Source organism: Amycolatopsis nalaikhensis, assembly GCF_030264295.1.
Classification (GTDB): domain Bacteria; phylum Actinomycetota; class Actinomycetes; order Mycobacteriales; family Pseudonocardiaceae; genus Amycolatopsis; species Amycolatopsis nalaikhensis.
This window is the reverse complement of the sequence record NZ_CP127173.1, coordinates 3,791,022-4,021,707: the sequence shown is the minus strand read 5'-3', so window position 1 is coordinate 4,021,707 and position 230,686 is coordinate 3,791,022. Positions and strand designations below refer to the sequence as shown.

Annotated in this window: 219 protein-coding genes and 2 pseudogenes (2 of these 221 only partly in view); 124 read left to right on the top strand and 97 right to left on the bottom strand. The window is 69.3% G+C overall.

Annotated elements, in window-relative coordinates; all coding sequences use genetic code 11:
* Together QP939_RS19950 and imuA' are read right to left on the bottom strand one after the other, a co-directional pair.
* Nucleotides 1-70, bottom strand: the 5' portion of a protein-coding gene (locus QP939_RS19950) for a DNA polymerase Y family protein (RefSeq protein ID WP_285458330.1). It extends 1,517 nt beyond the left edge of the window; the window shows 70 of its 1,587 coding nt (coding positions 1-70); it begins with the start codon at nt 68-70; its stop codon lies beyond the left edge, outside the window.
* On the bottom strand, nt 67-774 hold the full coding sequence (gene imuA', locus QP939_RS19945; protein WP_285458329.1) for a DnaE2-dependent mutagenesis accessory factor ImuA': 708 nt from the start codon (nt 772-774) through the stop codon (nt 67-69). The genes QP939_RS19950 and imuA' overlap by 4 nt, the downstream gene beginning before the upstream one ends.
* Before the next feature lie 289 nt (nt 775-1,063).
* Between imuA' and ligD (QP939_RS19940) the strand changes: the two genes are divergently transcribed.
* Nucleotides 1,064-3,004, top strand: coding sequence for a non-homologous end-joining DNA ligase (ligD, locus tag QP939_RS19940; protein ID WP_285458328.1), 1,941 nt, complete (start codon nt 1,064-1,066; stop codon nt 3,002-3,004).
* Here ligD (QP939_RS19940) and QP939_RS19935 read toward each other — a convergent pair.
* Nucleotides 2,923-6,813, bottom strand: coding sequence for an alpha/beta hydrolase (locus QP939_RS19935; protein ID WP_285458327.1), 3,891 nt, complete (start codon nt 6,811-6,813; stop codon nt 2,923-2,925). The genes ligD (QP939_RS19940) and QP939_RS19935 overlap by 82 nt on opposite strands.
* A 236-nt stretch (nt 6,814-7,049) precedes the next feature.
* On the opposite strand from QP939_RS19935, the pseudogene ligD (QP939_RS19930) reads away from it, so the two are divergent.
* Nucleotides 7,050-7,418, top strand: a pseudogene (ligD, locus tag QP939_RS19930) (non-homologous end-joining DNA ligase LigD); the annotation flags it as partial.
* A gap of 269 nt (nt 7,419-7,687) precedes the next feature.
* On the opposite strand, the gene QP939_RS19925 reads toward ligD (QP939_RS19930), so the two are convergent.
* Complete coding sequence (locus QP939_RS19925) at nt 7,688-9,205, bottom strand: peptide deformylase (protein ID WP_285458326.1); 1,518 nt, start codon at nt 9,203-9,205, stop codon at nt 7,688-7,690.
* Nucleotides 9,206-9,360: 155 nt separating this feature from the next.
* Between QP939_RS19925 and QP939_RS19920 the strand changes: the two genes are divergently transcribed.
* From QP939_RS19920 to QP939_RS19885, 8 genes are read left to right on the top strand one after another with little or no spacing between them, the layout of a single operon-like run.
* On the top strand, nt 9,361-10,431 hold the full coding sequence (locus tag QP939_RS19920) for a Gfo/Idh/MocA family protein (RefSeq protein WP_285458325.1): 1,071 nt from the start codon (nt 9,361-9,363) through the stop codon (nt 10,429-10,431).
* A complete protein-coding gene (locus QP939_RS19915; protein ID WP_285458324.1) occupies nt 10,428-11,708 on the top strand; it encodes a hypothetical protein in 1,281 nt (426 codons plus the stop codon). The genes QP939_RS19920 and QP939_RS19915 overlap by 4 nt, the downstream gene beginning before the upstream one ends.
* Entirely contained in the window at nt 11,705-12,607 is a 903-nt protein-coding gene (locus QP939_RS19910) for an LLM class flavin-dependent oxidoreductase (protein ID WP_285458323.1), read from the top strand. The genes QP939_RS19915 and QP939_RS19910 overlap by 4 nt, the downstream gene beginning before the upstream one ends.
* Nucleotides 12,604-13,398 (top strand): NTP transferase domain-containing protein, encoded by a 795-nt coding sequence (locus QP939_RS19905; protein ID WP_285458322.1) that lies wholly within the window; start codon nt 12,604-12,606, stop codon nt 13,396-13,398. The genes QP939_RS19910 and QP939_RS19905 overlap by 4 nt, the downstream gene beginning before the upstream one ends.
* Nucleotides 13,311-13,907: a P-loop nucleotide/nucleoside kinase family protein gene (locus QP939_RS19900; protein WP_285458321.1), complete on the top strand. Its 597-nt coding sequence runs from the start codon at nt 13,311-13,313 to the stop codon at nt 13,905-13,907. Before QP939_RS19905 ends, QP939_RS19900 begins: the two co-directional genes overlap by 88 nt.
* Before the next feature lie 50 nt (nt 13,908-13,957).
* Nucleotides 13,958-14,914 (top strand): zinc-dependent alcohol dehydrogenase, encoded by a 957-nt coding sequence (locus tag QP939_RS19895; RefSeq protein WP_285458320.1) that lies wholly within the window; start codon nt 13,958-13,960, stop codon nt 14,912-14,914.
* Nucleotides 14,911-15,492 carry a histidine phosphatase family protein gene (locus QP939_RS19890; protein ID WP_285458319.1) on the top strand — a complete coding sequence of 194 codons (582 nt, stop codon included), beginning with the start codon at nt 14,911-14,913 and terminating at the stop codon, nt 15,490-15,492. Before QP939_RS19895 ends, QP939_RS19890 begins: the two co-directional genes overlap by 4 nt.
* Nucleotides 15,479-16,183 (top strand): HAD family hydrolase, encoded by a 705-nt coding sequence (locus tag QP939_RS19885; RefSeq protein ID WP_285458318.1) that lies wholly within the window; start codon nt 15,479-15,481, stop codon nt 16,181-16,183. The genes QP939_RS19890 and QP939_RS19885 overlap by 14 nt, the downstream gene beginning before the upstream one ends.
* 14 nt (nt 16,184-16,197) lie before the next feature.
* Here the strand turns inward: QP939_RS19885 and QP939_RS19880 are convergent, their stop codons facing one another.
* Both QP939_RS19880 and QP939_RS19875 read right to left on the bottom strand, forming a co-directional pair.
* Nucleotides 16,198-16,644: an HIT family protein gene (locus tag QP939_RS19880; protein ID WP_285458317.1), complete on the bottom strand. Its 447-nt coding sequence runs from the start codon at nt 16,642-16,644 to the stop codon at nt 16,198-16,200.
* A gap of 244 nt (nt 16,645-16,888) precedes the next feature.
* Complete coding sequence (locus QP939_RS19875; RefSeq protein ID WP_285458316.1) at nt 16,889-17,149, bottom strand: helix-turn-helix domain-containing protein; 261 nt, start codon at nt 17,147-17,149, stop codon at nt 16,889-16,891.
* 89 nt (nt 17,150-17,238) lie between these two features.
* Here QP939_RS19875 and QP939_RS19870 point away from each other — a divergent pair, with 89 nt between their 5' ends.
* Genes QP939_RS19870 through QP939_RS19855 form a run of 4 tightly spaced genes read left to right on the top strand, consistent with a single transcriptional unit; the run spans nt 17,239 to nt 20,163 of the window.
* Nucleotides 17,239-17,607, top strand: coding sequence for a hypothetical protein (locus tag QP939_RS19870; protein ID WP_285458315.1), 369 nt, complete (start codon nt 17,239-17,241; stop codon nt 17,605-17,607).
* Entirely contained in the window at nt 17,604-18,788 is a 1,185-nt protein-coding gene (locus QP939_RS19865) for an MFS transporter (protein ID WP_285458314.1), read from the top strand. The genes QP939_RS19870 and QP939_RS19865 overlap by 4 nt, the downstream gene beginning before the upstream one ends.
* Nucleotides 18,788-19,126, top strand: a complete 339-nt coding sequence (locus tag QP939_RS19860; RefSeq protein WP_285458313.1) for a hypothetical protein — start codon at nt 18,788-18,790, stop codon at nt 19,124-19,126. The genes QP939_RS19865 and QP939_RS19860 overlap by 1 nt, the downstream gene beginning before the upstream one ends.
* A 44-nt stretch (nt 19,127-19,170) precedes the next feature.
* Entirely contained in the window at nt 19,171-20,163 is a 993-nt protein-coding gene (locus tag QP939_RS19855) for an ABC transporter substrate-binding protein (RefSeq protein ID WP_285458312.1), read from the top strand.
* Nucleotides 20,164-20,864: 701 nt separating this feature from the next.
* Here QP939_RS19855 and QP939_RS19850 read toward each other — a convergent pair.
* The 6 genes from QP939_RS19850 to QP939_RS19825 all read right to left on the bottom strand — a co-directional run bounded on the left by QP939_RS19850 (nt 20,865) and on the right by QP939_RS19825 (nt 24,151).
* On the bottom strand, nt 20,865-21,272 hold the full coding sequence (locus tag QP939_RS19850) for an Imm1 family immunity protein (protein WP_285458311.1): 408 nt from the start codon (nt 21,270-21,272) through the stop codon (nt 20,865-20,867).
* A complete protein-coding gene (locus tag QP939_RS19845) occupies nt 21,260-21,994 on the bottom strand; it encodes a DddA-like double-stranded DNA deaminase toxin (RefSeq protein ID WP_285458310.1) in 735 nt (244 codons plus the stop codon). The genes QP939_RS19850 and QP939_RS19845 overlap by 13 nt, the downstream gene beginning before the upstream one ends.
* Before the next feature lie 190 nt (nt 21,995-22,184).
* Nucleotides 22,185-22,514 (bottom strand): hypothetical protein, encoded by a 330-nt coding sequence (locus QP939_RS19840; RefSeq protein WP_285458309.1) that lies wholly within the window; start codon nt 22,512-22,514, stop codon nt 22,185-22,187.
* Nucleotides 22,507-22,803: a hypothetical protein gene (locus QP939_RS19835; RefSeq protein WP_285458308.1), complete on the bottom strand. Its 297-nt coding sequence runs from the start codon at nt 22,801-22,803 to the stop codon at nt 22,507-22,509. Before QP939_RS19835 ends, QP939_RS19840 begins: the two co-directional genes overlap by 8 nt.
* Nucleotides 22,800-23,708 (bottom strand): DUF6624 domain-containing protein, encoded by a 909-nt coding sequence (locus QP939_RS19830; RefSeq protein ID WP_285458307.1) that lies wholly within the window; start codon nt 23,706-23,708, stop codon nt 22,800-22,802. Before QP939_RS19830 ends, QP939_RS19835 begins: the two co-directional genes overlap by 4 nt.
* On the bottom strand, nt 23,708-24,151 hold the full coding sequence (locus QP939_RS19825) for a hypothetical protein (protein ID WP_285458306.1): 444 nt from the start codon (nt 24,149-24,151) through the stop codon (nt 23,708-23,710). The genes QP939_RS19830 and QP939_RS19825 overlap by 1 nt, the downstream gene beginning before the upstream one ends.
* 227 nt (nt 24,152-24,378) lie before the next feature.
* Here QP939_RS19825 and QP939_RS19820 point away from each other — a divergent pair, with 227 nt between their 5' ends.
* The 3 genes from QP939_RS19820 to QP939_RS19810 all read left to right on the top strand — a co-directional run bounded on the left by QP939_RS19820 (nt 24,379) and on the right by QP939_RS19810 (nt 27,613).
* Nucleotides 24,379-25,245 carry a helix-turn-helix domain-containing protein gene (locus tag QP939_RS19820; protein WP_285458303.1) on the top strand — a complete coding sequence of 289 codons (867 nt, stop codon included), beginning with the start codon at nt 24,379-24,381 and terminating at the stop codon, nt 25,243-25,245.
* Nucleotides 25,242-25,613, top strand: a complete 372-nt coding sequence (locus tag QP939_RS19815; protein ID WP_285458302.1) for a DUF397 domain-containing protein — start codon at nt 25,242-25,244, stop codon at nt 25,611-25,613. The genes QP939_RS19820 and QP939_RS19815 overlap by 4 nt, the downstream gene beginning before the upstream one ends.
* A 584-nt stretch (nt 25,614-26,197) precedes the next feature.
* Nucleotides 26,198-27,613 (top strand): NsdA family TPR-like regulatory protein, encoded by a 1,416-nt coding sequence (locus QP939_RS19810; protein ID WP_491624970.1) that lies wholly within the window; start codon nt 26,198-26,200, stop codon nt 27,611-27,613.
* Here QP939_RS19810 and QP939_RS19805 read toward each other — a convergent pair whose 3' ends face one another.
* On the bottom strand, nt 27,614-28,276 hold the full coding sequence (locus QP939_RS19805) for an HAD family hydrolase (protein WP_285458299.1): 663 nt from the start codon (nt 28,274-28,276) through the stop codon (nt 27,614-27,616).
* 242 nt (nt 28,277-28,518) lie between these two features.
* On the opposite strand from QP939_RS19805, the gene QP939_RS19800 reads away from it, so the two are divergent.
* Nucleotides 28,519-29,808, top strand: a complete 1,290-nt coding sequence (locus QP939_RS19800; protein WP_285458298.1) for an IS256 family transposase — start codon at nt 28,519-28,521, stop codon at nt 29,806-29,808.
* Nucleotides 29,809-30,063: 255 nt separating this feature from the next.
* Here the strand turns inward: QP939_RS19800 and QP939_RS19795 are convergent, their stop codons facing one another.
* A complete protein-coding gene (locus QP939_RS19795; protein ID WP_285458297.1) occupies nt 30,064-30,765 on the bottom strand; it encodes a helix-turn-helix domain-containing protein in 702 nt (233 codons plus the stop codon).
* 326 nt (nt 30,766-31,091) lie between these two features.
* On the opposite strand from QP939_RS19795, the gene QP939_RS19790 reads away from it, so the two are divergent.
* The 20 genes from QP939_RS19790 (at nt 31,092) to QP939_RS19695 (ending at nt 44,120) form a co-directional block, all read left to right on the top strand.
* Nucleotides 31,092-31,280, top strand: coding sequence for a hypothetical protein (locus tag QP939_RS19790; RefSeq protein WP_285458295.1), 189 nt, complete (start codon nt 31,092-31,094; stop codon nt 31,278-31,280).
* Nucleotides 31,277-31,633, top strand: coding sequence for a hypothetical protein (locus tag QP939_RS19785; protein ID WP_285458293.1), 357 nt, complete (start codon nt 31,277-31,279; stop codon nt 31,631-31,633). Before QP939_RS19790 ends, QP939_RS19785 begins: the two co-directional genes overlap by 4 nt.
* Nucleotides 31,630-32,022, top strand: coding sequence for a hypothetical protein (locus QP939_RS19780; RefSeq protein WP_285458292.1), 393 nt, complete (start codon nt 31,630-31,632; stop codon nt 32,020-32,022). The genes QP939_RS19785 and QP939_RS19780 overlap by 4 nt, the downstream gene beginning before the upstream one ends.
* A 332-nt stretch (nt 32,023-32,354) precedes the next feature.
* Nucleotides 32,355-32,849 carry a hypothetical protein gene (locus tag QP939_RS19775; protein ID WP_285458290.1) on the top strand — a complete coding sequence of 165 codons (495 nt, stop codon included), beginning with the start codon at nt 32,355-32,357 and terminating at the stop codon, nt 32,847-32,849.
* A gap of 641 nt (nt 32,850-33,490) precedes the next feature.
* Nucleotides 33,491-33,955, top strand: a complete 465-nt coding sequence (locus tag QP939_RS19770; RefSeq protein ID WP_285458288.1) for a helix-turn-helix domain-containing protein — start codon at nt 33,491-33,493, stop codon at nt 33,953-33,955.
* A complete protein-coding gene (locus tag QP939_RS19765; protein WP_285458287.1) occupies nt 33,952-34,965 on the top strand; it encodes an SAM-dependent methyltransferase in 1,014 nt (337 codons plus the stop codon). Before QP939_RS19770 ends, QP939_RS19765 begins: the two co-directional genes overlap by 4 nt.
* 152 nt (nt 34,966-35,117) lie before the next feature.
* A complete protein-coding gene (locus tag QP939_RS19760) occupies nt 35,118-35,333 on the top strand; it encodes a hypothetical protein (protein ID WP_285458286.1) in 216 nt (71 codons plus the stop codon).
* A 7-nt stretch (nt 35,334-35,340) separates the two neighbouring features.
* On the top strand, nt 35,341-35,922 hold the full coding sequence (locus tag QP939_RS19755; RefSeq protein ID WP_285458285.1) for a hypothetical protein: 582 nt from the start codon (nt 35,341-35,343) through the stop codon (nt 35,920-35,922).
* A gap of 196 nt (nt 35,923-36,118) precedes the next feature.
* Complete coding sequence (locus QP939_RS19750) at nt 36,119-37,108, top strand: S1 family peptidase (protein WP_285458283.1); 990 nt, start codon at nt 36,119-36,121, stop codon at nt 37,106-37,108.
* A 120-nt stretch (nt 37,109-37,228) separates the two neighbouring features.
* Complete coding sequence (locus QP939_RS19745) at nt 37,229-38,149, top strand: SAM-dependent methyltransferase (protein ID WP_285458281.1); 921 nt, start codon at nt 37,229-37,231, stop codon at nt 38,147-38,149.
* Nucleotides 38,146-38,574 carry a hypothetical protein gene (locus QP939_RS19740; RefSeq protein WP_285458279.1) on the top strand — a complete coding sequence of 143 codons (429 nt, stop codon included), beginning with the start codon at nt 38,146-38,148 and terminating at the stop codon, nt 38,572-38,574. The genes QP939_RS19745 and QP939_RS19740 overlap by 4 nt, the downstream gene beginning before the upstream one ends.
* Nucleotides 38,571-38,732 carry a hypothetical protein gene (locus tag QP939_RS19735; protein WP_285458278.1) on the top strand — a complete coding sequence of 54 codons (162 nt, stop codon included), beginning with the start codon at nt 38,571-38,573 and terminating at the stop codon, nt 38,730-38,732. The genes QP939_RS19740 and QP939_RS19735 overlap by 4 nt, the downstream gene beginning before the upstream one ends.
* 7 nt (nt 38,733-38,739) lie before the next feature.
* Complete coding sequence (locus QP939_RS19730; RefSeq protein WP_285458277.1) at nt 38,740-39,399, top strand: helix-turn-helix domain-containing protein; 660 nt, start codon at nt 38,740-38,742, stop codon at nt 39,397-39,399.
* A gap of 434 nt (nt 39,400-39,833) precedes the next feature.
* The gene (locus QP939_RS19725; protein WP_285458275.1) at nt 39,834-41,075 is read left to right on the top strand and encodes a tetratricopeptide repeat protein; all 1,242 of its coding nucleotides are present in this window, start codon (nt 39,834-39,836) and stop codon (nt 41,073-41,075) included.
* A gap of 24 nt (nt 41,076-41,099) precedes the next feature.
* A complete protein-coding gene (locus tag QP939_RS19720) occupies nt 41,100-41,735 on the top strand; it encodes a 2'-5' RNA ligase family protein (RefSeq protein ID WP_285458274.1) in 636 nt (211 codons plus the stop codon).
* A complete protein-coding gene (locus tag QP939_RS19715; RefSeq protein ID WP_285458273.1) occupies nt 41,732-42,346 on the top strand; it encodes a helix-turn-helix domain-containing protein in 615 nt (204 codons plus the stop codon). Before QP939_RS19720 ends, QP939_RS19715 begins: the two co-directional genes overlap by 4 nt.
* Nucleotides 42,347-42,359: 13 nt before the next feature.
* Entirely contained in the window at nt 42,360-43,136 is a 777-nt protein-coding gene (locus QP939_RS19710) for a tetratricopeptide repeat protein (RefSeq protein ID WP_285458272.1), read from the top strand.
* The gene (locus tag QP939_RS19705; RefSeq protein WP_285458271.1) at nt 43,133-43,570 is read left to right on the top strand and encodes a hypothetical protein; all 438 of its coding nucleotides are present in this window, start codon (nt 43,133-43,135) and stop codon (nt 43,568-43,570) included. Before QP939_RS19710 ends, QP939_RS19705 begins: the two co-directional genes overlap by 4 nt.
* Nucleotides 43,571-43,603: 33 nt before the next feature.
* Nucleotides 43,604-43,855: a hypothetical protein gene (locus tag QP939_RS19700; protein ID WP_285458270.1), complete on the top strand. Its 252-nt coding sequence runs from the start codon at nt 43,604-43,606 to the stop codon at nt 43,853-43,855.
* Nucleotides 43,856-43,916: 61 nt separating this feature from the next.
* Nucleotides 43,917-44,120 carry a helix-turn-helix domain-containing protein gene (locus tag QP939_RS19695; protein ID WP_285458268.1) on the top strand — a complete coding sequence of 68 codons (204 nt, stop codon included), beginning with the start codon at nt 43,917-43,919 and terminating at the stop codon, nt 44,118-44,120.
* A gap of 155 nt (nt 44,121-44,275) precedes the next feature.
* Here QP939_RS19695 and QP939_RS19690 read toward each other — a convergent pair whose 3' ends face one another.
* A complete protein-coding gene (locus QP939_RS19690) occupies nt 44,276-44,800 on the bottom strand; it encodes a hypothetical protein (RefSeq protein WP_285458267.1) in 525 nt (174 codons plus the stop codon).
* A gap of 611 nt (nt 44,801-45,411) precedes the next feature.
* On the opposite strand from QP939_RS19690, the gene QP939_RS19685 reads away from it, so the two are divergent.
* From QP939_RS19685 to QP939_RS19585, 21 genes are all read left to right on the top strand, one after another.
* The gene (locus QP939_RS19685) at nt 45,412-45,810 is read left to right on the top strand and encodes a DUF7715 family protein (RefSeq protein ID WP_285458265.1); all 399 of its coding nucleotides are present in this window, start codon (nt 45,412-45,414) and stop codon (nt 45,808-45,810) included.
* Between the two features lie 41 nt (nt 45,811-45,851).
* Nucleotides 45,852-46,829 (top strand): DNA-processing protein DprA, encoded by a 978-nt coding sequence (dprA, locus tag QP939_RS19680; protein ID WP_285458263.1) that lies wholly within the window; start codon nt 45,852-45,854, stop codon nt 46,827-46,829.
* A 167-nt stretch (nt 46,830-46,996) separates the two neighbouring features.
* Entirely contained in the window at nt 46,997-47,977 is a 981-nt protein-coding gene (locus QP939_RS19675) for a DUF4192 family protein (RefSeq protein ID WP_285458262.1), read from the top strand.
* Between the two features lie 470 nt (nt 47,978-48,447).
* Nucleotides 48,448-48,786 (top strand): response regulator transcription factor, encoded by a 339-nt coding sequence (locus tag QP939_RS19670; RefSeq protein ID WP_285458261.1) that lies wholly within the window; start codon nt 48,448-48,450, stop codon nt 48,784-48,786.
* Complete coding sequence (locus QP939_RS19665) at nt 48,783-49,019, top strand: hypothetical protein (RefSeq protein ID WP_285458259.1); 237 nt, start codon at nt 48,783-48,785, stop codon at nt 49,017-49,019. The genes QP939_RS19670 and QP939_RS19665 overlap by 4 nt, the downstream gene beginning before the upstream one ends.
* Nucleotides 49,020-49,129: 110 nt before the next feature.
* Nucleotides 49,130-49,891, top strand: coding sequence for a GP88 family protein (locus QP939_RS19660; protein WP_285458257.1), 762 nt, complete (start codon nt 49,130-49,132; stop codon nt 49,889-49,891).
* A 181-nt stretch (nt 49,892-50,072) separates the two neighbouring features.
* Nucleotides 50,073-50,696, top strand: coding sequence for a hypothetical protein (locus QP939_RS19655; RefSeq protein WP_285458256.1), 624 nt, complete (start codon nt 50,073-50,075; stop codon nt 50,694-50,696).
* A 93-nt stretch (nt 50,697-50,789) separates the two neighbouring features.
* Entirely contained in the window at nt 50,790-52,289 is a 1,500-nt protein-coding gene (locus tag QP939_RS19650; RefSeq protein ID WP_285458254.1) for an ATP-binding protein, read from the top strand.
* A 379-nt stretch (nt 52,290-52,668) separates the two neighbouring features.
* The gene (locus QP939_RS19645; RefSeq protein WP_285458253.1) at nt 52,669-54,597 is read left to right on the top strand and encodes a ParB N-terminal domain-containing protein; all 1,929 of its coding nucleotides are present in this window, start codon (nt 52,669-52,671) and stop codon (nt 54,595-54,597) included.
* Nucleotides 54,598-54,839: 242 nt separating this feature from the next.
* Entirely contained in the window at nt 54,840-55,919 is a 1,080-nt protein-coding gene (locus QP939_RS19640; RefSeq protein ID WP_285458252.1) for a bifunctional DNA primase/polymerase, read from the top strand.
* Between the two features lie 19 nt (nt 55,920-55,938).
* Nucleotides 55,939-56,529 (top strand): hypothetical protein, encoded by a 591-nt coding sequence (locus QP939_RS19635; protein WP_285458251.1) that lies wholly within the window; start codon nt 55,939-55,941, stop codon nt 56,527-56,529.
* Nucleotides 56,526-56,750, top strand: coding sequence for a hypothetical protein (locus QP939_RS19630; protein ID WP_285458250.1), 225 nt, complete (start codon nt 56,526-56,528; stop codon nt 56,748-56,750). Before QP939_RS19635 ends, QP939_RS19630 begins: the two co-directional genes overlap by 4 nt.
* A gap of 169 nt (nt 56,751-56,919) precedes the next feature.
* Complete coding sequence (locus tag QP939_RS19625; RefSeq protein WP_285458249.1) at nt 56,920-58,272, top strand: DUF4192 domain-containing protein; 1,353 nt, start codon at nt 56,920-56,922, stop codon at nt 58,270-58,272.
* A 60-nt stretch (nt 58,273-58,332) separates the two neighbouring features.
* The gene (locus tag QP939_RS19620; RefSeq protein ID WP_285458248.1) at nt 58,333-58,512 is read left to right on the top strand and encodes a hypothetical protein; all 180 of its coding nucleotides are present in this window, start codon (nt 58,333-58,335) and stop codon (nt 58,510-58,512) included.
* 580 nt (nt 58,513-59,092) lie between these two features.
* Nucleotides 59,093-60,388, top strand: coding sequence for a hypothetical protein (locus QP939_RS19615; RefSeq protein WP_285458247.1), 1,296 nt, complete (start codon nt 59,093-59,095; stop codon nt 60,386-60,388).
* Nucleotides 60,382-61,182, top strand: coding sequence for a class II glutamine amidotransferase domain-containing protein (locus tag QP939_RS19610; protein WP_285458246.1), 801 nt, complete (start codon nt 60,382-60,384; stop codon nt 61,180-61,182). The genes QP939_RS19615 and QP939_RS19610 overlap by 7 nt, the downstream gene beginning before the upstream one ends.
* 162 nt (nt 61,183-61,344) lie before the next feature.
* The gene (locus QP939_RS19605) at nt 61,345-61,794 is read left to right on the top strand and encodes a hypothetical protein (protein WP_285458245.1); all 450 of its coding nucleotides are present in this window, start codon (nt 61,345-61,347) and stop codon (nt 61,792-61,794) included.
* Nucleotides 61,795-61,824: 30 nt separating this feature from the next.
* Entirely contained in the window at nt 61,825-62,115 is a 291-nt protein-coding gene (locus QP939_RS19600) for a hypothetical protein (RefSeq protein WP_285458244.1), read from the top strand.
* Between the two features lie 202 nt (nt 62,116-62,317).
* A complete protein-coding gene (locus QP939_RS19595) occupies nt 62,318-62,503 on the top strand; it encodes a hypothetical protein (protein WP_285458243.1) in 186 nt (61 codons plus the stop codon).
* A 3-nt stretch (nt 62,504-62,506) separates the two neighbouring features.
* Complete coding sequence (locus QP939_RS19590) at nt 62,507-62,944, top strand: hypothetical protein (protein WP_285458242.1); 438 nt, start codon at nt 62,507-62,509, stop codon at nt 62,942-62,944.
* A 61-nt stretch (nt 62,945-63,005) separates the two neighbouring features.
* Nucleotides 63,006-64,049: a DUF4192 domain-containing protein gene (locus QP939_RS19585; protein ID WP_285458241.1), complete on the top strand. Its 1,044-nt coding sequence runs from the start codon at nt 63,006-63,008 to the stop codon at nt 64,047-64,049.
* Between the two features lie 208 nt (nt 64,050-64,257).
* Here QP939_RS19585 and QP939_RS19580 read toward each other — a convergent pair whose 3' ends face one another.
* Nucleotides 64,258-64,470 carry a hypothetical protein gene (locus QP939_RS19580; RefSeq protein WP_285458240.1) on the bottom strand — a complete coding sequence of 71 codons (213 nt, stop codon included), beginning with the start codon at nt 64,468-64,470 and terminating at the stop codon, nt 64,258-64,260.
* Nucleotides 64,471-65,257: 787 nt separating this feature from the next.
* Here QP939_RS19580 and QP939_RS19575 point away from each other — a divergent pair.
* Both QP939_RS19575 and QP939_RS19570 read left to right on the top strand, forming a co-directional pair.
* Entirely contained in the window at nt 65,258-65,734 is a 477-nt protein-coding gene (locus QP939_RS19575; RefSeq protein ID WP_285458239.1) for a single-stranded DNA-binding protein, read from the top strand.
* 262 nt (nt 65,735-65,996) lie between these two features.
* Nucleotides 65,997-66,455 (top strand): hypothetical protein, encoded by a 459-nt coding sequence (locus QP939_RS19570; protein ID WP_285458238.1) that lies wholly within the window; start codon nt 65,997-65,999, stop codon nt 66,453-66,455.
* A 77-nt stretch (nt 66,456-66,532) separates the two neighbouring features.
* Here QP939_RS19570 and QP939_RS19565 read toward each other — a convergent pair whose 3' ends face one another.
* Nucleotides 66,533-67,147, bottom strand: a complete 615-nt coding sequence (locus QP939_RS19565) for a hypothetical protein (protein ID WP_285458237.1) — start codon at nt 67,145-67,147, stop codon at nt 66,533-66,535.
* A gap of 804 nt (nt 67,148-67,951) precedes the next feature.
* Here QP939_RS19565 and QP939_RS19560 point away from each other — a divergent pair.
* The 3 genes from QP939_RS19560 to mobF all read left to right on the top strand — a co-directional run bounded on the left by QP939_RS19560 (nt 67,952) and on the right by mobF (nt 75,055).
* Nucleotides 67,952-69,211 carry a hypothetical protein gene (locus QP939_RS19560; protein WP_285458236.1) on the top strand — a complete coding sequence of 420 codons (1,260 nt, stop codon included), beginning with the start codon at nt 67,952-67,954 and terminating at the stop codon, nt 69,209-69,211.
* A 65-nt stretch (nt 69,212-69,276) separates the two neighbouring features.
* Nucleotides 69,277-69,573: a hypothetical protein gene (locus QP939_RS19555; RefSeq protein ID WP_285458234.1), complete on the top strand. Its 297-nt coding sequence runs from the start codon at nt 69,277-69,279 to the stop codon at nt 69,571-69,573.
* Nucleotides 69,574-69,934: 361 nt separating this feature from the next.
* Nucleotides 69,935-75,055: a MobF family relaxase gene (mobF, locus tag QP939_RS19550; protein WP_285458232.1), complete on the top strand. Its 5,121-nt coding sequence runs from the start codon at nt 69,935-69,937 to the stop codon at nt 75,053-75,055.
* Nucleotides 75,056-75,178: 123 nt separating this feature from the next.
* Here the strand turns inward: mobF and QP939_RS19545 are convergent, their stop codons facing one another.
* From QP939_RS19545 to QP939_RS19520, 6 genes are all read right to left on the bottom strand, one after another.
* Nucleotides 75,179-75,613 (bottom strand): histone-like nucleoid-structuring protein Lsr2, encoded by a 435-nt coding sequence (locus tag QP939_RS19545; protein WP_285458231.1) that lies wholly within the window; start codon nt 75,611-75,613, stop codon nt 75,179-75,181.
* Between the two features lie 76 nt (nt 75,614-75,689).
* Nucleotides 75,690-76,463: a deazapurine DNA modification protein DpdA family protein gene (locus QP939_RS19540; protein WP_285458230.1), complete on the bottom strand. Its 774-nt coding sequence runs from the start codon at nt 76,461-76,463 to the stop codon at nt 75,690-75,692.
* On the bottom strand, nt 76,460-76,993 hold the full coding sequence (locus QP939_RS19535) for a VUT family protein (protein WP_285458228.1): 534 nt from the start codon (nt 76,991-76,993) through the stop codon (nt 76,460-76,462). Before QP939_RS19535 ends, QP939_RS19540 begins: the two co-directional genes overlap by 4 nt.
* Nucleotides 76,990-77,625 carry a hypothetical protein gene (locus tag QP939_RS19530; protein WP_285458227.1) on the bottom strand — a complete coding sequence of 212 codons (636 nt, stop codon included), beginning with the start codon at nt 77,623-77,625 and terminating at the stop codon, nt 76,990-76,992. Before QP939_RS19530 ends, QP939_RS19535 begins: the two co-directional genes overlap by 4 nt.
* On the bottom strand, nt 77,622-79,478 hold the full coding sequence (locus tag QP939_RS19525; protein ID WP_285458225.1) for a type IV secretory system conjugative DNA transfer family protein: 1,857 nt from the start codon (nt 79,476-79,478) through the stop codon (nt 77,622-77,624). Before QP939_RS19525 ends, QP939_RS19530 begins: the two co-directional genes overlap by 4 nt.
* A 45-nt stretch (nt 79,479-79,523) precedes the next feature.
* On the bottom strand, nt 79,524-80,624 hold the full coding sequence (locus tag QP939_RS19520; RefSeq protein ID WP_285458223.1) for a C40 family peptidase: 1,101 nt from the start codon (nt 80,622-80,624) through the stop codon (nt 79,524-79,526).
* Nucleotides 80,625-80,863: 239 nt separating this feature from the next.
* Here QP939_RS19520 and QP939_RS19515 point away from each other — a divergent pair, with 239 nt between their 5' ends.
* The 3 genes from QP939_RS19515 to QP939_RS19505 all read left to right on the top strand — a co-directional run bounded on the left by QP939_RS19515 (nt 80,864) and on the right by QP939_RS19505 (nt 83,986).
* The gene (locus QP939_RS19515; protein WP_285458222.1) at nt 80,864-81,949 is read left to right on the top strand and encodes a tyrosine-type recombinase/integrase; all 1,086 of its coding nucleotides are present in this window, start codon (nt 80,864-80,866) and stop codon (nt 81,947-81,949) included.
* A gap of 22 nt (nt 81,950-81,971) precedes the next feature.
* A complete protein-coding gene (locus tag QP939_RS19510; RefSeq protein ID WP_434219657.1) occupies nt 81,972-82,271 on the top strand; it encodes a helix-turn-helix domain-containing protein in 300 nt (99 codons plus the stop codon).
* A 392-nt stretch (nt 82,272-82,663) separates the two neighbouring features.
* Nucleotides 82,664-83,986 (top strand): site-specific integrase, encoded by a 1,323-nt coding sequence (locus QP939_RS19505; protein WP_285458220.1) that lies wholly within the window; start codon nt 82,664-82,666, stop codon nt 83,984-83,986.
* Nucleotides 83,987-84,024: 38 nt separating this feature from the next.
* Here QP939_RS19505 and QP939_RS19500 read toward each other — a convergent pair whose 3' ends face one another.
* The 6 genes from QP939_RS19500 to QP939_RS19475 all read right to left on the bottom strand — a co-directional run bounded on the left by QP939_RS19500 (nt 84,025) and on the right by QP939_RS19475 (nt 90,560).
* On the bottom strand, nt 84,025-85,584 hold the full coding sequence (locus QP939_RS19500; RefSeq protein ID WP_285458219.1) for an ATP-binding protein: 1,560 nt from the start codon (nt 85,582-85,584) through the stop codon (nt 84,025-84,027).
* Nucleotides 85,581-87,089: an SCO6880 family protein gene (locus QP939_RS19495; protein WP_285458218.1), complete on the bottom strand. Its 1,509-nt coding sequence runs from the start codon at nt 87,087-87,089 to the stop codon at nt 85,581-85,583. The genes QP939_RS19500 and QP939_RS19495 overlap by 4 nt, the downstream gene beginning before the upstream one ends.
* On the bottom strand, nt 87,086-88,486 hold the full coding sequence (locus QP939_RS19490) for an ICP22 family protein (protein ID WP_285458217.1): 1,401 nt from the start codon (nt 88,484-88,486) through the stop codon (nt 87,086-87,088). Before QP939_RS19490 ends, QP939_RS19495 begins: the two co-directional genes overlap by 4 nt.
* Nucleotides 88,483-89,298 carry a hypothetical protein gene (locus QP939_RS19485; RefSeq protein WP_285458216.1) on the bottom strand — a complete coding sequence of 272 codons (816 nt, stop codon included), beginning with the start codon at nt 89,296-89,298 and terminating at the stop codon, nt 88,483-88,485. The genes QP939_RS19490 and QP939_RS19485 overlap by 4 nt, the downstream gene beginning before the upstream one ends.
* Before the next feature lie 3 nt (nt 89,299-89,301).
* Complete coding sequence (locus QP939_RS19480; protein WP_285458215.1) at nt 89,302-89,592, bottom strand: hypothetical protein; 291 nt, start codon at nt 89,590-89,592, stop codon at nt 89,302-89,304.
* Between the two features lie 89 nt (nt 89,593-89,681).
* Nucleotides 89,682-90,560, bottom strand: coding sequence for a P-loop NTPase family protein (locus QP939_RS19475; protein WP_285458214.1), 879 nt, complete (start codon nt 90,558-90,560; stop codon nt 89,682-89,684).
* A 389-nt stretch (nt 90,561-90,949) separates the two neighbouring features.
* On the opposite strand from QP939_RS19475, the gene QP939_RS19470 reads away from it, so the two are divergent.
* Nucleotides 90,950-91,489 carry a hypothetical protein gene (locus QP939_RS19470; protein WP_285458213.1) on the top strand — a complete coding sequence of 180 codons (540 nt, stop codon included), beginning with the start codon at nt 90,950-90,952 and terminating at the stop codon, nt 91,487-91,489.
* Nucleotides 91,490-91,519: 30 nt separating this feature from the next.
* On the opposite strand, the gene QP939_RS19465 is transcribed toward QP939_RS19470, so the two are convergent.
* A complete protein-coding gene (locus QP939_RS19465) occupies nt 91,520-92,722 on the bottom strand; it encodes a hypothetical protein (protein ID WP_285458212.1) in 1,203 nt (400 codons plus the stop codon).
* Nucleotides 92,715-93,194, bottom strand: a complete 480-nt coding sequence (locus tag QP939_RS19460) for an ImmA/IrrE family metallo-endopeptidase (RefSeq protein WP_285458211.1) — start codon at nt 93,192-93,194, stop codon at nt 92,715-92,717. Before QP939_RS19460 ends, QP939_RS19465 begins: the two co-directional genes overlap by 8 nt.
* 297 nt (nt 93,195-93,491) lie before the next feature.
* Here QP939_RS19460 and QP939_RS19455 point away from each other — a divergent pair, with 297 nt between their 5' ends.
* Entirely contained in the window at nt 93,492-94,727 is a 1,236-nt protein-coding gene (locus tag QP939_RS19455) for a cytochrome P450 (protein ID WP_285458210.1), read from the top strand.
* On the opposite strand, the gene QP939_RS19450 is transcribed toward QP939_RS19455, so the two are convergent.
* Complete coding sequence (locus QP939_RS19450) at nt 94,646-97,045, bottom strand: ATP-binding protein (RefSeq protein WP_285458209.1); 2,400 nt, start codon at nt 97,043-97,045, stop codon at nt 94,646-94,648. The genes QP939_RS19455 and QP939_RS19450 overlap by 82 nt on opposite strands.
* Before the next feature lie 791 nt (nt 97,046-97,836).
* Between QP939_RS19450 and QP939_RS19445 the strand changes: the two genes are divergently transcribed.
* The 6 genes from QP939_RS19445 (at nt 97,837) to QP939_RS19420 (ending at nt 103,540) form a co-directional block, all read left to right on the top strand.
* A complete protein-coding gene (locus QP939_RS19445) occupies nt 97,837-99,753 on the top strand; it encodes a S53 family peptidase (RefSeq protein ID WP_285458208.1) in 1,917 nt (638 codons plus the stop codon).
* Between the two features lie 82 nt (nt 99,754-99,835).
* Nucleotides 99,836-100,705: a L,D-transpeptidase family protein gene (locus QP939_RS19440; RefSeq protein ID WP_285458206.1), complete on the top strand. Its 870-nt coding sequence runs from the start codon at nt 99,836-99,838 to the stop codon at nt 100,703-100,705.
* A 35-nt stretch (nt 100,706-100,740) separates the two neighbouring features.
* Nucleotides 100,741-101,490: a hypothetical protein gene (locus QP939_RS19435; protein ID WP_285458205.1), complete on the top strand. Its 750-nt coding sequence runs from the start codon at nt 100,741-100,743 to the stop codon at nt 101,488-101,490.
* Between the two features lie 148 nt (nt 101,491-101,638).
* Nucleotides 101,639-102,745 carry a hypothetical protein gene (locus tag QP939_RS19430; protein ID WP_285458203.1) on the top strand — a complete coding sequence of 369 codons (1,107 nt, stop codon included), beginning with the start codon at nt 101,639-101,641 and terminating at the stop codon, nt 102,743-102,745.
* A 23-nt stretch (nt 102,746-102,768) separates the two neighbouring features.
* Nucleotides 102,769-103,242 (top strand): cupin domain-containing protein, encoded by a 474-nt coding sequence (locus tag QP939_RS19425; RefSeq protein WP_285458202.1) that lies wholly within the window; start codon nt 102,769-102,771, stop codon nt 103,240-103,242.
* Between the two features lie 109 nt (nt 103,243-103,351).
* Entirely contained in the window at nt 103,352-103,540 is a 189-nt protein-coding gene (locus tag QP939_RS19420) for a hypothetical protein (RefSeq protein WP_285458201.1), read from the top strand.
* Nucleotides 103,541-103,617: 77 nt separating this feature from the next.
* On the opposite strand, the gene QP939_RS19415 is transcribed toward QP939_RS19420, so the two are convergent.
* On the bottom strand, nt 103,618-104,253 hold the full coding sequence (locus tag QP939_RS19415; protein WP_285458200.1) for a hypothetical protein: 636 nt from the start codon (nt 104,251-104,253) through the stop codon (nt 103,618-103,620).
* Nucleotides 104,254-104,323: 70 nt separating this feature from the next.
* On the opposite strand from QP939_RS19415, the gene QP939_RS19410 reads away from it, so the two are divergent.
* Both QP939_RS19410 and QP939_RS52210 read left to right on the top strand, forming a co-directional pair.
* Nucleotides 104,324-104,641 carry a 3-oxoacyl-[acyl-carrier-protein] synthase III C-terminal domain-containing protein gene (locus QP939_RS19410; RefSeq protein ID WP_285458198.1) on the top strand — a complete coding sequence of 106 codons (318 nt, stop codon included), beginning with the start codon at nt 104,324-104,326 and terminating at the stop codon, nt 104,639-104,641.
* 41 nt (nt 104,642-104,682) lie between these two features.
* A complete protein-coding gene (locus tag QP939_RS52210) occupies nt 104,683-106,578 on the top strand; it encodes a hypothetical protein (protein ID WP_434219656.1) in 1,896 nt (631 codons plus the stop codon).
* Between the two features lie 667 nt (nt 106,579-107,245).
* On the opposite strand, the gene QP939_RS19400 is transcribed toward QP939_RS52210, so the two are convergent.
* The 9 genes from QP939_RS19400 to QP939_RS19360 form a co-directional block, all read right to left on the bottom strand.
* The gene (locus tag QP939_RS19400; RefSeq protein ID WP_285458196.1) at nt 107,246-108,889 is read right to left on the bottom strand and encodes a caspase family protein; all 1,644 of its coding nucleotides are present in this window, start codon (nt 108,887-108,889) and stop codon (nt 107,246-107,248) included.
* Between the two features lie 3 nt (nt 108,890-108,892).
* Entirely contained in the window at nt 108,893-110,014 is a 1,122-nt protein-coding gene (locus tag QP939_RS19395; protein ID WP_285458195.1) for an effector-associated constant component EACC1, read from the bottom strand.
* Nucleotides 110,011-110,433: a hypothetical protein gene (locus QP939_RS19390; protein ID WP_285458193.1), complete on the bottom strand. Its 423-nt coding sequence runs from the start codon at nt 110,431-110,433 to the stop codon at nt 110,011-110,013. Before QP939_RS19390 ends, QP939_RS19395 begins: the two co-directional genes overlap by 4 nt.
* A gap of 144 nt (nt 110,434-110,577) precedes the next feature.
* On the bottom strand, nt 110,578-110,757 hold the full coding sequence (locus QP939_RS19385; RefSeq protein ID WP_285458191.1) for a hypothetical protein: 180 nt from the start codon (nt 110,755-110,757) through the stop codon (nt 110,578-110,580).
* 1,316 nt (nt 110,758-112,073) lie between these two features.
* Entirely contained in the window at nt 112,074-113,909 is a 1,836-nt protein-coding gene (gene drmB / locus QP939_RS19380) for a DUF1998 domain-containing protein (RefSeq protein ID WP_285458190.1), read from the bottom strand.
* Between the two features lie 10 nt (nt 113,910-113,919).
* On the bottom strand, nt 113,920-117,147 hold the full coding sequence (locus tag QP939_RS19375; protein WP_285458189.1) for a helicase-related protein: 3,228 nt from the start codon (nt 117,145-117,147) through the stop codon (nt 113,920-113,922).
* The gene (locus tag QP939_RS19370; RefSeq protein WP_285458188.1) at nt 117,144-119,030 is read right to left on the bottom strand and encodes a UvrD-helicase domain-containing protein; all 1,887 of its coding nucleotides are present in this window, start codon (nt 119,028-119,030) and stop codon (nt 117,144-117,146) included. Before QP939_RS19370 ends, QP939_RS19375 begins: the two co-directional genes overlap by 4 nt.
* Complete coding sequence (locus QP939_RS19365) at nt 119,030-122,692, bottom strand: DEAD/DEAH box helicase (RefSeq protein ID WP_285458187.1); 3,663 nt, start codon at nt 122,690-122,692, stop codon at nt 119,030-119,032. The genes QP939_RS19370 and QP939_RS19365 overlap by 1 nt, the downstream gene beginning before the upstream one ends.
* Nucleotides 122,662-123,843: a sacsin N-terminal ATP-binding-like domain-containing protein gene (locus tag QP939_RS19360; RefSeq protein ID WP_285458186.1), complete on the bottom strand. Its 1,182-nt coding sequence runs from the start codon at nt 123,841-123,843 to the stop codon at nt 122,662-122,664. Before QP939_RS19360 ends, QP939_RS19365 begins: the two co-directional genes overlap by 31 nt.
* Nucleotides 123,844-124,262: 419 nt before the next feature.
* Between QP939_RS19360 and QP939_RS19355 the strand changes: the two genes are divergently transcribed.
* Genes QP939_RS19355 through QP939_RS19345 form a run of 3 tightly spaced genes read left to right on the top strand, consistent with a single transcriptional unit; the run spans nt 124,263 to nt 128,217 of the window.
* Nucleotides 124,263-126,359, top strand: a complete 2,097-nt coding sequence (locus QP939_RS19355; protein ID WP_285458185.1) for a helix-turn-helix transcriptional regulator — start codon at nt 124,263-124,265, stop codon at nt 126,357-126,359.
* Nucleotides 126,356-127,336 (top strand): hypothetical protein, encoded by a 981-nt coding sequence (locus tag QP939_RS19350; protein ID WP_285458184.1) that lies wholly within the window; start codon nt 126,356-126,358, stop codon nt 127,334-127,336. Before QP939_RS19355 ends, QP939_RS19350 begins: the two co-directional genes overlap by 4 nt.
* Nucleotides 127,333-128,217 carry a DUF6339 family protein gene (locus tag QP939_RS19345; protein ID WP_285458183.1) on the top strand — a complete coding sequence of 295 codons (885 nt, stop codon included), beginning with the start codon at nt 127,333-127,335 and terminating at the stop codon, nt 128,215-128,217. Before QP939_RS19350 ends, QP939_RS19345 begins: the two co-directional genes overlap by 4 nt.
* 96 nt (nt 128,218-128,313) lie before the next feature.
* Here the strand turns inward: QP939_RS19345 and QP939_RS19340 are convergent, their stop codons facing one another.
* The 4 genes from QP939_RS19340 to QP939_RS19325 form a co-directional block, all read right to left on the bottom strand.
* A complete protein-coding gene (locus tag QP939_RS19340) occupies nt 128,314-129,417 on the bottom strand; it encodes a DNA cytosine methyltransferase (RefSeq protein WP_285458182.1) in 1,104 nt (367 codons plus the stop codon).
* A gap of 49 nt (nt 129,418-129,466) precedes the next feature.
* Nucleotides 129,467-130,477 (bottom strand): DNA cytosine methyltransferase, encoded by a 1,011-nt coding sequence (locus tag QP939_RS19335; RefSeq protein ID WP_285458181.1) that lies wholly within the window; start codon nt 130,475-130,477, stop codon nt 129,467-129,469.
* Nucleotides 130,478-130,579: 102 nt separating this feature from the next.
* Entirely contained in the window at nt 130,580-131,509 is a 930-nt protein-coding gene (locus QP939_RS19330) for a hypothetical protein (RefSeq protein ID WP_285458180.1), read from the bottom strand.
* Nucleotides 131,510-131,550: 41 nt separating this feature from the next.
* Entirely contained in the window at nt 131,551-132,150 is a 600-nt protein-coding gene (locus QP939_RS19325; protein WP_285458178.1) for a vWA domain-containing protein, read from the bottom strand.
* Between the two features lie 148 nt (nt 132,151-132,298).
* On the opposite strand from QP939_RS19325, the gene QP939_RS19320 reads away from it, so the two are divergent.
* Nucleotides 132,299-135,199, top strand: coding sequence for an AfsR/SARP family transcriptional regulator (locus QP939_RS19320; RefSeq protein WP_285458177.1), 2,901 nt, complete (start codon nt 132,299-132,301; stop codon nt 135,197-135,199).
* Between the two features lie 2 nt (nt 135,200-135,201).
* Here the strand turns inward: QP939_RS19320 and QP939_RS19315 are convergent, their stop codons facing one another.
* The 3 genes from QP939_RS19315 to QP939_RS19305 form a co-directional block, all read right to left on the bottom strand.
* Nucleotides 135,202-136,398 carry a helix-turn-helix domain-containing protein gene (locus tag QP939_RS19315; RefSeq protein WP_285458176.1) on the bottom strand — a complete coding sequence of 399 codons (1,197 nt, stop codon included), beginning with the start codon at nt 136,396-136,398 and terminating at the stop codon, nt 135,202-135,204.
* A 109-nt stretch (nt 136,399-136,507) separates the two neighbouring features.
* Complete coding sequence (locus tag QP939_RS19310; protein WP_285458175.1) at nt 136,508-136,687, bottom strand: hypothetical protein; 180 nt, start codon at nt 136,685-136,687, stop codon at nt 136,508-136,510.
* 87 nt (nt 136,688-136,774) lie between these two features.
* Nucleotides 136,775-138,037, bottom strand: a complete 1,263-nt coding sequence (locus QP939_RS19305) for an MFS transporter (protein ID WP_285458174.1) — start codon at nt 138,035-138,037, stop codon at nt 136,775-136,777.
* Nucleotides 138,038-138,120: 83 nt separating this feature from the next.
* On the opposite strand from QP939_RS19305, the gene QP939_RS19300 reads away from it, so the two are divergent.
* Nucleotides 138,121-138,963: a LysR family transcriptional regulator gene (locus QP939_RS19300; protein WP_285458173.1), complete on the top strand. Its 843-nt coding sequence runs from the start codon at nt 138,121-138,123 to the stop codon at nt 138,961-138,963.
* Here QP939_RS19300 and QP939_RS19295 read toward each other — a convergent pair.
* Together QP939_RS19295 and QP939_RS19290 are read right to left on the bottom strand one after the other, a co-directional pair.
* On the bottom strand, nt 138,953-140,155 hold the full coding sequence (locus tag QP939_RS19295) for an amidohydrolase family protein (protein WP_434219677.1): 1,203 nt from the start codon (nt 140,153-140,155) through the stop codon (nt 138,953-138,955). The genes QP939_RS19300 and QP939_RS19295 overlap by 11 nt on opposite strands.
* Nucleotides 140,156-140,178: 23 nt before the next feature.
* A complete protein-coding gene (locus tag QP939_RS19290) occupies nt 140,179-140,688 on the bottom strand; it encodes a GlcG/HbpS family heme-binding protein (protein ID WP_285458171.1) in 510 nt (169 codons plus the stop codon).
* A gap of 158 nt (nt 140,689-140,846) precedes the next feature.
* Between QP939_RS19290 and QP939_RS19285 the strand changes: the two genes are divergently transcribed.
* Both QP939_RS19285 and QP939_RS19280 read left to right on the top strand, forming a co-directional pair.
* A complete protein-coding gene (locus tag QP939_RS19285; RefSeq protein ID WP_285458170.1) occupies nt 140,847-141,944 on the top strand; it encodes a sensor histidine kinase in 1,098 nt (365 codons plus the stop codon).
* Entirely contained in the window at nt 141,941-142,564 is a 624-nt protein-coding gene (locus QP939_RS19280) for a response regulator (protein ID WP_285458169.1), read from the top strand. Before QP939_RS19285 ends, QP939_RS19280 begins: the two co-directional genes overlap by 4 nt.
* Here the strand turns inward: QP939_RS19280 and QP939_RS19275 are convergent, their stop codons facing one another.
* A complete protein-coding gene (locus tag QP939_RS19275; protein WP_285458168.1) occupies nt 142,565-143,560 on the bottom strand; it encodes an aldo/keto reductase in 996 nt (331 codons plus the stop codon).
* A 47-nt stretch (nt 143,561-143,607) separates the two neighbouring features.
* Between QP939_RS19275 and pdxR the strand changes: the two genes are divergently transcribed.
* From pdxR to QP939_RS19260, 3 genes are all read left to right on the top strand, one after another.
* Nucleotides 143,608-144,930 carry a MocR-like pyridoxine biosynthesis transcription factor PdxR gene (pdxR, locus tag QP939_RS19270; RefSeq protein ID WP_285458167.1) on the top strand — a complete coding sequence of 441 codons (1,323 nt, stop codon included), beginning with the start codon at nt 143,608-143,610 and terminating at the stop codon, nt 144,928-144,930.
* Between the two features lie 103 nt (nt 144,931-145,033).
* Complete coding sequence (locus QP939_RS19265; protein ID WP_285458166.1) at nt 145,034-148,270, top strand: GH92 family glycosyl hydrolase; 3,237 nt, start codon at nt 145,034-145,036, stop codon at nt 148,268-148,270.
* Between the two features lie 171 nt (nt 148,271-148,441).
* Nucleotides 148,442-150,115, top strand: a complete 1,674-nt coding sequence (locus QP939_RS19260) for an ATP-binding protein (RefSeq protein WP_285458165.1) — start codon at nt 148,442-148,444, stop codon at nt 150,113-150,115.
* A gap of 2 nt (nt 150,116-150,117) precedes the next feature.
* Here the strand turns inward: QP939_RS19260 and QP939_RS19255 are convergent, their stop codons facing one another.
* From QP939_RS19255 to QP939_RS19235, 5 genes are all read right to left on the bottom strand, one after another.
* Entirely contained in the window at nt 150,118-151,014 is an 897-nt protein-coding gene (locus QP939_RS19255) for an RNA polymerase subunit sigma-70 (RefSeq protein ID WP_285458164.1), read from the bottom strand.
* Between the two features lie 43 nt (nt 151,015-151,057).
* On the bottom strand, nt 151,058-151,597 hold the full coding sequence (locus tag QP939_RS19250) for a DUF4231 domain-containing protein (RefSeq protein WP_285458163.1): 540 nt from the start codon (nt 151,595-151,597) through the stop codon (nt 151,058-151,060).
* A gap of 38 nt (nt 151,598-151,635) precedes the next feature.
* Nucleotides 151,636-152,694, bottom strand: a complete 1,059-nt coding sequence (locus tag QP939_RS19245; RefSeq protein ID WP_285459794.1) for a glycosyltransferase family 4 protein — start codon at nt 152,692-152,694, stop codon at nt 151,636-151,638.
* An 86-nt stretch (nt 152,695-152,780) separates the two neighbouring features.
* Nucleotides 152,781-154,247, bottom strand: coding sequence for a serine/threonine-protein kinase (locus tag QP939_RS19240; protein ID WP_285458162.1), 1,467 nt, complete (start codon nt 154,245-154,247; stop codon nt 152,781-152,783).
* Nucleotides 154,248-154,385: 138 nt separating this feature from the next.
* A complete protein-coding gene (locus QP939_RS19235; protein WP_285458161.1) occupies nt 154,386-155,186 on the bottom strand; it encodes an inositol monophosphatase family protein in 801 nt (266 codons plus the stop codon).
* A 30-nt stretch (nt 155,187-155,216) separates the two neighbouring features.
* Here QP939_RS19235 and QP939_RS19230 point away from each other — a divergent pair, with 30 nt between their 5' ends.
* Entirely contained in the window at nt 155,217-155,912 is a 696-nt protein-coding gene (locus tag QP939_RS19230; RefSeq protein ID WP_285458159.1) for a creatininase family protein, read from the top strand.
* Between the two features lie 69 nt (nt 155,913-155,981).
* Here the strand turns inward: QP939_RS19230 and ribA are convergent, their stop codons facing one another.
* The 6 genes from ribA to QP939_RS19200 are packed head-to-tail and all read right to left on the bottom strand — an operon-like array spanning nt 155,982 to nt 160,906.
* Nucleotides 155,982-156,632 (bottom strand): GTP cyclohydrolase II, encoded by a 651-nt coding sequence (gene ribA / locus QP939_RS19225; RefSeq protein ID WP_331660779.1) that lies wholly within the window; start codon nt 156,630-156,632, stop codon nt 155,982-155,984.
* Nucleotides 156,633-156,645: 13 nt separating this feature from the next.
* Entirely contained in the window at nt 156,646-157,632 is a 987-nt protein-coding gene (locus QP939_RS19220; protein WP_285458158.1) for a lysylphosphatidylglycerol synthase transmembrane domain-containing protein, read from the bottom strand.
* Nucleotides 157,629-158,453, bottom strand: a complete 825-nt coding sequence (locus tag QP939_RS19215; RefSeq protein WP_285458157.1) for a class I SAM-dependent methyltransferase — start codon at nt 158,451-158,453, stop codon at nt 157,629-157,631. The genes QP939_RS19220 and QP939_RS19215 overlap by 4 nt, the downstream gene beginning before the upstream one ends.
* Nucleotides 158,450-159,517, bottom strand: a complete 1,068-nt coding sequence (locus QP939_RS19210; protein ID WP_285458156.1) for a glycosyltransferase family 4 protein — start codon at nt 159,515-159,517, stop codon at nt 158,450-158,452. Before QP939_RS19210 ends, QP939_RS19215 begins: the two co-directional genes overlap by 4 nt.
* Nucleotides 159,514-159,912 (bottom strand): 6-pyruvoyl trahydropterin synthase family protein, encoded by a 399-nt coding sequence (locus QP939_RS19205; RefSeq protein WP_285458155.1) that lies wholly within the window; start codon nt 159,910-159,912, stop codon nt 159,514-159,516. The genes QP939_RS19210 and QP939_RS19205 overlap by 4 nt, the downstream gene beginning before the upstream one ends.
* A gap of 31 nt (nt 159,913-159,943) precedes the next feature.
* On the bottom strand, nt 159,944-160,906 hold the full coding sequence (locus tag QP939_RS19200) for a zinc-dependent alcohol dehydrogenase (protein ID WP_285458154.1): 963 nt from the start codon (nt 160,904-160,906) through the stop codon (nt 159,944-159,946).
* A 67-nt stretch (nt 160,907-160,973) separates the two neighbouring features.
* On the opposite strand from QP939_RS19200, the gene QP939_RS19195 reads away from it, so the two are divergent.
* Nucleotides 160,974-161,723: a CDP-alcohol phosphatidyltransferase family protein gene (locus tag QP939_RS19195; RefSeq protein ID WP_285458153.1), complete on the top strand. Its 750-nt coding sequence runs from the start codon at nt 160,974-160,976 to the stop codon at nt 161,721-161,723.
* Nucleotides 161,724-161,800: 77 nt separating this feature from the next.
* Here the strand turns inward: QP939_RS19195 and ligD (QP939_RS19190) are convergent, their stop codons facing one another.
* Genes ligD (QP939_RS19190) through QP939_RS19175 form a run of 4 tightly spaced genes read right to left on the bottom strand, consistent with a single transcriptional unit; the run spans nt 161,801 to nt 166,153 of the window.
* The gene (gene ligD / locus QP939_RS19190; RefSeq protein ID WP_285458152.1) at nt 161,801-162,757 is read right to left on the bottom strand and encodes a non-homologous end-joining DNA ligase; all 957 of its coding nucleotides are present in this window, start codon (nt 162,755-162,757) and stop codon (nt 161,801-161,803) included.
* A 38-nt stretch (nt 162,758-162,795) separates the two neighbouring features.
* Nucleotides 162,796-164,370, bottom strand: a complete 1,575-nt coding sequence (locus tag QP939_RS19185; RefSeq protein ID WP_285458150.1) for a DUF8728 domain-containing protein — start codon at nt 164,368-164,370, stop codon at nt 162,796-162,798.
* Between the two features lie 48 nt (nt 164,371-164,418).
* Entirely contained in the window at nt 164,419-165,216 is a 798-nt protein-coding gene (locus QP939_RS19180) for an oxygenase MpaB family protein (protein WP_285458149.1), read from the bottom strand.
* A 25-nt stretch (nt 165,217-165,241) separates the two neighbouring features.
* Nucleotides 165,242-166,153: a LysR family transcriptional regulator gene (locus QP939_RS19175; protein ID WP_285458148.1), complete on the bottom strand. Its 912-nt coding sequence runs from the start codon at nt 166,151-166,153 to the stop codon at nt 165,242-165,244.
* A gap of 92 nt (nt 166,154-166,245) precedes the next feature.
* Between QP939_RS19175 and QP939_RS19170 the strand changes: the two genes are divergently transcribed.
* On the top strand, nt 166,246-167,550 hold the full coding sequence (locus QP939_RS19170) for an FAD-binding oxidoreductase (protein ID WP_285458147.1): 1,305 nt from the start codon (nt 166,246-166,248) through the stop codon (nt 167,548-167,550).
* A 59-nt stretch (nt 167,551-167,609) separates the two neighbouring features.
* Complete coding sequence (locus QP939_RS19165) at nt 167,610-168,767, top strand: acyltransferase family protein (RefSeq protein ID WP_285458146.1); 1,158 nt, start codon at nt 167,610-167,612, stop codon at nt 168,765-168,767.
* Here the strand turns inward: QP939_RS19165 and QP939_RS19160 are convergent.
* The gene (locus QP939_RS19160) at nt 168,764-169,186 is read right to left on the bottom strand and encodes a nitroreductase family deazaflavin-dependent oxidoreductase (protein WP_285458145.1); all 423 of its coding nucleotides are present in this window, start codon (nt 169,184-169,186) and stop codon (nt 168,764-168,766) included. The genes QP939_RS19165 and QP939_RS19160 overlap by 4 nt on opposite strands.
* Nucleotides 169,187-169,286: 100 nt before the next feature.
* On the opposite strand from QP939_RS19160, the gene QP939_RS19155 reads away from it, so the two are divergent.
* Nucleotides 169,287-169,751, top strand: a complete 465-nt coding sequence (locus QP939_RS19155) for a MarR family winged helix-turn-helix transcriptional regulator (RefSeq protein WP_285458144.1) — start codon at nt 169,287-169,289, stop codon at nt 169,749-169,751.
* Nucleotides 169,752-169,870: 119 nt separating this feature from the next.
* Here QP939_RS19155 and QP939_RS19150 read toward each other — a convergent pair whose 3' ends face one another.
* From QP939_RS19150 to QP939_RS19140, 3 genes are read right to left on the bottom strand one after another with little or no spacing between them, the layout of a single operon-like run.
* The gene (locus QP939_RS19150) at nt 169,871-170,233 is read right to left on the bottom strand and encodes a PLDc N-terminal domain-containing protein (RefSeq protein ID WP_285458143.1); all 363 of its coding nucleotides are present in this window, start codon (nt 170,231-170,233) and stop codon (nt 169,871-169,873) included.
* Nucleotides 170,234-170,270: 37 nt separating this feature from the next.
* Complete coding sequence (locus tag QP939_RS19145; RefSeq protein ID WP_285458142.1) at nt 170,271-171,029, bottom strand: cytochrome P450 family protein; 759 nt, start codon at nt 171,027-171,029, stop codon at nt 170,271-170,273.
* Between the two features lie 43 nt (nt 171,030-171,072).
* Complete coding sequence (locus tag QP939_RS19140) at nt 171,073-171,747, bottom strand: GNAT family N-acetyltransferase (RefSeq protein ID WP_285458141.1); 675 nt, start codon at nt 171,745-171,747, stop codon at nt 171,073-171,075.
* Between the two features lie 52 nt (nt 171,748-171,799).
* Here QP939_RS19140 and QP939_RS19135 point away from each other — a divergent pair, with 52 nt between their 5' ends.
* Nucleotides 171,800-172,654, top strand: a complete 855-nt coding sequence (locus tag QP939_RS19135) for a PaaX family transcriptional regulator (protein ID WP_285458139.1) — start codon at nt 171,800-171,802, stop codon at nt 172,652-172,654.
* An 81-nt stretch (nt 172,655-172,735) separates the two neighbouring features.
* Here the strand turns inward: QP939_RS19135 and QP939_RS19130 are convergent, their stop codons facing one another.
* Both QP939_RS19130 and QP939_RS19125 read right to left on the bottom strand, forming a co-directional pair.
* Complete coding sequence (locus QP939_RS19130) at nt 172,736-173,887, bottom strand: IS481 family transposase (protein ID WP_285457824.1); 1,152 nt, start codon at nt 173,885-173,887, stop codon at nt 172,736-172,738.
* 141 nt (nt 173,888-174,028) lie between these two features.
* The gene (locus QP939_RS19125) at nt 174,029-174,421 is read right to left on the bottom strand and encodes a RidA family protein (RefSeq protein WP_285458137.1); all 393 of its coding nucleotides are present in this window, start codon (nt 174,419-174,421) and stop codon (nt 174,029-174,031) included.
* Nucleotides 174,422-174,488: 67 nt separating this feature from the next.
* On the opposite strand from QP939_RS19125, the gene QP939_RS19120 reads away from it, so the two are divergent.
* Nucleotides 174,489-176,831: a bifunctional salicylyl-CoA 5-hydroxylase/oxidoreductase gene (locus tag QP939_RS19120; RefSeq protein WP_285458136.1), complete on the top strand. Its 2,343-nt coding sequence runs from the start codon at nt 174,489-174,491 to the stop codon at nt 176,829-176,831.
* Complete coding sequence (locus QP939_RS19115) at nt 176,828-177,982, top strand: acyl-CoA dehydrogenase family protein (RefSeq protein ID WP_285458135.1); 1,155 nt, start codon at nt 176,828-176,830, stop codon at nt 177,980-177,982. Before QP939_RS19120 ends, QP939_RS19115 begins: the two co-directional genes overlap by 4 nt.
* Here QP939_RS19115 and QP939_RS19110 read toward each other — a convergent pair.
* The 9 genes from QP939_RS19110 to QP939_RS19070 all read right to left on the bottom strand — a co-directional run bounded on the left by QP939_RS19110 (nt 177,939) and on the right by QP939_RS19070 (nt 188,874).
* Nucleotides 177,939-178,553, bottom strand: coding sequence for a DUF2306 domain-containing protein (locus QP939_RS19110; RefSeq protein ID WP_285459793.1), 615 nt, complete (start codon nt 178,551-178,553; stop codon nt 177,939-177,941). The genes QP939_RS19115 and QP939_RS19110 overlap by 44 nt on opposite strands.
* Before the next feature lie 172 nt (nt 178,554-178,725).
* Nucleotides 178,726-180,273, bottom strand: a complete 1,548-nt coding sequence (locus QP939_RS19105; protein WP_285458134.1) for a phytoene desaturase family protein — start codon at nt 180,271-180,273, stop codon at nt 178,726-178,728.
* Between the two features lie 69 nt (nt 180,274-180,342).
* The gene (locus QP939_RS19100) at nt 180,343-181,746 is read right to left on the bottom strand and encodes a GH1 family beta-glucosidase (protein WP_285458133.1); all 1,404 of its coding nucleotides are present in this window, start codon (nt 181,744-181,746) and stop codon (nt 180,343-180,345) included.
* Nucleotides 181,747-181,777: 31 nt separating this feature from the next.
* On the bottom strand, nt 181,778-182,767 hold the full coding sequence (locus tag QP939_RS19095; protein WP_285458132.1) for an ABC transporter ATP-binding protein: 990 nt from the start codon (nt 182,765-182,767) through the stop codon (nt 181,778-181,780).
* Entirely contained in the window at nt 182,764-183,747 is a 984-nt protein-coding gene (locus QP939_RS19090; RefSeq protein ID WP_285458131.1) for an ABC transporter permease, read from the bottom strand. The genes QP939_RS19095 and QP939_RS19090 overlap by 4 nt, the downstream gene beginning before the upstream one ends.
* A 1-nt stretch (nt 183,748) precedes the next feature.
* The gene (locus QP939_RS19085; RefSeq protein ID WP_285458130.1) at nt 183,749-184,729 is read right to left on the bottom strand and encodes an ABC transporter permease; all 981 of its coding nucleotides are present in this window, start codon (nt 184,727-184,729) and stop codon (nt 183,749-183,751) included.
* Nucleotides 184,726-185,793, bottom strand: coding sequence for an ABC transporter ATP-binding protein (locus tag QP939_RS19080; protein WP_285458129.1), 1,068 nt, complete (start codon nt 185,791-185,793; stop codon nt 184,726-184,728). The genes QP939_RS19085 and QP939_RS19080 overlap by 4 nt, the downstream gene beginning before the upstream one ends.
* A gap of 17 nt (nt 185,794-185,810) precedes the next feature.
* On the bottom strand, nt 185,811-187,481 hold the full coding sequence (locus QP939_RS19075; RefSeq protein WP_285458128.1) for an ABC transporter substrate-binding protein: 1,671 nt from the start codon (nt 187,479-187,481) through the stop codon (nt 185,811-185,813).
* Between the two features lie 205 nt (nt 187,482-187,686).
* Nucleotides 187,687-188,874, bottom strand: a complete 1,188-nt coding sequence (locus QP939_RS19070; RefSeq protein WP_285458127.1) for an ROK family transcriptional regulator — start codon at nt 188,872-188,874, stop codon at nt 187,687-187,689.
* Nucleotides 188,875-188,993: 119 nt separating this feature from the next.
* Here QP939_RS19070 and QP939_RS19065 point away from each other — a divergent pair, with 119 nt between their 5' ends.
* The 5 genes from QP939_RS19065 to QP939_RS19045 all read left to right on the top strand — a co-directional run bounded on the left by QP939_RS19065 (nt 188,994) and on the right by QP939_RS19045 (nt 196,581).
* Nucleotides 188,994-190,229, top strand: coding sequence for an ROK family transcriptional regulator (locus QP939_RS19065; protein WP_285458126.1), 1,236 nt, complete (start codon nt 188,994-188,996; stop codon nt 190,227-190,229).
* A 782-nt stretch (nt 190,230-191,011) separates the two neighbouring features.
* The gene (locus QP939_RS19060; RefSeq protein ID WP_285458125.1) at nt 191,012-192,226 is read left to right on the top strand and encodes a family 16 glycosylhydrolase; all 1,215 of its coding nucleotides are present in this window, start codon (nt 191,012-191,014) and stop codon (nt 192,224-192,226) included.
* A gap of 79 nt (nt 192,227-192,305) precedes the next feature.
* Entirely contained in the window at nt 192,306-193,373 is a 1,068-nt protein-coding gene (locus tag QP939_RS19055; protein WP_285458124.1) for an RICIN domain-containing protein, read from the top strand.
* Entirely contained in the window at nt 193,370-195,223 is a 1,854-nt protein-coding gene (locus QP939_RS19050; protein WP_285458123.1) for a ricin-type beta-trefoil lectin domain protein, read from the top strand. The genes QP939_RS19055 and QP939_RS19050 overlap by 4 nt, the downstream gene beginning before the upstream one ends.
* Nucleotides 195,220-196,581, top strand: coding sequence for a ricin-type beta-trefoil lectin domain protein (locus tag QP939_RS19045; protein WP_285458122.1), 1,362 nt, complete (start codon nt 195,220-195,222; stop codon nt 196,579-196,581). Before QP939_RS19050 ends, QP939_RS19045 begins: the two co-directional genes overlap by 4 nt.
* A 230-nt stretch (nt 196,582-196,811) precedes the next feature.
* Here QP939_RS19045 and QP939_RS19040 read toward each other — a convergent pair whose 3' ends face one another.
* On the bottom strand, nt 196,812-197,534 hold the full coding sequence (locus QP939_RS19040; RefSeq protein ID WP_285459792.1) for a GntR family transcriptional regulator: 723 nt from the start codon (nt 197,532-197,534) through the stop codon (nt 196,812-196,814).
* A gap of 116 nt (nt 197,535-197,650) precedes the next feature.
* On the opposite strand from QP939_RS19040, the gene QP939_RS19035 reads away from it, so the two are divergent.
* From QP939_RS19035 to QP939_RS19015, 5 genes are read left to right on the top strand one after another with little or no spacing between them, the layout of a single operon-like run.
* Nucleotides 197,651-198,895, top strand: a complete 1,245-nt coding sequence (locus QP939_RS19035; protein ID WP_285458121.1) for an MFS transporter — start codon at nt 197,651-197,653, stop codon at nt 198,893-198,895.
* 14 nt (nt 198,896-198,909) lie between these two features.
* Nucleotides 198,910-199,704 (top strand): putative hydro-lyase, encoded by a 795-nt coding sequence (locus tag QP939_RS19030; protein ID WP_285458120.1) that lies wholly within the window; start codon nt 198,910-198,912, stop codon nt 199,702-199,704.
* A 1-nt stretch (nt 199,705) separates the two neighbouring features.
* Complete coding sequence (locus tag QP939_RS19025) at nt 199,706-200,458, top strand: LamB/YcsF family protein (protein WP_285458119.1); 753 nt, start codon at nt 199,706-199,708, stop codon at nt 200,456-200,458.
* Entirely contained in the window at nt 200,455-201,066 is a 612-nt protein-coding gene (locus QP939_RS19020; protein WP_285458118.1) for a 5-oxoprolinase subunit B family protein, read from the top strand. The genes QP939_RS19025 and QP939_RS19020 overlap by 4 nt, the downstream gene beginning before the upstream one ends.
* Nucleotides 201,063-201,899, top strand: a complete 837-nt coding sequence (locus tag QP939_RS19015; RefSeq protein ID WP_285458117.1) for a 5-oxoprolinase subunit C family protein — start codon at nt 201,063-201,065, stop codon at nt 201,897-201,899. The genes QP939_RS19020 and QP939_RS19015 overlap by 4 nt, the downstream gene beginning before the upstream one ends.
* A gap of 21 nt (nt 201,900-201,920) precedes the next feature.
* Here QP939_RS19015 and QP939_RS19010 read toward each other — a convergent pair whose 3' ends face one another.
* Together QP939_RS19010 and QP939_RS19005 are read right to left on the bottom strand one after the other, a co-directional pair.
* The gene (locus tag QP939_RS19010; RefSeq protein WP_285458116.1) at nt 201,921-202,091 is read right to left on the bottom strand and encodes a hypothetical protein; all 171 of its coding nucleotides are present in this window, start codon (nt 202,089-202,091) and stop codon (nt 201,921-201,923) included.
* Entirely contained in the window at nt 202,084-202,434 is a 351-nt protein-coding gene (locus tag QP939_RS19005; protein ID WP_285458115.1) for a hypothetical protein, read from the bottom strand. The genes QP939_RS19010 and QP939_RS19005 overlap by 8 nt, the downstream gene beginning before the upstream one ends.
* Nucleotides 202,435-202,512: 78 nt before the next feature.
* On the opposite strand from QP939_RS19005, the gene QP939_RS19000 reads away from it, so the two are divergent.
* The gene (locus QP939_RS19000; RefSeq protein WP_285458114.1) at nt 202,513-203,088 is read left to right on the top strand and encodes a winged helix-turn-helix domain-containing protein; all 576 of its coding nucleotides are present in this window, start codon (nt 202,513-202,515) and stop codon (nt 203,086-203,088) included.
* Here the strand turns inward: QP939_RS19000 and QP939_RS18995 are convergent.
* The 6 genes and pseudogenes from QP939_RS18995 to QP939_RS18970 all read right to left on the bottom strand — a co-directional run bounded on the left by QP939_RS18995 (nt 203,085) and on the right by QP939_RS18970 (nt 207,640).
* A complete protein-coding gene (locus QP939_RS18995) occupies nt 203,085-203,711 on the bottom strand; it encodes an alpha-ketoglutarate-dependent dioxygenase AlkB family protein (RefSeq protein WP_285458113.1) in 627 nt (208 codons plus the stop codon). The two genes, QP939_RS19000 and QP939_RS18995, sit on opposite strands and share 4 nt — an antisense overlap.
* Before the next feature lie 248 nt (nt 203,712-203,959).
* Nucleotides 203,960-205,018, bottom strand: a complete 1,059-nt coding sequence (locus tag QP939_RS18990) for a zinc-binding dehydrogenase (protein ID WP_285458112.1) — start codon at nt 205,016-205,018, stop codon at nt 203,960-203,962.
* A 48-nt stretch (nt 205,019-205,066) separates the two neighbouring features.
* Nucleotides 205,067-205,411: a transcriptional regulator gene (locus tag QP939_RS18985; protein ID WP_285458111.1), complete on the bottom strand. Its 345-nt coding sequence runs from the start codon at nt 205,409-205,411 to the stop codon at nt 205,067-205,069.
* 72 nt (nt 205,412-205,483) lie between these two features.
* Nucleotides 205,484-206,302, bottom strand: a complete 819-nt coding sequence (locus QP939_RS18980) for an LLM class flavin-dependent oxidoreductase (protein ID WP_285458110.1) — start codon at nt 206,300-206,302, stop codon at nt 205,484-205,486.
* A gap of 172 nt (nt 206,303-206,474) precedes the next feature.
* Nucleotides 206,475-207,159: pseudogene (locus QP939_RS18975) on the bottom strand (metal-dependent transcriptional regulator).
* Between the two features lie 40 nt (nt 207,160-207,199).
* A complete protein-coding gene (locus QP939_RS18970; RefSeq protein WP_285458109.1) occupies nt 207,200-207,640 on the bottom strand; it encodes a GNAT family N-acetyltransferase in 441 nt (146 codons plus the stop codon).
* Nucleotides 207,641-207,695: 55 nt separating this feature from the next.
* On the opposite strand from QP939_RS18970, the gene QP939_RS18965 reads away from it, so the two are divergent.
* The gene (locus QP939_RS18965; protein ID WP_285458108.1) at nt 207,696-208,016 is read left to right on the top strand and encodes a hypothetical protein; all 321 of its coding nucleotides are present in this window, start codon (nt 207,696-207,698) and stop codon (nt 208,014-208,016) included.
* A 4-nt stretch (nt 208,017-208,020) separates the two neighbouring features.
* Here QP939_RS18965 and QP939_RS18960 read toward each other — a convergent pair whose 3' ends face one another.
* Complete coding sequence (locus QP939_RS18960; protein ID WP_285458107.1) at nt 208,021-209,607, bottom strand: amidohydrolase; 1,587 nt, start codon at nt 209,605-209,607, stop codon at nt 208,021-208,023.
* A 46-nt stretch (nt 209,608-209,653) separates the two neighbouring features.
* On the opposite strand from QP939_RS18960, the gene QP939_RS18955 reads away from it, so the two are divergent.
* From QP939_RS18955 to QP939_RS18940, 4 genes are read left to right on the top strand one after another with little or no spacing between them, the layout of a single operon-like run.
* A complete protein-coding gene (locus tag QP939_RS18955; protein WP_285458106.1) occupies nt 209,654-210,391 on the top strand; it encodes an enoyl-CoA hydratase/isomerase family protein in 738 nt (245 codons plus the stop codon).
* Nucleotides 210,388-211,938 carry an ATP-dependent acyl-CoA ligase gene (locus QP939_RS18950; protein WP_285458105.1) on the top strand — a complete coding sequence of 517 codons (1,551 nt, stop codon included), beginning with the start codon at nt 210,388-210,390 and terminating at the stop codon, nt 211,936-211,938. The genes QP939_RS18955 and QP939_RS18950 overlap by 4 nt, the downstream gene beginning before the upstream one ends.
* Nucleotides 211,929-212,570 (top strand): TetR/AcrR family transcriptional regulator, encoded by a 642-nt coding sequence (locus QP939_RS18945; protein WP_434219655.1) that lies wholly within the window; start codon nt 211,929-211,931, stop codon nt 212,568-212,570. Before QP939_RS18950 ends, QP939_RS18945 begins: the two co-directional genes overlap by 10 nt.
* A 58-nt stretch (nt 212,571-212,628) precedes the next feature.
* A complete protein-coding gene (locus QP939_RS18940; protein WP_206785157.1) occupies nt 212,629-212,949 on the top strand; it encodes a hypothetical protein in 321 nt (106 codons plus the stop codon).
* Between the two features lie 69 nt (nt 212,950-213,018).
* Here QP939_RS18940 and QP939_RS18935 read toward each other — a convergent pair whose 3' ends face one another.
* Nucleotides 213,019-214,188 (bottom strand): acyl-CoA dehydrogenase family protein, encoded by a 1,170-nt coding sequence (locus tag QP939_RS18935; RefSeq protein WP_285458104.1) that lies wholly within the window; start codon nt 214,186-214,188, stop codon nt 213,019-213,021.
* Nucleotides 214,189-214,319: 131 nt separating this feature from the next.
* Between QP939_RS18935 and QP939_RS18930 the strand changes: the two genes are divergently transcribed.
* Nucleotides 214,320-215,006: a 4'-phosphopantetheinyl transferase family protein gene (locus QP939_RS18930; RefSeq protein ID WP_414641737.1), complete on the top strand. Its 687-nt coding sequence runs from the start codon at nt 214,320-214,322 to the stop codon at nt 215,004-215,006.
* Nucleotides 215,007-215,112: 106 nt separating this feature from the next.
* Here the strand turns inward: QP939_RS18930 and QP939_RS18925 are convergent, their stop codons facing one another.
* Nucleotides 215,113-216,270 carry an isochorismate synthase gene (locus QP939_RS18925; RefSeq protein ID WP_434219654.1) on the bottom strand — a complete coding sequence of 386 codons (1,158 nt, stop codon included), beginning with the start codon at nt 216,268-216,270 and terminating at the stop codon, nt 215,113-215,115.
* An 84-nt stretch (nt 216,271-216,354) separates the two neighbouring features.
* Nucleotides 216,355-216,666, bottom strand: a complete 312-nt coding sequence (gene mihF, locus QP939_RS18920) for an integration host factor, actinobacterial type (protein ID WP_051767699.1) — start codon at nt 216,664-216,666, stop codon at nt 216,355-216,357.
* A gap of 445 nt (nt 216,667-217,111) precedes the next feature.
* On the opposite strand from mihF, the gene QP939_RS18915 reads away from it, so the two are divergent.
* The 8 genes from QP939_RS18915 to QP939_RS18880 all read left to right on the top strand — a co-directional run bounded on the left by QP939_RS18915 (nt 217,112) and on the right by QP939_RS18880 (nt 226,014).
* Nucleotides 217,112-218,740 (top strand): long-chain fatty acid--CoA ligase, encoded by a 1,629-nt coding sequence (locus tag QP939_RS18915; protein ID WP_285458102.1) that lies wholly within the window; start codon nt 217,112-217,114, stop codon nt 218,738-218,740.
* Nucleotides 218,741-218,840: 100 nt separating this feature from the next.
* The gene (locus tag QP939_RS18910; protein ID WP_285458101.1) at nt 218,841-220,127 is read left to right on the top strand and encodes an ABC transporter substrate-binding protein; all 1,287 of its coding nucleotides are present in this window, start codon (nt 218,841-218,843) and stop codon (nt 220,125-220,127) included.
* Nucleotides 220,124-221,020, top strand: coding sequence for a carbohydrate ABC transporter permease (locus QP939_RS18905; protein ID WP_285458100.1), 897 nt, complete (start codon nt 220,124-220,126; stop codon nt 221,018-221,020). The genes QP939_RS18910 and QP939_RS18905 overlap by 4 nt, the downstream gene beginning before the upstream one ends.
* Before the next feature lie 29 nt (nt 221,021-221,049).
* Nucleotides 221,050-221,832: a carbohydrate ABC transporter permease gene (locus tag QP939_RS18900; RefSeq protein WP_285459789.1), complete on the top strand. Its 783-nt coding sequence runs from the start codon at nt 221,050-221,052 to the stop codon at nt 221,830-221,832.
* A 56-nt stretch (nt 221,833-221,888) separates the two neighbouring features.
* Nucleotides 221,889-222,338 carry a DUF4190 domain-containing protein gene (locus tag QP939_RS18895; protein ID WP_285458099.1) on the top strand — a complete coding sequence of 150 codons (450 nt, stop codon included), beginning with the start codon at nt 221,889-221,891 and terminating at the stop codon, nt 222,336-222,338.
* 129 nt (nt 222,339-222,467) lie between these two features.
* On the top strand, nt 222,468-224,189 hold the full coding sequence (locus QP939_RS18890) for a TIGR03767 family metallophosphoesterase (RefSeq protein ID WP_285458098.1): 1,722 nt from the start codon (nt 222,468-222,470) through the stop codon (nt 224,187-224,189).
* A gap of 98 nt (nt 224,190-224,287) precedes the next feature.
* Nucleotides 224,288-224,689: a PaaI family thioesterase gene (locus QP939_RS18885; RefSeq protein ID WP_072476116.1), complete on the top strand. Its 402-nt coding sequence runs from the start codon at nt 224,288-224,290 to the stop codon at nt 224,687-224,689.
* 71 nt (nt 224,690-224,760) lie between these two features.
* Nucleotides 224,761-226,014 carry a C39 family peptidase gene (locus tag QP939_RS18880; protein ID WP_285458097.1) on the top strand — a complete coding sequence of 418 codons (1,254 nt, stop codon included), beginning with the start codon at nt 224,761-224,763 and terminating at the stop codon, nt 226,012-226,014.
* A gap of 38 nt (nt 226,015-226,052) precedes the next feature.
* Here QP939_RS18880 and QP939_RS18875 read toward each other — a convergent pair whose 3' ends face one another.
* Nucleotides 226,053-226,502 (bottom strand): carboxymuconolactone decarboxylase family protein, encoded by a 450-nt coding sequence (locus tag QP939_RS18875; protein ID WP_285458096.1) that lies wholly within the window; start codon nt 226,500-226,502, stop codon nt 226,053-226,055.
* 76 nt (nt 226,503-226,578) lie between these two features.
* Between QP939_RS18875 and QP939_RS18870 the strand changes: the two genes are divergently transcribed.
* The 4 genes from QP939_RS18870 (at nt 226,579) to QP939_RS18855 (ending at nt 229,865) form a co-directional block, all read left to right on the top strand.
* Nucleotides 226,579-227,439: a sigma-70 family RNA polymerase sigma factor gene (locus QP939_RS18870; RefSeq protein WP_285458095.1), complete on the top strand. Its 861-nt coding sequence runs from the start codon at nt 226,579-226,581 to the stop codon at nt 227,437-227,439.
* Nucleotides 227,440-227,488: 49 nt separating this feature from the next.
* Nucleotides 227,489-227,962 (top strand): HAD domain-containing protein, encoded by a 474-nt coding sequence (locus QP939_RS18865; RefSeq protein ID WP_285458094.1) that lies wholly within the window; start codon nt 227,489-227,491, stop codon nt 227,960-227,962.
* Nucleotides 227,963-228,078: 116 nt separating this feature from the next.
* Nucleotides 228,079-229,176, top strand: coding sequence for an S-(hydroxymethyl)mycothiol dehydrogenase (locus QP939_RS18860; RefSeq protein WP_285458093.1), 1,098 nt, complete (start codon nt 228,079-228,081; stop codon nt 229,174-229,176).
* A 134-nt stretch (nt 229,177-229,310) separates the two neighbouring features.
* On the top strand, nt 229,311-229,865 hold the full coding sequence (locus QP939_RS18855; protein ID WP_285459788.1) for a gamma-glutamylcyclotransferase family protein: 555 nt from the start codon (nt 229,311-229,313) through the stop codon (nt 229,863-229,865).
* On the opposite strand, the gene QP939_RS18850 is transcribed toward QP939_RS18855, so the two are convergent.
* Nucleotides 229,843-230,686: the 3' portion of an FAD-binding oxidoreductase gene (locus tag QP939_RS18850; RefSeq protein ID WP_434219653.1), read on the bottom strand. The gene runs 776 nt beyond the window's last position; 844 of the gene's 1,620 nt are visible here — the last part of the coding sequence; the start codon falls outside the window, past its right edge; its stop codon occupies nt 229,843-229,845. The genes QP939_RS18855 and QP939_RS18850 overlap by 23 nt on opposite strands.

Below are 230,686 nucleotides of genomic sequence, written 5' to 3'. Positions count from 1 at the left end.
CACCGGCAGCGACAACCGGCCAGTCCGGGCACCACAGCACCAGCAGCCGCGGCGCGTCGTGCACGCTCATCCCGCCACCTCGATCAGCGGCCGCCGGGCTTGTCGCTCGCCGGCAGCAACGGCGCCGTCGGGGCCGGGCAGCTGCAGTGGGATCGACTGCGGGCGTGTGGCGGCGCCGCGGCCGCGGCTGGTGGCCACGACGTCGCAGGCTTGGAGATGGCCGTAACCGTCGGAGGTGGCGCCGCGCCAGGTGTGGCCGGACAGGCGCAGTTCGACATCCGCGCCCGACCAGGGGCCGGCGGCGAGCAGCACAGCACCGCGGGTGCGCAGCCAGCCGGCGAGCCGCTGTGCCAGCTGCGGCGTAGCGCTGCGGCATACCGCCGGGCTCAGCACGACCAGATCGAAGCCGTCGACCAGCGCCGAGAGCACCGCCACCAGATCCGCACCCGGATCCGGGACCAGCGCGATCCGGTCCAGGTCGACGCCAAGCTCGGCGGCCGCGGCCAGCCCGAGGTCGGGCATACCGGCGATCGCGGCCCACGACCCCGTCTTGGTCGCTTCCGCCAGCAACGCCAGGACCAGCGACGTCGACCCGGACACCGACACCGTGCCCCCGCGCCGCAGCCCACCGCCGGGCAGCAGACCAGCCACGGTCGGCAGAACCGGAAGGGCCTCGGCCGGACCGGTCACGTCCGGGCTGGGTTGCCGTAGCTGCGAGGCCGTGCGGACACCGGCGATCGCGGTCAGCTCCGCAAGCGCATCCGGTACTGCCACTGCCGCTCACCTCCAGCACCACGAGCCCGCACCGGAGACACCCGCGCACCACGGCACGGGCGAACCCGACCATTCCCCTCGAACACCTGTTCGGAGGATGCGAGAGTGACGCCGGTCTGTCAAGTCACGCCGCCCGACGTCACTCACTCAGGCGAGAAAGATCGGCGCAGTGCAGTCGAGACGACACCGACGGTCGCCGATCAGGTCATTGACCAGCGGAAACACGGCAAGACTGGGCTGATCGGGTTACCGTCGGAGCACACCGTTGGCGTCGGGACGGAGGCTCCGTATGGCCGGTCAGGACGGCGCATCGCGGGTCCCGGCGTGGGTGGAGCCGATGCTGGCCAAGGCCGACGGCGGTCGCCTCCGCAGCGGACACGAGTGGGCGTATGAGTACAAGCTCGACGGCTACCGCGCCGCCATGCGCATCGGCGCCGACGGCACCACCGTGCTCACCAGCCGCAACAACATCGACTTCACCGCCGAGTTCGCCGACCTCGCCGGCGTCCTCGCCCCGGCGCTCGACGGGCAGACCGTCTATCTGGACGGCGAAATCGTCGTCTATGGCGAGGACGGCCGGATCGACTTCGAGCTCATGCAGGAACGCCGTGGCCGCTACGTCACACACCGCAGCTCCCTGCGCCGCGACGAGCCCTTCGACGACATCGCCGTGCGTTTCCTGGCCTTCGACCTGCTCCGGCTCGGCGACCGCGACCTGCTCAAACAGCCCTACGACGAACGCCGCCTACTGCTGGCGAGCCTGCCGATGCCCGACCCCTACCGCGTCTCCGTCGTCCGCGCCGTCACGTTCGACGAACTGGCCGCCGACCGCCGCACCCCGGCCGACTTCCTGGCCCACGCCGCGTCAGCCGGTTACGAAGGCGTCGTTGCGAAGCTGCGCAACTCCACCTACATTCCCGGCCGCCGCCCGGACTCCTGGCTCAAACACCCGTTCATCCAGACCCAGGAAGTGATCATCTGCGGGTGGCGGCCCGGGCAGCGCAGCTTCGCCGGCACTCTCGGCGGGCTCCTGCTCGGCGCGCACGACCCTGAGTCTGGCGCGCTCGTCTACATCGGCGACGTCGGCACCGGCTTCAGCCAGGCCGTCCGCGCCGACCTCCTCACCCAGTTGCAGCCCCTCGAACGTCGCACGCCTCCCTTCGTCGTGGCGCCGCCGCGCGAGGACGTGCGCGGCGCCCACTGGGTTCAGCCTGAGTTGGTCGGTGAGATCGTCTACCGGCAGTTCACCCGCGCCGGGCGCGTCCGCCACACCGCTTGGCGCGGCCTGCGCACTGACAAGAGACCCGCCGACGTCCTCGCCCCGCGCTCCCTCCCCACGCCTGCGGCGGCGCCGGCGCCGGCCGCTGCCCCGTCCGAGCCTGCACCGGCGGTACCACTCGGCGAGCGCATCACCGTCCAGGCCGGCCCGCGGCGCCTGTCCCTGTCCAACCTGGGCAAGCCGCTGTATCCCGACGGGTTCACCAAAGGCGAGGTGATCAACTACTACTCCCGGGTCGCTGAGGTGCTGCTGCCGCATCTGGCCGGGCGGCCGGTGACGTTCATCCGCTTCCCCGACGGTGTCGGCGGCCAGCAGTTCTTCGAGAAGAACGTCCCCCGCGGCGCTCCTGACTGGCTGCCCACGATCCGGCTGTCCAGCACAGGCAGCCGATCCGGGCGCGGAGAAGGCGAGATCGAGTACGCCCTGCTCGACGAACTCGCCGCCCTAGTTTGGGCGGCGAACATGGCCGCCCTCGAACTGCACGTCCCACAGTGGAAGGTCAACTCCGACGGCGTCCGGCAGACGCCGGATCTGCTGGTGTTCGACCTTGATCCCGGGCCAGGCACTTCCATTGTGCAGTGCTGCGGGGTCGCCGAACGTCTGCGCGACGTTCTGCTCGAGGACGGCCTGACGCCGTTCGCGAAGACCTCCGGCTCTAAGGGATCTGTTGACCGGACTAACCGAGGACAGGCCCGCAAGCTGCGCTTCATATGCCGGGCTCTCCGGTATCTCACTTCCGTCGCGATAATGCAGGCGAGCGGATCGACGAACGAACCGCATCGCTTGGTGTGCAGTGAGCCGTTCGGCTCGGGCGTTGGGTTTGTCATCGGAAATCAGGGTTCTTCTAGGCTCTTTGCCGACACAGAATGTCAATGCCAGGTGACGGTCGCAATGTCGCCATCTGCTGAGATCGCGACGAAACGACGAAGTCCGATACGAGGCAGGATATGAGCGACAGCGCCGCGGAACAACTTACCACGATACAAAGCACGTTCAGACCATGCCAAAACAAGGCCGTTCGCAAATCCGACGAGAAGGGTGTCTGCTTCGAACGCGATCGCTGTCACAGGAACCCCCCGGCGGAGAAGACCGTACTCCGGCATGCGGACATCCCCGTTAGTTCTTCCAACAACCATCTCATTAGGGGAAACGAAGGCGGCCACCGTGACAACCCGCTCCATGCTCCATCGATGCAGAGTCTCCGCGTCCACCCAGTTGGGTTTCCAATCTCGGTGATGCGGATTCCATTCGGCGACTGCACGAATTCCGTCAGCATCGAACGCGTACTGCGTAACCACGCTCTTCTCGTCCGTTAGCGCGAACGCGCGCCCATAGGAATGTGCTGTGAGAATTCGCGCACCGGGGCTCCCTGTATCTGCGGTAGCCTCCGTCGTCCCATCATTCCGCAGCCGGGTCAGAATTCCTTGCGAATCAAGACACAGGAAGCCGCCATCGCTCAAGCCAACCGCTGAAACTATGGGCGACTGTAGGTCATGCGTCGCCATGCGGTCAAGATCGACCCCAACGATGGCGACATTAGTCAGCAGGGAGCCATCCGCCGGGGAAACCGCTAGCGTATCCGCAGAATTGCCCACACGACTGACCCACAGATCCTCGGAGCGCAGGTCGATAACTTGTCCGTCGCCCAACACCAGGCGATCAACTCCAGATTGTCGAACAGAAACAGCTTGGGTTACAGGCCGACTCAGCGACTTGGAATGCACGGTCACGCAAAGCTCAGGCCGGGGGATACGCCATTCGAATGTGAAATCCGGCCACGACCAGCAGTGGATTGATTCTCTGTCGATCATGAAAATGTGGTCGCCCGTTAAGCTGAAACACATATCGGTCACGGACTGCCAAGTGTGACCCGTCCCTAGTCCGTTACCTTTTTCCTCCTCCTCGCCCTCGTCCTCGCCCACGTAGGGGGCTCCGTTAGGATGAAGGATGCGTGCCCTTACGACGCGATCACCCTTGCCTAAATTGTTGCTTTCAGGACCTACCGGCCGAGATTCTTCAAGGGTGGACACACCCGGGTCCGAGACATTCCAAATATCGTCCAGTCTGACGACTGCGATCCAGCCGTGATCCAAATGCTTGGTAGTCTCCATCGAGATTACCAAGTGTTCGCCGGCAGGATCGATGACCGGAGCCGCCTCAACTGTTCGCCTGCTATACCAGCCAGGATCGACGAAAGCATCTGGGTACCCGTCCCTCACGACACGGAAATCATCGAATTCCCATATTAAACTAAATGTTCCACCCTTAGGGAGGTGTACAGTGTACTCGTTTCCGCGCTCGCCTGAGCCGGAAGAAAACGGTCCAGGAGGATCACTGAGGCGACATACCCGGCTTTCGTCGACACCATTCCGTACTGCAGTGGTGTTACCAAGGATGCCATCAGTCCCCTTTTCAAGGTTGCGCGAATCCAGATTCCACGCCACGGCGTGATCCAAAAAATTCGCCCGTACGACTGCAGTGTCCACATCAATCGATCGCGGGATATCGGGTGCACCGTAGGGCATTTTTAGCTCGACACTGACGCCCGGCCGACGGGCCATGCTCATCAGCAGACGCGCCGACCCGCGCTCCAGGCAAACAATCACTTCCCCCTCCGGGGAGATCAAGTACTCCCACCCGAAGCCGCCTTGTCTAACAAGCCGTACAGCGATCTCTACATACTCACGCCGCCGCTCTTGCGCAATAGCACGACATAAGTGTTGGATCACTCTGTGAACGCTGAAGAAAGTCGTACCATCGTCCGACATATCCACTGACTCGATGAGACCAAATCCTTCAAGTGCAGCAAGTGAATCTCGGACGACTAGTTCGTCGCCGAAGTTAAGAAGTTCTTCGTTGCTGGCAGCAGGGGGAAGAAATAGGAGATTACTGATACGTGTCGCCGGCAGATACGCGCAAATGTGCAATATTTCAGCAGCCAGGGACCCTTCCTGCACCGCTTGCGCTAGCGAAGTTTCCAAAACTGCTCGAACTGTGAAGTCGACGTCCGGCGTAATTCCTCGCTGAATGCGCGCGGGATTGCGAGCGTATATCTCCTTGGCATTATCGTGTAGGATTCTGTTGTATTCACTGAAGCTAATGCGTTGCTGAAGGCAATACGCGCCAGCTTGCCGTAAGGCCAGGGATAATCCACCCAGATGGCGAGCAACCTCCTCTGCGCCAGCGCGGTCATTGCTGCCAGTAACCTTGACAAGCAGGTCAGTCGAATCTTCGAGAGAAAGGCTACCCAGCGCAATCGTCTGTATACCCTGGGATCTCCAGCCGTTGTAGCGGGAGGTAATGATGACGGAGATCGGTCCTTCAGATGGCAGTAGCGGCTCTAGCCAACCGGGCTGATCAACGTTGTCGAATACAAGCAACGCCCGCGTAGCATGAGCAGCAATGCAGCGATAGGTCGTTTGTACCACGTCCCCTAGTGCGACCCCCACTTTAGGAATTCCCAGCAACGCGGCAAGGGATAGAAGGTTCTCCAATGCAGCATCGGCGGAATGTGATGGTATCCATCGAACAATGTCGAATTCAGAGCAACTTCTGTGGCAGAACTCGGCCACAGTTGCGGTCTTGCCGATACCTCCTAGCCCATGGACGACCTGCGAAATGACCGCAGCTCGGCTAGCCTCCAAGGCTAGCTTAAGTTGCTCCAACTCGTCTTCGCGTCCGACGAACTGCGACGGCCGAGCGGGCACTCCAGAGAACCGTGGGACTGACGAAATGGCTGCAGACCACGAGTCTGATTTGAAATAGCCTTCATGCGCATCGATTCCGTATTTGGGAATAGCTCGCAGGCCGACATGCGCGGCTTCGGTCGCCCCAGTGTGCGGCGGGGCGCCACCCACCTGATCGAAGTCCACCCCCACCGTCGGCCCCGAACCAGAATCACCCGACACACCCTCGGTGATGGTCACGCCCCGGCCCAAGGAATTGGGGCCGGCCTGGCAGATTGTCGGTTGGCGGCCAGACTCAGACGAGCCGAACTTCTGGGCTTCAACGATTCCGGCGATAAAGCGCCTGATCTGTCCATAGACCACGTTCCCGCGATCAGCGGGTTTGCAGATGTCAATGTGGTTTGCATCCACCGGGATAGGTGTCTGGCCCGGAATCGCAGGGTCTGCCGAGCCCGCGTCCACCACGTGAACACCCTTAGTCGCCTGGGTCTCATAGAAAATTTTGTGCCTGATGTCCACTGTGGGTGCCACAACCCAGTTTCGGTATCTGGTGTTGAGCTGGCGAAGATGCGCGGCGTTGCGGGCAAGAGCATCGATCGCCGACGTTTTTCGGTAGACATGGCCCAACGCTTTCACAACGGCATTGGTGACGACTTCGGAACCAGTGTGGGGAGTAGCCAGGAACACCACCCCTCGAGCGGCGGTGGCAAACTCGGCGTAGTCAGCACGGCCCTCGGCCGCGTGCAGCAACATCTCCTTCACGACTAGCCCGCCCATGCTATGGGTGACAAAACACAGTGGACGCTGCCCGATTCCGTGACTCTCTAATTGGGCGAGGAGATTGATCGCCCGATCCTGGATCGGCATCGCGTGCCCCAGCCAGCGACTCGACGCCGCGTCATACCCCAACGACCAGACAGACATAAGGTCGACATCCTCGGCCAGCCACTCCGGCCAGAACGAGCCGCGCCGCTTCGCCGACCAGCTCTTACGAGCGTCGCCATCAAGGCCATGCACGAACACCACGTCCAGCAACGTGTTCTCGCACTCGCCCACCTTTACGAGTTCGGTCATTACACACCCCCAGCGACCCTGCCTGAAGCACCACGGCCCCTTGCTCGATGAACTGTCGCTCCGAATCCTACAAGCGTTACAGGCACGGTCACCGTGCATAAAGGCGCTCCCTGCCGGTTGTGCGTTCGAGTTTGAACTATCCGCCGAGCTGGGACGGTGTCAACTCGAGGAGAACGGCTGTTCTCGAGGCACAGCTGCTGAGCGAGATGGGGCGTCGATCGCTAGTCCGGTGAAGCATGCAGCTCTACACCGCAATCGACACCAACGATCCTGCCGCTCCGTCCGCCTACGCCAAAAAGCTGGCGCAACAGCTTGCCCGCGAGACGCCCGAGCAGGTGACTGCGGTGATGGCGAAGAATCAGCGCACCAACCGGGTGCTTATCGACTGGTCCCAGAACAACCCGGCCAAAACCACAGTCGCGCCCTACTCCCTGCGCGGCCGCGACCACCCGACCGTGTCCACCCCCATCACCTGGGAAGAAGTCGAAGCCTGCCGCCACGTTGCTCAGTTGACGTTCACCGCCGACGATGTCCTCGACCGCGTCGATCGCCACGGCGACCTGCTCGTCGGCCTAGGTGACACCCGCACCAAGCTGCCCGACTAACAAGCCCCAGCCCACGGCAGCCGTTGAGGTGCGGACGAGCGCTCGTAGAAGCCCGCGGACTGTCCACAGATTGCCCACACCTCAAACCGCCTGTGGATAAGTCGACTTGATCCCATCGTCGTCAAGAACTCCACCGAGACGATTGCTCTCTTCCGTCGAACTATCAGATGCGCAAACAGCACCCCGATCTCGCCTGCCACCGTTCACCTTGCGCTGCCTTCGACCTCCCCTTTGGCTTTCACGGTGTTTAGGCCAAGCGCCATGGGCGGTCAGTACTTCCAGGCCGAGCCGGTGCCGCGATACTGCTCGACCGGGATCGGGTTGACGCCGTCACGCATCTGGTCGATGTAGAGCGTGCCGTGCAGGTGGTCGACCTCATGGGCGACGAGACGCGCGACGCCGCGCTCGAACACGGTGATCTTCGTCTGGCCGTCGATGGTGGTGTGCTCAACCTGGATCACGTGCGCGCGTGGGACCTGCCCGCGAACGTCGAAGAAGGACAGGCAACCCTCGTACTGCTCGTCGATATCGCCAGCGGACTCGATGATCGTGGGGTTGAACAAGGTGATCGTCTCGCCATCCGACGTGCGCACGATCGCCGCGGCCCGGTCGATCCCGATTTGTGGCGCGGCAATTCCCATTCCTTTGCCGAACGTGTGGGCTTGGGCGACGCGTTCGCACGCCGAGTTCAGCTCGGTCACCACCCGGCGGGCATCCTCGGCCTCGGCCGGGAGGTCGAAGCGGCGGGCGACGCGGCGCAGGGCCGGGTCGGTGTCCTGCACGATGCCGAGCGACGCCATCACGTCGCTCGGCGCGGGCGGCGGCCCGTCGAGGGCTGCGGCACGGCCGCGGAAGTCCCATTCGAGGCGGTAGCGGGCGTGCAGCGGCGGGTCTTCGCAGGACCAGGAGAACACGTGCCGGTCGCCGGTGGCGTCACGAGCGATGGCGGTGGCGAACGGCATGGCTTGCGCGGTCATCGAGGTGTGCAGTCCCCACACAGCCGCTGAGAGGTCCGCGGGGAAGTCCAGGCACACCGACAGAGTGCGGGTCGGCAGCCGGACCGCGCGCTGGAACCAGTTGCCCCAGTGGACTTCGCTGACGGTGTACTCGTACTCGATCCAGCAGGATTCTCCGGGATAAAGGGGAAAGTGTCCGCGTTCGCCTGCGAAGAGCAGCCAGACTTCTTTGAAGGCGTCGCGGTCGTGATGGGGAGTCCAGTCCATCGCGTCGGCCCGGTTCGGGCCGTGCCAGGCGTGCAGGTTGATTTCGTCCCAGGCGAGCGGGTTTTCGCTGTAGAGCTGGTTTGAGCGTTCCGGGTCGCCGGGGTAGCGGTCGACGGAGATGCGGATCAGGTAGCGGGTGATCGGTTCGGTGCCTTCGTTGACGAGGTGGCGCCGCTGGGTGAGCCGGTAGACGCCGTCGTCGTAGCGCAGGGTGGCGTCGTCGTGATCGACAACGAGGCTTCGGGCTCCGGTCGTGGTGTCGGGCATCGGCGGAACGGCAGAGCGGACCTTCGGCGTGCGGTGGGCTTCAAAGTCGCGGAACGCGGTGTGCAGGGCACCGCCGGCGCGCAGAGCGATTTCGGCGTGCCCAGCAAAGGCCTCCGAGGGGCGCTCGGTGCCGGAGAGCACCTTGGACACGTAGGAACGGTCGTAGCCCATCGCCTTGGCCAGGGCGGCGCGGGAAAAGCCGCGTACGTCGCGCCAGCGCTCCAACTCGACGGCGAACACGTTCACCTCCGGGTCGGCTCCGCCGGCGTCGGTGGTGCTGGTCGAGCCCGTCGTCATCGTCGTCTCCGCTTTTCTGGCAACCGTGAGTGTGCGTGAACGCACCGTGAGTCGCTTCTCAGTCTAGTTGCCCTTCCTCGCTTCGCGGTGTCCTTGATCTCGCAGCGCCACCGCCGCACCCAATCCGCCGAAGGAGACGGTCGAGGGCGCCGGTCGTGAGCTGGCAGGTGGTCGAGCAACGCGAGGAGGGGCAAGTGGACACCCAGATCGGGATTGACGACTCGACGCGTCCGGTGCGGGTCGGGGTGGTGGGGCTGCGGCACGGCATGCGTCACGTGGCCGGCTTTCACGCCGTCGCCCGGACGGAGGTCGCCGCGGTGTGCGACCTGGATCCGGAGAGGACACGGGCAGCACTGCGGACTGCGTCGCCGGGATGCCGAGCGGTGAGCTGGGCGGAAATGCTTGAAGACGACGTCGTGGACGCGGTGGTGGTATCGCTGCCCAACGATATGCACGCCGCCTACGCGCGTGAGGCGCTGCAGGCGGGTCTGCACGTGGCGGTGGAGAAACCGCTGTGCGTGACCGGAGCCGAGGCGCGCGAACTCGTGGAGCTGGCCGAGTCGAACGAGCTGGTTGTGGCGGCGCTGCATGACTTCCGGGTCGATCGCGCGCACTGGGCGGCCCGCGAACTTGTCCGCACCGGCGCGCTGGGGCACGTCTACGCCGCCCGAACCCGGTGGTTACGCCGGGACAACGCTCCCGGTTCGTGGTACCGGGATCGGGCCCGCGCCGGTGGCGGGGTGCTGCTGGACCTGGGCACTCACCGCCTGGATCTCGCGTTGTGGATGCTGGACTTCCCGCAGGTGCTCGATGTCCGCGCGGTGACCAGCCGGGCTCTGCTGCGGCGCTGCGAGGACGACGGCGACGTCGAGGACAGCGTCGCGGCGTGGCTGGAGCTGGACGGCGGAGCGACAGTGCACGCGGAGATGTCGTTCCTGGGGCACCTGCCACGTGCGGAAGACGTGCTGCTTGAACTGCGCGGTACCGAGGCGAGTCTGCGCGTGAGCAACGTCGGTGACTCCTACCGCGACTACGACCTCACGGTGTTCCGCGGCCGTCCGGGTGCCCACGAACAGGTGAGCTACCCGGTGCTTCCCGACCCGCCCTCGCTCTACGCCGACTTCGTGGCAGCAGTCGCCACCGGCACCGCCGCGCTCTGCCCCGGAGACCAGGCCGCCGCGGTCGCCGAGTTGATCGACCGGCTCTACACCGCCGCCGGTCGATGAGCGCCGCCCTGGGCGCTCCGGGACATGAGCGCGTCCTCGACATCGACCTCGACACGCTGCTTGCTCCGACCGGCGGCGTGAGCGGGCTACGAGCCCGGGTGGAGGACGCGCTGTGTCGGCACGACCTGCGGGTGCACTTGATCCTGCTGTGCCACGGCACCGACCCACAGCGGTTCACCACCACGGCACGGCTGTGCCGGGCATTGGGCCCGGTGTTGCGAACCGACCGGGTCGAACTGGTCGTCTCCTACCAGGGCGGCCCGGTGCCACGCGAGCTGACCGACCTGCTCGAGCCCGGCGATCCCGTGTGGTCCGAGCATCCCACGCTGGCCGGCTCGGACGGCGCCCTGCTACCGCAGGTGGGCAAGACGGAGCACTTGCTGTCCTGCCTGGCGATGCTGCGGTCGCGGTCGTGGAATCCCGACCGGCAGTTTGTGGTGTTCCTCGACAGCGACTACCTCGTCTACGACCCGGTTGACGCGCTGGTGCTCTACGCCCCCTGGGCGCTGGGCTTCTCTTCCCCGGACGGCGGCGCTCCCGCCGACACCCGGTTTACCGGTCTGGAGTTCGCCAAAGGCGGCGGGCTGCGGCTGGTGGCGGACGCGGAGCTGACGATGAAGGCGAGCACGGATCGGACGCTAAGCTTCCTGGATCTGCTCGACGCAGCGATGGCGCGCGCCGTGCCGCATGCCCCCACGGTCAGCGCGACGCTGCCACCGGGTGCACTCCCGACGCGGCAGGTGCTGGAGCGCACGCTGACCCCCGCGCTGCTGGACGAGCTGACCACGGCGATGGGCCGCTACACCCAGGCCGGTGGCCGATCGTCGCGCGGGCTGTCGCAGTACCTGGCCAGCCGTAACGCTCACCCGATGGAAGAGGCCCTGACCCGCTTCCCCTTCCTGCTGCACGGCGACCAAGGTGCCACGCTGGCGGCCTGGTCGGTGATACCGCTGGCCCCCGGCTACGGGCTGGAGCTGTCGTTTTTGGCCGCTGCCCTGCGCTCTGGCCGCGGTCGGGTGACCTCCGCTGTGGCGTTGCCGCACGCGCACCTGCCGAAGAACGACGGGAGCAACTTCGCGCTCGGCGTCGAGATGTTCGCACTTCTGCAGCAGCTGATCGGGGCCGACGAGCCCGTCGCGGCACGCGGGCGGCCCATGCGGCGCGCCTCGGCCACCCCGCTGGGCTACCAGCTGGTCAACCTCGACCCGCCCTCGCCGGTGCCCGCGCGCTACCCGCCCCTGACCGAGTGGACGACCGTCGAGGAGAACCAGCGATGACACCCAGCCTGCGCATCGGCGTGCAGTACACCCCCCACGCCGACCAGAACATCAGCAGCATCGTGCGCGCCGCCGTCGAGATCGAGGCGATGGGCTACGACACGATCTCGCTGCCGGACCACCTCACCCGCGCCGACGGCGGGCGACCGGTCGCGCTGCCCGACCCGGTCGCGCTGCTGGCGCGGCTGGCCGCCGACACCCGCACGATCGGTCTGGGCACGATGACCCTGCTCGACGCGCTGCGCCACCCTGCCCAGATCGTGCGCTCCGCGGCCACGCTGCAGCGGATCACCTCCGGGCGGTTCGAGCTGGGCCTGGGCGCCGGGTGGCTCGGCAGTGATCTGGCCGTGCTCGGCGAGACCGCCCAGGCTCGCATGAGCACCCTCATCCGCACGCTCACCCTGCTCCGTCACGCCTGGCCCGGTCCCGGCTCACCGGACACGGGAGAGGACGCCGACGACGTCGAGGCCCGCGCGGCGGTGGCAGCGAACGCCGCCGGTGTCCCGGCGCCGGCACTGGTCGTGGCTGCCGGCGGCCCGCGGATGCTGCGTCTCGCGGCGGCGACGGCCGACGTCGTCGCGCTCACCGTGCCCACGTGGGATCGCGCGACCGGCCGTCCGACCGCCGCATCCGTCGCAGCCCAGATGGACCTCGTACGCCGCGCCAGCCCGCCGGAGTGGCCCGCACCCGTGTTCCATCTGCAGATCCGGGACATGCCCACGGCCGCGCCCACCGACCCGGAGGCCGATTGGTGGCTTCTGGGCGGCAGTCCTGCTGAGGCCGCCGAGGCCTTGCGCGGCCGGATCGAGGCCGGTGTCGGCTACCTGAGCGTGTGCACGAACGACCTGCACGCCCTGCGCCGGTTCGCCGACACCGTGCTTCCGCTGGTCATGTCATGACCTCGGTCATCGTGCTGTGCGGCGGACCCGGCACCCGCATGGGCGCGACGTCGCGAGACCGGCAGAAGTGCTTGACGCCGCTGTGGGGAGCCCCGCTGCTGCAGCTGCTCCTCGCTCGGCTGTGTCCCGCCGTGTCCGGCCCCGACGTCCCGATCGTGCTGCTGACCGGCCACCACGGCCACCAAGTCGCCAACCTGGCCCGACAGTGGCGTGCCCGGATCGACCCGCGGATCCAGGCCGTGGCCGAGCACGGCGCCGGCTGGGTGGGTGTCGAGCACGCCGCACGCGACCTGCCCGACCCGGTGCTGATCGTCGCGGGCAACGTCCTGCTCGACTACGAGACCCTCATTCCCCGGATGCTCGAGGAGCATCGGCGCAGCGGCCGGCCCGTCGTGGCCGCGAGCGAGCAGTGGCGCACGAGCGGGCACTACACCCTCACCGCGACCCACGACACCGTCACCTCCTGGCACCGCACCGCCGACACACCCGCCCACGGTCGCCCCGGCCGGTACGAGGTGGTCGACACCTACCTGCTCACCGCCGAGGTCCTGGCGCTGATGCGCGCTCGGCGGATCAGCCACACCCGCGCCCTCGGCTTCTTCGTCGCGGACGCGGCGCTAGGTTTCTGCGCGGTCCCCGGCGACTGGCTGCACGTCGAGACGCCGGCCGACCTCATCGTCGCCCCCGACCGAAAGGCCAGCCTGTGCCCAGCAGTCCCACCGTCATCGCGATCTCCGGTCCGCCCGCCGTCGGCAAGAGCACCCTCGCCCGCGGACTCGCCACCCGGCTGACGCTGCCGCTGCTCTCGCGCGACGCGATCAAGGAAGCCCTGTTCGACACCCTGGGCTACGACGACCGGCTGCAGTCCAAGCGATTCGGAGCCGCCGCCGCAGCCGTGCTGTTCACCCAGCTCACCGACATCCTCGGCGCCGGAACATCCTGCCTGACCGAATCGAACTTCCGCCGAACCCACTCCAGCGACGACTTCCGGCGGCTGGTGAAGGACACCGGCGCCCGCGTCGTCCAGGTCCAGCTCACTGCAGACGGCCCGACCCTGCTGAAGCGGTTCGCCGAGCGCTCGGCCACCGCCGAACGCCACCCCGGGCACGGCGACCAGAACAACCTCGACGAATTCTCCGCCGAGCTGCTCGCCGGCGCCTACGAGCCGCTGGACGTGCCCGGCGATGTCCTGACCATCGACGCGACCGACCCGGCCGCGGTGTCCCTCGACGACCTCGCGGCGCAGCTGGCCACCCTGCTCGACCATCCGACACATCCACCCACTTCGCCGCCGGCCTGAGCACCACCCTCAGGCGCCGCGGCCTCGTCACGAGTGAGGAGCCGACCACCATGCACGCCCTGCAGCTGAAAGGTCCCTTCGACTTCGATCACCGAACCGATGCACCCGCTCCGCACCCCGGCCCCGGCCAGATCAGCGTCCGGCTGGCCACCGCCGCGATCTGCGGCAGCGACATGCCCAAAGTCCGCTCCACCGCCGACCGCCGCAGCGGCACCACCGGATTCCCGATCCACGAATGCGTCGGCTACGTCGTCGATGCCGACCCGGCCACCGGGATGCAGGCCGGCCGCCGTGTCCTGGCGATGCCCGTGCAGGAACAGGGCCTCGCCGAGGTCTACCTCGCCGAGCTCGCCGCCACCCACGCGGTAGCCGCCGATCACCTCACCGATGCCCAGGCCACGCTGATCCAGCCGATCGCCACCGTCCTCTACGCCGCCGGCAAGCTCGCCGCCGACCTGTCCGGGCGGCGCGTGACCGTGCTGGGGCTCGGGCCGATCGGACTGCTCACCGCCCACGTCCTGTCCCGCCGCGGCGCCGTGGTCACCGGCGTCGACCCCGTCATCCGCGACCCCGCCCTCACCGCCGCGTTCGGCCTCACCCGGCACGTTCGCGACACCGCCGCAGCCTGGGTCCGTCGCGACCCCGAGCCGGCCGAGATCTGTGTGGAAGCGGTCGGGCACCAGCAGCACACCCTCCGCGACGCGATCACCCTGACCGGGCACAGCGGCACCGTCCTGGCGATGGGCGTGCCCGACGAACCCGACTACGTCGTCCCCTTCGAGACCCTGCTCCGCCGCAACCAGACCCTGATCGGCAGCATCACCCCGACCTGGCAGGAGTGGTTCGGATCGGCCGAGGCCTACCTGTGCCGTCACCTCGACGAACTGGGTCTGCTGCTGACCCACCACGTCGCGATCACCGACGCCGCGTCGGCCTACCGGCTCTACGACCGCCCCGCCGCAGATCGGCTCAAGGTCATCCTCACCGCGGATTGGAGCCGGTCATGACCGCCCGCCTGATGCTCATCCGGCACGGAAAGACCCACGCCAACGCCGCCGGCCTGCTCATGGGCCGCACCGACTCCCGTCTGCTGCCCGAATCCTTGCACCACGCCACCGCCCTCGGCGAAGCCTTGACCATGGCCGGGCCGTTCGCGGTCTACAGCAGCGACCAGCCCCGCGCCCTCACCACCGCCCACCGCATCACCCACCCGCACGGCCGCCGTCCGATCCAGGATCCGGCCCTGCGCGAACGCGACTTCGGCAGCTACACCCTCACCGCGTTCGCCGACCTCGCCCGCGACCCCGCCTGGGCATGCGTCGACACCCACTACAGCGCTCGCCCGCCCGGCGGTGAAACCCTCCTCGACGTCGAGAAACGGATCTTCGGCCGGCTGCTGCACCTGCACGACACGCTGCCCCCAGAGACCACCCTGGTCGCCGTCGGCCACAGCACCTGCTGGCGCCTGGTCGAATCCGTCCTCTGCGGACGCCGACACGACCCACTCGACGAACCGATCCCGCCACCGCTGACCGTGCTGGAGCACCCCCGCGAAGCCCTGGAGGCGTTACGTGATCGTCTCTGAGCGCGAACCCGTGCGGGCAGTGGTCTTCGACCTGTTCGGCACGCTCGTCGCCGCACCCTCCCACCGGGACCGCGCCGACGCAGCCACCGAACTCGCCGACGCCTTCGGCGTTGCCCCTGACGCGGTGCGTGCCGCTCTCGGCCTGTCATGGCGCGAACGGCACCTCGGCCAGTGGGCCACCGTCAGCGCGATCGCGGCAGGACTGGCGGAGAAATCCGGCGCGCGCAACCCGAATCTGGTGGCCGCCGAGCAGCGGATCAGGCACCGGGCGCGGCAACGCCTGCGCTGGGATCGGGCGATTCTGGCCATGCTCGACCGCCTCGCCAAAGACGACGTGGCCGTGGCGGTGCTGTCGGATGCCTCGGCCGACATCGCCGACGCCTGGCCTCGCTGCGCACCGCCGCTACCAGCGCTGTTCAGCTGCCGGGAACACGCCGTCAAACCCGACCCGGTGCTGTACGAGCGCGTCCTCGACCGGCTCGGCATGCCGGCCACGGCGGTGTTGTACTGCGGCGACGGAGGCGGCGACGAACTCGCCGGCGCGCAGAGAGCCGGGATGACCGCAGTCGGCGTCCCGGTACGTGGCGGCCCCACCGCGGTCGCGCACCACCGCGCAGCCTGGGACGGCTTGCGCGTCGACGGCGCCGAGCACATCCCGCGTCTGCTCAGCATGCTGACCACGACGCGCTGACGGTCTGACGCGCCTTACGCGACGGGGACGTCGTCCCCGTCGCGACGCGCGGCCAGAAACGTCGCCAGGTCCGCTGCACAGCGTGCCAGCAGCGCCTCATCCTGCCGACCGTGATCGAGATACCGGTGCGGCAGGGGCCGGCCAGGCCGGGGATCACCGTCCGCGTAGCGCGGGATCAGGTGCGCATGCAGGTGCGGTAATCCGTTGCCCAGCACCGAGATGTTCACCGTCACCGGTCGGCATACCGCCTGCACGGCACGCGCGGCGTCCACCACGTCCAGCCAGAAACCCGCAGCCTCCGGTGCGCTCAGCTGCGTGACCTCGGCGACGTGGCGGCCCCGCCAGATGACGTGGCTGTAGCCGCGCACTTGCCCTGATCGTTGCAGGTAGGCGTCGGCGTTTCGCCCGACCAAGTACCGGACACCGAAACCGGTGTCCGGTGATCCTTGGTCGGCGCACATGCCGCAACCGTCGCCGTCACGAGCCGCGAACCACGCTGATGGCCACTCCACATCGCACAGTCAACCCGCTGGCAAAACGTGCTCCGATATCGGCTGTGCCACCGTCAGTTGGCCGGCTTCATGCGTCGCCGCAGGGGCCCGTCGGCGCCTCCTGTGAGGGTCGCGGACGCTGGGACCGTTCACTGCATCGGGAGCTGGCTGACGGGCCAGCCGAGACACTGCACCCCGTCGGCGACCAGCCGAACTAGGCGTTGCCGGGCAGGCGGTCATCCAGGAGATCAGCGGCGTGCAGGTTCAGCGCGATGGCGAGGCGCCACAGGGTCTCCAGGGAGATGTTGCCCCCGTGCTCCGCCCTGCTGATGTTGCCTCGATCCACCCCGCTGAGCGCGGCGAGCTCGGTCTGGGTCAGATCCGCTCGTCGGCGGGCGGCACGCAGACGTAAGCCCGTCGCCGCGAGGTGCTGCTCGAGCTTGTGATCGGGCGGGCCGTCGTCGCGCTGGTTCATCGCCCGGGGACCTTACCGGGGCAGACGATCATCCCCGGCTTTGTCGAATATCTTGCACAAAATGTCGAAGATAACCTACATTCGATCAGGTGACGCCTTCACCACCTGCAACCGCACCCGCGTTGCTGAGTCACTGGCGCGACCTCAGCGTCCGGGCCGAGCGCCGCGGCCCGCTGGCCGTGGCCACGGACTCCACGCACGCCGGCATCGAGCTGCGGCCCGGCGTCCGCCTTATCGGTCACGGTCGCCTTGTCGCAGTCCTCGACGGACGCGACCTCGTCGACCTCCTTGTCGAAGGTCCTCGGACCCTGCGAACCCTCATCGACGCCCTCTCCGCCGAATGGAACGCGCACTCGCCGATGGGTGGCTGGTGCCGCGAGTGCGCCAGGCCCGTGCCGTGCCCGACCCGGACACGGCTGGCCAACCTGCTGGTGGACGACCCGGGCGGTGTGGCGTGACCACCGCTCACGTCCCGCGCGCCGCGATCTTCAGCCCGGTCGCCGCCGGCGTCACGGTCGCCGTCCTCGCGCTCAACCTGAGGCCCGCGGTCACCAGCATGGGAGCGCTGCTGACCCGCATCGAGACTGCGGCCGGCCTGTCGCCACCCCTGGCCGCCACGCTGGTCGCGCTGCCGACCTGGGCGTTCGCGGTCGGTGGAGTGACGGCGTGGCGGCTGCGGGCCCGGTTCGGGATCCGCGCCGTGGTGTCCAGCGCGCTCGGCGTCCTCGCCGTCTCGCTGATCGCCCGGACCCTGCCCGGCGACGTCACGATCCTCGTCGGCACCACCGCGGCGTGCCTGGCGATCGCGGTCCTCGGCGCGCTGCTGCCGGTCATCGTCCACACCGCGACCCCCGGCTCCGCGGCCTGCTACACCGCCTGCCTCGGCGCCGGATCCGCGGTCGGCGCGCTGCTCACGCCGACCGGGGTGGCGTGGCAGATCGGGCTCGGCTGCTGGGCGCTGCTCGCCGCGATCGGCCTTCTCGTCTGGCAGGGCAGCAGCCGCCACCTCGTGGCCCCGGCCGGGGCCGCCCCAGCGGTGCGCGTCAGCCCGAGGACGCTCACCCCACGCGGCACCATCGCCACCCTGACTGTCCACTTCGGATTGTTATCGGCGGTGACGTTCCTGCTGATGGGAAGACTTCCAGCGATACTGCACGCCGCCGGCCTCACCCAAGCCGAGGCCGGACACCACTTCGCCGCGGTCATGGTGCTGGGCGTCCCGGTGTCCCTCGCGGTCCCGTACCTCGCCCGCCGCGTCCGGCACACCCCGCTCGCCGCGGGATTCGCTGGATCCAGCATCGCCGGCGTCACCGGCCTGCTGATCAGCCCCGCCACCGTCACCTGGCTCTGGACCGGGCTGCTCGGCATCGGCCTCGGCGCCCTCGCGCTCGCCCTGGTCGACCTCAACCACCGCACCGCAGGCGACCCGGACACCACCGCCGCGCTGTCGTCGATCGTCCAGGGGCTCGGCTACACCCTCGCCGGCGTCCTGGCCCTCGGCATCGGCCTGCTCGAAACCGCCACCGGCACCTGGACCTGGCCCCTGTATGTGCTCGTCGTCGCCCTCGTCGGCCAGGTCCTCACCGGAACCACCATCGGCGACGTCCGCGCCGCCCCGACCTCACCGGAGGTCCCCTGATGCCCGCAATCGAGCTCTACCGGGTCGTCCGCGCGGACGACACCCACGGCCTCAAGGCCGGGCAGATGGTCGAGGCCGTCCGCAACACCGGCCCGGAGACGCTGGACGACGTCATCCGCGGCTGGGTCGAGCAGCTCACCGCTCAAGCCGTCCTCAGCGCCGGAACCACGATCGCCGTCCACGGCGATACCGCGACCATCCGCCAGCCCCGACAGCCCGAGCCCGACCTGACGCTGGGCGCCGGGGACTGGCTCGTCCACGCTCGTACCCGCTTGCTCGTCGTCACCGACGACGCCTTCCACGAGGGCTTCAGCAGCCGGTGGCTCAGCCGCGCCTGAACACGTCGTTCGCCCCTCCCCACCACCCTCGAAGGAGCACACGCGTGCGCACCGCGAAACGCACCGCCCTCACCACGGCCCTCGCGGCCGCACTGGCCCTGACCTCCAGCTGCAGCGCCCTCGGCGGGGACAAGCCCGCCGCCGTCGCGGGCAGCCAGCTGGAGACCTCCGGACTCACGGTGTCGATCATCAGCACGGTCGACCTCGCCCCACTCTGGGCCGCCCAGGACGCCGGCTACTTCACCGCCGAAGGCCTCAACGTCAAGATCGACGTCGCGCAGTCCGGCGACAAGACGATGACGAAGGTCATCGCCGGCGAAGCCAACATCGCCCTGACCACCTGGACGCTGCTGTTCAAGGCCCAGAGCGAAGGCGTCGCCGACTTCCGGCTGGTCGCCGACGCCACCACGGCCACGCCGAAGAGCAACAAGATCGTCACCGTCCCCACCTCGCCGGTGAAGCACGTCGAAGACCTGCCCGGCAAGAAGATCGGGATCACCAGCAAGAACGCCGCCTCGGACGTCCTGACGCAGTCGGTGATGCTGGACCGCGGCCTCGACAGGTCCAAGGTCGAGTGGGTGCCGGTGCCGCTGCCGAACATGGCCGACGCGCTGCAGAAGGGCCGGGTCGACGCCGCGTACATGCCGGAGCCGTTCGTCACCGAGTCCGCCCACAGCGTCGGCGCCATCCCGATCGTCGACGTCGGCGGCACCGGAAGCACCCAGAACTTCCCGCTCACCGGCTACGCCACCACCGCCCAGTGGGCGCAGGCCAACCCCAAGACGATCGCGGCGTTCCAGCGGGCGATCGCCAAGGGCACTCGCAACGCGCTCAACGACCGCGGCCTCGTCGAACGCCTCGTCGTGAAATACGCCAAGGTCACCGAGGCCACCGCGGCCCTGATGGAGCTCCCCGGCTACGGCGCCACGCTCGACGCCCGCCGCCTCCAGCGCGTTCCGGACACCCTGCTCCAGCTCGGCATCATCCCATCCGCCATCGACGCCAGCCGCATGATCGTCCGCCAGCCCACCAGCTGACCAGCGCCGCCAGGTCAACGGCCCACGATGCCATCCCCGTCGTGGGCCGTTCTTGCCTCCCCGGCCCACGCCGGATCACCGACCGTATCCGTCGTGGTTGCGGCTCCTCAGGGACCATCTCGGGTACGGTTAGCGCGACGATTCTGTGTCCCGCCCGGCCGGCACTCGACGCTTCGTGGACGTGATCTGCCGACGTCCCAGCTCGGCATGTCACGAGCCTCGACGACCGCTGTGAAGCACGAGGGCGACGTCCCGCCGTCGGCGAACAAGGCCTCCAGAAAAACCCTCTGCGCCGCAGGGTCATGCCGCGCACGCGATGCCCGGCACATCGCGTCCCGTAAGTCCGCAAGACGAGCTTCGACGTCGTCGACGTCCACCTCGCGGTGTCCAGAGTGGAATCGGAACAGGCTCATACCCAGAAGACGATCCAGCCCCTCTCCATGCGCGCCGGCGGTCGTTCTTCACCCTCTTGGATTAACGGCCTTCCTCAGCCGACGACGCGGGCCCACGTCGGCTGGACGAGGGCGTCGGTGTGACGCGGCGACCCGAATCGGCGTTGTCACAGAGGAAATCTGGAAACGATCGCGGTTAACGACGCGTTCTTGGGCCTGTCGCGCCGGATCCGCGGCGGTTCGCGCTGGCCCGCTGTCGCGGGCGGGTGGCGTCCTCGTCGGGATCATTACCGCGCCGAGCCGCTTCAATCACATGTTCTGCCAGGTCACTCCGGCGGGCCGGGCGCCGTCCGAGGACACGAAGTCGTGCAGGGCCTGGCGAACTGCTGCCAGGGACACTTCGGCGGTGCTCGGGATTTCACGTTCGTGATTCTGATAGTCGTAGGCCACCGGTTCCGGTGACGTCGCCCCGCTGGCGCTGATCACGCTTCCCTGCGGGCTTGCGTAGCCGACGAACCCGCACGCCGAGGAGCGCACGCCGATCTGCAGAATTGCCCAACGGTCGTCGCCGCGGCGAGCGACTTCGGCGATCACGCCGAGCTCGGCCTCGGTCGACTCGGACACCATGCGGTCCACCAGCTCATCGACCTGCGATGGCTCGCGTAACGGCAGTGGCTCGGCCTGGCCAGGGTCGTACCAGGCTTCTATCTCCACCACGGTGTGGCGCCTCCCTTGTAGACCTTCTTGAAGCCGTCAGTCCCGTACACCGTCAGTGTGCTGCCCGGCGGCAGCACCACTCCCAGCAGTCCATCACAGCTTGTCGGACCGGTGCACGGCTGGTTGTTGATCACCACGGTCGCGTCCGTGATGCCGGCGTCGCGCATCTCCGCAGCGATCTGCAGCTCGACGTCGCGGCTGGCGGTCACCGGAAGCCGGGGACATCCCGCCTCCTTGAGAACCTCGTTGACGCGATCGGCGTAGCCACCCCTGCTGCTGGCCAGCGCAGCGGCAGCTCTACCTGGAGCTGTCCATACGCCGTGGGTCTTCTGCTCCCGCCGGGTGACTGGCGGCGGCAGCTGCCGCCGCAGCTCCTCGACCGGATCGTCCGTCGTGGTGGCCGGAGGTGTCGCTGCAGGCGGGCCCGACGATCGGCCTGCCCGCTGATTTTCGGTCGTCTGCCCGCCGAGGGATGTGGCGTAGGCGGACAGGTCACCGGCCACCGTCCTCACGGCGTTGCTCAGGTCGGTTGTGCCCTTGATCGCCTCGGCCAGCAACCCCAGGGCCTGGCTGATCCCTTGGTCGCCGCTGCCCTGGGTTGCCTGCTTCAGGGCCTGACTGGCTTCCTCGGCTGCCATCCCAGCCTGCTGCAGGCGGGTCGTGGCCGCTGTGGCCTTGTCCACGGCCTCATTGACGCCCGCGACTGTCTCTTCGACCGACACCGCCGCCCAGCACCCGCCCCTTGCTCCCCGTGATCAAGACCGTACCTCGACGGGCTGGCCAGAAACAGGGACGTAAGAGGGAATCAGGTCAGGTCAGCCGCGCGGCCGGAACAGATTCGGGACGCGCAGGAGGCGCCAGCTGACCTTGCGATGCGCGCAACGCTGGAAGGGCGATGTCACAACGGGGCGGTCAGGCCGACCGGAGTTGATGACGTCCTGCGGATCCGCCTCTCGTAGCGGATTGTCTTACCGGGTCGGTGACCAGATGTCGGTGCGCGGTTCGCCATACCGAGCACTCCGCGCGGCGTAGCGCCCACCGCGTTGCGCACGCGCGACACCGGCCGCGGTGGTCGGGTTCGTGCGCTGCCAGCAGCTCTCGCCACGCGGCGGTCAGGCGGGAGATCACCGTGTCGGCAAGGACCGCCTTCGACGGCTCGTCGGCGTCGCGGGCGAGGGAGTCGAGGTAGTCGAGACGGGTGAGCACCGCCGTCCTCAACGTGGAGTTCAGCACCTCATCCACGATCGTCCTCCTCACCGGGTAACGGACGCTGGCGCGTGCAGGTGGCGACGACGGCGCGGGCTGGGCTACGTGGGTGCGGTGTCGGGGTGGGACAGAGCATCGCCAGGGTGTCGACGGCACATTCCGGGCAGATCCGCAGATCTGCGGGGCGGTGCGTCGTGAGGGACTCGAGGACGAGCTGTCCCTGGCGCAGGTGCCGGGTGCAGACCGAGACGTCGGTTCCCGGCAGTGCGGTGTGGGCTCGTTCGCGGTGATAGGGGCTGACGCCCCAATGCAGGAAGGTCGTCATGACGGGGCTCCTTCGACTGCGGCAGCGATCTCCTCGAAGCTGGCGTAGGCGGTGTCGAGGTCGGAATCGGGAATCGGGTCGAGTCCGACATCCGCCCGGGCGAGATTGACCTTCTCCGGCCGGTGCAGCGGGTAGAGGCGATTGACCCCGCCGATGTTCAGCCACTGGGTGCCGTAGCGCTGGCCCCGTTTCTCGTCGGTGGCGACCCGGTCGGCGAGGTAGGCCAGATCACGCGGGTGTGCGTCACCGCAGGCGACGGCGTCGCGCAGCTTCGGCAGCCAGCAGGCGCGATACCGAGCGGGCGCGTGCTGGGCCAGGATCCAGGCAGCGTGGGCACCGTCGGTCCCGATGGCACTGATGCCGGGCCAGCCGTGGACCGCGACGATCGGCGCGAGCCAGCGCAGGTTGTCCTCGTCGACGCGCTGCACGGCCGCCCACTGCCGCGGCGTGGGGGCCGCCGGGTCGAGCTGGGCCCGGGCGTGCTGGTCCGCGGCCGCGCGTGCGATCAGCTCGTGTCGCAGGGCCGCCAGCGCGGCACTGGGTGGTGTTGCCGGGTTCATGGCTGTTCCGATCGAGTCCGCGGCATGGGAACGGGCATGGTCGTCGTCCTCTCGGAATCCGATGCTGGGCATGGGAAAGCTCGGCATGGACGGATGATTAGTACGCGGCCCTGCCCGTTCCGTCCTGTCCGTGGGTGTGTCCTTGTCGGCCGACGGTGTGTCACTGGGAATCGTCGGAATGAACCAATCGTGGAACGGCGCCAGCGCCCGGCGCGGCACTGTCGTGTCCCACCCGCGCAGTCCTTCCAGCACCTGCGCGCAGAGCGCGGCCGGGTCGGCGTCCGCGACGACGGCCGGGAGCTCGCCGACGCCGAGACCGGTGACGGAGACGCAAGGTTCGGGCATCAGGCCGCTTCCGAGTCGAGGAGGGTCGCCCGGCGGGCGTGGCGCCCGGTGGGCTCATCGTCGTCCTCGCGCAACAGCACCGGGCCAGCCGTTGCCGTATCCGCCGTGTGCCGTCCGCCCGGGACTTCGCGGTGCGGGGTCGGCAGCGGCCCGGGATGACGCCGAGGGGTTGGTGCGCCCTCGCGGGTGGCGCCGTCGAGACGGGCGTAGAGATCGATCGCTTCGCGCAACGCCGCACGCAACCGGCCTGCGTCCATCGGGTTGAGCACGGCGACGGTTGAGCCGATCGCCAGCGCCGGTCCTCGTTCGGCGATCAGGATCTCGGCGTGGACCCGGCGGCCGGCGCGGTCGCGGCAGGGCACGGTCCACGTGCGTCGCCGCGGCTTCCACCCGGCTCTGACCAGCATGCCCAGCAGTCCGTGCCGCCTCTGCGTCTTGCGCATGCTCGTCGCCCACCTTCCGCGCGTGCCCCGACCGGTCCGTGATCGCACGGTCTGGTCTGGCACGCCTTGCCGAGGACGGCCGACCGTCCTGTGGAATGTTGTCGAACCTCCGTAGATTATCCAGATAATTATCTGGCACATATCGACCGACTGGGTGTACTTATCGACAGGGCCGGTACCCTCAGCAACATGCCTGACGACGATCGAGCAGCCGGGAAGGGACGAGCGTGGCCGTAGCCTCGAGCACGCTGCGAGCGTGGGAACTCGGTCTCCGGCTGCGCCGAGCACGCGCCGACCTCGGCCTCACCGCTGCGACCGTCGCCAAGCAGACCGGCATCCAAGCCAGCAACCTCTCGGCCATCGAAGCGGGCAAACGCCGACTCACCGAGAGCAACCTGCTCCGGCTGGTCGACTTCTACGAACTCGACCAGACCGACCAGGACCTGCTTAAACGCCTCCACGTCGAGGCCGAGCAGCGGAACTGGTGGCACGACTACGCCGAGCTCTACAGCGAAGAGTTCCTGCGCTTCCTCGGCCTGGAAGCCGGCGCCAGCACCGTCTACGAGTGGGCACCGATCTACGTCTCGGGCCTGCTGCAGACCGGCGACTACGCCCGGGCCACCATCCGAGCCGGCAGCCCCTACATCAAGCCCGTCGACGTCGGCCCGCGAGTGGAGACCCGCCTGGCCCGCCAGCCCCTCCTCGACGACGGGCTGAGCATGGACGTGCTGTTCACCGAGTACACGTTGCGCCAGCAGGTCGGCGGCCCGGCCGCTATGGTCCGCCAGCTCGACCGGATCATCGACGTCGTCACCCGCCCCGGCAGCACCGTCCGGGCGCGGGTCGTCGACTACACCGCGGGCGCCCACCCCCTGACCGGCGGGCCACTGACCTTGCTCAGCTTCGCCGGCAACCTGCTGCCCGACCTGATCTGGCAGGAAACCGCCATCACCGGCAGCCTCATCGACAAGGCCCAGGTCATCCGCGAGTTCAAGGCGAGCTTCGAGAACGTCTTCGAGACCGTCGCCCTGGACGCCGAGAAGTCCCTTACCCTCATCAAGAACATCCGTCACGAGATGGAGGCCGCTGCGTGACCACCTCCGCCCGTCACCAGGCCCACCGTCACACCGGCTGGTTCAAATCCAGCTTCAGCCCCTCCCAGAGCGGCTGCGTCGAAGTGCGCTTCCTCGGCACCGCTGTGCAGGTCCGCGACACGAAAGACCACGGCGCCGGCCCCATCCTCAGCGTCGACATCGCCGCCTGGCCCGGCTTCATCGCCGAAGTCACCGGCGCAGCGGCCACCGACAGCAACGACGCCCTACGCATCGAGCACTGCTCCGCTGGCGGCGCGCGCCTGCACAGCCTCGACGGCACCACGACACTCCTCTACACCGACGACGAATGGATCGCCTTCACCGCCGGGGCGGCCCACGGCGAATTCGCAGTCCCGGCAGTGGCGTAACACCGCAGGAGGAAGCCGGACGAGCAACGAGGCGGCGGAGCACCGCGGTCACGCGTCAGCGCCTGAATGGTCTCCGGTTCTGCGGCCGAGGCGCTCCAGATTCCAGCCAGCTCATCCTGACCAGCCGGGCATTTCCGACGGACCGGCAGCCTCAGCTGTCCAGGGAACGAGCGGGCGCACCCGCCTGACCTCAGCCGTCCTTCGCGCGACGACCGACTCCTCAACGAAGGGCTCTCCTGCACGGCGCGCACGCAGAGACGCTGCTAGCAAGGACTTCGGATCCGGGCAAGCCGCTGTCCTTGGGCGCACGGAACGGGACATCGTACGGGTCAGCGCCCCGCCAGCGCCGGCACGGCTGGGTGTGGCCGACCTTGCAGGTCAGCACCCTGGCGACCCTCCGTGTCAACCCCGGATCCCGTGCTTATGTTAGCAGGGTTCACCGTTGATCGAACCTTGACGGACCGTGGCGGACTACCGTCCAGCAGCCATCCACTGACCACCTGTCTTCCAGCCGACGTCGCGCACGGCGGGTCCAGCTTCTACCCTCAAGTGAAGGCTCGGGCAGGTTGATCAAGGAGGATGTTGTGGAGGCACGTCGAACCACGACGCCGAAGCACCCCCCGAACACGCTGCTCAGATGGCAACGGCTGGAGCGCGGCTGGAGCCACCAGGAAGTCGTGGACCAGATCAAACGGAGCATGGCCCAAGCAGGCGAAGCGGAGCCCGGTCTCAACGCCGACATGGTCGGCCGATGGGAAACAGGTAGCCGCAAGCCCGATCCGCGATACAAGAAGCATCTCGTATTGGTCTTCGAAAGGCCAGCCAGCGAACTCGGCTTGCTCTCCAGCGAGGAGCTGGCCCTGCGTCCGACAAAGCCTGCAGCGTTTATGTCTAACAATGGCGCTCCACCGGACGAGAAACAACTGATCAACGCCGTAACAATGAAGGTGATGCTAGTGCTGCTAGGCGGCAACTCTGAGGTTAGTCGACCCGCGTTCCTGAAGGGCGTTCTCGGAGCAAGCCTCGCCGCGCTGCTGTCCAATGGAATCGCGATCCCTGATGGTGTCGATTCACTGGCTGGCGAGCAGCCAACGAGGTTGGATCCGCAATCCGTGGACGCCTTTGCGGCGATCGCCGCGCTTCACCGCGATCTGTACTGGACAACCTCGGCGTCCGAGCTCTTGCCGTCCGTCGCGGCGCACGTCCAGCTCGGCAGTGGCATGCTCAAGTCGACCTCGGACGCTGAAGCGTCGCAGTCACGGCGACTCGCGTCCGCCCTCGCGGAGTCCTCGCTCCTCGCTTCACGACTGTTGTTCTTCGACCTCGGTCAAGGAGATGCCGCCGAACAGTTCTTCGAGCTCGCGGATGAGGCGGCGACCCAGTCGGCGGATCACGCTCTGGCCGCGGCCGTGTTGGGCCATCGCGCCTTCGTGCCCGGCTTCGCCGGGCAGCTACAGCCTGCCCACGACTACATCTCCGCAGCGCACGCGCACGCGCGCTACGCGCCGAGTCCCCTGCTGCGATCGTGGTTGCATTGCGTCGACGCAGAGCTGTCTGCCCGTGCTGGACAGCCAAAGAGCAGCCTTGCTCGTATCCGTTCGGCCGAAGATGCGCTCGCCACAGCCGGAACCGACCCGACTTGGCTCGACTACTTTGATGCCTCGAGACTCGACGGCTTCGCCGGCAACGCATTACTCCTTGCGGCCCGACATCGCGATGCAGCATGCCGGCTAGAAGGTGCGCTGGGCAACCTTGCCGATACAGCCACGAAGCAGAAGGCAGTACTGCTGTTCGACCTCGCCACGGCGCAGGCCCCCACTGACGCCGAACGCGCCCTCGACACCGTCCGGCAGGCATGCGACATAGTCAGCCACTCCCCGTACGGGGCAGCACTGCAGCGGGTGCCCGAGGTTCGCGCAGCTCTCAACGGCACACCATTCGTTGCCGAGTTGGACGAGCGAGTCATGGCCTTGATCGACGGCCCCGTCAGCGAGATTTGATTAGCTGTTCTCGGCGTTGTGGGCGGCAACCCGAGCAGGCAGCTCCGCCAAGCCCGACAGGTGGAACAGGCAGCCATGGTCAACCTCGGGCATGTCGAGGATGTGTCCCCACGGGCCACGCCGGACGCGCGCGGTCAGAATGCCCGCCTCTTGCGCAGGACGAACATCGTTGTCCAGCCGATCACCGACGTACAAGACCGAACTGGCTGCGACCCCAGCCTCTTCGATAACCCGATCGAAGAAACCGGATGACGGCTTCTCCACACCCCAGCCGTCGGAGGTACCGATTACATCGACAGGTAGAGCCAGGTCTTTGAGGATCTCCTCCGCCCGCGCGGTTTGGTTTCCAGCCAAGCCGACTCGAATACCGGACTCCTTCAGCTGACGTAGGCAGGGCCGTACGTCACCGTAAAGGTTCTCTTCAGTGAAGGTTTCAGGCTGCCCGGCGGCAGCACGCCGCTCCCGCTCCACCGCCAGATCGAAACCAGGTTTGAAAACCTGGAAGGTCTCTCGGTAGTCCTTACCTTGAGCAATCACGGCGCCAAAGACTGCGGAGAACGTGTGCCGCGGAACGCCGAGCCAGTCAGCCCAGGTCCCGTATTCACGGGTTTCGTCGACCAGCACTTCACCCACGTCGAAGAAGACCGCTTCGATTCTAGCCACGGGAAAGCCTCCTGCTCTGCTTGTCGGTCACCGTCATGGTGCCCGAAGGGCCTGGTCCACGCGCGGAGCCAATCCTGCGGACTCTCGACGGACGGGTTGTGGACGGTACCTCGTATCGATCTTCGCGGAGCAATGCTTGAGACCTGTGGATGGGCTGGGAAGGGGGCGTACCTTCCCGGTGACCCGGTTGAGGTTTCCAAGCATGGCCGACGCGCCAACGTCGGCCGGGAAGGTACGACCCGATGCTGAGCGTAGTCCCTGATCCTGCTGCTGGTGATGACGGTGCGGCGGGCGGCTCGTCCGCGTCGTCGGTGATCGATGAGCTGGTGCGTGAAGGCGCGCGCCGGATGCTGGCCGAGGCGCTGCAGGCCGAGGTCGAGGCCTATATCGCCCGGTTCGCCGGCGAGCGTGACGAGAACGGGCACCGCCTGGTGGTGCGCAACGGCCACCACGAGCCCCGTGAGGTGCTCACCTCGGCGGGTGCGGTCGAGGTGACCGCGCCGCGGGTCAACGACAAACGCGTCGATCCCGGGACCGGGCAGCGGCAACGCTTCTCCTCGGCGATCCTGCCGCCGTGGGCGCGTAAGACCTCGAAGATCACCGAGGTGCTGCCGTTGTTGTACCTGCACGGCCTGTCCACCGGGGACTTCGTGCCCGCACTGGGCCAGTTCCTCGGCTCGACCAAGGGCCTGTCCGGCCCGGTGATCACCAAGCTGACCGAGCAGTGGAAGGCCGAGCAGCGCGCGTTCTGCGAACGTGATCTGTCTACTGTGGACTTTGTGTATCTGTGGGCCGACGGGATCCACGTCAACATCCGCTTGGAGGAACACAAACTGTGCCTGCTTGTGATGATCGGCGTGCGCGCCGACGGCCGTAAGGAGCTCGTCGCGCTGACCGACGGGTACCGGGAATCGGCCGAGTCCTGGGCGGACCTGCTGCGTGATGCCAAGCGCCGCGGCATGCGCGCCCCCGTCCTCGCGGCCGGCGACGGGGCGCTCGGGTTCTGGAGCGCGCTACGCGAGGTCTTTCCCGAGACCCGGGAGCAGCGCTGCTGGTTCCACAAGATCGCCAACGTGCTTGCCGCACTGCCCAAGTCCGCGCATCCCGGCGCGAAGAAGGCCCTCGCGCAGATCTGGAACGCCGAAGACCGCCGGCACGCCCTCGACGCGGTGACAACGTTCAAAGCCCTGTACGGCGCGAAATTCCCCAAGGCCGTCGCCAAGATCACCGACGATGTCGAGGAGCTGCTCGCGTTCTACGACTACCCGGCCGAGCACTGGATCCACCTGCGCACCACCAACCCCATCGAGTCGACCTTCGCCACCGTGCGGCACCGCACCAAGGTCACCAAGGGGCCCGGCTCACGCGCCGCGGGCTTGGCGATGGCGTTCAAGCTCATCGAAGCGGCGCAGGCCCGCTGGCGGGCGGTCAACGCGCCCCACCTGGTCGCCCTCGTCCGCGCCGGAGCCCGCTTCGAGAACGGCAAACTCGTCGAACGCCCCACCGAACACACCCCACCCGCAGCCGCTTAAAAGATCTTCATCCACAGGTCTTGACAATTGCTCCCTTCGCGAGTTGACTATGCGTCTCGGTTCACACAAGTCCTCACGAAGGGGGCGCACATGCGGGACTGTCGGCGCGCTCGACTGTGGGCGGCCTGAATGAACAGTGTTTACACGCGGCGAGCGCGGCGACCGCGTTGGTCTCTATTCGCGTCGTGTCCGAAGGCCATGTCGACTGCCGCTGGCCGAAGCACGGCGCATATCTACTCGGTGGCACACGGCATCTCATCGACCGAGGACCGACACCATTCGGGTCAGCAGGTAGGTGCACGCCCACCGCGACTCGGTCCCCTTCGGATTGATCGCTCCCTTGGCAAGTTTCGGAGCGAGCTTGCGTGGCTCCGGAATCGACGTCGGATCGTCGGCGCCTTGAAGCGCGACCTTCCACTCGAGCTGGGTGAGCCGGGAGATCTCGCTTGCGACGATCAGGCGGCGAACCTTCGGATCGTTCTCCAGCACCTGCACGACAAGGTCGGCGTTGTCCTGACCGGGCAGCTTGGCGATCACGCTGAGCGAGTTAGTCCGGAGTGTCGCGGTGTCGCCCTCGACGGCCCACTTGCGAAACCAGTCAGCAGCCTTCTCCGAGACGGCGCTGCCCAGGCTGACGTCCGTGCGATGCGCGGTCGGAGTGGTGCGCAGTGCCCCAGGATCGCCCCGCTCGACGCTGGCCAAGAGCTGCGCGCGGCTGGCCTTGTCGACGATCAGCAGATTCATGTGCGTGATGTCCTTGCGCCACATATCGACTCCCAGGACTCGTTCATACGCTTCGACCAGTTCGGTCGAAGCCTTGCGCTGCTCGTTCTCCACCATACCGAGCAGCGACTTGGAGAACCTGATCTTCCGTGCCATCTCAGCGAGCGACAAGCCCGAAGCTTCGCGTTCGGCGCGAAGTCGCGAGCCCGGCACGGTCATCGCGGGTGTGGACACTCTGTGGACCTTTCTCCACTTCAACTGACACGGCGTGATGTCGAGACTACAGGTACGACAAAAGCCCAGGTAGGGGCGATTGAATGTTGCGTACGGGAGGGACCGACGAACTTGGGTGACGCAGCAGCGTTCGCCACGATCGAGAACGCCCACTTGGTTCAACTCGCCCGACTGCACTTCGACCGGACCCACCGGCCACTGTCTCAACTCTTGTCACGCTCGGTAGTCGCCGGGCGATCGGATGGGGGACTTCTGCGCCCTGACTTCAGTCAAGCGCCTCCACTGAATCGGCAATCGATCAACCCCATGAACGTTTGGAGCGCACGATGACAGTGGACTTCGAATCACTGGCAACGCTGCTGCCCATCGTTTTCACCGCTCTGTTCGCCATCGCATTCGCCATTGGTCTGACCCAGCAATGGGCAACCAGCCGGAAGCAGGTACGCGCGACCGACGCTCCGAGCGCGCCTGCGCGCGGCGGACAGCCTGACGGCTCGGGACGTGACCTCCGATGACCCTCCCCGTCACGAGCCCGTTCGCGTTCCTCTGGGACGAACCGGCCATCGAGCCGTTCACGACCCTGCTGAAACGCCCGTGGGACTTCCACCCTAAGTTCGGCGCCGACGGCCTCCTTGAGCGGATCGACGGCTCGTACGCCTGGGAGGACGACGGCTTCGTCGACGCTCTCCGTATCAAAAGCGAGACCGACGCCGCCGCCATCCGCGTGGATCACGCCGGCGGGAAGGTCTGGGAACGAGACGGCGGCGCCCTCACCATCCTGCACCAGCTTGTCGAGCTTCCCGCGCCCAGCGATCCGCGTGCGCCCCGGCTCGTGATCGGCACGGCTCCGCGGGTGTGGACACCGTGAAGTGGCCGGGGGCGCGGCGACGTGCGCGACGGCACCTCACCCTCGTCGACGCCCAAGAGGCGCTGGTCTCCCTCCCGGAGGTCCACTGGCGCGATCCGGAGTCCGAAGAAGAGGCGTACGCGGAACTGCAGAAGGTTGCCGCGAGCGTCGACCGCGCACTGCGGCACGTTCCTGTGTCCTCGGACGGAGCGCGCGCGTTGAAGTACGCGCAAGCGAGGCTGACGGCGTTTCTGGAGGGCTGGAACGACCCCGGCTTGATCGCGCCGATTCACCTCGACCCCATGTACCAGAGCCTCAAAGCTGCCCTCCAGACACTGTCCCGCCGCCTGGAAACGGACGACAACGCCGACCCCCCAGCGGAACCCGCCGATCCCGCACCACCACCGTGAACCCACCCGAAAGCCCAGCCCGGACAGGCCATGGGTGGTCCTCCCTCCTGTCCGGTCTGCGCGCCTCGACCGAACGCGAACTCCCAACTCCGGGCGGTCGAGGCGCACCCAACGTGTTCATCACCGAACCTGGAACGTGATCCACGATGCACGACACCTCAACCACAACACCGTGCCACCACAAGGCCATCCACGAATCCGCCGCGTCGTTCCCGTTACCGTCGACGCCGCAGCTGTCCGCGCGTCAGCGGACTCCCGCCCGGCCGCCGTCTGTCTCGCACCCGCAACTGCCGCCCTCGCCGTCGAGCTGACCCCATCACTGGAACACACTGATGACCGACTCCGAACGATTGCCGGATCGGCCCGGCGCTCCGCCGATGAAGCTGCTCGGCCTGATCACCGACGCCTACACCGATGCGTTGCTGCGCCTGGCCTATGCGGAGCGTGACCGGCACGACTGGACGTCCTACCGGATGCTCGGCTACGACCTCATCGGAGCCGGAGCGCGGGTCCTCACCCACGCCTGCGCACGTCGCGAGCAGCCGGCCGGTGACCCTCGACAGGTCGCGGCGGAGGTAGTCCACGAGCTGCGGACCACCCTGCGCCTCGCCGAGCACATCGTAGGAACCCCGGCGAGTGCGGACTCGACGGCGGAGGAAATCGTGGCGTTGGCCGAGGATTGCGCACAGGCCGCCGGGCGGCTCTACCGACTTTCCGCCGAGTTGTCCCCCGCAGCACTCGCCAGGATCAACCCCCTCGGCCAGAACCACGACGGCGCCAGCCACAACATGGCCAACGACGAAAGCTCGGGCGGTGAACCCGCATGACCGACCGCAACACCGCGCAGTGGCGCAGCGATCCAGGCGAGAACCCACGAGCCAGCCGACAGAACGAACGACCTGCTCTCACGGCCACCCCGCATACCCAGACGCGCCCCGGACACCAGCCAGCATCGGCGCGTGATCTCCAGTGGACTTGCGAGGACAGCCGCAGCACGGCCACGTCCACAGCCACTCGACCGACCGCGACCGTTCTGCGGTCACCCTCCACCAACCATCCCCGGATCCACCGCGTCCACTCTGCGACGTTCGACGCCACCGGTGTGCTCGCACCGGCGTGCGCGTCAGCGGATTCCCGACGCGACACCGTCTTCGCTGCTCGGTCCCGCCAGCCCCGCTACCGCGACACTGCAGCCGCCGTGACGTGTGAAAAACCTCGATGCAGCGAGGACAACGCAGGCACCGCCCCGCCAGACGATGCGACCGACCTTCCGGTGGCCGCGGAGCCAGCATGCCGGTGACCGACGGCGCGAGACCCGAGACCTACTGGTGGAGCACCGTGCGGGCGCGGCCGCTGCACGACTACCTCGACTCACGCACCCCGACGGCCCGGATATGGCATTGGCCGACCCGCGATCCCGACTTCCCGCACACCATCCACCCGCTCCAGGAAGCCTTGGACAACCCCGATGACCACGACCGACACCGGCGAGCTCGCCCACGCCGTGGGCGCGGAACTGCAGCAGCAACGGGAAGACCGCGGCTGGTCCCGCGCTGCGCTCGCCGCATGGTCCGACGGCCAGGTGACGGTGCGCACCCTCATCACGTGGGAGAAAGCGACCCGCTCGATGTCCCTGCGCCAGCTCGGCAACGCGAGCCGGCTCTTCCAGCTGCGGCCCTCGCAGTTGCTGGCCCGCGCTGAACGCCGTATCGCCTGGGATCCCGACTTGGTCGTGGATCTCGCCGCCCTGGCCGTCTCCCAGCGCGACGCGCTGCGCCCAGCCGCCCGCTGGGCACACGACCTGCTCGATGCCGGGGCAGAACCGATTCACGGCCTGAACACCGACACTCTCGCGGCGATGGCGGACCAATGCCGCCTGAGTGTCGCGCACCTGACCATCCTGCTGTCCACCGAGGCTCCGGTACACCGATGACGCACACCGAAACAACACAACCCACCCCACTTCACCCACCCCAGGCCGAGCGCGGCCCGTGGTGGTCGAAGCCGTGCGGCGACTCCCCGCACCGGATCAACCTCGCCTTCCTCCTCGACGCCTTCCGCGAAGCCAAAGACAGCGACAACCGCGACGCCCCGTGCATCAAGTTCGCCCACGACAACGAACGCGTGGCCGCGCTCAAGCTCGAGGCCCAAGTACCGGGCGCTGGGTTCGTGTTCCGGTCCGAGCGGTTGTTCCTCGACCGCGTCGCCGCCTACCTCGTCGCCCGCCAAGGCGTGTCCAGCATCGTGGTCGCCGGCGCAGGCCTGCCCAACATCGATGACGAACACGACTTGCACAGGCTCGTGCGTCTCAGCGAGGCCAACAACCGCAACCGCCGACCGAACTCGGCCCGCGCAACCGTCATCTACGTGGAACGCGACCCCCTGGTCTTGGCCTACCTGCGCACACTGGCCAACGAGGGCAACGGGGTCCACGTCGTCGACGCCGACCCCTGGTATCCCACGGCAATGTGGGACACCCTCTACAACACCGCCAGCGAAGCCCCAGGGCTGGTCTCTCCCGACTACGACCACGTGGCGCTGCTGCTGGGCGGAGTGATGTCCTTTCACGGCGGCAGCCGCGCCGACGTCGCTCACGTCGTTCAGGAGCACCTCGCCCGACTGCCTATCGGCGCGTTCCTGGCCATGACGCACCTGTTCCTACCCGAACACCCCGACCTCGCCGCCCAAGCCCGCGAGTTCGAGGACGCCCTGCTGTCCCACGGACCCGGCACCGGAAGCCTTGCCACGCGCGCCCAGATCGAGGCGATGATCCATGCCACGAACCCGCTACCGCCCGGGATCGCCCCGGCGTTCACCTGGTATCCCGACGGACCGCCCACGAACCCACCGGTATGCGGAAACTTCACCGCCGCGGTCCTCACCCAGAAACCCGGACCGGACGACACCCTGCCCGAACCCCCATGGCGGGCGACACACACCTGACCTCCGGGCCGTCCCCGCCCCGACGCCGCGGACGGTCAGGGATCCGGGGCCGCGGTCCTCGCACGAACACAGGAGTTACCACCGCGAGGACACCGTTCGCCCTGAACCTCACCTACCACCAAACAGAAACTACTGCGACAAAAAGGTTTCGCATGTCCCTGTTCCGTCGACCCACCGACGCCGAGAAGTACGCCAAGCTTGAGGAACAGCATGAGAAAGGCGAGATCAGCTACGAAGAACTGGTCAGGAAAAGCGGAAATATCCTCGTTCAGGAACAGGCGAGGTGTAAACATAGCCAGACCGAGTACGACGATAAGACCGGGGCAACCTGGTGCGCCAACGAGTCCTGCGGTATCCGGGTGAGCTGAGTCCGGCATGCAACTCCCGTACACCCTTGACGACGACCACGCAGCGATCGAGGCAGTAGGAGCGGAGATCAACCGCCCGGACCCGGCACTGTGGCAGGCGATGACCACCGGCGACGATCGCCTCCGGCAGACCTATCGGGCACTCGGACAGCTGCTCAAACAGGTTGAAGTCGCGTTCATCAAACGCAAAGCCGAACTCCGCGCCTTTCGCGGTTCCCGCCGAGAGTATCACCACGCGGCGGCCGCGTATCAGGAATGGAAGTCGCGGACCGTTCACTTCGCCAACTGCGCCCGCGCACGCCGCAGCGAGCTTGAACACCGAGTACGTCGCATCAACGAGCACGACGCCCTCGACCGGATGTCGACCGCCCTGCAGGCGCTGAGGCAGGCCGTCGCCGAACACCGTGACGCGATCAGACGCGGCGGCCGGCAGGAGACCACAGCCGACCGCATGCTGTGGCTCCGCCTTGAACTCTCGCCGTATACCGCAGAGCGCGACCCACGTCCAGCGCCACAACCACCCGACATCCCCCAGGACCCGGCCCACCACGCGGGACAACCGCCACCTCCGGGGGAAGGGAAAGGATGACTCCCTGACCATCTGCAGGCCGCTGCCGTAGACGGTCAGCAACCCGGGGGCTGCCGTCCTCGCACCGATGTCGACCCCGATTCCTGCCGCATGTCTCACCTCGCTCACCTCCCGAGCATGGCCAGGCATCCATTCCACACGTCCGCGTTGCCGTTCGGTCGCGCCGAACCCTTTGATACGAAAGGAACTTCTCCTCGTGCATTTCAGAAAGACCGTCGTAGCAGCCCTGGCACTGCTGCCAGTGCTGCTCGGTGTCTCCGCCGCCACCGCCGACACCCCGGCCCCACCGACCACCTCGGTCTCCCCGCGGATCGTCGGCGGCGACCCCGCCCCGGTCGCCTACGCCGGCGCCGGCTCCCTGCAGCTGCTCGACCACGGCGACCCGGACTCGCACTCCTGCGGCGTCACCCTGCTCGCCCAGGGCTACGACGAGACCGGGCAGCCGGCCGCGGTGGCGGCGTCGGCCAGCCACTGCCTGAGCAACACGCCCAGCCCCGCCGAACAGGCCCGGATGAGCCCCGCGGCGAAGAAGATCTTCGCCAGCTTCCGCACCGACCTGCGCGACCCCGACATCGACCGCAGCGATCCTGCGATCTACCACGTACGGTTCGGGTCCACCAACCGTCTCCAGGGCGGTGTCGTCCGCACCGGCAGCAAGATCGTGGTCCCGCCGCGATGGGCCTGGGGCCTGCCGGACACCGACGGCAAGATCTGGGACGTCTCCCTCATCCGATTCACCGGCCACGTCGACGGCGTCCGCCCGGCCCGCATCGCCCCCGCCTGGCTGTGGAAGCACGCGCTGGCGATCGGGTGGGGTATCACCACTGATCCCGCCGCCTGGACCGGCCCCGCACCAGCCCAGCTCAGCCAGCTCGACGTCCCGCTCCTGCGCGCCGGCAAGTGCGCGCCGGGCGGCATCGGCACCGGCGAGCTGTGCGCCGGAGTCCCGCCGACCGGCGGCGGTGTCTGCAACGGCGACTCCGGCTCCGGGCTGCTGCAGCGCCACGGCGACGACTGGTACCTGCTCGGCGAAGCCTCCCGCACCATCGCCGAATTCTGCGGCAGCGCGGCCATCTACACCGACCTCCACGCCTACCAGCCGTGGATCACCCGGCAGATCCACCAGTTGCTGCCCGGCTCTCCGAGCGCCACCACCCACACCGTGTCGGCCACCCCTGTCGGCTGACCTACGGAACACCTCGCTCCCCGCGGTGGCCGCGGCAGATCCGACGCCGCGGCCGCCCTCAGCCCCGGCACATGTCCGGCCACCGCGGGGACGCCCCACCAGCCACGAAAGCACCTCGACATGCCACCACTCACCACCGCGACACCCGGTCACCAGGGCGCACAACACGACCAACGCGTCCACGTCGACATCGAAAGTCCCCGCCGGGACGCCGTCGCCGACTACCTGCTCGACGGCTCCCTCAACACCGCCGTCGACCGCGACTTCGCCGACCGCCTCCTCGCCGAGCACCCGCAGCTGCCTCGCGTGGCGAGGTCCGTCGCCACCTGGGATCGCAGTGCCGCAGAGACCATGCTCGATCGCGGGCTGCGCCACGTCCTCCTCCTCGGCACCGGCGGACTTCCCCTCTGGGCGCACTCGTCCACGCTGACCGACCTGCACGACGCCGGCGCGCGGATCGTGGTGATCGAACACGACCCGATCACCCGGGGCCTGCACGACTGCATCGACCGCGGGGCCGCCGCCGGCCGCGGCCACGTCCTCTGCCTGCCCGCCGACCACCACCGGGACCTCGCGGCAACACCCGCAGTCGCTGACCTGCTCGCCAGCGGCGCGCCGCTCGGGATCCTCGCCACGGGCCTGCTCCGACCGGCCGGAATCCGCCTCGCCGCCATCCTGACGCTGCTCGAGGGCGCGCCTTCCGGCAGCCTCGCGGCGATCACCCAGCTCACCGCCCACGGGGCCGACGATCTCGACGACGCCGATGCCTCCGATCCCGCTGCGTCCCCACTCGCTGCGCGGTTCGCCACGGCCGGCATCCCGATCGCTATCGAGGATCGGCTCGCAGCCGATCAGCTGCTCGCCGACGTCGCGGACGTCACGACACATCCGCTCACGCCGGCCACTCTGGATCAAGACGCGCCCGGCACCGTCGTGCGAACCGTCCTCGTGGGCTGCCGTCCCCTGCGCACCGCCAGTACCGCGCTCCGGCCGGGCGGGGAGCAGCCCCGGGACATCCACGGACGGGGGAATCGGCGGTGACCTCGAGCATGGCCTGCCCGTGCGGCGTCGCTGTCCTGGGCATTGTCGAGGCCGCCACGGCCCAGGACGCGATCGCGGCCTACGAGCGTGCGGCGTTTCAGGCGCTGGCGGTCGGAGCCCAGCTCCACGTACGTCGGCACGCCGCCGAAATCTCCTCAGCCCGGGCGGCCGAGGAAATCGACGACATTCTGCGGCGGCTGCGGATCGCCCTCGCGCTGATGGAGAAGCAGGTGGCCGAAGACCCGCCGACGAACCAGAGCCCGGGAGCGCTCGCGGGATACCTGCGGTCGTGGGCTCACACCACCGGCCAGATCACAGCGCAGCTCTACCGGCAGGCCGCGCACCAGGACACCGCGACCTCCGCCGATCAGCTCGGCGGCGGCCCCGCCGCTCCCGGCTCCACCACGGCAGGCGGTGCCCGGTGACCGACGACGAATGGCACCCGACGACGCCGCGACGCCGGACCGACCCAGTCAAGGCCGTCGTCCTGGTGGTGGGCGGACTTGGCTGCTGCATCCTGCTGTGGGCGCTGGCGCTCATGGTTGTCTTCGCTGCCGACCTGCCTGCTCCCGCAGCCCCGTGACACGGCGATGAACAGCCTTCTTCTCCTCGACCAGACGTGCGCGGTGTGCACGCACGATGCGGTGCCCGCTGTCGTCCTTGACGGCCCCTGTCTGACCCAGTCGATCGCCCTGTGCAACCTCTGTCTGTCCACCCTGCAGCAGTTTACGGAGTACACCAGCGTCCACATCGACCTGCACCACGGCCAGGCTCAGCCCACCGCGGCCGACATGATCGACACCCTCCGCCACGAGCGTGCCTTCACCAAGGCCGACTTCGCCCGAGCCGTCGGCTACACCCAGTCCCACGTCACCCGTGTCCTGACTGCGGAAACCAGCATCAGCGCCCACTTCGCCCACAGCGTCCAAGAGGCATTCGGGCTGCGCGCGCTGCACCTTCTGCACCGCCAAAGCGCCGACCAGCTCACGGTCATCGCCCACGCCGCCGCGTCCTCACGGGCCAATCCGCGCAAGGGAAACACCGTCGATGTCGACGAAGCCCAGATCGAGGAGGACTACCGCCACCACACACCGATCCACGAGATCGCCCGAAGCAACGACGTCTCCTACGGAACCGTCTGGCGCATCCTCGACAAACGCGGCGTCCCCGTCGAACCCTTCGGCGGCCCGACGCCGGGCCGACCTGCCGGTGCCGAACGCGGCCTGCGGGCCCATCGATCACCGCACTGACCGAATCGCCGCCCGGCAACGCACCTTCCGCGCCGCCGGCATCCCCGGTCGTCACCGGCCCATCCCCGTTGCCACCGCCATCACCACGAAATGACGAATTCGCATGGATTTTCTGTTCACCCTGCTGCTGTGCTCCGCCTACCCGGCGCTGGGTCTGCACGTCGCTCGTACCGAGCTGCGAACCGCCCGGCATCGGCCAGCAGCCAAGCCAGTGGCGTACCGGCAGCTGCCCGTCCCCACGTGGCTCTACGTCGTGGCGATGGTCCCGCTCTGGCCGGCTGTGGAACTTATTCCCACGCCGCGCCCGGCGCCCGGCAGCCGATCCGGCCAGTCCGCATGACCCGCGCCGCCGCACCGCGTAGACACCCGCCGCGCAGCCGCCGGACCGAGCCATCCCGCGTGTCCCAGTTCGCGCATGGTCGTCGGAGGCGCCGGTGAGCATTCCCTACGCCCACCTGCCCGCCCCGATCCAGCGGGTCTACGAGCTGCTCGCCGACCACCCCGGCCCCGACACCACCGCGCTCCCGATCGCCGCGAGTCTCAACATCAGCGAGCCGGACGCGGCCGCGGCACTGCAACGGCTGCACGCTGCCCGACTGCTCGACCAGCTCCCGCCCGGGGACCGGTACGCCCTCGCGCCCTGGGCCCGCCAACACGCCGCCCATCAACGCGCCCAAGTGCCCGACCCGACCCGCTCGGAGCAGACCACCCGGCTGATCGACTGGTACGCCGCCACCGCGACCGCCGCCGTCCCGCTCATCGCCCCCGACTCGTTCCGGTTCAGCGCGTCCGCCGTCCACGAAGCCGTGCCCCACGACCACGTGGACGGCCACCGCGTGCTGCGCTGGTACGCCGCGGAGCACCGAGTCCTGCGCAATGTCCTCACCGCCGCGGTGGACCGCGGACGCGACGATGTCGCCGTCGAACTGGCCGAAGCCACCTGGCACCTGGCCCGCACCACCTACCACCACGACGACCTCGCCCACGCCCAGCACACCGGCCACACCCTCACCCACCACACCCACCCTCCGATGGCTGCGGTGTTCCGCGCGCGCGAAGCCTCCGCCCTGGCCGACCTGGGCCGCCTTGCCGACGCGCTCGGCGCCGCGGCCGACGCCACCGCCCTCGCCCGGGACATCGGCGACCCGGGCATTCTCGCGCTGGCCTCCTCCCACAGCGGCCGCGTCCACCTCGCCGCCGGCGACCCGGACGAGGCGCTGCGGGAACTCACCGCTGCTCTGCGTCAGTACCGCAGCGTCGTCGACGACCACGGCCACGCCCTCGCCCACCGCCGCATCGGGCAAGCCCACCTGGCCCTCGGCCACACCGCCGACGCCGTGCGCTACCTCGACGCCTCGATCAGCGCCCTGATCCGCGCGAAACACCGGCTGGGTGCGGCCCGGGCACTGACCTACCTCGCCGACGCGCTCACCGCCGACCGGCAAGCGTCCAGCGCGCTGTCGGCCGCCGGTCGCGCGCACACCCTGCTGGGCACCGCCGCGGCCCCGCGCTACCGGACCGGCCTCGACCTGGCCGCCGCCCACGCCCGCTACGCCCTCGGCGAGACCACGATCACCCGCCGCCTCACCGAGAACCTCATCACCCGGCTGCGCCACGCCGGCCCCGGCGCCGCCGGCGACCTCGCCGCCGCCACCGACCTACACGCCCAGCTCTGACGTGCCAACTTCAAGGAATCCACAGTGGAACCGTTCTTTCAAGCTGATCGCCTGTGGCCGGCCGGTCACCGCGAACTCCAGCTGATGATCATCCCCGACCTCCGGCGGGATGACGAACTCGCGTGCCTGGTGAAGTCCTGCCGCGACATCCTGCGCGAGCATCCCGCCACCACCCGGCCCGTCCCCGACGAGGCGCTGCACCTGACCGTTCAGCCGATCCGCCCGCCCACCGACGGCGCCGTCGACCCGGCGCTCCGTGCGGCGCTGATCACTGCGCTCGGCCCCGTTCTCGCCGACGTGCCCGCGTTCGAGATGCTGATCGGGTCGGTCCTCACCCAGGCCCGTGGCGTCGTCGCCGACACCCACCACAACGCACCCTTCGACGACCTGATCGACCGCGTGCGACCGGTCATCGCCGAGCTGTGCGGCCCCGAGGCCGTCACCCACGACAGCCGACCCGCGCACATGGCGCTGTGCTACGCCGACGGCAACGCCTGCAGCGACGCGCTGCAACGACGCCTACGCCACGGCCTGCGCCCCAGCCACGCCCGCATCACCGTGAACGCCATCGCTCTCGTCGAGACCGTCCAGATTCCCGAACACTGCCTTTACGCCTCGACCGTCCTGCACTCCTTCCCGCTGGCCGGAGCGTCGCGATGAACGGACCTCACGTGCCTCAGTGTCCGACGACCGTCGAGGTCGACGTCGTCCCGGAAACGTTGTTAGCCGCGCAGCGCGACATGACCGCACGAAACCCGGGCAACAGTACCGATGTGCTGCAGTGGATCGAGTTTCACCGCTACAACGCCGAAATGTTCCGGTTGGCCGGTGAACGTCTCGCGGACCTGGGCCGCACGCCGCTGGACGACAACTGGCCGCACTGGTGCTTCACACTCCAGACCGAAGCAGTGCAGAAGTACGTCCGCCGCTTGGCCGCCGAGACCAAGCAGCTGCTACGGGAACACCGACTCCCGCCAGGTCTACTTCCCGGCGTGGAGTACATCCCGCTGCTCCCGCCGCAGCGATTCGGTGACTGGCTGCGCGACACCTGCACGATCGCTGGCGTGGACTTGGACACGGTGGCCGAGCGGACTGGGCTGCCGGCTCCGTTCCTGGAGAAGGTATTACACGGGCACGAACCGATGCGGTCGCTGGAAGACGTCGCGGCGGTCGCGGACGCCTTGCGCGTGGACCGTGCCATAGCCGCGGTCATCGCCATGCGAGACTTCCGGGAGGGGCGCAATGGGTGGTCTGACGCCACGCAGCAGTAGTGCGGCGGGTCCGGTGCCCGCGCTCCTGGCCAGCGCGGCGTGGCGCGCAGATCTTGCCGCGCTGCGCGAGCGGGTGGCCATCGAGTCCCGCAACCCCGAAGCGCTGATCGAGCTCCTGGCGCAGGCAGCCGAGTGCGCCGAGCGCGACGGCGACCTGCCCCTGGCCGAGTCCGGTTGGGTTCGCGTTCTCAGTCTCCAGCGGTCGCGGAAGGACCATGTCGGCGCCTGCGTAGCGCTGACAAGGTTGAGTGATCTCTACCGCCGCTGGGGCCGCCTTCACCGGGCGCTGGACGTGCTGTCCACCCTCATCGACAGCTGCGACGGCGCCGGCGACGATCACCGCGGGCTGCTGGCGCGACGCGACATGGCCGCGGTTCTCCTGGACGCCGGTCGTGCCGCCGCAGCCCTGCCGTACCTCCGTCGCGCGATCGCGCTCACCGACGACGACTCCGTCGAAGACGTCGTGCACGCCGACGTGCTGATCCTGCTCGGTCGCACGTATTGGATGTGCGACCGGATCCGCGACGGCCGGAAAGCGTTCACAGCGGCGCTGGCCCTGGTGGACGCGCGTGACGTGCACTGCGCCGACCACGTACGCGCGATGCTGGCGACGCCCGCCGACGGATCTTTCCCGTGCCCGGCCCGCGACGTCTCCGGGCACCGCGGACAGCCGCCACAGCCGCTCGATGAGAGTTGTTCATCCCGGCTGCCCCGGCAGGCGCCCGAGCGGCAACCATCTGAGGCTGCTTCGCGTTGCGGTGCACCAGAACCGCCGGAGGCCACGCCATGAGCCGTCATGAGCCTGCCGAGGAGGTTCTCGGGCTCGACTTCGCCCAGCGGCATCGTATCGGCTGCTATTCCTGGGATCTCGGGACGTTTCAGCGAGGCGGTCACGTCCGTCGAGAATGGGCCTTGCGGATGCACAGCCGGAACCCGAACGGTGAACAGCGATCCATGACGTGGCTGCACGACCTGCCCGGACACTCCGAGCTCGACTGGGACGAAGCCATCTTCCTGCTCGCCCGTGATGCCGGAGACGGCCGGCTGTCTTTCGACGCCTACATCGAGGACAACCTCTCCCCACGTGACGACGAGGACATCCCTCGGCACGAGTACCACGACTGGGTGCGCGCAGAGCACCTGTGGCATCAGGTTCGTGACTTCCTCGGCCGCGACCCGGTGTTGATCGGGTCGTTTTTCGACATTCTGCCGCCCGAGCGTTGAATGCCGGCCCGCGAACCGCTGACCGTGGGTCGCGTGCTCGGCGACGCCATCGGAGTTCCCTGTGTCGCGGCCCTGGTGATTCCGATCATCGCCATGGTCTTCGCCCCCTGGCGCCCGGTCTACGGCGCCGTCGCCACGTGGGCGGCGGTGGTCATTGATGTCGGCTGGGGCGTCGCCCTGTTCGTGTCCGGGGTACGCCGGCTCAGAGAGGAATCAGAGGCAGATGTCTGCACCGTCCACGCGGGACACCGCCCAGTACCAGGCGACGTCGACGAGACCCGGTAGGCGCTGGCCGACTATCGGCCAGCATGTCACCGCCGCACACCGGCGCTTCCCCGCTGACGGCGTGCCGGATCCGGACTGGCTTCCCTGGCCGCCCACGGCCCGGAACTGCCCGCTGCCGCTGCCACGGGGCGAGCGCACCCCGTATCGGGTGTGGGAGGTGATGGAACTGCGGGCCAGCTACGTGCGGTGGCCCCAGATCGCCGCGCGTCTCGGCACGCCCGAGCACGTCGTCCGCGACTGGATCCACCGGCTCGGCAACCGGTGATTCGACCGGGGCTCGGCCCGGAGATCGTCGTGCCACAACACACCGATTTGCCAGATCGAGTGAGGGCTGGACGTCGGCCCGGCCCGGACAGGACACCGGCCGGACCGACCCGCCCACGCGGGGACACCCGACCGGATGTCACCGCGTTCGTGGCGTCACGGGCACTGCGGAACCCGGGGTGTCCCGCCACCGCCGGGACCCGTGTGCTGCTCGACCTCCCACAGATCCCCGCGGACCCAGCCGTAAGTGCCGCCGCGGTAGGACCAGCCCCACGCGTGTCCATCGGACGCCCCGCGCGTGCACGACACCCAGAACCCGGCCCCGTAGGCGATCGTGCCCAGCACCGGACCGTCCACGGGCCGGGACCGGATGCGCGCGCCGTCCGCGGTCGCGGTGACCGCGATCCAGCCCTGCGCTGTCGCGGCCGACATCGGCCGCGTCTGCGGTGAGGTCGGTGTGGACCACACGAGGGTGCCGTCGGGTGCGACCGCCGGTGTGCCCGCGTTGGCCTTGCCCTCGCCCAGCGCGCCCACGTCCGGCTGATCGGACGCCACATCGGCGAAAGGCTGAGTGCCGGCTGCGTCAGCCGGCGCGGCAGGTGCCATCGTCGCACTCGCGAGAGCACCGAACGTCAGCAGTGACGCCGCGATCCGCTTCGCGCACAGAAGACTCGTTGTCATCAAAGGACTCCCGTCGACTCTGGCGCGTTGCGACCGCCCGGAAGGACAGCTCGTTCGAGCATGAGGGCAGCGGCTCGTCAACGCACGCAAGAAAACCCGACGCCCGGTCCGGACCGAAGCGTCGGACCCGGGACCTCACCGACCGTCAAAAGCGACCGGTGCATCGTCGGTTGAAGTTTTCGGCTCGGGAGAGGTGCCCTCCCCAGTGCCCCCTCCCGAGCCGGGAACCTTCACCGCCGGGGGGTTGAGAGCGGATCGGATCCCCAGAAGAGTCCGCTGTGGTCGCTCCCTGTGGACCACAGTGGATCACCTTCTAGTACCCAGAGTGCCCCAGAAAACGCCAATTGGCCACAAGTGTGGCTGATTTTCTTGTGATAACTTTCAGTGTCGGGCCTTGCGCTAAGCGCAGTGCCGCCAATTCCGTCCCGTCGTCCGACTGCGGCTGGGCGTGACCGCAGCTCAGTGCAGCAGACCCGCGGACCGGGGCAAGCCCGCAGTCCACGAGGGACACCGCCGCCCTCCCCGTGGCCGGCTTGCCCCGGACCCGCGGGGCCCGCTGACCAAGGCCGCGTCCACCGCCCACCCCGGCCACGGCCACCGAGGAGGAACCCGTGTTGAAATACTTCGTCTCCACCCATCGCACCCAAGGCGCGCGGGACAACGACTCCAACAGCATTCCGGGTACGGAACTGGTCGATCTCCCCGGCGAATGCCACGCCGACCCGGACTCGCCAATCTGCGGCTGCGCCCGCAGCTTCGTCGGCATCACCAGCCGGCAGACCTCGACGACAGCCGAGGTCGTCGCGACTGACATGACCGCCGCGGAGTACATCGGCCGTTTCCACGCCGGGCTCCTCGCCCTCGGCTGGAAAGACAACGTCGAGACGCGCAACGGTGTCATCGATGCCGCGGTGGAGCTGCTGCTGCTCGCCGCGATGTGGCCGGTGGGCACCGTCGTCGAACGCCGCCTCCACGAGATCCGCGTGCGGAGCTTCCCCGCCGAATCGTGATCGCCCACTGCGTGCCCAGCAGTTCGCACGAAGGAGTCTTCATGTCCAGTTCCACCGACGCGCGGCGTGCCCGTGCGTTCCTCCAGCACGCCGCCGAACCCACCAACCCGGTCCTCGGCCGCTACGTCGCCGAGGTCGGGCCCGTCGACGCCGCCCACCGCATCGCCGGTTGCTCCGCACCGGCCGACGTCCTCGCCGAGTCTCGTCGTCACGTGCGCTGGCAGCTCGCCGACGCCAGCCTGCGCACCGCCGCAGAGCTCGGCGCCCGCTTCGTCATCCCCGAAGACGAGGAATGGCCGGCCGACGTCTTCGCCGGTCTGAGCACCCTGGCCACGGACGACGACACCTTCGGCGGGCCCCCGCTGGGCCTCTGGGTCCACGGCGAGCCGCGGCTGGACGAGGTGGCAGCCGCGCGCTCGGTCGCGATCGTGGGAGCACGGGCAGCCACCGAGTACGGCGAGCACCACGCTGCGGACTTCGCCTACGCGCTGGCGTCTCGGAACGTCGTCGTGTGGAGTGGCGCCGCCTACGGCATCGACGGCGAAGCCCACCGCGGAGCGCTCGCGACCGACCGTCGAGCCTGCACCGTCGCCGTCCTGCCGTGTGGGATCGACCTCGGCTATCCGGCCGGACACGTGGGTCTGCTCAAACGGATCGCCGCCTCCGGCGCGGTCGTGTCCGAGTATCCGCCCGGCATGCCGCCTGCGCGGCATCGGTTTCTTCAGCGCCACCGGCTTCTGAGCGTGTTGACCCGGGCGACGGTGGTGATCGAGGCCGGGCAGCGCAGCGGCGCCCTTCACGCCGCGCGCCTGGCCGACAAGCTCGGCCGACCCGTCCTCGCCATCCCGGGTCCGGTGTCCTCCGCGGCGTCCGCCGGGTGCCATCGGCTGATCCAAGACGGCACGGCCCGCCTGGCCACCTCCGCCGACGACGTCATCGCGGTGATCGAGGAGGTCGAAGGGGAGGTGGACGCGGAACCGGAGGCGGGCATCCCGGCGGTTGTGCCCGATCGACGCTAGCGCACGCCCCGACGGCGGCCCGCACCTCGCGCACGCCCAGTGACCCCGCGCAGCGTCCCAGGCCGCCGTCGGACGCGCGCTCAGGCGGTGGCGGCTCACACCTTCGTGGGCCGCCACCGCCTCCCCGGGCTCATTGGCTGGGGAGGCCGAGCCGAGGAGCGCCGACCGTGACCGCGTACCTGACCCCCGGTGAACTGATCGGATCGCTGCCCGACACCTGCGCCGACACCCTGCACGTCATCGCTCTGCCCGCCCACACCGACAGCACATCTGCGTGGCGGCTGACCTCACCGTCAGGCGCTGCGTTCCCGGTCACCCAGGTGCGGGACAAGACCACCATCGAGATCGCCGGGCACGTGCGGGACGCCATGCCGGCCCACCGCGACATCGACCTCGTCATCGTCATCATCGCCGAGAACCACTCCCGGAACCGGCTGCCGCTGCGGGCCGCGATCGCCGCGCTCGAGGCCGACCTGCGCCCCGCCGGACACACCGTCATCGGCCGCTACTGGGCCCCGCACACCCGCCCCGGCGCCCCCTGGCGCGACTACCGCCGCTCCACCCACCTCGGCACCGTCATCACCCCACGCCCCGGCCTCGACTTCGCCGCACCCATCCAGCTCGGCGGCGACGCCCCGACCCCGACCTGGGGTCTGCCCTTCACCGAATCCGGTGAGACCTTGCCGGCCAACCTCGGCCGGTTCGCCCGCCGGATCGTGCCGTTCCTGGTTCGTCGCGGGGACGAAGCCAACCGGATCGTCGCCCACGCCACCATCCAGGCAAGCCGCGGCGAGTTCATCGACAACGTTACAGCCTTCGCCGTCACGGCTGCGCTGGCCGACAACGCCGTCTACGGACCGATGCTCCTGCCACCGAACGAGTTCGACCCGCAGCGAGTCGAGCAGTTGTGGATGGCCCTTTACCGCGGCCGCCCCGACCCCAGCGCTCGCGCACGGCTGGCGACCTTGATCGCGGCCAGCGCCGTCCGCCGGGGCGACCGCCGCCTTACCGCCTGTGCTCTCGCCCACGCGCACGGTGCGCCGGGCGCCGCGACCGTCGGTTTGCTGTTCCAGCAGCACGCCAGCGCCGAGGTCGTCGAGCACGAACTAGACGAGACCGCCGGCCGGGTCGGCGCGACGCGCTGGTAGCCCACGTCCTCGACACCCCATCGCGGCCGCAGCGTCTCGGGCGTCGTGTCACCGCTCGCGACGTCCGGGCGCGCGGCCCCGAGCAGATCACCTCGAACATCGCTGTCGCCGCCGTGACCGTATCAGCTCCGGATCCAGCGGCTGCCGGCTACTTGTGACCTCACGGTGTCGCGCGGCCTCGATCACGCGACCAGGTCCCGCGACACCGGTCAAGGCCCACCGCAGAACATCGAACGCCCCGACCGCAGGACCAGGGCCTTGACCGGTGCCACGCCGGGACCTGGGTGACCGGTGTCGTCCACACGCCACCCATGCGAGGCCACCTGAATGAACCGGGAATCCCGAGTCGGCACGCCTTCCCCCGGGCGAGCCGAGTCCCGGTTCGGGGCTGGCCGGGTCAGCGCACGCGCCGCGCTGTCCCGGCCAGTCTCCTCTTGCGCCTCTCGTCGAACGTTGTCGGAGGTCCGACAGTGCCACGTGCGACCGAACTAACTGCCATCGAACGGGACGTCCTCTGCGATGTTGCGCGCGGTCTGAGCAACATCCAGATCGCAGGGAAGCAGTTCCGCTCACCCGAAACCATCCGCACCCACATGAAGAACATCTTCGCCAAGTTGAATGCCCGCAATCGCGCGCACGCCGTCGCCGTCGCCTACGACACCGGCATCTTCCACTGCCGGCTCCCGCACCTGCCGCTGACACAACCGATATCAGCCGGAATCTCGCCATCATCGTGCCGACACGGCACCGCACCGACGGCCGTCAACCGCTCCGCCGCGCGTCGGCCCGCGCACGGAGGACGGCAATGACCGATCCCACTCACCCGGCCACCGTGACGACCTTCCTCGATGATCCTGCCCTGCCGCTTGTCATCGATCCTGCCGATGTCGGCGCCGACGCCGAGACCGTGATCGGCGAACTACTCACCAGGGACCCGGCGGACGCCGCGATCGTCGTGCGGGGCGCGGCACTGCTGTCGGCCGCCGACGCGGGCACCGCCGCCGAGTGCCTGGCCACGTCGATGACCTGGCTGTATGGCTGATCTCGCTCGTCGGGTCGCCTACCTACCCGACATTGCGGGTGTACGGTGGAGGAAACCGGATCTTGGTGTGGCCTCCCCATGCATCGAGTGGCATGAGGACGGTGGTCACGATGACGCTGCTGCGGCAGAACCGCGAACTGAAGCGGCTCGGGATCTGGAACTGGTCCCTGCCGGCGTTCGCCGGGAAACTGCCGGATGGCCGTAACTACAACGTATGCCCGTCGGCTGGCGTGTGCGCGAAAGCCTGCTACGCCAGAAACGGTACCTACCTCTTTCCTCAGGTGAAAGCACGACATCAGGAGAACTTGCGCTGGACCATGGATGACCTGCCAGGCTGGCAGCAAGCGATGCTGGATGAGCTGTCGCACAAGCGGTTCGTCGACGCGTGGGTGAGGATCCACGACAGCGGCGACTTCTACTCCCGCGCGTACCTGTCCGCGTGGCTGGAGATCATGCGGGCCCGGCAGCGTACCCGGTTCTACGCCTACACCAAGGAAGTCGCGGCGTTCCGAGAGCTGGTCGAGCCGAATCCGCCGCGGAACTTCTGGTGGGTCTACTCCTACGGCGGCACCCAAGACTCCGCATTGGACCCGAGCACCGATCGGGTCGCCGACGTCTTCCCCGACGAGCAGTCCATCACCGATGCGGGCTGGCATTCGCAAGAGGACTCCGACCTGCTGGCCGTGCTCGGGCCGACGCCGGTCGGGATCCCGGCGAACAACATCGCGCACTTCAAGGCCCGCCAGGCCGGGCGCCGGTGGAGCCGCTGGCAAGCCGGTGTCGATGCCGCCCGCGCCGCCCGCCGCGCCAGCCCCGGGCCTACCTCAGCCGCCGGCGATACCCAACTGGGCACGTTCGCAGACCCACGGTAGCGCCGTCCGGGGCCACGGCGGCTTCCTGCTGCCTAACAGCGCGGGCCAGGTGCAGGCCGCCGTGGCCCCGGCTCGCGCTGTCACCGGCTCCACGACGTGCCACCCGGGACGCCGGCCCGCCGCGACCCGCGGCAGCGGCAACCGGAACTGCACACCTCGCGATCGAAAGGAACCCCGGGAGATGTCGAACAACTTGATGCCGTACCTGCGTGCGGTCGCGGACGTGCTCGGCGAGCCGTGGCGTGCCGCCACGTCCCGTTGTGTCGGTGAGGACGCCGCGCTCGTCGGCCCGGACGGCGGGTGGATCAGCGTGACCGTCTCCTCCAGCGGATCGGGGGAGCGTCTGGTGCTGGAAGCCTGGCTGGACTCCGAGCTCAGTCCCCATCAGCCGACCGGAATGGTCCGGCCGTCGGTGACCGTGGCGCGGGCCCGGCCCGCCGCCGCAGTCGGCAAAGACGTGGCCCGGCGGCTGATTCCGGACGTGGTCGAGCTGATCGCCGCGGCGCGGGACCTGGCGCACCGCCGCGCGTGCGACGCCGCCGACCTCTCGAACGTCCTGGCCGCGATCGGCGCGGGCTTCGGCACAACCCCCGAGGCCGGGGCGAACACCGTGTCAGTCGGGGCCTACGGCCAGCCGCTGTTCGCGACCGCGCAGGTGCTGCAGCCGATCTGGCGCAGCCGCCAGCGCCGGGTGCGGTTCAGCATCGACGCCACCGTCGAGAACGCGCTCGCCCTCGCCGCGCTCGTCGGTGAACGTGCCGCCGCCGACCGCGCCACGCCCGTGGCGCCCGATTCTGGCCGCTGACCGTCGGCGCGACTGTCGCGCAGTCGACGAACACCCGACTCCGGCGCCTCACTGGCGCCGGAGTTCTTTTCTTCACAACGAAAGGACGATGCCTTGGAAGCCCATGCCCGTGTGGTTACCCTCGACAACTCCCAGGCTCGGATCGTCGACATCCGTGCCGACCTCGGCGTCGGCGACGCCACGCTGTGCGTGCACGGCCTCAGCCTGACGGTCTCGCGTGAGACCCGCGACCGGGTGCGTGCGGCCATCCGCAACAGCGGCCTGTCCTGGCCCGAGGGCGTCGTGTACCTGACCGCCTCCACCGCGCACCCGCGCTCCGACGTCGATCTCGCCGCGGCGGCCGCGGCGCTGCTGGTCACCGACGCCGTGCCGGTCCGGCGTCTGACCGCGACCACACTGGTCGGCGAACTCGGTCTCGACGGCACCGTCCGCCCGGTCGCCGACGTGCGGACGCGTGCGATCGCGGCCGCCGACGCCGGGTTCACCCACCTGGTCGTGCCCGCCGCCAACGCCGCCGATACCGGGAACGTCCCCGGCCTCACCATCGTCCCTGTTGCCTGCCTAGATGACCTGGTCACCTGGCTGCGAGGCGGACCTACTCCGGCCCTGCGGCCCGAATCGGGCGAAGGGGCGTCGCCTGCCACGCTGTGGGCGCCCGAAGCCTGGGCCCAGCTGTCGCCCACCGCGGTCCGAGCTGCCGCGGTCGCGGCCGCCGGCGGTCACCACACCCTGCACGTCGCGGCTCCCGGCACCCCGGTCCTCCTGCTGCCCCGGCTGATGCGGACGCTGATGACCGACCTCACCGACACCGAGGCGGTCGAGCTCAGCAAGTGGCACGTCCTGGCCGGCGAACCTGCCCCTGACCGCAGCGAGCACCTCCGGCCGCCCGGAGTTTCCCTGCGCCCCGACGACACGATCGCCGCGGTAGCCGGATCCCTGAATCGGCCGGGATTGCTGACGCTGGCGCACTGCGGCGTCCTGACCGTCGAAGACCTCCCCGAGCTTTCCTCCCGCATCGTCGAGGTGCTGCGTCCAGCGCTGGAGCACGGCACGATCGGCATCACTGCCCGGGCAGGCGCCGAAACGCGCCCGGCCGGGGCGCGCATGGTCTTCACCGCCCGGGACTGCTCCTGCGGCCGCGTCCGGGCCAAGGAATGCCGCTGCACTCCGGCGCAGCGTGCGCGCTACCTCGCCCGGATCCCGCACTGGTTGCTCGACCGCGTCGACCTGTTCGTGCGGACGGTCACCGTCGCAGAGCCTGATGTGTCGCAGCCGTCCCTTGAGACGCTGCGGGACAGCGTCGCCCGAGCCCGGGAACGCGCGCGCCGCCGGTGGGGTTCCGTACCGGTACCCGGTGCCGCGATGGAGTACTCGCACGTCGTTACTGGCCTTCCCGCCAATGTCGTGGGCGAGCTGGACGCCGCGATCCGAGAGGGGCGGATTACGACCCGCACGGCTGTGCGGTGCCTGCGGCTGGCCTGGACACGGGTCGACTTGGACGGGCGGGCGCACCCGGACATCGCCGACGTGTGGCTGACGCTCTCCCACCGCAGCGCGATGCTGGGCCTGCTGCGGGATCCCGCCTCGAGGTGAGCTGAAGCAAGAAACGACCGGGAAAGCACCTTCGGCGATCAGCCGATGCTGCGCACCGGGCCGAGGAATGAGGAATGAGGAATGTGTTGCTGCGCTGAGGAAAGCCGGTGCGGTGTTCCGGTCGGGCCGACGCACTCTAGCGGAGCCTGGCGTCGGGGCAAGCCCGCCCCGTTCGCGGACATGGCTGCGGATGGGCAGAAAGGGGCGGGCCTGCCGCCGACGCGGGCGGCCCCGCTTGGGCGAGTGCGTCCCGACCGGGACACCCGCACATCGCCATTCTCCACTGCTGGACAGCAGTTCGGGGACGGCGCGGTGTGCGGGGTTCGAGGTCGGTCACCGGGGCTCCCGGTGACCGACCGGCCCGAATCAAGGAGCCCGCGTGACCGCCACGATGGATCTGCCCACCCAGCGCGCCGACGACGCCGACCCCGCCACCCCGGAGATCGATCCCGCACCGTCCGACCTCGACCGCGCCGTCCCCGATTCCACCAGTGGCGACGAGGCGGCGGCCAGCGCTAACCCGCTCGCCGGGCTGTCTGAGGACGAGCTGGCGGCGTTGCACGCGCAGTGGGACGCCGAGATCAACACCGTCATCCACATCAACCCGGATGAGGCGCTGCTCGCCGAGAACGTCCGCACCGAGAACGCCGAGGCGGACCCGGCGACCACGGCGAACTTTAAGAACAACGGCATCAACACCGCGGCCAACGGCTACCGCAACTACGAGACCGGCATCGTCATGATCACCGAGGGCCAGCGGCGGTTCAACAACGCCCGTGCGGCGGGCGTCGAGCTGCCGGTCTGGATTAAGACCCCGCCGCCGGCCGACGAGCGCAAGGCCACGATCGAGCGGATCGTCCGCCAGCTCGAGGAGAACGACCTCCGCAAGCCGCTGACCCTCGGCGACAGCGCCCGGGCTATCCAGCAGCTGGCCGCCTTCAACCTCACGCCCGCGGGCATCGCCCGCAAGCTCGCCCGCGGCCGCAACGGCGCCGCCTACGTCAAGCAGGTGCTGCAGGCCGGGGAGAGCGAGCTGGCCCTCAAGGCCGCCGAACGCTTCGACCTCGACCTCGTCCAGGCCGCGGTCGTCGCCGAGTTCGACGCCGCCGGTGACCGCGAGACCGCCACAGAACTGATCCGCATCGCGCGCACCGAGCCGAACAACTTCCAGGTGTTCGCGCAGGCCAAGCGCGACGAACACGCCAAGAAGCAGCGGCTCGCCGCCCTGGTCACGACGCTCACCCGGAAGCTGACCGCCGCCAAGATCACGATCTTCGGTGGCAGCCTCACCCCCGAGGCCGGCGAGGCCCGTTCGCTCGACCGGCTGCGCCCCAGCCCCGGGGACGCGCCCTACACGACGCTGACCGCCGAGGACCACGCGTCCTGCCCCGGCCACGGCGCCTGGATCGAAGACGACCACCACGACGGCAACGGCGACCGCATCGCGGTGGCGGTCTACGGCTGCGCGGACTTCCGCGCGCACGGCCACGCGCTCAGCCACGCCCCGGCCGGGCGTGTCGACCTCACCCCCCGCACCACCAGCACGCCCGACACCGGAGATGGCGGTGGTGCGGGCGCCGCGGGCGAGGAGAGCGACCTCGCGGCCGCGCGAGCTGCGCTGGCCGCCGACGAGCGTGTCCGCGCCGAGGCGCGGATCATCCGCCGTTGGGTGCGCAAGAACAACGAGCTGATCGACGCCTCCGAGAAGCCGCGGCGTCAGTGGCTGGCCGAGTTCGCGTTGCGCAAGACCGCACCGAAGGGCGCGCAGCTGTTTCTCGCCCGGCAGAAGGCCCACGGCGGCTACGAGTTGCGCCGCGCGTTCAACCAGAACCACGCCCTCGCCCGCCAGCTGCTCGGCCTTCCCGTTGGCAGCACCGTGACTGACCTGTCCGAGAAGGTCGCCACTGCTTCCACGCCGGGTAAGGCGACCGTCTATGACATGTTCCTCACCTTCTGCGCGATGGAGGACGCGCTCTCGCGCAACGCGTGGCGATACGCGCAGCAGGCGGCGCAGGAGTACCTGACCGCGCTCGTCGGCGCCGGCTATCCGGCCTCCGACGTCGAGCGGCTGATCATCGCTCCGCAGAGCGAGCGGGACGTCATCGCCGCGGCACTCCGCGGAACCACCACCAACGACGCCGCCGATGATGACGACGCTGAGCAGCAGGGCGACGTGCTCGATGCCCGAGCGATCGGGGGCTCCGGCCCGGCCGAGCCGGGCGACGATGCGCCGGACCCCTCCGAGGGCACCAGCGCTCCGGTAGATCCGGACGCGGCCGCCGCGGAGCTGGCCGAAGCCGCGAGCTAACCGGCCGACGTCCCCCGATGTCGCCGGACAGGGGCGGGTCCGCACACCTCGGGCCGGGCCCGCTCCTGCTGTCGCTGTCCTCCTCGACGCCCGCGCAGCGTTCTCGCGGCGCAGAACGGAGTGTCGCCGATGCACCCGCATCGTCCGCCGAATGTCCGGCACGTCCACCTCACCAGCACTGACATCGCCCGGCACCGCCACGTCACCCCTGGTCCCGCCCTGGTTTCTGTCGAGCTGATGCCATGACCACGATCGTCACCTCTGCGGCGACCGCCCCTCCTCGGCCCTTCACCGGTGAACTTCTCCGTGCCGCGATGGAGGCCGCCGAGCGCGGGTGGCCAGTGTTTCCGCTCGTCCCCTGCGGGAAGAAGCCCGCCATCGAGCGCTGGCAGCAGCGGGCCACCTGCGATCCCGGCCGCATCCGCCGCTGGTGGACCCGCTACCCGAGATGCAACGTCGGGATCAGTTGCGGGCCTGCGGGCCTGCTGGTGCTCGACCTCGACGCCGCGCACGGGCGGGTCCCCGAGCCGTGGGCACGCCACGGCGTCACCCACGGCCGGGACGTCCTGAGGCTGCTGGCTCAGCTGGCCGGCGAGCCCGACCCGGTCGACACCTTCACCGTCGGCACCCCGCGCGGTGGTGAGCACCGGTACTTCCACCGCCCGCCCAGGTCGCGGCTGCGCAGCACCGTCGGTGCGCGTGGTCACGGCCTCGGCTGGCACGTCGACACCCGCGGCCCCGGCGCCCTCGTCACCGCGCCCGGCTCCCTTGCCACCGTCCACGGCGTGCCGGTGCCCTACACCGTCACCGGGGACCTGCCGGTCGCGATCCTGCCCGCCTGGTTGGTCACCGCCCTCACCCCGCTGCCTCCTCCACCCCCAGAGGCTGTCCCGCCGTTGCGGCTTCCGGCGACCAGCCGCCGGGTCACCGCCTACGTCCAGGCGGCCGTCGACGCCGAGTGCCGCAACGTCGCGGCCGCCACCGAAGGCCACCGACACATCACGGTGTTCGCCGCCGCAGCTGCCCTCGGCGAGCTGCTCGGCAACGGCTGGATCAGTGCCGCCGAGATCACCCAGCGCCTCACCGACGCTGCCCGTCGGCACCTCGGTGTCGCCGACTTCGACCGCGCCGAGCTGAGCAGAACCATCCGCGACGGCATCGCCACGGGACGGGAACACCCGCGCATCCTCACCGACCGCCCCGCGCCGCGGCCCGGCCGCGCACGCGCCCAGAAACGTCTGCGCACCGAAACCACAACGCCTTCGTGCACAAGCGAAACGGGACACCCGACGGGCCCCGCAACAGCACCACTGTCCATTTGAGACGCACGAGGTGATCGCCATGTCCGAGGACGTGACTCAGCACGACCACAACGCCGTCCGCGCCGACGAACAGCTCGTCAGCGGAGATAACCAGCCTGCCTTTCCCGCGCAGCTAGGTGAACCGCAACTGATCGCCGAAACCGATAGAGGCCAACAGTTCTACACGGTGACACCCCGGTTTCGGCGAGTGGTCGCCGAATGGGTCGCCATCACTGTCGAGGCCACCTCCGACCACCTGAGGTTCCGCTGGGACGGCACCGACCTGCTCGTCATCGACGACGCCGCAGTCGACCCCGATGATCCGACGAGCACGCCCCACATCGACCGTATCCGGCCGGACTCCAGCAGCCGGTACTACTTCGACGGCTGGTTGTGGAACGAGGCCGACGCCGCCACGCACCGATCTGACGACACCGCCCGCGCGGCCTTGACTCTTCTGGCGCAGGACCGTCCCCGGCCGGTCGCGCCGCTGATCCGGTACATCGCCGAGCACACCAACCCCCCGCTCGACCCGGCAGCACTGCGACGCATCCGCCGACGGCATCGGACCCGAACCACCCCGGCCACCTCACCAGCAGCGTCAGGCCTGGAGCACGGAGAAAGCCAATGAGTGACAGCTACTTCGACGTTCCACCGGACTCGGTAATCGAGGTCGCGCACCCGGGCGACGACTTAGGTACCGACATTGTTCCCAACGGCCAGACCGCGTTGCTCGTGGGCGACCACGACACCGGCGTCGCCGTGATCCAGGGCACTCACCGGCAGCTCACCGCGTTCCTGCGCCGAGCCGCTCAGGCCCTCAAACAGGTATCGGAGGCCAAGGGCCCGTAGCCGGCCGACGCGCTGGCCCGCCGTCAGGACAGCACACCGAGGCCCCGGGCCGAGCCCACCCGCCACGTTCAGCGGATGCGGAGCACCCGGGGCCTCGGCGCGCTCCGGGAGCGGCTGGCCAACCGCGCCCGGCGCGGACATTCAGCCCGCCTGAAAGGAACGACCCATCGTGCACGCCCACGCCGACCTCATCTGCTTCACCCCGGCGTCGTTCTTCACCACCACGTTCTCCCAGCTCGTCCAGCTCAGCCTCACCTTCGTCGGTACCTACCTGGGCTGTTGGCTCGGGCTCAAGCTCATCGGCTTCCTCGGCGAGCTGGGCGACGCGGTTGTCGAACGCGTGCGTGCCAACTCTGCGCACGACGCCGGACGGCGACGGCAGGCCCACACCGCCGGCACCGTAACCGCCTTCCGCGCAGGCGTGCTTCGCGCCGCCGCAGCCCCTGCACATCACCCGACACTCCGCCGATACCTCGTGAGGTTTCCGATGCCTGCAGCCATCTACTTGACCGACGCCGACCTCCTTGCCGCGATCCCGGCCACGCTGGGGTACGTGCCGGCCGACTCGCTCGTCCTCGTCGCGGCCATCGACCGCGGCGACGGCACCGCGCGCATGGGCCCGATCACTCGTTTCGACCTCGACACGGTGGTCCGCCACCCCGGCTACGTTGTCGCCCACCTGCAGCAGGTTCTCTCCGAGAAGCCGGTCATGCGCCTCATCGGTGCCGTCGTGCACGACAACACCGACACCGGCGACCTGCCCTACCGTCCGCAGCTGGCTACCTTCGTCCAATGGTTGCACGACTGCGGATTCACCAATATCGAGCTGCTGCACCTTCCCGGCTTCGCGCCCGGAGTCACATGGTCGTGCTACGACATGGAGAGCCATACCGGCACCCTGACCGACCCCGTCACCTCACCCGTGACCACGCACGTCATCACAGAGGGCAACCGTATTTACGTTAGCCGCGACGAATTCCTGCGGCAGTTCCTTCCCACCCCTGCCGATACCCGCGACCGCGTCGCCGCCCTCGCCGACCCGATCACCGACGAGGTCGAGCGAGAAGAACTCGCCGACGACCGCCCACGCCTGCGCCAACGCCTGGACCGGATCGACGATGCAGTCAGCGCCGCCACCGGCGGCTACGTGCCGACCGACGAGAACGTGATCGCCGACCTGCTGGCCGCACTCTCCAATCTCCGCCTACGCGGCATCCACCTCACCCAGGCCACCGCCGAGCGGGCCTCGGCCGCACACGCGCTCTGGTTGCACTTGTGGCGTCACGCCCCCGAGCGGTATGCACCGGAGATGGCCGCCCTGGCTGCCACGACGGCCTACCTGCGCCACGATGGCATCTCCGCCGCTGCGATCTTCGCCAAGGATCCGCGGCCGACCCAGCTCAGCAAGTTGATCCGCGCGATGCACCGCAACGGTATCGACCCGGCCACGGTCGACCCGGACTTCTTCACCATCTCCCAGGAACTGCGCGCCGAGCTGACCACGTCCACACCCGACTTCTGAGTCACCTCTGACGTTCCTGAATGGACGTCCCTGTCCCAGCGGAGAAGAAAGGCCCGTCGCATGCAGCCCACACTTGAGTCCACGTGCCCGAACACCGCGTCCGCGGCGCCGCTGCACTACTTGGAACTGACGGTCACCATCGTCGGCATCTTCGTCGCCGCGATCGGGTCGATCACCCTGCTGTACTTCCTCCCGATATTGCTCACGTCAATCTCGGACCGCCTGCGCCGGCGAAAGTAGCTACCTAGAAACCACTGCGGCGCAAAGGACCGCATTCTGATCTGGCGTCAGCGCTGGGCCAGGACAGCGAAATCCGCGCGGACAAGGGTGATCCCGGCACCGTCGGACGTGCAGGCCATCGAGAGCACAGCACCCCCAGTCCCGGGGCGCCTGAACCCGGCGCCCGGCCACATCCGGCGCGGGTGAACCGGCCCGCGACACCGCGCGCCCACGTGCGTCTGCGACCGCCGGTTCACACCGGCCGGACGGGCCCGCCGGGCTTCACGCCCCGGGCCCGCGGGCGCTCGACCGCGTCGCGTCCCGCACACCGACGAGGCCCGGGAGGCCACCACAGCACCAACGACAACCGTCCGCAGGCGACGAGCCGCAGTAGGCGGACCGGCCTGCTGATGCTTCTCCGCTCGGTGTCCCGGCCGGGGCTTCCCTACCCGGCCGGGACACCGTCCCCGAGGGCCGGTAGCGCGGTGCGCGCCGAACACCCAACACCGCGCCGCCGGCTCTCCTTCCGTCCATGCGCCCCTCTCGGCTTCTCGTCGGGAGGGGCGCCTTTTCACGTCTACAGCGCGAAAGGCCACCCGCCATGACCACACCTGTCGACGACATCGTCCGCTGCGGCGACTGCGGCAGCGAAACCACGACGCCGTTCCACCTGAGCCCCACGCTGGCCGTCTGCGACGACTGCGTCCGCACACTGCACCAGTGCAGCGGATGCGGGCAGATCACCGACGTCACCTCGGTCACCGACAACGACGGCCGGATCTGCGAGTACTGCGAGCGCGCCGAGCGCTACGGCACCTGCGATCAGTGCGACATTCTCATCCGCGACGGATTCCTCTGCCGCAATCACGCCATCGACGAGGCCAACGAGTCCTTCACCTGCACCCGGTGCTCGGGCCTCGTGCCGCTGCGGATGTACGAACCGCTCTACGCCACCGGCGGCCGCCAGCTGTGCCCGAACTGCCTCGACGGGTTCGACCTGTGCGACCACTGCGACCGCTACGACGACGCACTGCGCAGCACCGAGACCGGCCGCGACCTGTGCGACGACTGCGCCAGCCGGCTCGACTACTTCGAGTGCGGCGTCTGCACCACCCTGATCGACTGCGGAACCTACTGCGAAGACCACGACACCGACGACGATCTCGACGGCCTGCACGACTACTCGTACAAGCCGAAACCGGTCTTCCACGGCATCGGCCCCCGCTACCTCGGCTTCGAACTGGAAATCAACGTTCCACAGGGGTACCTCTCCGACCGCATCGACGACACAGTCGACACCCTCAACGGACTCGGCTACCTCAAGGAAGACAGCAGCATCGACTACGGGTTCGAACTCGTCACCCACCCGATGGCCTACCACTGGGCCCTCGACTCATTCCCCTGGCATCTGCTCAAGACGCTCGAGGGCGCCGGCTGCAGCGGCGACGGCAACGGGCTGCACGTCCACATCAGCCGTGCCGCCTTCGCCGGACCGTGTCACGTATTCCGGTGGATGAAGTTCGTCTACCGCAACGCCTCCGACGTCCAGACCCTCGCCCGTCGCAGCAGCAGCTACGCCGCGTTCCGCGACTCCGAACGCAACCACATCAAAGACGCCTGCAAGGGCACCTACTACGGCCAACGCAGCTCGGCGATCAACGCCCAGCCCCAAAACACCTTAGAGCTGAGGGTCTTCGCCTCCAGCCTCGACATCCAGCACGTGCAGGCCGCGCTCGCCTTCGCCGACGCCTCCGTCGCCTACACCCGCGACCTCACCATCCCCGACATCACCCAGGCCGGCGGGTGGACCTGGGACGCCTTCACTCAGTGGCTGCGCACCCGCCCGCAGTACGCACCGCTCACCGCCGAACTGGAGGACCTGGCATGTGCATGCTGACCTACCTTCCCGCCGGGATCCAGCCCGACACCACCGCCCTGGCCAACGGAGCCGTGCACAACAACGACGGCCACGGCTACGCCATCGTCGACGGCGACCGCATCATCACCGGCCGCGGCATGAACGCCGCCACCGTCATCGACGAGTTCGCCGCCCTGCGCGGCCTGCACCCCGACAAGCCCGCCCTCTTCCACAGCCGCTTCGCCACCCACGGCCCAGTCACCGAAGACAACATCCACCCCTTCCCGATCGGCGGCGACCCCCGCACCGTCCTGGCCCACAACGGAGTCCTGCCGAAAAATGCTCATCCGGTCACGGGTGATCCGCGATCGGACACCCGCATCGCGGCCGACGACATCCTCTCCGCGAAACGATTCCTGGCCATCGATCGCCTGGCGACCCGACAGCGCATCGAGTCCTGGCTCGGTGCGTCCAACAAGCTGGTCATCCTGACCGTCAACCCGCGCTACCCCGACCACGGCTACCTGTTCAACGAGCAGGCAGGGTACTGGGACAACCAGGTCTGGTACTCCAACCGCGACTACCTCGACACCCACCCCGGCCAGACCGCATGGTGGGGCCTGGACGACGGCTGCCACTACTGCGGTGTCACCGACGCCGTCGACCCCGGAACCGGCCTGTGCCTGGCGTGCGGCGCGTGCCCCTTCTGCGCGGCCGACAACCAGCCCTGCCCATCCTGGTGCTACCGGCTGCTCGTCGGCGTCTGCTGCGTGGACTGCCGCGAGGACCTCGACGACTGCGCCTGCCTCGTCGCACCCGCCCTCAACGCCTGACCACCTCGTCCTTCGACTGCTGGCCCGGGCGCGGCGGCTGCCGTCGCGCCCGGCCGGAAAGGGACCGCCATGCTGCCCTGCCCCGACTCCGCTGAGCCGGCACCACCGATTCCCGCGGCCTTGGCCGAATTGCCACTCCTTGGTGGTCTCGTCGTCCCCTGGGTGACGCCCCGCACTGCCGATGGCCGGTATCTGCTCGGCGCGGTCAATGCGGCCAAGACCCGTACGGCCATCCACCGGAGGCTCTGCGGCGTCTGCGGCCGCGCCCTCGGCGACCGTCTGGTTCTGCTCGTGCGCGAGTCCGATCTGGCCCGCTGCGCGAGTACCGAGCCCGGGCTGCATCCGCTTTGCGCGGCCTACACCATCGCGGCCTGCCCGATGGTCGCCGGGCGCCGCAGCCACTACCGGGTCAGTGCCCACAAGATCGACGCCGACGCCGTCCACGGTGCGGACAGCGACCGCCGCCTCGGCGCACCCGCCGAGGCCTGGCATGCGGTCTGGCTGACCCGCTACGACGTCGTCACCCTCTACGGCCACCCCGCCGCCTGCTACTTGCTCACGCCGCCGCTGCGCATCCGCCCGATCACCGCGCCGCCGCGAACCCGCTCCTGACGATCCGCCCAATCCGGAAAGGACACTCCCGTGCCGTCAGGTGAAGCGCTGGTGTTCATCGCCAGCAAACACACCACCCCGACCCGCCAGCGGGTTCTCTGGCGCGTCAGCGTCGCTGACGCCAAGAAGATCTGCAGCGACTCCCGGACCGCCGGACCCCACTACATGCTCTGCTTCACCACCAGGAACATCGACGATCCCGCTGCCTTCGTGTACGTACCCGACGACGGCCGCCACGCCGAGATCCTGCGCGACCACAACATCCGTGTCATCCGCGATCACACCACGCGTCAGCCAGTCGCGAAACCCCAGCCGCAGTAGAACCTCACGCCCCGGCATGCCGTCAATCGCAGCGAGACCGGCCGAGCACCCGGTGTTCGGCGCGGACGGTCGCTGCCAGGAAAGCACACCCAGGACCCCGGCGCCGACCTCGTGCAACCCGGCCGCGCCGAGCTGCCGAGCGCCGGGGACCCCGGGCGTGCTGGCCGGCCGTGGTCATCCGCACCCCGACACGGAGGTTCCCGTGACCGCATCCACCGTCCACGACACCAGTGACCACAGCGATTTCGCTTACGAACTGGCGTGCCGGCTGATCGAAACCGAACTCGGCGGCTGCATCATCTCCAGCCCCGCAGAACCCGGCGGTCATTCCGCGGAGTGCGCGCGCCAGCCCTACCTTGTCGACCGCGACACCACGGTGGAGGTCTGACCGATGCCCGACAACCAGCTGTGGTTCAGCCCCTACGACTGGAGCCGCTCCTACGTGCTGCCCGAGTCGGTCGCCTGCAACATCCCCCGCCACGGCAGCCTCGACGACCTCGGCGCCTGGAACGTCGCGCGCGGCGTCCTCGTCGAACTGTGCCGGGCGCTGCCCGCAACGCCGGTCTCGCTGCTCTACGACGAGCCCGTGCAACGCCGCGACCGGACGCGGACCGCGATCCGGGTCACCGCACGCGCCCGCCGCCGCGACGGACGGGACGTGATCGTCATCTACCGCAGCGAACACACCGACGCCGCACCCTGGCCGGACTTCTGGAGCGTCGCGGTCAACGGATTCATCCCGGCCTCCGGCCGGGACGTCCGGCGACCGTCGCCACCCTGGATCGCCCACACCGCCGCACAGACGCTGCGCGACGAACTCGGCCACTGATCGACAACCCCGGTCCCCGCCGACAGCCCGTACTCCCTCCTCCTCCTCGGGAAGAACGCTCATGTCTCTCACTCTCGCCAGCACCACGACCATCGTCGCCAGCCTCCCGGCGCTGCTCGGCTTCATCCCCGACGACTCCCTCGTGCTGATCACCGCACTCACCAACGACGATGGCTCGGTCATCACCGGCCCGCTCGCCCGGATCGACCTCACCCACCTCACCGGCCACGCCGACGACTGCGCGCGGCACTTCAACCGGCAATGCGGCGACCTGCCAGTTTCCTGCGTCATCGGCATCGTCGTCCGCACCGTCGATGGGGACAACGCCGACGACGGGTCGCGTCCGCAGCGCACCGACGTCGACAGCGTTATCGAGCAGCTGGCCGAACACGGATTCACTGACGTTGACGTCGTGCACGTGCCGGCCGTCGCCGAAGGCGCGCGCTGGCGCTCCTACCGCGACGCCGGCCGCACCGGTGTCCTGCCCGACCCCGCAGCCACCGCGGCCGCGGCGGCCGCCGTCGCTGCCGGTCACACCATCGCCGCGTCTCGGGACGACCTCGCGGCGCGGTTCACCCCAGCACCCGAGAACCTCCGCGTACGTCTGCAGCCCCACATCACCGACGCCGTCACATCCGCCGCCAGCGACGAAAGCTGGCATCTCGCCGCACACGTCCGCCTGGCCCGCGCCGACGCCGCGATCCGTGCTGCCGCCCACGGCGAGCTGCCCACCGACGACGCGGTCATCGCCGATCTCGCCGCCACCTTCTCCACCCTGTCGTTCCGTGACGCGCTGCTCGCTGTCCCTGATGACGCGACGCGCCTGGCCGCAGAGAACCTGGTCCTGCACCTGTGGCGCCACAGCTGCGACCCCGTCGCCGGCCAGCTGGCCATCGTCATCGCGGTGCACGCCTACCTGCGTGGCAGCGGAACCGTCGCGCGGATCGCGCTCGAGAACGCCGACCCGAAGCACCCCATGACGCTGCTGCTCTCCACTGTGCTCGACCACGCTGTCGCACCGTCGGAGATCCGACACGTAATCGAGAACGCCAGCGTCGAGGCTCGCCGCACCCTGCTCAGCGAGCCCACGATCGACCAAGCGTGATACCTGCGGCGATCGGTTAGCTCTCCGCCGGGCTGGAAGGGCCCGTCCTGGTACCGACACCGTTCGCCCAGCATCGCGTATGCGCGGTGGGAAAGCTCTTTGCCGGGCTCCTGCTCCCGGCCGTGGCGGCCTCGCACGACTTGCGAGGCCGCCACGGTACTCGGGAACTCGGCTTACGCCGTGAGCGGACTCAGCGTCCGGTTAAGAACTACTTTCGGCCGATCTCACGCCGGGCCGCTTCAACGCGTTCGACAGGTCGCCGAATCTCCGGCTTGAACACTGCCTCGGCGAGCCGCGGCACATCCGACGGCTTGGCCTTTGCGACCAGCGCCTTGACCATCAACCACTTACAGTACGAGGCGATCGCGGCGCTAGCGGCACCAACAACAACGGAAATAACAAACACAACCAGAACAGGCATCGAACCTCGATCCCTGGCCGAGCGGCTTTCTCCACGCCGGACCCGACCAACTTTTCAGCTGGATCGCGTCCTTGGCCAGTTTGAGCGAGACGTCGCGACTTGCCGTCTCGGTCTGGAAGCCTCCAGTGTAGCGGTACCCGGTAGGCGCCGGCCTCATGGACAACCTAGGTTGTCGCGGTGCAGGGGCGAGCCCATCTTCGTTGTAGCGCAATCGTCGCGCGGATCGCGCGAGAACGCCGACCGCGAGCACATCTCATGACGGCGATGCACTCCACCGTTCTTGACCACGATGTCGCACCGTCGGAGATCCGACACGTAATCGAGAACGCCAGCGTCGACGCTCGCCGCGCCCTGCTCAGCGAGCCCGCGATCGACCAGGCATGACGCCCACCCACGTCAGGGCGGTCGCGCCGCTTGCCGGAGTGCCCCGGAGCGAGACAGCAGCCCGCGGACCGAATGCCTGCGACGCGTGCTCGGGATCGTCGCGGGTGGTGGCGCGACGGCGGGTGGGTGTCATCGGAAATGGCCTCGCCCGGCTCGCCGGGACGTGGATCGCCCGAAGGTAAGCACACCCCGGCCGGGGGCAGTGCGTCCCCGAAGCCCGGCCCGATCCGCCCGGGTGAACCAGCGCCCTCACCTGCCGAACTCCGATGCCGGCTCAGCAGCGGGCTGGTTCACGCCGGGCGGATGAGCCAGGGCCGGGGACGTCGCCTGACGGCGACCCCCGGCCGCTGCGTGCTGAGGCTGCGCCGCGTTCCACACTCCAACGAGCACCAGGGAGGCCACCATGGCCGGCGACACCATCATCACCCTCTGCGGCAACCTCACCTCCGACCCCGAACTGCGCTTCACCGCCACCGGCACGCCGGTCGCGAACTTCACCGTCGCCTCCACCCCGCGCACCTTCAACCGCGCGACCGGCGAGTGGGAGGACGGCGAGGCGCTGTTCATGCGCTGCACCATCTGGCGCCAGGCGGCCGAGAACGTCGCCGAGTCCCTGACCCGCGGCGCCCGCGTCGTCGTCCAGGGGCGCCTGCAGCAGCGCTCGTTCCAGACCCAGGACGGCGAGAAGCGCACCGTGATGGAGCTGACCGTCGACGAGATCGGCCCGTCGCTGCGCTACGCCACCACCGAGGTCACCAAGAACGCGAAGACCGCGGCCTCGAAGGTGAGCCCGGACCCGGCCGGCGACCCGTGGGCTGCGGCCGACGAGCGCGAACTGGTCGGCGCGGGCGCCGCGGGCAACGACGCCCCGCCTTTCTGACCGATCGGGTGTCCGGCCGGACCTTCCCCCGGCCGGACACCACCGTCCACCACCTGCGGCCGGTGGCCAAGCCCGATGGGCTGGGCCACCGGCCGTTCCCATGCCACCACTCCGGGAGCCCACCATGTCCGCCACCCACGACACCACCGCCGCACCAAGCGACACCGCACAGCAGAATCGGACCCGTGCCGCCGGGCAGCGGAAGCGCGCACGAGCCCGACAATCACCCTTTGGGGTAGTGGAATTTCTCTACGCTCGAAGTATGAGCATTCGTTACGGCGTCACGATCCCCGGGCTCGTCCTCGCCGGAGGCACCGGCTTCTACCTCGCCAGCCAGCCCTTCGGCTACATCGGACTCCTCGTCACGCCCTTCACCGACCCCGCCGGCCTGCTCGCCCTCCCCGGCGCAGTCCTCTTCGGCGCGCTCGTCGGGTGCGTCGTCGCCCACCTGAGCCGCAACCGCATCAAGCCGAAGCTCGCGCACCGCTACCGCCGCGGCGCCATCCTCGGCGCACTCACCCTGCCCGGCTTCCTTTTCCTCCCGCATTTCCCCGGAGCCGACAACGGCGGCGCCGCCGGACAGTGGGCCGTCGGAATCCCGTTCTGCTGCGGCATCGCCGCGATGATCGTCTACTACCAGCGACGCAAGCGCCTCTTCGTTGCCCGCCACGCCCGGCGCCTCGCCGGGCAACAGGCCGACCACAAGACCACGACGCGCTAACCCGCCGACACCACAAGAGGGGCGGTGGCACCTGACGGTGCCACCGCCCCTCTTCTCGTCCCCGCGTGCCCGGCTGATCAGTCCGCCGGAACATCCACCTCCGAATATGGTCTCGTCTCCGACGACACGTCTTGCTCGTCCACCGGCTTCTCAACTGCGGGACTCCCAACCGGCGACGCGTCCGCTGGGCCTGCATCCGCAGTCGCACCGTCACTCCGGCGCTTGCCGGCTTCCGACGCCGCCGCACTGCGCGATAACGCGGTAACCGTTTTCGCCGAGATCCCCAGCAGAGCCGCCGTCTCCGCTGCCCCGACATCCGCCGCGCGGATCTCAGCGACCGACGTCGCCATCACCGCACGCCACTCGCCAATCTCCATCTCCGCATCCGCGCGGACCTGCTCGGCTGATCGCTCGAACTCCGCGACCCTCGCCGCGCGCTGCCGGTCCAGCTCGGCCAGCTTCCGATCCAGCTGCGCCTGCAGCGCGGCGATCCGATCCTCACGCCGGCGCTCTACCGCCTCGATCGCCGTCACCGCTTCCGCGAACGGCCCCAGCGCCGCGTCAACGCGTCGCTCGTTCTCACGCTCGCGCTCCAGCTGATCGGCTCGGCGGCGCCGCGCCGCCTCCAGCCTCGCCAGCGTCGCCGACGACCGGCGCTTCCGCCTGGAGTCACTTGTTTGACGCTCAACCATGACGCACCTCCCGCACGGGGAGGGCAGCGGTACTGCTCCAGGTTACCCGCGGCCGCGTCGCCACCGTGCCGTATTAGCGACGCCACGGTCACGCCGCCGTCGAAACGACCGACCGCGTCCGCCGCCGTGACGACGATGGCCGGCGAGCTAGGAGGAGGGGCGCGGTACCGCCGCAGCAGCCTCGAAAGGCCACGCCACCGAAGTGGCGAGTGGCAAACTCGCGGCGGCCCGCTGACGCTCCGCCACAAGGCCCGTACAAGCCCACGGAGCGCTACAAGCAGCATACCCGCAGGCCACAGCCACACCGTACCCACGCAGGACGCGCCGTCTCGGCTGGTCAGGCACCTGCTCCTAGCCCACGCTGGCAGTGGGAACCTCCCGTGTTCTCGTTACGTCCGCGGGTGGTAGGTGGCCCCGAAATTGTATCGGTCGTCCCCCCAAATGCAAGGGCACCCCAAATTAATTTTGACCGAAAAGCGTGGCCAAAATTAATTTGAGGCCCCACCCTTGCATTTGGGGCCCCTACTCCCTAGGTCAGGCGTTAAGGGCAGGCCGGGGGCCTGCCCTGGTTGCTTCGGGGCCACCCACCACCCACTCGGCATACAGCGGCTTCTACAACACCGACGACCAGGCCCCGGCAAGCACGAGAGCACGGCCAGCGAGCCGCCTGGACGACGCACGGGGGGCGATAAATAATGCGACTAAACGACTTCGTCGATCGCTAAAACTTCCCGAAATACGCTGCCGAAAACGCCATTTCGAGTGGAACGGGAAGCAGTAACCGAGTAATATGGAAATCGCAAGGTGACCGGGAGGGCAAACCCGAAATCCTTCACAAATCCCGTACAAAGAAAGTTGGATATCATGGTCTCGACCATTCACCCCAAGCACCGCCAGAGCATCGAACGCGCGGTGCGCGCATTGCAGGCGCAGCCGCCGCGCATCCGTCCCGCGCTGCAGGAACTCAAGAAGATGTTCACCCACAGCGGCGCGAACCCGCCCGCGATCCTCACCGCGTGCGCGACGCTGCTCAACACCGACGCCACAATCAGCGGTGACGTTCTCGCCGCCGTGCGCAACGTCCACGCCGAGTGGGACAGCTACGGCAACGCCGAGCGCGAGCTGTTCAACGTGTGTGTCTGGTCGAGCGAGACCCGCCGTGACGTCGCGGTGACCGAGGTGAACGACGTGACGGTGATGCTGCGCGAGACCCCGCCGCGCATCGCCGACGCGCTCAACGGCTTGCGGTGGCTCAACGCGCAGACCCAGCACGCGCACCAGCACGTGTTCACCGTGTGCGGGACGCTGCTGAAGAACCCCAGCGCCGACCACCCCGCCATCGTCGAGGCCATCCAGACCGCCTACACCCTATGGCCCGACCTCGCCGACGACCTGCGCACTCTGGTCATGACGTGCGTGTACGCCAGCAAGGCCCGCGCCGCCCACGCCCGCGCGCGCACCGCCGCCCGGCAGCAGGCCAACGAAGCCGCCTCCGGCGACATCCACCGGTGCGGCAACTGTGACGGCAACCTCGCCGGACTCCCCGAAATGCGCTACTGCTCAAGCACGTGCGCCACAGACGCCGAGAGCGCCGAGCGCCCGACCAACGGCGAGCACACCACTACCGTGCCCGCCCACCGGATCGCCGCCAGGCACGAACCGATCGAGCAGCGCGCCGCGCGCCGCTACGTCGACAGCGCTACCGACCCTGACTATGACGAGCAGTGGCGCGAAGTGGAGCAGGCGATCCCGTCCGCCGGTCTGGTCCGCAAGAACGAAAGCGGTGTCGACGCCTACGAGGCCGAGCGGCAGCGGCACGGCGACCGTGACGACACCGCCGACGTCCTCAGCGAGCAGACCGGCCAGCCGATGACCGACGACGACTATGACCGGCTCGCGCTGCTCCCGGTCGCGCCCGACGGGTTGTGCGTGGCGTGCAACCTCGAACGCACCCCCAGCGAGCAGCGCACCCCGAGCACGGACGACCGGTGCGAAATCTGCCGGGAACTGAACACGCCGCCGCTGGTCACGTTCGCGCCGTCGCGCGAACTCGCCGCCGCCTGACCACCCGCCGCGCGGGGGCACCCGAACCGGGTGCCCCCGCCCCGCCCGAACCAGGAGCCGCCACCGTGCGCACCTTTGACGCTCTTCTCGCCGACATCGACCGCGAGATCGCCGCCGACACCATCCCGACCGACGCGCCCGCACCGGTCGCCGCGTACCTCCGGGCACTACTCGCCCGCTACGCCCAATGGGCCACCAGCCAAGACGGCACCGTCACCGAGGTCATTCCCGCCGACGCGATCCGGCGCGAGCTGTCCCGCCTCACCACCGCCACCCAGCCCACAACCGGGCGCGAGGAACGCAACGGCCGTGCCTGCCACATCGGTTGTGGGCACATCGATTGCGACGACCGTCTGTTCTAGCCAGCCCGCGCACGCAAATCGGCCGCCGATCTCCGGATCGGCGGCCGCTTTGCTGTGTCGGCACAGCCCGGGGACCGCGCAGGCGCCGGCAGACGGCGCCGGGGGCGCCTTAGTGCAGGCGCCGGCGCTCGACCGCAAATTTCGGGAACCACCACCCCGCCCCACCAACACCACCCCACCTACCGCACCCCACCCACCACCACACCCCAGCCCCACACCTACCCCGCCACCCACTCACCCCGCCGACCACGCCACCGCCACCACCTCACCCATCCCACCCCCTACCCCGCACACAGCACGTCTTGCAGACGTTCTGAACCAGGTGGATGCCGCCGGATTTTCGGCGTAGTCTGATGTGGACATGATGGGCTTGCGGAAGCTGAGCCCTGGTGGTCATGAGTATCTCACGAACACGGTGGCGTGCGCCGATCGCAGCCGTGAGCTCGCACCCGGCGAGCTGTTAAGTGACTACTACCTCTCCCGTGGTTACCCGGCAGGCCAATGGTTCGGCGCCGGAGCGGAGCACTTAGGACTCTCCGGCGCAGTCACTCCTGCCCAGATGAACGCCCTCTTCGGCGAAGGCCGGCACCCGAACGCCGACGCCATCGAAGCCGAGATGATCGCCGACGGCGCCACCGCCGCAGAGGCTCTGAAAGCGACTCGGCTGGGCCGGCGGTTCCCGCAGTACTCCGCTCTGGACCACCTACGCTCCCAAGTCGCCCAGGCGTACAAGGACCACAACGTCTCCCTCGGCCGTCCTGTTGGCGCACCGATTGCGGCCGATACGCGCGCCGAGATCCGTCACGGCGTGCAGGTTCAGGCCTACCGCACAGCCCACGACGGCAAGGACCCGGCCACCGACGAAGAGCTGAACGGATGGCTGGCCGAGCAGAAACGGAACCTCAAGTCAGCGGTCTCCGGAGTCGAGGCCGTGTTCAGCTACGACAAGACCCTCTCGATCGCATGGGCGGCGGCGTCGCCAGAAGGACGGAAGCGCATTGTCGGCATGGCTCGCCAGGCAGCCCTCGACACCGTGACCTACATGGAACGCAACATCGCCTTCACCCGCCGCGGGAACATGGGCGAGGCCCAGGTCGACGTCAACGGGATCACCGCGGCGATGTTCGAGCACTGGGATTCCCGCGCCGGCGACCCGCACCTGCACTTCCATGTGCTGATTTCCTCGAAGGTGCAGCGCAGCGACGACGGGGAATGGACCGCTCTCGACCTGCGCACCATGTTCGCCGCGACGGTCACCGCGTCGGAGTACTTCGACAACCGCCTGCGCGACCTGTTCCGCGAGCAAGGCGCCTCCTGGGTGCAGCGGGGCGCTGAGGGCGTGGACATGAAACGCCCGGTCTGGCAGCTCGAGGCCGTCCCGGTCGAGCTGGTGAAGCTGTTCTCCCAGCGTCACAGGCAGTTCGAAGCCGCCCGGGCCAAACGCATCGTCGAGTTCACCGCCAAGCACGGGAAGGAGCCGACAGCGAAGGACATCTTCGCCATCGACCGTGCCGCCCAGTACGACAACCGGCCCGGCAAACAGCCGCCCAAGACGCTGCCGGAACATCTCAAGGCGTGGCGCGAGCACGCGCTGAGCATCGTGCCCGCGAAGGTTCTGGACACGCTCGCCGACCGTGTGTTCCTCAGCGGACGCGCGGAGCCGGATGCGTTCGACATCGCCAAGCTCGCCCAGGCGACGCGGGATGTCGTGTCGGACAACTACAGCCACTTCTCGTGGTGGAACCTCGCCGCCGAAGCCCACCGCCAGACCGCGCACCTCACGGTACCGGTCGACAAACGCGAACAGCTCGTCGACGACGTCGTCGACACCATCCTCGCCCAGCCCGACACCCTCGCCCTCGTCGGCCCGACCGTCGTCAACGAACCTGCGTCGCTGCGCCGCCGGGACGGCGAGTCGGTGTTCGTCGAGCATCGCTCCACCCGCTACACCACCACCGCGACCCTCGCCGCTGAAGGCGATCTGGTCGCCTGGGCGCGCCGCGGTGGCGGGCACCGGCTGCGCGCCGACACAGTGGAGAAGGCCCTCGCAGGCCAAGGCCTCAATGCCGGGCAGACAGAGATGGTGCGCCAATTCGCCCGCTCCGGCCGACGCCTGCAGCTCGCCTTGGCCCCGGCCGGGGCTGGGAAGACCTCGGCGATGAAGGTCCTGGCGACCGCGTGGCGGCGCACGGGGCACCGTGTCTACGCCTTCGGCCCGTCTGCCCGCGCGGCTCAGGAGCTCGGCGCGTCGATCGGGGCGAAGCCCCACACGCTGCATCAGCTGACCACCGCGTTGTGGTTCGGGTTCGCCCACCGTGCGTTCCCGATGGAGGCCGGGGACCTGGTGATTGTCGACGAGGCAGCGATGGCCGGCACCCACACTCTGCACAAGGTCGTGAAGTACGCGCTCACCAACGGCGCGGACGTGCGGCTGATCGGGGACGACGCGCAGCTAGCCGCCGTCGAGGCCGGGGGCGCGATCCGGCTGATCGCCCACGATGTCGGCGCTGTGCGGTTCCGGGAGATCGTGCGGTTCCGAGGCGAGGACCGGAAGGAGCAGGCCGCGGCGTCGTTGCAGATCCGGGCCTGGAACCCCAAGGGGCTCGAGTTCTACTTCGAGTCGGGCCGGGTCAGTGACGGGTCGCTGGAGACGATGCGTGACGCCGCGCGCTCGAACTGGCAGGCCGATCTCGACGCCGGTGTGCAGTCGTTGTTGATCGTGCCGACCAACGAGGACACCGTCGCGCTGAACATCGACGCCCGCGAACGTCGCCTGGCTCAGGGTGTGGTCGACCGTGGCCGTGAGGTGGAGCTGCACGATGCGACCACCGCGAGCGTCGGGGACTGGGTCGTCACCCGGCACAACCAGCGGCTGCTGTCGCTGTTCGGCGGCCGTGATTTCGTCAAGAACGGCGACGTCTGGACCGTCACCGACGTCCACGCCAACGGCAAGATCACCGTCCAGCATCGCGTCCACAAGGCCGCGATCACGTTGCCGGCCGGGTACGTCCAGGCGCACGTGGAGCTCGCCTACGCCGCCACCATCAACCGGGTTCAGGGTATGACCAGCACCGGCAACGCCCACCTGCTGGTGCCGCCGACGATGACCCGTGAGCAGTTCTACCCCGGCATCACTCGCGCCATGCTCAAGAATTTCATCTACGTCGTCACCCATCACCACGTCGTCGACCAGCACCGCGAAACCCCTGAGCCGGTGTCTCCGGAGTCGGTGCTGACCGGAGTGCTCAACCATTCCGGTGCCGAGGTTTCGGCCACCGAGACGATGCGGGAGGCACAGGACGAGGCGGTGTCGATGGGCACGCTGGTGCTGCGCTACAACTACACCGCCACCTACCGCGACGAGGACCGCTACCGCGCCATCCTCGCCCACCGGGCTCCGTCCACGCTCGATCTCGACAGTGAACCGTCGTTGATCCAGACGCTGCGCAACGCTCACGACCTGGGCTGGGAACCCGATCCCCTTGTCGCCGCGGTCATGCGCTGGCGCCAGTCCCTCGACGACGCCGACAACCCGGGCGCGGCGCTGCAAGCCCGGATCCGCAAGCACCTCGAACGCCGCCGGCCGCCCTCGCCGACCGCACCGCCCCACCCTGCGGATATCACTCGCTGGCGCCGCATCGTCGATGCGATCGCTCCGCACGTGGCCGTCGAAGACCCGGAATGGGACCCGATCTGGCACCGTGCCGCCGGTGCGCTGGTGGTCGGATTCGACGTCGACGCCGCCCTGACCGTCGTCGCCCACCAACTCGCGGCACGCCCGGTGGTGCCGGATCCGATGCCGGATGACCGCTACGCCGACGCCGCACTCGCTGCTGAACTGGACCGCCGGGGCGAGCGCGGAGAGGCCCACGCGCGCGCCGTTCCCTGGCTGGCTCGCCCTGACTTCGCCCACGTCCGCCATCACCCCGGGCACGCCCAGTACCTGCACGAGATGAACCTCGCGATCGCCGAGCGCGTCGAGCACCTGCGCGCTGCCGTGATCCGCGACCAACCCGACTGGGTCTCGGCGCTCGGGCCACGGCCAGACAACCCGATATCGGCCGAGGACTGGGACGACCTTGTCGGCCTGGTCGCCGCCTACCGCGAAACCTTCCGCATCGACGGCGACGCCCCGCTGGGCGGCAAGCCTGACAGCCACGGGGCGAAGGCAGACGCCTGGCGCAGCCTGACCAAGCGCTGGGAGGCGTTCGGGCACGCGCCGGCATCAGCCTCAGCCTCATCTGCATCTCCATCACCCATCACGACGACCCGCGCCGCTGAGTTGGAGGACGTGTTCGCCGAGTTCGAGCGCCACGACGAACGGATCGTACTCGAGCCGTTGAACGTGCTGGTTCGCCGCTACGAGCTGCTGGCCCGTGACGGAGATGAGGACCGCTACCTCGACGTCCTCGCCCGCTACGTCCCCGACGCCGTCAACGCCGGCGCCGAACCGGCCGCGCTGAACGCGCTGGCCCGTGCCCAGGACCGCGGGTGGCAGGCCGACCGGCTCGTTCGTGACCTGGTCGACGACCGAGGGTTCAGCTGGGCCGAGGACCCCGCCGCGGTGCTGGCCAAGCGGGTCAACGACCACGTCCGAACACACGATGCGCCCGCCCGGATCGCCCCGGCGACCGACGAGCAAATCGGCCGCTGGCAGCAGATCGTCGCCGCGCACCTGCCGGACGCGGTAGTCACCGAGGAGCAGTGGGGCATCGTGTGGCGCCACGCCGCCGGCGGCGCCATCCGGGGACTCGACCCCGACACCGCACTCATCGACGCCGCCCGCCACGTCGCCGCGGCAACGACCGGCGGCGAACACACCGACCCGCGCACGACCGGCGTGGCGCTCGTCCGCGCGCTCGTGCGCCAGCACGACGACGGCGCCGGGCACCACTCCGCCCTACCCTGGCAGGCCCAACCCGATCTGGCGCACACGGCGAACTACCACGGTTCGCTGGAGCGGCTGGCGACCATGAACGCGGAGATCACCGCCCGAACCGACCAGCTGCGAGACCAAGCCGTGCGGGAGCACCCGCCGTGGCTTGCACGCTTCGGTGCCCGTCCCGACAATGCTGCACTCGCGCAGCAGTGGGATCACCTTGTCGGGCTCGCTGCCGCGTATCGTGAAACTTACGGCATCACGACCGCTGATGCTGCCTCCCCGCTCGGCAACCAACCCGCCGGCAACGACCTTCGCGCCGATGCATGGCGGGACATCACCAGACAGTGGAGGCAGATAATGACCACACCTGACCGCGAAGACGCCGCATCGGATGTGATGCTGACCCGAGAGTCACGACGTGACGCTGCCGACGCCTACGTCGCGAAGTTCTACGCCGAACTCGCCGCTGAAAAGGAAGCAGACGAGGAAGGCGAGGCGGCCACCGCCGCGGCCGCGCGACGCACCGAACTGGAGGACGAACTGGTCGATGGCCACGACCACGGCTACGGCGAAAGCTCTCACCGCGGACTCAGTTACTAAGCCACCGACAGAGGACGTCCGGTGAAGACGGCCACGTGCTCGATTCGTGGCTGTCTTCACCGGACGTCGTTCCCCCGGGATTCTTCTCTGGGTTCTCGTTCAGCGTGGTCGCCTGGCTGGGAGTTACTTCTTCGCGGCCGCGACCTTCCTGCGCGGTGCCCGCTTCCGCGCCGGCGGGGCGGGCTCGTCGACGACGATGGGCTGGCCGTCGTTCGCCTCGAACGCCTCGATTACCTCAGAGGGCAGGCGCCCACGCTCGGACACGGTGTAGCCGTTGGCGTTCGCCCACTCGCGGATCTGGCGTGTCCGTTCACGATCCGAAGCCGTGCCACCAGACTTCTTCGCTTGAGCCGACTCACCTGCCGCCAACCGCACCTTGCGGCCGCCGATCCGTCGCCCGGCCGCGATGTAGCGAGCGAGGACATCGCGTAGGGCGGCCGCGTTCGCGTCGGACAGGTCGATCTCGTAGCTCACCCCATCCAAGCCGAACGGAATCGTCTGGTTGGCCACACCACCGTCGATGTCGTCGACCATCTCCACGAGAACTTTCTGCGCCATAACGGCAAAGCCTCCAGTTACACCGGCTGCGAATAAGAGGTACCGGACGGTGTCACTATAACTCACGACCATCGAGCTACACTGCGGCCGCGGCATTGTTTCCGGACTTTTCGATCGTCATGAGGATCTTCCTCCGCCAACGAAGCGCGAACTTCACGCAGTTGTTGCATCGACGGTGACCACGGCAATCCGGTAGCGGCGGCTGCCATCGCGCGGCAAACGACCAGGCCAGAGAGTCACTGCTAGCAGTGATATCCGCGTAGCGGGCCAGGCCCAAGGTTTTCGCACCGAAAGCGTGCAGCCGATAGCCGCGCTGCGCGAGCGAACGAACGATGCCCTCGACTTCTGCAGTGTGCTGGCGCCGGCAGATGCTCCCCACACCGACTAGAGGAGCTGCTGCGAGGTCGACTCCGCGCTGTTCGTAGCGATCAGCGCAGCGGTGATAGTCCTCGATGGACTGACCTTGCAAAACCGGGATGAACGGCAGTTCCGCGTCGAGGGACCGCAGCTCCAGGTAGTTGCTGACCGTGAGTTCTTGGTGCCGTGCGACGTCGAGGCCCGTGCGCGAGAGGATCTTTGCTTCTACCATGTGGTCTTGCGGTGCGGCCCACAGCAGGCGGCCGATCTCGTCGCGGTAGCGACGGATCCGTGCCGCATAGTCACGCGGGCTGGGACCACACGCCCACGTTCCACATTGTGATAGCTGGCTGAAGCCGCCGGAGTCGCAGGCCCAGTCACACGACGCGACAGGCAAAGTCTTATACCGGCGCAAAGTTCGGTCGGACACGAACAGCGGCACGTCGAGCAGCGCCAGCCAGTGCGGCCGATGCGTCCCGAGCAGGAACCTCATGCCCGGCGGCTGGCGACGGCAGTCACAATCGCGCCGGCGAGCACGCCGTACGCCTTACCCAGCAGATGACCTGGCGTCAGCGTGAGCGACGCGAACGCGATCGCCGGGAACAGCAGCGAGTCGACAACGAGACCGACAATCCCGCTACAGAGCACGGCAACGACGAGCCCGCGCCGCCGTACGACGACGGAATACGCCGCCGCGTCGAGGAGTTCGCTGACGGCGAAGGACACCGCGGACGCGGTCGCGATGGCCGGTCCGGCGGCCAGGTACGACAGCGCTGTACCCGCGACGACTGCCAGCAGCGACGACCGGAGCCCGGCGAAGCGTTGCACCCAGTCCCGGACCACGAGCACCGGACCCGCCACGTACACCGCAGCCGCGGCGTCCAATCCGAATCCCACACCGACGGCGCCGACGTGCTCGGCCAGCCAGTTCGCGCCGACGACGCACGCGATGTACAGCGCCACCACCGACACGCGCGCGAACCGAGCGCTCGCGCCCGTCCGAGACCGGCCGGCGGCGATCATGGCCGACCAGGCACGGTCGACGAGTCGTCGACGCCGGCCGCTGCCCGTGCCTCTCGTTCGCGATGTTCCAGGGTGAAGCGATCTGGGCGAGCGGGTGCGCCGGCGGTCTTGTGGCCGTCGGAGCGGCAGCGTTGATGGACCCATTCCGTGGCCATGCGCTCGGCGAAGCCAGGGCGCCAGTGATCGTGCCAGTACTGCGCATCGCGTGCGGTGGCCTTCTTGCCCAGGTGGGCTTCGCGCCAGGTGTAGGCGAGGGTCGCGATCTCGGCGACCAGGCCGGGATGGTCGAGCCAGCAGTCAGGGATGGCGACCGCGCGAGTGCCGGGATTGCCGACGTAAGTCTCGTTGTAGTACTGCACGAAATGCGCGATCGTGAACAGCGGTGTTTCCCCGCGATGCTCCTTGTCCTCGGCCGCGGCCGGCGGCAGAAACATCAGCCACCGCGCCAACCGCGGATCACTCTCCGGCTCATCGGTCAGCTCCGCGACCTCCTCAGCCACCTGCTCGATCTGCCCGCCCAGGGCCTGTGCCAACGTCTCCAACCCGGCGACCACGTCGTCGAGCTCATCCAGCGAGCGCGGCTCCGGCCGGTCCTGATCGTCGGGACGCTCGGCGATGTCGTCGTCGCTCATCGCAGATCACCCCCGCCAGGCAGCGCCAGCGGGTAGCCCTCGGATGTGACCGCGGCGTTCCCGGAGCGGATCGCGGCGACGTCGGCCTGCAGCTGAGGCCAGTCCGGGCGTTGCTCGACGTCGACGGTGCGGCCGAGGATCGGGCGGAGGTTGCCGTGCAGGATCAGCACCCTGCCGCGGTCGAGGGTGCGGATGCCCCCGGCGCGCAACGTCGGGACGGTCTCCTCGCCGCTGGCGCCGCGGCCAACGCTGAACAGTCCGTCGCTGTGGTGCTGATGGGTGCGGCGGCGATGCTGTCCGGACAGTGTGGACAGCCACTCCAGCGTCTTGTCGTCCTTCAACCCCGGGAAGGCGGTCAGGGTGAGGGTGTTGTCGATCAGCTGCAGCCGGCCCGGTTCGCCGTAGAGCTCGTCCAGCTGGGAGCGCGACTGCGCGGACCAGTGGATCAGCACGCCGCGGCCGGCGGAGTCGGCGATGATCGCCGGTAACCGCGGCACCGGCGTCCCGGCGAACAACTCGTCCAGGATCGCGGTCGTCGGCGGTTCCAGCCGACGGCGTTCGTGGCGCAGCGCGGTGTCCTGAGCGGTGGTGAGGATCTGCTCCACCAGCGCCGTGAGGACTGGCCGAGCCTGCGGGGCTTGGTGCTCCCCGGCGATGATGAACAGGCTGCCGCGGCGGCGCAGGAACTCGTCGATGTCCAGTTCGTCGGCCGGGCTGGGGGTGGCGAAGTAGCGGATGGCGGGGTTCATGAACGGCTCGATCGCGCGGCGGACCGACATCCAGACCGCGTCGGAGGTCTCGGCGACCATCCCGATCTCCGACTCCAGGTTCTGCGCCAGCTGCGGATACTGCTGCTCCAGCAGCTCCACGGGTTCCCGGTCGGCGGGTTTGGCGATCGACCACCGCACGAGGTGGTCGACGGTCCGGTGGTGCATGGCGGCGGCGAGCAGGTAGGCCTGCATGACGATCGTGGCGCGGCCGCGGAAGACCTTGTCGTTGCCGCCGACGTTCTCCAGCCCGAGCGAGGACGCTTCGATCAGCGTCTCCGCCCGCCGCAGCGCGACGGCGGGCTCGGCGCAGCCGGTGACCGGAGACCAGCGCGCGTGCGCCGGCCAGGACAAGGTGCCGGTGGCATCGATCACCAGCACCGGCCCGGCACCGGGGCGGCGGGTGCGGGCCAGCAGGCACCACTCGGCGAGATCGTTCTTCGTCGTCGACGCGATCAGCGCGCCCGGCGCGGCGAGGACCTTGTGCACCAGGTCCGTGCGGGACTTTCCCGATCGGGTGGGTGCGATCGTCCCGGTCGGGGTCTCCAGCGAGGTCACCAGCTGCTGGCGCCGGGGGCCCCGGTGCAGCGGGACCGCGATCTGCTCGACCGGCGCGGTCCGGCGCTGCTCGTCGGTGAGGTCACCGCGCGTCCACACAGCGGTCTTGCGCGCGGCCGCGACCGACAAGGCCTTCACCATGTCGCGGCGGGTAGCGTGCCCGGCCTCCGTCGGCGCAACTCGCCGCCAGACCGGGATCGCAGCGCCGACGGTGAGGCCGGCGGTCAGCATGGCGATCGTGGTGAACCAGATGTAGAACGCCAGCTGGTGATCGCTGACCGCACCGGACCACGGGGCCGGAAGCGCCGGACCGGGATCAGCGGCGTGGAAGGCGACCGTCAGCGCGAAACCCGGCCACGTGGTGATCGGCGGCCACGCCCAGCTACCGGCGTGAAACCCGGTGACCAGGACGGCGGCGGTGACGACGATCGCGCCGAGGGCGCAGAGGATCGCCAGTGCGGCGACCGCGAGGCCCATCAAGGCGACGTCGCGGTCGAGGTTGAGGGTGTCGGTGCGTGTGCGCGGCATCGGCCGCTCCTCCCGGACAGCGGGAGAGCGGCACCACGGCGACAGTCATCGGAGTGGGCTCCCTCCCGGTGGCGGGGAGGGCGAACTCGGGTCGGCGATCCGGCGGATCGCGACGATCTTCGAGGTCCAGGCCGACAGCGGTTCGAGGATGACGCCGGTGCCGGTGTCGTAGGCGTCGACGATCAGCCCGTGCCCGGCGTACATCCCGACATGCCGCGGCACCTGCGCGGTGCCCAGCGAGCCGGGGATGAACAGCAGATCCCCGGGCTGCACCTGATCCAGCGAGGAGACGGCGTGCCCGGCGTGGACCTGGCTGACCGTCCCGGCGGGGATCCCGACACCGGCCGCGGCCCAGGAGGCGAGCATCAGCCCGGAGCAGTCGTAGGCGTCCGGGCCTTTCGCGCCCCACACGTACGGTTTGCCGAGCTGGCCCAGGGCGAACCCGACCGCGGCGCGCTGGTGGACATCATCCGGCAGTGCGAATCCCGGCGGCAGCTTGGCCGGGTCGACCTTGTCCGGCTCTCGGGGGACGTCGGATCCGCCTTGGTCCGGGCACAGGGTCTTCGCCTGGACCGCCTCCGTCGCGCCGCCGGGCACCGCAGGCGGGGTCGGATTGTCAGGCCCCGTCCAGAAGCGATCCACGATCGCGGCGGCGGCGGGTTCCCGTGGGGCGTAGCGGTCGGGGAATCCGCTGTGCTGCACCGCCTGTTCGGCTCGGCCTGGTGCCATGGTGTCCCAGCCGGGCAGGGCGATGAGGGCGTCGAGGAACTTTCCGGTGGCGTAGACGGGGTTGAGGATCTGCTCGCGGGTGCCCCAGCCTTGGCTCGGGCGTTGCTGGAACACCCCGAGTGAGTCGCGGTCACCGTAGTCAAGGTTGCGCAACCCCGACTCGACCATCGCGGTGGCGATCGCGAGAACTGCGGCCCGCCGTGGCAGGCGGCGCTGCTGGACGACGTCGACGATGGTGCGGGCGATATCCATCTCGTCGGCGCCCAGCTGCTGCCGGTCGACGACGACCGAGCCGCCGCCGGGGCCGCCCTGTTCGCAGCCGGATAGTTGCACGATCGTCGCGGTCGCCGCGGGTACGACAATCAGGGTCAGGGCGAAGATCGGCAGTATCACCAGGCCGACCAGCGCGCCGGCCACGGCAGCTAACATCCCGTCTGGCCTCACGACGACATCTCCACGGAATCGCTGTGCGCCGGCGGATTCGACTTTGTCTCTAGTGCCGTGAGTTCGCGGCAGGCGTGGAGGCCCTGGTCGACTGCTCTGCCTGGTGGGATGCCCTTCACTCCTCTGGATGAAGATTCGACGTTTCGGTCGAGATTCCCGAACGTTCTGCCGAATACATGACTCATGGACGAGTTTGCTGAACAGGAGGCTCGATGAGCCTCGCTGTCGTGCGGAACGTCGGCGCTCCGCGAAGCCTCCGTTCGGCGCAGGACCTCGAGGATTTCGAGCAGGAGATCGTCGACCAGTACGCCTTGTCGATGGCAGCGGCTGGACTGACGGACGGACACATCAGCGCATCGCGGTCCACTGTGGTCGAGTTCGCCCGAACCCTGTCGGGGCCGTTGTGGTCGGCCTCGACCGACGACGCTGACCGGTACCTCACCGATCTGCGGCGCCACGGCCGGGCGCGCGGCACGGTCAAGGGCAAGGCCGACGGAGTCGCCCGCTTCTATGACTTCCTGCTCACCCGCTACCAGGGCGACATTCACCGGCTCACCGGCTGGGTCGTCGCGCAGCCGGTCGACGAATACAACCGGCCCGCTAACCCGACTCACGGGTCGGTCCGCGTCCCGCCCTCCGACGACGAGATTGACGAACTGTTTTCCCAGTGGCGACAGGCGATCACACACGCACGGAAGTATTTGCCGGCGGCGCGCGACTACTTCGCTGCATCGTTGTGGCGCCGGCTGGGGTTGCGGATCAGCGAGACGGTCATGCTCGACATCCGCGACTGGCGTCCCGATCTGAGCGAGCTCGGCAAGCTGCACGTCCGGCACGGCAAGGGAAGCGCCGGGCGTGGACCGAAGCCACGGCTCGTCCCCGCGATCAACTCCGCGGACGTGCTGATCGATTGGTGGCTGGCCGAAGTGCGACCGCAGTACGGCCCGGACTGGGCCGATCCGGATGCCCCGATGCTGCCCAGCGAGCGCCGGGATCCCGACTCCAGCCGCAGTATGCGAGTGGGTGACGACGGCCTGCGCAGCGGACTGACCGCCGCGACCGAACGGTGGCTGCCCGCCTGGGTCGGCAAGCTGACCCCCCACGTGCTGCGCCACTACTGCGCCTCCTCGCTCTACGGCAACGGAATGGACCTCAAAGCAGTGCAAGAACTTCTCGGTCACGAATGGCTGTCCACGACGACTCGGTATGTCCATGTGCGCAGCGACTGCATTGAACGGGCCTGGGAACAGGCCAACCAGCGCCTCACGGCACGGTTCGCGACTACAGAGGGACGGTGAGGACGTGCGGTGGAATCTGCGGATGAAGGCCGCGGAGCGCGGCATCTGGAAGTCCGCCGAGCTGCGCCGCAGGCTGGCTGATGCCGGGCTCGAGATCAGCGCTGGGAAGATGTCGGCTCTGTGGACCGGAACGCCTACCACCATCCGGCTCGATGACCTCGACGTGATCTGCGCTGTGCTCGACTGCGAGCCGACCGAGCTGCTGATCCGCGAACCCGAGAAAGTCGCCGCGTTACGTCCGGCGAAGGCCGCAATCAACCAAGCCGGCCCGACATCGGTCACCCCACGACTCGGCCATCCGCGCTCGACGCCACCAGTATGAACGCCCCACCACGGTTCTGCGCCGCCTGCCACACCAACCGTGTTGCCTGGATGGCGCCCCGGGTCGACTACTGCTACGCCTGCCTGCCCGGCGGCCCGTTCACTCCGCCGTTCTGCCAAGCCTGCGGGTCCGAGGACTACTTCTGCCAGGGACTGTGCAGCGTCTGCCATCCCAGTGCCCCCGACCATCCCGGGGCTTGCAAGGACTGCCTGGCGTGGGGCGTACTGCGCAAGCACAACTGGCGATGCTGGAGTTGCCGGGGATGGCGGTACCGGCACCCGGTCGGCAACTGCCCCTACTGTGGTGAAAGCAGGCCGCTGGCCGCACATGGCGCGTGCCGGCTTTGCTGGCACCAAGCGCTCACTGCTCGCCAACCCGACGAGCCGATCGAGTTGGCTGAAGCCAACCGCTTTGGTCAGCAACTGTTCCTGGCCAACATGCACTACGGTCCACGCGGCGCCGACCGCGAAATTCAGTCGCCGCGCCGATTCCGCGCCTCGGCGCCCTCGCGAGGGCTTCCCGAGCAATGGGAATTCGCCGTCGTGGACAGCGAACAGCTGACGCTGTTCTGGGCTCGGCCGGACCTGCGACGGGCACCGTCGTTGCCGGTGGCACCGGACCCGGTCATGTCCCGCTACTGCGACACGGTCTTGCACGAGCATGCAGCACGAAATGGATGGAGCAAGCGCCTGATCAACGTCGTCAGCCGCTCGCTGGACATGGTGCAGGCACAACAGCCAACACCCGGGGCCAAAATCAAGGCGAGCGAAGCCCGATCGCTGCTGACACAGGACGGCCTCACCGCCGACTCGACACTTGAAGTCCTGGCCGCAGCCGGTCTGCTCATCGACGACCGTGTTCCTGCCATCCGCACCTATTTCCTCGCGCAGACCGCTGATCTCCCCGATGCCATGCGCGCACAGTTGGAGATCTGGTACACGATCATGGCCGAGGGAACGGCTGTCCCTCCACGCCGCAAGCCACGCCACCCGCAGACCATCCGGATCCAGCTGCAAGCAATGGTCCCCCGGCTCCACGCCTGGGCTGACGACGGCCACAAGAACCTGACCGAGATCACGGCGGACCACATCCACGCGGCACTGACCGGCACCGGAGCTCAACGCAAGCTCGTCGGCCAGGCCATGCGGTCGCTGTTTCGTATCCTCAAGTCCCGCAAAGAGATCTTCACCAACCCCACGGCGTCGATATCGACAGAACGACCAGCCACCAGCACTCCGATGCCGATCGACACCGCGACCATCCAGGACGCACTCAACGCACCGCATCCGGCCCGGGCACTGGCTGTCGCGCTGGTGGCCTTCCACGGCCTCACCGCCCGGCAGATCACAAAGATCCTGATCACCGACGTACGCGATAGCCGCCTTACCCTCGACGGCCGGACCATTCCGCTGGCCGGGCCCGTCCAAGCCCGCCTGAGGGCCTACCTCGACTACCGAACGCAGCGATGGCCGAACACGGCCAACCCGCACCTGCTGATCAACCGCAAATCTGCTCCCCGCGTGACACCGGTCGATGCCCGATATCCTTGGCACAGATACCCACTGACTCCGAGACCTCTGCGCGAAGACCGAATCCTCCACGAGGTCCACGCCACGGGCGGCGACGTCCGCCGCATCTGCGACCTGTTCGGTCTCAGCATCAAAGGCGCCATGCGCTACCAAGCCGTCCTCGAACACCCCGACCTGACCGAGTAGCCCTTTTCGAGTTCCCGAACCCACGACACCGCACACCGTCATGACCGGCCCCCTACACTTGGGTTCCGGCCAACAGAACCGTCAGTTTTCCTGAACCCACGGGGGACCCGGACCAACTGGGAATTGGTGTCGAAGATCTGCCGCTCGATCCGGCTGAGCACGGTCTGTACTTTGAGCCCGGTCCGGTTTTCGATCTTCCAGAGCGCGCGGCCTTGCCGGTCGTTGGCCCAGCCCGTGGTGGCTTCGTGCTCCTTATCCGACAGGGCAAGAACATCAGCCAGTTCACTCGCCACGCGAGTCGACTGTCCAAGCAGGACACGAATCGAGCACAGGGCCAGCAGGTCGCGGGCGATGGCGACCTCTTGGGAGCCGGTGGCGCCGACGGAGAGGAAGTCACCGGGCTTGTGGCTGACCAGGATCTGGATCTTGCGTTCCGCGCGCGAGAGCCGCAGTTCGCTGTCCACCGCCTGGACCGCGCGCAAGCCGAGGCGCAGTTGCCGCCAGATCTCGTCCCGGACGACGATCCGCAGCTCTCCGTCCTCCTGCAGGTCCGTGGCCAGCGACGACCACGACCCCAAGCAGGTCAACGCGACGGCCACGGCCTGATCTCCGCGGGTACGCAGCCGGGACAGGTCAAGGCTCTGAATCGGGGCGTTCCAGTCGACGGCGAAGTTCGTGGGCGCGTCGAACAGTCCGGCCAGCGGGCCGGAGATCAGGTTGGCCAGGGCGTCGGTGATGGAGCGGAGGTGGTCGAGGAACTGACGGCGGCCGGCGAAGCGCAGTTCCTGCCACAGGCGCTCATCCGGTTCCGACAGCGCCCGGTGGACGTCGGGGATGGTGATGGGCTTGAGGTGGGTGTAGCCGTCGGCGGCGCCGAGCAGCTGCCGCAGTACCGCCGACAGCGCGGCTTCGTCGGTGACGGTGGGCCGGTAGCCCTGGGCTTCGGCGAGCGCGACCAGCAGCTGCACCCATCGACCGAGGACCCCGTCGAGTTCGTCGCGTTGCCGCTCGGTTGACCAGGTGTCCCAGCGGGTGGCGAGGGGGCCGAGGTCGAGGGCGTTGAGGCGGGCGCTGCTGCCGCGGCCGAGCATGATCGGCGTGACCCCCAGGGCGTGCAGCAGTGGGGTGTATTCGCCTTTGACGTCGCCGGAGATGAGGGTGCGGACGCCGGTGAGCATCATCCGTAGCAGGAACGCCACCACCGTGGAGGACTTGCCTCGACCAGGTTCGCCGAACAGAATCAGGTTCGGGTTGGTGCAGATCGAGCGGAGAACGAACTCGACCGGGTGCAGGTAGAACGCGCCGCCGGAGTGGACGTCGTAGCCCATCCGCGCGCCGACCGCCGGCAGTGGGCTCGCCGCCAGCAACGGGAACAGGCCACCGATCTCGTGGGTGCCGGCCTGATAGACCTGCAGCGGCGCTGCGACCGGCGACCACCCGTGCCCGGGTCGGGCGAACCCGTGTCGAGGCGCGGCCCGCTGGTTCACGCGGGGGCTACAGCCGTCCGGACGTCGGCGTTCCGTCGGTCGCGTGCTGACCGTAGGCCCGAACGTGGCAAGCAGTTCCGCGGCGGTCCGTTCGTCGGTGCGGCGGCTCACGACGCACCACCTCGCAGCCGCGGCAACCCGATCCCGACAGGCAGGACGGCGGCGACGAACCCGGCGTCCTGGGCCAGTTCCATCCGCAGGAGCTGGAAGCGGCCGGCGATGTCGTTCTCCAGTTTCGCCGCGTGGTCCTCGATATTCCACGTGTCCGGGATCGTGACCGCGGTGGCGACGGCGAAGCGGACGATGCCGTGCCCGGCCGCGACCGCGTGTTCCTGTGCGCGGGCCCCGCCAGCTTCGCGGGCTTCGGCGGCGCCGGAGTTGAAACCCTTGGAGGATTTCCAGTCCCGCATGACGCCGGTGCGGAACCGCAGCCGGCGCACGGCCTTGCGGGATCGGTGCAGGGAGAGGGTTTCGTAGTGGATGGCCAGGCTGCGGCGCTCGCCGGCGGTCTTGACCGCCAGCAGCCCACCCAGTGACCCGAACACCGTCCCGGCCTCTGGCATCAACACCGAGTAGGACACGGTCGCGAAACCATCGTGGTAGTACGCCCGCGCCGACGGCGCCGGAGCGTGCACCGGTCCGGCCGTCGCCCATCGGACGCCGACGTCGCCGCCGGCCTGGTGGCGGCGCGCCGCGAGCCCGGCGGCGCTGGCCGGGTTGAACCCGGTCCGGATCGCCACCGCCAGTTCCGGACCTGAGAGCCACTTCACGCCGGTGGCCCCGAGACTCTTGAGCTTGTCCTCGAGCCCGTCCAGCACCCGATACAACACGGCAGCCCGGCCGGCGACACCGCCACCGGCGGCGGCAGCGGGGCGGCGGAGGGCGTCTTCGGTTCCGGAGAGGGTGACGAACACTTCGTGCCGGACCGACACCGCCCCGACCAGCCGGTCCAGCTCCTCGCTGGCTTGCCGCGCGAGCGCGGGAGCGTCGGGGACGTCGTGCTCGGCTCGCCATGCCTGGTAGTCGGCGCCGTCGTCGGGGACGGTGCGTACCAGCAGCGTCATCCGGTCGATGACCTCGCGGTGCCCGATCGACAGCAGGAGGTTGCCGAGGCGGTTGGCCAGCCGCTCGCACTGGGCGTCCGACAGCATCCCGACCCCAGCGTGAGTCAGGCGAGCGGTGGCGCCCCACCGGCCGTCGCCGGTGTCGTGGATCAGGCACACCCGCCCCACATCCCTCAGCGGTGGCCCGTCCGGGAACCGCAGCCGCGCCAGCACCCCAGGCAGATCCGGCTCATCGAGATCGGTGGCCTGCCCGGCGACGGCGCGCGACTGCCACCGCGACCACCCCAGCGCGATGCCAGCGCGGTAGAGCAGCAGATGTCCCAGCCAGCGCAGCGCCGGGCGCCCGCGCACGGGGACGACTACCAGCGCTGCGGCCGTGCCGCAGAACCCACCGAGGGCGAGAGCCTGACCGAAGCGCCCGGCCGCCAGCGCGAGGATCACCGGCACGGCGAGTCCGACGCAGACGAACGCCTGCACGGGAGTCAAGCCGATGATCCAGCCCGCGCGCTCCTTTCGCGAAAGTCCTTTGTAGATCCGGGTGGCCGCGGTCACAGCAGCACCGCGGCTTCCTCGGCTTCGCCGGCCGCGGCGCCGCCGTCGTCCGGTCGCGGCCCGTTGTCGGGCTTCGGGGTCGGCGGGGTTGGCGGTCCGGTATCGCCGGGCGGGTCCGGAGGTGGTGACGGGCCGACATCGCCGTCGTCGTCGACGGCCCCCGTCACGCTCGTCGCGCCAGGACCGCCAGTCTCGGGGACGGACGGCTCTGCCGGATCAGTTTCTGAGTCTCCGTCACCGCCGCTGGACACGCCGACTTCCGTGCCACCGGAACCGGAAGCGGTGCCGGCCCCGTCCGCGTCGCCGGAGGTGTGCTCGTCACCGGTCGCGTCGAGCGGCCCGGCGGTCGTGTCGTCCTCGGCCGCGGCCTGGTCGAAGCGGTCGACGTTAGCCTGCTCCTGGCTATCGCCACCGTGTTCCCCGTCGCGGCTGTTTCCGTTGTCGCCCATCTCTTTGCGGGCTTTGTTGGAGAACGCGCCGGCCATGCGCCCGGCGATGCTGTTGGCGCCGTATGAGTCCAGCCCCGCGTCCGAGAGCTTGTCCCGGAATGCTCCCTGCGGGTCGGCGTCGGGGTCGACGAACGCGAAGAGTTTGAACAGCACCAGCGGCACACACAGCGCAAGGAACAGCACCCCGATGCCGGCCAGCAACCCGGACAAGCCCTGGGCGCCGCCGACGATCGCGACCGCCAGCACCAGCACGAACGCCAAGGCGGGCTTCATCACGATCGCGACCAGGCCCCAGCGGACCACTTTCCAGTACCACCGCGCGGTCACCTCCGCCACCAATCCCGCAGCGGCGATGGGGATCGTCGCGACCACGACATAGATCGCTGCCTCGCGGAACACCGCCTCGAACGCGAACCCCAGCCCGGCCGGGATCACCCCGAAGGCGCCGGCCAAGCCGAGCACGATGTTCTTGACCTCATCGGACAGGGCGTCGGTGAAGCCGGTCATGTTCAGCGCGTCGCGGAAGTTCCCCACCCGCAGCCCCGTGGACAGGATCGCCTCGGTCAGGCCGTCGGCAGCGGCGAGGAACGCCGCGACCAGCCCGACAGTCACCGCGAGGGCGATGCCGTACTGAATCGGTCCGGTGATCAGGCGGACGAAGCCGCGGCCACCGTGCAGAACAGTGGTGATGATCTGCCAGAAGAACATGCCCAGCGCGATGACCCCGGAGATCCAGAGCGTCATCGGCCATAGCACAGAGATCGGCCCGTCCGTGGTGGAGACGGTGAAGATCGAGAACTGGTCCACAAGTTCGAAGGCGGTCCGCAGGATGAACAAGGCCGAGGCCCAGGTGGCCTTCATGAGCGGCTCGAAGACGCCCGCCGCGGTTGCGGCGACCGCCTTGCCGGCGAGGCCGCCCAGCGAGTCGAGCAGATCCAGCGGGCTCACCGCGCACCGTCCCGGTTCAGCGGCCGGTAGCCGGCCGCGACCGATTCGGCGCTGCCCGGCCACGCGCAGGCGGCGTAGGCCGCGCGGGCGCCGGGAGCGATGCGCCAGGCGGCCCCGGTCCAGCGCAGGGCCTGGCAGTCGCCGATGCCCATGCTGGTGCTCTGGCCCTGGTAGTCGAAGCTGAGCTGCCCGAGCGTGCACACCACCGCGAACCGGCCACCGTCGGCGGTGCCCTTGATCAAGCCCTGGGACACGTCGTAGGTCACCGTCAGGCCGGGCGTGAGCTCGCCGGGACGGATGCCGGCTTCATTGCGGAATGACGTCAGCAGCGCGAGAGGCCCGCTCCCTTGCAGGGACGGGGCGTGCGGGAGCGCAGCTTCGCCGTACGCTCGCGCGTAGGTGGCCGGGTCGCCGCCGCGCAGCGCCGTCTCGTTGAAGTCGGTCAGCCAGCCGAGCGCGCCTTCCGCGGTCGCTGGGAACCCGTTGGAGATCACGCGGTTGGCGATCGGGGCCGGTCGCGGGACGGTGATCGGCGGGCCGGCCGTGGCCGTGGTGAGTTCGTGCGGCAGGGCTGCCTCGGGCGGCAGGGTCAGCATGGGGCGGGTGGCCAGCGCAGCGGCCTCGTCGACCGGCGCTGTGGGTGTCGGCGAGGGCGCAACGCCGGGCGGAGTCGCTGCCGTCGGGGACGACGGTGGTGCCGTTGCCTGCCGGGCAACCAGCACCACGGCGACCGCGACAACGAGCAGGACGACGACGATGATCAGGCGGCGCGTTCGCCGGCGAGCGTGCGGCGATTCCGTGGTAGTGAACATGGCTCAGCCGCCCGCGAAGCTGTTGATCAGCGACCAGCCGATGCCGTAGAGGATCGCGCCGGCGACGGCGCAGAGCATCATGACGACGCCGACTTTCCCGGCACGGTGGTGATCGACCCAGCGGCCACCGGCCCAGACGATCAACCCGACGAAGAAGCCGAAGACGAGGGCAACACCCGCGCCCCACTTGACGTTGTTGAGCAGCCCGAGGATCTTGTCGCCACCGACGGTGGGCTGCACCGGTGTCGGGTTGGGAATCTGGACGAGCCAGTCGATGACAATGTGCGCGGACATCGCGCCCTCCACATCGCACCGCCCGACGTCACGTCAGGCGGGTCAAGTGGGAGGGCGTTGAAGTTCTTTGATTGAGCGGCCGGCTGGTCTCAGCCGGTGTCGTGGTCGGCGACGCGGCCGTTGCTGTCGCGAGCGTGACGTGGCCATCGAGCGCGTCGGCGGCGTGTCCGCTGCGGCAGCACGCGCCAGGAGCACAGGAGTTGGTCGGCCGGTGTCCGCAGTGACGACGGTGTCACGTCGGCGGTGATGCCGTGCGCGGCGACCTCATGATTGTGGGGAAAGAACACCGCTTCGGGTAGCAGAACGCTGGTGCGGCGCCCCGCAGTGCCCGCGACGCCCTTCGGCCAACGACGAGCTCCGACGACGAGCAGCTGCGTGGGTGGGGTCACTGTGCCCGCGCGCACCCACGGCGCCAAGCGGGCCAGGACTTGTTCGGCGTGGGCGAGTGCGGGCACGGTGGGCCGCACCACTAGCGCCGGAATCGGTGACGGGCTGCCGACCCGCAGCCACTGCCCTGGCCCGAGCGTGGGATCGGAGGCCAGCCGCCACGGGTCGTGTCCGATGTCGACCACAGTCACGTCCACACCCCGGCCGCCACCGGGGTGCCAGTACGGCGGTGGCGGGAACAGCACCGCCTCAGCGGCGAGATCGGCCACGTCCAAGCGCGCCAGGACTGCCCGGGCCCGCCGGGAGAACCGGATACCTGCTGCGGGGCCGGGCCCGTCCCGGCGCGGCCCATCGGCCCGCGCAGCACGTCCCAGTCCGGATCGGACCGGATCGCCGGCGTCGACGAGCAGGACCGAGCGGCCCGCCAGCTGGAGCGCATCGGCGATCGCGACGGCGGTACTCGTAGCGCCGGTCCCGGGAGAAGCCGCCAGAATCGGTACGACCCGACCGAACGGCGACCAGTCGACCAGCTCGGCCTTCTCCTCTGCGGGTGTGGCCTGCTGCCGCTCGCTCTCCGGCACGTCCACACGGGAGCGAACGTCCGCAGGTAGGTTCTCCGATGTGACCATGACGGGCCTCCCCTCAGCGGTGGTGGTGCGCCGGTGAAGGGTGCGGCGGTCACAGCGGGACCGTGCTCCAACCCCCTGGTCGGGGTGGCGTAGGTTGCTTTCTCTCGGCAAACCGAAGACACTGGCAACGAGTGTGGCTCTTTGCTTCGATGGTAGACGCAACTCGCTAGGTGTCAAATACCGGCATTACCGCGAAGCAAACGCCAGGTGATGACGGCAATGGTGGGGGCGTTGTGGGACGACGATACGAAGATGAACCAGTATTCGATAGCTGGGAAAGAACTGCGCCCGAGTACCTGACCTCACCGATACCGCGCCGCTCCTACGCCGCGCAGCAGCAGTTGACCCTCGAACTGCTCAACCTGGACACCTTCGCCGAGCGGTTGACGTACCTGTTCGATCACGAGTCGACCTACTACGTGCTTGACGGCGAACCCGTGACCGATCCCGACGAGATTGCCCGCCTGGCTGCCGACGAGGCCCCCGGGTTCCGGAGTTTCGTCGCCCCGGCGACGCTGGTGGCACGGTGGGTTCAGGCTCGTAGCGGGGAGACCTTGACCAAACAGGCCCTCCACAACTTCAAGGGCGGGGTCCGGGCGAACACGCGCCCGCAGATCAACGATGCCTTGGCCGAGTTCTGGCGAATCCATCACAAGTTGCTCTACCCCAACGTTCCGGCTGCGGCCTTCGAGCTGCCGCGTGACGAGACCGACCGCAGAGCCCACGAGCTGATGACCGAATTCGGCGGCCTCGACGTCAACGCCCGGACCATCGCCAGCTACCTCGACGGTGCCCACGAGGCCGACAAGCAGCAGTTGCTGAAGGTGCTGGAACGGATCGCCCGGACCGCCCGCGGCACCGGCCACGGGCGGCCGAGCTGACGGGTTCCGGCGACTTGTTGTCACGCTCTGCTACCGGCGGGGCGGCTTCGGTCCCAGTTTCTTCGCCAAGCGCCGTACTCGACGATCGCTCAGCGCTGCTCCGGTAGCTGCCAGCCACCTGGCTCGCTTGTCGTCGTCGACGGGCAGCCGCTCGGTCTCGGGCCACCACGCCTCGGTGTCATCGGCGTCGTCGGTGTTGCCCTCGGCGGGCACCGCCGTCGGCTGCGATAGCCGCGCGACGATGACGGCGATAGCAATCTCGATCTCGACGGCGGTCGCTATCGGCTCGATATCCATCTCGTAGAGCAGTACAAGGTCCCACAGGCCGTTGCGTATCGCGGACCGCGTCGAGGAATCGATCAGCTGATCCACGATGAGCAGCGCATCCTCGATCTCGACCATCTGCTGGATCGAGGTCAACGGCGGCCGGCGGCGCTGGACGAGCAGAATCCGCACGCGCCGCCACAGTTGCTCGATGGCGGCCTCTTGGCGTTGTGTGCGGCGCTGGTCGCGTCGGTCGAACATTCTGCGGGTTGCGGCGGCGAACACCGAGCCGGCGATGAACAGCACCAGCCCGACGCCGTCGGTGAACACCGCGAAGTGGGTGCCGCGAGGCGGATGGTGCGGGTCGAACAGCAGGCGCAGGACGACGCCGAGCCGCCAGGACAGCCCGACCAGCGACACCGCCACCCCCAGCTGAGCCAAGGTGACTCCGCCATTAACCCCGGCCACCTCACCCACCGCGACCACGGTCAACCCCAGCAGCAGCGCCGCGAGCCAACCGACCATGTAGGTCAGGTAGATCGTGCTGTAGAGCTGCGAGGGCCACGTGGGGTTCTGGGGCGCCCCGAAGAAGGACGTGTGCGCCCCTGCCAGCACGTAGAGGGTGACCATCGCCGCGGCGCAGGTGAGGAAGATCGCCGTGACCGCGGGCATGGGGAGGCGCAACTGCCCGAGGGTGTGCAGGAACCCGGCGGTGAAGACCATCGCCAGCATGGCCAGCGCGTTGTGGACCACGATCGCCACGTTGTGCAGGCCGGTCAGCTGATCGGCCCAGTCCAGCGTCATCGGGTCCCCGGCCGCCAGCGACAAGGCCATACAGGCGATGCCGGCGGTCAGGAAGTGGCGGCTGAGGGTGTAGCCGAACCCTCGGTTGACCAGCGCTTTCCGGGCCGATTCGGTCACGCCGGCAGCTGCGGCGCCGTACCACAGGAGGGCGACCGCGTCAGGCATCGGCGCACAGGTGCCGGCGGGATCCGAACGCCGCCCGCAGCGCCTTCCGGCCGGGCGGGAGCCGGTCGCGGTGGCGTGCCATCCCGGCCCGGATGTGGGCGCGCAACCGGTAGGCGAATTGTTCGGCTTCGATCTCCCAACGGTCGTCTGGACAGGAGCGGCGGCCGCAGACGTAGTCGCCGGGGTGACCGAGCACCAAGTGCCCGATCTCGTGGTAGGTGATGTGGGCGACGTGCGCCGGTACGGCGGCGGCCGCGATTCCGAGCCAGCATTGCGTCCGCGCGCGCACCAGTAGCCCGCTGGTCCCGCCTCTCCCGGTCGGCATTCGGCCTAGAACGACGGCTATTCCTCGTTGTTCTCCGAAGGCGTCGATGAAGGCATGCACATCGAATGGGTATCGGATCGGCAGCGTGGCGATGATGCTGTCGCAGTGCCGGATGAACTCGTGATCTTCGTATTCTGTCGTCTCCACTGTCGCCCCTGGATGTTGGTTGGATCCAGCCGGTCCCCACCGGCCCCCTTGGTCACGCTCAGCACTGATGACCTTTATCGGAGCAGGTCAGAGCGTTGCCGCCATCCTGACGGACGCGGTACACCTCAGACGCCCGGAGACGCCCGCTGGATCCCGCAGTGTTCGTTTGCGGGGGTCATGCGGGGGTGTTTGCGGTCGTTGCGGGGTGGATGCGGGCCCGCATATTTCCCCGCGCGGGCCACATTCTTGCCAGGCGGAGGGTTGATTGCGCCGTCTCCGGCCGAGTAGTCAGAAGTCATGGTGCTGAATTCGGGGGACGCGCCGACGCGCGAGACTGACAACGATCCGGCGACATTGGCACGGGGGTTCAACCATCTCGATCCCGCGGTCGCCGAAACGGCGTACGAGACGTTGGGGGCGATCCGTCGGAGGTGTCCGGTCGCGCGCAGCGGTGAGCTGGATGGGTTCGTCTTGGTCACCGGCTACGACGAGATCCGCGAGGCCGCGCAGGCCCCAGAACGGTTCAGCGCCTACGTCGACGGGCTGGGCGCGGCGGCGGTGGTCACCGAGATGCGGGAGGCCGTGGCGCCGATGTTCGAGACCGACGACGAGCATCATCACCAGTGGCGGCGCGCGCTCATGGACTTCTTCACCCCGGCGGCCGCGGCGGCCCAGGAGCAGTACGTCCGGGCGATCTGCCGGGAAACGCTGCAGGAGCTGATCCCCCGCGGTGCGGCGGACCTGGTCAGTGGCTACACCCAGCAGGTGCCGCCGTTGGTGATCGGGCGGGTGCTCGGGCTCTCGGAGCTGGAGCGGGCGTGGCTCTCGGAGCACGTGCGCGCTCTCTACGGCACCGAGACCCTGAGCGAGGCTCAGCAGATCGGACGGGTGTACGCGGATTTCCTGCTCGGACAGATCCGCGAACGCCGCGCCTACCCCGGCGATGACCTGCTCTCGCGCATGGTCACCGCCGAGGTCGACGGGCGCATCAACGGCGAGGACGAGCTGGTCAAGATGACGATGCTGATGGTCGCAGCCGGGCATCTGACCACCGCCGACGCCTGCGCCACCGCGATCCTGCAGCTCCTGGAAGACCCCGCGCTGCGCGAGCGCGTGACAGGTAATGCGGGGCAAGTCGAGGCGTTCGTCGAGGAACTGGTCCGCTACGAGCCGGCCGTCGCGGCCACCGGCCGTACCGCCACCGTCGACACCCAGCTCGGCGGGATGCCGCTCTCCCCCGGGGACCGGCTGCTGCTGGCATGGGGCAGCGCCAACCGCGACGAACGCCGCTTCGACGACGGCGAGGTCTTCCGCCTCGACCGCGAGCGCAGCCGGACACCGCACCTGGGGTGGGGCGCAGGCGAGCACCGCTGCCTCGGCCGCCACCTGGCTCGGGTCGAGCTGCGGGTCATGCTCGAGGAGCTGCTGCGCGCGCTCCCCGATTTCTGCCTTCAGCCGGACGCCACCGTGCGGCGCACGTTCGGGATCATCCGCGGGGTGGCGGCGCTTCCGGTGCGCTGGAGCCGTCGCTGAGCGCCGAGGTGTGCCGATACCACTCGGCGAAGCTCCGTGCGGCCGCACAGGTTCAGGCGCCGGTAGATCTTCGTCAGTTCACCCTCGACCGTCCGCGCCGACACATGCAGGGCAGCGCCGATCTCGATATTCGACATCTCCTCGCTGACCATCCGCGCGATCTCCCACTGGCGCCGAGTCAGTCGCGGCGACACAGGGTCTGCCTCGCCCAGAGCGAACGCCACGATCTGCTCGTCACGCCATCGGCTCCCGGTCAGGCGGGCGGCTTCGAACGCCTCCTCGCCGATGCCGTCGATGATCGCGTCGATCGCGATGTCCCGGTGATGGCGCCACCCGGGCAGGCCGTTGAACCGGACGCCGTGGCGGGCCTGGAGGCTGTCCGAGCCGCCGTACAGGCGGGCACCGCCGACAAGATCGCCGGCCAGCACGCGTTTGCGGGCTTCCTCTTCCACCCCCCACGCGGGCCCCCACAGGTCGCCGAGTTTCACCTGCGCGCGCAGCGCGTTGCGGGCGCTCGCCTGCGGCTGTGACCCTTCGGGCAGGCCGCGGGTCCATTCCGCCCAGGTGATCGCCCATTCCGCACCACGAGCGTAGGCCTCGTCCAAGCACCACTGCGACATGCGATCGGCCTCCTCGACCGGGCCGTGCAGACCCGCGGTAAACGCGTGGAAGAGCGCCGCCATGTAGGCCGAGCCATCGGCGCCGGCCGCGCGGAAACCCTCCCGGGCCGCCTCCAGCTTCGCGTAGCCGCTGCGCAGGCCCATCGCCAGCGCGTCATAGGTGCCGTCGATGAACAGCACCGCCGGGGCGTTCTCCATGCCAATGCGCCGGGCGAGGTCAAGGCATTCGTCGCGATGGGCTTTGCCGCGCTCGCGGGCGCCGATCGCGATCCAGATCCAGCCGACCATCGCCAGCGCCGAGACCCGCACCGGCGACGGCTCCGCGGGGCCGGCCCGCAGAAGGTCGTCGACCTGGCGACACACGGGGATCTCGGTGGCGAAGAAGTACGGCGCCCGGGTACGCAGCAGGTCGACCATGATCGTCAAACCGCGCTCCACCTCGCCGCGTTCGGCACACCACGTCACCACCCCGGTGATGTTGCCGGACTCGGCGTTGACCCCGGTCAGCCAACACATCTCATCGCGGCCGAACCACCCGTCAGCCGCGTCGCGCACCAGCTGCGCGACCCATGCACAGAGGCGTTCCTCGATCGCGTCCTGGTCACCGAACTGTGTCAGGCGTCGCCGGCCGTACTCGCGGAGGTAGTTGTGCTGACGGTAGCGACCGTCTGCCGACGCGCCTTCAATGATCGAGTGCCGGACCAGGTAGTCCAGCGTCGTCAGGATCACCGCGCGGTCGACGGCGGCGTCCGCGCAGACCTGCTCGGCCGCCTCGAGGGTGAAGCCGCCGGTGAACACCGTCAGCCTCGCCCACACCCGCCGCTGCACCTCGGTGCACAGCTTCCAGGATTCACCGATCGCCGCGTCCAGAGCCAGATGATGAGCTTGGACTCCACGGGTTCCCGGGGCATATCTCAAGGCCGATCCGCCTTCCAGGCGTTCGAACACCACGCGGGGCGATCGTCCGGTGCTCAGCTGGGCGGCGACGAGTTCCAGGATGAGCGGAATGCCGTCGGACCAGCGGACCAGGCGGACGATGACCGACCAGTCGTCGTCTGCGGTCAGCGGCCATCCGGCGAGCGCAGCGCGGTCCTGTAGCAGCTTCACCGCGTCGCACTCTTCGGCCTCGACGCGGCCGGCGTCCTCCTTTGGGACGCGGAGGGGATTGAGGTGCACGATGCGGGCGCCGTGGATCTCCAGCCAGGCACGGCTGGTCACGATGATCTGCAGGTGCGGCGCCCGGTTGATCAGCAGGTCCACAAGTTCCTGGACGGGCTTGAGCAGCTGTTCGCAGTTGTCCAGCACAAGCAAGACACTGCGGTCGCACAAGAAACCGATCAGCACGTCCAGCGGCCGGGCGTCGGGCTGGTGATTCGCGACGTGTAAATCTGCGAGCAGCAAGTTGCAGATTCGCTCTACTGTCGCTTCGTCGCCGGCTTCACCGCTTATTTCCTCAAGGCGGAGGAAGGCGGCCGCGTCGTAGGCGTCGCGTCGCTGCTCAAAAGCCTCACCGGCCAGCCGAGTCTTTCCTACTCCGCCACTGCCCGTCACCACCACTACCGGGTCGCCTTCGTCGATATAGCCCTCGACCTCAGTCACCTTGTGTGATTGACCGATGAGTGTCGTCGAATAGGCCGCACCCGGTATACCGGCACTCGGCAGCGGCCTACGCGCCATGACGCCGATGCGTTGCACCATCAATGACACTGTTGCACCCTGCCGTGGCCTGCGACTCCGACATTGCCCCTCCTCGCCCCGTTCCCGCTCGTCGCGGGCATCGATCGATGCCTTCGACGACCCCTCCACTGGCAAGCGCCGCGTCACCCGAGGTGTGCGGCGCTCCGCGTCATGTTTCGTACCACGAGTAACACCGCAGCCCTCAAGCATTAACCAATGCAACACTCGATCGGGTTAATCGTCAACAACCGGGTAGCGTCAGTGCAACTACTCTCGGTAGTCGGACAGGCTTTCGGTCGATCGGCCGAAAATGGCCTTGCATACGGCTTACGGAGAGCACTTAACGCAATACCTATCGCAACCTTGCGCAGTAACAGCTACTCGGCGCACTCAAGGACGCTTTATCAACGGGCCACACACGTTGACTTTTGCCAAGATCGAGTTATTGTTCGTCTCAGCAAGGCGGATCGTGTTCCACGCCGGGGGAGGCGCGGTGCATGCGCGGTCGGCCTACCCACGTTGGGACTTACTCGTGCTCAGACCACTGGCAACACTATACGCCGGGACGGCTCGCGGACCGCCGTTGTCGCGTCCCGCCTTCGGCCATCTCCGCACTTCGTTCGCACCGGTCGCGCAGCGACCTCCACGATGACCAGGTCCTCTGTGGGCCAGTTCCACACCAGCCGAAGTCTCCGCTCAGCCCCTCTTCGCGTATCGCTGGCTGCGGCACGAGGCACACCCTCCAGCACGTCCATCACTTGACGGGCATTCACGCTGGATGGCTTTTCCCTTTCTTTTAAGGAGAAACCTCGATGCACAGCCGTCTTTGGCATGCCGTCGCCGCGACCGCGGCCCTACTCGCCTCCACCGCGGCCACCGCCGTCGCGGCACCCAGCACCCCCGCCGGCGACACCGGTGACCGCGCGCCCATCGCCGGCAGCACCCCGGCCTGGGCCACCCCGAACACCGAAGTCGCCCGCACCAACGGAAACACCGTGCGGCACGTCCAGGTCGCCCTCGCGTTGCGCGACCAGCCCGGCGCCGAACACCTCGCCGCGCAGCTGGCCACACCCGGCACCGCTGGACACGGGAAGTTCCTGTCCTCACAGGAGTTCCTCGACCGATTCGCCCCGACTCAGGACACCGTCGAGCAGGTGTCGCAGTGGCTGGGCACCCAGGGCTTGCACGTGACCGGGGTCAGCGCCAACCGGCACTTCGTCGACGCCGAAGCCCCGACCTCAGCGCTGGAGTCGGCGTTCGGTACGAGGATCGCCGCATTCCGGACCCGGATCGACGGCGCCACCCGGACCCTTACCGCCCCGACGTCGCCGGTCACCGTGCCGGCCTCGCTGCGCGCGTCGATCACCGCGGTGCTCGGGCTTGACGACAGCGCCGCTCTGCTCAAGCCCCAGCACACCCGCCCGGCCGCGGCGGCGGAGCAGCACTGCGCGCGGTGGTGGGGCGAGCAGAACAACACCGACGTCCCGCAGAAGTACCCCGCCGGATCCCAGTCCAACTCCCTCTGCGGCTACACCGGTACCCAGGTCCGCGCGATGTACAAGCTGAGCAACGGAAACACCGGGGCTGGCACGACGATCGGTGTCGTCGGCGCCTACAACTCCGACACCGTCGTGGCCGACACCAACCAGGCCGCCGCCCAGCTCGGCGTCCCGCCGCTCGCGGCCGGGCAGTACAGCGCGGTCCTGCCGCAGGGCGGGTTCACCGACGCCACCGAGTGTGGCGCCGAGGGCTGGGCCGCCGAGCAGACCCTGGACGTGCAGGCCTCGCACACCATCGCTCCAGCCGCGAAGATCCGCTACTACGCCGGGAAAACCTGCAAGGGCACCGGGATCTACGACGCGTTCAACCAGGCCGTCACCGACAACGCCGTCGACGTGATCAGCAACAGCTACGGCAACGCCGACGGCGAAGCGTCCTTGCCGCAGGCGGCGCGGCACCAGTTCAACAGCATGGCGCTGCAGGCGGCGATCCAGGGCCAGACCATCACCGTGTCCACCGGCGACGCCGGCAACAACTCCGGCCCCGTCGGCCACCCGACCGCCAGCTTCCCCTCCTCCAGCCCGTGGGTCGTGGCCGTCGGTGGCACCAGCGTCGGCCTAGACCAGAACAACCAGCCCAGGGTGCTGACCGGGTGGGAGAACAGCGGCAACACCCAATCCGGCAGCAGCTGGGCTCCGCAGAAGGATGCGGACGGGCCATTCGCCTCCGGTACCGGCGGTGGCAGCTCCGCGCTCTACGACGCGCCGGACTGGCAGGCCGGCGTCGTCTCGGGCAGTGGCGGAAAGCGGGCGGTGCCCGACATCGCGGCGCTGGCCGACTCCTACACCGGGATGCTGGTCGGGCAGACCATCAAGGGCCAGTTCGGCATCGGCTCCTACGGCGGCACCTCGCTCGCCTCGCCGCTGATCGCCGGGCTCGTCGTCGACGCCCAGCAGGCCCGCTCTGGCACCGGCCGCGCCGGACTGCTCACCCCGGTCCTCTACAGCCTGCGCGGATCCAGCGCGATCGCGGACGTCACGCCGCAGAAGGCGGGAGTGTGGACGCCGATGATGCACGCCTTCGGCGGCGTCGCCGTCCCCGGCGGACAGGGCAGCTACCTAATCGACTTCGACGCCCGCCCGCAGAACCTGCAGAGCGGCCCCGGCTGGGACAACGTCACCGGTCTCGGCACCCCCACCGACGGCTTCATCTCCGCGCTTTCCCAGTAACCACAACCTCTTCTCGCGGTGAGCCCGCTCAAGCGCGGGCGGGCCCACCGCGGCCTCCACCGACCCTTGGGAAGGACTGTTCATGTCCGAGACGCCACAGCCGGCACCGAACAGGTGGCGGGTGCTCGCGCTCTGGATGACCGGGATCGCGATGGTCGGCACCGCAGGCGCACTGCTCGCACCATCGCAGCCCGCGCCCGACCGCGCTCGCGGCGCCGAGCCGGTCGAGCTGGGAGTCGAACTGCACGCCCCGATGGTGGCCGCCCGAGCGATCCCGAGTCTCGCGGGGCTGCCCGAGGCCAGCACCTTCAGCACCATCCCGGCCGCTCCGCACGACGCGACTGCCGACGAGGTCCCGGACGGGCAGCTCGTGCACCCGACCACCCCGGTGCCGGTGTATGACCAGCCCGGCGGCGCAGCCATCGCCGTCCTGCCGACCACACAGCTGGGATCCGACACATGGGTGCCGGTCATCGCCAAGGAACCGGGCTGGGTGCAGGTGCTGCTGCCCTCGCGCCCCAACGGCTCCACCGGCTGGCTGTCCACACAGGACAACACGCTGACGGTCCGGTCGACGACCGACCGGATCGTGATCGATCGGGCGACGTTCCGGCTCACGCTCTACCGCGACCACCAGCAGATCGGCACCTGGAGCGTCGGCGTCGGCACCGCGGCGGCACCGACCCCGGCAGGGCGGACGTTCGTCCTGGCCTCGATGATCGACGCGAAGCAGAAGTTCAGCCCGGTGATTTTCCCGCTCGGAATCCACTCGGTGACCTTCTCGACCTACGGCGGCGGGCCTGGCACCACCGGCATCCACGGCTGGCCTACCACCGACGTGTTCGGCCGGCCGTCCAGCGACGGATGCATCCGCGTCCCCGCCGACGCCCTTGCCACCTTAACCAATCCCATCGACCCGGTGCCCATCGGCACCCCGGTCCTCATCCGCTAATCCCATCGCGCCAACACTTTCTGGAGAGATCAGCCATGAATACCACTCGTACTGCCCTCATCGCCGCCGGAGCGGGCGCACTGCTCATCGGCACCTTCACCACCCTCGTCTCCAGCTGCACCCCGGCAACCGCCGCACCACCCGCCCTCGCCGCCGCGGCGACGACGTCGACAGCGACCGGGATCTCCGTCTCCGGCGGCGAACACCTCTCCGCCCGGCCGAGCGTGTCCAGCAGCGGCGCGACCAAGACCGCCGGCGGCTCGGTGTCTACCCCGAGCGGCGCAGTCGTGGCCAGCGGCATCAGCCTGCAGGCCGGCGCCGGATTCGCCGAAGCCCGCGTCGCGTCGGTGCGGGTCGGCGGGACCACGGTCGGACCGTTTACCGCGACCTGCCGCAACGGCGCGATCACCACCAGCGCGCCCAAGGGCGGCAGCGGCAACCTCAAGGTTTCACCCGGCGGGCACGGCACCGCCGGCGTCATCACCGTCTCCACCGGCACCGCTCCCACCCGCACCAGCGGCTCTGGCGGACCGACCTCGGCAAAGCCGGCCGCGGGCACGGCGATCACGGTGACCGTGGCGACGGTCAGCTGCGGCGCCGGAACCCCGCCGCCGACCCGCACCCCGCCCACCGGCACCCGCCCGGCCCCCACGCACAAGCCCGGCGCCCCCGGGACGTCCCGGCCAGGCACGCCAGGTGACCGGCACCAGCAGGGCGACAACCCGGGTGACCGGACCGCGCCCAAGCCGCAACCAAAGCCCGGCCACGTCGCCGTCACCGGCTGATCACCCCCAGGCCGCGCGGGCCCGCGCCCCACCTCAATCCCTCCAACGCGGGCCCGCGCACCCCTCCTCCCGTTTCCACGTCCCCGCCGGGCGCTCCTCCCCACGCCCACACAACACCCCATCGACTCACCTATCAGGGGAGATTTCCATGTCCACGCTCGTCTTCAGCCACGCCAGCCACGACTACCTCGATACCGCGTCCGACGAGGACATCCGCGCCGTGCACTTCGTCGGCTCGCTGCCCGCCGTCCTGACCGGCGACCACCGCGCCACGATGCAGTGGTTCCTCGACCACAGCACCGACACGTCGTTGACCGGGTTGCCGTGCGATCCGGACCCGCGGTGGATCATCGACTGGCTCGACGGCCTCGCGACCATCGATGCTCTCGAACCCGTCCGCACCGGTGCCTCCGCCGACTACGACGACATGCCGACATATCGACTCAAGCGCGACCGCTGGCTGGAATCCGAGGACCTGTCCCTCGGCCGCGCCGCCCACACCGACGCCGTCATGGCCGCCCGCGCCCAGCTGCACGACGACCGCGACTTCCCGCCGCATCAGGTGTCGGTGCCGAACCCGTACGACCTGGCGCTGTTCACCTTCGGCAGCCCGACCGCCGCAGTCACGCACCTGCCGGTGTTTCGCCAGGCCGTGCTCGATGACGTCCACACCATCCACCGCCAGCATGGCAACCAGGTCGTCTACCAGCTTGAGACCCCCGCGGTGCTCGCGACGCTGGACCGTACCCCGCGGCCACTCTGGCCGGCGGCAGTGCGTGTGCTGGCCAAGCAAGTCGCCCGCGTCTTCGCCGACGGCCCCCGCGAGGCGACGTGGCGGATCCACCTCTGCCACGGCGACCTCGGCCACCAGCCCCTGTTCGAGCTCACCGACCTCGTGCCCGCGGTGCAGTTCCTCAACGCCCTGCACCAACAGCTGCGACGGCTGCGGATCCCGATGCCCGCCGCGCACATCCCGATGTGCACCGGCACCGACGCACCCCCGACGGACCCGCGGTTCTACCGAGCGCTGCGGCACCTGCGCCGCGACATCAACGTCATCGCCGGCCTCGTCGACGAAACCCACCCCAAAGACTCCCGCACCGCGCTCGGACTGGTGGAGACCGAGCTGGACCGGCCCGTGCTCGCGGTCGCCGCTGCCTGCGGCCACGGCCGCCGCCTGGTCCCGGACGCCGTCGCCAACGCCGCGCTGGCTTGCGAACTCGCGCACCACACCACCGACACCCCGGCCCGCTGAACCCACGGAGAGGAACTGCCGAGATGGACTCCACGACCACGCCGATACCGTCCGCAGCCGGCCAGCTGGCGGACGAAGGCGAGACGCTCACTCCGATCCTGCGTACCGGGATCGTACCCACCCGCGCGCTGTCAGGTGGCCGGATGCACCTGCCCGGCGCCACCACCCTCGCGCCGCAACGTCACGACACCACCGAAACGGCGATCGCGATCATCAGCGGCCACGTCGCCGTCCTCTCCGGCAACGCCATGCAGCCCTTCCACCCCCAGGCCGGTGACATGATCTACATCCCCGCGACCTTGCCGTATGCGGTGGTCAACCTCAGCAACAACGCCTCCGTCCTCGCGCTGGTCTTCCGCACCGACCCCGGCTTCGACACCGACGTCCACCGCATGCCCGAGCTCGACCACGCTGTCCGCGACCAGATCCCCGACTTGCGCCGCGCCCACCACAAGGCGCTGTTGACCCGGCGCAGCGGCCGCGCCCGCCGAACCTGAATTCCTCTCGCACCTTTCGTTCAGCACCACGCCACTCGCCGACCATGCCTGTTCGGCGCCTCCCCGTCACCTGGCGTGCCACACCAGCCGGCTCGATCAGGAAGACATCATGCAAATCTGGATCAACGACACCGCCCGCGACCTACTCGACCACCCGGCGCCCGGCGGGCCGCTCACGCTCGACGAAATCGCCGCCTGCGCCGGCATCACGACCCGTCAGCTGTGGGCCTACTACAACTCGGTCGAGGCCATCGTCGCCGACATTCCCGCACGCCCGAGCCATGTAGGGCGGTGCTGACGATGCGCTGGAAGAACCTCCACCTGCGCGGCATCGGCGCCGCACTCGGCGAGATCGTCGCCGTCGGCGACCTCGAGTCAGCCCAAACCTTGTGCGGCGCCACCAGCCAGCGCGCCGTGTCGATCGCGCGCGACAGCACCGGCATGGATCTGGCTGTCCGCGCCGGACGCAACGCCCTCGCCAGCATGTCCATGACCACCACCGGTCCACTCCCGGTGCCCGACCTGCACTTCCACGCCGCGATCTGGCGCGGCAGCCGCGGCATCGACTTCTGGTCCCGCGCCGCCTACGTCCGCTCCCGCCTCGGCTTGGCCGCCGGCCGCGGGATCGCCAGCGAGCTCAACGCCATGAGCAACAGCCTCGTCGGCGGCATCGACATCTCCGCCCGCGTCCTCGCCGGCAGCCCCGACCTCGACACCGTCCTGCTCACCGGCGGCGAAACCTTCGGCCCACCCGCCTTCGACCACCTCACCGCCGACCACGGCATCGCCTACGGCGACGGCGGCTCCGCCCTCATCCTCGGCCGCCACCCCGGCCTCGCCCGCATCCTCGCCACCAGCTCCTACACCGACCCCACCCTCGAACAACTCCACCGCGGCAACCACCGCTTCGCCCCCGCTGGCACCACCGAGCTCGGCATCGAGCGGATCCGCGAACGCAAACGCCAGTACACCGACCTCGTCGGCGCCGCCTCGGTCACCCGCCGCAACCACGACGGCATCCGCGCCGTCATCGACGAAGCGCTCAACGACGCCGAGCTTCGACCTCCACCAGCTGCGCTGGGTGCTCCTGCCGCACTACGGACGACACCTGCTCGACAGCCACTGCCTCCAACCGCTCGGCATCACCGACGACCTCACCCTCTGCCACGCCGGCGACCAATGGGGCCACATCGGACCCAACGACCAGATCGTCGGCCTCGCCCACCTACTCACGCGTGGCGCGGTGGTCCCCGGAGAGCACGTCGCGTTGCTCGGCATCGGTATTGGCATGACCTGGACCGCCGCGATCCTTCACATCGACGCGGTGCCGCTAAGCCTGGGTGTTCTCGCCCCGCCCTTGCGCTGGCCTTGGCGGGCGCCGGCCGACGCGGAGGGTTGACCAGCGCCTGGCCCGTCTCGCCAAGCTCCCGAGGACTTCCCATGCCAGACAACTACCTGCCGTCGCGCCTCGACCAGGCACTCTTCGGCGCGCCGTTCATCGTCATCGACGCCAACAACCACGCGCACACGATTACCCACGCGCTCGACGACGCCGCCGGCATCCTCAACACCGACGGCGCGGCCCGAGCCATCGTCGGCACGCTGCGCCAGCCCCTCCTCGCCATCGACATCGACCCCGGAGACACCGGCGTCGATGCCGACGCGGGCGAAGTTGTCGCTGAACAAGTGCTCCTCTGGGCCGACCGCTACGGCTTGCCCACGCTTCGCCGCGCCTCCGGCCGCCCCGGGCACACGCACCTCGTCATCAAAACGCCGCCAGACCTGCGCGAGGAACTGCAGTCCGTCGTCCGCGCGGTCGCCACCCGGCAAGACGTTTCCGCCACCGTCCGCTCAACCCTGCGACTCACCTCCTCGCCGCATCGACTCGAGCTGCCCAGCCCGATCCTGAGCTGCACGTTGACGACGAGCGACGTACCGGAACTCGTCACGTCCAGAGCCCCGCGGACTCCACGACCCGCGCGTCGACGCAGCGCCTCAAGGGACAGCAGGTCCGAGGGCGAGTACGGACACGCGCTCGCTCTGGCCCGCGCCGGCCACACCACCGGACACGCGTGGGCCTTCGCCGACCTCGCCGGCACCAAGGCGCGCGAGATCGGGCGGCAAGCCTGGCGACGCTGGTTCTGGGCACCTGCCACCACCATCGCCGCCGCCGAACAGGGCCTCACCGGGCAGCAGGCATGGGATCTTTTCCGCCAGGCGTCCCCGACGCAAGCCGCCTACCTCGGAAGGGACGCCTGGCACCACAACCGCTGGCTACCCGCAGTCCGCGAGGCCGCCGAAAGCAGGCCGCGACGACGACGCCTCGGATCACCGCAGACCGGCGACCACCAGAACGAACCGTCACCACGTCAATTACGACACGTCCGCGCCGTGCTGCAAGCGGCGGTGAACAGGCAGCTGGCGAGCGGAGCCACCACGGCGGTGCGCACCGGGACGATTGCCGGCGTACGGATCAGTAGCTTGCGCGCAGTTCTCGATGCGTTCGCGCACGCCGTCCTCGCGACACGTGGCTCCATCTCGATTCGCCACTGGGCCGAGCGCGCCGGTCTCGACCCGAAGACCGTCCGCCGAGCACGAGACGCCGCACTCAAATTGGGAATCCTTAACCGGGTACACCACTACACCGGAGGAGAAACGGATTGTGACGCGTTCGTCATGAGCGAAGACGCAGCTGTCGCTCATGACAGAGAATTAACTTCCCCCACTCTGTACACCCCCACCCACGGACAGGCTGACGCCCTCAGGCTGCGAACCCAGCATCAGCGCGACAGGAACCAATTCGCGCTTAACCGCAACCTGAGGGCTACGGCCGCTAGAATCGGCTGCCAGCGCCTCAAAGAAGAGCCTTCACTTGCCGGCAGCATCGACGCCGCTCATCACCGACAGTGTGAACTCACTGGCATCGACCGCCCTCATCTCCGAGACTGCAACTTCTTCCATCGCGTCGATTGCCTTAGCGGGTATCGAGATACGACCTCGCGTTCGAATCGCCGGGAAAGCCCCTTCATCGATAGCGCGGTAGATGGTCATGGCAGAAACGCCCAGCAGCGTTGCCGTCTGGCCAACAGTCAGGAAACGCGGCGCGCTCGCAGTGGATTCGGACATCACAAACCTCCGGTGCTTCATGCCAAGGGGGAGGCTGGTGACGACGGCCCAGGTGACCGCCTGACATCGACACCACTAACTTCAGCATCCGCCAGAAACATCAACTCGTCAACTGGGCCGGCGACCGCGGCGACATCGACACGTCTCGCTCGCCCGACAGGTCACGAGGAAATCCTCCGCAGAAGTCACGGACAATCGGGGCGGGCTTAATGCTCGGCGCGAGCCGCAACATGACGTTCTCTTGAGTAGGTGCCCGAGGGTGGCCGGTGCACACCACACTCCGGGCGGGGCGTTTCTTGCTAGGCGCCGAGACCCTGCAAGGTAGCTCTCGACAGCCCTGAGTTTCCGCAGCTGACGTCGCCGGAGTATCAGGGAACCGGTGGATGCTGTGCGCCGCAGCGTCCACCGGACACGAAACCCCGCCGAGCGGACGGTCCCGGGTTTGGCGATTCATGATCCAGTCGCCCGGCGAGCCCCGCCCCACGCGGTGTCGGACGACGGGACGCATAACCGCGCCGATGCAGCCAGAGACGCCGATCCGGCACGTAACGCGATGCCGAAGAGCACGATCCCATTCGGCTCGTTGGGCGTGGAAGTCGGGGACGAAGTAGGCCTCGGTTCGCGTGATGCTCGCCGAGGTCTTCTAACGGATGGGCGCCGCGCGACCGGCGTGCCATTGGAAGTCCTGTGCTCCGAGTAGGTCATCTTGCCCAGGACTGGAGCCGGAATGGCACTGGCCGACGAGCTGACCCAAGCGGACACAGCCGTTCACGCGGATGCCGACACTCCGCTTCCGGCTGGTCGGGGCGTCGCCGAACTCGATTGCGCCCAGTGAGTGCCGGACATCGATGCACCTCCTAGGGCTGGCTCGTTGACCTTAGTCGGGAATGTGATCGACTTCGCTGCGGTCGATCCCGAAGGAGTGCCCGGTCAGCAGTGCCACCACCGGCGCGGCCGTGCTGACGACGGTGAGGGTGTTGATCCGCGTTCCGGACCGGAACTCGGGGTACCAGGAGCCTCGCGGCGCGTCGGCGAGTTCACCGTCGCGTGGCGTGATCACGAGCGAGCCCGAGGAGAACTCGTGGCGTCCCTCAACGTAGTGGAAGTCGCCTGCCGCGGCGTCGTTGTACGAGAGCAGAAACGTCTGGTAGTGGCCGGGGTTGCCGAAGTAGAACGACTCGGTGTAGCCGATGCGATTGGCCCCGATGATGAGACGCACCCCTTCTGGAGTTTCGTCGACGCTCCCGAAGGTCGCCTGTGCCAGGTCGACATCCAGCAGGTCCGCCGTAAGTGGGCCCGTCCTGACGGGAAACTTCGAGTGCCGCATCGTGATCGAGAAGGCATCAACCGGCTTGTGCGTGCCGGCCGCTGTGACGATGACGATCATGTCTTCGGTGCGATACACGCGATACATCCGCTCGGGCAGGTCGTCCCGGAGCAGCCCCTCCAGCAGCGGCGCCCCCAGCGCACTGTCGAGATAGTTCAGCGGCCGCCCGCACGCCATCTTGTTCAGCACTTGAATTTCGTCCGGCATAGATCCACGCTGCTGAACCGACACACCCGATACGCTGTGAAAAGCGGCCAACGCCGCTGTTGCGCTGTTCGCCACCATACGGCTGTCATCGTCGGAAAGGATCGTCAATGCCTCGCGCGCGGCCTGGGCGGACGCTCTTTCCTCCTTGATCAGCCCGACCAGGGTTTCGACGCCTGCCTCGCGGTCCCGCGGCAGCGAGGCCCGCAAGACGCGGGCGACCTCGGGGGGAAACTCCGCGTAACGGTCGGCCGCCCAGGCGACGTTGCGGGCGAGCGCGACGTCGTCGACGGTCCCACCGCTGCCACGGTGGGGTTTGGGCAGTCCACGCGCGTTCAGGGCCCTGAGGAGGTGGCCGTAGATCTGCCCGAGGGTGAGCAGTTCAGGGCCGTCAGACCGGCCTGCATCGAGAAGACTCAGCAGTTCCCCGGTGAAGGATGTGTGGCGCGCGCCGACCGGAGCGTTGGACAGTTCGTTGGCGGCGGAGGACGTGAGCGTAAACCTCCCGGGCATGTCGATCTGGCCGAAGACGACCGATCCGGGCTCGGCCATTGCCTCGACGGCCCGCCCGGAGAAACAGCAGTCGAGAATCAGGACGTGATGCTTGGCCGGGCTGCGGCGGAAGATCCTGTTGATCGTGGCGAGCGGCATCGCCGAAAATTCGGTGTGTGAGACATCGGTGGAGGACAGCCCGAGGTGGAGTGCTCCATCATCGTCGAGAAGTCCGTGCCCGGCGTAGTAAATGAACAATGTGTCTTCGGCGAGGTTCGCGATTTTCGACATCGCCACACCGAGCTCACTCGCGTTCGCCGGCTCGAGGTACTGGATACAATTACCCGGCGCGAAGAGCCCGCTCCCCGGCCGCGTCAGCACTTCGGCGAGATCGGTGACGTTGCCCTTGACGCCGGGAAGATCCGGTAGGACGGCATCCTGGTAGTGAGAAGTGCCGATGAGGATCACCCAGGAGCGTTCAGGATCGGGCTGCAGCACCGGCTACCTGCCTTGCTCGGCGAGAGCGTTCTTGATCACGGACTCGGCGTCACTCGTCCACTGGCCTGTCACCGTCACCGGGCGGCCTCGGCCCTCCGTGGTGGCAATTTCCACGGTTATGACCGAACGTCGCCGCTGAAGCCAGATCGCCATCGACCGCGCCAGCACCGCGGCCGCGCCCACACCGAGCGCCACAACGAGGGCGTCCGAGGGCTTCCCCATCGCTCCGGGTACCGGCGCCGCATCGGCCAGGGTGAGCCGTCCGCGTAGTTCTTCTTCGGCCGACAACCACCGCATCAGGTCCCGGAGCTCATCTTGCCCGGCGTGGGAGACAATGCGGATCATGGCCTGGGGCGGGTCCGGGCGGACCGGTGACGCCGAGGGGCCCAGCATCCGGAGCCACGCCGTAGTCGCCGTTTCCTTCACCTTCACCGGAATCCTGCGGTACGCCTCGGGCACGGCGGCGCTCTCCGGTAACACGACCTCGCGGTAGAAACTGTCGGAAATCGTCAGGGCCAGCTCCGCACCGGCAGCCTGCTGTTCGACCTTTACCTGTGACGCCTCGAGCAGCCGGAAGGTGAAGTTCACCGAACGGTCGCCCTCGTCCCGCACGTCGCCCGCGTGCAACGCCATGCGCAGTCGTATCCGGAGCTCATCGACGTAATCGGCGTTGTACCGGCGCATCTCGGCCAGCAGACGGTCGGGAAGCTGCGCAGCGAGATCCGCCTTCGGCATCTCCGGCGGCAGGAGGATCATCGCACCGTCGCCGGTGTCTTCGACGAAAGCTTCGTCCCACGGAATGCCCGCCCCCGCGAAGGCCGAACCGAGCATCGTCCAGAAGCCTTTGTGCATGGTGGTCAAGCCGGCAACGGTTCGCGCCCGATCGTTGTATCCGACGATGCTGACCGCCACGATCGTGCGCAGCACAGGAAGACCGGGCCCCTCATGACGCCGTATCGCGACGGCGTTGTCAGCCGGCTCTTTCCGAAGGGCAGCGCGCGGGCGGATGAGGGCGGCGAGGCGGTCGGGGTAACTGCCCGGTTCGCCGGGCGCCTGCCGGAAAGCCGGGGTGCGGCGGGACAACACCGCGACGACCTGGGTGAAAAACGTGCCGGGACGCATCATCGCTCCTGGTTCTCTGCCGGGTGACGCACCGCCGGCGGAAGCGGCAGTGGCGCGCCGTCCAGCTGGGCGGGCGGCGCACAGCCGGCCGCATCCGGAACGCCCGGTGCATCGGCCGGTTTCGCCGGGATCGGCAGGAGGGCGGTGAGGTGCCCCACCATCACCGGCGCAGCGACGCCAATGGCCACCGCGGCGAGCGGCCCGGCCACCTGGCCCGACGCTGCCGTGGCGGCGGCGAGGATCCCGCCGATCAGCATCCGGATCGTCTCCGCGACCGCGTATGCAGCAGGCCCCGCGGTGGGTTCTTCGCCGGTAACGCGCCAGGGCCACGCGCCCTTCTGACGCACCGCAACGTAGAGCTCGAGGCCCTCGACGATGAACCCGCCGGCCAAGCCCCACAACCCCGCGTGTACCCAGTTCACGCCCGTTAGCCTAAAGGGCTCAACTCCATGATCGCCATCACGGATAGTGGCAACTGTCGCACACAGTGGCGAGTCACGAGGACCGGGCCGGTTCGACCGATGCGGCATCTAAATCCTTTGTCGGCTTCAACGGCCTGCCTGGCGTCAACGCTCGTTCGCGCGGGCATCAGCTCGCCTGGGTACGCCGTTCCGGACGGCGTACACCACCTCGACGACGGTGAGGACCTCGTTGCGCGGGATACCGTCAGCCTCTGCGGCGTCCAGGATCCGCTGCGCGGCCGAGTCCGCCGGTGCGCAGCCGCCGTCGGCGCCGACGGGGGCCACGTGTCACGACGCCTGGCACGCCCAGATCGGCGACTGAACCCGGCGGCCCCGCTCACTTCCTGGGCGGGGCCGTTTGGTCGTTCGTCGAGTACGCTCCCCGCGCAGGCGAAAGGAAGGCGAAACATGACCTGGCTAAGCTGGGATTGGGGAAATGTTCCATCGTGGTTCTCCGCGGCATCGTTCTCCATAGCAGCCGGCGCCTTCTTGCGCGACAGGGGTATCAGAAGGCGGCAACAAGTCGACCAAGTTAGCGCATGGGGCGCGGGATTTTCTTCCCACGACGAAGAAGATGACCCCCTCTTCCGCGGCTACTATGTCGTCGCCAACATCCAGGTCAAGAACTCAGGACCTCTAGCCGTTCACGTGTCCAACATTTCCTACCAAATCTCAGCCTACTGGGCAGATCACGACGAAGGCGCATTATTAGGCACGTACAAAACTGACCCTGTGGTCGTTGAGGGCCAAGCTGACGGGACCACGGTTCCACCTGGCGCCACTCTTCGCGCGTACGACATGAAGACTCACGACATCCTGAGAAGTCGCCCCGCTCCCGGAGCAGTAGTCGGCATGGGGGTGCCGGGTACGGCAATCTTAGTTACGCAGTACATGGTGATTGACAGTCACGGAGTCGGGTGGCTCGTACGCCCCACCAGCGGTAGACCGCCAAAGCGGTTGCGTCGCTATCGACGTAGGAGGTGACTCCACTCAAGTGCTCGCGCTAGCGCTTGTCGAACGCGAAAGAGCACGCGCGAGGCACCTCAAGCCCCGTCGGGCGGACCGCCCTCGTGCCGGAGCCGCTTCGGTGGCTCCTCGCGCTCCTCGACCTCGGCGTTCCGGCCCAGCGGGCCGCGCGGCGCTCGACACCGGAACTGATCGTGTACCGGCACCGACACACCCTTCCAGCCTGTGCTGTACGACACACTTGAGGCGCCGTCGCGTGACCCATTTCGTGACCCGAAACCGTGCTCAACCGTGTGACTTGTGGGGTCACGAAGGACAACCGTGCGGCTATAGTGGCTGGTAGAGGCCTTGGACGGCACTGTCACCCACTCTCCTAAAGCGGGTGTCGCAGGTTCGATTCCTGCCGGGGGCACAACCCATGATGATCTTGAATCTTCGACACTGCGCCTACGTCAGCTCTCCGAAGCAGCTGAGTCAGGACTGACGGTCGAGCGTTCGCCACCCGACGTTCGACCGACAGAACCAGCGAGCGGGCAAATCCACGGCGCTGCTGCCAATCAGCCACGGACTCGCGGGCCTCACTTTGCGCTGCGGCGCCGGCGGCAGGGCGCGCCCGCACGCGCCCTGCCAGTCCGTCAAACCATCTCCGGAAAGAAGGCCAGGTCAGCCCCCGAGGAATCGCCGACCAGCAGGCCTCTGTCCAAAAAGCAGTTGTTGTTTTCGCAACTGGTTTCGGGCAGCAGCACGCACGCGTGGCATGCCGCAAGATTCACACCGTCTACTCCACTACTCTTCGAATCCATGCACAACGGGTCGTTGGAGCACCAACAAGCTCGCGACAGCCCGCTCGCCAAGGTACGTGCGAGACGTTCGGGTTCTCCTTGTGCAACGAGCCCGCCCAAGCTACCCGCCGAGTCGCTGGTCGCCGTGTAGATCAGGATCCCGGACATCTCCGGACCGGCATAGATCCTCTCGCGCAATGAGGAGGCCGGGTAGCCACCATCCAGGCTCCACTCGTCGATCAACACGTGCGCGAGGGTGTGGAGCAACACACGCCGAGGCGTGATGGGTGATGTCACGTCGTGGACGGACTTCTGCGGGTCCAATGCCGCTCGCTCCCGAAGGACATCGAGGTGGTTCTCACGGATAACCGAAACCCGGTCACGAACGTCCTGGCCGTTCTCCCAGCGTCGGATTTTTTCTTCGTCCAAGCGAAGGAAGACCCCCTCTCCGACCACTTCGATGGCAGGCAACCACCCCAGAGCAGCACTGCTCAGTGGAGCGTGGCGCGCTTCGGCACCGTCCTCCTCGGGCGGAGTGCCGCGAGTGAAAGCCGCCAAAGCACGAACCTCGCGGAGCCGCTTGACGAGCATGACATCGGCAACCGCGAAATGGCCCAGAGGATCGAGACTTCCTTCTGGAGGCTCGCAGACAAACGACTGCAGACGATCGTCGAGCCGCTCGCGACTTCCCGTCACCAGGCTTCGGTACTCCTGGGCACGGAGGGAGGCCGGCGAGACGACCTCGACCTCTTCTTGTTCGCGAGCGCGCGCCGTCCTGAGCTCGGCAACCACCCGGAACACATCCTCGGGCATCACACCCGCCTGGCGCAACTTCGCCCGGTTGCTCCGGCAAAACCATCCGATGGTCTCGTCGGACGCGTCGGCCAGTTTCTCCCGGTCGACGAGGGCATGAACCCCCTCACTGAACGGCGGAATGGAAAGAGCACTGCTCATTACCGGGTTCCACACCGAAGAAGAACCTCGCTGCATGGTCCTCGGAGGTCGATCGCAGGACGCCTGCTCACCATTCTGCAGCCACGGAGATCGTCCCGAGCAGCGAATGCCCAAGTCGCGCAGAGTCTTGCGGCGGAAGGCACCTTCCATCGACGCCGTTTCGCCGCAGCCGCACTCGACGACGACCGAACGCAGAGAGGCCGAGGATCCCGCCGCCTGGAGTTTGAGAGATCCCCTGCAGACACCCGAATTCGGACCTTTGCCCCGATGTACCCACTTCCGATAAGGGAACTCTTCGATATGTCCCCCGTCGCACGCGAGCACGAATCGGGACGGCACCAACAGTTCGTCACAGTCTCCGCAGACTGCCTTCGTCCCCGCCGTGTTGAACTCGCGATACGTCTGCAGCACCCGACAGCTCGGACAGGAGTAGAACTCGGGAAAGCGCCGAACACGCGCACCATCCCGGGCCTTGTCCTCCTCCGGCGCCGGCGGAAGACGGAAAGAGTCGACACCGAGGAGCTGAGCAAGTCGACGCTCGTGGATTTCCGGTGCCTCAGAGACGTCCCACGAGTCGAGACCGGCGACGATGAACGACTCGTTGTCGATCGCGATGAGAGAGCCGACCCCGTAGGTCGTTACTAGCTGCGACCTCCGAACGAAGCCGAGCCTGCGCAGAACTCTCGGACGCGGCTTTCCCGTTCCGCCTCGGCGGGCGGCGCCCGTGTAACCCATCTCGTCACTCCTACCGGTTGTTGTCGAGGAAAAGGGCGGACTCGGCGTCGACATCCCGCAAACTCCACAAGGTGGGTTGACCATCTCCCTCGTCTGATTCTTCGGCGTCGAATCCGCTGAGCAAGGCTGGACTCCGCGTGTTTCTCCTCGATTCGTACACGAGTTCGGGGTGGTCGTGGGCCATACTGCGCCACCACTCCACGAACGCGTCGATCTGCTCCGCGACTGTCTCGACGTCCTCACCGCCAATGCGGCCTACGCGGTTCAGGATCGCCGTGCGCACGGTCGCATCGACTTCGTCGACGAACTTCTCGATCCGGCTCGCGTCGCCGTTCCCGGCGAGCCCGGGCACCAGAAGTCGGGCCAACGCGACCACCACGGCGTGCAGGCCGCGATCGCGTGCCCGGGCGGAGAACGGTGTGACGCTGGTCGACTCGACCTCGCGGTAGAGCTCCGAATGGAACGTGGGAAAGTTCTCGTAATGAGAGCGGTCCCTCGACCGCATCGAGTTCAACATCACCGCGACCAAGCCCGGATGACGCCTGCCGACCCGACTTGTCGCCTGGATGTACTCCGCAGTCGTCTGTGGTTGCCCCATCACGGCCATCAACCCGAGCCGATCGATGTCCACTCCGACGGAGATCATGTTCGTCGCCAGCAGAACGTCGAGTACATCGTCCTCGGGGAGGCCTCGCTCGATCATCTTCAGCAGCGCGGGAATCCTGGTGGAATCCGCTCTGCTGCTGAGCTCTTCGGGGGAGACGTCACCTCGCTTGCCAGATCCGTCCCGGTCGGCAAGTGCCTCCAACCGTCCCTGAACGTCATCACGGACCTGGAGTTCAGCAGCGGACAGCAACCTGAGGCTGTTGAAGTACCCGACAAGCGTCCAATAGGGGTCGAGTACCTCGGGCGGAGCTCCTGCCTCCTCGGCACCCGCGGCCTCGTGGAGCAACGCCGCGTACGTACGTACGAGGAGCGTGGTCTGGCTGGTGCTCGAGGTCATCAAGCCGAGATAGCGGCGCGAAGCCTTGTCCGTCCGAGGTGTTTCGACCGCGAACCAAGAGTCACGCGCATCCAGGCCGGCGGGCGGGAACTGACTGACCCGACGATCGAAGAGGGCAGTGACCTGGTCCGATGCACGCCTGATCGTCGCTGTCGACGCTACGACCTTCGGTCGGTCCGCGAGCAAATCGACCGCGGTCTCATACAGCCCGGTCAAGGTGCCCAGCGGCCCCGAGATGAGATGCAGCTCGTCCTGGACGATCAGCTCGGGCGGCCGCCGTCCGTCGAGGTCACGGTTGAACAGGGCACCGGTGACCGGGCGCCAAGGCAGCGAAGCGAACTTGTCCACCGTTGCGATAACGAGCGTGGGGTGCCATTCGTAGACGGCTTGATCGACGACGTGCACCGGCAGACCCGGTGCCGCATGGAAGTGACATGCAACATCGCGACAACGCACAACCATGCGCTTCTCGGCCATGACAACCTCGTAATCGTCAGCCGTAAGCACACCTCCGCACCACGGGCAAATTCGGAGCTGGACCGGGTTCTTTTTGTCCAGTTGCTTCGCGGAGTTTCCTTGGAGCTGTTCCAGCGACTCTTCCGCGCTCTTCAGGTCATTGGGCGTGGCGGAAAGTCCGACCCACATGCCGATCGATATCGGCGTTGCCCCCAGGCGCTCGGGGTCACGGAATCGAATGAACTCCATCGCACAGACCAGGGATGCCGCCCGTTCAAACTGCTGGAGGGTCAGCAGGCGAAGCGTGTACCGCATCAGCACGGTCACCCCGTCTCCTTCACTGCCGTCACGTAGACGACGAAGGAACACCGTGAACGCGATCAAGCCCAGATACGCCTCAGTCTTGCCACCCCCGGTCGGAAACCACAAGAGGTCTGCCACGGCACGATCATCGTGATCCGGATCCACAATCCCCGCGAGGCACTGCAGCATGAAAGCGACCTGGAACGGACGCCAACGCGCGGATGCCAGTTCCGGCTCACCCTGCCGACCGTCCCTGATCCACTGAGTTCGGGCTCGCTGCTCGGCCATGGCCCGGTTCGCGAGCCGGAACGCTTCCACGACATCCGGCTTCGACTCGTCTGCCAGCAGCGTCAAGCCCTCATGCATGCGAGCGAGCGCGCGCCGGCAATGCCCGATCTGCTTGCGCGCCGCATCGACGTGGTCTCCATCGACAAGGTTGTCGATGTCCGACTCTCGAGCGTCGATCCATGCGGCGTAACCGTCGAGAACTCTTCGAAGTCCGTCTGCGATGTCCTCTGCCGAAGCAGCACCCAGGCCACCCATGTCGAGCGCCTTGTCGTCGATTTCCGTGTTGGAGTCGGTAAGCAAAACCTCGTGCGTGGGAATGAACTCCGTCCGTACACTTGCCACTGCACCGCGGGGAATCTCCTCATACAGGGCCGGAGGTTGCCATTCCCAGGCGACCGAGCAGCCGTGCCCGGTCGCGAACGACGGCGCGTGCCGATGCAGAAGCCTGCTCAGAGCCTGCGCCTCGTCCACGGCACCTCGAAGCACAGGGCGCTCGACGAACGGAAAGGCCCCATCGGGACCGGCGGCTTCCAGGCCCGTCTGGAAGAAGCAGTACGCGTCCTGCAGGTCGTACTCGCCGCAAGTCAAGCCGTTCACCAGTGTCACGGTCACCGTGACCACGCCGTCGACAGCCGATCGCACAAGGGCGCGAAGCTGAAGTCCTTCACAAACATCGATCGTGCGTTTGGCTGCACTGCTCAGGTCGAGTTCCACGACGTCGCACTCGACGGGCGCTCGCCGCCACAGCTCGCGTTGGCCGTTCGTACTTCTGGCTTCCGTACGCTCAGCCTTCACGGGGTTTCCCGCAGTGTCCTCCGGGATGTACCGCGCTCCGCTGATGACTACGAAGATGCTCCGACAGAGCTGCGTATCGACCGAGAAGGTCATCCCCATCGAAGATGGTCTGCGTTGGTTCGACAAGGCGACACCGATGTCTGCGTCATCGAACCCGACGTCTTTGGTTCCGGAAAGCTCGGGCACCGGATCGGCGCCATCCTCCTCGACGAACGGCGACACCTCGGCCTGTTTGCGTTGCGGGAACAGGACACCGATCGGATATGCCGTGATCGGGGCATCCGCGGTCAGGACCTCGCGCTCACCACCGTGCGGTCCGAGAAGATCCGCACGCAACGCTGTCCGCAGCCTGCTGCGGAGACTGTAATGCTCATCTCGAAGTGTCGTTTTCACGATTCGACCGATCCTCCCAAGTTTTCACCTTCCGCGCGCCACCGGATCCGGCCGAGGCCACCGAGCCGCGGTACCAGCCACATGTCGCTGTCCACCAGACCGACCTGAGCGCCGACCCCGGTACCACCGACGACTGTCTCGAGTGCATCGACGCGCACGCCTTCGATCGAAACGGGCCAGACATCCCGATTTTTCCCACCGATCAATCGTCGAAGATCCCGCCGGAATTCCTGCGAAGCGTCTCCGACACGGACACCGTCGTGGAATAAGCCGTATTCCGGTGTTTCGTCTCCGGCCATCGCCAGGTCATGCAACTTCCGGAACTCCACCGAGTCGCCTTTGCACACGTGGTCGCGGAGGTACCGCTGGACAACTGCCGAATCTGCATCGCCGGCGGCCGGCGGCCTCACCTGCGCAACATCGAAGTCGAGGATCTCCACCCCGGTGCATTGACCCACGCGATAGGAGAGGTACCAACGCTCGACTCGCGAAGGAAGACTTCGCGCCTTCCGATACATCCGAGTCCTCGGCGCTCCGAGGCGATAGAGATCGAATCGAGGTCTGGTCATTGCGACATACAACAGCCTCGCGGACGCCTGGATGTCTTCGTCCGGATCTTTCCGGGTTGCGTTGTCGGCTTCGACGACGAGCACACGGTCGAACTCTGTTCCCTTTGCTCGATGAACGGTCGAGACGGTCAATCGATGCTTTGGTGCCGCGGTCAAGTCGTCGGGAAGACGTCCCTCCGCCACGGTCCCGTGCAGGACGGACAAGTCAAGCCTGTTACTGGGCGCGCCGGCGACGCGTCGCAAAGAGCGCCAGGCGAATATCGGTGGCCGGGGCACCGAGGGATGGAAGTTCTCGACAGCGGCCGCAAAGCGGCTCTCGGAGATCTTGCCGGTCGAAACTTGTTCAAAGAGGGCGGCGACCCAGGGCGGTGCTGCACGTTCTCGAACGCCTCGCTTGACTCGATGCGGAACGGAGTACTCGTCGAGCTGGCGCGACAACGCCAGCACTTGAGCGTTGTTCTGGCACAGAACTCCGGTGCTGCCGTCGAAATCACGCAAGGACTCGCGGACGAAGCCGTCCTCCAGAGAACCGAATGACGGAACTCCTGCCAGGAGGCCGAACAGGTCCTCGAGCAGTTCTGCAGCTTCGTCGTCGGTCCGCATCCGTTGGAGTCGCGGTCCCACGGGCAGCGCAATCCTCGCCTCAGCCGTGCGCGCGCGGAAGTTTTCATCAAGGGTGCACTCGACCAGGTCGTCGAGGAAAGTACCGCGGAGCCAGTCGAAGAACCGGCCTGTCTCGCCGGCGCGCTCCACCGGGTCGGCGACTTGGAAGCCGTAGATCGACTGCGCTACGTCTCCCACCACCGTGAAACCGGCGTCTCTGAACCGGTCGAGCAGGGCCTCGACGAGGTCACGGCGGACACCGACCAGATCTTGGACCTCGTCCACGACGACGTGTCGAGGCTCGCCGCGTTCGGATTCGTCGACCACTCCGCGATCGATCGCCTCAGTCGCCATGGCAATCCGCCGGTCATATCCGATTCCGGTCAGGTCTTGTCGCCGGGGGTCTTCCTCGTACAGCACTGAAGTCGCCCAGCTGTCGAACGTCTGGGCACGGACACGGCGCGCGGCGGCTCCCACCCGATCCAGTCGCTCGGCGACCTCACGTACCGCGGCGCGTGAAAAGCTCAGTACGAGTATATCCGCAGCCTGAAGGTCTTCCTCTTGTATCAGGTGCTCGAGCCGGTGAATGAGTGTGGTCGTCTTCCCTGCGCCCGCTCCCGCCGCCACCAGAGCCTTCGCGTCCCAGGGCAGCTCCACGACGGCTTGCTGGGCCGTGGTCAGAACGACGTCACACTTTTCCGTCGTCGTCATCACCGGCGCACCTGCCACAGGTGTTCGAAGTCCGTGAAGGCCAAAGACTCGGAGAAGTTCGTGATGTTGTCACGAACGTCCAGGATCAGGCATCCGTCTTCACCGCCGTTGAGCCTGCCCCGCAGTCCGCGACCGATCATCTGCTGATAGCTGTTGGCGCTGTAAACAGGCCGCGCGATGACCACTGCTCGAGTGGCAGGCGCGTCAAACCCCTGGGAGAGGACTCCATAGTTCGTGATGACCCGGACGCGCCCGGCACGGAAATCGTCGATCTTTCGGCGCCGATCCGGCAGAGGCGTCGATGAGTCGATCGCTGCTGCACGGATACCGCGGTCTTCGAGCTTGGCGGCGAGGAACTTGGCGTGGTGGACGGACGTGGCGAATACCAGGATCGGCCAATCCCCAGGCATGGAAGAGATCTCGTCCAGGAGGATCTTGTTCCGCACCTGGTCCTCGGAAAGCCGCTGCTCGGCGGCCTTGGGGAGGAAGTTCATCGGACCATCGCCCCTGAGAACGGCCACCTCGTCCGGCCTGAGCTGGAGGTCCGCGCCGGGCAGTTCCCGGTGTTCCACCGTGGACAGCACACCGAGCTCCTGCAGCGCGGGGATGGCCTCCCCGGCGAAGATGTCCTCGTCCAGGCGCCTGTTTCCGAACCGTGCCACGAGCCTCTCAGTCGTCGTTTCGTTGTTGCGGAACGGCGTCGCAGTGAGCCCGATCAGGTGCCTGGCGGTCTCGCGATGTGTCAGCCCGAGCTTCTCGAGTATAGCCGTGTAGCTCTTGGAGATGGCCACATGCGCCTCGTCGACCAAGACCAATGACGCCTCGCGGAGCCATGCGTACTGATCTTCCCCGAGGACCGAGCTCAGTTTGGCGTCCGTGGCGACCACCAGGTGCGGCCGGTCGGTGACCGGCGTCGTCGAATTGTTGTGCCAAAGGCGGTCGATAACCAACTCCGACTTGGGACCGACCTTCTCCCAGACGAACTTCCAGGACTGGACGGCCTGTTCGCAGAGTTCACCGGTCTGCGCGACCCACAGGATCGGCCCCGCGGGGGTACCGCAATCACCAATCCACCTGATCACTCCCTCGGCCGCGACTCGGGTCTTGCCCGCTCCGGTCGGCAGGCTGAGCATCGCCCGTCGGGGGGTCGGGGATCGCAACAAGGCGGCGATCCGGGCCGCGATGGTCTCCTGGTAATCGTGCAGCCGAGGGAATTCCACCGGTCCCGCCGCCCGGACACGCGCAGGGGGAGCCGGTATCCGCGCACCGGCGAACGAGTCCGGCAAGTCCAGGGAGGTGACGAAGCGCAACGCGGTTTGTTCCCCGTCGAACCTCGCCGGGGCAGTCGGAATTCTCGCCTGAAGGTCCTTCTGGTGAACACGCAGGATGCCGTCACCGTGGGCGTTGTAAGCCATCTCGGCCACTCGCAGGCTATCTGGCTCCTGCCCTGTCTCGATCAATTCGCTCTGCAGCAGTCCAGCTGGTAGCCCGGCACGAAGATCTTCCTCGTCGATGAGCAATGAGATCTTCTCGGCGACGGTCTTCGCGTGCCGAACAGCGTCCAGCTGCGCTTTCAGCTGGAGGTCCTCTTGCTGCCGACGGTGCGCTTCGAGCAGAACTCGACAGCCATCGACACCCAGCTTCCAGCCGAACTCCGCATCGATCAACGAAAGGACGACGTCATGAGCCTCATCCTCCGCAACGAGCGCCGTTGTCCGGTCGTGCAGAGCGCTTCGCAGCGGCGTCGTACGAGTGCCGTTCGGAGTGTGGACAACCTCATCCAGTTCCGCGCATCGCTGCAGGAACAAACCGTTGACCCGGGATCCGAACCTCTGGCGGAGCGGAGGATACTCGTCGACCACTGCGACGGGCGGCCCAGCGGGTACCGACCGAACCCGCTTCGAAATCACGTCCGGCACTCGCCTCATGCCCCAGTCGACGATCATCGCCTCGGCTTCGTCGCGGTCCTCGACGCGGTCGATGAGAAGGGCAGGATGGCTTTCCTTCACCAGATCGTCCAGCTCCTCTCGGCTGAACGCGATGGCGATCTCCTCGTCGGGACGGAGTTCCCACCGGTCCCCGACTCGGCAGCGGGTCTTGTCCTCGTCCCTCAACAGACCGCAGTCTGCCCTGACCAGGAGCGCGTACGTGCGACCGATGAAATCGTCGTCCTCGCTGTGTTTCACCTGCTCGAGCAGCTCAGCCCACTGCGCGTCACGTACCTGCTCAATCGCGGTGGGCATCTTCAGCCGCGCGGCCTTCCGCGGGCTGATCTCCGCGACGGGCAAGACGTCCCGGTAGGCCGACAGCTCCGGCGAGACCGCTTCGCGGATCGGGACTACGCCCTTCGAAGTCGCCACCCAACCATGCTTTCCCAGCAGCCAACGGATCGGCGACTTGACTGCGACACGGGTTGCCGCCGACTTCCCGATCTGCCGGGTCCAGTGTTCGGTCAGCCCTTCGTCAGGCATCGCTGCCAGGAACGCAGCTCGCCCTTCGGGAGACAGATCGAGGAAGATCGACATCGGCCCGGCGATCGGGCCACCCTCCACCTTCACGGTCCTCGGGGTCGGCCGATGGTCCGTCGCCTTCAACTTACCGACGTAGTCCTCGTACACCGCTCGGTGGTATCCGTCGAACCACCGTTCGCTCTCGGGGCGGTGACCACGAACCGGCACATCGAGAACACCGAAATCGAGCAGAACACTGCGGTCGTCGGCGTGGAAGCGCGGGTCGATCGCGATTTCGGAGTCACGCGAACCGTCGCCGGGGACGACAGCACCGACGAGCATGCACTCTCCGATCGGCCGCCAACCGCCTGCAAGGGTCCGAACTTTGAGGGTGGCTTCGACCGACGTCATCGCCTTGCAGATCGCCGGCACTTGCGATGCGCGACCTGCCGTACGCATGAGCTCCCAGAATCGCGTCCAGGATTCGTCGGAGTAGGTCCCGAAACCTCCTTGGTCCAGGACGCTCCGGAAACGTCCCTCGGCGTCGGCATCACGGATACCGAGCTGGTCCAGGACACGTTGGAGTGACACGTCCTCGGCGAGCCGCGGGTGAACGTAGACCAGATCGTCGCGAAGTCCGTCCTCCACGGACCGACGGAAGACGCGGCCAGCCACAGGGCACACGAACCCGTGCTGCTCGGTGAGGACGATCTTCGCGCGCCGAGCCTCCTCGGCGGCTGCCTGATCGTGGATCAGCTCCTTCTCCAGAAGCGAGGCCAGCACCTTCAGTGCGACTGCCGACCCCGCCGGTGTCCCGTCGGCCACCAGGGCTTCCAACCACTCTCGGATTGACGAAGCCTGGAGTCCGGCGGCGTCGAGGATGTGAGACACCTTTCCACGTCGCTCACGTGTAGCTTCGACGGAATGGTGGACCCAGTTTCGAGGCCTGCCTGGGTGACTTCGCCACACCTCCAACGTGACGGCTTCGACCTTCTCCGGATGGACGTGCAGGTCCGCCGGACGTCGGAGGATGCCGTCCTGATCCGGCAACGAAGGTCGGACAGCTGCCTCCTGCCAGACCCGTCCGGTCAGGTAGCTGCATGCCCAGTTCGGCGACTCCTTGGTACGGCCGGGCAGCAGCGGCAGGTACGCACCGGGGTCGTCATTGACGACGAGCTCCTTCAGTGAGCTGACGACGAGGTCGGCGGCCACGCGCAAGAGCCGTTGTTGAACGGACTCTGCAGCAGGTTCTGCCGGTCTTCGTTCGTCTTCCAGGAGGCGTTCAGAACCCCGCTGAGCGTCGTGGGGTAGGTGGTGGGGAAGTAAGCCCAGAAGGCCCCCCGATCGTTGGGCACGGTGTACAGCGTCTGCCCATGGGCGTTCGTCGTGACCCGGTAGTCTGGCACAGCCCAGGAAACGTCGATCGTCACCCTGTCATGCAGCTCACCGGCGCCTCGCCGGACCTCGTCATCGACCGTGTGCGGGCGCGAAAAGATGCGGTGCTGCTCGGTGACGGCTTTGGCACCGCTTCGAACCTCCCTGATGGTGCGCTCGTCCCCCTGTGATAGGACGGTGATCTCCCGCCGCACCAACGGCATCCGGCGCCGGTCCTCCAGGACGACGGCGCCCACGTGCGACGAGAAGACCTGGAAAAGATGCGGGAACTCCCGAATCGGCAAGTCCCCGGCCCTGCTCCGGATGGATTGCTGGATGTCGTGGCCCAGACCTTCGCCCGTACCCGGCAGCAATGGCAGACGCACCACCGTGACCGCCCAACCGAGCAGCTCGTCGAGCACCGGATCGAGTCGACGCTCGGCAGCGATGTCCAGCGGCTTCGCCAGCCTCAGCACGGGCGTGTTCTCGAGCGCGGCCAGCGGAGGCAAGCGCCTTCGTCGTCGACCGTCGTTCACTGCGGCGAGAATCTGCTCGCCCGCCCAGTCCGCGTCGAAGCCGAAGGATCCGGAGCTACTGAAGAACTGCGGAGTTCTCGTTACCGACAGCACCGACTTCACGCCGACGCCGAACCGCCCGATCTGACCACCACGCTTACGTGAGACACCCATGCGAAGGATGGTCTCCGCGCCCTCGGGAGTGATAGGTCTCCCTTCGTTCGCGCAGTACAGATGCTCGTCAGCCAGCACGACCTGGATTCGGCCCGCGGAGTCTTCAGGCTCGCGCATCTCGTCGGCCGCGTTCTGCACGAGTTCGAAGATCTGACGGTCGCCATAACCTCCCTGGTGGATCCGACGCTCTCCGTTGGCGTCCTCTTCGACACGGCCCTCGCTGAGTGAGTAGGTACTCAACGCAAGCTCAGTGAGCTCGGCGACCTTCCCGAGGACTGCTCCATCCGACGTTTCCACCATCGATCGATTCGCTCCCAGCGATGGCATCTGCGGCATTTCGAAGAGCGGTCGCCATCCGAGACCGGTCTCCGGAGACATCAGGTGAGCAAGCAACTGTCGAAACGCTGCGTCTCTCGACGTCAGCGGCAACGAAACGGGTGTTGCATGAAGCTCGGTTGTACTGGTACTCGCGCAAGCGGGCTCGGCTTCGACTGCGGACCACAACCGTTTCCCGACACTCCGACGACCCCGAGTTCGATCTCACACCCGATGAGATCGAACTTCCTACGATCGTTGAGGTCGCCCACCGGCCCGACGGTGTTACGACCCGAGCTGCAACCCGACGACGTCAAGAGTAATTTGACAGACTTGTCGTTGTCAAACATCGGCTGATACGCTGTTGACAGCGAGCACTGAGCAGCGGAAACAGGAGCGTGAGGATGTCGGACGGGCAGTCGGAGCACGAGTTCGGCCCCTGGCTCGCCCGCCAACTCCGGCGCGCGGGGCTGACCCAGGCCGAACTGGCGGAGCGACTCGACCTGACCCGGGCCGCTGTGTCGGCGTGGATCACCGGACGGGCACAGCCGCGGGAGGAGACGAAACGAGCCATCGCCGAGGTCTTCGGAGCCGACCCCGCCGCGGTCTACAACCGCACCGGCGACCTGACCCCGACACTCCCTCGCCAGTGGTACCACCGGCCTGCCCACGCCGACGGCGGACGGGAATACGGTAACGCCGCCGCCTTTGCCTTCGACGCCGATCTCTCGGTCTTGGCCAAGGAGGCAACGCAGAACTCACTGGACGAAAGATTCGACCGGAAACACGCTGTGCGAGTTCGATACATCGTGCACGAGCTGACCGGAGAGCGACTCGACGCCTTCCTCCAAAGCATCCAGTGGGATCAACTGCAGCCGCACTACGAACAGGCTGCGGGAACATCTCAGAAAGTCTCGAAGAGCCTTCGCTCGGCGCTCGAGGACCTGGCTTCCACGAAGACCCTGCGCCTGCTCCGAGTAGACGACTACAACGCTTCGGGTCTGATCGGACCGGAATACAGCGACGGACAGTTCGCAGCGGTCGTTCGGCGCCAGCTCGACAGCTTCAAACAGCAGGCCAGCAGGGCAGGCGGCTCCTATGGCCTCGGCAAAGCCACGCTCTGGGCGACAAGTCGGTTCGGGCTGGTGCTCATCAACTCGACCCTCTCCCGACCGTTCGAGGGTAGAACGGCCCGCAGAGTGATCGGTCGACTCGACCTGCCATGGCACACGGTCGATGAGCGAGCCTTTGCCGGCCCCTCGTGGTTCGGCGAACTCGACACGGAGCCCGACCACGAGGGGATAGCCAGGTCGTGGTGGGCCGATGAAGAGACCGTCCGTGACCTGCACCTCGACCGCCCCAACGACGACCCCGGAACCTCCTTCCTGGTCGTTGGTGCCCACGACGCTTCCGGAGCCGCCGACACACTCGCCGAGATGCACGACAAGCTCGTCCGTTCTTTGGCCAAGGACTTCTGGGCTGCGATGGTCTCGGGCGGCGGTCGCCAACCCATGCTCGAAGCGAGCGTCACGGCGCTCCGGAACGGGCAGACAGTGATCCCGGAGAAGCGAGTCGACCCGCATGAACACCATCCGGCTCTCAGCCACGCGCTCCAGGCGTATCTCGACGGAGAGACCGTCGACGTACTCACCGAGGGCGCGCAGGTTGCCCAGGCCAGAGTGCCGTTGACGGTGGTACCGCGGAGAACCGAATCACGCCGGAAGGGCACGGAGACCGAACACGAGGCCGTCCTCCTGGTCACCCCCGCGGACGAGACAGACCCGCAACCGAACCAGGTCGTCCTTATGCGCGGGAACCGGATGACCGTGCGGGAGTACCGCCCCCGCGAGCTGCCGCTAGGGGCCATGACGTTCCAAGCCGTCTTGTTGGCCGGATACGCAACCGGCGGCACGGGCGAAGAAGTCGAGTTGGCCGAACAGTTTCTTCGAGCCTCGGAGCCGCCCGAGCACAACCGATGGGGCAAGACGGAAGAATTGACCGCCACTTATGCCCGAGGCGCCCTGAGCAGGCTGACCGATTTTCACCGCGCGATCGACGAGGCTGTTCGACGACTGGTGGGCAGGAGTCAGAGCAAGTCCGACAGTGGCCCCGCCGTGCTTCGAGAACTGCTGAGGTTCGACAGCCCGACTGCAGGACTGCGGCGAAACCAACCTGTGCCGACTGTACGCACGGTCAACGCCACCATCGGCGACGATGGTGCGTGGAACGTCTCAGTCTCGCTCAAGCTGCCCGACATCGAAGACCCGTGGTCGTTGACTCCGGTCGCAAAGTTCGACGTCCGCTCGGGCAGCAGGCCGGACGTGCCCTGGCGACTGGTGTCTGCCGAGAACTGTCGAATCGAGGGTGGAAGCCTGGTGATCGAACCCGGGGTGCGGACTGCATCGTTCACCGCGATCACCGATCCGTCCCGGCATCCCGTTCCCAGCCGGTTGTCCCGACTCGTCGTGGACGTCCAGAGGACTCGCGGTGGTGCCGCGTGATCACTGCCTTCCCGTACCCGACCCTGTTCGGTGACATCGACCTCGACGTCTCGGCTGTGACGGTGGATGGCGCGCCGCTGCCCTACTCACGGATCTCGAAGACTGAACGAACCGTGGCATTGCACCAAGCAGGCAAGGAGCACTGGAGCGTCGCGACATTGCGTCTCGACGCAAAGATACCTGCCGAGGAGATCGACGAAGGCCCGTGGGAGGACGTCCAATGCCTCGCGGTGCTGACCGAGAGAGCCACGAATACCCGATCCGTGACTCGCCTGACGGGATTTGGTGGCGGGTCCTGCCATGGGACCGTCGACCTGGCGCGGTCTGCCCACCTGAACCGAGCCACGCTGAGTCTCGCAGTCGTCGGCACATTCGAAGGAATACCCGGCAGGCTGATCGGAACCACCATTCGAGAGTGGTACGTCGACCTGAAGTCTGCCGCCCCCTCGCGACAACGCGCGATCGAGATCCTTCAAATCGATTTCCGTGACGGCGCCGAAACGTGGCTTCGGCCGTTCAAGGACGCGCCCTGGCTCGTCGACACGTCGGGTGAGATCCCGGCAGTGCTGATCAACACTTCGGCCATCGAAGGATTCACGGCAATCTTGAACGGCACCGGAGGAACGGCGGGCGAAAGGGCGTTGCGCGAAACGATGAGCAGCCAAATCGCCCAGGACGCATGGACCGCGATGTTCCAGGCTGCCATCAGCGACCTGGAGCTCGACGAGGACGGTACGCCTCAAATTCCCGGTGGCTGGCGCGGTTCGGTGTTGACCTCGATGCTCCCCGACGTCTTTCCCCATCTGACGCCGACGGACGCCCTCTATGAGATCAACCAGCGTCGAACTCAAGGTTTCAGCTGGTCGGAACTGCAGACCCGGATGCAGTACGCCGCCGGGAAACGCAGCCAGGTGACCAAGAGGCTGACCACCGCTGTCAGATCTGTGAGCCGCGCAACCGAGAGCGGAGAACAATGACCAGCGCCCTCGCCTTCGCACCTCCCCCGACACTCGGACTGCTGTCGAGCACAGCCGTTGCGACTCACTTGAACCGCGGCATCCAAGCCGGCGATGAAGCGCCACCTCAGGCGGCTCTGCGCAAGACGACGGTTGCGCTGCCCGAGAGCGCCCGATGGCGGACAGAGCCCCTCCGCGAACTATTCGACGAGGCTATGCGTCGCTTCGTGAACAGACGAACTGCTGCCGATGGCTGGTTGGCTCCGCGGCTGCATGCCACATTGCGCTTGAGCCGTGCCGAAGCCGCGCAGGACGAATTGTGGAACTTCATCGCTCTGCTGATTGCACCGGACTACGTGGTATGGCGACACCGCGGCAAGAAGGTCGCACCTGCGTCGCGTTTCAGTGGCTTGCACTACACCCAGGCGTTCGCGCGCCTGTGGTGGGCGGCAGAGCTGTTCCGCGACGGTGAAGACTACCGGACGGTGGAGACCGCCTGCCGGGTCCAAGAGATCTTCAACAGCACGATGCGGCTGGATGTCATCGACCATCGACCGACGGCCCTCACCATCGTCCGGATCGTGCAGGCCATGCTGGACGCAAAAACACCTCGTCCGGGCGATCACGTTCATGCCCTTTCCTCCGCGATCAACCTCGCGGGAAGCACGCTTGTGTTCGAGGCACTCGCCCCGGACCCCGGGCCGGACCCCGAAGGGATCGAGGCTTGGATCGCAGGTGCAGAAATCGCACCACAGGTGCCTTGGGATCGCCTGCCGGACGGACCGGACGACGGCGCTGTGGCCGAGTCCGGAATCCGGACATTGCTGCCCTTGTTCGAGCAACTCGGAAAGGACGCCAATGTGCGCGAACGGAAGAAGCCGGAAGACGATGAGAGCCCGTAGCTCCGTCCTGGTTGCCGATGGCCGGCGAACCACCGTCGCCGGGCAGGCCCCGCGACCTCGCTGACAGCATCAGAAGACTCGGACCAGTATCGCGTCCTATGACGGCCCGGGAATTGCTGCCGGACGTGTGTCGTCGAAATCCTTCCAGCTTCCGCGAACAGCCTCGTCCAAACGCTCGTGGTCGATGGCAAGGCCGAGCGCGGCAGCAAGCACGTGGGCTGCCAACCGCGGCGGGATGGCGTTGCCGATCTGCTGCGACACGTCCTTTCCCGTCCACGGGTAATCGCGCGGGAACGTTTGCAGCCGTCCAGCGTCATGGAAGTCGAAGCGCGCGATGTTCGCGCCGTCGAGCGTCTCGAGACGGTTGCGGGAAATTTTTCCGGTCACCGTCGCCGCAGGCTCGTCGGAGTACCTGCGGCCACGTGCCTTGGGATCGCCGCCGGTTCCGTAGTTCGAGATCACCACGAACCTGTCTCTGCGATCGAGCGCTTCCCCCATGGTGACCCATCGGGGCAGTTCATCGACTGCACTAACAGGGGGCTTGGTCCCTCTCCGGAACCGTTGATGCGTCGCTTTCGGCAGTTCAGGACTTTCGCTCACACCGAAGCGGGCAATCAAGATCGCCCGGCGGCGCGTCTGCGGAACACCGTAAGCCTCGGTGTGAAGAATGCCCGAAGCCGTCTTGTAGCCGATTCCTTCCAGCGCTTCCTCCATGGCTTCCCAGACCGGAAGCACGGCGGGAACCTGTTCGAGGATGATCGTCCGATACGGACGTCCGAGCTCCTTGGCTCGGAATGCCCAGCGCAATGGCTCCAGCACGAGCGCGGTGCGCTCATCATCGAGACTGGCCAGGCCGGGCCGGACATCTTCCCCCGCCGCCATCCTCTTGACGAATCCGAGTACCTGATCGAGCGCACGGCGGCCTGCTCCGCCGCCGGCGACCGTGTACGTCTGACACGGCGGCCCGCCGGCCAGGATCGTCGCGCCGGGGAAGTCCTCCGGCCCCAAATCGCGAACGTCGGCCTGTCGGGTACCCAGACCTGCGGCGCGACGGGTCGCACACGCACCGGTGTCCCATTCGACGCCGTCCGCGACGATGCCCAACCAGCGGGCAGCGACGTCGAGTCCGCCCGGTCCCGCGAACAGGTCGACGAGGTGGGGCCGCTCGCCGAAGTCGAGTTCCTGCTGCCGGGACGTCATGGCCGGCGATTCTATCGAGCTGCGTCTCGGCCTGTAGGAGGCGCTCCGGTCACGAGAGGACATTCCGAAGAGCATCCCCGAGAGCACGCGCAACGGGTGGTGGCGACGCATTGCCGACCTGTCGGTAACGTGCCGTCTTCCCGCCCGCCAGCCGCCAATCAGACGGAAATCCCTGGAGGCGCGCCGCCTGGTCGACGGTCAGCCGAACCAGCTCCGACCGGTCCAGGTCGGGCCGCCACCGGTAGTCGGGGCCCGGCGCCTCGTCGGCCAAGGACCCGCCGTTGACTCCCAGGCGCTGCCAAGCCGCCTTCGTACCGGACGGGCCGAGGTCACCGCCCCCGCGATTCCACGATCCGCCCACCAGAGTCGGCGCCAGCCTATCGGCATGAGCGGCCCACTCGGCCGCTTGAGGCCATCCACGTGCTGCCATGGAGTCACGGAGAGCCTCACCCACCGTGACCGGAGGTTCCAACACGCGAGCAGGTTCTTCGAAGGCGTCGATGCGGTCGTCCTTCAGCGCGACGAATATGCCTTGGCGTCGGTCCTGGGGCACGCGGTGATCAGCAGCGTTCATCACGAACCACCGGCCCCGGTATCCGAGATGCGCCAACTCGGTCGTCACGAACTCGCGCGTCAGCCGGTACTTGTCGTCGTCGGCGAGTTCGGCCATGTTCTCGATGAGCAGGGCTTTCGGTTGCACGGCATGCATCAGCATGATCGTGGCTCGGATCAGCGCGATCTCGACGTCGCTTCCGGACGGTCTGTTCACCGACGCGGCCGCTCGTACGCGTGGCAGACCAGCGGAAAGGAGGTCCACGTCGTAGACATGTTGGTCGTGCACGGGGTCGAACTCCAGGAGATCGAGCTGGCGCACGTCCCATTCGGGCCGGTTCTGCCTCAACGTGTCACATGCGACGCCCCGGTTGTCGATCAACATCACCGGCTCGAAGCCTGCCTGCTCGAGCCCCAGCGCAAGCCCACCCGCACCCGAACAAACATCGAGAAACTTCAGGCGACGCTCTGGATGGAACGTCAGTGCCTGATCATTGTCGTCCGTCACTACCGACCCCGTTGAATTCCCGTACTGCTGCAGAAGACACTGCCTCCCCCGGACCGAGGCGCGTCCGGACGCACGTGGTCCTCAACGTACACAGTGCCATCCTCATGCCTGATCCGCCCAGCGGGCCCCGTACGCGAGCCCCGGGGTGAGGTGCCGGAACCGCAGGTGCAGCTCCCCCGAAGCATCGATCTCCTGGTGTCCGCCCTGGTAGGCCGGGTCCGTCACGTCCCGCTGGAACGCTCCGTCCAACGTCGCGACCTCCGAACGCGCCCCCGCGCCGAACCGGACGTGCAGGTCGAACGACTCGCACGGGTGCCGGGGGACGCATACCATGCACGGCCGCAGCGCCGCGGCCGACGTCAACGTGAACAGCACCGCCACCTCCCACGACTCCCCTCGGGCCAGCGGGCGGGGCAGTTCGATGCCGAAGCCCCAGCGGTCGCTCGTCTCCATTCCGCGGTCCAGCAGCCTGCCGCCGTAGAGCACCGTTGCCGAGACGTCGCGGCGGCCGTTCGGCAACGAGACCGCCATGTCCAGCGCACTCACTCCGTCCTGGTCCGCGACCACCCGCCGCCGCTCGAGGACCAGCGGCGATGGCTGGTCCAGCACCAACGCCACCGACAACGCCGTCGTGTGCCAGACAGCCGACGGCGACACGACCGGTGACGGCGCCGCGGACGAAGCCTGCTCCGCCAGCAGGTCGATCGCCTCGTCGACGCGGCGGCGGACCGTTCGCGGGTCGCGGTCGAGGCGCTTCGCCGCCCACTTCACCCTCTCCTGGTAGAGCGGCTGGCGGGCCTCCGGGGAAATCGCGAAAGCCGCCAGTGCCGCCACCCTCAGGTCCTCCGGGAGGTGGGCCGCCAGGTCCGTCAAGCGACCCGCCACCTTGGCGCGGATCGCCACCAGACCGTCGTCCTCGGTCACCGCGCACGCCGCGCGCAGGACCGGGCCCACCCTCTCCTCCACCCTGCCCAGCAGGCCGCGTCCCTTGCGCAGGGACTTCAGCTCCTGGACCAGCTCCGCGTGCCCCATCGTGGTCTCCTTCAGTGCGTCTCCACGTCGACCCCCTTTTTTCAGGACAGCGTGCGTCCGTCCGGTGGACGGGAAGTGGACAGAACGTGCATCACCGAGGCGATCAGCGCCGTCCCCACGCGGACGCCGTCGCGGCCGAGGTACGTGCGGAACCCGCCGATGCGGCTCAGCGCCTCCTCGTCGGCGTCGCCGAGGCCGAACGTCACCACTCGCGGACGTCGCTCCCACGCCGGGTCCGTCAGTGACGAGAACGCCGCCGGCCAGGTCACCGGGTCCGTCGGCTGGCCGTCGGACAGGAAGAACACCAGCGGCCGGTGCACCCGCACCCGGTGTCTCTCCAGTGCCTGGACGTCCGTGTCGATGACCGACCGCAGGAACGGGAACACCGGCCCGAAGTTCGTGCCCGCGCACGGGCCTGGTGACGGCAGCTCGGCGAGCTGGTCCAACGGGTACAGCCGCTGGACCACGCGCGGTTCCTCGCCGAAGCCGACCAGGCTGCAGAGGACCCGGTCGGTGACCGAGGCGTCCGCGTGCACCGCGCCGCGGAACTCCCGCAGTCCCGTGTTCAGCTCGTCGATGTGGTCGGCCATCGAAAGCGAGACGTCGCACACCACGTAGCACGGCAACACGTCGGACCCCATACCGGTTTCTCCTTCACCCCTGACACGACCGGGCGGAGCCTGGCAAGGGCGCGTGTACCGAACGTGGAAGAAATGCGGATTTCGGAAACCCTGACGGCCGATTGCGCGATGTCAGAAGAGAACAGCATGCTGACGGAGGGGAGGCCGCGTGGAGTTCCGGATGCTCGGCCCGCTGGAGGCGTGGCACGACGGCGTGCCGGTGCAGCTGGGTGACCAGCAGCAGCGGTTCGTCCTCGTCGTGCTGCTCCTGAACGCGAACAAGCCGGTGTCGAGCGCGCGGCTCGCCGAGATCGTCTGGGCCGACCGCGAAGCCAAACCCACGCTGGTGCGCAGCTACATCAAGCGGCTGCGCGACGTCGTCGGCGACGCGACCATCGAGACGACCCCGACCGGCTACCTCCTGCGGCTCGGCGACGACCAGCTCGACACGGTCCGCTTCGACCGGCTGCGCGCGGAAGCCGCCCGGACCGCCGACCCGCGGCGGGCGGTCGAACTGCTGCGGGAAGCCGTCGAGCTGTGGCGCGGGCGGTTCCTCGAGGACATCGACATCGACCGCGTCGGCGGCCCGGACGTCGTGATCCCCGAAGAGACCTTTTCGGACGCCGTCGGCGACCTGGCCGAGCTCGAGCTCGGCATCGGTGACCACCGCTCGGCGCGCGACCGGCTGCGGCCGCTGGTCCGGTCCGACCCGGCCAGCCAGAAGCACGCCGAGCTCCTCATGCGCGCCCTCCTCGTCGGCGGCGACCGGGTCGGCGCGCTCCGCGTGTTCGGCAGCACCCATGACGCCCTCGCCGAGTTGCGCATGGAGCCGGGCCCGGTGCTGCGCAAGCTGGCGGCCCGGGCGGAGCGAGGCGATCCGCCGACGTCGTTGCCGTCCCGGCCGGGTGGGTTCACCGGCCGCGCGACGGAGATCGCCGCGCTCGAGGCGGCCGCCGCGGCCGGGCGGCCCGCGGTCTGGGTGAGCGGCGCGCCCGGCGTCGGCAAGACCGGACTGGCCGTCGAGGCCGCCCACCGCCTGCGCGACCGCTTCCCCGACGGCCAGCTCCTGGTCCGCCTCAACGGGTTCACCCCCGGCGTGCCCGAGACGGCGGTCGGGGACGCGCTGGCCGAGCTGCTCGTCGAGGTCGGGGTGCCCGCCGAGCAGATCCCGGCCACGGTCGGCCGGAAGGTGCGGCTCTACCAGGACACGCTGTGGGGCACGCGCACGTTGGTCGTGCTCGACAACGCCGCGTCGCCGGAGCAGATCCGGCCGCTGCTGCCCGAGGCGGACGGCTGCCTGGCCATCGTCACCAGCCGGCGGATGGGTGACGCCGATACCGGGGAACCCATCCGGCTTTCCCCGCTGCCGCCCGAGGAGGCGGCCGAGCTGTTCCACGCGCTGACCGACCCGCGGCGGGTGCGCGGCCGGGCGGCCGACGTCGGCGCCGTCGTCAAGCGGTGCGGTTTCCTGCCGATGCCCATCCGCGTCGCGGCCGCGTTGTTCCGGCGGCACGACGGGTGGCCGCTGGCGCACCTGCTGCGTCTGCTCGAAGAGGGCGGGCCGTGGGGCGCGGAAGACGGGATCGCCGCCGTGCGGGTGTCCGTCCAGCAGCTCGGCGAACCGCAGCGCGTCCTGTTCCGGCTGCTGGGCAGCCTGCCGGGGCCGGACGTCGACGTCGCGGGCGGCGCCGCGCTCGCCGGCTGCACCCCCGGTGAGGCGCGGTCGCTGCTGAACGACCTGCACGAGGTGAGCCTGCTGGAGGAGGCCGCTCCCGAGCGCTACCACATGCTGGACCCGCTCAAGGAGTTCGCCGCCGACAGCGAGCCGCCCGTGCCGGCGTTGGTGCGACTGCTCGACTTCTACCTGGTCACCCTGGCCGCGGCGGTCGCCGCCGCGTACCCGTTCGACCGCGCGCAACTGCCGTCGACGGACCGGTCCTGCCCGGTGACGCCGGTGTTCGCCGACGCGGACGCGGGCTTCCGGTGGATCGTCGCCGAGCGCGACAACCTCGTGGCTGCGATCCACTACGCGGCATCGCACGACCTGCCCGAACATACGTGGCGGCTGGCCGTCCTGCTGTGGCGCTACTTCCACACGACGAACCAGTTCGAGGACTGGATGAGCACGCTAGACCTCGCCTGGAAGATCGTTTCGTCCGGGCAGGGCAACGACTACGGCGAAGCGCACGTCCTGCTGCGCCTGGCGACCGCCCACGACCGGCTCGGGCAGCTCGCCGAAGCGCTGGAACGCGCCGCGCAGGCGTTGCCGAAGTGGCGCCGCCTCGGCGATCCACGCGGCGAAGCGGCGACGTTGTGCGCGCTGGCGATCCCGACGATGGAGCTGGGCAAGCACGAGCAGGCGATGGTCCACCTCGAGGCGGCGCTGGAGAAGTACGAGCAGACCGAGGACCGGCGCGGCGAGGCCCACGCGCTGAGCATGCTGGGCTACCTCAACGAGCAGCACGGCAACCTCGACGTCGCCCTGCGCCAGCACGCGTCCGCCGCGCGCATGCTGCGGGAGATCGGCCACGTGCAGGGCACCGCGCACGTCTTGAACAACCTCGGTTCCGTGCAGGAGAAACTGGGTCTGCTCCCCGAGGCTCTGGCGAGCTACACCGACGCGCACGCGTGCGCGGCCGAGGTCGGCGACCAGTGCGTCGAGGCGTACGCGCTCAACAACATCGGCAACGTGCACCGGCAGCAGGGCCAGTTCGCCCAGGCGGTGCGCTACCACGACAAGGCGCGCGAGGTGGCGACGAACGTGCCCGACGCGGACCTCCTGACCCAGCTGTACCTCGACCGCGGCGCGACCGCGCTGGCCAGGGGCGCCCGGCAGGAGGCGCTCACGGCGTGCAAGTCGGCCCTCGACCTGGCTGATGGCCACGGGAACCGCGCCTACCGGGCACGGGCGCACCGCGGGGTCGCCGAGACGCTGCACGCGATGGGTCAGCACGAAGGTGCGGTGACGCACTGGGCCGCCGCCGAGGCCGAGTTCGCCGAGCTGGAGCTGCCGGACGCCGGGCAGGTGCGGGAAGAGCGGGCCGCGCTGGGGTGTGCCTGCGCCGGGTGAATTCAGTGGCGGTGCAGGACGCGGCTCAGTTCGGGGTAGATCTCGCGGACGGTGTGGTGGCCGCGCCACCGGCTCAGGCAGCGGGCCAGTTCGCGCAGGTCCGTGCGCACGGTCGCGGAGTCGACGTGCGCGACGTCGTCGAGCGCCGCCGCCAGCGTGCGGCAGCTTTCGTCGATCTCGCCGTCGAGCGCGTGCGCCAGTGACCGCCGCACGCCGAACCGGGCCCTGGTGCGCCGATTGGTCACCGGGACGCGGGCGAGTTCGCCGCCGAGGAGCGTCGCCGATTCACCGGCCAGCCCGAGGTCGGCGAGCGACCAGCCGCGGGCGAGCGCCAGCGGATCCGGCGCGGTCGAGCCGAGCACCGGGTAGTCTTTCGTGTCCACTGTGGACGCATACAGCGGGCCGGCCGCGCGGTCGAGGGCGCGTTCGAAGGCGTCCCGGTCGCCGGCCAGCGCGTGCCCCTGCGCCTCGCGGCGGGCGGCCAGTCCGAACGTCCGCGAACCGGCGCGGCCCAGTTTCTGCGCCTGGCGGGCCAGGTCGATCGTGGCGATCGGGTCCTGCCGGTAGAGCGCGAGCCCGGCTTCCCGGACGAACGCGTAGCTCTCGATCTCCCGGTCACCACCGGCGCGGCCCAGCTCGGCGGCGTGCCGCGTCCAGGACAAGGCGTCGTGGTCGTTGCCCGCTTCTTGGCTGAGCCATCCGGTGTACTCGGCCATCCGCGCGGCGAGCAGCAGCAGCCGCGAGCGGACGGGCTCCGGGTTGCCCCTGGCCAGCGCGTGCACGGTGTGGGTCTGCGTGACGAGGGACTCGAGGACGACGGCGGGGCTGGTCTGCATGCCGAGCGCCCGAAGCTGCTCGAACGACGCGCGCAGCCCGGCGACCGCGCGGTCGTCCAGGATCGGGCGGGACCCACCGGCCAGCGCGATGCCGAGCACCGCACCCGCCCCGGCCAGCATCTGACCGCGGTCGAGCTTGTTGCTTGGCGGCTCCCGCGTTTCCCGCGCCGCTTCGATCAGGGCGCCACCGGCGTCCAGGACACGGTCGCAGATCCGCGCCAGCAGTGCGGACGGTGGCTTGACGTCGTTTTCGATCTTGCTGATGTAGCTCTTGCTGTAGTTGACCCGCTTGGCCAGCTCGCCCATCGAGAATCCTGCGGCAGCACGAAATTCCCGGAACCTCGCCCCGAAGGTCTTCGCCACAAAGACCTCCGCTCCCGACGAGTCCACCGTTCAGTGAACCAGTCCGGTCACACCCTGCGCAATTGATCCGGGCCGGCCGCGAGACTGATCGCGGCCGGCCCGGCGCACGTCACCCGTGCCAGGGGTTGCCGTCGGTACCCGCCGGCGGCGGAGTGGTGGTCGTGGAGACCGGCGGCGTCCCGCCGTCGTCGGCGAACGCCGAGGTGGAGCCGATCACCGGCGCCGCCGCGATGATGCAGAGCGCGAGCACGGGCCCGCCGATTTTGGCCAGCTTTTTGGGCATGGACATGACGAATCCTCCAAAGGAATGGTGTGCGATCAGGGATTCCGGATCGATTTCCGGGCCCTGCACCCAGGATTCGTCAGGCGATTGGGATCAACAAGGCGTTTCCTGTTGCGTCCGAGAATGGAAACCCAGGAAACAAAAGGAACCGGCCAGCAGCACCACTGAGGCGGCCACCAAGGCGAAGGCCGTCGATGTCGCGGATACCAGCACGCCGAGGATCGCGACACCCAACGCCGCACCCGTCTGACGCGACGCGTTCAGCGCTCCACCCGCGATGCCCGCCAGCTCCGGCGGGGCCGAACCGATCACTCCGACCAGCAACGACGGAATCGCGAACGACACACCGAAACCCATCAGCCCCAACGCCACCACCGACAGCACCACAGAAGAAGAGAACGCCTGGATCACCGTCCCCGTGGCCATCAACACGAAGCCGGACACCGCGGGGATTCGGGGGCCTATCCGGGCCACCAGGCGGCCCGTGAAGATCGGGTTGAACGCCGTGGGGATCGTCAACGGCAAGAACGCCAAGCCCGTTGTCGATGGTGAATAGCCGCGCGATCCCTGGAAGTACAACGACAACACGAACAACACTCCGGACAGTGCGAAGTTCACGATTCCGCCCGCCAACAAGCCCCACGACAGCAGGCGGCTCGGGAACATCGCGTCCGGACGCCTTTGCGATGCCACGAACACCGCCGCCGCCACGCCCGACGGCAACAGCGCCCACCAGGCACTTTCCACCAACGCATACGTCAATGTCGATAAAGCGACTACTGCGGAGACTTGACCGACCACGTCGATGCGGCCCGGCTTGGGCGGGGTGACCGGTGCCGAGCCCGACAACACCAGAGCGACCACCGCTACCGGGACGTTCACCAAGAAGATCGCTCGCCAGCCGAACGCCTGCGTCAACACTCCGCCCAGCAAGGGGCCCGCCACCAGGCCCGTTCCGCTCACCGCCGCCCACATCCCCATCGCCTTCGCGCGCGATGAAGGCGCTGGATACGCCGCTGCGATCAGGGACAGCGATGACGGCACCAACAATGCCCCCGCGATGCCGAGGAGCGCTCGGAGCGCGATCAGCATCGACGGCGAGAACGACAGAGCCGACACCAGCGACAACACCGCGAACGAGATCAAGCCCGTGAAGAACACCCGGCGCGCGCCGAAGCGGTCCGTCCATGCTCCCGCCGTCAGCAGGAATGCCGCGAACGTCACCGTGTACCCGTTCGAAATCCACTGCTGCTCCGACAACGACTGCGACAACGCCGGGAGCGCCACCGTCACGATCGTCGTGTCCAGCATGACCAGGAAGTAGCCCAGAGACAGGCCTGTGAGGAGTCTTGCCACGCCTCAAACACTGGACGCTGGGTGACAGCCGCGGAAGCAGGGAGTTACGATGGCTGGTATCGGGAACTCCGATGGGGGACACCATGGAACTGCGCCACCTGCGCACCTTTCGCGTCGTCGCGCGGACGCTCAACTTCACCCACGCCGCCGCCGAACTGCACTACGCCCAGTCCAGTGTCACCGAACAAGTCCAAGCCCTCGAAGCCGAACTCGGGTCCGTTCTCTTCGATCGGGCCAACCGGCGGCTCACCGCCGCCGGGGAACGGCTTGTCGGGTATGCCGATCAAGTTCTCGCACTCGTCGAAGAAGCCAAGGCCGCCGTTGACGAGGACCGCGGTGAGCCCGAAGGCGACCTCGTCATCGGGGCTCTCGAAACCCTCTGCACGCACTGGGTTCCGCCGCTGCTCAACACCTACCGGACGCGGTGGCCGCGCGTGCGGCTGAGCCTGAAAGAAGGCGGACGTGGCGAGCTTTACCACGCCGTGCGGCAGTCCGAAATGGACGTCTGCTTCACCTTTGGTCCAGGGCCACAAGACCCCACCCTCGCCAGCCGGACGCTCGGGAGCGAGCCGCTCGTCGTCATCGTGCCGGATGGGCATCCCTTGGCGGGCAAGGGAGAACTCCATGAAGAGGAACTCAATGGCATCGGGTTTCTGGCCACGCCCCAGGGGTGCGGCTTCCGGGAAATGCTCGACCGGCTCGACGGCCCCGTCGTCGACACCGAGGTCGGCAGCCTCGCCGCGCTCGGGCGGTGCGTGGCCGCCGGGATGGGGTGCGGCCTCGTGCCCGCCATGGTCGACCACCCCGGGGCCGTCGCCGTGCCGCTCGCCGGGCACTCCACCGCCCTCACCATGACCTGGCGGCGGCGCGACGAACGCAAACCCAGCGTCGCCGCGCTGATCGCCGCCACCGCAGTCACCGCCTGAGCACCGTCAGGCCGTCCGCCACCACGACTCCATTGTGGATCACCGTCCGGTCCTTTCCCCGGTCCATCACCGCACTCGTCGGCGTCTCGCCGTCGACCAGGACCAGGTCCGCCCGGTCGCCCACCGCCACGCCCGGGCGGTCGTCGAGACCCGCCAGGCGCGGGACGTCGTGGCTCATGATCGACGCGCCACCCGTCGTCGCGACCGCCAGCGCCAGCTCCACGTGCGCGTCCTGGCGGAACCCGCGCGTGAACGCCAGCTGCCACGTCCGGTCCAGCAAGTCGCAGTTCCCGTACGGGCTCCAGTAATCGCGCTGGCCGTCCTCGCCCAAGCCCACGCGGACGCCGGACGACACCAGGTCCAAAAGGGACAGCTGGCCCGACGCCGACGGCGCCACCGTCGTCATCGCGATGTCCAGCTCGGCGAAGTCGTCGATCACGCGACGGCTGACCGACTCCGAAATCGAGCCCAGGTCGTACGCGTGGGACATCGTCACCTTCCCCCGCATGTCCAGCGCCCGCACGCGTTCGAGCACCAGGTCCGTCGAGAACAGGCCCAGGTGGCCCGGCTCGTGCAGGTGGATGTCCACTTCGGCCTGGTGCTTCTCGGCCAGCCCGAACACCGCGTCCAGGTGGCCCTTGGGGTCTCTGTCCACAGTGCACGGATCGATGCCGCCGATCACCGTCGCACCCGAACGCATCGCCGCGTCGAGCACGTCGAAAGTGCCCGGTTCCCGGAGGATGCCCGCCTGCGCGAACGCCATCACGTGCACCTCGGCCTGGCCGGCGAACTTCTCGCGGGCGGCCAGCACCGCGTCGAGCTTCTCCAGGCCGCAGTCGACGTCCACCTGCGCGTAGCTGCGGACCCGCGTCGTGCCGTGGGCGATCATCCGCTCGAGCGTGCCCGCCACCCGCTCCGGCAGCGGCACCTCCGCCGACCGCCAGTTCGCGCGGTCGTTCAGCATCATCGTCCACACGCCCGGCCCGCCCGTGTGCGGCCGGAACGGCAGCCCGATCCGGGTCGAATCCAAGTGCACGTGGACGTCGCTGAACGCCGGGAACAACAACCGGCCGCGGCCGTCGACCGCACCCCGGACAGCGGGGTCGTGCGGGCGGACCGCCGCGATCCGGTCGCCGGACAGCTCGACGTCGCTGCGTTCGCCGCCCCACGGGCGGACGTCGCTGATCACCAGAGAAGACACAGGAGACACGCTAGTCACCGGCTGATGGCGTCCACACCGGCCTGCGCGAACGCCTCGTCCTGCGCACCCGACGGCGCACCGGCGACGCCCACCGCGGCGATCGGCGCGGTTCCCGCGGTCACCGGCACCGCGCCGGCCAGGAACAGCGTGCCGTCGATGTCCTTCAGCGTCGGAGCCTGCTGCAGGCGGCCGACCAGCTCGGACGTCTTCGCGTTCCACGAGACCGCCGTGAACGCCTTCTGCTGCGCCGAGCTGTAGGACTGCGGGCCCGCGCCGTCGCCGCGCAGCGTCAGGACCGTGTTGCCGTCGCGGTCCACCACCGCGACCGACACGTGCTGGCCCGCCTTGGTGGCGGCGTCCAAAGCGGCCTGTGCGGCCTTCTGCGCCGAGGCGATCGTCAGGTGCGACGTCTGGATGACACCCGGCGTCGGGGCCGCGGAGGCCGACACGGCGCCGACGGTCGTGGCACCCACCGCGGCCAGGCCGGCGACGGCGGCGGCGATGCGGGTTCGGGTCGAGATCATGGTCTGCTCCTCGTCGTCCGGGGGTTCGGTGACTCCAGCTTCACCCCGGATCCGGGGTCATCCGGTCGTCGTCCCGGCCGACACCGGGGTCATCCGATCGGCTGATGCGCGGGCGTCCGGCCGGGTCGACGCTGGTGCCGGACGAGGAAGGAGCCAGCATGGAGGGCATGGCAGACGCCGACACGCGGTGGCTCGCCGCGGTCATGCATTCGGCGTTCTTCCTGCTGGTGCTCGGCTCGGCGGTCCGCTACCTGACGCGCCACGAGGGCACCGCGCTGGCGCCGTGGGTGATCGGGTTCACCGCGGCGCTGGTCGTCGCGTACGGCGTCGGCCTGCTCTTCGACCGCCACCTCCTCTGGCTGACCGTCGTCCTCGCGCTCTGGGTGGTGCTGGTGGTACTCGCCCCCAGTTTCGCCTGGTCGGCGATCCCGCTGCTGGTCACCGGCCTGCGCACACTGCCGACCGGGCAGGCCCTCGCGCTGGTCGCCGTGATCACCGCGCTGGTGGTCGTCGCCCAGAACCGGCTGGCCGACGGCTTCGACCCGAACCTGACCATCGTGCCGATCGCCATCGCCGCGGTCACCGCCGCGGTGATCACCTTCATGCGGCGGCAGGCCGAGCGGCTGCGCGAATCCGAGCGCCGCGCCGGCGTGCTCGCCGAGCGGCACCGCGTGTCCCGGGAACTGCACGACGCGCTCGCGCAGGGCCTGTCGAGCCAGGCGATGCTGCTGCAGGCAGCCGATCAAGCGTGGGCGCAGCCCGAGTTGGCGCGCGAGCACCTTCGTGCGGCGCAACGCATCGGCGCGGGGAACTTGTCGGAGGCGCGACGGCTCGTGCAGGACCTGGCGCCCGCCGACCTCGCCGACGCCACGCTCGAAGAGGCGTTGCGTGCCGTGGCGGGCCGAGCGGGGCTGCCCGTGGAGGTCCGTGTCGACGGCACGACCCGGCCGCTGCCCGAGCGCGTCCAGTCCACTTTGGTCCGGATCGCCCAGGGCGCGCTGGCCAACGCGCGCGAACACGCCGAGGCCGGACGCGCCGTCCTCACGCTCACCTACCTCGACGACCAGGTCGTGCTGGACGTCGCCGACGACGGACGCGGGTTCGTCGTCGCCGAGCCCGTGCCGGGGGAACGCGGCCACGGCCTGCCCGCGATGCGGGTGCGCGCGCGGCAGCTCGGCGGCAGGCTGACGGTGGAGTCCGCGCCCGGCCAGGGCACGGTTGTTTCGGCAGCGATTCCGGTGGAGGCCATCGAGTGACCATTCGCGTGCTGGTCTGTGACGACCACGCCGTCGTGCGCGCCGGGCTGCGTGCGCTGCTGGCGGGGGCCGACGGCATCGACGTCGTCGCCGAGGCTGCGACCGGCGAAGAAGCCGTCGCGACCGCCGCGGCCGTGCACCCCGACGTCGTCCTGATGGACATCCAGCTCGGCGACGGCATCGACGGGATCGAGGCCACGCGCCGGATCCGGAGCACCACCAGCGCGCCCCGGATCCTCGTCCTGACCACCTACGACACCGACGCGGACATCAGCCGCGCCATCGCCGCCGGGGCCACCGGTTACCTGCTGAAGGCCGGGTCCGCCACCGAGCTGTACGCGGCGATCGACGCGGCCGCGGCCGGGCGCACGGCCGTGTCGCCGCCGGTCGCCGACCGGATGATGGCCCAGCTGCGCACGCCGCGGCCCGCGCTCACCGACCGCGAACGCGACATCCTCCGCCAGCTCGCCCAGGGCCTCGGCAACAAGGAGATCGCCCGCGCGCTGTTCATCAGCGAGGCGACGGTCAAGACCCACCTGAGCCGGATCTACGCCAAGCTCGAAGTGGACACTCGCGCCGGTGCCGTCGCCGTCGCCAAGGAACAGCGGCTGCTCGACTGATCAGGCGTTGTCCAAAAGGGACAGATGTTCGTCGGGTAGGTCCAAAGTGAACGCCGGGGCAATGGACTCGTAGTGCGCCCACGTCCGCGGGCCGATCAGCGGGATGACACCCTTGCGCAGCAACCACGCCAGCGCCACCTGGTTGCCGGACGCACCCAGCGCAGACGCCACTTTGGCCACCGCCGCCAGCCGGGCTTCCGAGTCCGGGCCCGCGTAGGAGCGCCAGATCGGCTTCGACTCGCGGTGGGCCGCGTCGTCGTAGATCCCGCGCAGCAGCGAGGAATACGCTGCCAGGGAGACGTCCGGGTGCTCGGAAAGCCAGTCGAGCAGCTCGCCGCCCGCGATCGACGGGACGTCGGCGCCGGTCGGGCGCAGGTACGAGTGCTGGACCTGGACCGCCACCGGGGACGCCCAGCCGTGGGCCGCGGCGAGCGCGCGGATGCGTTCCAGGCGCCACGTCCGGACGTTGCTCCAGCCGACGTACCGCACCTTGCCCGCGCGGACCAGTCCGTCCAAAGCGGACAGTGTCTCCTCGAGCGGGGTCCGGCGGTCGTCGACGTGCACGTAGTACAGGTCGATGTGGTCCGTGCCCAGGCGACGCAGGCTCGCCTCCGCCTCGCGCGCGATCACCGCGGCACTCGCGCCCTCGTACGTGCGTTCCCGCGCCGCCCAGTCCGTCGTGCCGTCCGGGCGGGACGCCGCGCGCGCCGCGGGCAGGTCCGTGATGCCCGCCGCCACCTTCGTCGCCAGGAACACGCGGTCGCGGCGGCCGCGCAGCAGCTTGCCGAGGAGCGACTCGCTCTCGCCGCCGACATAGGACGGGCCCGCCCACCACGCGTAGCAGTTGGCCGTGTCCAGGAAGTCGCCGCCGGCGTCGAGGTATGCGTCGAGGATGCGGGCCGACGTCGGTTCGTCCGTCGACGTGCCCATCGTCATGCAGCCCAGCGACACCTGGCTCACGTACTGGCCGGTCCGGCCCAGTTCCACCTTCTCCATGCCGACCACGCTAGGCCCGGATCGGTCCGGGACTACAGTCCAATGACGTGCCTGGATCACAGACCAATTGGGGCGTCCTGCTGGAGCTGACCGGGCCGGGTCCGAAGCACGAGCAGCTGGCCCGCGCCCTGCGCCGGGCGATCCGGGACGGCGGGCTCGCGGACGGCGTCGCGGTGCCGCCGAGCCGTCAGCTCGCCGCCGACCTCGGGTGCTCGCGGTGGGTCGTCACGCAGGCCTACGCCCAGCTCGTCGCCGAGGGGTACCTGGCCGGGCGCACCGGATCCGCGACCCGCGTCCGGCGGGTCGGCGGCGCGGTGACGGCGAAGGAGCCGGTGCCCGCGACGCCGCCGCGGTACGACCTCGCCCCAGGACTGCCCGACCTGCGGCACTTCCCGCGGCGGGCGTGGGCGGAAGCGGTGCGCGGAGTGCTCACGACCGCGCCGCACACCGACTTCGGACTGCCCGAACCCGGCGGGCACCCCCGGCTGCGGAAGGTCCTCGCCGCCTACCTCCGGCGGGTCCGCGGCGCCGCGCCCGGGGACGTCCTGGTTTGCGGCGGCGTCACCGACGGCGTGGCGAGCGTGTGCCGGGCCCTGGTCGAAACCGGCGTCACGCGACTGGCCGTCGAGGATCCCGGGTGGACGCGGCTGCGGCGGGTGGCCGAGACCGCCGGGATGGCCGTCGACCCGGTGCCGGTCGACGCCGAGGGCATCCGCGTCGGGGACATCCCGGCGGGGACCCGGGCCGTGCTCGTCACGCCCGCGCACCAGTTCCCCACCGGCGTCGTGCTTTCGCCGCGGCGGCGCGCCGAACTGCTCGCCTGGGCGCGGGACGTCGACGGCCTGATCCTCGAAGACGACTACGACGCCGAGTTCCGGTACGACCGGCGGCCCGTCGGCACCGTGCAGGGCACCGATCCGGGGCGGGTCGCGCTCTTCGGGTCGGTAAGCAAAACGCTGAGTCCCGCGCTCGGCCTCGGCTGGGCCGTGCTCCCTCCACAGTGGACGCTTCGGACGCACGCGCCGCCCGTCGTCGACCAGCTCGCGCTCGCCGCGTTCCTCGACAGCGGTGGCTACGACCGGCACCTGCGGGCCGCCCGGCTGCGGTTCCGAGCACGCCGCGACCGGCTCGTCGCGGCGCTCGGGCCCGCGCGACTGTCCGGGGTCGCGGCCGGGCTGCACCTCGTCCTGCACCTCGACCGGGACGCCGCCGATGTCGTCCGGCGCGCCCGGCGGAGCGGCGTCAAGGTGGCCGATCTCGACGACTACCGCGTGACGCCCGGCGAGCCCGCGCTCGTGCTCGGCTACGGCAATCTCGCCGACAACGCTGTCGAGGAAGCCGCCCGGTTGCTGCGCGAAGCGGCGAGGTGAGGTCTTCTCAAACCGGCATCGAGGTGGAAAGCTGGCTCACCGACCGCGGGCCCGATCCCCGGTCGACGTTTGACAACGTTGTCATCTCCTGGGAGGTGCGCCCATGTGGTCGCAGAGCAGACGGCTGGCCGCCGCGGTGGCCGCGGGGGTGGTGGTCGCCGGCCTGGCCCCCGCGGTGGCGCAGGCCGCGCCCGCCGCCGCCGATCCGGTCAGCCTGGTCAACCCGTTCGTCGGCACGCAGAACTTCGGCAACACGTTCCCCGGCGCGAGCGCGCCCTTCGGGATGGTGCAGGTCAGCCCGGACACCGGCGGGCAAGGTGGCTACGACTACCTGCAGAACGCGATCTACGGCTTCAGCCAGACGCACCTGTCCGGCGTCGGCTGCGGGGTGATGGGCGAGCTGCCGATCATGCCGACCACCGGGGCCGTGGACAACGTTGACAAGAACGCCTACAGGTCCGAGTACAGCCACGACGACGAGCACGCCGAGCCCGGCTACTACCGCGTCGGCCTGAAGAAGTACGGGATCAACGCCGAGCTGACGGCGACCGCGCGCACCGGCTGGCAGCGCTACACGTTCCCGTCGACCGGGCAGGCGAACGTCCTGTTCAACACCGGCCAGGCCAACCAGTCCGTCAAGGACTCCGAGATCCACGTCGTCGGCGACCGGACGCTCGAAGGGCGGGTCAAGGCGGGCGGGTTCTGCGCCGGGCACGACGAGCACACCGTCTACTTCACCGCCACCTTCGACCGCCCGTTCAGCTCATACGGCACCTGGCGCGGCTCGACGCGCACGCCGGGCAACCGCGACGCGGCCGGCACCGGGAGCAACGGCGCCTGGGCGAGCTTCGACGCGACCACCGACCACGACGTCGTGCTCAAGGTCGGCCTGTCCTACACGGGTCTCGACGGCGCGCGGAAGAACCTCGCGGCGGAGACGTCGGACTACGACTTCGACGCGACGCGCGCCGCGCTGCACCAGCAGTGGGCCGACCGGCTCGGCGCGATCAAGATCGCGGGCGGCACCACCGAGCGGCAGACGGCGTTCTACACCGCGCTCTACCACGCGCAGCTGCACCCGAACCTGGCCGGCGACACCGACGGCGCGTACACGGGCTTCGACGGCAAGGTGCACACCGCGAGCGGCTACACGCCGTACCAGAACTTCTCGCTGTGGGACACCTACCGGCCGCAGAACCAGCTGCTGGAGATGCTCGAACCGCAAGTCGCGCGGGACGTCGCGCTGTCGGTCGTCGCCATCGGCCGTGACGGCGGGTGGCTGCCGCGCTGGGCGCTGGCCGAGAGCGAAACCAACATCATGACCGGCGACCCGGTGACGCCGTTCCTCGTCGAGGCGTGGTCGAAGGGCCTGCTCGCCGGGCACGAAGAAGAGGCTTACGCGCTGCTCAAGAAGAACGCGACGAGCACGCCGCCCGCCGACTCGCCGTACAACGGCCGCTCCGGCGTCAACTACTACAACGAGCGCGGCTACATCCCGAGCGGCCTGGAGCTCGGCAAGGACTGCGCGGCCAAGGGTGGCGACAACGACTGCGAGCACCCGGCGTCGGCGACCATGGAGTACTCGGCGGCCGACGCGGCGCTGGCGTTGATGGCCCGCGGGCTCGGCCACCAGGCCGACGCGAAGATGTTCGCCGACCGCGGCCAGTGGTACAAGAACCTCTGGGACTCCTCGATCCAGCAGTTCCGCCCGCGCACGACCGAGGGCACGTTCCTCACGCCGTACAACCCGGTCGACGCCGACCACCAGTTCCACGAAGGCGGCGCCTACCAGTACCAGTGGCTCGTGCCGCAGGACCCGGCCGGGCTCGTCTCGCTGATGGGCGGCAAGCCCGCGACGGAGAAGCGGCTCGACTCGTTCTTCGCGTACGGCAACCTGCTGAAGGACCCGGCGGGCACGGCGCGGAAGGACTGGATCGCCAGCCCGTACGACTACTACGGCAAGGCGACGTACAACCCGAACAACGAACCCGACCTGCTGGCGCCCTACATGTACAACTGGGTCGGCGCGCCGTCGAAGACCGCGACCGTGGTCCGCGCGGCGATGACGTTGTTCACCACCGGCCCCGACGGCATGACCGGCAACGACGACCTCGGCACGATGTCCGCCTGGTACGTCTTCTCCTCGCTCGGGCTGTACCCGACGATGAGCGGCGCGAACTTCCTGGCGCTGTCGAGCCCGCAGTTCTCGTCCGCGACTGTCCGGATCGGACAGTACGGGTCTACCCAGGGCGGGACGCTGACCGTGAACGCGCCTGGTGCTTCGGACGCGAACCGGTACATCCAGAGCGTGTCGCTCAACGGCCGCGACGTCCGGCAGACGTCGCTGGACTGGGCCGCGATCGCGCACGGCGGGACGCTTTCGCACAAGCTGGGTGCTCAGCCATCTTCGTGGGGCGTCGGTTCGGAGCCGCCGTCGGTGAACAAGTCCGTCGGCGACCTGCGGCGGCACGTCGACGCGTCGCTGCGGCAGACGTCCGTGGTGATCCCGGCGGGTGCGGCGCAGCAGGTGCACCTCGACCTCGACGTCGTCGCGCAGAACCCGGGTCTGCAGCCGGTGACGGTTTCGGCGACGGCGCCGTCGGGCTGGCGGGTTTCGGTGGCTCCGCTGCAGGTGATCTGGTCGGGGCAGCTGCCGGTGCAGAAGACGGTGCCGGTCACCGTGAGCGTGCCCGCGGGCACGGCGCTCGGGACGTACCCGGTGCAGGCCAAGGTGTCGGGGGTGGGCGCGAACACGGTCACGCGCTCGGCGACGATCGAGGTCCGGACGCCGTCGGCGTGCGTCCCGGGCACTTCGTGCGCGGTCGACCTGAGCCGCGACCGCAACCACGACGGCACGGCGACGGTGTCGGCGTCGACGGAGGGCAACTTCGACGGCGGCGGCTGGAGCTACGACGCGGACCTGCTGCCCGCGGCCGGGCCGGTGACCTGGGACGGCGTCACGTACGCGGCCCCGGACGCCACCGGGACGGCGGCGAACTTCGTCGAGGCCCGCGGGCAGTCGCTGCTGCTCCCGGCCGGGCAGCACACGGCGTTGAAGCTGGTCGGAGCGTCGCACAACGGACCGGTGACGACGACGCTGACGGCGCACTACACGGACGGCACGAGCGCGGACCTCACGGTTTCCTTCGGGGACTGGGCCGGGTCCGGGTCGCCGGTGCTGCTGGAGATGCCGCACCGGATCAAGGCCGGCAGCGGAGTCGACGGGCCGCCGGTCCGGTTGTTCGGGATCTCGGCCGCGTTGGATTCCGGCAAGACCCTGCAGTCGGTGAGCCTGCCGAACGACCCGCGGGTCGAGATCTACGCGCTCACCCTGGCCTGAGCTGTCGTGAGTGTTTAGGGCGGTTAGAACCGCCCTAAACACTCACGACCAGCTGCGGCGAGCTTGGAACGCCGACTACGATCAGTCCTCTTTCGCTACACCGCGTAGCATGCTAATTAGCATGTCAACTAGCATGTCAACTAGTATGCGGCCGCCGCGATGGAGCAGACGATGCAGGACGAAGAGCTCGCCGAGATCGTCGAAAACCTCCGGCTGCTCGGCAGCGACCTGTCCGACGTCGAGGTCAAGCGAGCCGAAGGCGGGCTACCGCGCTCGGCTCCCGCGACCGGTCTGTCCGATCCGGCGAAGATGCCGTCGGATCTGGCCGCGATGTGCGCGGCCGACATCGAACCACCGTTGCGGCCCCACATCGGCATTCACGACTTCGAAGACACGAAGGTGCTGGTCGCCGAAATCCCGGAGCTGCCGCCGCACCTCAAGCCCTGCTTCAGCCGGGGTGCGGGAATGAGCCAGGGGAGCTTCGTCCGGGTCGGCGACGGAGACCGCAAGCTCACCAGCTACGAGGTGCAGCTCCTGCTGGCGAACCGGGGACAGCCCCGTGAAGACGAGGCCCCGGTTCCCGGCACTGGCTTGGCGGACCTCGACGCGACATTGGTGACGGCCTTCCTGACCAGGCTCCGCACCCGTCGGCCCTACGCGTTCGCCGACCTCGACGACGTCCCCGCCCTGCGCCGGGCCAAGGTCCTGGTCACGGACGACGGCGGCGCCGTGGTCACCAGCGTGGGCGGCCTCCTCGCGCTCGGCAGCTATCCGCAGGAACACTTCCCGCAGCTGATGCTGACCTTCGTCCACTACCCGACCGCTGACGGCGCCGACACCGCGACCGGCGAACGCTTCGTCGACAACGTCGTCGCCGAGGGGCCGATCCCGGTGATCGTCCGCGACACCCTGCTCGCCCTGCGGAAGAACATGACCCGGCGGTCGGTCGTCCACGGCGCCGGCCGTGCCGACAGCTGGCAGTACCCCGAAGCCGCGTTGCGCGAAGCCCTCGTGAACGCGCTCGTCCACCGCGACCTCTCGCCCGGCGCGAGGGGCACGCAGGTGCAAGTGGAGATGTACCCCGACCGGCTCACCGTCCGGAACCCCGGCGGCCTGTTCGGGCCGGTGACCGAAGACCAGCTGGGTGAAGAAGGCGTTTCCTCGGCGAGGAACGCCACCCTCCTGCGCATCCTCGAAGACGTCCCGCTCCCGGGAGGGACGCACGCCGTCTGTGAGAACCGCGGTTCGGGAATCCGGACGATGATCAACGCGCTCCGCGCCGCCCGCATGAGCCTGCCGGAGTTCAAGAATCGCGTGAGCACGTTCAGCGTCACCTTCCCGAACCACACGCTCCTCGGGAAAGAGACGGTCGATTGGCTGACCTCGCTGGGCGAACACGGTCTTTCCGAGAGCCAGTGCGTCGGCCTCGCGATCCTGCGGGAGGGCGGCCACCTCGACAACCAGACCTACCGGACGGAGACCCGCGTCGACTCTCGCGTGGCGACGCAGGAGTTGCAGGACCTGATCGCTCGTGAACTGGTGGTGCAAACCGGGAACCGGCGCTGGGCACGATACCGCCTCGCGCCGGCGCTGCGGCCGTCGCCCGGCGGCACCGCGCGGCGAGCCGACCGCCGGCGGGAAATCCTCGGCGCACTGCGGCAAGGAGAACGATCGAGGACCGAACTGGCCGCGGCGACCGGTCTCACCGACCAGACCGTGGCGCGGTGGCTTCGCATCCTCCGCGCCGAAGGCCTCGTGGAAACAACGGAAGAAAACGTGCGGAACCCGGCCACCCGCTACCGCCGCACCGGCAAGCTCGCGCTGGGCGACGACAGCGACGGGTGAGCTCACGACCCGGCGAACCGTTCCACCAGGTCGGGGAAGCCGAACACCGTGATGCGCGCGATGCCACCGCGTCCCACCGTCAGGACCGCAACACCGAACGGCTCGCCGCGGTACCAGGCCGCCGCCGCGGGTTGGCCGTTCGCGCGGGTCGGGGTCATGTGCCACTCGCCCGGCTCGCCCATTACGTGTCGCAAGAATGCGACACAAGTCCGCTTTCCGGCGAACCACGTCCGGGACGGCACCGGCTCGATCACCGCGTCGTCGCGCAAGAGCTGCTCCAACGCCGCCAGGTCGGAGTTCATGAACGCGCTCATGTACCGCTCGAGCAGCTCGCGTTGCTCCGGCTCGGTCGGCTCCTCGACGTCCGGGGCGGCGCGGAGGGTCACCCGGGCTCGCTGGAGCGTGCTCTTCACCGCCGCCACCGTGGTGCCGAGCAGCTCCGCGACCTCCGGTGCCGGGAACGCCAGGACCTCCCGCAGGATCAGCACCGCCCGCTGGCGTGGCGGGAGCAACTGCAGCCCGGCGATCAACGCGAGCCGGACGCTCTCCCGCGCGACCGCGATCTCCGCCGGGTCCTCGGCCGTGATCAACGCGTCGGGGATCGGCCGCGGCCACGCGTCGCCCGGCTCGGCGGGCGTCGGCGGGGCGTCCGGGTCGGCTGACGGCGCGCCCAGCCCGGACGGCAGCGGGCGCCGGGACCGCTGTTCCAGCGCCGTGAGGCAGGCGTTCGTCGCGATCCGGTACAGCCACGTGCGGACCGACGCGCGGCCCTCGAAGTTCTCGTACCCGCGGATCGCGCGCAGGTACGTCTCCTGCACGACGTCCTCGGCCTCGTCCGGAGTGCCGAGCATGCGGTAGCAGTGCGCCAGCAATTCACGCCGGTACGGCTCGAAGTCCACGCTCACACCCTTGCCGACCGGCGGCGACGGCGAAAGGAATCGGTCAGGCCCGGATCTCCGGCGACTGCGGCGGCCGGTCGAGCCTGCGGAACTCGACCCACTGGCGGCTGGCGTCGGCCCACGTCTCCTGGTGGCGGTCGAAGAACTGCTGGAGCCGCTCGCGGCTCAGCTCGGCCGACGGCGTCCCGACCAGGTAGTAGTCCATCTCGTCGCGGATCCGGTTGAGGTTGTAGCGGGTCTCCTCCATCAGCACCCAGCGCGAGCGCCAGTTGAAGAACGTTTCGAGCCCGCCGAGCACCGTCACCAGCGCGACCATCGGCAACGCGATCGACGCGCGGGCCGGGATCTCCTGGATGCCGAGCACGACGGTCGACGCCGCGGTGAGCAGGAGCGCGCTGACCCGCACCACCGACGCGCGCCGCCGGAAGCGGCGCTTGCGGGTGTCGGCCCAGTCCATGTCGGCCGAGACCAGGTCGCGGAAGCCGAGGAGCTGCTCGCGCAGCGGGAGGTCCGGGTCGCGCCCGGCGACTTCGAGGAGCCCGCGTTCGGAGTCGAGGTGGCGGTCGGGTGGTGAGGACGGCATCGGGTCAGGTTCTCGGACCCTCCACCGCGCGGCAAGCGTCAGGCGACGATGCGCGGCTCGGACGCCAGCCGCGACAACACGTGCGTCAGCCGGCGCGCCGCGACGTCCCACTCCTCCAGCGCGCTCCCCCGCCCCAACGCCGCCGTGCGCAGGGATCGCCTCAGCTCCGCGTCCGCGTACCAGCGGTGCAGCGCGTCCGCCAGCGCGAACGGGTCCTCCGGCTCGACGAGCAGGCCCGGCATCTCGCCGTCCGCGTCGACGCCCAGCAGGTCGTACACCCCGCCCACCTCCGTCGCCAGCACCGGGATCCCCCTCGCCAGCGCCTGGGCCACGAACATCCCCGACGTCGCCGCGCGGGACGGGAGCACCAGCAGGTCCGCCGCGTTGTAGGCCTCGCCCAGGTCCACCGCGTCGCCCGCCAAGGTGATGCGGCCGCCGAGGCCGAGGCGCTCGATCGACCAGCCCAGCTCGTCGACGTACCCGCGGTCCGCCTCCAGCGATCCCACGCAGACGCACGACAGCGCCAGGTGGTCGACCTCGCCGAGGGCCTGGACCAGCACGTCGTGGCCGTTTCGGCGGGTCACGTCGCCGACGCACAACAGCCGCGACACACCGTCCGCGCCCGCCGCCAGCGGGGCCGCGTCCGTGCCCGGCTTCGCGACGTACACCCGGCTCGGGTCCAGGTCGTGCCGGTCGATCAGCAGCCGCGCCAGCCACGGGCTCGTCGCCACCACCATGCCGGCCATCCGCAACGTCTCGCGCTCGCACGCGTCCAGCTCCGCCGCGTGCGCCGGGGTGAGGCCGGGCTCGTCGGCGAGCGCCTGGTGCACCAGCACCGCCAGCCGCAGCCGGCGCGCGTGCGGGACGACGATCTCCGGTACGCCCGACGCGATCGCGCCGTCGAGTAGCACCACCGTGCGGTCCGGCAGGGCGGCGAGCGACCGCGCGAGCCGCCGTCTCGACGCCGCGTCGGGCTCCGGCCAGCTGCCCGTGATCGGCAGCTCCAGCACCGGCTGCCCGACCGCGGGCAGCGTCCGGCACATCCGCTTGTCGTAGCTGTCGGTGCCTGGCGGGGCCGCGGGCAGGATGAACACCATCGGGTCGGCAGGCCTCATCGCTCAACCTCCAGCGGGATCGACGGCGGGACGGCTCACCCGTCACACGCGGCCGGACGCGCGAAGGTTCAGCTCTGCCCGTCGATCTTCCAGACGCCGTTCTCCTGGACCATCGTGAAGGTGTCGGTCTCGGACTGGCCGGTGCTGTAGACGACGTGCGCGGTGACCCGGTTCGGCCCCGACTCGGTGGCGCTGGTGACCTTCACCGAGCTGAACCGGCTCCACCAGCTCGTGTACGTCTGGTACGTCTGGTTGCGGGACGCCTTGAACCGATCCGTGAGCAGCTTCCACGCCTCGGCGGAGTTGTGCGGGAGCAGCGCGTAGTAGTCGTAGATCGCCTGGGCCGCGGTCTTCTGCGAAGCCACGGTGGAGACCGTGGGCGAAGTCGGCGGAGCGGTGGTGGTGGTCGGCGGGGTCGGCGAGGGCGACGGCGACGCCGAGGGAGTCACGGAGGCCGAGGCGGGCGGCGTCGACGAGACGGGCGGGGCGGCGGTGTCCTGCGGGGGTCTCTGGCGCACGACCAGCAGGATCGCGACGACCACCGCGACGCACAGCAGCGCCGCGCCCGCGCCGACGGCGATCAGGCCCTTGCGCGCCCCCGGCGACACCGCGGTGACCTCGCCCGCCGGCACGGCGACCGTGGCGGGTACGGGCGGCACCACCGCCGGCGGTTCGGTCTCCGGGATCGTCGGCGCGAGCACCGACGCGCCGGGTTCGGCGTCGGGCAGCATGGCCCGCAGCTCGCGCTCGACCTCGTCCATCGACGGACGCTCGGCCGGTTCGGTGGCGAGCATCCGCAGCAGCAGCGGCGTCAGCCTGCCCGCCTTCTCCGGCGGCACGATCTCGCCGCTGGAGGCCTTGTAGAGCAAGGCGATCGGGTTGTCCGCCGTGCCGTACGGCGGCTGGCCCTCGACCGCCGCGTACAGCGTGGCGCCGAGTGAGAAGACGTCGGCGGCGAAGCTCGCGTCCTCGCCGCGGGCGACTTCGGGGGCGAGGAACGCGGGCGTGCCGGCGATCTCGCCGGTCGCGGTCAGCTTGACGTCACCGATCGCGCGGGAGATGCCGAAGTCGGTGATCTTCGCCGTGCCGTCCTCGGAGACGAGGATGTTGGCCGGCTTCACGTCGCGGTGCACGATCCCGGCGCGGTGCGCGCCGGCCAGCGCCGAGCTGATCTGCGCGCCGACGCGGATGGCGTCGTCGACCGTCGTCGGCTCCTCGCGCACCAGGACGGCGAAACTCTTGGACGGCAGGTACTCCATGATCAACCACGGCCGGTCCTCCTCCTCGAGGACGGCGAACACGGTGATCGCGTGGGAATGCTGCAGCCGGGCGGCGATCCGCGCTTCGCGCATCGCCCGGTTTTTCGCTTCCTCCGTGCGGTGCTCATCGTGGTCGTGCGGCAGCACGAGCTCTTTGATCGCGACCGTCCGGTCGAGCATTTCGTCCTGGGCGCGCCAGACCGTGCCCATCGCGCCGCCGCCGATCGGCTCGAGCAGCCGGTACCGATCGCGGATCCGGCGACTTTCCACGAGCATCCACCATTCTCCGAAGTGGCCGACGAGATCCGGTCAGCATGCCAGCCGCGGCGGCCGACCGGTACCAACCTAACCGAAATCCTTGGGCGGACAGTGCAATCGCGCGCTGTGGCGCCGCCCACCCGGATACCCGGAATCTTAACGAACAACCCCGAACGCGCGATCAAGTGCGTCCACGATCTCCTTGCGCAGCCCGGCACCGACGGCGATCGTCGCCGCGGAGTCCACCGTGTGCTCGCTGCCGTCGCGGTCGACGACGACGCCGCCGGCCTCGCGCACGAGCAGCACACCCGCCATCGTGTCCCACGGTTTGTTGGCCAGGATCAGTGCGGCGTCGAGCTTTCCGTCCGCCACCCAGGCGAGGTCGATGGCCGCGCTGCCGAACATCCGGATCTTCTCCGCCCGCGCGCCGAGGTCCGCCAGCAGCCGCAGCCGGGCGCGGTTCTGCTCCTCGGCGAGCTCGCCGATCGCGAAGTCGCCGACGGAGATCATCGCGTCCGAAACGGCCGTCGCGGTCGACGCGCCGATCCGCTCTCCGTCGCGGAAGGCGCCTTCACCGCGCGACGCCGTGTACGTAACGCCGAGGTGCGGCAGGGTGATCGCGGCGACCGTGCTGTGCGCGCCGTCCACCAGCGCCAGGGAAATCCCGCAGAGCGGAATTCCGCGGGCGAAGTTCGCGGTGCCGTCGATCGGGTCGAGCGCCCACCAGCGCCCGCCGCCGTCACCGCTGCGGCCGCGCTCCTCGCCGAGCACGCCGATCTCCGGTGTCTCGGTGGCGAGGAACTCCCGCAGCGCGTCTTCGACCGCGGTGTCGACGTCGGTCACCAGGTCGCGATCACCTTTCGCGGAAACCGAAAAACTCGGGCGGGACCGGACGATTTCCGTCGCCTTGGCCACGGCTTCGCGCGCGACGTCCAGAAGTGCGGCATGCTCGCTCATGCCACCCAACATAGAGAAGGGGACGCGCCGATGACCGAGCTCTTCCCGCTCGCCACCACCGCCGACGTGCGGGAGGCGCGGCCCGAGGTGGCCATCCTGCCGGTCGGCAGCTTCGAGCAGCACGGCGCGCACCTGCCGCTGGCGACCGACACGGTCATCGCGGCGACGATCGCGAACGCCGTCGCGGCCGCGTACCCGGTGCTCCACCTGCCGCCGATCCCCATTTCGTGCTCCCACGAACACGCGGCGTGGCCCGGCACGGCGAGCATCTCCGCGCGGACGCTGCACTCCGTGGTCACCGACGTCGCGGCGTCCCTGGCCGCGTCCGGCGTGCCCCGGCTCGTGCTGGTGAACGGGCACGGCGGCAACTACGTACTGTCCAATGTGGTCCAGGAGGCGGCGGGGGCGATGGCGCTGTTCCCCGGCGTCGCGGACTGGCAGGCCGCGCACACCGCGGCCGGGCTGCGGACGTCGCTGGACGACGACATGCACGCGGGCGAGCTGGAGACGTCGATCCTGCTGCACGCGCACCCGCACCTGGTCCGGCCCGGGTACGAGACGGCCGACCACGTCACCGACCGGGAACACCTGCTGACGCTGGGCCTTCAGGCGTACACGGAGTCGGGGGTGGTCGGCCGTCCTTCGCTGGCGACCGCGGCGAAGGGTCACGTCCTGCTGGACACACTCGTCCAGCGCTTCGCCGGGACCCTGGCGGCCCTGGGCTGAAGGGGACGTTCATCGCATCAGATGAGCTGAAGGGGACTTTCCTGGCATCTGATGCCAGGAAAGTCCCCTTCAGCCCACCGGGGCCTCGTCCAGGTGCGGGAGCAGGTGGTCCATCCGCTCCGCCTTGGCGCGCAGGTACCGCAGGTTCTCCTCGTTCGGCGGAACCAGCAGCGGGACCTGCTCGCTGATCCGGATTCCGTAGCGCTTGAGCTGTGCGACCTTCTCCGGGTTGTTCGACAGCAACCGCACCGAGCGGACGCCGAGGTCGGTCAGGATGCCCGCCGCCGCGTGGTAGTCGCGGGCGTCGATCGGCAGGCCGAGCGCCACGTTCGCGTCGACCGTGTCGAGACCCTCCTCCTGCAGGCGCATCGCCTTGAGCTTGGCCAGCAGGCCGATCCCGCGGCCTTCGTGGCCGCGGACGTAGATCAGCACGCCGGCGCCCTCTTCGACGATCCGGTCCAGCGCTGTGCCCAGCTGGTCGCCGCACTCGCAGTGCGTCGAGCCGAAGGCATCGCCGGTCAGGCACTCGCTGTGCACGCGGGTGAGCGTGCCGATCCCGGTGACGTCGCCGTGCACCAGCGCGACGTGCTCGGTGCCCGCCCGGTCCAGGTAGCCGACCGCGCGGAAGACCCCGTGCGAGGTCGGCAGCCGCGTGTCGACGACCCGCTCGACCACGGCCCGCTGCGCGAGGTCCTCTGCCACCACTTCGCCTGCCGTCATGGCCTCCACCTCTCTATCCCGCGGCTTTCACGCGAAAGCCGCGGTCGGGTTCCCCGGACAGCGGCGCCGGGCGGCACCCGGCGACGCTCCCGGCGATCAGGACACCGGCGCCGGGCAGGCTCGCGACCAGCGTGAGCACGCCGTAGACGACGGCGACGGTGACACCTTGGGCGGCGCCGAGCCCGGCCGCGCCGAAGAGCAGCGCGCAGACGCCTTCGCGCGGGCCGAAGCCGCCGACGTTGAGCGGGAGCCCCATCGCGAGCAGCGCGAGCACCATCAGCGGCACGAGCTGCCCGACCGGTGCCTCGACCCCGGCCACGCGGGCGGCGACGACGAACAGTGCCAGGTGCCCGGCCAGCGTCGCGGCCGACAGGAAACCGACCCCGGGCCAGGTCTCGCGGGTCAGCAGTCCGAGCCGGATGTCGGCGAGCGAGACGGCGAAGCCGCGCCGCCACTTCGACGGGCTGTGGATCCAGCGCCCGCCGAGCAGGCGGCCCACGACCAGCGCGGCGACGGCGGCCAGCACGACGGTCACCCCGGCGACCGTGACGACCTCGCGGAACCCGCCGGGCACGACGCCGGGCCAGGCCAGCACGACGGTGACCGCGGACGCGATCAGCACGACCTGGCCGGCCGTCCGTTCCAGCACGACGGCACGCACGCCGCGCGGCACGTCACCCGAGTCGCGGCCGTGCTGCACCGCGCGGTGGACGTCGCCGAGGACGCCGGCGGGCAGCACGCCGTTGAGGAACAGCGCGCGGTAGTAGTCGGCGACCGCGGTGCGCAGCGAAAGCCGCAGGCCGAGCCGGGTGGCGACGACCTGCCAGCGGCCCGCGCTGAACACCGTCGTCGCGAAGCCGATGCCCAGGGCGGCGGCCACGCCGGGCACGCTGATCCGGCCGAGCCCGTCGAGGAAGGCGGCGCTGCCGAACTGCCAGACCAGGACGGCGAGGATGGCGAAGGCGCCGAAGATCCGCAGCCAGGCCAGCGCGCGCTTCACGCCGCCACCTCCAGGCTCGGCGGCAGGACCAGCAGGTCGCCGTGGTGGATGACCGCGTGCAGCTCGCCCGCCGCGGCCATTTCGAGCCGTCGCTGCAGGTAGACGTCGGTGACCGGGCGCAGCTCGGGCAGTTGCTCGACGGCCGCGCCGACCCAGCCGGTCAGCCACTGCCGCTGCAGCTCGGCCTGGTCGGGCCCGAGGCGCCAGGCGCTCGCCGCGCGCACGACGGTGGCGCCGAGCCTGCCGAACACGGTCGCGGCGACGTCCACGGCGTTGGGGCCGAGCAGCCGCCGTCCGCCGGTGATCCGGCGCTGGTGGGCGTTGAACGCGGCGGCGACGGCGGCGTCGAGCGGGTCGGCGGGCGAGAGCTCCACCCGGCCGGTCACCGAAAGCACCAGCAGCGCCGCGCAACCCGCCTCGACGATCGCGGTGGCCAGCGCCGTGACCTCGTCCTTGGTGAGCAGGTCGAGCAGCGCCGACGCGGTGACCAGCGACGTCCCCGCGAGGTCGGCGGCCCGCAGCGCGGTGACGTCGCCCTGCTCGGTGACGACGTCGACGGGGCTTCCGTCGAGCGCGGTCTCCGGCAGGCTCGCGCGGGCGCGGTCGAGCAGCTCGGCGTCGTGGTCGTGCAGGATCCAGTGCTGCGGGCCGGGCAGCCGGGCGGCCAGCCAGCGGCCGAGCGAGCCGGTGCCACAGCCGAGGTCGCGGATGACGACCTCGTCGTCCAGGTACTCCCGCAGCGGGTCGAGCAGTTCGGCGGCGCGGGCCGCGGCGTCGGCGGGTTCCCGCAGGTAGAGCCAGTCCGGCGCGAACGCGGTCATGCCGCTGCCTCCTGCCGCTGCAGGATGTCGGCGATTCGCCGGGCGGTGTCGTCCCAGCCAGTCAGGGTCTCGCGGCGCAGCTTCGCCGACGCGCGCAGCCGCGTCCGCAGCGCCGGGTCGGTGAGCCAGCGGCGCAGGGCCGCGCCGAGCGCCTCGACGTCGTCGCCGGGCACGAGCAGCCCGGGCACCGAGCCGTCCGGCGCGGTCCCGACGGTGTCCGGCAGCGCGTCGACGTCGGTGGTCAACACGGGCACGCCGCGAGCGAGGGCTTCGGTGACGACCATGCCGTACGTCTCGGCGCGCGAAGGCAGCACCAGCAGGTCGGCGGTGTGGTAGGTCGCGGCCAGCGCCGCGCCGGTGCGGGGCCCGGTGAGCGTGAAGCGGGCGCCGAGGCGGTGCTCCCGCAGCCGCTCGACGTACTTCGTCTCCCGCCGGATCCCGCCGACGCACTCGCAGGTCCAGCGCAGGTCGGCGACGGTCTCGAGGGCTTGGGCGAGCACGCCCTGGCCCTTGCGCGGGGTCACGTTGGCGACGCAGACCAGCCGGGACACGCCGTCGGTGCCGACGGCGAGCGGCGCCGGGTCGACCCCGGGCGGCACGGCGTGCACGCGGTGCGGCGCCAGTCCGTGGTGGTCGACCAGCCGCCGCGCGGCCCACTCGCTCGTCGCGACGACCGAGCTCGCGGCCCGCAGCGTCTCGCGCTCGAGCGCGTCGAGCTCGGCGGCGAGCGCGGGCGGCAGGCCGGTCTCGTCGGCCAGCGGCAGGTGCACCAGCACCGACAGCGAAAGCCGCCGGGCCTGCGGGACGACGACCTCCGGCACCCCGCAGGCGACCAGGCCGTCGAGCAGCACGGCCGAGCCGGTCGGCAACGCCGAAAGCAGGTGCCCGAGGACCGCGCGGGCCTCGGTGTCCGGCCGCGGCCACGACCCGGCGACGGCGATCTCGTGGACGTCGAGGCCCGCGGCGGCGAGCCGGTCGCACATCCGGCGGTCGTAGGTATTACCGCCGCTGGGCACCGACGTGTCGTCGACATCCCCCGGCAGGACGACGTAGAGGCTGTTCACAGCCCACGCTCGTAGCTCGCCCACGCCACGTGGGACTCGTGGAGCGAGACGGCGATGCCTTCGAGGCCGCGGGCGCCCTCGCCGAGGCGTCCGGCGTGGACGGCGTCGGCGAGCCGGTCGGCGATGACCTTCGCGAGGTACTCGGTGGAGGTGTTGATGCCCTTGAACTGCAGCTCGTCGTCGAGGTTGCGGTAGTTCAGGTCGCTCAGCACCGCCCCGAGCTCTTCCGTGGCCTTGCCGATGTCCACGACGATGTTGTCCTCGTCGAGCTCGGCGCGGCGGAAGGTGGCATCCACCACGAAGGTCGCGCCGTGCAGGCGTTGCGCGGGTCCGAAGACCTCCCCGCGGAAGCTGTGGGCGACCATCACGTGGTCACGGACGGTGATGCTGAACACCAAGACCTCCGATGCGTGCGGGTGGACGTGGTCACTGCGGCTGATACATGACACGAAGGCAGAGGGCGGAAAGTTCATTCGCGGCCAACCGGGGTAGCACGGAAGGCAGATCTTCAAACACGCACTCGCCGTCGACCAGCGCCTCGAAGGCCGGATCGGCGAGCAGCTCGAGGGCGACGCCCAGGCGCTGGGCGTAGCTGCGGTCCGGGCGGGCGACCGTGCCGACCTGGCTGCTGCGGATCACCAGCCGCCGCGAGTGGAAGTTCTCGCCGAGCGGCACGCGCACCGCGCGGTCGCCGTACCAGGACATCTCGACGACCTCGCCTTCCGGCGCGAGCAGCTCGAGCGCCCTCGCGAGGCCCGCTTCGGAGGCACTCGCGTGCACGACGAGGTCGCGGTCGCCGTCGGCTTCCTCCGGGGTCGAGAAATCGACACCGAGCGCCTTGGCGATCTCCGCCTTGGCGGGGTCGACGTCGATGAGCTGCACCCGCGTCGCCGGGAACGCCTGGAGCAGTTTCGCGACGCTGCAGCCGACCATCCCGGCACCGATGACGGCGATCCGGTCGCCGAGCCGTGGCCGCGCGTCCCACACGGCGTTCACGGCGGTCTCGACGGTGCCGGCGAGAATCGCCCGACCGGGTGGCACCGTGTCGGGCACGGGCGTCACGGCGCTCGCCGGGACGACGTAGGCGGTTTGGTGCGGGTAGAGGCAGAAGACGGTCTTGCCCTCGAGCTCGGCCGGGCCGCGTTCGACGACGCCGACGTTGAGGTAGCCGTACTTGACCGGGCCGGGGAACTCGCCCTCCTGGAACGGCGCGCGCATGACGTCGTGCTGGCTGGCCGGGACCCCGCCGCGGAACACGAGGGTTTCGGTGCCGCGGGAAACGCCGGAGTACAGCGTGCGGACCAGGACGTCACCGTCTCCCGGCTCGGGCAGCTCGACGTCCCGGATGGCGCCTTCGCCGGGACTTTGAACCCAGAAAGCCTGTTCCACGTGTTTCTCCTAGTGGCGACCGGAGGCTGTGTCGCCGCCACCCTATGAGCATTTCGCGGAGTCGACGATGATCAAACAGGACCTACTCCTGCGTTCGGTGGTTCCGGCGTGGGTGCTCGCCGCGGGGGCCGCGTTCCTCTCCCCGATCGCCTGGGCGACGGGGGCGGTGTACGGCGTGGCGCTGCTGTTGCTGACGGGCTGGGGCCTGCGGCGCAGCGACCGGCCGGCGTTCGGGCCGGCGGACTGGATCACGTTCGCCAGGGCGGTGCTGGTGGGCGTCGCGGCCGAGCTGATCGCCGACGGCGGCCGCCCGGTGCTGTGGCTGGCGGGCCTGGTCGCGGTGGCGCTGGCGATGGACGGCTTCGACGGCAAGGTGGCCCGCCGCACGGGCACGGCCTCGGAGTTCGGCGCCCGCTTCGACATGGAGGTCGACGCGTTCCTGATCCTCCTGCTGTGCGTCCAGGTGGCGCAGGGGCTGGGCCTGTGGGTGCTGACGATCGGCCTGATGCGGTACGCGTTCGTCGCGGCTTCGTGGGTGTTGCCGTGGCTGACCGCGCCGCTGTACCCGAGCATGGCCCGCAAGACGGTGGCCGCGGTGCAGGGCGTGGTGCTGGTCGTGGTGGTGTCCGGGTTGCTGCCGTCGTGGCTGGAGCTGGCGGCCGTGGGGGCGGCGCTGGCTTCGCTGGTGTGGTCGTTCGGGCGGGACGTCGTGTGGCTGGCCCGGCAGCGGGTCGTCGAGCGGCGGCCGGGCCGGATCGTCGAGCTGCCGCGCGCGGTGGTGCGCCGCCCGCCGTTGCCGGGGAACCAGGCCGCGTAGCGGGCTGAAGGGGACGTTCATCGCATCTGATGCGAGGAAAGTCCCCTTCAGCGCGTCTGATGCGAGCAAAGTCCCCTTCAGCCCGACTCGCGGGCCGCCCGGGCTCGGCGTTTGCCCTCGTGCATCGCCGCCACCCGGGCGATCGGGATCGTGTGCCCCTCCGCCACCAGGTCCTCCGGCAGGACGAACGGCTCCGGCATCTCGTCGGTCCACGGGTCGCCGCCGTCGAGCAGGCCCGGCGCCGTGTGCACCGTGAAGTCGGACGGCTTGACCCCGTCGAGGTCGGCCCAGCGGACCGGGAACGACACCGGCATCCCCGGCCGGTGGCGCGGGCTGTAGACGCACACCACCGTGCCGCCGCCGGAGCGGGTCGAATCCAGGAACACCTTGCCCTCACGGCGTTCCTTGATGTACTCGGTCGTGCCCAGCGTCGGGTCGACGCGCTCGGCGCGCGCGGCCACCGCCCGCGTCGCCGCGGCGATGTCCTCGGTCGACTGGCCCGGCGCGAGCGGCACGAACACGTGCACCCCCTTGGACCCGCTGGTCTTCACCGCGCCGTCGAGGCCGTCGTTGCGCAACGCCTCGCGCACCAGCTTCGCCGCGCCGGTGGCCAGTGAAAACGGGCCGTCCTCCGGCGGGTCGAGGTCGAGGATCAGGTGCGTCGGGCCGTTCGCGGGCTCGGTGCGGAAGAGCGTCGTGTGGTACTCGATCGCGCGCTGGTTGCCGAACCACAGCAGCGTGCGGAGGTCGTTGCACAGCGCGTACGTCACTTCGCGCCGCGAGCGGTCGGCCCACAGCGCCTGCCGCTGCACCCAGTCGGGCGTGTACTTCGGCAGGTTCTTCTGCATGAACGGGCCCTGCCCGCGCAGCACCCGCACGACGCTCAGCAGCCGGTCGTGCAGTTCCGGCAGCATCCGGTCGGCGACGGCTTCCAGGTAGTCCACCAGGTCGCGCTTGGTCGCCCCGGCACCGGGGAAGACTTCCTGGTCGAGACTGCTGAGCTTGACGCCGTGCCGAATCTCATCACTGCCCATCGGCCCACCTTCGCGCCCCCGCGCGAGGCGGTCAACTCTCAAAGTGGCAGCTGCGAGCGGAGCCGGTCGAGCCAGCGGTCGATGGTGTCCTCGGGCCGCCCGGGGTCGTTGACCTGCCGGGCGGCGTCGGTGCTGCGCCGGACGTGCTCGCCGACCGTCGACGCGTACTGCGGCAGCGCGTAGACGTCCTGCCAGTACCCGGCGCGCATCTCGACCGTCGCGACTTCCTCGTAGCCCGCGGTCGCCTTGGCGAAGTCGAAGCCGTACGGGGTGCCCGAGGGGTCGGGGCCGCTCGCGGTCACCACGATCACCGTCGGCCGGGCCCGCATGACGACCTCGGTCGGGTTCGCGCCGCGGGCGATCGCGGCGTCGTTGAGCCCGATGTAGTCGATCGCCGTCCAGCCGCTGTAGTACGGGATCGCGCCCGCGTCCGAGACGGCGAGCGTGCGCGACGACGGCGGGACGTCGGCCGCGGCCAAGCCCTTGCCGATCGCGACGTGCGCGCGTTGCAGGTCGGGCCCGTAGTTCGCGGCCGCCGCCAGGTCGGGCGCGGACACGCCCGCGACGGCCGACCAGCCGACGGCCACCAGGCCGAGCAGCGCGCCGACGACCCGCGGCGCCAGCGTCCCGGCGGCGAGCCCGGCGCCCAGGCAGAGGACGGGGATCGCGTGGTCGGCGAAGCGGTCGAGGTAGTCCATGGTCGGCCCGGACACCGCGTACGTCAGGTACGTGACCGCGACGGTGACCACCAGCAGCACGCCCATCGCCCGCGTCGCCCGGCGGAACACCAGCGACAGCGTCAGCAGCAGGAGCGGGAGGAGCAGCACCGTCGTGTGCTTCGTCCACAGCCAGCCGGAGTCGAGGTGGCCGAACTTGACGTAGAAGGTGTTCGGCAGCAGCTGGCCGTAGTACTGCCAGCGCCAGACGAAATAGCCCGCGCCGACGACGACCGCGGCCAGCGTCCACCACCGCGCCGAAGCGCGACCGCGTTCTCGCCACAGCCACAAGCCGACCACCGGCAGGGCGGCCAGCACGCCTTCGGGCCGCAGCATGCCGAGCAGGAGCAGCAGTACCGGCGGCTCCCACGTCCGGACCCGCTCGCCCGAGAGCACGCGCAGCCCGAGCACGACGACGCGCAGCAGCACCGCGGCGAACGCGGCCGTCTCCAGGCCCGCGGTGATGTGGAAGTACGTCGGCAGGAACACGACGTACGCGCCCGCGCCGACCAGCACGCCGGTCAGCCCGGCACGCTTGTGGCCTTCGCGGATGAGCAGGTAGAGCGTCGCCAGGCCGAGCACCAGCGACGTCACCTTGGTGAAGAACGGCAACGCGAGCCCGAGCCACGCGCCCAGCCCCGACCAGACCACCCAGGCGAAGTTCGTGAAACCTTCGACGCGCGGGCCGTCGACGTTCCACACCGGCCCGTGGCCCGCGGCGAGGTTCGCCGAGTAGCGGAAGCTGATGAACGCGTCGTCGATCGTGAAGAACCAGGCCGCCCACGCACCGACGAGGAAAACGCCCAGCAGCACCAGCGAAACGAGGACCAGCGGGAGCCGCCGGGGCCGGTCCGGCGCGGTGGTTCCGGGCTCGACGTCCGCCTCGATCGCCGTCATGGAATCCCCTCGGGTGGCTGTGCCGACCCGACACTGTATCCGGGCGGCTCAGACCGGCGGACGCCCCGTGCGCAGGCGCCACCGCAGGTCCCAGAGGCAGGCGTTGAACGGGAAGCGCCGCAGCGGGGGCGGCAGCACCTTCACCACCCGGCCGATCGCGGCGAGGAGCGCGTCGAACCGGCGCTGGTCCGCCTCGGTCCACGGCAGGCGCATTTCGTCGCGGAAGCGCTGCGGCAGGAACCCCGTCGTGACGAACCGGTGGAACCGCCGTGCCGGCGCGGCGAGCACCGGGTGCACGAACCGCAGGTCGACGATGTCGGTCAGGTACCGGCGGACCGTGTCGTCGATGCCGACCTCGGCCAGCCCGGCGGCCCAGTACTCCTCGAAGGCCGCCCGATCGGCGGGCCACATCTCCGGGTGGACCTGCAACGTCGTGCCCAGCGCGGCCGCCTCGCCGTAGAACCGCTCCGGATCGCCGCCGACGAACGCGAGGTAGACGTCTTCGAAACCCTTGTACAGGCAGGCCGCGACCCACAGCTGGAGGTCGGTGTCGAAGGCGTTGTACGCGACCGGGCTCGAGGCGGTCGAATGCACCTGCGCGTGCGCCTGGTTGACGCCCCGCCGGTACGCCGCGCGCTCGGCGTCGGTGCCCATCGTGGCGACGGCGAGGTAGGTGAGCGTGGTCCGCGTCCGCTTGAGCGGGTGGCGGAAGAGGTTGCCGCTGTCGACCTTGCTCTCCAGCACGCCGTACCCGACCGGGGCGCGGGAGAGCTGCATGATCACGTTCGCGCTGCCGGCCAGCAGCCCGGCGCCGACGACGGCGTCGCGGAGGGCGGTTTCGGCCATCGGCACGCCTCCTCGCGTGAGCGGTTCACGACTCAGGAAACGCCGTTGTTGACGGTGTGTCAAGAGTCCGGCGCGCGAAGGCGATCAAGGCGCGCGCGGCCGGGCTCAGCGGGCCCTCCGTCCGCCAGGCCAGCGCCAGCACGCCCCGCAGCCCCGGCCCGGTGATCTCGACGATCCGCAGCTCCGCCTGGTGGTAGCGGGCCAGTGACTCCGGCACGACCGCGACGCCGAGACCGCGCAAGGCCAGCTGCACCAGGACGTTCGGGTCGGCCGCCTCGAACGCGATCCGCGGCGTCAGCCCCTCGCGCGCGAAGGCGGCGTCCAACGCCGTACGCAGGCCCGTCCCCTTCGGCAGAGCCATCAGCGGCAGGCCGCCCAGGTCCGGGATCGCGACCGCACTCCGGTCGGACAGCAGCCCGCCGGGCGCCGTGACAGCCAGGAACGGCTCGTCGACCAGCACCTGCGTCGCGATGCCGGGTGGTGGGTCCGTCGAGAGGCCGACCACGGCGACGTCGAGCCGTCCTTCGCGCAGCGCCGCGAGCATCGTGTCGGAATTGGCTTCGGACAGTGTGATCTCGACGGCCGGGTACCGCTCGTGGAAGCGGGCCAGCAGGTCCGGCAGCCCGACCGGGCCCGCCGACGTCACCGCGCCGATCGCGACCTGCCCGCGGACCAGCCCGGCCAGCTCGTCGACGGCTTCGCGGACACCGCGCACGGCCGCGAGCGCGGCACGGGCGTGCGGCAGCGCAGCGGCGCCGACGTCGGTGAGCCGAACCGTGCGCCCGGACCGGTCCAGCAGCTCCTGCCCCAGCTCCCGTTCGAGCCGCCGGACCTGCGCGCTCACCCCGGGCTGGGCGACGTGCAGGCGTTCGGCCGCGCGGGTGAAGGTGCCTTCCTCGGCGACCGCGACGAAGTACGCGAGCTGGTGCAGTTCCATAAGCACTGATTCTAGTGAGTAGAAAAACCAGATCTTGGACTTCTGAGGACGTCGGCACGAAGCTGGAAGCAGCGAACGAGAAAGGAGCCGAGATGAACATCCTCCGCCCTGGTCAGGACGGGTACGCCGAAGAAGTCGCCGGGTTCCAGACGGCGGTGCCCAGCTCGCCCGCGGTGGTCGTCACCGCCGAGAACGCCGACGACGTCGTCGCCGCGGTGCGCTACGCCGCGGAGCACGATCTGCCGGTCGCCGTCCAGGCCACCGGGCACGGCCTGACCGCGGGCACCGACGGCCTGCTGATCAGCACGCGCCGGATGACCGGCGTCGAGATCGACGCCGACGCCCGCACGGCGCGCGTCGAGGCCGGGGTCCGCTGGGGCGCGGTGATCGAGGCCGCCGCCCCGCACGGGCTGGCGCCGCTCAGCGGCTCGTCGCCGGACGTCGGCGTCGTCGGCTACACGCTCAGCGGCGGCTTCGGGCTGATGGCCCGCCGCTACGGCCGCGCCGCCGACCACGTCCGCGCCCTCGACGTCGTCACCGCCGATGGCGAACTCCGCCGCGTCGAACCGGGCTCGGACCTGTTCTGGGCATTGCGCGGCGGCCGGGACAGCTTCGGGATCGTCACGGCGATGGAGTTCGCCCTGGTCCCGGTCACCGAGCTGTACGGCGGCGGCCTGCACTTCGACACCGCCGACCTGCCCGCGGTACTGCGGGCCTGGCGCACGTGGTCGATGGCCGCGCCGGACACGCTGTCGACGTCGATCGCCGTGCTGCCGCTGCCGGACCTGCCGATGGTGCCCGAACCTTTGCGCGGCAAGCACGTCGCGCACGTCCGCGTCGCCTACCTCGGCGACGACGGCGACGAGCTGGTCGCCCCGCTGCAGGCCGTCGCGCCGACGTTGACGGACTCCCTGCGGCGGATGCCGTTCACCGAGTCCGGCTCGATCGCCGCCGAGCCGCCGCACCCGCACGGCTACCACGGCACGAACGCGACCGTCACGCAGCTGAACGACGCCATGCTCGACGCCGTCCTCGAGCACGCGGGCCCCGGCGCCGCGGTGCCGACCGTGCTGATCGTCGACCGGCTCGGCGGCGCGCTCGCCGAGGCGCCCGAGCAGCCGGGCGTCGGCTGGGACCGCTCGGCGGAGTACGTCGTCCGCGCGCTCTCGGTGGTCGGCGACGACGGCATCGAGGCCGTCCGGCGGGCGCACGCGAAGCTGTTCGACGCGCTGGCGCCGTGGTCGACCGGGCGGCTGCTGCCGTTCGTGTACGGCGAGCACGCGCCGTCGGAGGTCGCCGAGAGCGTCCACCCGAGCGGCGAGCTGGCGAGGTTGCGCGAGGTCAAGCGCCGGTACGACGCCCGGGGCACCCTCCGACCGCTGGCAAAGGGCGAGTAAGGCGACGCCATATACTCGCCCCGACGATCACACCGACCGGGGGAACCGCCTTGCGCACCATGAGCCACGAGGACTTCCTCGGCAGCCGCCGGTTCCCCGGGCTCGACGGCCTCCGCGCGCTCGCCGCGACGATGGTCATCTTCTTCCACTTCGGCGGCCCGAAGTGGACGTGGCTGTCGGGCTGGGTCGGCGTCTACATCTTCTTCGTGCTGTCCGGGTTCCTGATCACGACGCTGCTGCTGCGTGAGCAGGACCGGACCGGCCGGATCTCGCTGTCGAACTTCTACCTGCGGCGGGTCTTCCGGATCCTGCCGCCGTACCTGGTGATCCTCGGCGGGATCATCGCGTTCGTCCTGCTGCGCGGCGAGTTCGAGGAACGCGGCTTCCCCCGCGCGCTCAAGTACTACCTGACGTTCCTCAACGAATTCTTCCCCTCGACCAGCGACCACTCCGCGGACAACTTCTTCAGCGGCTCGTGGACGCTCGGCATCGAGGAGAAGTTCTACCTGGTCTGGCCGTTCCTGCTGGTGGCGATCGGGATCGGCGCGGCCCGGCGCAAGTTCCTGCTGATCACCGCGGCGATGGTCGCGCTGCTCGCGCTGGTGCCGGTGACCAGCGGCTGGGAGCTCGGCGACTCGAAGGTCGCGATCTACCACTCGAGCATCCACTACTTCATCCTGGCCGCCGGCTGCCTGCTGGCGATCCTGCTGCACTACCGCCGCGGGTACGCGCTGCTGAGGCCGTTGACGCACCCGCTGGCGGCGATCCCGATCGTCGGCGCGTTCGCGCTGCTGCACGTCAACCTCGACAGCCTCTTCAACGGGGGGCGGCAGAACCTGCTGCTGCTCGTCGCGTACGCGGTGTTGACCATGCTGCTGCTGATCGTGCTGGTGAGCCCGGGCCCACTGCGGTGGCTGCTCGGCACGGCCCCGATGCGGTTCGTCGGCGAACGCTCGTACTCGCTCTACCTGCTGCAGGGACCGGTGCACTTCGTCGTCGTGCAGGCGGTGCCCGGGCTCGCGCAGAACAAGACGACGTCGGCGGTGACGGTGTTCCTGGTCGGCCTGGCGATCGCGGACCTGATCCACCGCTGGGTCGAGAAGCCCCTGATCGACGTCGGCAAGCGGCTCATCGCCCGGAAGGAGGCCCGCCGCGAAGCCCGGCGCCTGGCCGAGACCCGCGTCGAGCCCGCTCCCGTGACGGCGTCGGTGTCCTAGCGCTCGAGGACCACGATCGGGATGACCCGGGTCGTCTTCTTCTCGTAGTCGGCGAAGCCCTCGGCGTGCGCGACCATGCCGGCGTAGAGGCGGTCGCGCTCGGCGCGGTCCTCGATCACCGTGGCCGTGGCCTCGAACTTCTCGGTGCCGACCTCGACGGTGACCTTCGGGTTCGCAACGAGGTTGTGGTACCAGGCCGGGTTCTTCGGCGCGCCACCCATGGACGCGGCGATGACGTAGCGGTCGCCGTCGCGGGTGTAGACCAACGGCGAAAGGCGCGGCTGGCCACTCTTCGCGCCGGTCGTGGTGAGCAGGAGCACGTTCTTGTCGGCGAACATGCCCCCGACCTTGCCTTCGTTGGCGCGGAACTCGTCGGCGACCTGCTTGTTGAACTCGTTCATGTCGGCTGGCGCGGTCATGGGATCCCCTGTTCTGCCGGTACGCTCGACCGGTGCGAGTACGCTCGGGCGAGCCCGATGCGTTTGCTTTGCAAACAAAGTTACCGACGGGAGGTCAGGGGTGTCAACGGAGGCCGGACCGAGCGTCGAGGACGGCGTGCGGCAGCTGCTGCTGCTCATGCCGCGTCTGGTCGGCCGGGCCAAGCGGACCCCGGTCCCCGAGGAGCTGAACGGCTGCGCGCTGGCGCCGCGGCACCTCTCGCTGCTGTCGTACCTGCTGTTCGACGGCCCGATGACGGTGACGGAGCTGGCCACCCGCCTGCAGGTCGCCCCGACGACGGCGAGCCTGATGGTCGGCGACCTCAGCCGCCAGGGCGTGCTGAACCGCGAGGAGGACCCGGCCGACCGCCGCCGCACGATCGTCAGCATCACCCCGGACAAGCGCCCGGCGGTCGACGCCTGGCTGGCGCGCGGCGCGAAGGCGTGGAGTGACGCGCTGGCGCCGTTGAGCCCCGCCGAGCGGCAGCTGGTGATCTCGACGCTGGAGGCCTACGAACGCGCCACTTGCGAGGGCCCGGGCTGCTAGCGCCCCAATGTGGCCTTCGGTGCGTGAGACGCAACCAAGGTGGCCTTCGGTGCGTGAGACGCAACCAAGGTGGCCTTCGGTGCGTCAGACGCAACCAAGGCCGCCTTGGGGCGCTTGGCTCAGTCCTCGGCGCGCTTCTCGCGGGCCAGCTTCCGCTGAGCCTCCGCGCGCTCGCGGCACTTGCGGAGGAACTCCTCGTCGTCTTCGGGGCTCGTCGCCGCGAACCGGCCCGGGCGGTCGTACTCCGGGTACGCCGGCGCGGTGCGCTCGTACGGGCCGCGGGCCCGCGTGGCGTACTGCTGCGGACGGCCCGCCACCAGCCAGATGATCGAGCCGACGAGCGGCACCACCAGCACGAGCAGCAGCCACAGCCCCTTCGGCAGGTTGCGGCAGGACGATTCGTCGGTGGTGATCACGTCGACGAGGCAGAAGATCCACAGCCCGAGCGTGACGACGCCGAGCAGACCATCCAAGTACAGCAATTTCCGCGCCTTCCCCAGGAGATGAACGCGGTAAGTCTTAGCAGAGGGCACCGACAGTTCCGTCGCGGGTCACCCGCAGCCGCGCGGGCATCCGGAGATTCGGCGACGACACCCACGTCGTTTCCGCTTCTGTCAGGCGGAACCCCTGCAACGCCTGGAGAACGCCGGCCGCGAGGGCGGTCGCGTGCGCCGAACCCGGGCAGGCACGCGGTCCGGCCCCGAACGGCGTCCCGGCCAGTGACACCGCGACGTCCTCGCCGTCGATCCGGCGGCGGGTGCGCAGGACCGGCTGCCCGACGGGTTTTCCGCTCAGCCGCGCGGAAAGCTCGTTGCCGATGAGGCCCGCGGTGGCGTCGCAGGCCTGGACGAGCAGCCCGATGCGCGCGGCCGCGAGTTCGGTCGGGCCGCCGCAGACCGAGACCAGCCGTCCGAGCGCGGCTTCGGCTTCCGCGTCCGGCGTCACGTGCGGGTGGTAGGCGGCGGCCACCGGCGTGACGTCCGCCGAGACGTCCGGCAGGCCGAGCGCCTCCGCGAGCACCCCGACCGGCACCGGCCGCGCGATCTCGGCCATCACGTCGAAGTCGTCAAGCGCGGCGACGATGGTTCGAGTGCGCGTGAAAGCGTTGTCCCGCAAGGCTTCCACGTCGACCGAGGTGAGGGCGTCGACGGCCAGAGCGCGCCGCCGGACGTGGTCGCCGCCGTTGCTGAACCGCGCGACGGAGGCGCGCAGCCAGGCAACGGTGCCGGGGCGGACATCGGCGGGAACGGGCGGAACGGGTGCGGAAAGCGGTGTCATGCGGCGAAGTTAGCCGCGGGAAACGTCGGCGGCGGCCGAAGCTTCAGAGCAGCGACACCGGGAACCACGTCGCTTGCGGGCCGCCGCAGCGGGTGGTCCGCGGGACGTCGTGCTGGAACCACCAGGCCTCGGTGACGCGGCCGTCCGGCAGCCGGTAGGTCGGCGGCCCGGCGACGCGGGCGAGCCCGGCGGCCTCCAGCGACCGCGCGCTGGCGACGTTGCCGACCTCGGCGCCGGCCCGCACCCGCGGGAGCCCGAGGTGTTCGTGCGCCAGGGTCAGCCCGGCGGCGAAGAGCACCCGGCCGTGGCCGCGGCCGCGGTAGTCGGGGGCGAGGTAGCCGCCGGTCTCCGGGCCGCCGTCCTCGCCGGTGTGCACGCTGACGAGCCCGACGCAGCGGTTGGCCTCGACGTCGATCATGACGAGGTCGACGGACTGCGGATCGGGCGACACCCAATCGGGGCCGGTCCCGGGCACGACGCGCAGGGCATCGGCCCGCGCGGACTCGGCGACGACGGAGTCGCGCTGCCACCCGAGCCACCGCTGAGCGGCGGGATCACTGCCACAGGCAACGGCGGCGGCGTACTCCCACGCGGTCGGCGTCCGGAAGAGGAAGCGGCCGCTGCGCAGGACGTGGCCCTGCCGGTCGCAGGTCCGCTTGGTCATCAGGCGCCCGCGGCGGGTGAGCCGGTCGAAGATCCCCTTGGTGGCTGGCAGCATCGCGGCGAAATCGTAGCGGAGCGATCCCGGCGTCTGTTGTTATTGTGGCCCGATGACGGCCGTACCCGAGGCAACCGAACTGGACGGCTCCGGCCGTGCGGCCCAGCCTCGTCAGCTCATCGTCACCGTGTACGGCCTCTACTCCCGCACGGAGGGCGGCTGGCTCTCCGTCGCCTCGCTGATCGACCTGCTGGCCGCCGTCGGCGTCGACGAGCCCGCCGTGCGCTCATCCATCTCCCGGCTGAAGCGGCGCGGCATCCTCGAGGCGGTCCGCCGGGGCGCGACCGCCGGGTACGAGCTCTCCGACGACGCCCGCGAGATCCTCCGCGAAGGCGACGAACGCATCTTCCGCCGCGAGCGCGCGACCCCGGCCGACGGCTGGCTCCTCGCCGTCTTCTCCGTGCCGGAGACCGAACGCCACAAGCGCCACCTGCTGCGCACCCAGCTCGCCCGGATGGGCTTCGGCACCGCCGCCTCCGGGGTCTGGATCGCCCCGGCCCACCTCCACGCCGCGACCGCGGAAGCCCTGACCCGGCTCGGTCTCGCCGGGTACGCCGACCTGTTCCGCGCCGACCACCTGGCCTTCGGCGACGTCGCCGCGAAGGTCCGCGACTGGTGGGACCTCGACCGCCTCGACGAGCTGTACACGACGTTCCTCGACGAGCACGCCCCCGCGTTGCGCCGCTGGCAGCGCCGCAAGTCGGTGGCCGACGACGAGGCCTTCGCCGACTACGTCCGGGTGCTCACCGGCTGGCGGCGCATGCCCTACCTCGACCCTGGCCTGCCCGCGGAGTTCCTGCCCCGCGACTGGTCGGGTATCCGCGCGGCCGAGGTGTTCTTCGAGCTGCACAACCGCCTGGAGGACCCGGCGAGGGCATACGTCGCCAAGTCGATCAACCTCGGCTGAGCCTCGGCGCAAGTTGTCGTGAGTGTTTAGGGCGGTTAGAACCGCCCTGTCATGTTTCAGGACTTCGTGAACAGATGTGTTTCAGGACTTCGCGGACAGTTTGGGGTTGGTGAGGCGTTGGTAGCGTACCGATCGGTCTAGGGTGAGCTGGCGGGCGACCGTGTCGTTGATCATGACTGTGACGCGGTCGCCTTGCCAGTAGATGGTGGCGGTGTGACCGGCCCAGGTGCGTCCCAGGACGATGGAGCAGCCGGAGAAGGCGATCACGCCGGTGGCTGAGACAGGTCGGGTGGTGACGCCGCTGGGCCGGCGAGGGCCGGTGGCGGGGGTGGCTTTCGGTCGGGCGTCGTAGCGCTGCTGTGGGGTGAGGCCGTTGAGGCTTTGGTGGCGGCGGTTGTTGTAGATCGTGCGGTATTCGTCGAGAAGCCGTTGCAGGGTTGCGAGGTTGTCGGCGGGTGGTCGGGCGGCGAGCCATTTCTGCAGGGTCTGGTGGCTGCGTTCGTCCTTGCCGCAGGTTTGCGGGTGGTGCGGGGTGGAGGCGATGGTGGTGACGCCGAGCTGGGCGAGGTGGCGTTCGAGTTCGACCATCCGGCCGCGGTGTTTGCCGGAGAAGGCCAGCCCGTTGTCGGAGAGGAGTTTGACGGGCAGGCCGTAGCCGGCGAAGGCGTGTTGCAGCGCGGCCCAGGCGTTGGTGGTGTTCTCGCTGTCCGCGGCGTAGGTGCCGACGTCGAGGCGGGAGTGGTCGTCGAGGAGCTGGATGATGCAGACCTTGGTGCCGTCGGCGAGGTAGTGTTCCATGCCGTCGATCTGCCAGCAGCCGTTGGGGTCGGCGTATTCGAACCGGCGCCGGGTGCGGGGTTTCTTGCGGGGTTGCGGGACGATCTGGCCGTGTTCGCGCAGGATCCGGTAGACCGCCGACTGCGATGGCACCCGGTCGTGGCCCTGGGCTTCCAGCCGCCAGCGGATCGAGATCGGCCCGTTGTCGAGCCCTTCGTCGGCGAGTTCTTTGCGGGCCCGCAGCACCGCCTCCGCCACCGTCGGCCCGAGCGCGGCCGGGTGGTGGTGCGGGGCGGTGCTGCGGCGGGTGAACCCTTCGGCGCCTTCGGCGCGGAACCGGTTCAGGTACTTGTGGAACACCGTGCGGGACACGCCGTGCTCGCGGCAGAACCGTGCGATGTTGATTTTCTCACCCGACGCGGCCTGCGCGACCGCGGCGACGAACTCAGGATCCATCGAAAACCCTGCTCTGCCCATCGCCGCATGATCACCACACAACTACTGGTCACCACACTGACAGGCCGGTCAGTGTCCACGATGTCCTGAAACATCACCTGTTCACGATGTCCTGAACTGGGACAGGCGGTTAGAACCGCCCTAAACACTCACGACCGCGAAGCCCTGGACCTCGACCAGCGCCTCCTCGTCCCACAGCCGGGCGACGCCGATGCCCGCCATCGCCGGGTACTCCGTGCCCGCGAGCCGCCGCCAGACCGCGCCGATCTCGCGTGCGTGGGCGCGGTAGTCCTCCATGTCGACGATGTAGATCGTCACGCTGCACAGGTCTTCCGGCGCACCGCCCGCCGCGCGCAGCGATGCCAGCAGGTTGCCCAGCGCGCGTTCGAACTGCTCGACGACGCCGTCGCCGACGATCTTGTTCGACGCGTCCAGCGCCGTCTGCCCGGCGAGGAAGACGACGCGGCCCTCGGCCACCACCGCGTGCGAGAACCCGGAGGGCTTGCCGAGCTCCGGCGGGTTGATGCGTTCCATGCCGGACACCGTACGCCATCTTTCGCGTTATTGACGGTCGTAGTCATGACGACATACCCTGGACGGCGTGCGAATCGCGGTCATCGGCGGCGGCCCGGCGGGCCTGTACTTCGCCGCGCTGGCGAAACAGCTCGGTCCCGGCCACGAAATCACCGTCTGGGAGCGCAACGCCCCGGACGACACGTTCGGCTTCGGCGTCGTGTTCTCCGACGAGACGCTCGGCGGCATCGAACACGCCGATGCGGCGGTGCACGAAGCCATGAAGGCCGAGTTCGCCCGCTGGGACGACATCGACGTGCACTACCGCGGCACGGTCACCACCTCCGGCGGCCACGGCTTCGCGGCGATGAGCCGCAAGCGCTTGCTCGGCATCCTCCAGAGCCGCTGCGCCGAGCTCGGCGTCGGGCTGCACTTCCGCGAGGAGGCGCCCGCCGACCTGTCGGGCTACGACCTGGTCATCGCCGCCGACGGCGTCAACTCGGCGACGCGGGCGCGGTACGCCGAGCACTTCCGGCCGAGCGTCGAGACCCGGCGGTGCCGCTACATCTGGCTCGGCACGGACCTCGTGTTCGACGCCTTCAAGTTCTACGTCCTCGAGACCCCGGCCGGGATCATGCAGATCCACGGCTACCCGTACGGCCGCGACGGCAGCACGTTCATCCTCGAGGTGCAGGAAGACGTCTGGCAGCGGACGTTCGGCCCGGTCGCGGCGACCGCGCTCAAGCCGGGCGAGAGCGACGAGAAGTCGATCGCGCTGATCCGCGAGCTGTGCGCCGACGTCCTCGGCGGGCACGAGATCATGGCCAACAACTCGAAGTGGGTGTCGTTCGGCACCGTGCGCTGCGAGAGCTGGGTGCACGGCAACGTCGTCCTCCTCGGCGACGCCGCGCACACCGCGCACTTCTCGATCGGCTCCGGCACCAAGCTGGCGATGGAGGACGCGCTCGCGCTGGCCGCGTGCCTGCACGAAAACGACGGCGTCACCGAAGCCCTGAAGGCGTACGAGCTGGAGCGCCGCCCGGTCGTCACGTCGACGCAGCGCGCCGCGCAGGCCAGCCTGGAGTGGTTCGAGAACATCGCGCAGTACACCCACCAGGAGCCGCCGCAGTTCGCGTTCAACATCCTCACGCGCAGCCGACGCGTCACCTACGACAACCTCCGCCTGCGTGACCCGGAGTTCGCGGCCGAGCTGGACCACTGGTTCGCGCGGAAGCTCGGGACGACGTCGCGGCCGCCGATGTTCCAGCCGTTCAAGCTCGGCGAGCTGGAGCTGCCCAACCGGATCATCGTGTCCCCGATGGACATGTACTCCGCGGTGGACGGCGTGCCCGGCGACTTCCACCTGGTGCACCTGGGCAGCAAGGCCCTCGGCGGCGCCGGGCTGGTGATGACGGAGATGGTCTGCGTCTCCCCCGAAGGCCGGATCACGCCCGGCTGCGGCGGGTTGTACACGCCGGAGCAGGAAGCCGCGTGGAAGCGGGTCGTCGACTTCGTGCACACGCAGACGCCCGCTCGCATCGGTGTCCAATTGGGACACTCCGGGCGCAAGGGCTCGACGAAACTGATGTGGGACGGCATCGACGAGCCGCTCCCGGCCGACAACTGGGAAGTCTGCGCGCCGTCGGCGTTGCCCTACTCCGACCGCAACCAGGTCCCGCGTGAACTGTCCACTTCGGAAATGGCCGAGATCAAGGACCAGTTCGTCGCGTGCGCGGAAGCCGCCGCCCGCGCCGGGTTCGACGTCCTCGAACTGCACTGCGCGCACGGCTACCTGCTGTCGTCTTTCCTCTCCCCGCTGACCAACCAGCGCACCGACGAATACGGCGGCTCGCTGGAGAACCGCCTGCGCTTCCCACTCGAAGTCTTCGACGCCGTGCGCGCCGCCTGGCCCGCCGGACGGCCGATGACCGTCCGGATCTCGGCGACCGACTGGTGCGAGGGCGGGGTCGACGCCGACGAGGCGGTCGAGATCGCCCGGGCGTTCGCCGAGCACGGCGCCGCGGGCATCGACGTCTCGACCGGCCAGGTCGTCAGCGAGGAAAAGCCGCAGTACGGCCGCAGCTACCAGACGCCGTACGCCGACCGGATCCGCAACGAGATCGGCGAGGAATACGGGATCGCGGTGATCGCCGTCGGCGCGATTTCGTCCTACGACGACGTCAACTCGCTGATCCTGGCCGGCCGCGCGGATCTCTGCGCGCTGGGCCGCACGCACCTCTATGATCCACAGTGGACGTTGCACGCGGCGGCCGAACAGGGCTACCCGATGCCGTGGCCGAAGCCGTTCGCGGCGGGCAGCCGCAAGCCGCAGACCGGCCGCAGTGACGGCCCGGAACCGCGGCTCGACCTCGTCCGCTCCGGCCCGGCCGGAACCGCCCATGCCCGCTGGCGACCGGGAGCACCCGCATGACCTTCACCCTTGACCCCGCGCAGCTGGCTTTCGCCGCCGATGTCCGGCGGCTGGCCGCCGAGCAGCTGCTCCCGCTCGCCGAGTCCGGTGTGGAGGGTGCGGTGAACCGCCCGCTCCTCAAGGCGATGGGTGCGCTCGGCCTCCTCGCGCGGCTCTTCCCCGGTGTCGCGGAAGGAAAGCCGTCGCGCCAGGCGGCCGCGACGGACCTGTGCATCCTGCGCGAGAACCTCGCCACGGTGAGCACGGAGGCCGAGACGGCGTTGGCGTTGCAGGGCTTGGGAACCTACCCGGTCCTCCAGTCCGGACAGGACGACCAGGTCGCGAAGTGGCTGCCCGCCGTCGCGGCGGGTGACGCGGTGGCGGCGTTCGCGTTGACCGAGCCGGACGCCGGTTCGGACGCGGCGGCGCTGTCGCTGGCGGCAGAGCCGGACGGCGACGGCTGGCGCCTGACTGGCGAGAAGATGTGGATTTCGAACGCCCCGGAAGCCGACTTCTACACCGTGTTCGCCCGAACGACGCCGGGTGCGGGCGCGCGCGGCGTGAGCGCGTTCGTCGTGCCGGGCGACCGGGCCGGACTGTCCGGCGAGCACCTGGACCTGGTGAGCCCGCACCCGATCGGCACGGTCACGTTCGACGGCGTCGAGGTCCGGCGCGAAGAACTGCTCGGCGAAGAGAACCGCGGGTTCGCCGTGGCGATGCGCACGCTGGACCTGTTCCGCCCGAGCGTCGGCGCGTTCGCCGTCGGGATGGCGCAGGCCGCGCTGGACGCCACTGTGGACTACACGGGACAGCGGGAAGCCTTCGGTGGCCCGCTGATCAAGCAGCAGGCGGTGGCGCACGCGCTGGCGGAGATGGCGACGCGCACGGAAGCGGCCCGGCTGCTGGTCTACGCGGCGGCGGGAGCGTACGACGCGGGCGAGGAGAACCTCGCCGGCCGCGCGGCGATGGCGAAGCTGTTCGCCACCGAGGCGGCGCAGTTCGTCGTCGACTCGGCGGTGCAGCTGCACGGTGCCCGCGCGCTGCGGCGCGGGCACCTGCTCGAACACCTCTACCGCGAGGTCCGGGCGCCGCGGATCTACGAAGGCGCGTCGGAGATCCAGCGGACGATCATCGCGCGGTGGCTGGCTTCCGGTCGAGCCACCACTGGCTGAGCAGCAGCAAGCTGAGCACGCTGAGGACCGCGGACAGCGTCCCCGCGGTCAGGATCAGCTCTTCCTTGTCCTCGACGCGCGGCATGACGAGCAGGAACGCGATCGGCGAGAGAGCGCGGCTCATCAGCGTGTTCATGGTCATGGCGAAGCTGCGGACCATCCACTTCCGGTGGTCCGCGTAGCGCCGCTGCCGGATCGCCCGCCACCCGGCGAGCGTGAACCCGAGCCACAGCAGGGCGGCGACGACGTCGAGCGCGCCGACGACCGGGCCGAACGGGCTGACCGCGCCGATGATCCCGGCCATCACGGCTGACGGCAGGGCCCCGGCGAAGACGTAGACACGCCCGACGCGACGGTGCACGACGGGGTGCGTCCGGCGCAGCCACGGCCAGATCTGCAGGATGACACCGACGATGGCGATGGTCCCGAAGGTGATGTGGGCGACGAGGAACCAGTAGTGCGCGGCGAACCCGGCCGGCGCGGGCACGCGAGACCGCGCCGGGTCGAGGGTGAGGTAGGGCGGCACGGAGTAGGCGAGGAAAACGGCGACGATCAAGGCGAGCGGCGCCACCCAGGGCCGTCGCCACCAGGTCGTTTTCGGTCGAGGTGCCGCGGGTCTGATCTCGGTGCGGACGGTCATCGCTACCCCCTGGGTCGGCTACCCGTCCGAAGGTAGGGACGGCCCGCGGCCCGAACCATGGGGCGAGCCACCGGCGCCGGAGTGGGGTGCGCCCCACCGCCGATCAGCCGAGCAGGGCGCGCGCGACGATGTAGCCGGAGGCGCCGTTGACGCCGTGGCCGGGCCAGGTGGCGGCCCCGAGCATCCACAGCCCGGGCACCGGGGTGCGGTGCGGCGGCTGGCCCGGCAGGGGCCGGAAGAGGTAGCTCTGCGCGAGGTCGTGGCTGCCGCCGAAGGGATCCCCGGGACCGCAGTTGCGGTTGGCGCGGGCGAGATCGTCGGGCGCGACGAGGTGCATGCCGAGCACGCTGCCCGGGACGTTGGGCGCGTAGCGGGCGACTTGCGCCAGGACGCGGTCGGCGAAAGCCGCCTTGACACCGGGAGTCCAGCCGGCGGCGTCGATCTCCCCGGCGGCATCGCCCCGCGGGTGCGTCGGGACGTCGAGCAGCTGCAGCCTCGCGGTGGCTTTCCCAGCCGGAGCCCTGCTTCTGTCCACATTGGACGGCACGTCGAAGGCGACGGTCGGTTCGGCCGGGAGCAGGCCGCGTGTGGCTTCGTCGACCGACCGCGAAAGGGCGTCGAGGCCGCCGCTCAGGTGGGGTTCACCGGCACCGTGCAGGCGTTCGTCGTCGAAGCGCGGCGGTTCGGACAGGGCGAGGTGGAGCACGAAGCAGCCGCGGCCGTAGCGGTACCGCCCGGCTTGGGCGCGAATCGTGGGCGGGACGACCTGTTCGTCGGCCAGGAGTTCGAGGTAGAGCTGGTCGGGGTTGACGGAGGCGAGCACGGCCCGCCGGGCGTGGACGACCTCGCCGTCCGCGAGCCGCACACCGCGGGCGTGGCCGTCCTTGAGCAGTATCCGCTCGACTTTCGTGCCGGTGCGGACGGTGCCGCCGTGCTTGGTGATCAGTTCGGCGAGGACCTGCACGAGCCGTTCGCTGCCGCCCGCGGGAGTCGGCATCCCGGCCATGCTGAGCGCGATCTGGCAGAGGAGGACCCAGAGGCCGCTGTTGGCTTCGTCCGGGCCGCGGCCGAGGTGCAGCGCCCACGGCGCGAGGGCTGCCTTGAGCACGGGCGAGGTGAAGGTCTGGGTGAGGAGGTCGCGCGCGGTGAGGGTGAAGAGCTGGGCGAAACCGCGGTCTTCGAAGAGTTTCTTGATCGTCCGAGCGGATTCCCGGCTGCTCAGCTCGGCACCGAGCAGCTCGAAGATCGGTCCGACGTGCGGTTCGAAGTCCTTGAGGAGGGCAGCGAAGGCGGGACCGTCGCCGAGCCGTTCGGCCTCGGCGAGGTTCTCGCCGGGATCGGTGGAGAGGACGGCGCTGCCCTCGGGCGTCGCCACGCCGGACCAGTACCGCGGCCGGCGGTATTCGAGCCCGAGTTCGGTGAGTTCGGGCGCCAGGGCGGCGTAGGCCGGACCGGCGGTGAAGAGGAGGTGAGCCGAGGCGTAGACGTCGTGCTTGAAGCCGGGGAGGGTGAGTTCCTCGGTCCGGACGAGGCCGCCGGGCCGGTCGTGTTCCTCCAGGACCAGTACCCGCCAGCCGTCCCGGGCGAGGAAGGCCCCCGCGACCAGGGCGTTGTGCCCGCTCCCCACGATCACCGCGTCCCATGCGTCCATGGCACGAGTTTGGGGAGGGTGGAGTCCCGGCCACCAGGGACCACGGTCCCATGGTGGCCGGGAACGACCTCAGCTCCCCCGGACCCGCCGCACCGTATCGCGGTAGAAGTACCCGCTCTGCTTGATCGTCCGCTCCTGCGTTTCGTAATCCACCCGGATCAACCCGAACCGCTTGGCATACCCGTAAGCCCATTCGAAGTTGTCCAAAAGGGACCAGGCGAAGTACCCGCGCACATCCGCTCCGGCTTGACGAGCCGCCGCCACGGCCGCGATGTGCGACGCCAAGTACGCCGTCCGCTCCTCGTCGCGCACGAAGCCCGACGAGTCCGGGTCGTCGTCGAACGCCGAGCCGTTCTCCGTGATGTACATCGGCACGCCCGGGTAGTCGCGGCCGAGGCGGGTCAGCAGCTCCGTGAACTTGTCCGGCAGGATCTCCCAGCCCATCGCCGTCGTCGGCTCGCCGAACGGGACCACCCGCGACGCCGGGACGCCGTCCGCGTCCACCGAAGCGCCGTTTTCGTCCACTCCGGAGAACTGCTGGCCGAAGTAGTAGTTCACGCCGAGGAAGTCCAGCGGCGTCGAGATGACCGACAGGTCCCCGTCCTGCACCGGGAGCCGCACTCCGCGCGCGGCCAGGTCGTCGACGACGTCCGCCGGGTAGCGGCCGTGGACCAGCGGGTCCAGGTAGATCCGGACGCCGAGGCCGTCGGCCTGGCGGGCCGCGCGGACGTCCTCCGGCGAGTCCGTCGCCGGGTCGGCGGTGCACATGTTGAGCGTGATGCCGAACTGCGTGTCCGCCGGGGCCGCCTCGCGCATCCGCTGGACCGCCAGCCCGTGACCGAGCAGCAGGTGGTGGACCGCGTGCAACCCGGCCGCGTAGTCACGGCGTCCCGGGGCCATCACGCCGTGGACGTACCCGTGCATCGCCGAGCACCACGGCTCGTTCAGCGTCGTCCAGTGCCGCACCCGGTCCTTCAGCGCGTCGAACACCAGCATCGCGTAGTCCGCGAACCGGTACGCCGTGTCGCGGGACGGCCAGCCGCCCGCGTCCTCCAGCTCTTGCGGGAGGTCCCAGTGGTACAACGTCAGCCACGGCGTGATCCCGCGGCTGAGCGTCTCGTCCACCAGCCGGTCGTAGAACCCGATGCCCGCCGGGTTGACGCCGCCGCGACCGCGCGGCTGGACCCGGGGCCACGCCACGGAAAACCGGTACGTGTCCGCACCCAGCTCGTCGACCAGCGCGATGTCGGACGGCATCCGGTGGTAGTGGTCGCACGCCACGTCGCCGGTGTCGTTGTTGTCGATCGCCCACGGCACCTGGCAGAAGGTGTCCCAAATGGACGGTGTGCGCCCGTCTTCGGCGACCGCTCCTTCGATCTGGTACGCGGCGGTGGCCACGCCCCAGCGGAAGTCCGGCGGCAGGGTGTCGATCAACGCCTGCTGCTCGGCGGTCGCGGCTGTGGTCTCGGTCAAGGCTCTCCTCCAGAGGTACCGGACAGGGCGTTCAAGGAGCGACGGGGTGCAGCCAGCACGCCACCTCGCGCGCCGCGTCGCCGGGCGTTCCCAGCAGCGGCACGCGGTCGGGGCACGGCTCGAAAGCCTTGGGGCACCGCGGGTGGAACGCGCAGCCGGACGGCATCCCGCGCGTGTCCGGTGGCGAGCCGGGGATTCCGGCCAGCTCTCGGCGCGGCCCCCGCAGCGCGGGGAACGAGTTGAGCAGGCCGTGGCTGTACGGGTGCAGCGCGTCCTTGTACAGGTCGGCCGCCGGCGCCTGCTCGACGATCCGGCCGCCGTACATGATCGCGATCCGGTCCGAGAACTCCACCAGCAGCGAAAGGTCGTGCGTGATGAACAGGACCGAGAACCCCAGCCGTTCGCGCAGTTCCACGAGCTGGCCGAGGATCTGCCGCTGCATGACGACGTCGAGCGCGGTCGTCGGCTCGTCCATGATGACGATCCGCGGCTCCAGCGCGAGCGCCATCGCGATCATCACGCGCTGGCGCATGCCGCCGGAGAGCTGGTGCGGGTACGCCTCCAGCCGATCAGCGGAGATCCCGACCAGCTTGAGCAGGTCGCGGGCCCGCGCCACCCGGCCCGCTTTCGTGGTGCGCGGTTCATGCGCCTTGATGACGTCGACCAGCTGCGTGACGACCTTGTGCACCGGGTTCAGCGAGTTCATCGCGCCCTGGAACACGATGGACGTCTCCGCCCAGCGGAAGTCGCGCAGCTGCTTGTCCGTCAGCTTGAGGACGTCGTAGGGCTCGCCGTCCGCGGGGTGGTAGAGCACCTCGCCGCCGCGGATCACGCCCGGGGGCGCCAGCAACCGCGTCAGGCCGTAGGCCAAAGTGGACTTCCCGCTGCCGCTTTCCCCGGCCAGGCCGAGGACTTCGCCACGGTGCAACGTCAAGTTGACGTCCCGGACCGCGCGCACGGCTTCGTCACCGACGCCGTAGTCGACGTCCAGTCCCTTGATCTCCAGAACCGGGTCCATCATGGCTGTTCCTCTCGCCCGAGCACGGGCGTGAAGCCCACCCGCATGCGGTGCGTCCGCCCGTCGGCGCCCTTCACGCGCGCCTTGCCGCTGCCGCGCAGCCGCGGGCTGACGAACTCGTCGATGCCGAAGTTGAGCAGGGACAACGCCGTGCCGAGGATCGCGATCGCCAGCCCGGCCGGCACGAACCACCACCACGCGCCCTGCGCGAGCGCCTGCTGGCTCTGCGCCCAGAACAGGATCGTGCCCCAGTTCCAGTTGGACAGCCCGGAGACGCCGACGAACGCGAGCGTGATCTCCGACATCACGGCGAAGATCACCGTGCCGACGAAGCTCGACGCGATCACCGCGGTCAGGTTCGGCAGGATCTCGAAGAAGATGATCCGCCACGTCGACTCGCCGGTCGCCCGGGCCGCCTCGACGTATTCCCGGCCGCGCAACGAAAGTGTCTGCGCTCGCAGCACTCGCGCGCCCCACGCCCACGACGTGAACCCGATGATCACCGCCACCAGGATGTCGCCACCGGTGGGCACCGCGCTGCCGATGATGATGATCAGCGGCAGTGCCGGGATCACCAGGAACACGTTGGACAGTGCGGAGAGACCTTCGCCCGGTGTGCCGCCCAGGTACCCGGACGTCACGCCGACGATCACCGCGAGGATCGTCGCCACGATCCCGGCGGCCAGCCCGACGAGCATGACGCTGCGGGTGCCGACCACCACCTGGCTGAAGATGTCCTGGCCGAGGTGGGTGGTGCCGAACCAGTGCCGGCCCGACGGCGATTCGAGCAGGTCGCTGCTGCGCGCCGACGGGTCGTACGGCGCGATCCAGTCCCCGATGACCGCGATCACCAGGAAGAAGACGATGACGCCGAGGCCGGTGGCGGTCTTGCCGCCGGTGAGGAACCGGAAGCGGCGCCGGCGGGCGACCGCTTCGAGCGGGAGGGCCTGGGCGGCCTTGACGTCCGCCGCGGGTACGGCCATGTCAGCCCTCCTTCCGGGTGCGGGGGTCGAGCGCGAGGTAGGCGACGTCGGCGACCAGGTTCGCCACCAGCACCGAGAGCGTGATGATCAGGAAGATGCCCTGCATCAGCGGGTAGTCCTGGGAGCCGACGGCCTGGAACAGCTGGTAGCCGACGCCCGGGTAGGAGAAGACGATCTCCACCAGCAGGGTGCCGCCGACGATGAATCCGAGGGCGAGCGCGAATCCGGACACGCTGGGCAGCAACGCGTTGCGCGCCGCGTACCCGACCATCACCCGGCGTTCCGGCAGGCCCTTGGCGTGCGCGACGGTGACGTAGTCCTCCGACGCGACGGTGACCATCATGTTGCGCATCCCCAGGATCCAGCTGCCCATCGAGCTGATCAGGATGGTGATCGCGGGCAGCAGGCTGTGCTGGATCGCGCTGCCGATGAACGAGCCGTCCCAGCCCGGGATGGTGCCCGGGTCGTAGCCGCCGGACGACGGGAAGAAGCTGCCCGGCCCGGCCAGCAGCGTCAGCGCGATCAGGCCCAGCCAGAAGTACGGGATCGACGACAGGAACGTCGTCACCGGCAGCAGGCCGTCGACCCACGAACCGCGCTTCCAGCCGGCGACCACACCGAGCCCGGTGCCGATCGCGAAACCGACGACCGTGGTGATGCCGACCAGGATGATCGTCCACGGCAGGCTGTCGCCGAGCAGGTCGGACACCGGCGTCGGGAAGAACGTGAACGAGATGCCGAGGTCGCCCCGGAAGAGCTGGCCCCAGTAGTCGAAGTACTGGGAGAGCAGGCTTTCGTTCTTGTCGAGTCCGAACAGGACGTACAGTGACTGGATCGCGTCCGCGCTGATCATGCCCTGGTTCTTCGCGATCAGGGACTGCACCGGGTCGCCGGGGATCAGCCGCGGGATGAAGAAGTTGATGGTGACGGCGGCCCACGCGGTGAAGACGTAGAAGGCCAGCCGCTGCAGCAGGTACCTCATCCGGCGGCCCCGTCGTAGAGCCAGCACGCGGCCCAGTGCCCCGGCGCGTCGTCGACGTCGAACCGCGGCGGCAGCTCGGTCTTGCACCGCTCCATCGCCACCGGGCAGCGCGGGTGGAACCGGCACCCGGACGGCGGGTCGATCAGGCTCGGCGGCTCGCCGGACCCGCGTTCGGCGGGTGTCTCCGCGGGGTCGCCGCCGCCCGCGATCCGGTCCGGGTCGGGCGCGGATTCGATGAGCAGCCGGGTGTACGGGTGCGCCGGCCGCTGCGTGATCGTCTCGCTGTCGCCGCCTTCGACCATGCGTCCCGCGTACATCACCATCGTCTCGTCGGCGAAGTAGCGCGCCGACGCGATGTCGTGCGTGATGTACAGGATCGCCAGGTGCAGGCGCTCCTTGAGGTCCCGCAACAGGTTCAGCACGCCGAGCCGGATGGAGACGTCCAACATGGACACCGGCTCGTCGGCCAGCAACGCCTCCGGGTCGGCGCCCAGCGCCCGCGCGATCGCGACGCGCTGGCGCTGCCCGCCGGACAGCTCGTGCGGGAACTTGTCGATGTACCGCTCGGGCGGCGTCAGCTGGACGCGCGCCAGCAGCTCGTGCAGCGCCTGGTCGAGGTCGTCGCCCGCCCGGCCGTGGATCTTCAGCGCCCGCGTCAGGTGGTAGCGCACGGTGTGCACCGGGTTCAGCGACGCGAACGGGTCCTGGAAGATCATCTGCACCCGGCGGGCGTAGGCGCGGAACGCCTTGCCGTGCTTGACGTTCACCGTCTCGCCGTGCAGCCGGATGTCGCCGCCGGTGCGCGGGTAGAGGCCCGCGAGCAGCCGCGCGACCGTCGACTTGCCCGAGCCGGACTCGCCGACCAGCGCGGTGACGCGGCCCCGCCGGAGCGTCAAGGTGACGTCGTCGACAGCCTGGACGCTGCGGCGCGGGCCGGTGAGCGCGGCCCGCCCACGACGCCGGACCGGGAAATGCTTCGTGAGCCGCTCGGCCTCGAGGACCACGGGGAGGTCCCCCTCCGACCCGACGGCGACGGGGTCGGAGGGGGACTGCTCGGTCGTCACAGCTGATTCCGCCATCGTCAGGCCGCGGGCTTCAGGTGCAGGACGATGTCGAGCGCGTTGCGCAGCGTCGGCTGCGCCGGGCCGTACGGGTTGGCGTCGTCGGGCCAGCCGACCCAGTTCTTCGTGCTGTACTCGCCGCCGGAGTTCGCCGCGGACGTCGGGATCATCGGCTGCTGCTCGATCATGATCTTCTGCAGCGTCGCCATGGCCGCGGTGCGGGCGGCGTCGTCCTCGGCGTTCGCGTACGTCTCGAGCACCTTGGTCGCCTCGTCGTTCTTGTAGCGGCCGTAGTTGCCGTTGATGCCACCCTGGCCGGTCGGCTTGTAGCGGTTGCCGTCCATGACGTCGCGGTACATGTCGTACGGCGTCTGGCCGTCGTTGGTCCAGTGCATCAGGCCTTCGAAGTCACCGGTGTCGACCGACTTCATCCACGCGTCCTGGTTCATCTTCTCGACCGTGGCGGTGATGCCGATCTGCGCCAGGTTGTCCTTGATGATCTCCAGGTCGGTGATGTAGTCCGACCAGCCGGACGGGACGGTGAGCTTGATGGTGACGGGCTTGCCGCTCGGGTCGGCCAGCTTGTCGCCGGTGAACTTGTAGCCCGCGCCGGTCAGCAGCGCCTTCGCGCCAGGGACGTCGACCTTGACCGACTGGCCCTTGTACTGCGGCGCGATGAAGGGGTCGCCCGCCGGGGTGGGGATGCCGGTGACCTGGTCGTTCTTCGGGTAGAAGTAGCCGGCCTCGCCCTGGTTGAAGATGTCGTCGCGGTTGATCACCTTGTTGACGGCCTGGCGCAGCTTCGCGTCGTTCCACGGCGCCTTTTCGGTGTTGAACCACAGGCCGTGGACGGCCAGCTGCGCGGGGAACCACAGCTTGTAGTGCTGCGGGTCCTTGTTGGTGTAGACGGCCTTGTAGTTCGGGATGAACACGAAGCTCCACTCGGAAGCCCCGTTGACCAGCGCGTTGACCTGCGCGTTGTTGTCGGTGTAGGAGGTGTAGCGGATCTCCTTAACCTTCGGCGCCTCCTGCCAGTAGCCGCTGTCGCGCCGCACGACGATCATCGTCTGCGGGGTGGCCGACTTCAGCGTGTACGGGCCGGTGCCGATCGGGTTCTTGACGAGGTCCAGCGCCGGGTCCTTGACGTCCTTCCAGACGTGCTTCGGCACGACCAGGGTCTGCAGGATCTTGACCTGGTTGACGAACTGCGAGTTGTCGAAGCCGAGGGTGACCTGGTTGCCGGCCGCACTGATGTCCTTGTACGGGACGGCGTCGACGTTCAGCGCCTTGTTGTCGCGCAGCAGCTGGAAGGTGTAGGCGACGTCCTCGGCGGTCATCGGCTGGCCGTCGGAGAACTTGACGCCGTCACGGACGGTCAGGACCAGCTTCTTGAAGTTGTCCGACCAGTCCCACTTCGTGGCCAGCCACGGCTTCCCCGGCTCCTGCGGCTTGACGCGGTTGTGCATGACCAGGGGCTCGTAGATCATCCACCGGTAGCCCATGTTGGACAGCGCGGAGGTCTCCAGGAACGGGTTGTTGTTCTCCGCCTGCGGGCCGTCGGGCTTGCCGACGTTGAGCACGGCGTCGGGGTTGCCCTGGCCCGCGCTCGAGCTGCCACTCCCGCACGCGGTCAGCCCGCCTACGGCCATCACTGCCACGAGCGCTGCGACCACTGCGCGCTTGACTCGCATCGGTCCTCCTAGTCATCGACGAGTAACTCCGTGTCGACTGGTAGCGAGCCCCGACCGCCGGCGACCGAACGACGTCCCGAAGTCAACCCGGGTGACTCGGGTCACGTCAATAACACGGCGGTAACATTTTGTGCCTAAGTTTAAGTACTAAAAGAACTGGCGGTCTGGACCTGTTGACGGAACTCCTCCTTGCGACGCAAGGGTTTCAGCCGGTCCGGCCCCCGCTGGCGAGCAGCTGGGCGATGGGCAGCGTCGCCGCGCCGAGCGCGACCGCCTCGGGCCCGAGCCTGCCGAGGACGACTTCGGTGCGCTCGGCGAGATAGCCGAGCGCGTGCCGGCGCACGGCGTCGCGGACCGCGGGCAGGATCGCCGGTCCCATGATCGCCCCCGCCGAACCGGACAGCACCACCCGGTCGGGACTGAGGAGGTTGATCAGGTTCGCGATGCCGATCCCGAGGTATTCGCCCGTCTCGGCGAGCACGTCGGCGGCCGGTCCCGGCTCGCGGGCCTCCTCGACGATCCGGGCCAGTTCCGCGTCGCTTTCATCCCCGATGACCGGTTCCCGGCCGACGCGGTCGGCGTAGTGGCGGACGACGGCCTCGGTGCCGACGTAGGCCTCCAGGCAGCCGTGCGAGCCGCACCGGCAGGCCGCGCCACCCGCCTTGACGACGGTGTGGCCCCACTCGCTGGTGGTGATCCCGGGGTGCGACGGCCCGGCGGTGGCGACGGCGGCGCCGACCCCGACGCCGAGCAGGGCGACGATGGCGCGTTCGGCGCCCCGGCCGGCCCCGCGCCACGACTCGACCTGGCCGAGCGTGCGAGCGCGGTTGTCGAGGTGCAGCGGTGCCGCGATGTGGGGGTGGATCAGGTCGGCGAAGGCCACGCCGCGCCAGCCGAGGGTGGGCGCGTGCACGATGCCGCCGTCGCGGACCGCGCCGGGCACGCCGATGCCGACGCCGAAGACCGCGTCCGGTTCGCCGCCTTCGAGAACTTCGGCGATGCCGGTGCGCACCAGCCCGGCCACTTCGTCCGGATCCAGCCGGGTGCCGACGAGCGGGTGGCGGACGGTGCCCAGGGTGCCGAGCGCGCAGTCGAAGAGGCCGACCTCGACGTGCGTTTCGCTGACGTCGACGCCCACGACGTGCCCGAACTCCGGGCGCACGGCGAGTAGCGTCCGAGGCCGTCCGCCGTCGGATTCGACCGACCCGGCCTCGGCGACGACGCCGTCGGCGATGAGTTCGGAGACGACGTTGGTAACGGTGGCGGCGGACAGTCCCGATTCAGCTACCAGTTCCAGTCTGCTGACCGGGCCGCGGAGGTAGAGGGAGGAGAGGAGCGCCGCGCGGTTGTGCCGCCGGAGGTCTCGGGTCGTCTGGCGCACCACCTGGGTCACCTGGGGGATTCTGCCAGACACCACCGGTTCGAGACTTAGTTCACCACTTAATACATAGCCACAACTTACGGTGATCAGGCATCCTGGTCGAAGCCGGTAAGAGTTCAGATGGGTTGCCCATGGCGAGCAAGCGCACCACCGTCCGTGATCTGCGGCGGCACAACCGTTCCCTGCTGCTGTCGAAACTGTACTTCGACGGCCCGCTGTCGCGGCACGAACTGAGCCAGCTCACCGGATTGAGTGCGGCGACGGTCAGCAACGTGACGGCGGAGCTGGGCGAGGAGCGCCTGATCACGGAGGCGGGCCAGGTCGAGTCCGACGGCGGAAGGCCCCGGGTGCTGCTGCGCGTGGACCCGGCGTACGGGCACGTGGCGGGCGTCGACATCGGCGAGACGGGCGTCAAGGTGGAGTTGTTCGACCTGGCGATGAACCGGTTGGCCACGGTGGAGCACCAGCTCCCGAAGGCCCCGGACCCGGCAACGGCGGTCGAGCAGGTGACATCGGGGTTGCGCGAGGTGTTCGCGAGCGCGGGCATCGAGGAGTCGGCGGTGCTGGGGGTGGGCATCGGCGTCCCGGGAACGGTCGAGCAGGGGGCCAGGGTGCTGGTCCACGCGCCGACGGTGGGCTGGGACGCGGTGCCGTTGGTGTCGCTGTTGCAGGACGCGGGGGTTTCCCTCCCCTTGTTCGTCGACAACGGCGCGAAGACGCAGGGCCAGGCGGAGATGTGGTTCGGCGCGGGCCGGGGGGCGCGCCACGCGGTGATAGCGCTGATCGGCTCGGGCGTGGGCGCGGCGGTGGTGACGGACGGAACGACGTACCGAGGCTCGACGAGCAGCGCGGGCGAGTGGGGCCACACGACGATCGCTTACGGCGGGCAGGCTTGCCGGTGCGGGTCGCGTGGGTGCTTGGAGGCGTACATCGGGGCCGGTGGGGTGCTGGCTCGGTACCGGCGGGCTAGAGGGAAGGACGTTCCCGGGGAGGATGAGCAGGCTCAGTTCGCTGCGCTGCTCGAGGCGGCTTCGAAGTCCAAGACCGCTTCGCGGGTGCTGGATGAGACTGCCGGTTATCTCGGGGCGGGGATCGCCAATTTGATCAACTTGTTCAACCCCGAGCGGATCGTGATCGGCGGGTGGGCCGGGTTGGCTTTGGGCGAGTCTTTGCTGCCGAAGATCCGCGCTGCTGCTGGGGAGCATGCTCTTCGGCATCCGTTCAGCCAGACTTCGATCCAGCTGGGGTCTTTGGGGTTGGACGCGGTGGCCACCGGGGCGGCTACGTTGCCGGTGGCTGATCTGCTGGAGCAGGGGGCTACCTCACGGGTCGCCAAACCGGGGGCTCCGGACTCCGACGCCGCCTGACAGCTGGTTCGCCGCGGGGCGGGTTCGCCCAAAGCAGCTCGAGCCGGGCGGCTCCAGCTGGGGTCACCCTAGGCGGCTCGAGTCGGAGCGGTTCGCCTTTCGCGCGGGGCCCGCCGAGCCCGCACAGAGCTTCACGCCCGCCGAGCAAGGCCGCCCCCGAGCAGAGCCCGCCCTCCCGGGGGATGCCCCCGCTTCAGCGTATCGGCGGCCCCTGACGAAAACCGGGCAAAGCCCGGGCCGGAGCCGCACCTGTCCACATCACGACCAGGCTGTGGACCGCGAGCCCAGGCCCCGAGCCCAGGCCCCCGAACGGAGGCCCACCCTCCCTGGGGAACCACCCCGCTCCAGCGTATCGGCCCACCCCGACAGAACCGCGCAAAAGCCCGACCCCGAGCCGAACCTGTCCACATCACGACCAACCTGTGGATCACCGGTCGCCCAAGCCCGTACCCACCGAACCAAGACAGCAAAGCCGGAAGGCGCCACCAAGCCGCCAGGGAACGCGAGACCCAAGCGAGCCTCCCCCACCCGGGCGAGGTAACCCACCCACCCTTAATTCGGGTTGAAAAAGAATGACCGGCCGACTGTTGCCCGGCTTGTCTGGACCATGCATACTTTGTTGCCAGGCACAACAAAGCGCCCGCCCCCGCGCCACCCCGCCCCGGCACGGAGGCCGTACCAAGCACGCCTGCCGCCGCCCCGGCATGCGTGTCCATCCTCCCCTTCCCGCGTTTCGTGCTGCGCGCGGAACGCCGGTCCCCACGGTGAGAGAGGCGACAACGATGTCCACCTCGAAATTCCGCAAGAGATGGGCGGCGCTCTTCGCCGCCTGCTCGCTGCTCGTCCTCGGGCAGCAAGCCCTGACCGCGCCGGCCGCCGAAGCCGCGGCCACCTTCACCGATGACTTCAACGGCCCCGCCGGCGCCGCCGTCGACGGGTCGAAGTGGCTGCTCGAAACCGGTGACAACGTCAACAACCACGAGCGGCAGTACTACACCTCCGGCACCAACAACGCCCAGCTCGACGGCCAGGGCCACCTCGTCATCACCGCCAAGAAAGAGAACCCCGGCAACTACAACTGCTGGTACGGCCGCTGCGAGTACACCTCCGCGCGGCTCAACACCGCCGGCAAGTTCAGCCAGGCCTACGGCCACTTCGAAACCCGCATGAAACTCCCGCGCGGCCAAGGCATGTGGCCCGCCTTCTGGATGCTCGGCGGCGGCAACTGGCCCACCGACGGCGAGATCGACATCATGGAGAACGTCGGGTTCGAGCCGAACACCGTGCACGGCACCATCCACGGCCCCGGCTACTCCGGCTCCGGTGGCATCGGCGCCGCCTACTCCGGCCCGAACTTCTCCGACGACTTCCACACCTACGCCATCGACTGGGCGCCCAACCAGATCAAGTGGTACGTCGACGGCAACCTCTACCAGACCCGCACGCCGTCCGACCTGAACGGCAACCGCTGGGTCTACGACCACAACTTCTTCCTCATCCTCAACCTCGCCGTCGGCGGGTACTGGCCCGGCGATCCCAACAGCAGCACCGTCTTCCCGCAGCAGCTGGTCGTCGACTACGTGCACGTCACCAGCACCTCGGGCGGCGGCAGCGGCCGGACCGGCACCATCACCGGCATCGGCGGCAAGTGCGTCGACGTCGCCGGCGCGAACACCGCCAACGGCACGCCCATCCAGATCACCGACTGCAACGGCAACGCCGCGCAGAGCTGGACCATCGGCACCGACGGCACCATCCGCGCCCTCGGCAAGTGCATGGACGTCGCCGCCGCCGGCACCGCCGACGGGACACCCGTGCAGCTCTACGACTGCAACGGAACCGGTGCGCAGCAGTGGGTCGTCACCGCGGCGCACGACATCGTGAACCCCAACGCGAACAAGTGCCTCGACGCGACCGGGAACAGCTCCGCGAACGGCACCCGGCTGCAGATCTGGACCTGCGCCGGCACGGCCAACCAGAAGTGGACCACTCCCTGACGCCACCCCCTCGTGAGTGGATAACAGTGTTCTAACACTGTTATCCACTCACGACCCCTTACCCCACAGGAGAACCGAAGTGCGGCGATTCCTCGTCGCGCTAATGGGGTGCGCCCTGTTAGCGCTTTCTTACCTGACCACCGGCTCCGCCCAGGCGGCGGTCGAAGCGGGCCCGTCGGCGAGCCAGCTGCTCGCGAAGACGACGTCCTGCCAACAGATTTCGAACGGCAAGTACTCCTACGACGAAGGCGGCGCGGCCACCGTGCCCGTCTGCCAGGCGAACGGCGCGGTCTTCTTCAAGGCCGACATGGACATCGACTGCGACGGCGTCCGCACCACGCAGTGCAACGAGAACACCGACTGCTGCTTCTACCCCGACACCGCTTTCCACACCTCGACCGACCAGCCGCTCAACGCGGCGCAACTGCCCTATGTGGTCCTTCCCCAACCGACGTCCACCTGGGACTACCGCAACTACGGCATCGACGGCGGCTCGGTCGTGGCGGTGATCTACAACAACCAGGTCACCTACGCCGTGGTCGGCGACACCGGCCCGACGAGCATCATCGGCGAGGCGTCCTACGCCACCGCCGTCAGCCTCGGCATCAACCCCGACCCGAAGAACGGCGGCACCGAGGGTCCGGTGACGTACATCGTGTTCCCGAACACGCACGTCGACCCGATCGAGAACCACGCCAACGCCGTGAGCCTCGGCGAGCAGGTCGCGACGCAGTTCGTCGGCGGCACCACGACGCCGCCCACGCAGCACACCGGACCGATCACGGGCATCGGCGGCAAGTGCGTCGACGTCGCCGGAGCAAACGCTTCCAACGGCACCGCCGTCCAGCTCTACGACTGCAACGGCACCAACGCTCAACAGTGGACAGTCGGCAGCGACGGCACCATCCGCGCGCTCGGCAAGTGCCTCGACGTCACCAGTGCGGGCACGACGAACGGCACGCCGACGCAGCTCTGGGACTGCAACGGCTCCAACGCCCAGAAGTGGACGGCGAACGGATCGCAGAACCTCGTCAACACCGGCTCCGGCAAGTGCCTCGACGCCACCGGCAACTCCAGCGCCAACGGGACCCGGCTCCAGATCTGGACCTGCGGGACCGGCCTGAACCAGAAGTGGACGCTCCCATGAGGAAACTGCTCACCCTGCTCGGCGTGACCGCGCTCGCCGCGGCCACGTTCGCGGCGCCCGCGCAGGCCGCGGGCGAGACGGTCAACGTCTGGCTCACCACGACCAGCGACTCCGGCGGCCGCACCGTCACCCGCGGCCTCCAGCCGCAGACGCCGGTCACGTTCGCCTCCGGCACCGGCACCGGCGGCGTGACCATCAACGTCAACGAAAACACCACCTACCAACAGTTCGAGGGCGGCGGAGCGTCCTTCACGGACACCGCCGCGTGGCTGATGAACTCGAGTGGCGCGTTGTCCCAAGCCACGCGGGACGACACGATGCGCAAGCTGTTCGACCCGAACAGCGGCATCGGGCTGAGCTTCATCCGCAACCCGCTCGGCGCGTCCGACCTGGCCCGCTACAGCTACACGTTCGACGACATGCCCGCCGGGCAGACCGACCCGAACCTGACGCACTTCTCCATCGCGCACGACCAGGCCGACGTCCTGCCGCTGACCAAGCAGGCCAAGCAGCTCAACCCGCAGGCCAAGGTGATGGCGTCGCCGTGGAGCGCGCCGCCGTGGATGAAGGACAACGACAGCTACCTGCTCGGCTGGGTCGAATCGCAGTACTACCCCGCCTACGCGCAGTACTTCGTCAAGTACCTCCAGGCCTACCAGGCCGCGGGCGTGCCGATCGACTACGTCTCGATGCAGAACGAGCCGACGTGCTGCGCGAGCTACCCGTCGACCAACTGGAACGGCGCCGGGCTGGCGTACTTCGCGAAGAACAACCTCCTGCCCGCGCTCCAGAACGCCGGTCTGTCCACAAAGGTCCTCGCGCTCGACTGGAACTGGGACACCTACGCCTCCTACGGCGCGCCCACGATGGACGATTCGGCCATTCGGAACCACCCGAACTTCGGTGGCGTGGCCTGGCACGGCTACGGCGGCAACATCGCGCAGCAGACGACCGTCCACAACCAGTACCCGAACGTCAACGCCTACTCGACCGAGCACTCCGGCGGCACCTGGATCTCGAACCAGCAGGCCGAGGACATGAACAACATCGTGGACTACACCCGGAACTGGTCGAAGAGCTTCGTCAAGTGGAGCCTCGCCGTCGACCAGAACATGGGCCCGCACAACGGCGGCTGCGGCACCTGCACCGGCCTGATCACCGTCCACAACGGAGACTCGCGCAGCGGGCAGGTCGACTACACCGTCGAGTACTACACGATGGGTCACCTGACGAAGTTCGTGAAGCCGGGCGCGTACCGGATCGACTCGAACGACAACTCGACCGTGCGCAACGTCGCCTGGAAGAACCCGGACGGCTCGAAGGCGCTGATCGCGTACAACTCCAGCACGGGCAACCAGAGCGTGCGGGTGAACTGGGGCAACTCGTCGTTCACCTACACCCTGCCCGGCCACACGTCGGCGACGTTCACCTGGAGCGGCAACCAGGGCACCGGCGGCACCACCGGCAAGACCGGCCCGATCACCGGACTCGGCGGCAAATGCGTCGACGTCGCGGGCGCCAACAGCGCCAACGGCACCGCGGTCCAGCTCTACGACTGCAACGGTTCGAACGCCCAGCAGTGGACCCTCGGCACCGACGGCACGATCCGCGCGCTCGGCAAGTGCCTCGACGTCACCGGTCAGTCCACAGCGGACGGTGCGCAGCTGCAGCTCTGGGACTGCGGCGGCACGGCCAACCAGCGGTGGGCGGCCACCGCGGCCAAGGACATCGTCGGCGCGGGCTCGAACAAGTGCGTCGACGCGACCGGCAACTCCAGCGCCAACGGCACCCGGCTGCAGATCTGGACCTGCACCGGCGCCGCCAACCAGAAGTGGAACGTGCCCGCATGAAGATGACAGCAGCGTTCGGCGCGCTCGTCGCCGCGTCGGCCCTGGTGCTCGCGCCGGGCGTCGCGCAGGCGGCGACCGGCCCGATCACCGGCATCGGCGGCAAGTGCGTCGACGTCGCCGGTGCGAACACCGCCAACGGAACAGCGGTCCAGCTCTACGACTGCAACGGCACCAACGCTCAACAGTGGACAGTCGGCGGCGACGGATCCCTGCAGGCGCTGGGCAAGTGCATGGACGTCACCAGCGCGGGCACCGCGAACGGCACGCAGATCCAGCTCTGGGACTGCAACGGCTCCGGCGCCCAGAAGTGGGCGGCGAACGCGGCGAAGAACCTGGTCAACTCCGGGTCCGGCAAGTGCCTCGACGCCACCGGCAACTCCAGCGCGAACGGCACCCGGCTGCAGATCTGGACGTGCGCGAGCACGGCCAACCAGCAGTGGACGCTCCCGTCCGGCGGCACGACGCCGCCGCCGACCGGGCCGGGCGCGATGGCCGTCGCGCCCTACCTCTACAACGGCTGGGGCGACCCGCCGAACCCGTCGACGATCATGAGCGCCACCGGCGTCAAGTGGTTCACGCTGGCGTTCATCCTCTCCAACGGCTACTGCAACCCGCAGTGGGACGGCGGCCGGGCGCTCACCGGCGGCGTCGACCAGAACACGATCAACACCATCCGCGCGGGCGGCGGCGACGTCATCCCGTCGTTCGGCGGCTACTCCGGCAACAAGCTGGAGTCGTCGTGCGGCAGCGCGGGCGAGCTGGCGGCGGGCTACCAGAAGGTGATCAACGCCTACGGCCTCAAGGCGATCGACATCGACATCGAGGCCGACGCCTACAGCAACGCGACGGTGCAGCAGCGCACGGTCGACGCGCTGAAGACGGTGCGGGCGAACAACCCGGGCATCAAGATCTACGTCACCTTCGGCACCGGCCAGTCGGGTCCGGACAACAGCCTGGTCAACCGCGCGGCCGCGTCGGGCCTCACGGTCGACGGCTGGGTGATCATGCCGTTCGACTTCGGTGGCGCCGGCCAGAACATGGGCACGCTGACGCAGCGGGCGGCCGAGGGCCTCAAGAACGTCGTCAAGAGCGCGTACGGCTACGACGACGACACGGCCTACCGGCACATGGGCATCTCGTCGATGAACGGCATCACCGACAACAACGAGACGGTCACGCTCAACGACTTCACCACCATCCTGGGCTACGCGAACACGCACCACCTGGCCCGGTTGACGTTCTGGTCGGCGAACCGCGACCGCCCCTGCCCCGGGGCGTACCCGAACAACGACACGTGTTCCGGGGTTTCCCAGCAGGCGTGGGACTTCACGCGGATCTTCGCGCGCTACGCAGGCTGACCCCGAAAGACCGTGAAGGCCTCCTTACCCGGCAAGAACGCCGGTAAGGAGGCCTTCACGGCGTTCGGGGCTGCCGGGCCGCGGCACTGGGGAGGCCCCGGCCCGGCAGCGGAGTGGTCCCGCCTGCCGCTGGGGGTCTCCGGCGGCGAAACCCCATCGAGGTTACCGAGCGGCGATCGCTTCCGGCTCGCGCTCGGCCCGTCCGGACGTCGAGGATGCCCGAAGAGGCACTAGTCCGCCGCGACCGCCGCCCGGGCCGCCTCCGCGCGATCGGCGTACGCGCCGACCAGCTGCTCCTCGGCGTCCTCCAGGTACTTCATCAGCAGCTGCTCCGCGCCCGGTCCGTCACCGGCCTCGAGGCGGTCGAGGATCTCGTGGTTGCGCGGCAGGTACCGCTCGTGGAACCGCCGCGGCTCGGCCATGATGTGGAAGACCAGCCGCAGCTCGGCGGTCAGCCTGCCGACCAGCTCGTTGACGCGCTCGCTGCCCGACAGCGCGGCCAGCTCCTGGTGGAACCAGACGTTCGCGGTGCCGAGGTCCTTCCAGTTGCCGCTGCGCGCGGCTTCGTCGCCGATCTCGACCTTCTCCTTGATCCGCGCGAACGACGAAGGCTTCGCCGTGACGCCGCGGACCGCCGCGCATTCGATGATCTTGCGGACGCGGTAGATGTCGACGACGTCCTCGACGCTCGGGATGCGGACGAAGACGCCGCGGTTGAGCTCGTGGGTCACCAGCCGCTCGTGCGTGAGCAGCCGGAACGCCTCGCGGAGCGTGTTGCGCGAGACGCCGAGCGCGTTGCCGATGTCCTGCTCCGACAGCCGGCCGCCGGGCAGGAAGTAGCCCTCCGCGATGCGCTTGCGCAGCACGCCGGCGACCCGCTCGGCCGTGCTCTTGCGGCTGACCAGGCCCCGGTCGGCCGCCAGATCGGGTACTCCGCTGTCTTCGATGACCACGGTGACGATGGTACCCGTCACACAGGGGACGATCCAATTGCCGTCTTGTGGAATTGTTCAACGATCCCTACCGTGTGAGTCACGCCACGATGAGAGACACTGGCCAGGAGGTGCCCATGACTGCGACTACAGCTACCGAAGCCCGGCCGTTCGACTGGTTCCGCACGCTCGGCAAACGGGGGCGCCGCGCCTTCCTGGGCGCGTTCGGCGGCTACGGCCTCGACTCGTTCGACTACCAGACCCTGCCGCTCGGCCTGGCCGCGATCACCGCGTACTTCGGCATCTCCAGCGGGGAAGCCGGGCTGCTCGGCACGACGACGCTGGTCGTCTCGGCCGTCGGCGGCGTCGGCGCGGGCATGCTGGCCGATCGGATCGGCCGCGTCCGCACGCTCCAGATCACCATCGCGATGTACACGATCTTCACCGTGCTCTGCGGGTTCGCGCCGAACTTCGAGACCCTGCTGATCTTCCGCGCCCTGCAGGGCCTGGGCTTCGGCGGCGAGTGGGCGGCGGGCGCCGCGCTGGTCGCCGAGTATTCGCAGGCCAAGTACCGCGGCCGGACCGTCGCGTTCGTGCAGAGCGCGTGGGCGGTCGGCTGGGGCCTGTCGGTGATCGTCTACACCGTCGTGTTCAGCGTCGCGAGCGACGACGTCGCCTGGCGGATCATGTTCTGGACCGGCGTCATCCCGGCGCTGCTCGTGCTGTGGGTGCGCAAGAGCGTGCAGGACGCGCCGCGCGCCGAGGAACGCCGGGTCGCGACCCGCACCAGGGGCACGCTCACGCAGATCTTCAAGGGCGACCTCCTGCGCACCACGTTCTTCGCCGCCCTGCTCGCCACCGGCGTCCAAGGCGGCTACTACACAATCTCGACGTGGCTGCCGTCGTACCTGAAGAAGACGCGCGAGCTGACCGTGATCGGCACCGGCGGTTACCTCGCGTTCCTCATCACCGGCGCCTTCGTCGGCTACGTCTGCGGCGGGTACCTCACGGACCTGATGGGCCGCAAGAAAACCTTCCTGACGTTCGCGCTGCTCTCGGCCGCGCTGATCGTCGCGTACACGCAGATCCCCAAGGGCGCCAACGGACTCGTGCTGGTGCTCGGCTTCCCGCTCGGCTTCTCGATGTCGGCGATCTTCAGCGGCTTCGGCGCGTTCCTGGCCGAGCTGTACCCGACGGCGCTGCGCGGCACCGGCCAAGGCTTCACGTACAACTTCGGGCGCGCGGTCGGCGCGGTCTTCCCGACCATCGTCGGCTTCCTCGGCGCGGGCGGCGCGATCGTGTTCGGCGCGCTCGGCTACGGCATCGCCGTACTCGCGCTGCTCGGCCTCCCGGAAACCCGGGGCATCGAACTCGTCGACTGACTGTGGGGGCACTCATGACGACCTTTGACGAACCCGCGACGTTCACGCCGGCGCAGGCGCGCTCGGCCTTCCGCCGCGGCAACGCCCGCCCGACCACGGGCTGGGCCAGCGGATTCACCCAGACCAACCTGATCGCCGTGCCCGAGGACTGGGCCTACGACGTCCTGCTGTTCTGCACCCGCAACCCGCAGCCGTGCCCGCTGCTCGACGTCACCGACCCCGGCGACCCGGCCACCCGGCTCGCCGACGGCGCGGACCTGCGCACCGACCTGCCGCGCTACCGGATCTGGCAGAACGGCGTGCTGGCCGGCGAGGTGTCCGACGCGACCGGCCTGTGGCGCAGCGACATGGTGGCGTTCTCGATCGGCTGCAGCTTCACGTTCGAGACGGCGCTGGCCGCCGAGGGCGTCCCGCTGCGGCACGTCGACCAGGGCCGCAACGTCGCGATGTACGTGACCAACCGGCAGTGCGAGCCCGCCGGGCGGCTCTTCGGACCGATGGTGGTGTCGATGCGGCAGATCCCGGAGGACCGCGTCGACGACGCCATCCGGATCACCCGCGCGATGCCCGCGGTGCACGGCGCGCCGGTGCACATCGGCGACCCGCGCGCGCTCGGGATCGAAGACCTGTCCAAACCGGACTTCGGCGACCCGGTGGACGCCGAGCCTGGCGACGTCCCGGTGTTCTGGGCCTGCGGGGTCACGCCGCAGGCGGCGCTGATGGCGTCGCGGCCGCCGTTCGCGATCACCCACGCGCCGGGGTACATGTTCATCACCGACCGCCACGACAGCGAATACCGGGTGGGCTGAAATGGATCTGAACAGCGATCTCGGCGAGGGCTTCGGCGCCTGGAAGATGGGCGACGACGAGGCCATGCTCGACATCGTGACCAGCGCGAACGTCGCGTGCGGCTTCCACGCCGGCGACCCGTCGGTGATGCGGCGGGTGTGCGAGCTGGCGGCCGAGCGCGGCGTCGCGATCGGCGCGCACGTCGGGTACCGCGACCTGGCCGGGTTCGGCAGGCGCGCGCTCGACATCGCGCCGGACGACCTGGCGAACGAGGTGCTCTACCAGATCGGTGCGCTGGACGCGTTCGCCCGCGCGGCGGGCAGCCGCGTGACGTACGTGAAGCCGCACGGCGCGCTGTACAACACGGCGGCGGCCGACGTCGAGCAGGCGGCGGCGATCGTCGACGGCCTCCGCCGCTACGACCCCGGGCTCGCGCTGCTCTGCCTGCCGGACTCGGAAATGCAGCGGCAGGCGGAAAAAGCGGGCGTGGTGGCCTACGCGGAGGCGTTCGCCGACCGGGCCTACACGGCGGAAGGCAGGCTCGTGTCGCGCAAGCTGCCGGGCGCGGTGCTGCAGGACGCGGAGGCGGTGGCCGAGCGCGCGGTCGCGATGGCGACCGGCGACGGCGTCGTCACGGCCGACGGCGGAAAGCTCGACCTGCGCCCGGATTCCCTGTGCGTGCACGGGGACACGCCGGGCGCGGTGGAGCTGGCCCGCCGGATCCGCGAGGGCCTGAGCACCGCGGACGTCCCGCTGTCCGCGTTCACCGGATGACCGTGCGGTTGCTGCCGTGCGGGCGCCGCGCGGTGCTGGTGGAGACGGGCGACGTGCTGGGGTTCCAGGCGGCGTTGACGCGGGAGCCGCCGGACGGCGTGGTCGAGCTCGTCCCGGCGGCCCGGACGCTGCTGGTCCGCTTCGACCCGGCGATGACGGACGCGGACCGGCTGGGCGCGCTGCTGCGGCACGTGTCCCCTGTGGACAGTGCGACGGCGGAAGCCGGCGAGGTGGTGCTCCCGGTGGTGTACGACGGCGAGGACCTCGCCGAGGTCGCCGAAGAGACGGGCATGAGCGTGGACGCGCTGATCGCGCGCCACACGGCGGGTGAGTACGTCTCGGCGTTCTGCGGGTTCGCGCCGGGCTTCGCGTACCTGTCCGGTTCGGACCCGGTCCTGCACGTGCCCCGGCGGTCGACGCCGCGCACGCGCATCCCGGCCGGATCGGTGGCGATCGCGGGCGAGTACAGCGCGGTGTACCCGAGCGCGTCCCCCGGCGGCTGGCGGCTGCTCGGCCGGACGGACGTGCCGGTGTGGGACGTCGAGCGCGACCCGCCGAACCTGCTGCCGCCGGGGACGCGCGTCCGGTTTTCGGCGGTGGCGCGGTGAAGCTCGAAGTCGTCCGGCCCGGGTTCACGACGACGGTGCAGGACCGCGGCAGGCCCGGCCACGCGGCCCTGGGCGTCGGCCGGTCCGGCGCCGCCGACCGCGGCTCGTTCGAGCTGGCCAACCGGCTCGTCGGCAACCCGCCGGACGCCGCGGCCCTGGAGGTCACGCTCGGCGGACTGGTGCTGCGGGCGTCGGCGCTCACGACGGTGGCGGTCACCGGGGCGCCGTGCCCGGTGTCGCCGGGTGGCCAGAACGCGCCGATCACGTTGTGGCCCGGGGACGAACTGGTGCTGGGCACGGCCTCGGCGGGCCTGCGTTGCTACGTCGCGGTGCGCGGCGGGATCGACGTCGCGCCGGTGCTGGGATCCCGCTCGACGGACACGCTCGGCAAGCTCGGGCCGCCGCCGTTGGCCGCCGGGATGCTGTTGCCGGTGGGTCCGGCGCCCCGGACTTTCCCGGTCGTGGACCTCGCGCCGCGGGCTGCTCTGCCGGATTCGCCAGTGTTGCGCGTGACTCCGGGGCCGCGTCGGGACTGGTTCACTTCGCCGGACGAGCTTCTGTCCACTGTGTACACGGTCTCGCCGGACTCCGACCGCGTCGGCATCCGGCTGACCGGGCCGCCGTTGAGCCGTGCCCGTCACGACGAGCTGCCATCCGAGGCGTGCGTGCCCGGGTCTCTGCAGGTGCCGCCATCGGGTCGGCCGATCCTGTTCCACGCCGACCACCCGACGACGGGTGGTTACCCGGTGATCGCGGTGGTCGAGGAGGCGGACCTGGACGTCGCCGCCCAGCTGCGGCCGGGCCAGACAGTCCGGTTCCGTCCCGCGTCGTGAGTGGCGATTGGGGTTCTAACCCTATTTGCCACTCACGACCACCACCCAGGCGATATTCGTGGCGACGATCGCCACCCACAGCGGCCACAATCTCTTGCCCCGCAAAACCCCGCGCTCCTCCAGGTAAGCATCCAACGCCTCGGCGACCTGGTCGTCGATCTCGTCGCGCAGGTGCGGGTCCAGTTCAGACATGCGCCCGCACCGCCGGTCGCGCGACGGCCAGGCACGCCGCCGCCAGCGGCACCTCCAGCGCGGCCATGAGCAGCGAGAACACGACGTCGTCCCCGGCCGTCACGACGTCGAACCAGGCGTCGGCCAGCAGCAGGGTCGCCGTGGCCGTCGCGATCAGTGGCGTGCGCGGGTCGTCGCGCCCGAGCAGCCAAGCCGTCGCGAGCAGGCCGAGCGCCTCCGCCGCGTCGAAGCCCGTCCAGGCCAGCCGCCAGTGCTGCGCCGCGACGACGTCCGGCAGCGTCATCCCCAGTACCGCGATCCACGGCAGCAGGCCCAACCCCGCCGCCCACAAGAGTCTTCGCATCGCAACCCCCGATCTCCCCGACCACGGTAGCCGATTGCAGAGATTTTTTGCAAACAGTCTCTGTAGTAGGCTCCGCCCATGGTCGAACGTCCCGCGAAGCGCGTCCTCACGGGCGCGGACCTCAAGGCCTTCTACAAGGCCGTCGCCAACCCCGTGCGCCGCGACATCCTGTCCTACCTGGGCGAACACGGCGAGGCGAACTCGACGAGCGTCGCGAAGGCCCTCGGCGAGAGCACCGGGACGACCAGCTACCACCTCCGCAAGCTCGCCGACCTCGAGCTGATCGCCGAAATCGAGGAGCGCTCCACCGGCCGCGAACGCTGGTGGCGGTCGCTGCTGAAGGACATCTACACCCCGCCAGGCCTGGAGCTGACGCCGGAAGAGCGCGAGGCCGCGACGAAGCTCGGCGCCCTGAAGCTGAGCCACGACCTCGGCCTGGTCACCCGCGCGTACGCCGGGTACGACCGCGCCGAGGGCTGGAACCAGATCCACCGCGCCGGGCTGCGCCTGACGAAAGAGCAGGTCACGTCGTTCGTCGAGGAGTACCAGGACCTGGTCTGGAAGTACGTCACCGAGCCGGGGCAGCACCCGGAAGGCGCGCGCGCCCTCGCCGTCCGGCTGATCGTCGTCCCGGAAGAGTCCAAAGAGGACTAGAGACCGGAGACCCGCAGGGTGATGTTGAGCCGCCCGGTCAGGCCGAGCGCAGGGTCCGCCGTGCCCGGCAACGTCTTCGGCACGCCGTGGTAGGCCAGGCGGGACGGGCCGCCGAACACGAACACGTCGCCCGACCGCAGCTCGACGTCCGTGTACGGGCGGCCGCGGGTTTCGGTGTTGCCGAAGCGGAACACGCACGCGTCGCCGAGGCTGAACGACACCACCGGGGCCAGGCTGCGCTCGTCCTTGTCCTGGTGCAGCCCCATCTTCGCGGCCGCGTCGTAGAAGTTGACCAGCGCGATGTCCGGCTCGTAGCCGTCGGCCGGCTCGCCGTACGCGTCCGCCAGCGCGCGGCGGCCGAGGTCGCCGAGCCAGCCGGGGAACGGCAGCACCGGCGTGCCCTCACCCGTCGTGCGCGAATAGCCGTACGGGTACCAGTGCCAGCCGAGGCACACCGACTTCACCGACATCACCCCGCCGTTCGGCAGCCGCGTGTGGCGATAGCCCGCGAAGCCGCGGCACGCCGCGACGAGGTCACGCTGCTCGGCGAAACTCAGCCAGTCGGGCACGTGCACGGCGCCGGGCGCGAGCTCGGCCCGCGGGCGCGGCAGGAGGGCGTCCATCACCTCGATTGTGCCGGAGACTCCCGTCGCGCACGCTCGGTGATCGCCGACGGGACCACGCGATGACCGCGGACCGTGACGCCGCTGGTGGCGAGCAGCCGCAGGACGCGCCCCAATGGACCAACGAGACGCTCCTGCGGCCGGTTCCCCTCGCGTTGGGCCACCATGACCAGACGTTCCCACACCTGAATGTCACAAGGCCAGCGTGGATCAGCTACGAACGGGTCACTTGACCACGCCGACGCGGATCAGTCACGAAACGTCACGACAGTGACGCCCGCTCGCGCCGGCACCGGGTCGTTCATCTCGGCGAGCGCGGCCGGCACGTCGTCGAGCCCGATGCGGCGCCCGATCAGCGCGGCGAGGTCGATCCCCGCCGTTTCGACGACCCGCAGCAGCTCCGGGTACTCGTGGGCCTGGAGCCCGTGGATCCCGACCAGCTCCAGCTCGCCGCCGATGACCCGGTGCATCGGGATCGGCGCGACGCCCTGCTCGGGCGGCATCAGCCCGGCCTGGACGTGGCGGCCGCGCTTGCGGAGGCTGCCGACCGAAGCCGCGCACGTCGACGGCGAGCCGAGGCAGTCGAGCGAGACGTGCGTGCCACCGCCGGTCAGCTCGCGCACGTGCCCGGCGACGGCTTCCGGGCCGTCGAACGCCGACGCGTCGACGGTCAGCGCCGCGCCCGACTTCGCCGCCAGCTCGAGGGCGCCGGGCGAGACGTCGACCGCGACCACCTTCGCCCCGGCCGCGACGGCCAGCAGCACGGCGGAGATCCCGACGCCGCCGCAGCCGTACACCGAAACCCACTGCCCCGCGGTGACCCGGCCCTGCCGCAGCACCGCGCGGAACGCCGTCCCGAACCGGCAGCCGAGCGCGGCGGCTTCGGCCGCGCCGAGCGAGTCCGGCAGCGCGACGAGGTTCGTTTCGGCGTGCTCGATGGCGACGCGTTCGGCGAACGAACCCCAGTGCGTCGCGCCGGGCTGGAACTCGCGGTCGCAGATCTGCTGGTCGCCGCGGGCGCACTGGGCGCAGGACCCGCACGCGCAGACGAACGGCACGGTGACGCGCGCGCCGAGCTCCCAGCCGCGGACGCCGTCGCCGAGCGCGACGACGCGGCCGGCCAGTTCGTGCCCGGCGACGTGCGGGAGCGTCACGGCGGAGTCGTGGCCCTGCCAGGTGTGCCAGTCGCTGCGGCAGACGCCGGTCGCGTCGACCTCGATCACCGCGCCACCGGGCGGCGCCACCGGGTCCGGCACCTCGCGGACGACCGGCGGGACGCGGAACTCTTCCATCACCACAGCACGCATGGGCCGAGCCTACGCGTGCTCAACTGAGCGGATTTCCCTTGGTGCCGCTCAATTGAGCGTGGTGGTCGGCGTGTGGAACCGCGTTCTCCCCCGCGGCGGGCCGAGGAGCTTGCTGAGCGAGCCGTCCGGCACGTTCAGGATGTCCTCGAGATTCCGCAGGGCCTCCAACGACTCCGGCCGCTCCGGACGGCACCGCCCGGACTGCCAGTGGCTGAGGGTGGCGAGGCTGACCGTGGTTCCCCTGCCGCGCAAGCGATAGCGGATCCGGTCGAGGCCGAGGCCGCGGGCGCGGATCGCGGCCCGCAGGGCCACGTCGAACGGCCCGGCGGCCAGCAGCTGGCTCAGCTCCGCCTGTTCCCCCCGGTCCATGGTGCGTGTTCGCTGACCGGTCATCACAACGCTCCGAAGCACTCCCGAATACGAACATTGGAGCGTAGGCGCCGGTTCGCAAGATCGGAAGGGCCCTCACCCACCTGCCGTGCGGGCTTCCGCCGCGATCGCCGCGAACGGTTCGGCGTAGCCGGAGTTGATCGTGACGTAGGAAATCCCCCACCGTTCCCGCCACCGGAGAAGCCTTTCCGCGGCTCGCCGCGGATCGGCGGGCAGCACGGTGACGGCGTCGGCGGCGGCGAGCTCGGGGACGTCGACCCCGGCCCAGCGCGCGATCCCCGGCGAGGGCGCGTCCCCGACGGCCATCAGGTTCAGGCCGAGCTCGATGTCGGGCAGCCGCGCCCCGACGAGCTCGCGGAACCGTTCCACAATGGACTCCGCCTCGGCTTCGGTGGTCTTCGGCGCCCAGGTGAAGGTGAGGGTGTCGGCTTCTTGCGCGGCGAGCGCCAGCATTTTCGGCCCACCGCCGGCGAGCACCAGCCGCGGCCGGTCGGCGGTTCCCTTGAGGACGGCGATGGTCTCGGCCATCCGTGTGATGCGCTCACCCGGAGAGCCGAACTCGCGCCCGAGGTGCGCGGCGTGGGTTTCGGCCCCGGGCCGCCCGACGCCGAGCCCCAGCTCGAAGCGGCCACCGGTCTGCTGGTGCAGGGTGCGGGCCTGCCAGTCGAGGGCCTTGGCATCGCGGAAGGGATCGGCGAGCACGAAGGTGCCGAGCCGGAGGCGATCGGTGACCGCGGCGGCGGCCCCGAGGAGGACGAAGGGATCGGCGGTGCCGACGGGATCGGTGGCGAGCAGGGTGTCGAAGCCGAGGTCTTCGACGCGCTTCGCTTGCGCGGTCCAGGAGCGGAGGTCAGGGGCGTAACCGGCGACGACGCCGAAGCGGAAGGGTTTCATGCGGCTAATGGTGGGCGCGCAGGCGGTGTCACCACATCCGCTCAGCGACGACACCCGCGCGTACGCACCCCGACGTCCCAAGCGCCCCAAGGCCACATTGGTTGCGTCTGACGCACCGAAGGCCGCCTTGGGTGCGTCAGACGCACCGAAGGCCACATTGGGGCGCTCGGGTCTAGCGCAGGGTGACCGACAACGCCTGCGCGATCTCCTTGCCGATGGCGTGCGTGGCGGCGTCCGGCGGCGAGCCCACCTTGACCACCATCGGCCCGCCGAACGGCTGCCGCTCCACGACCTCGATGCGTTCGCCCAGGTTGATCGCGTGCTCCGTCAGGTACCGCAGCAGTTCCGGGTCCGTGTCCCAGACCCGGACGATCTCGCCGACCGCCCCCGGCGGGAGGTCGTCGAGGATCCGCACCGGCAGCTCCTCGACGCTGCCGTCCGGGGCCGGGATCGGGTCGCCGTGGGGGTCGCGGACCGGGTTGCCCAGCTTCGCCGCGATGCGCTCGACCAGCCGGTCCGACACCGCGTGCTCCAGCGCGTCCGCCTCCGCGTGGACCTCGTCCCACGTATAGCCGAAGCTCCGACACCAGGTACGTCTCGATCAGCCGGTGCCGCCGCAGCACCGAGCGCGCCAAGAGCCGCCCGTCCGCGGTCAGCTCGATGCCGCGGTACGGCACGTGCGTGACCAGGCCCAGCTGGGACAGCTTCGTGACCATCCCCGACGCCGAGGACGGGCTGACCTCCAGCCGGCCGGCGAGCGACGTGTTGGTGACCGCCTCACCCCGTTCGACCAGGCCGTAGATCACCCGGACGTAGTCTTCGACCGACGAAGACCTCCGGACCGAACCATCTCCCATGCCGCATACGATACGGGGCCGGGTTCTTTCTCGTGAAAGTTCACGGCCGCCAGCGGTAGCGGACCCAGCCGGGGACCGGCTCCGCGCCGAGCTGCGCGTAGAACGCCTTCCCCTTCTCGTTGCCCTCCTGCATGTCCCACTCGACGCGCCCGGTCGTGCGGTTGCGCAGTTCGTCGAGCAGCTCGCTGCCGAGCCCGAAGCGCCGGTGCGCGGGCCGGACGAACAGGTCGTCGAGCCAGATGCCCGGCCGCGCCTCCCACGTCGAGAAGTTCCAGCTGCAGAACGCGAACCCGGCCACCGTGCCCGGCTCGCCCGGCGGCGTCGCGATCAGCACCCACGCCTTCGGGTCGGGGCCGAACAGGTGCCCGCTCATCTCGGCGCGGTCCAGCTTGAGGTCGTGCTTGTCCTCGTAGACGGCGTGCTCCTCGATGAGCGCACAGATTTCTTCGATGTCTTCGAAGACGGCGTCCCGGACGGGCATCTCGCCTCCCGTTTCTGTCGGTGGTGGTCGTTACTGTCGGGCTCGGAGGTGGTCGATGTCACCGGAGCAGCGGTTCGAGGACCTGGTCGACGAGTTCACCGGACGCCCGGGCATCACGCCACCCGGCGCGACCGGCGGCTTCGGCCGCTCCGCCCTGCGCGCGCACGGGCGGATCTTCGCCATGTTCGTCCGCGGGCGGCTGGTGCTGAAGCTGCCCCGGGCGAGAGTGGACGAGCTGGTCGACGGCGGCCACGGCGTGCGCTTCGACGCCAACAAGGGCACGCCGATGAAGGAATGGCTGGCGCTGGACCCGGGATCGACGCTGTCCTGGTCCGCGCTGGCCGAGGAAGCACTCGAGTTCGTGGGGAGGAAGTGAGCCATCACGCTTGATAACGCAGTTCGCCGCCGACGGCGGTGCCTTGCACGCTGAGCTCGTCCAAAGCGGACTCCGCCAGCGGCGATCCCGACAACACGGCGAAGTCGGCGAGCTTCCCGGGCTCGAGCGTGCCCAGGTCACGCTCGACGAAGGTCGCGTACGCCGAGCCGTATGTGTACGCGCGCAACGCCTGCTCCGGCGTCAACGCCTCTTCGGGCCCGAAGGGGGCGCCTGACGCCGTGCGCCGACGCACCATGTCGGCCAGCGCGAGCAGCGGAGCGCCGTTCACGACGGGCCGGTCCGAAGACGCGGGCAGGACGCAACCCGCGTCCAGGACGCTTCGCAGCCGGTAGCACCACGGGACGCGCGCCTCGCCGAGCGCGGCGCGCATGCCGTCGCCGAGTTCGTTGACGAACCGGCCCTGCGGCGACGGGATGATGCCGAGCGAGGCGAGCCGGGACAGCTCCGCGGGCTGAAGCACCGCGCAGTGCTCGATGCGGTGCCGGTGGTCCGTACGCGGCGAAGCAGCTAACGCGGCTTCGTAGGCGTCGAGGACGACGGTGATCGCGCGGTCGCCGATCGCGTGCGTGGCGATCTGCCAGCCCGCCTCGTGGGCACGGCGGATCGTGCGGGCCAGCTCGTCCTCGGGGACCTGGAAGTAGCCGCGGTTGTCCGGCTCGCCGTCGAAGGGGTCGTGCATCGCGCAGGTGCGCCCGACCAGGGAGCCGTCTGCGAACAACTTCATCGGGCCGACGCGCAGCCACTCGTCGCCGAGGCCGGTGCGCAGGCCGAGGTCGAGGCCGAACCCGGCGCCGTCGGGCAGGTCGTGCAGCACGCTCGCGGCGACCATCACCGTGCTGCGCACGCGCAGCACGCCGCTGTCGCGCGCGATCTGGTAGGCGGCCAGCTCGGCGGGCGTCTCGCCGACCAGGCCGCCGCCGATCCCGGCCTCCTGGACGCTGGTGATGCCCTCGGCCAGGTACCGCTCGGACGCCCGGTCGAGCCCGCGCACGACCCGCTCGACGGGGGTTGGGTAGGTCAGCGGCCGCAGCAGCAGCTGGGCCTGCTCGCGGAGCAGCCCGGTCGGCGAGCCGTCGGCGTCGAGCACGACGTCGCCGCCCACCGGGACGTGCGCCAGGTCGAGCTGGTCGAGCACGGCCGAGTTCACCACGGTCATGTGTCCGGACGTGTGCTTGAGCCGCACCAGCATCCCCGGTGCGGCCCGGTCGAGGCCGTGCCGGTCGGGGTGCCCGCCGACCAGCTTGTTCTGGTCGTACCCGCTGCCGACCACCCAACTCCCCGGCGGCAGCGTCGCGGCCCGCGCGGCGACGGCGTCGTAGACCTCCTCGACGCTGCGGCAGTCGCTCAGCGGGACGTCGTCGAGGCCCATGCCGAACCACGCCATGTGGTTGTGGGCGTCGTGGAAGCCGGGCACGACGAAGCCCCCGGCGAGGTCGACGCGGGAGCGCGCCGACAGCGAAACCGCGTCGTCGCCGAGCGCGACCACCCGGCCGTGCAGGACGGCGAGTGCGCTGGTGACGCCCACGCCCGTCCAGACCGTGGCGTTCTCGAAGACCGCATCAACCCGCATAGCCCGAGGCTATCGATCGATCGATCGAACGTCTAGCATCGCCCTCATGCCCACCGTGGAGTTCGCCGTCGAGGACGGCATCGCGCAGATCCGGCTCAACCGGCCCGAGCGGCTGAACGCGGTCGCCGCCGTGCTGGTCGACGACTTCCTCGCCGCGCTCGACGCGGCCGCCCGCAGTGACGCCCGCGTCGTCGTGCTGTCCGGCACCGGGCGGGCCTTCTGCGCCGGGCACGACCTCAAGGAACCCACCCCCGCGGGTGACTCACGCGCGCGGCTCGACCGGCTGCAGGACGTGACGCGGCGCCTGCGCGGGCTGCGCCAGCCGGTGATCGCGGCGGTGCACGGCTACGCGATCGGCGCGGGCGCGGAGTTCGCGCTCGGCTGCGACCTGATCCTGGCCGCCGAGGACGCCGTTTTCGCGTTTCCGGAGGTCTCACTGGGCCTGAGCGTCACCGGCGCGGCGTCGCGGCTGCTCCCGCTGCTGGTCGGCCCGCTCAAGGCGAAGGAACTGTTGCTGCTCGGCGAGCGCGTCGACGGCCGGAAGGCCGCCGAGCTGGGCCTGGTCAACGCCGCCTTCCCGGCCGATCAGCTGCAGGCCGAGGCGCTGAGCTGGGCCAAGCGGATCGCCGAGCACCCGCCCGAGGCGGCGGCGATGGCCAAGCGCGTCCTGGACGCGAGCACGGACCTCGAGCCCGCACTGGAACTCGAGGTCAGCCACGCCCTCATCACCGAGCACTCGGCCGCGGTCGCCGCGTCCACGGAGGCCTTCCGGAGCCGGACGTGACGCCGCTCGCCGAAATCGGGACCCTGCACCAGCTGGTCACGCGGGCCGCCGAGTTGTGGCCAAACCGCACGGCCTGGATCTTCGACCACCTGGGTCAGGAGTTCACCTTCGCCGAGATCGACCGCGAAAGCTCGCGCCTCGCCGCGGCGCTGACCGAGCGCGGCATCGGCGTGGGCGACCGCGTCGCGGTGATGCTGCGGAACGTGCCCGCGTTCCCGCTGACGTGGCTCGCGCTGGCCAAGATCGGCGCGCAGCTGGTCCCGGTCAACACGAACTACCAGGAGTTCGACGGCGCCCACGTCCTCCGCCATTCCGGCGCGAAACTGGTCGTCGCCGCCGAAGAGTTCACGGACTTGCTCAACCGCATCGGCCTGACCGAGGTCATCACCCCGGCGGAGCTTTCACGTGAAAGCTCCCACCTGGGGCCCGAGCTTTCACGTGAAAGCTCGGGATTCACGCCGGTGCCGGAGACGCCGGTGAACGTCCAGTACACCTCCGGGACCACCGGTGCGCCCAAGGGCTGCGTCCTGCCGAACCGATACTGGACGACGCTCGCGATCAGCCTGGCGACCGACTTCCCCGCCGTCGGCGAAGACGACGTGATCCTGACCGCGCAGCCGTTCCACTACATCGATCCACAGTGGAACGTCGCGCTCGGGCTCGCCAGCGGCGCGACGCTCGTCGTGCTGGACCGGTTCCACCCCAGCACGTTCTGGGCGAAGGTCCGCGAGCACGGCGTCACGTGGTTCTACTGCCTCGGCCTGATGCCGACGCTGCTGCTGCGGCAGGAGCCGTCCGAAGCGGACCGCGACCACCGCGTCCGGGCGATCTGCGCGTCCGCGATCCCGCACGAGCTGCACGCCGAGCTGGAGGCGCGCTGGGGCGTGCCGTGGTACGAGGCGTTCGGGATGACCGAGACCGGCGGCGACATCCGGATGACCGCCGCCGACCACGACGAGACCGTCGGCACCGGCTGCATCGGACGCCCCAGCCGCGACCGCGAGGTGATGATCGCCGGCGACGACGGGAAGCCGTTGCCGCGCGGGGAAACCGGGCAGCTGCTGATCCGCGGGATCGGCCTGATGCACGGCTACCTGGACGATCCCGAGGCGACGGCGCGGGCCTTCGAGGGCGGCTGGTTCCACACCGGCGACCTCGCCCGGATGGACGACGCCGGCCGCGTCTACTACGTCGGCCGCACGAAGGACATGATCCGCCGCAGCGGCGAGAACGTCTCCGCCGACGAGGTCGAGCGCGCGCTGCTGCTGCACCCGGCGGTCCGGCTGGCGGCCGTCGTCGCGGTGCCGGACGAGCTGCGCGGCGAGGAGATCAAGGCGTACGTCGTGTGCGACGGCGAACGTCCGGAGCCGGCCGCGCTGGCCGAGTTCTGCGCCGGAAAACTGGCCTACTTCAAGGTTCCGCGGTTCTGGGCGTTCGCCGACGAGCTGCCGATGACGCCGTCGGAGCGGGTCGCGAAGGGCGAGCTGCGGAAGGTGGCCGACCCGCGCGCCGGGTCGTGGGACGCGAAGGCGGCGGCATGGCTGTGACCAGCCGGGAGCGCGTCCGCGCGGCGGCGGTGAAACTGTTCGCCACCAAGGGCTTCCACGGCACCGGCATCCGGGATCTGGCGCAGGAGGCCGAACTCTCCTCGGCCAGCCTGTACCACTACATGGGCACGAAGGAGGATCTGCTCGCCGAGATCATGCACACGGCGCTGAACCGGTTGCTGGACGCCGCCCGCGAGGCGACGGCGGGCAGCACCGACCCGGTGCACCGCCTGCGCACGCTGGTCGCGCTGCACGTCCTCGCGCACGCCGTCGGCCCGGCGGAAACCCGGGTGGTGGACAACGAAGTCGACGTGCTCTCCCCGGCCGCGCGCGAGCCGGTGGTGGCCCTGCGCGACGCCTACGAACGGCTGTGGGCCGCGGCCATCGACGAGGGCGTCGCGGCCGGGGTGTTCCGTGTGGAGCACCCGGCGGTGACCCGGCTGGCGCTGCTGGAGATGTGCAGCGGGGTCGCGCGGTGGTACTCACCACGCGGCCCGCTGACGCTGGAGGAGCTCGCGGAGCACTACGCGGAGCTGGCGTCGAGGGCCATGGGCTGCACGTCTCCGCCGGGCGTCGGTGACTTGCGACGGTGCCGGGAAATCGTCGCGAAAGAGTGGGGCATGTCCGTTTAGCGGCGCTTTTACCTGTGTACGCCTTGCTCAGACGGCGCGGGTGGGGGACGCTCGAAGGGTGACTGAGGAAACGATCCAACTGGAACTGGACGACTCGGGTCTCGCGCCGGGCCTCCCGGCGCCGGCACACCCCCGCGATCAGGTGCAGGATGTCCCCTATCGCCCGGTCGAGTTCCGTGACGACGATCTCCCCGCGGCTCTGGAGCGCTGCGCCAAGTGGCTACGTCAGGCTCAGGAGTGGCTCGGCGAGCCGCTCGACGTCCTGGCCATCCACCTCGACTACGACGACCGCAAGGGTTCGCCGTACTACGACGTGAAGCTCCTCTGCAACGAAGAAGACCTCGCGGGCGTCCCGATCGCCATTCGCAACAAGAAGTAAGCAGGCCCGACAGCCGTCAAGACCGCCGGGAAAGGCGGTCTTGACGGCTTCTCGCGTTTCCGGGCGGGCTCAGCCGAGCACGCCGCCGACCTTCACGTGCCCCTTGAGCAGGTTGCGCGCGATCGTGCGGCGCTGGATCTCGTCGGTGCCTTCGTAGATGCGCAGCAGCCGCAGCTCGCGGTACCACCGCTCGACCGGCAGCTCCCGCGTGTAGCCCATGCCGCCGTGGATCTGCAGGACGCGGTCGACGATCTCGTTGGCCTTCTGGCCGCCGTACAGCTTCGCCATCGACTGCGCGTGCCGCGAGTCCATGCCCTGGTCGACCTGCCAGGCGGCGTTGAGCACGAGCCAGCGCAGCGCCTCGAGCTCGACGCCGGAGTCGGCGATCATCCACTGGATGGCCTGGCGTTCGGCGATCTTCTGCCCGAACGTCTCGCGGGTGTTGGCGTGCTCGATGGCCATCGAGATCAGCCGCTCGCACGAGCCGATCGCGCGGGCGGGCAGCAGGTAGCGGCCCTGGCCGATCCACTGCATGGCGAGCTCGAAGCCGCGGCCCTCCTCGCCGAGGATCTGCGTCTCCGGGACGCGGACGTCCTGGAAGATCAGCGACGCCGGGCCCCACTCGCCCATGGTGTCGATGTACTCGGACTTCCAGCCGGCCTCGCGGTCGACGAGGAAGCACGTGACGCCACCGTTCGCGCCCTTCTCCGGGTCGGTGATCGCGAAGACCATGGTGAAGTCGGCTTCGTTGCCGCCGGTGATGAAGGTCTTCTCGCCGTTGATGATCCAGTCGGTGCCGTCCTTGCGGGCGGTGGTCCGGATGGCCTTGGCGTCCGACCCGGCGCCCGGCTCGGTGATCGCGAAGCACGACTTGCGCTCGCCCGAGATGGTCGGCAGCAGGTAGGTCCGCTTCTGCTCCTCGTTGGCGTGGAACAGGATGTTGTCGGCGGCGCCGCCGAAGCGGAACGGCACGAAGGTGCGGCCGAGCTCGGCTTCGAGCAGCGCGGCCATCACGGCGGACAGGCCCATGCCGCCGTATTCCTCCGGGGTCAGCACGCCCCAGAAGCCGGATTCTTTCGCCTTGAGCTGGAGGTCCTTGAGCTCCTCGCCGGTCAGGCCGGGCTGGTGCGCGCGCTCGCGCCGCAGGACCTCCTGTTCGAGCGGGATCAGCTCGCGCTGGACGAACGTGCGAACCCAGTCGCGCACTTCACGTTCTTCGGTGCTGAGAGAGAAATCCATGACCTCGCCGCTCCTCCTACATGACTAAGCGCTCGCTTAGCGACAGGGTACCTCCTGAGTGCCGGGTAACCCCAGACCTCGGCCGGAAATCGTGACAACGGGGGCGGCCGCCCGGGAAGATCGGGGGCGTGATGGAGATCGTGGTCCGCTGGTCGCCCCCGCTGCCCGCCGAAGAGCGCTTCCTGCGCCTGCTGGACGACGTCGAGCAGGGGCGGTTCGAGGCGTACCGGCAGGACGCGGACAAGCGCCGGTTCCTCACCGGCCGCGTACTGGCCAAGACGGTCGCGGCGGAGCGGCTCGGCCTGGCGGTCGAGGCGGTGAAGTTCGACGCGACCTGCGAAGACTGCGGCAAGCCCCACGGGCGGCCCCGGATCCCGGGCGCGGACCTGACGTTGTCGATCTCGCACTCGGGCGAGCTGATCGGCGTCGCGGCGACCCCGTCGGTCCCGGTGGGCCTGGACGTCGAGACGGCGGGCCGCCGCGCGGACGACGGCCTGATCGAGTACGCGCTGAGCCCGGCCGAGGCGGCGCACCTGACGGGCCTGAGCGACGCGGAGAAGGCGCGCGCGTTCTTCGTCTACTGGACGCGCAAGGAAGCGGTGATGAAGGCCACGGGCAAGGGGCTGCGCATCCCGCTGCAGAGCATCACGTTCTCGCGTTACGACGAACCGGCCCGCCTGGTGTCGTCAGGAGACGCGGCGTTGGACCCGGCGACGACCCGGCTGGCGGACCTGAAGGCCGCGGACGGCTACCGAGCGGCCATCGCCGTGCTGACCACCGACGAGCTCTCGGTGACCGAGGAGCACTGGGTCCCGTAGCACCCGGCTCAAGCGCCCCAATGTGGCGTTGGTTGCGTCCAACGCACCCAATGTGGCGTTCGGTGCGTCTGACGCACCGAACGCCACATTGGGGCGCTCGGGGCCGTCAGACTCCGGTGAGGTCCTCCAGGCCCATCGCCGCCAGCAGCGTGCGGAACTTGGCCGTCGTCTCGTCCAGCTCCGCCCGCGGGTCCGACGCCGCCACGATCCCGCCCCCCGCGTACAGCCGCATCGACGTGGACGCGATCTCCGCGCAGCGGATCGCCACCGCCCACTCTCCGTCGCCCGCCGCGTCCACCCAGCCGACCGCTCCCGCGTAGTAGTCGCGGTCGAACGGCTCCAGCTCCTGAACCAGCTCACGCGCTCCCTCCGTCGGGGTGCCGCAGATCGCCGGGGTCGGGTGCAACGCCGCCGCGAGGTCCAAAGCCGTGATCTCCGGGTCGATCAGCTCGCCCGTGATCGGGGTGCGCAGGTGCCAGATCGCCGGTGTCGTGACCAGCTCCGGCCCCGCCGGGACGTCCAGCGTCCGGCAGAACGGCCGCAGCGCCTCGACGACGTAGTCGATCACCACCGCGTGCTCGAGCTGGTCCTTGCGGGACGTCCGCAGGGCCTCGCCGTTCGCGCGGTCGGTCGCCGGGTCGGCCGAGCGGGGCATCGAGCCCGCGTGCGGTGACGAGAACACCGTGCGGCCCGTTCGGCGCAGCAGCAGCTCGGGCGTGGCGCCGACCAGGGACCGGCCGCCGGGCAGCTCGGCGGCGTACGTGAAGTGCCGCGGATTGCCCACGGCCAGGTTGCGCACGATCCGCTCGGCGGAGACCGGCGCGTCGAACTCGAGGTCCAGGGCGCGCGCGAGGACGGCTTTCCGCAGGCCACGAGAGTCCAACGCGATGACGGCGGCACGAACGGACTCGATGTGCCGCTCCGGCGAAGGCACCGCACGGACGCGCACGGGCGCCGGGAGGACCTCGCGCGGCAGCGAAGGCGCGCCCTCGGCCCGGTGGACGGTCCGGGGCACGACGAGGTGGCCCGGCACCTTCGTGTCGGGCCCGGTGTCGAACGGCAGGACGCCGACGGCCAGCGGGGCACCGGTCTCGGCCAGGACACCGGGGATCGCCGAGGCGAGCCGCCGGGGGTCCGTCTCGGTCACGGTCCGGAGGGTGCCCTGCGCCAGGAGCGCGCGCTGGGCCGTCGTGAACAGGAAGTCGCCACGCTGGTAGCGGGCGGCGAGGTCGAGTGCCGGGGTCGCCGGGTCAGGTGAGCTCACCAGACCAGCGTCCCAGGCTTCGGGAGATCCGCGAGGGAAGTGTCGCTGACGACACTCCCCTCGCGGGAGCTCCCTGGTGACGGGCTACTTGAGCGCGTCGATGAGCGCCTCGCGCTGGCGCTCGCCCAGGCCGGCCGCACGCCGGTCCGGGTCGATGCCGGCCTGCTCGAGCAGGGCGGCGACCTTCACCGCGCCGAGGCCGGGGACGGCCTTCAGCAGCTGGGTGACCTTCGTCTTCCCGATGGTCTTGTTCTCCTTGGCCTGCTTGAGCACCTTTTCGATGCTCTCCTTGCCGGACTTGATCGACGCGAGCAGCTCCGAACGCGCCTTGCGAGCCTCGGCGGCCTTGGCCAGGGCCTCGGCGCGCTGCTCCGGAGTCAACGTAGGCAGAGCCAACGTAGTAGTCCTTTCCTCTCAGGTCTCCGCTTTCGCGGCCGACGGCTTTTGTGTGTGCTTGCTCCTGCAAGCGCTGGCCAGCCGTCTCTTACCACGGCCCCAGTAAACGCCACCGGCTTCGTGGCCGTGCAACCGACACGCACTTATTACCCCCGGAGGTGATACCGGGCAACCCGCTCCGGCCTGCGGAAACGCTCCCAAGAAGCGTCCAGAGTGGCCCGACTCACCCGGAAGTGAAGCCTCCACTACACCGGGTTCCGGCGCGCATTTCCTTGCCCACAACGAAAACCGCAAAAATTGTCGATCATGATCACCGTTCGCTCGTCGCCCGATCGCGCGACGACCGTGACCGAACGGAGCCGTTGTTGACCATGCCCGCTTCACCCGATCCGCACTAGAGTCGGCGCAACCCCAGTTCACCGGCGAACGACCCCCGGGAGCGACCATGTTGAGCACCATGCAGGACGGCCAGCTGTCGCTGGCGAACCTGCTCAAACACGGCACCTCGGTGCACTCGGCGAGCGAAGTCATCACCTGGACCGGTTCAGAAGCGCGTCGCGAGAGCTACGGCGACCTCGGCCGCAACGCCGCGCGGCTCGCGAACGCGCTCCGGAGCCTCGGCGTGACCGGCGACCAGCGCGTCGGCACGTTCATGTGGAACAACGCCGAGCACCTGGCCGCCTACCTGGCCGTCCCGGCGATGGGCGCGGTGCTGCACACCCTGAACATCCGGCTGTTCCCCGAACAGCTGGTGTTCGTCGCCAACCACGCCGAGGACCAGGTCGTCATCGTCGACGGCACGCTGGTCCCGCTCCTGGCGGCCCAGCTGCCGCACTTCAAGACGGTCCGGCACGTCATCGTGGCCAACGGCGACGCCGCGGCCCTGCAAGCCCCGGACGGCGTCGAGGTGCACTCCTACGCCGAGTTGCTGGCCGCCCAGCCGGACACCTTCGACTGGCCAGTGGTGGACGAGCGCTCGGCGGCCGCGATGTGTTACACGTCGGGCACGACGGGTGATCCCAAGGGCGTCGCCTACTCGCACCGCTCGATCTGGCTGCACTCCATGCAGGTCTGCATGAGCGACAGCATGAACCTCGCGCAAAGCGACAAGGCGCTGGCGATCGTGCCGCAGTTCCACGCGATGGCGTGGGGCCTGCCGTACGCGGCGCTGATGGTCGGCGCATCGCTGCTGATGCCGGACCGCTTCCTGCAGCCCGCGCCGCTGGCCGCGATGCTGGCCGCGGAGAAGCCGACGTTCGCCGGCGCGGTCCCGACCGTCTGGCAGGGCCTGCTCGCCCACCTCGAGGCGAACCCGCAGGACATCTCGCACCTGCGCGAGGTCGTCGTCGGCGGGTCGGCCGTGCCGCCGTCGCTGATGCACGCCTTCGAGGAGCGCCACAAGGTGTCGATCCTGCACGCGTGGGGCATGACGGAGACGTCACCGCTGGGCAGCGTCGCCCGGCCGCCGGCGAGCGCCACCGGCGAAGAGGCCTGGCAGTACCGCTACACGCAGGGCCGCTTCCCGGCGTCCGTGCGCGCGCGGCTGATCGGCGACTCCGGTGAGCCGTTGCCGTGGGACAACGAGGCCGTCGGCGAGCTCGAGGTCCAGGGCCCGTGGATCGCGGGCTCGTACTACGGCGGCTCCGACGTCGACCCCGACAAGTTCCACGACGGCTGGCTGCGCACCGGCGACGTCGGCAAGATCAGCCCCGACGGCTACCTGACGCTGACCGACCGCGCCAAGGACGTCATCAAGTCCGGCGGCGAGTGGATCTCGTCGGTCGACCTGGAGAACCAGGTCATGGGCCACCCGGCGGTGGCCGAGGCCGCGGTCGTCGGCATCCCCGACGAGAAGTGGGACGAGCGGCCGCTGGTCGCCGTCGTGCTCAAGGAGGGCCAGACGGCGACGCCCGAGGAGCTGCGCGACTTCCTCGCCGACAAGGTCGCGAAGTGGCAGCTGCCGGAGAACTGGACGTTCGTGGACGAAGTGCCCAAGACGAGCGTCGGCAAGTTCGACAAGAAGCGGATCCGCGCGTCCTACTCCGAGGGAAAGCTCGACATCGCCCAGCTCTAACGGGTAAATCTCCGGCGAGTCTTCATGCCTCTGCGGGCCACCATGAGGGACCCTAGCGCCTTCATGGTGGCCTTCAGAGCACGTCGGAGGGGTTCTGGGGATGCATAACAGGCGCAAGTTCTTGGCCCTGGCGGGTGTCGGCGCGCTGGCGACGGCGTGCGGGTCGAACACCGGGCGGCAGGGTGACCCGCCGCCTTCGACGGCTTATTCGGCGGGGCCGCCGCCGTCGGACACGCCGAAGGTCACGCTCCAGCAGTGGTACCACGCCTACGGCGAGGACGGCGTCCAGGAAGCCGTGAAGCGCTACGCGGCGAGCTACCCCGCCGCGACCGTCAACGTGCAGTGGAACCCCGGCGACTACGACTCGAAGATCGTCACCGCGCTGCAGAACAGCAAGGTGCCGGACGTCTTCGAGGCGCAGGTCAAGATCGACTGGGTGCGGCAGAACCAGGTCGTCTCACTCGACGACGTCATCGCGCCGGTGAAAGCCGACTTCAGCCCGGCGGTGCTGGCGGCGCAGACCGTCGAAGGCAAGGTCTACGGCATCCCGCAGGCCACCGACACGCAGGTGCTCTTCTACCGCAAGAGCCTGCTGCAGGCCGCGGGTGTGCAGCCGCCGCAGACGGTCGACGAGCTGATCGACGCGGCCGCGAAGCTGACCAAGGACGGCGTCAAGGGCTTCTTCGCGGGCAACGACGGCGGCGTCGGCGTGCTCACCGGCCCGCTGCTGTGGTCGGCGGGGCTCGACTACCTGAAGAACGGCAACCGCGAGGTCGGTTTCGACGACCCGCGCGCGGCGACCGCGCTGGCGAAGCTGCACACGTTGAACGCCAACGGTTCCCTGCTGCTGGGCGCGCCGTCGGACTGGTCGGACCCGGGCGCGTTCATCGACGGGCTCGCCGCCATGCAGTGGACCGGGCTGTGGAACGTGCCGAAGATCCGCCGGGCGTTCGACGACGACTTCGGCGTGCTGCCGTTCCCCAAGCTGGACGGCAGCGGCGCGCCGTCGGTCCCGGTCGGCGCGTACGGCGCGATGGTCAACGCGAAGAGCGCGCACGTCGCCGAGGCGAAGGCGTTCGTGAAGTGGCTGTGGGTGGACAACACGGCCGACCAGCTGGAGTTCGCGACGAAGTACGGCTTCCACGTCCCGGCGCGGCAGAGCCTGATCGACCGCGCGGACAACCTCAAGGCGGGCCCGGCCGCCGACGCGGCGCGGTTCGTCAAGGAGAACAGCCACCTGGTCGGCGGTCCGGTGTGGACACAGCAGTCGAACACGGCGCTGTCCGACGCGGCCGCGAAGATCGCGAAGGAAGGAGCGGACCCGGCAGCGCAGGTGAAGACCGCGGTCGAGGTCGCGAAGGCCGAGCTTAAGCGCCTCTTCGGATGAAGCGGCGCGACGCGCGCGCTTTCTGGCTGTTCGTCGGGCCGTTCCTGATCGGGCTGGCGATCTTCGCGTACCTGCCGATCGGCTGGAGCGCGTACCTGTCGTTCTTCGACGCGCGCAACACGGTGACGCCGACGGAGTTCGTCGGGCTGGACAACTACGGGCACATGCTCACCGACGAGCCGTTCCTGTCGAGCCTGGGGACGTTCAGCGTGTTCGCGGTGTTCATCGTGCCGCTGACGTTCGTGCTGTCGCTGGCGTTGGCCGTGGGCGTCAACCAGCTGCGGTTCGCGCGGGCGTTCTTCCGGTCGGTGTTCTTCCTGCCGTTCGCGTGCTCGTACGTCGTTGCTTCGCTGATCTGGAAGACGTCGCTGTTCTCGGGTGTCCGCTATGGACTGGCGAACACGGTGCTCGGCTGGTTCGGCGCGGACCCGGTGGCGTGGACGGGAACGGTGCACCCGCCGCTGTACTGGGTGGTGCTGGTGACGGCGCGGCTGTGGCTGCAGCTGGGGTTCTACATGATCCTGTTCATCGCGGCGCTGCAACGCATCCCGCGGCACCTCTACGAAGCGGCGTGGCTGGACGGCGCGAAGCCGGGCTGGCAGGTGTTCCGCTACGTGACGCTGCCCCAGCTGCGCGCGACGGCGGTGGCGGTGCTGCTGCTGAACCTGATCAACGCGTACCAGGCGTTCGACGAGTTCTACAACATCATGGGCGACGCCCGGGGCTACCCACCGTTCGCGCGGCCGCCACTGGTGTACTTGTACTACACGTCGCTGGGATCGGGCGGGCAGGACCTCGGCCGCGGCAGCGCGGGCGCGGTGATCCTGGCACTGATCATCGCACTGGTGACGCTGCTGCAGGGCCGGGTGCTCCGCTTCGGGAGGGCGTCGTGAGGGCGTTCTTCCGGTGGACTTCGTTGGTGGTGGCAGCGGCGCTCTTCCTGCTGCCGTTCTACCTGCTGCTGCGCAACGGACTGGCATCGCGCGCGGAGATCACGGCTCCACAGTGGACGTTCTTCCCGTCCACAGTGCACTGGGAGAACTTCTCGCGGCTGTTCTCCTCGTCCGACGTCCCGTTCGCGCGGAGCTTGCTGAACTCGGCGATCGTGGCGACGTCGCAGACGGCCGGCCTGCTGGTGATCTGCTCGCTGGCGGGGTATGGCCTGGCCCGGATCCCGTACCGGCATTCGCGCGCGGTGTTCTACGCGGTGCTGGCGACGCTGATGATCCCGACGTCGGTGACGTTCGTGCCGAGCTTCGTGGTGGTGTCGTCGCTGGGCTGGCTGTCGGACTTCCGCGGGCTCGTCATCCCGGGGCTGTTCAGCGCGTTCAGCGTGTTCCTGTTCCGGCAGTACTTCCTGGACTTCCCGCGCGAACTGGAGGAGGCGGGCCGGGTGGACGGGCTGACGCGCTGGGGCGTGTTCTGGCGGATCGTGGTCCCGAATTCGAAGGGGTTCTTCGCGGCGATCGCGGTGATCACGGTGATCGGCAGCTGGAACGCGTTCCTGTGGCCGTTGATCATCGCCCAGTCACCCGATTCGTGGACGGTCCAGGTGGCGTTGTCGGGGTTGCTGACGGCGCAGAACCCGCAGCTGAACCTGCTGTTCCTGGCGGCCGCGGTGTCGATCCTGCCGATCGTGCTGCTTTTCGTGTTCCTGCAGCGGTATCTGGTGCGCGGGGTGACCGAGTCGGGCCTTACCGGCTGAGTAACGTGGGGGGCCGTCCGGGCGACTTCGCCGGGGACGGACAGAGTGGGGGAACGGTGACCAGTTACGACCCTTACCAGCCGGATCGGCAGCTCCCTGCCCCGGCCGAGCCGGGGTACCCGCCGTCGGCGCCGCAGTACGCGGTCCAGCCGTACGTGAGCCAGCCGTACCCGGCGTACGGACCGCAACCGGTCTACGGCGCCCAGCCGTACGGCGCGTACCAGCCGCTGACCACCAGCGGCATGGCGGTGGCGGGCATGGTCGTGGGCATCATCGCCCTGGTCACGTTCTGGGTCCCGTTCGTCGACCTGCTCCTCGGCTTCCTCGCGATCGGCCTGTCGTGGGCCGGCATGGTCCAGGCGGGCCGGCCCGGCTACACCGGCAAGGGCATGGGCATCGCGGGTTTGATCTGCGGGATCCTCGCGGTCATCCCCGCGCTGATCGTGATGCTGTTCTTCTTCGGCCTGTTCGCCGCGGCCGGAACCGCGTGCGGTCTCGCCTGCTGACCAGAGCGGCGGAATTGACCACGACCTTCGGCGGTACACCCCGCCTCGACTCCTGTGACAGGGTGGACTGAACTGTCACGGTGAATGTTTTTCACGTTCACCCCGGAGAAGACTGGGGAGCGAACACACATGGCCGAACTCACCCGGCGCACCGTCGCCACCGCGGGCGCCGCCGGACTCGGGCTCCTGCTCTGCACGCCCGCCGCGAACGCCCTCGATCGCGCCCTGCGGCTCACGAGCACCCGCTCGGTCAGCACCGCCGGCACCACTCTCGAACAGGTCGCCGCCGGTGGGGGCACCTCGACCTACTCGCGGCTGTCCGCCGGGCCCGGCTGGCCGCTCGTCGTCCGCAGTGATCTCGCCACCCCGCAGAGCGGGCGCGACGACCGGCGGCGCGCCCTCAGCGCCTTCGTCCAGTTCACCGACCTGCACATCACCGACACCGAAAGCCCCGCGCGCTTCGAATACCTGCACCCCTTCATCGGCTCCGCGCACCGGCCGCAGGAGGCGCTCGGCACCGTCGCCACCAGCGCGCTCGTCGAGCGGGTCAACAGCGTGCGGCAGGGCCCGTTCACCGGGCGGCCGTTCGACCTCATGGTCACCACCGGCGACAACACCGACAACCACGAGCTGATCGAGCTCGACTGGTTCCTCAAGGTCCTCAACGGCGGCAGCGTCACCCCGAACTCCGGCGACACGAACACCTACGAAGGCGTCCAGAACTCCGGCAACCACGAGTTCTGGAACCCCGGCAAACCGGGCGGCGACGACTACACCGCGAAGGGCTTCCCGCAGATCCCGGGCCTGCTCGAAGCCGCGCTGAAGACGTTCACCGCGCCCGGCCTCGACGTCCCCTGGTACTGCACCTTCGGCAACCACGACGACAGCATCGTCGGCTCGCTGCCCGCGCGGATCCCCGGCATCGACGCCTGGTACACCGGCAAGTACAAGGTCATCGGCAAGGACGAGACCACCGCGAAGAAGCTGGCCACGGCCATCGAGAGCGGCTCGAGCGTGCCCGTCGCCGAGCTGTTCGGCGGCTCCGGCACCATCCGCGAGGTCACGCCGGACGCGCGGCGCCGCCCGTTCAGCACCGGCGAGTTCGTCCGCGCGCACCTCGACGCCGCCAACACCGGCCCCGGCCCGGTCGGGCACGGCTTCACCAGCGCCAACGCCGACGGCCAGAACGTCTACTACACCTTCCGGATCGCGCCGGGCATCACCGGGATCAGCCTCGACACGACGACCGACGCCGGGTTCGCGGACGGCTCGATCGGGCTCGCGCAGTACAACTGGGTCGAGTCGACGCTCAAGCGCAACAGCTCGACCTACTACGACTTCTTCGGCCGCAAGGTCACCCACGGCGTCACCGATGAGCTGTTCATCCTGTTCAGCCACCACACGAGCGGCTCGATGGGCAACCTGCTGCCGGACTCGCGCCACCTGCTCGACCCGCGCCTCGACGGCAACGCGTTCGTCGCGTTGCTCAAGCGGTTCCCGAACGTGCTCGCCTGGGTCAACGGCCACACGCACCGCAACCAGATCACGCCGCACGCCGGCAACACGCCGCAGCAGGGCTTCTGGGAGATCAACACGGCGTCGCACGTCGACTTCCCGCAGCACGCCCGGATCGTCGAGGTCGCGGACAACGCCGACGGCACGTTGTCGCTGTTCACGACGTTGATCGAGGCCGAGGCGCCGTACGCCGTGGACTACGACGCCCGGACGCCGCAAGCGCTTGCGTCGCTCTACCGGGAACTGTCCTACAACGACATCCACACCGACCTCGGCCGCGTCGGCGACGCCGCCGACCACAACACGGAGCTGCTCCTGGTCAACCCGCTCGCCTGACGCCTCGTGAGTGTTTAGGGCGGTTCTAACCGCCCTAAACACTCACGACTACCTGCGAGGTAATCGCCGCGCGGCGGGGTTTGCGGCAAGCTGCGGGCATGACCGATCCCGAGGGCACGCAGCTCTTCCACCGCTCCATGCCGTTCTCCGAACGCCTCGGCGTCGAGGTGCTGGAGCACGGACCGGCGCTCGTCCGCAGCCGCCTGAAGTGGGACGAGAGCCTCTGCACGCTCGGCGGCGCGCTGCACGGGGGCGCGCTCATGGCGCTGGCCGACTCGACCGGCGCCGTGTGCGCGTTCCTCAACCTGCCCGAAGGCGGCCAGGGCACCACGACCGTCGAATCGAAGACGAACTTCCTGCGCGCCGTGCGTTCGGGCTACGCCGTTGCGTCGTCCAGACCACTGCACGCCGGGCGCAAGTTCGTCGTGGTGGAGACCGAAATCCACGACGACGACGGGAAGTTGGTCGCGAAAGTGACACAGACCCAGGCTGTCCTCTAGACATCTGTTTACATACCCGGCCGGACCGGCGAAAATCCCTGCCTACTGGGTGGGTCGAGCGAGGAGCCGGGATGCGGGTACGCAGTCTGTTCACTTTATTGTCGGTTGTCGTGCTGACAGCTGTAACCACGCAGGTCGCCGAGGCGGGGCCGCGGAACGACGAAGCCATCGACTACCACGAGTGGACGGGCGGCCGCTTCCACGAAGGCGACTTCGCCGGGCTCGCGCTGACCAGGGACGGGCTGCGGATCACGAACCCGGTCGGCACGGTGGAGCACACCGAGCCGGAGCTGGGCACGACGAAGACGTACGAGTACAGCCAGTGGACGTCGCCGTCGTACCGGCAGGGCTTCGGGGCGACGCAGCTGGTCGCGTCGTGGAACGCGCGGACGCCCGCGAAGACGTGGCTGCAGGTCGAAGCGCAGGGCCGGACGTCGGCGGGCGCGGAGACCGGCTGGTACGTGATGGGCCGCTGGGCCAGCGGGGACGCCGACATCCTGCGCACCAGCGTCGACGGCCAGGACGACGCGAACGCCGCGGTCGACGTCGACACGCTGGTGATGAAGACCGGCGTGACGCTGAAGTCGTACAAGCTGCGGATCAGCCTCTACCGCGAAGCCGGGTCGGGCGCGACGCCGTCGGTGTCGCTGCTGGGCGCGATGACGTCGGCGGTGCCGGACCGCTTCGAGGTGCAGCCGACGAAGCCGGGCCGCGCGACGGGGATCGAGCTGAAGGTGCCGGCGTACGCGCAGAACCTCCACAAGGGACAGTTCCCGCAGTACGGCGGCGGCGGCGAGGCCTGGTGCAGCCCGACGTCGACGGAGATGGTGGCCGAGTACTGGGGCAAGAAGCCGTCGGCGGCGGAGATGAGCTGGATCCCGGCGGACTACGTCGACCCGTCGGTGGCGTTCGCGGCGCGCTACACCTACGACCACGCGTACGACGGCACGGGCAACTGGCCGTTCAACACGGCGTATGCGGCTTCGCGCGGGTTGCGTGGGCACATCACCCGCCTGCACTCGCTGAACGAGCTCGAGGACTACATCGTCCGCGGCATCCCGGTGATCACGTCCCAGTCATTCCTGGCGTCCGAGCTGGACGGCGCGGGCTACGGCACGGCCGGGCACATCATGGTGGTGGTCGGCTTCACCAAGGACGGCGACGTGATCGCGAACGACCCGGCGTCGAGCAGCAACGACCGGGTGCGCAACATCTACAAGCGCGACCAGTTCGAGAAGATCTGGCAGCGGACGAAGCGGTACCGCGCCGACGGGAGCGTCGCGAGCGGCCCCGGCGGCATCGCGTACATCATCACCCCGGCTTGACCGGAGCGGCGGGGCGCCCGACCGGCGCCCCGCCGTGCTCACCAGGTTTTGCCCGCCTGCTGCCCGGTCGTGCGGTTGATCCGGTTGAAGAAGTTCGCGAGCGCGATGTTCAGGGTGATCGCCGACAGCTGCTTCTCGTCGAAGTGCTTCGCGGCCGCCGCCCAGATCTCGTCAGTGACGCCGGGCGCGCCGTCCTGGAGGCGGGTGGCGGCTTCGGTCAGCGCGAGCGCCGCCCGCTCGGCCTCCGTGTAGAACGGCGTCTCGCGCCACGCCACGACGTTGTGCAGCCGCTCTTCGGTCTCGCCACGGCGCTTCGCCGACTGGACGCCGCCGTACACGCACGGGCTGCAGCCGTTGATCTGGCTGGCCCGCAGGTGGACCAGGTCGAGCACCAGCGGGTCGACCCCGCCGGCCTGCACCGCCTTGACCAGTTGCTGGATCGCCCCGAACACCTCGGGATCGCCCGAATCCTTGAGCCGTGCTGCCATGCTTCCTCCATCGGTTACCTGTGCCCCTCCGGGCTCGTCACCACCACGACGGAGCAGAACCGAGGAAGGTAACGACATGTCCGACCCGCTGGCCGAGGCGTTCGACGCCCGGCGCGACCGCCTGCGCGCGGTCGCCCACCGCGTGCTCGGCTCGCACGCCGACGCCGAAGACGTCGTCCAGGAGGCCTGGCTGCGCCTGTCCCGCCAAGACGCGGCGACCATCGAGAACCTCGACGGCTGGCTGACCACGGTGGTGGGCCGGATCAGCCTCGACGTCCTGCGCGCGCGGAAAGCCCGGCCCGAGGCGCCCTACGACGAGGTCGTGGTCGAGGTCGACGAGGCCCCGGCGCCGGAGGAGGACGTGGCGCTCGCCGACTCGGTCGGGCTGGCGCTGCTGGTCGTCCTGGAGTCGCTCGGCCCGCACGAGCGGCTGGCGTTCGTGCTGCACGACCTGTTCGCGGTGCCGTTCGAGGAGATCGGCCGGATCCTCGGCAAGTCGACGGCCGCGACGAAGATGCTGGCCAGCCGCGCGCGCCGCAAGGTCCGCACGCCGTCGGAACCGGCGGGGCGTTCGCAGCGCGAAGTGGTCCAGGCGTTCCTGACGGCGGCCCGCGACGGCGACTTCGAGGGGCTGCTGCGCGTGCTCGACCCGGAGGTCCGGCTGACGGTCGACACCCCGGACGGCGTGGTGGTGGTCCTGGGAGCGACGAAGGTGGCAGCGGGAGCGCGCTTCGGCGCGGCGGCGGGTGGCCGCACGGTGCTGGTCGGCGGCCTGCCGGGAGTGGTGGCGTGGCGCCCGGACGGGACGCCGCTGTCGGTGGTGGCGTTCACCGTGGCGGACGGGCGGATCGTCGGCATCGCCGCGGTCGCCGATCCGGTGAAGCTCGCGTCCATGGACCTGCCGGAGCCGCCCGAAACCGTCGGTGCCCCGGGGTAGCGTGGAAGCCGGGGCCGGAGGCACGCGCCCGTGGCACACTGCGAGCACCATGGCCCGCCCGCTGGTGTTCCTCGACGTCGACGGCCCGCTGATCCCGTTCGGCCGCAGCGACGGGCAGTACCCGGTCTTCACGGACACCGACCTCGGCAACCCCCTGCTGTCGCGGATCGACCCGGCGCTCGGCCCGCGGCTGCTGGCGCTCGGCTGCGACCTCGTCTGGGCCACGACCTGGCTCGACGAGGCGAACGAGTGCGTCGCCCCGCTGCTGGGCCTGCCGCCGCTCCCGGTGCTCGACTTCCCCGATGACGACGCCGTCGGCGGACTCCACTGGAAGACGCGGCGGATCGTCGAGTACGCGGCCGGCCGCCCGTTCGTCTGGATCGACGACGAGACGACCGCCGCGGACCGGTCCTGGGTGGCGAGCCACCACCCCGGTCCGGCGCTGCTCCACCCGGTCCAGGCGAGCACCGGCCTCACGTTCGACGACGTCGCCACCATCGCCGCCTGGCTCGGAGTTGCGTAACACGCACCTAGTTGCGCACAGGCCACCGAAGTCACTCATGCGGATGTCGCCATCCGCGCATGATCCGTGATTAGCTGCGGGCAGGACCAGCAGCGCGGCCGGGAAGGTGGATTCGCATGCCGTACGAGGTGCAGGGGGTTGTTTCGCGGGCCAAGGGCGAGCCCGTCTCGCTCGAGACCGTCCTCGTTCCCGATCCCGGCCCCGGTGAAGCCGTCGTGAACGTGCAGGCCTGCGGCGTCTGCCACACCGACCTGCACTACCGCGAGGGCGGCATCAACGACGACTTCCCCTTCCTGCTCGGCCACGAGGCCGCCGGGGTCGTCGAAGCCGTCGGCGAGGGCGTCACCGATCTCGAACCCGGCGACTACGTCATCCTCAACTGGCGCGCCGTCTGCGGCACCTGCCGGGCCTGCAAGCGCGGCAAGCCGTGGTACTGCTTCTCCACCTTCAACGCCGCCCAGCCGATGACCCTCGCCGACGGCACGAAGCTTTCGCCCGCCCTCGGCATCGGGGCCTTCCTCGAGAAGACGCTCGTCCACAGCGGACAGTGCACAAAGGTCAACCCCGAGGCCGAGCCCGCCGTCGCCGGGTTGCTCGGCTGCGGTGTCATGGCCGGGCTGGGCGCCGCGATCAACACCGGCGCCGTCACCCGCGGGGATTCGGTCGCCGTCATCGGGTGCGGTGGCGTCGGCGACGCCGCCATCGCCGGCGCGAAGCTGGCCGGGGCCACCACCATCGTCGCGATCGACATGGACGACCGGAAGCTCGACTGGGCCAACGACTTCGGCGCGACGCACACCGTCAACAGCCGCGGCCTCAGCGAAGAACAGGTCGTCGAGGCCATGCAGGACGCGACGAACTCCTTCGGCCCCGACGTCGTGATCGACGCCGTCGGCCGTCCCGAAACCTGGCGGCAGGCCTTCTACGGGCGCGATCTCGCCGGCACGGTCGTGCTCGTCGGCGTCCCGACGCCGGACATGCGGCTGAACGACCTGCCGCTCATCGACTTCTTCTCCCGCGGCGGCTCGCTCAAGTCCTCCTGGTACGGCGACTGCCTGCCCAGCCGCGACTTCCCGATGCTCGTCGACCTCTACCTGCAGGGCAGGCTGCCGCTCGACAAGTTCGTCACCGAGCGCATCGGCGTCGACGGCGTCGAGCAGGCCTTCGAGCGCATGCACCACGGCGAGGTCCTGCGCAGCGTGGTGACGTTCTGACCAGCGTCTTCCGGGGCCGAGCCCCGGACCCCAGCCGGGGGGCAAGCCCCCCTGGACCCCCCGAAAGCCCGTTGTTCACCGACGACGAATACCCGGCCGAGCCCTACCCTGGCACCCGGCCGGGCTACTCGTTCGTGCACGTCGACGGCGTCGGACACCCCCTGCAAGCCGCCCCCGCGGGCTGGCGCGACCGGACGGCCGTGCTGGCCTACGGCTCCAACGCGAACCCGTCGAAGATCACCTGGCTGCGCGCGCGCCTCGGGCTCGAAGGCCCGGTCGTGGTGGCGCACGCGCGCTGCGCCGGCCTCGCCGCCGTGTGGGCCGCCGGGTTCCGCGTCGTCGACGACCAGCGCCCGGCCACCCTGACCGCGATGGACGGCGTCGAAGAGCACGCCGTCTGGTTCGTGACGCCGGACCAGCTCGCCGTGCTCGACCGCTGCGAGGGCCGCGGCACGCGCTACCACCTCGCGCGGCTGACCGAACCCGACATCACCCTCGAAGACGGCACCCGGCTGACCGAGGTCTGCACCTACGTCGGCGCCGCGCCGATCCGCTACCCCCTGCTCGTCGACGGCAAGCCGGTGCGCACCGCCGACGTGCCCCAGGCTGAAGCGGCGTCGCTCGAAGGCGTCGCCGCGGACGGCCACGGTGTCCCGTGTGAAGTGCTCAGACCAGCTTCCCCGGGTTGAGGATTCCCGTCGGGTCCACAACGGACTTGGCCGCCCGCAGCACTTCGACGCCCAGCGAGCCGATCTCCGCCGCCAGGTAGGGCGCGTGGTCGACGCCGACAGCGTGGTGGTGCGAGATCGTGCCCAGTCCGCTGATCGCTTCGCACGCCGCCGCTTTCGCGCGCTGCCACTGTCCTATCGGGTCACTTCCGTCGCGCGCGGTCAGCACCGTGAAGTACAGCGACGCGCCGGTCTCGTAGGCGTGCGAGATGTGGCACATGACGATCGCCCGGCCCAGCGACGCCGTCAGCGCCGCGCGGACGTCGTCACGCAGCTCGTCCACATTGGACCAGTAGGCCGCGGTCTCCAGCGTCTCGACGCAGACGCCGCGGTCCAGCAACGCGTCCCGCTGCCTCGGCCCGGCAAACCGGCCGTGCCGCCACGACTCGCCGAGCGCCTTGCCGACGCGCACGGCACCCGCGGCCTTCAGCCGCCGCGCGGTCTCGCGGCGGCGCAGCGCCACGTCGTGCGCCGTGCCCTCCCAGCCGACGATGAGGAAGCACGGCCGCCGCACCCCGCGCGCGGCGAGGTAACGGCGCAGCGCCGTCGTCTTGAGGCCCGCGTTCAGCGCCAGCGACACCTCGGTCTCGTCCACATCGGACAGCCGCGTGACGTCGGCGAGCGCGTGGTGCTGCGCGAGGTCCCGCACGGCCGCCGCGCCCGCCGCCCAGCCCGGCAGCGCGTAACCCTCGTAACGCCGGACCGGCGGTTGTGGACGCACCCGCAGCGCGACCTCGGTGATCACGCCGAGCGTGCCCTCGCTGCCGACCGCGAGCTGGCGC

Bases quoted from the DNA above. Each gene is read 5' to 3' on its own strand.
- QP939_RS19245 (WP_285459794.1), bottom strand. From the start codon at position 152,694: ATGGTGTTCATCCTGCCCGCGGCCCCGCCAGGCACCGACAGCTACGAC.
- QP939_RS19485 (WP_285458216.1), bottom strand. From the start codon at position 89,298: ATGTTCACTACCACGGAATCGCCGCACGCTCGCCGGCGAACGCGCCGC.
- QP939_RS19160 (WP_285458145.1), bottom strand. From the start codon at position 169,186: ATGACCGCGCCAGCCGACATGAACGAGTTCAACAAGCAGGTCGCCGAC.
- ligD (WP_285458152.1), bottom strand. From the start codon at position 162,757: ATGGGCAGTGATGAGATTCGGCACGGCGTCAAGCTCAGCAGTCTCGAC.
- QP939_RS18915 (WP_285458102.1), top strand. From the start codon at position 217,112: ATGTTGAGCACCATGCAGGACGGCCAGCTGTCGCTGGCGAACCTGCTC.
- QP939_RS18960 (WP_285458107.1), bottom strand. From the start codon at position 209,607: ATGCGGGTTGATGCGGTCTTCGAGAACGCCACGGTCTGGACGGGCGTG.
- QP939_RS19450 (WP_285458209.1), bottom strand. From the start codon at position 97,045: ATGGTGCAACGCATCGGCGTCATGGCGCGTAGGCCGCTGCCGAGTGCC.
- QP939_RS19170 (WP_285458147.1), top strand. From the start codon at position 166,246: ATGAACATCCTCCGCCCTGGTCAGGACGGGTACGCCGAAGAAGTCGCC.
- QP939_RS19465 (WP_285458212.1), bottom strand. From the start codon at position 92,722: ATGCCTGACGCGGTCGCCCTCCTGTGGTACGGCGCCGCAGCTGCCGGC.
- QP939_RS19185 (WP_285458150.1), bottom strand. From the start codon at position 164,370: ATGACGGCGATCGAGGCGGACGTCGAGCCCGGAACCACCGCGCCGGAC.
- QP939_RS19175 (WP_285458148.1), bottom strand. From the start codon at position 166,153: ATGGAACTGCACCAGCTCGCGTACTTCGTCGCGGTCGCCGAGGAAGGC.
- QP939_RS19260 (WP_285458165.1), top strand. From the start codon at position 148,442: ATGCAGGACGAAGAGCTCGCCGAGATCGTCGAAAACCTCCGGCTGCTC.
- QP939_RS19860 (WP_285458313.1), top strand. From the start codon at position 18,788: ATGCCCGCAATCGAGCTCTACCGGGTCGTCCGCGCGGACGACACCCAC.
- QP939_RS19890 (WP_285458319.1), top strand. From the start codon at position 14,911: ATGACCGCCCGCCTGATGCTCATCCGGCACGGAAAGACCCACGCCAAC.
- QP939_RS19660 (WP_285458257.1), top strand. From the start codon at position 49,130: ATGACGCTGCTGCGGCAGAACCGCGAACTGAAGCGGCTCGGGATCTGG.
- QP939_RS19935 (WP_285458327.1), bottom strand. From the start codon at position 6,813: ATGACCGAACTCGTAAAGGTGGGCGAGTGCGAGAACACGTTGCTGGAC.
- QP939_RS18970 (WP_285458109.1), bottom strand. From the start codon at position 207,640: ATGCCCGTCCGGGACGCCGTCTTCGAAGACATCGAAGAAATCTGTGCG.
- QP939_RS19025 (WP_285458119.1), top strand. From the start codon at position 199,706: ATGGATCTGAACAGCGATCTCGGCGAGGGCTTCGGCGCCTGGAAGATG.
- QP939_RS19300 (WP_285458173.1), top strand. From the start codon at position 138,121: ATGGAACTGCGCCACCTGCGCACCTTTCGCGTCGTCGCGCGGACGCTC.
- QP939_RS18995 (WP_285458113.1), bottom strand. From the start codon at position 203,711: ATGGACGCCCTCCTGCCGCGCCCGCGGGCCGAGCTCGCGCCCGGCGCC.
- QP939_RS18985 (WP_285458111.1), bottom strand. From the start codon at position 205,411: ATGACCGGTCAGCGAACACGCACCATGGACCGGGGGGAACAGGCGGAG.
- QP939_RS19425 (WP_285458202.1), top strand. From the start codon at position 102,769: ATGGACTCCACGACCACGCCGATACCGTCCGCAGCCGGCCAGCTGGCG.
- QP939_RS19075 (WP_285458128.1), bottom strand. From the start codon at position 187,481: ATGCGAGTCAAGCGCGCAGTGGTCGCAGCGCTCGTGGCAGTGATGGCC.
- QP939_RS19585 (WP_285458241.1), top strand. From the start codon at position 63,006: ATGTCTCTCACTCTCGCCAGCACCACGACCATCGTCGCCAGCCTCCCG.
- QP939_RS19800 (WP_285458298.1), top strand. From the start codon at position 28,519: ATGCTGAGCGTAGTCCCTGATCCTGCTGCTGGTGATGACGGTGCGGCG.
- QP939_RS19705 (WP_285458271.1), top strand. From the start codon at position 43,133: ATGAGCCGTCATGAGCCTGCCGAGGAGGTTCTCGGGCTCGACTTCGCC.
- QP939_RS19570 (WP_285458238.1), top strand. From the start codon at position 65,997: ATGAGCATTCGTTACGGCGTCACGATCCCCGGGCTCGTCCTCGCCGGA.
- QP939_RS19020 (WP_285458118.1), top strand. From the start codon at position 200,455: ATGACCGTGCGGTTGCTGCCGTGCGGGCGCCGCGCGGTGCTGGTGGAG.
- QP939_RS19285 (WP_285458170.1), top strand. From the start codon at position 140,847: ATGGAGGGCATGGCAGACGCCGACACGCGGTGGCTCGCCGCGGTCATG.
- QP939_RS19355 (WP_285458185.1), top strand. From the start codon at position 124,263: ATGTCGGACGGGCAGTCGGAGCACGAGTTCGGCCCCTGGCTCGCCCGC.
- ribA (WP_331660779.1), bottom strand. From the start codon at position 156,632: ATGACGGCAGGCGAAGTGGTGGCAGAGGACCTCGCGCAGCGGGCCGTG.
- QP939_RS19715 (WP_285458273.1), top strand. From the start codon at position 41,732: ATGAACGGACCTCACGTGCCTCAGTGTCCGACGACCGTCGAGGTCGAC.
- QP939_RS19360 (WP_285458186.1), bottom strand. From the start codon at position 123,843: ATGGTGGAAACGTCGGATGGAGCAGTCCTCGGGAAGGTCGCCGAGCTC.
- QP939_RS19455 (WP_285458210.1), top strand. From the start codon at position 93,492: ATGGTGCTGAATTCGGGGGACGCGCCGACGCGCGAGACTGACAACGAT.
- QP939_RS19665 (WP_285458259.1), top strand. From the start codon at position 48,783: ATGACCGATCCCACTCACCCGGCCACCGTGACGACCTTCCTCGATGAT.
- QP939_RS19235 (WP_285458161.1), bottom strand. From the start codon at position 155,186: ATGAGCGAGCATGCCGCACTTCTGGACGTCGCGCGCGAAGCCGTGGCC.
- QP939_RS19760 (WP_285458286.1), top strand. From the start codon at position 35,118: ATGTCCCTGTTCCGTCGACCCACCGACGCCGAGAAGTACGCCAAGCTT.
- QP939_RS19005 (WP_285458115.1), bottom strand. From the start codon at position 202,434: ATGCGAAGACTCTTGTGGGCGGCGGGGTTGGGCCTGCTGCCGTGGATC.
- QP939_RS19030 (WP_285458120.1), top strand. From the start codon at position 198,910: ATGACGACCTTTGACGAACCCGCGACGTTCACGCCGGCGCAGGCGCGC.
- QP939_RS19230 (WP_285458159.1), top strand. From the start codon at position 155,217: ATGACCGAGCTCTTCCCGCTCGCCACCACCGCCGACGTGCGGGAGGCG.
- QP939_RS19435 (WP_285458205.1), top strand. From the start codon at position 100,741: ATGAATACCACTCGTACTGCCCTCATCGCCGCCGGAGCGGGCGCACTG.
- QP939_RS19180 (WP_285458149.1), bottom strand. From the start codon at position 165,216: ATGGCCGAAACCGCCCTCCGCGACGCCGTCGTCGGCGCCGGGCTGCTG.
- QP939_RS19620 (WP_285458248.1), top strand. From the start codon at position 58,333: ATGCAGCCCACACTTGAGTCCACGTGCCCGAACACCGCGTCCGCGGCG.
- QP939_RS19765 (WP_285458287.1), top strand. From the start codon at position 33,952: ATGACGCACACCGAAACAACACAACCCACCCCACTTCACCCACCCCAG.
- QP939_RS19610 (WP_285458246.1), top strand. From the start codon at position 60,382: ATGCTGACCTACCTTCCCGCCGGGATCCAGCCCGACACCACCGCCCTG.
- QP939_RS19165 (WP_285458146.1), top strand. From the start codon at position 167,610: ATGAGCCACGAGGACTTCCTCGGCAGCCGCCGGTTCCCCGGGCTCGAC.
- dprA (WP_285458263.1), top strand. From the start codon at position 45,852: ATGTCCAGTTCCACCGACGCGCGGCGTGCCCGTGCGTTCCTCCAGCAC.
- QP939_RS19910 (WP_285458323.1), top strand. From the start codon at position 11,705: ATGACACCCAGCCTGCGCATCGGCGTGCAGTACACCCCCCACGCCGAC.
- QP939_RS18875 (WP_285458096.1), bottom strand. From the start codon at position 226,502: ATGGCAGCACGGCTCAAGGATTCGGGCGATCCCGAGGTGTTCGGGGCG.
- QP939_RS18860 (WP_285458093.1), top strand. From the start codon at position 228,079: ATGCCGTACGAGGTGCAGGGGGTTGTTTCGCGGGCCAAGGGCGAGCCC.
- QP939_RS18910 (WP_285458101.1), top strand. From the start codon at position 218,841: ATGCATAACAGGCGCAAGTTCTTGGCCCTGGCGGGTGTCGGCGCGCTG.
- QP939_RS52210 (WP_434219656.1), top strand. From the start codon at position 104,683: ATGCCAGACAACTACCTGCCGTCGCGCCTCGACCAGGCACTCTTCGGC.
- QP939_RS19325 (WP_285458178.1), bottom strand. From the start codon at position 132,150: ATGGGGTCCGACGTGTTGCCGTGCTACGTGGTGTGCGACGTCTCGCTT.
- QP939_RS18885 (WP_072476116.1), top strand. From the start codon at position 224,288: ATGACCGATCCCGAGGGCACGCAGCTCTTCCACCGCTCCATGCCGTTC.
- QP939_RS19535 (WP_285458228.1), bottom strand. From the start codon at position 76,993: ATGATCGCCGCCGGCCGGTCTCGGACGGGCGCGAGCGCTCGGTTCGCG.
- QP939_RS18935 (WP_285458104.1), bottom strand. From the start codon at position 214,188: ATGGATTTCTCTCTCAGCACCGAAGAACGTGAAGTGCGCGACTGGGTT.
- QP939_RS19115 (WP_285458135.1), top strand. From the start codon at position 176,828: ATGACCTTCACCCTTGACCCCGCGCAGCTGGCTTTCGCCGCCGATGTC.
- QP939_RS19510 (WP_434219657.1), top strand. From the start codon at position 81,972: ATGAAGGCCGCGGAGCGCGGCATCTGGAAGTCCGCCGAGCTGCGCCGC.
- QP939_RS19770 (WP_285458288.1), top strand. From the start codon at position 33,491: ATGACCACGACCGACACCGGCGAGCTCGCCCACGCCGTGGGCGCGGAA.
- QP939_RS18890 (WP_285458098.1), top strand. From the start codon at position 222,468: ATGGCCGAACTCACCCGGCGCACCGTCGCCACCGCGGGCGCCGCCGGA.
- QP939_RS19775 (WP_285458290.1), top strand. From the start codon at position 32,355: ATGACCGACTCCGAACGATTGCCGGATCGGCCCGGCGCTCCGCCGATG.
- QP939_RS18880 (WP_285458097.1), top strand. From the start codon at position 224,761: ATGCGGGTACGCAGTCTGTTCACTTTATTGTCGGTTGTCGTGCTGACA.
- QP939_RS19420 (WP_285458201.1), top strand. From the start codon at position 103,352: ATGCAAATCTGGATCAACGACACCGCCCGCGACCTACTCGACCACCCG.
- QP939_RS19140 (WP_285458141.1), bottom strand. From the start codon at position 171,747: ATGCTGCCAGCCACCAAGGGGATCTTCGACCGGCTCACCCGCCGCGGG.
- QP939_RS19830 (WP_285458307.1), bottom strand. From the start codon at position 23,708: ATGCCCGAACCTTGCGTCTCCGTCACCGGTCTCGGCGTCGGCGAGCTC.
- QP939_RS18955 (WP_285458106.1), top strand. From the start codon at position 209,654: ATGCCCACCGTGGAGTTCGCCGTCGAGGACGGCATCGCGCAGATCCGG.
- QP939_RS19010 (WP_285458116.1), bottom strand. From the start codon at position 202,091: ATGTCTGAACTGGACCCGCACCTGCGCGACGAGATCGACGACCAGGTC.
- QP939_RS19540 (WP_285458230.1), bottom strand. From the start codon at position 76,463: ATGAGGTTCCTGCTCGGGACGCATCGGCCGCACTGGCTGGCGCTGCTC.
- QP939_RS19745 (WP_285458281.1), top strand. From the start codon at position 37,229: ATGCCACCACTCACCACCGCGACACCCGGTCACCAGGGCGCACAACAC.
- QP939_RS19000 (WP_285458114.1), top strand. From the start codon at position 202,513: ATGGTCGAACGTCCCGCGAAGCGCGTCCTCACGGGCGCGGACCTCAAG.
- QP939_RS19515 (WP_285458222.1), top strand. From the start codon at position 80,864: ATGAGCCTCGCTGTCGTGCGGAACGTCGGCGCTCCGCGAAGCCTCCGT.
- QP939_RS19195 (WP_285458153.1), top strand. From the start codon at position 160,974: ATGATCAAACAGGACCTACTCCTGCGTTCGGTGGTTCCGGCGTGGGTG.
- QP939_RS19050 (WP_285458123.1), top strand. From the start codon at position 193,370: ATGAGGAAACTGCTCACCCTGCTCGGCGTGACCGCGCTCGCCGCGGCC.
- QP939_RS19395 (WP_285458195.1), bottom strand. From the start codon at position 110,014: ATGATGCGTCCCGGCACGTTTTTCACCCAGGTCGTCGCGGTGTTGTCC.
- QP939_RS18965 (WP_285458108.1), top strand. From the start codon at position 207,696: ATGTCACCGGAGCAGCGGTTCGAGGACCTGGTCGACGAGTTCACCGGA.
- QP939_RS19445 (WP_285458208.1), top strand. From the start codon at position 97,837: ATGCACAGCCGTCTTTGGCATGCCGTCGCCGCGACCGCGGCCCTACTC.
- QP939_RS19635 (WP_285458251.1), top strand. From the start codon at position 55,939: ATGTCCGAGGACGTGACTCAGCACGACCACAACGCCGTCCGCGCCGAC.
- QP939_RS19895 (WP_285458320.1), top strand. From the start codon at position 13,958: ATGCACGCCCTGCAGCTGAAAGGTCCCTTCGACTTCGATCACCGAACC.
- QP939_RS19290 (WP_285458171.1), bottom strand. From the start codon at position 140,688: ATGATCTCGACCCGAACCCGCATCGCCGCCGCCGTCGCCGGCCTGGCC.
- QP939_RS18930 (WP_414641737.1), top strand. From the start codon at position 214,320: ATGGAGATCGTGGTCCGCTGGTCGCCCCCGCTGCCCGCCGAAGAGCGC.
- QP939_RS18865 (WP_285458094.1), top strand. From the start codon at position 227,489: ATGGCCCGCCCGCTGGTGTTCCTCGACGTCGACGGCCCGCTGATCCCG.
- QP939_RS18945 (WP_434219655.1), top strand. From the start codon at position 211,929: ATGGCTGTGACCAGCCGGGAGCGCGTCCGCGCGGCGGCGGTGAAACTG.
- QP939_RS19905 (WP_285458322.1), top strand. From the start codon at position 12,604: ATGACCTCGGTCATCGTGCTGTGCGGCGGACCCGGCACCCGCATGGGC.
- QP939_RS19480 (WP_285458215.1), bottom strand. From the start codon at position 89,592: ATGTCCGCGCACATTGTCATCGACTGGCTCGTCCAGATTCCCAACCCG.
- QP939_RS19925 (WP_285458326.1), bottom strand. From the start codon at position 9,205: ATGACGACGGGCTCGACCAGCACCACCGACGCCGGCGGAGCCGACCCG.
- drmB (WP_285458190.1), bottom strand. From the start codon at position 113,909: ATGGGTTACACGGGCGCCGCCCGCCGAGGCGGAACGGGAAAGCCGCGT.
- QP939_RS19690 (WP_285458267.1), bottom strand. From the start codon at position 44,800: ATGACAACGAGTCTTCTGTGCGCGAAGCGGATCGCGGCGTCACTGCTG.
- QP939_RS19310 (WP_285458175.1), bottom strand. From the start codon at position 136,687: ATGTCCATGCCCAAAAAGCTGGCCAAAATCGGCGGGCCCGTGCTCGCG.
- QP939_RS19090 (WP_285458131.1), bottom strand. From the start codon at position 183,747: ATGGCCGTACCCGCGGCGGACGTCAAGGCCGCCCAGGCCCTCCCGCTC.
- QP939_RS19915 (WP_285458324.1), top strand. From the start codon at position 10,428: ATGAGCGCCGCCCTGGGCGCTCCGGGACATGAGCGCGTCCTCGACATC.
- QP939_RS19655 (WP_285458256.1), top strand. From the start codon at position 50,073: ATGTCGAACAACTTGATGCCGTACCTGCGTGCGGTCGCGGACGTGCTC.
- ligD (WP_285458328.1), top strand. From the start codon at position 1,064: ATGGCCGGTCAGGACGGCGCATCGCGGGTCCCGGCGTGGGTGGAGCCG.
- QP939_RS19590 (WP_285458242.1), top strand. From the start codon at position 62,507: ATGCCCGACAACCAGCTGTGGTTCAGCCCCTACGACTGGAGCCGCTCC.
- QP939_RS19215 (WP_285458157.1), bottom strand. From the start codon at position 158,453: ATGACCGCGTTCGCGCCGGACTGGCTCTACCTGCGGGAACCCGCCGAC.
- QP939_RS19575 (WP_285458239.1), top strand. From the start codon at position 65,258: ATGGCCGGCGACACCATCATCACCCTCTGCGGCAACCTCACCTCCGAC.
- QP939_RS19125 (WP_285458137.1), bottom strand. From the start codon at position 174,421: ATGGAACGCATCAACCCGCCGGAGCTCGGCAAGCCCTCCGGGTTCTCG.
- QP939_RS19790 (WP_285458295.1), top strand. From the start codon at position 31,092: ATGACAGTGGACTTCGAATCACTGGCAACGCTGCTGCCCATCGTTTTC.
- QP939_RS18905 (WP_285458100.1), top strand. From the start codon at position 220,124: ATGAAGCGGCGCGACGCGCGCGCTTTCTGGCTGTTCGTCGGGCCGTTC.
- QP939_RS19085 (WP_285458130.1), bottom strand. From the start codon at position 184,729: ATGAGGTACCTGCTGCAGCGGCTGGCCTTCTACGTCTTCACCGCGTGG.
- QP939_RS19130 (WP_285457824.1), bottom strand. From the start codon at position 173,887: ATGGATCCTGAGTTCGTCGCCGCGGTCGCGCAGGCCGCGTCGGGTGAG.
- QP939_RS19250 (WP_285458163.1), bottom strand. From the start codon at position 151,597: ATGCCGTCCTCACCACCCGACCGCCACCTCGACTCCGAACGCGGGCTC.
- QP939_RS19615 (WP_285458247.1), top strand. From the start codon at position 59,093: ATGACCACACCTGTCGACGACATCGTCCGCTGCGGCGACTGCGGCAGC.
- QP939_RS19875 (WP_285458316.1), bottom strand. From the start codon at position 17,149: ATGAACCAGCGCGACGACGGCCCGCCCGATCACAAGCTCGAGCAGCAC.
- QP939_RS19060 (WP_285458125.1), top strand. From the start codon at position 191,012: ATGTCCACCTCGAAATTCCGCAAGAGATGGGCGGCGCTCTTCGCCGCC.
- QP939_RS19370 (WP_285458188.1), bottom strand. From the start codon at position 119,030: ATGACGACGACGGAAAAGTGTGACGTCGTTCTGACCACGGCCCAGCAA.
- QP939_RS19340 (WP_285458182.1), bottom strand. From the start codon at position 129,417: ATGACGTCCCGGCAGCAGGAACTCGACTTCGGCGAGCGGCCCCACCTC.
- QP939_RS19730 (WP_285458277.1), top strand. From the start codon at position 38,740: ATGAACAGCCTTCTTCTCCTCGACCAGACGTGCGCGGTGTGCACGCAC.
- QP939_RS19640 (WP_285458252.1), top strand. From the start codon at position 54,840: ATGACCACGATCGTCACCTCTGCGGCGACCGCCCCTCCTCGGCCCTTC.
- QP939_RS19275 (WP_285458168.1), bottom strand. From the start codon at position 143,560: ATGGAGAAGGTGGAACTGGGCCGGACCGGCCAGTACGTGAGCCAGGTG.
- QP939_RS19580 (WP_285458240.1), bottom strand. From the start codon at position 64,470: ATGCCTGTTCTGGTTGTGTTTGTTATTTCCGTTGTTGTTGGTGCCGCT.
- QP939_RS19545 (WP_285458231.1), bottom strand. From the start codon at position 75,613: ATGGCGCAGAAAGTTCTCGTGGAGATGGTCGACGACATCGACGGTGGT.
- QP939_RS19880 (WP_285458317.1), bottom strand. From the start codon at position 16,644: ATGTGCGCCGACCAAGGATCACCGGACACCGGTTTCGGTGTCCGGTAC.
- QP939_RS18870 (WP_285458095.1), top strand. From the start codon at position 226,579: ATGTCCGACCCGCTGGCCGAGGCGTTCGACGCCCGGCGCGACCGCCTG.
- QP939_RS19525 (WP_285458225.1), bottom strand. From the start codon at position 79,478: ATGCCGCGCACACGCACCGACACCCTCAACCTCGACCGCGACGTCGCC.
- QP939_RS19240 (WP_285458162.1), bottom strand. From the start codon at position 154,247: ATGCTCGTGGAAAGTCGCCGGATCCGCGATCGGTACCGGCTGCTCGAG.
- QP939_RS18980 (WP_285458110.1), bottom strand. From the start codon at position 206,302: ATGAAACCCTTCCGCTTCGGCGTCGTCGCCGGTTACGCCCCTGACCTC.
- QP939_RS19265 (WP_285458166.1), top strand. From the start codon at position 145,034: ATGTGGTCGCAGAGCAGACGGCTGGCCGCCGCGGTGGCCGCGGGGGTG.
- QP939_RS19530 (WP_285458227.1), bottom strand. From the start codon at position 77,625: ATGAGCGACGACGACATCGCCGAGCGTCCCGACGATCAGGACCGGCCG.
- QP939_RS19825 (WP_285458306.1), bottom strand. From the start codon at position 24,151: ATGCGCAAGACGCAGAGGCGGCACGGACTGCTGGGCATGCTGGTCAGA.
- QP939_RS19065 (WP_285458126.1), top strand. From the start codon at position 188,994: ATGGCGAGCAAGCGCACCACCGTCCGTGATCTGCGGCGGCACAACCGT.
- QP939_RS19035 (WP_285458121.1), top strand. From the start codon at position 197,651: ATGACTGCGACTACAGCTACCGAAGCCCGGCCGTTCGACTGGTTCCGC.
- QP939_RS19785 (WP_285458293.1), top strand. From the start codon at position 31,277: ATGACCCTCCCCGTCACGAGCCCGTTCGCGTTCCTCTGGGACGAACCG.
- QP939_RS19135 (WP_285458139.1), top strand. From the start codon at position 171,800: ATGACGGCCGTACCCGAGGCAACCGAACTGGACGGCTCCGGCCGTGCG.
- QP939_RS19565 (WP_285458237.1), bottom strand. From the start codon at position 67,147: ATGGTTGAGCGTCAAACAAGTGACTCCAGGCGGAAGCGCCGGTCGTCG.
- QP939_RS19045 (WP_285458122.1), top strand. From the start codon at position 195,220: ATGAAGATGACAGCAGCGTTCGGCGCGCTCGTCGCCGCGTCGGCCCTG.
- QP939_RS19345 (WP_285458183.1), top strand. From the start codon at position 127,333: ATGACCAGCGCCCTCGCCTTCGCACCTCCCCCGACACTCGGACTGCTG.
- mobF (WP_285458232.1), top strand. From the start codon at position 69,935: ATGATGGGCTTGCGGAAGCTGAGCCCTGGTGGTCATGAGTATCTCACG.
- QP939_RS19095 (WP_285458132.1), bottom strand. From the start codon at position 182,767: ATGATGGACCCGGTTCTGGAGATCAAGGGACTGGACGTCGACTACGGC.
- QP939_RS19630 (WP_285458250.1), top strand. From the start codon at position 56,526: ATGAGTGACAGCTACTTCGACGTTCCACCGGACTCGGTAATCGAGGTC.
- QP939_RS18990 (WP_285458112.1), bottom strand. From the start codon at position 205,018: ATGCGTGCTGTGGTGATGGAAGAGTTCCGCGTCCCGCCGGTCGTCCGC.
- QP939_RS19835 (WP_285458308.1), bottom strand. From the start codon at position 22,803: ATGACGACCTTCCTGCATTGGGGCGTCAGCCCCTATCACCGCGAACGA.
- QP939_RS19105 (WP_285458134.1), bottom strand. From the start codon at position 180,273: ATGGACGCATGGGACGCGGTGATCGTGGGGAGCGGGCACAACGCCCTG.
- QP939_RS19330 (WP_285458180.1), bottom strand. From the start codon at position 131,509: ATGGGGCACGCGGAGCTGGTCCAGGAGCTGAAGTCCCTGCGCAAGGGA.
- QP939_RS19440 (WP_285458206.1), top strand. From the start codon at position 99,836: ATGTCCGAGACGCCACAGCCGGCACCGAACAGGTGGCGGGTGCTCGCG.
- QP939_RS19755 (WP_285458285.1), top strand. From the start codon at position 35,341: ATGCAACTCCCGTACACCCTTGACGACGACCACGCAGCGATCGAGGCA.
- QP939_RS19145 (WP_285458142.1), bottom strand. From the start codon at position 171,029: ATGACACCGCTTTCCGCACCCGTTCCGCCCGTTCCCGCCGATGTCCGC.
- QP939_RS19430 (WP_285458203.1), top strand. From the start codon at position 101,639: ATGTCCACGCTCGTCTTCAGCCACGCCAGCCACGACTACCTCGATACC.